The sequence below is a fragment of the Pseudomonas sp. A-B-19 genome (genome assembly GCF_019947515.1).
In the GTDB taxonomy this organism is placed as follows: domain Bacteria; phylum Pseudomonadota; class Gammaproteobacteria; order Pseudomonadales; family Pseudomonadaceae; genus Aquipseudomonas.
On sequence record NZ_JAGYGN010000009.1, the window covers coordinates 57,672 to 228,203 of the forward strand.

The window sequence follows — 170,532 nt, forward strand, 5'->3', positions numbered from 1 at the left end:
CAGACCGCACGCCTGCCCCGCAGTTTCGTTTACTGATAGCTGATGCCCGTTGTCGCCGTGCTGATGCGTGTACCGGCGGTGCCCTGGACAATCGCTTCGATGTCCGCGAGCGAGCCGATCACTGCGACTTTTCCAGTATGGCGTGCGAATTCGCAGGCTGCCTGCACCTTCGGTCCCATGGAGCCGGCGGCGAAGCCGAGTTTGTCCATTTCGTCGGGGTGGGCCTGGGCGATGGCTTTTTGCGTGGGTTTGCCAAAGTCGATGAAGGCGGCGTTGACGTCGGTGGCGATCACCAGCAGATCGGCTTCAAGTTGCTCGGCCAGCAGTGCCGAGCACAGGTCTTTGTCGATCACCGCTTCGACGCCTTCGAGTTTGCCGGGCGAGGTATACATGGTCGGAATGCCGCCGCCACCGGCGCAGATCACGATGCTGCCTTTTTCCAGCAGCCATTTGATCGGACGGATTTCGAAGATGCGCTTGGGTTTCGGGCTGGCGACCACGCGGCGGTATTTGTCGCCGTCCGGGGCAATGGCCCAGCCTTTTTCGGCGGCGAGTTTTTCCGCATCGGCCTTGCTGTAGACCGGGCCGATGGGTTTGGTCGGGTTTTTGAAGGCCGGGTCATTGGCATCGACTTCGACCTGGGTCAGCAGGGTCGCGAAGGGCACTTCGAAGTCCAGCAGGTTGCCCAGTTCCTGTTCGATGATGTAGCCGATCATGCCTTCGGTTTCGGCGCCGAGCACGTCTAGCGGGTAAGGGGTGACAGAGGTGTAGGCCGCCGCTTGCAATGACAGCAGGCCGACTTGCGGGCCATTGCCGTGGGCGATGACCAGTTGGTTGCCGGGATGGATCTTGGCGATCTGTTCGGTGGCGATCCGGATGTTGGCGCGCTGGTTGTCAGCGGTCATGGGTTCGCCCCGGCGGAGCAGGGCATTACCGCCCAGAGCAACGACGATACGCATGGTGCAGTCCTTCTAGACAGGTCAAAAGCATTCGACTCGATCCCTTGTGGGAGCGAGCCTGCTCGCGATGGGATCGCTGCGGTCTGTCAGTTGCACCGCGGCGTTGCCATCGCTGGCAGGCCAGCTCCCACATTGACTGTGTTCCGTCAGTGGGAGCTGAGTGAGCCGTTATAGGTCAGCCAGCGTCGACACCAGAATCGCCTTGATGGTGTGCATGCGATTTTCCGCTTGCTCGAAGGCGATGCAGGCCGGCGACTCGAATACGTCATCGGTCACTTCGATGCCGTTGCTCAGGTGCGGGTACTGCTCGGCAATCTGCTTGCCGATCTTGGTGTCGCAGTTGTGGAACGCCGGCAGGCAGTGCATGAACTTGGTGCGCGGGTTGCCGGTGGCTTTCATCAGTTCGGCGTTGACCTGATACGGCAGCAGTTGCTGGATACGTTCGGCCCAGGCTTCAACCGGCTCGCCCATCGACACCCAGACGTCGGTGTGGATGAAGTCCACGTCCTTGACCGCCGCTTTCGGGTCTTCGGTGAGGGTGATGCGCGCGCCGCTTTCTTCTGCGTATTGCTTGCAGCGAGCCACTAGGTCGTCCGCCGGCCACAGGGCTTTCGGGGCGCAGATGCGCACGTCCATGCCGAGCTTGGCGCCGATCAGCAGCAGCGAGTTGCCCATGTTGTTGCGGGCATCGCCGAGGTAGGCGTAGCTGATTTCGTGGATCGGTTTGTCGGCGTGTTCACGCATGGTCAGCACGTCGGCGATCATTTGCGTTGGGTGGTATTCATCGGTCAGGCCGTTGAACACCGGCACACCGGCGAACTTGGCCAGTTCCTCGACGATTTCCTGCTTGAAGCCACGGTACTCGATGGCATCGTACATGCGCCCGAGCACACGGGCGGTGTCCTTCATGCTTTCCTTGTGGCCGATCTGCGAGGAGTTCGGGTCGATGTAGGTGACGTTGGCGCCCTGGTCATAGGCTGCGACTTCGAACGCGCAGCGGGTGCGGGTCGAGGTTTTTTCGAAAATCAGCGCGATGTTGTTGCCCTTGAGATGCTGCTGTTCGGTGCCGGTGTACTTGGCGCGCTTGAGGTCGCGGGACAGGTCGAGCAGGTAGCGCAATTCGCGAGGGGTGTGGTGTTCCAGGCTCAGCAGATTGCGGTTATGGATATTGAACGCCATTTTGGATCTCCTAAGGTGAACAGGTTAGTAGTCAATCGGGTCGCGGATGATCGGGCAGGTCATGCAGTGGCCGCCGCCCCGTCCCCGGCCGAGTTCGCCGGCGCTGATGGTGATGACTTCCACGCCGGCCTTGCGCAATAGGGTGTTGGTGTAGGTATTGCGGTCGTAGCCGATGACCACGCCTGGCTCCACGGCCACCACGTTGTTGCCGTCGTCCCATTGCTCGCGTTCGGCGGCGAAGCTGTTGCCGCCGGTCTCCACCACGCGTAGGGTCTTGAGGTTGAGGGCCTGGGCGACGGTATCGAGGAAGCTGGTTTCTTCGCGGCGGATGTCGATGCCGCCCGCCTTGCTTTCATCGGGGCGCAGGGTGAAGGCGACAATCTGGTTCACCACTTCCGGGAAGATCGTGACGAGATCGCGATCGCAGAAGCTGAACACGGTGTCCAGGTGCATCGCCGCGCGGGATTTCGGCAGGCCGGCGACGATGACTTTCTCGACGGCTTTGTTTTTGAACAGGTTCACCGCCAGTTGGGCAATGGCCTGCCGCGACGAGCGTTCGCCCATGCCGATCAACACCACGCCGTTGCCGATCGGCATCACGTCACCGCCCTCAAGGGTGGAGTTGCCATGGTCCTTGTCCGGGTCGCCGTACCAGATCTGGAAGTCGGCGTTGGTGAACGCGGGGTGGAATTTGTAGATGGCGGTGGTCAGCAGGGTTTCCTGGCGGCGCGCCGGCCAGTACATCGGGTTGAGGGTGACGCCACCGTAGATCCAGCAGGTGGTATCGCGGGTGAACTGGGTGTTGGGCAGCGGCGGCAGGATGAAGCTGGAGTTGCCGAGGAAGTCGCGGAACATCTCGATGGCCTTGCCACCAAAACTGGTCGGCAGATCATCGCCCGATACGCCGCCGATCAGGAACTCGGCGATCTTGCGCGGCTGCAGGCTGCGCAGCCACGAGGCGGTTTCGTTGATCAGGCCCAGGCCCACCGAGTTGGCGGTGACCTTGCGCTCCAGGATCCAGTCCAGGGCTTCGGGGATGGCGACGATGTCCGTCAGCAGGTTGTGCATTTCCAGAACATCGATGTTGCGTTCGCGCATCTTGGTGACGAAGTCGAAGTGGTCGCGTTTGGCCTGGGCCACCCACAGCACGTCATCGAACAGCAGTTCATCGCAGTTGTTCGGGGTCAGCCGCTGATGGGCAAGTCCTGGGGAGCAAACCATGACTTTGCGCAGTTTGCCGGCTTCGGAATGGACGCCGTACTTAACTTTTTCCGTGGTCATTACAGTGATCCTCCAGATGTCAAAACAGTGCTTCCAGAAACAGAAGCTAAAGAGTCAGGAAGCCGTCATAGAGACCGTAGGCCGCCACCACGGCACCCCCGACCACCGTAGCGAAAATCAGCTTCTCGACGTGGGTGAAAACCGGTTTGCCGATTTCCAGCTTGGCCTTGGCGAACAGGATCACGCCGGGGGCGTAGAGCAGGGCGGACAGCAGCAGGTACTTGATGCCGCCGGCGTACAGCAGCCAGATCGCGTAGATCAGGGCCACGGCGCCGATGATCAGATCCTTCTGCCGCTCGCCCGCCGCGCCTTCGTAGCTTTCGCCGCGCACCGCCAGCGGCAGGGCGTAAGCCGCCGACCACAGGTACGGCACCAGGATCATCGAGGTGGCGAGGTAGATCAGCGACAGGTAGGTGTTGGCGGCCATGTTTTGTGGCAACGAAAAAATCCCGCCACCGATCATGGAGCCGACTACCAGGGCGACCAGAGCGCCCAGTCGAAGTTTTCCGGGAGCTTCAGACATTGCATGACTCCATTGCAGGTGAAGAGGGTTCACAGCATAGTTCTGTTGACAACTCAATCAGCTGGCTGGATCAGTGCGTGGCTACATTGTTAAAACGAAGTTCCAACTGTTTGCAGGCACCGGTCGACTTTCTGAAAGGCCCGCTCCAGAGGCTTCACATTGCCAAACTGGAAATTCATCGTATTACTTGGATATATGACGCTAGTTCGTTTTCTTTGATAAGCAAATTTTCCCGGCGAATTTCCAGTACGCAATTGTTGTATTAATAGTCACGCATAAAGCAATTGATTATATGGATGACCCGGGGTTCATCGAATATTAATAAAGGACGAAAATTGGCATTATCTAATAAACGTTATTACGCTTTACCAATTTACTTAATGGCTAAGTTAACCCGAATACTCGTCAGGCAACAGGAGGCGCCAAAATGTCGCAACCCACGCACAAGCTTCGCCTGAGCGCGCTGATCGCCCTGGTCGTGGGGTCGATGATTGGCGGCGGCATTTTTTCCCTACCACAGAACATGGCGGCCCAAGCCGATGCGGGGGCGATCCTGATTGGTTGGGCGATCACAGCCGTCGGCATGCTCACCCTAGCGTTCGTGTTCCAGACCCTGGCCAACCGCAAGCCGGAACTCGACTCGGGGGTGTACGCCTACGCCAAGGCGGGTTTCGGCGACTACATGGGCTTTTCCTCGGCCTGGGGCTACTGGATCAGCGCCTGGCTGGGTAACGTCGGCTACTTTGTCTTGCTATTCAGCACCCTGGGTTTTTTCTTTCCGGTTTTCGGTGAAGGCAACAGCCCAGTCGCCATCGGCTGTGCGTCGGTGCTGCTGTGGATCGTGCATTTTGTGGTGATGCGCGGGATCAAGGAGGCGGCGTTCATCAATTTGCTGACCACCGTGGCCAAGATCGTGCCGCTGCTGATGTTCGTGGTCATCGCTGCCGTGGCCTTCAAGGCCGAGATCTTTACCCGCGACATCTGGGGACGCAGCAACCCGGATTTCGGCAGCGTGATGAACCAGGTGCGCAACATGATGCTGGTCACCGTGTTCGTGTTCATCGGCATCGAGGGCGCCAGTGTCTATTCGGCGCGGGCGGAAAAACGTGCCGATGTGGGCCGGGCCACGGTCATCGGCTTTCTCGGTGTGCTGGCCTTGCTGGTGCTGGTCAATGTGCTGTCGCTGGGGATCATGAGCCAGCCGGAACTGGCGACCTTGCAGAACCCCTCGCTGGCATCGGTGATGGAGCATATCGTCGGCCCCTGGGGGGCCTTGCTGATCAGCATCGGCCTGGGGATTTCACTGCTGGGTGCCTTACTGTCCTGGGCATTGCTGTGTGCCGAAATCCTCTTTGCCACGGCGAAGGACAAGACCATGCCGGCGTTCCTGACCCGGGAAAACGCCAACCTTGTGCCGGTCAACGCGTTGTGGATGACCAATGTGATGATTCAGTTGTTCCTGCTGATCACGCTGTTTTCCGCCAGCACCTATACCAGCCTAATCTACCTCGCTTCGTCGATGATCCTGGTGCCTTACCTGTGGTCGGCGGCCTATGCCGTGCTGTTGAGCGGGCGCGGTGAAACCTATGAACGCGGCTCGGTCGAGCGCGGCAAGGATCTGCTGATTGGCGGTATCGCTCTCGGTTATGCGTTGTGGTTGCTGTATGCCGGCGGCTTGAAGTACCTGCTGCTGTCGGCATTGCTGTATGCGCCCGGGGTGATTCTGTTCGCCAAGGCCAAGCATGAGCAGGGCCAGCCCCTATTCACGACCCTCGAGAAGGGGATTTTCACCTGCGTCATCTGCGGTGCGGGCCTGGCGGCTTACGGGTTGTACAGCGGTGTGCTGTCGTTGTGAGGTTGCTAATTGGAATATATTCTTCTTTTGGAAATAGTCCCCGACGTACTTGGTCTGCAAGACATTTAGTTCGAATAGCGCCATGGAAAAGACATTGGCTTCCTCAGTGCGAGCCTGGCTGAAGACGTTGGGCAGTCTTCGGTACACCGCGCTGACTGCCTCGACGCCTTGGTTCAGTTCCCGAAGGTATTGGCGATTAGTGACTGCTTTTGGCCGCTTTTTGCCGTTGCCGCGTGTGCTTCGAGCAGGTTCATCAGCAAGAGGATATCCGCGCTGAGATAGATGACGGCGGACAAGTGTGCCTGGAAGGCTGCCTACTCACGATTCGAGCGATCCATCAGCAATTGCCGGCCGTTCCCTAATCGCTTCCAGATCAGCAGAGCGGTGAGTCGATAGTAATACCGGGTGGCGCCGGAATGGTCTTTCAGGTGCTGAGTGAGAAACCAGCGCACATGCTTGAGCTGCCAGATCCAGGGATTGTCTCGCTGCCATCGCTGTTGAATGGCCGCTTGCATGATTCTGGCTTGCCGTAGGTGTCGTTGCTGCGTGACCTGCGAGCCGGTCAGTACGCCGCTCAGGAACAGCGCTATATCGAATGGTTTGGTCACGCTCTCCCTCCAATGTAGGCCGACACCACATCGATCCGGTTATGCCCAAGTTCATGGCTAATCCGCTGACGCGCTTGTCGATCTAGTTCACGGTCAATGCGATAGCAGTGGCCACCATTGACTGGTGCGGCGTGGCCCGTGAGCTGTTCGTAACGCTCGCAGGCGTAGGCTGCTCGCAGTTCATGGAAACCCTTCAGCCCTTGTTCATGCAGCGTTTCTCGGGCGGGGAGCACGGTCTGTTGCAGAAACGCGGCGTAGCTTTCGTCGCGGGCCAGTAAGTTGCGGCTGCGGGGCGGCGATGCCTTACGAGCCAACTGCAGCGCCGCCTTCACCGCTTCATTTACCGCGACCCATCGCGGCGCTGATGCGCCTGAGCGGCCGCCCTTGGTGCCGTCCTGGATGTTGATGCGGCCTAAGTGTTCGGCTTCGCGGTGCAAGCGTGGCAGGTCGGCCAGGATCGCTTCGCGCAGGCGCATGCCGGTTGTTCGGGCCAACAGGACAATCGCCGCCACCCGCTCATGTTGCCGTTCGCCAAGCACCTCAAGCACTCGCCGCACCTGTTGGCGGTCTTGGCCATCCGGCGCGCGGGTGCGTACGCTCGAGCGCTGCAGTCCTAACGCCTGGCTCGGACTGGCGATCCTCACGTCCTGATCACCGCGCAGCGCCGCGAGGGTGCGGTTGACGCTGCTCAGGCGGTTCTGCGCGGTAGCGATGCAGAGTTCACCTTGCTGGATCTGCTGGCGCAGGTAAGCGGCGTAGTCTTGCAGCGTCCGTCGATCGATCTGACGTGCATCGTTGTAACCGGGGCCGCCCTCGGACCGACACCAACGCACGAACGCTTGCCAGCGATCGCTATGCGCTTTGACCGTGGCGAAGTGGCCACCGGCAAACAAATCCTTGAGCGCTTGCGGGCCGGCATAGCTCAGCTGGCGGCCGTAGCCAAAGTTGCGACCATCACGCCGACCGACCAGAGCCATCGTCATCACCGTTTTCGGTTGTTTGCAGAAAGCGCAGCAGGGCTTTCCAGTGAGGGCTGAGCCTGTCCACCTGCTGCCAGTGTGTCGGACGGATCAGGAGGGTGTTCTCGTGGTGTTGCAGCAGTGCCCCTTCCTCACGCAGTTGCTCGATCAGCAGGGCGAGATTGGCAGGGTCTAGAGGTGGTGTGGCGACAGCGGCGACAGTGGCGACAACCCGCGTCGTTTCTGGCCTAGCGCGTGGCGACAGGGTGGCGACAGAGGCGGCGACACGCCGCGATTCTGGCTGTGGTTGATGTTGCGCCTGGTAGCGGCGCACCGCGTCATTGAGGCGGAACATGGCGGACCTCGAAAGTTGTTCCGTCGCGACTGCTCAACCAGCGATGAGTGATCAGTACGACCAATAAAGAGGCGGTATGGTCAGCGCTCTTGCGGGCAAAACGAGGGCCGTTGCGATTGATGTCTCGGATGCTGAAGTGGGTCCAGCCTTTCTGTACCAGCCAGCGCAGCAGCCGATCTGCCTCTTCGTATCGCCTATTGACTGGCTCCCGTTCGGTCAGGCGCTGAATCTCGGCCAGGTAGTAATCCATCAACGTGGAGGCGCGCTGGATGTGTGCTTCGTCCAACGCACTAGCCTCTTCAACCATGGCCAGCACGCCCGCGATACGCAGTACGTTCGCCGCCGCCTTGGTCGCGACAGGCTGGACGCCGGCCAGCTCGCCGAACTCGCCAGACTGGCACTCGATGGTGTCGTGAATATCAATCCAGGCCCGGCGGGCACGGGCAGTCAGCTCCAGGGTGGCGGGATTGAGTGAGCCATCCCGGTGAAGCGACCAGGGCTGTTGCAGCAGGGCGGTGATCCGCTGTTGGTAGCGCTGGACTCTGGCATCCCGACTCAGGTCGATCGCTTTGTAGAGCCGTTGGCCGACCAGGCGCTCGGGCCAACTGATCAGGCAACGGCCGAGGATGCCTTGGCCATTGATTACCGGGTCGTTGAAAAGCTGGTTGGCCAGGTAGGGCTGCAGCATCAGATGCAGGCTGAGGCGGCGATCATAGGCCCGCAGGCTTTCTCCGGCCATGGAGCGGGCCCGGTCGATCGGGCTGCCATCCCACAGCATCGACAAGGTGGTGATTGCCTTGAGCAGATTTTCTTTGCTCATGGTGCTGCTGCCCAAGAACTGGCCACCTTCATCATTGAACAAGCCCATGCTGGGCAAACCATGGCACAGGCTTTTGACCAGGGCCTCAATGGTCGGTTCGGCAATGATCAGTCTCGGCGGTACCGGCTCGGATACTTCGCCGCCTTCCGCCTCCGAGGGTTTCTTTGAGGTTTTGGGTTTAGCCATGATGCTGGTAGCGGCGCGATAGGCTTTGAGCTTTTCCGCATACAGGGTCCACTGCTGTCGTTCCCAGTCGCGCGCCGCCTTCAGTGCCAGCTGATCCACCGCGCTTTTGCGATCACCCGAGGACGCCACCGTCAGTAGATAGAGGGACAATGGATAGGTTCGGCCATCGAGTTGGACATTGGCATGACCCTGGCTCACCAGGGCAGTAGTAGCCAGCACCGATTGCGCCGCCATGGCGCAGGGTACGCCGATCACCTCGGCCAGTCGTTCGACCGCAGGGCCCAACAGTTCCCCGAGTGCTTCGACCGGGTAGGGCAGTGGCGCCTGCTGGTATTCCAGCAACGGTTGTGGTGGCTCGAACGCTTCGCACAGTTGCATAGCCATTCTCCTGAGATTATCGACTTCGTCCTCACTCATCCCGCCACGGTTGTTGAGTGTTATCAGGGATCAAGGCCCCTGCGACCTGTGAGGTTTGTCCACTTACGCGGGACTGACGACTCCTTACGACCGGGAGCTTGGGCATCTCATGATCTGGCCTCCTGAACACCGATAGCGGTGGGCGGGTGGAGGCTGCACTGGCTGACGAAACCGGCACCGCGAGATCCTGAGTCGGGTGAAGGCAGTGAAGCGATGACCGGGGCATTCCTGACTGTCAGTCAGGTGCAGTCCATTTCATGGGCTGCGGCACCATCATCGGCATCGCTGTGGCGAGTGAGCATTCGGTGTTTGTCACGCCGATTGTCACGAGGGGGGATGCCGCAATGCCTTGTACGAGTTGGGCTGCAGCAGCGGTAGGAGCGCCCGTCTCTTTAGGGGGCAAAGAGACGGGCAAAAGGTTGGCGCAAGAAATAGCCACGCGGATAAGTTGCTGCAGAGCAGCCAGGAGGGGGCATGAGTTGCCGCAGTGGGCATTCTGGAAGAAGTGGCATCCATCACATCGCTGTGACTGTGCGAGCCGCCGGACGCTAATCGCACTTGGGGTGAACCACCACGATCTGGCGTAGCCTCAAAGGTTCTGGCTACCTGGGTGCTGTCGAGGACAGCGCTGGTACGGTTCTGGTTTAGCGCTCGTTCTACTCGCGGTCAACCATATTTTGGAGGCGACTCTTGCGCCAATCGGTAGTGCTAGAAGACCTTGGAGTCCGGTGGTTTTCCATAGCCGGGTGGTCGTTTGTCGGTTTTTAATGTGAGCCTGCGTAATTGCATGGACTTGACCACCCATTTGCATCGTCACTGACCAGTCATCTGCATTCGTGCTGATCAACCGTTTGCATTCGACTTGACCAGCAAACGCCATAGTGACGACCGGCGGAGAACGGCCGATTCTTGCCTTTCGCCACCGACAGCTATGGGGCGGTTGCAGTCCTTCAGTGCTTGGCTGACGCACTCGCGCTGAGTGGCATCCGCTGACATCCATCAACTGCAAACGGCTGGTCAGCGCGAATGCAGATGACTGGTCAGTGGCAATGCAATTAGGTGGTCAAGTGAGATGTAATTACGCAGAGCCCACGCGAGTGGGAATGCGGAGCCTTCCCGCTCGCGTGGGCTTGGCCGAGAAAGCCCCAAGAGGGAGGCTTGCAACGGCGACAGTCGCCACTTCTGTCGCCATGCTGCAAACCAGGTATTACGCGGGTTGTCGCCGGTGTCGCCGCTGTCGCCAAATCAACCATCACTCCATCTGGGGAGTCATTCTCGGTTACTGGCGGCGTCCGGTGAGCGCTCACCGTATCGGCACGACGTTGTGGTCCCTGGTTTGATTGATCGCAGATACCGACAGGTTGCCAGTGGCCGCTTTCTGGATGTGCTCACTCCACCAAGCCATCATCGGACGCCGGCGTTCGATGTAGTCCGCTCGGTTGTAAGCGCTTCGGACTTCGTCCTTGTCGACATGCGCCAGCGCGACTTCGATTAGCTCCGGATCCCACCCATGCTCGTTCAGGATGGTGCTGGCCATGGAGCGCATGCCGTGGCTGACCAAGCGGTCCTGGAAGCCCATGCGTTTCAACGCCATGTTGGCAGTCTGGCTGTTGGCGTGGGTGCGAGGATTCCTATCTGCCGGGAACACGTATTCCCTGTGGCCGCTGTGGGGCTTGAGCGTCTCCAGTAAGGCGAGTGCCTGTTCGGTCAGCGGGATGGTGTGTGGACGACGCTTCTTCATGCGCTCCGGCGGAATGGTCCAGATGCGTTTGTCGAAGTCGATGTCTGCCCATCGGGTGGTAGCCGCTTCGGCAGGACGGGTCATGGTGTGCAGTTGCCATTCGATCAGGCAGCGGGTGATCCGCTTGATGCTGGCGTTCGCGATTTCCACCATGAGCTCGGAAAGCTCATCGGGTCGTAGCGCGGCCATGTTCTCTTTCTTGGGCTTCTTGAATACCGCCCGAATGCCACTGAGAGGGTTAGCGAAAATCAGCCCGGAGTTCACACCGTAAGTCATGATCTCGTTGAGCCGTTGGCTCAACCGCTTCACTGTCTCGAGACTGCCTTTGGCTTCGATTGGGCGTAGGAGCTTGATGACCATCGGGGCGCTGACTTCCGAGAGGGGTGTCGATTTCATGCTCGGAAAAATATGCAGTGTAAGTGAGCGCCAGATGTCCTCGGCATATGCCGGTGTGACGGAATCTTTCTTCAGTTCGAACCAGGCCGTGGCCACGTTCTCGAACGTGTGTTCTGTCTCCGCTCGTTTGGCTTGCACCAGCTCGTTGCGTTGAGCTTTGGGGTCGATGCCTTGCGCCAACAGCTCTCGGGCCTCAACCGCTTTCTTTCTGGCTTGTGCAAGAGAAAGCTCGGGATAGCTACCGAGTGCCATGTTGATTCGGTTCTTCGTTACTGGATGCCTGTAGTTGAAATTCCACTGCATCGAGCGATTGACCCTGACTCGCAGCTGAAGCCCGTCACCATCGGTGAGGACGTAGTCCTTGTCTTTGGGTTTGACAGCCTTGAGCTGACGGTCCGAGAGGCGGGCGGTTTGAGCGCACATGAGAAGTACTCCATGTCACCTTTTGGTATTCCCAAGATTAGCGCTGGGTAGCCGGGAATACCACTGGGAATACCAAATCGGCTGGAACTCAAAAACGATCTATGGAGCCCAGTAGCGCTGAAACCCTTGATTTCACTGGATTTCAGGCACAAAAAAAGACGTCCGTGGACGTCTTTAGATGATGAAGTGGTGGAGCCGGGGGGATTTGAACCCCCGTCCGCCAGTACTCCGCTGTCGGTACTACATGCGTAGCCGTGTCTATTAAGTTAACCCTCAGCGACCCGACGGGCAGGGTGCTTTGGGCGAGTTGTGTAAGTTTTAGCCGCTTCGTCCACAACGTACTGCACGGCGATTCTGTTCTATATGACAATCACTTTGGGTTTACAGACATCCCCTGGTGATTGCTGGACCCGAAGGTACCAGAAGCTCAGGGCTAAGGCTGCTTACGCAGCGAGAGCGAATTCCTGGCCGTAGTTTTCGTCATTGGCAACTATAAGTAGTTGCAACAGTGGATTTACGAGTTCTGTTACCAACTCGGCATGCACCTAAAGTTTCGCAACCGGCGTCGAATCCTAAACGGCCCCGAGCCTGATGCTCGTTGAATCAAGTGAGCAGCAGGCATGTACAGTGTACGTCATCACGCCCCGGAAGGCCAACCCGAAGGTTGACCACCACAGATCATGGGTTTGGTTCGTTGCTCTGTTTGTCAGCGAGTGCCAATGCCTGGGTGGCCTCGGTGACGCATTTTTTGTCGTCTCCGGAGGCTTGTGAGGCTTCGGCGCTGGACATCAGTCTTTTGATTTCCATTGAGGTGTTTGTGGCGGTCGCCGGCAGCGCATTCACTTTGCCTTTTAGCTCTTGCAGCTTGCTCGTACACAGGTTGTTGTCCGCAGCAAATACAGGAGAGGCCAGCATGGCAGCAGCAATGAACAGGCCAGCGAGTGTGGTGCGTTTCATGGGTATCTCCTTGAACAGATAGTCTCGGTGCTGCCGTATGAGTGGACGGCCAGGCCGAGCCGGAAAAATCAGCGTCGATCTGATGCGGGCTTACCTCAAAGACTACGATTCAACGCAAGAATTCGGTTTTTTCAGAAAATGTGTCGAGCTTTGTCCAGTGATGCGGGCGGTTACACATTTCCAGACCCCAGATGCAACAAAACCCGCAACTGGCGGGTTTTGGTTTGCTTCGTATCAGACGCAGCCGGGTTTTGAACTCCCGGCTGCCAGTACTCCGTTGTTGATGTACGCCGACAAGGCCCTCCCGAAGGTTGAACCTTGAACTGAGTTACTTCGCGCCTTTGTGCGCGTCCTGCAGGCTCATGATGGTTTGGTTGGTCTCGGCGATGCAATCATCAATACCTGCCTTGGTGCCTTTTGCCTGGTCGGCTTTGGCTTTCTTGACGGAGGCATCCACCTGGTCAAGCATTTCCCCGGGAATCTGTGCCTTACCGTTTGCGATGGTTTGCAGGTTGAGCGCGCATTGGTCTTTTTCGGCCGCAAACGAAGTGGAAGCCATCATGGAAGCAACAACGAAAAAACCTAAAAGCACAGAACGATTCATGTGTATCTCCTTGGACTGAAAGGCCAGGCTTTGCTGGCCATCAAATCGGACTACCGAGTGTTGGGAAAGTCCCGCATTAACGGGGCTTGATCAGTGAACTGCGGCGGCACGTCAGGGTTCTGTTTGTCTACTGTAGAGCTGTCGATTCCGGCAAGTAGCGTTAAGGAATGCAGCTCTATGCACCTTCCTGTAGATCCTGCTATCAGGGCACCCTAGCCTGGGTAACGCGGTCCACGAGATAGACTAGTCCGTGGTAGTCAATACTGCCATGTTGCGTCAGACCGATCTCACAGGTGCGGCTGGTCGATATTCCCTCGCTGCATTGTTGTACCGCGTCCTTGAGCGTGCGCAGCGAATGGGCGTTCAACTCCGGCGTGGTGAAACCCTTGTCGCCGGCGAAGCCGCAGCAGTGAATGCCTTCGGGAATGACCACGTTTTTGCTGCATTTGCGCGCCAGATCGATCAGCGCCTGACTTTCGCCAAGGTGCTGAGTGCTGCAGGTTACGTGCACGGCGATTGGTGCCTCCTGAGGCGTGAAATCCAGGCGATCCATCAGGTGCGTGCGGATGAAACGTACCGGGTCGTACAAGTCCAGACGGACCTCGCCGAGGTCTTGAACCAGGCGCAAGGTGCAGGGGCTGGTGTCGCAGTAGATCGGATCGAGCCCGCCACGGCTGGCGTGGAGCAGGGCGCCGATCAGTTCCTGGCGTTTGTGCTCGGCTTGCTCGGCGTAGCCTTTTGAGGCGAATGGCTGACCGCAGCACAAGCTGTCCAGGTTGTCCGGGAATACCACCTGGTAGCCGGCCTTTTCCAGCAGGCCTCGGGTCTTGTCGTGCAGCGACATTTGTTCCGTGTCGCCCGCCGCCGGCCCCATGGCCCTTGAAACGCAGGCGGCGAGGTACACCACGCGCGGGCGCTCATCGTTGATCGTCGGGCTGAAGCGGATCGGCCGTTCAGGCTGGGGCATGGCATCGGTCCACAGCGGGACTTTCCCCTTGGACAGCTTGCTGACGGCTGCGGAAAGTTTTGCCAGACGCGGCGCTCCCAACAACAGGCGCGCGCCATTGGCCACATGCAGAGTGAAGCGCGCACCTTGCAGTGCCGTGGCGAAATTTCCTTCAAGCCAGTTGGCGGTTTTCGTATGCGTCGCCTTCCGCCTACGCAGCTTTTTCACCAGCTCGCCGGTATTGATGCCTACAGGGCAACGTTGTGCGCACAGGCCGGTGGCGGCGCAGGTATCGATGCCCTGATATTCGTACGCGGCTTCGAGTTCGGCGGTATCGATGCCCGCGCGTTTCTTCGCCTGAATGTCGCGCCAGATCACGATGCGCTGGCGCGGGCTCAGGGTCAGGCCTTTCGATGGGCAGACCGGTTCGCAGAAGCCGCATTCGATGCACTTGTCCACAATCTCGTCGGCGGCCGGCAAGGGTTTGAGGTGCTTGAGGTGGATCTGTGGGTCTTCGCTGAGCACCACGTCCGGGTTGAGAATGCCGTTGGGGTCGAGCAGGCGCTTGAGCTGCCACATCAACTGGTAGGCATCGCTGCCCCATTCCAGCTCAACGAACGGCGCCATGTTGCGCCCGGTGCCGTGTTCGGCTTTCAGCGACCCGCCAAATTCCACCGCCACCAGTTGCGCCACGTCGTCCATGAACGCCTGATAGCGGGCGACTTCTTCTGCGTTGTTGAAGCCCTGGGTGAAGACAAAATGCAGATTGCCTTCCAGCGCGTGTCCGAAAAGGATCGCTTCGTCATAGTGATGTTTGTCGAACAGTTCGATCAGGCGGTTAACGCCGATGGCCAGTTGTTCGACCGGGAAGGTGACGTCTTCGATGATCACCGTGGTGCCGGTCTTGCGTACCGCACCGACGGCCGGGAAGGTGTCTTTGCGGATGGCCCAGAGACGGGCGTTTTCCTGCGGGTCTTCAGTGAAGTCGACCTGCTTTTCCACGGGGAACGTCTTCAGCGACGCCATGATCTGCGCCAGTTGTTCGTGCAGCAAGGTGGACGACGCGGCGCGGGATTCGATCAGCAAGGCGCAGGCATTGTTCGATAGGTGTTGTACGAAAGGCGGCATGCCGGGTTTGTTCTGCACTGAACGCAGGCTGCGCCGGTCCAGCAGTTCCACGGCCGACACCGGTTGGGTTTTCAACTCTGTGACCGCGTTACAGCAGGTCTCGACATCCGGGAACACAATCAGGGCCGAGGCTTTGTTCGGGTGGTCGATCACGGTGTCGTAGGTCACGGCACTGATGAACCCGAGCGTGCCCTCGGAGCCCACCAGCAAGTGGCTCAAGATATCCACAGGCTCGTCGAAATCCACCAGGGCATTGAGCGACAGGCCGGTGGTATTTTTCAGACGGTATTTGTGGCGAATTCTCGCAGCCAGCTCGGAGTTGGCGCGAGTCTCGCGACCCAGGGTCGCCAAGCGCTCCAGCAACGCGGCGTGGCTTTGGCGAAACGCTGTGACGCTTGCGGCATCCTCGGTGTCGAGACGGCTGCCGTCGGCCAGCACCAGGCGAATGCCCGCCAGGGTGTGATAGGTATTTTGCGCCGTGCCGCAGCACATGCCGCTGGCATTGTTGGCGACGATACCGCCGATCTTGCAGGCGTTGATCGAGGCCGGGTCCGGGCCGATCTTGCGTCCGAAAGGCGCCAGCCAGGCGTTGGCCTGGGCGCCGATCACGCCCGGTTGCAGGCGAATCTGTGTGCCTTGCCCGCGAATCTCGCGCGCGTTCCAGTTGTCCCCAAGCACGATCAAAACCGAATCGCTGATGGCTTGACCAGAGAGGCTGGTGCCGGCTGCACGAAAAGTCACCGGGACTTGATCGCGCTGTGCCAGTTTCAGTAGCGCCACCACTTCTTCTTCGGATTCGACACGGATCACCAGTTGCGGGATCAACCGATAGAAACTGGCATCGGTACCGAAGGCCAGGGTCGACAGCGGGTCGTCGAAGCGTCGCTCTTGAGGAATCAGTTGCTGTGCATCACGCAGGAAAGCGGCCGGTAGACTCATTGGTCCTCCAGGATCAGCACCACCAGGTCTTTCGGTCCGTGGGCGCCGTACGCCAGCACTTGCTCGATGTCGGCAGTCTTCGACGGGCCGGACACCAGCAACGCATTGGTCGGCATGCCTTGGGCCCATTCGAACTCCTGTTGCACCTGATAGAAGTTATCGCGGATTTCGCTGGCCTTGAGCAGGGCGAAATGCACCGGTGGCGCGAGGCTCATCAAGCGCGGCTCTTCCCGGGTCGGCCAGATAATCAGGCTGCCGGTTGCCGCGATGGCACCGAGGGTGCCGGTCAGGCTGGCCGGGGTGTCGTTGAACAGCTCGGCCTTCCATTCTTCAACCGGGCGGTCGTAGGCCTTGAGCATTGGCAGGTCAGGATTGTTCGCCCAGTGTTGTGTGATCCGTTGACCGTGGGGTGTCGTCGGCGCGATCAGTAGACTCGGCAACTGGCGATCGCGCAGCAATTGTGCGAGTAGAGCTGGCCATTCCTGGCCGGACGTCAGATGGATTTCCGTGTGCACCGCTTCCATCAATTTGCGCAGTTGCGCAATGCGCTGTTCAGGCGCGTAGGTGTAAGGCTGGGTCACCAGATCGACATCGAAGTTGTCGGCCACTGGCGTGGTACCTGTCAGGCTTTTACGCAGTTTGGCGAGGATATTTTGCTTGGCGCTCATCGACGGTCTCCCTGTTTGGCCAAATGCTCGCGGGCCATGTCATGCAGTGAGCGGGCGGCGGGTTTGGGGGCGCTGTGGTTTTGCGTCCACGGGCCGACATTGCTCGGTGTGAGGGCGCGCAAACGGGTGGCGAAGAATCCGAACAGGCGATACAACGTCGGCGAGCTGTTGAGCTTCGCCCAGGCATTCCAGATGAACCGCTCCTTGCGCGAATACTTGCTGCCCTGACCACGCATCACTTGATGGGGGCTGTCGGGAGCCTTGACGTTTTCTTCGCGCAGGCGCCGCAGCAAAGCAGGGATCGGGATTTTCACCGGGCAGACTTCACCGCAGGCGCCGCACAGCGACGAGGCGCTCGGGTGATCCGGGACTTTCGCCAGGCCGACCATGTGCGGGGTGACGATTTTTCCGATAGGGCCGGGGTAAACCTCCCCATAGGCATGACCGCCGATTCGGGTGTAGACCGGGCAATGATTCATGCAGGCGCCACAACGAATGCAGTTCAGGGTCTGGCGCAGTTCGCTGTCGGCAAAGGCCTGGCTGCGGCCATTGTCGAGCAGTACCAGGTGCACTTCCTGCGGGCCGTCGAGTTCATGCTCCTTGCGCGGGCCGGAGATCATGTTGACGTAAGTGGTGATCGGAATGCCCAGGGCCGAGCGGGTCAGCAGCGACAGCAGTGGCACCACATCGCGCAGGTTTTCCACGACCTTTTCGATACCGGTGACGGCGATGTGCACAGGCGGCACAGTGGTGGTCATGCGGCCGTTGCCTTCGTTTTCCACCAGCAGCAGGGTGCCGGTTTCGGCCACGGCGAAGTTGACACCGGAGACGCCGATGTCCGCTTCGAAGAATTTCTGCCGCAGGACTCTGCGGCCGATCTGAATGAGTTGGTCAACGTCCTTGGTGTATTCCACGCCAAGTTTGTCGTGGAACAAGGACGCGACCTGACCGGCATTCTTGTGGATTGCCGGCATGATTATGTGTGAAGGCTTCTCGTGGTCGAGCTGGACGATGTACTCGCCCATGTCCGATTCCAGGCATTCAATGCCCCGATCAGCGAGGAAATGGTTCATCTCCATCTCTTCGCTGACCATCGATTTGCCCTTGATCACTTGCCGCCCCTCGTGAGCGCGGATGATCGAGAGGACGATGCCATTGGCCTCGTCCACCGTTTCCGCCCAGTGCACTGTCACACCGTTGCGGGTCAGGTTCTGTTCCAGTTGCTCGAGCAGCTCGGGCAACTTGGAGAGCGCGCGGGCACGGATTGCATTGCCCAGTGCGCGCAAGTGTTCTCTTTCGTGGGCATCGCTGAACGCCGCTGCCCGTTTGCTCATCAGTGAATCCATCGCCTTGCGAAAGTTGTTTCGCAATTGCGCGTCACCCAGCGCCTTGTGGGCGCGGGTGCGGAAATCTTCTTCTACGGCAACCGTAGGAATAATCGCGGAAGTGCTCATCGGGCACCTCCGGTACGCTGCCAGAGGAAGCTGGCCAGATGCTGACCGCGCAACGCTTCCTGCTGTTTTTCCAGCGAGCCGTTGATGTTCATCAAGCAGCCGCAGTCGGCACTCAATACCTTGTGCGCGCCGGATTCCTTCAACGCCCGGGTCTTGTCAGCCACCATCGCGCCGGAAATGTCTGGCATACGGACGCTGAATGTCCCGCCGAAGCCACAGCATTCGCTTTCGTGGTCGTGGTCGACCCGTTCCACGTTGCTCAACTGCGCCAATAATTCGCGGCCGTGCAGGTGGGTGTTCATCTCGCGGCGTGCCGAGCACGAGGTGTGCAGCGCCACTTTTACGGGCTCGCCGCTGTCCTTGAGCTGCACCTTGCAGACAAACAACAGGAACTCGGCCAACTCGTAGGTTCTGGCCGCCAGGGCCTGAACCTGTTTCAACGTCTCCGGCTCGTCCTTGAACAAGTCGGCGTAATGTTCGCGCAGCATGCCCGCGCAAGAACCTGACGGCACCACCACCGGATAGTCGCCGGCAAACAGCGCCAGTTGCGAGCGCGCCACGGTCCGTGCCTGTTCGGTGTAACCCGAGGTGTAGGCCGGTTGGCCGCAGCAGCTTTGCCCTTGCGGGTAATCGACACGAATGCCTTCGCGCTCCAGCAGGTGGATCGCGTCCATCCCGGCTTGCGGGTAGAACAAGTCAACCACGCAGGTCCCGAACAGGTAGACCCGCGACGGTTTCTCGCTGGGGTATTGCCGAGGCTCGGGCAGTGGCGGGGCGACACGGGTCGCATTCGGCACGGCGTTGTAAAAAAGCTCGCTCATCAGGCGGTCTCCGGGTGGTCCCGGTTATTCGTCTGTCGAGGCTGCTGAATATAGAGCGGCAAGCTTTCAGCAGCCTTACAGACCGGGGTGTGAATAGCGGACGCCGGGGGCGTGGCCCAGCGTCGGTTTTTATCGTGTTGCCTGTAGTCCTTAGTGCACCAGCATGCCGGTGAACCAGTAGGCCTGGGCCAACGTGATCAAGCCGACAATCGTTGCAAAGAATAGGCTGTGCTTGAGGGTGAAGCGGAACAGATCCGATTCCTTGCCCACCAGGCCGGTCGCGGCACAGGCCACGGCGATCGATTGTGGCGAAATCATTTTACCGGTCACGCCGCCGCTGGTGTTCGCCGCCACCAGCAGGGTGTCGTTGACACCGATCTGGTGTGCGGTGGTCGCTTGCAGCGAGCTGAACAGGGCGTTGGACGAAGTATCGGAACCGGTGAGGAACACACCCAGCCAGCCGAGGAACGGCGAGAAGAACGGGAACGCTGCACCCGTCGCCGCCAGTACCAGAGCCATGGTCGAGGACATGCCCGAGTAGTTGGTGACGAAGGCAAACGCCAGCACCATGCCGATGGACAGGATCGGCCAGCGCAGTTCGTAGAAGGTCTCTCTCAAAGTGGTCAGACCAGTTTTGAGATTGACCTTCAGGACCAGCATGGAGATCAGTGCCGAGAAGAAAATCGCCGTGCCGGTGGCGGAAATCGGGTCCAGCTTGAACACTGCCGGAAGGGCGGTGGGCGCGGCCACGATCGGTGCGACCTTGATCACCATCTGGTCCAGGTGCGGGATGGCGAAGTTGAATACGAAGCTGTACATCGAACCGCCGGCGGCGAACATCGCCTTGAACGGCTTCAGGGTCCAGATGGTGACCAGTACGGTCAGGATCAGGAACGGCGACCAGGCCTTGAAGATTTCCCCAAGGCTGTAAGGCGAAGCCACGGTTGTGCGCTTCTGGCCGAAACCACCAACGCTGGCGCTCACCACGGAGGCCGAGACGGCGCCGACGATATGTTGGCCGGCGGCGCGTTTCGGTTGCCAGACTTTCAGGAACAGGGTCAGGGAAATCAGGCTGGCCAGGGCCGAGGTGATGTCCGGCAGTTCCGGGCCAATGAAGTTCGAGGTGAAGTATTGGGTAACGGCGAAGCTCGCACCTGCCACCAATGCAGCCGGCCAGGTTTCCCGCACGCCGCGCAGGCCATCCATCATGAACACCAGCCAGAACGGCACGAACATCGACAGCAGCGGCAGTTGGCGACCGGTCATGGCGCCGATCTTGAAAGCGTCGATGCCGGTCACTTGCCCGGCCACAATGATCGGAATGCCCAAAGCGCCGAAGGCCACCGGCGCGGTGTTGGCGATCAGGCACAAGCCGGCGGCGTACAACGGGTTGAAGCCAAGACCTACCAGCAGGGCTGCGGTAATCGCCACCGGTGCGCCGAAGCCGGCCGCACCTTCGAGGAAGGCACCGAAGCAGAAGCCGATCAGCAGGACCTGCAGGCGCTGGTCATCGGTGATCGACAGGACCGAACTGCGGATGACTTCAAACTGGCCACTCTTGACCGTCAGTTTGTAGAGGAATACCGCTGCCACAATGATCCAGGCAATCGGCCACAGGCCATAAGCGAAGCCATACCCGGCGGCGGCGAACGCCATATCGACCGGCATCTGGAAAGCGAAGATCGCCACCAGGATCGACAAAGCCAGGGTGATGCTGCCGGCCACATGCCCTTTGAGGCGGAACACGGCCAAAGCCAGGAAGAAAAACACGATGGGGATGACGGCGGCGAGTGCGGACAGGCCGAGGCTGCCGAGCGGGGTATAGAGCTGTTGCCAGGTTTGCATATGGGGTGGCCCCTAATTGTTGTTGGTCAGGCACTGATCAGCGTTCTTGGATAATTGGTAAGACCAATTTACAATCGCTGTTGGCTAGGGTAAAAGCCTTGTAGGCGGTGTGTCAATTTGCCGCCCTAAAACTTTTGTCGAATGCGAAGCGTGCAGGTCGTCTGCCTGGTATGACCAAATGCGCTATGGCAGGTGCTGGCGCGGCGCCGATAGGCCAGAATAGAGCCCCGGCGAGCTGTCGGATCGTGGAGTAATCGAGTTATGGGGTTTGATCAGATTCGTCAGCGCCGTTTGTCTGACGATATTGTCGAGCAGCTTGAGGGCATGATCCTCGAGGGCACGCTGAAGGCCGGTGAGCGCTTGCCGGCCGAGCGTGCGTTGGCCGAACAATTTGGTGTGTCACGCCCTTCTTTGCGCGAAGCCATTCAGAAGCTGACCGCCAAGGGCCTGCTGGTCAGTCGCCAGGGCGGCGGCAACTACGTGGTGGAATCGCTGGGTAGCACCTTCAGTGATCCCTTGTTGCATCTGCTGGAAAGCAATCCTGAGGCGCAGCGCGATCTGCTGGAGTTTCGCCATACGCTGGAAGCGTCATGCGCCTATTACGCGGCGCTGCGTGCCACGGATGTGGATCGCGAGCGGCTGACCGCGGCGTTCAACGAATTGCAGGACTGCTATTGCCGTCACGAAGAGGTGAGTCGTGCCGAAGAGGGGGCCGCGGACGCCAAGTTTCACCTGGCGATCGCCGAGGCCAGCCACAATGCCGTGTTGTTGCACACCATTCGCGGGCTGTTCGATCTGCTCAAGCGCAACGTGGTGACGAACATCGGTGGCATGTACAAGCAGCGCACTGAAACCCGCGACATGTTGATCGCGCAGCACCGGGAGTTGTATCAGGCGATTATCGAGGGGCGGGCGGAGCAGGCACGGGAAGTTTCCAGTCGACACATTTTGTATGTGCAGGAGGTGCTGGAAGAAGTGCGTCAGGAAGTGCAGCGCATGGCCCGGGCGGAGCGGCGCAAGGGGATGTGAGGCGAAAGCTTGATCGTGGCGAGGGAGCTCTTACTGTGGCAAGGGAGCTTGCTCCCGTTCGGCTGCGCAGCAGTCGTCAGCAGAAATAGTGAAGGACGCCGTCAAGCGAGGGGCGCTTCGCACCCCAGCGGGAGCAAGCTCCCTCGCCACAAAGTCGCGTCAGGACAGGAGAATCAGTCTTCCTTGCCCTTGTTGCGCACCGCGCGCTGCAACTCGCGACCGGCGTCGCGTTCGCGCTCGGTATCGCGCTTGTCGTATTCCTTCTTGCCCTTGCCCAGCGCGATCTCGCACTTGACCATGTGCTTGCTCCAGTACCAGGACAGGCACACGCAGGCGTAACCCTTTTGCTGCACGGCCGCGGCCAGCTTTTCCAGCTCGCGCCGATTGAGCAGCAATTTACGGGTGCGCACCGGGTCGGCGATGACGTGGGTACTGGCGGTCGTCAGGGGCGTAATGTGGCTGCCGAGCAGCCAGGCTTCGCCATCCTTGAGCAGCACGTAACTGTCAACCAGCTGCAGCTTGCTTGCCCGCAGACTTTTTACTTCCCAGCCGGCCAGGACCAGACCAGCCTCGAACCGATGTTCGATGAAGTAATCGTGTCGCGCCTTTTTATTTTGCGCGATGGTCCCTGTTGGGTGTTTCTTCTGTTTAGCCATAGGGGCGGCATTATAGGGAGTTGCACGCGAGTCGGCTACGGTGTTGCTACATGCTTGAGCAGGTTGATTGAATCCCGGACAATGCGGCCTCTTTTTTGAACGCTTGGGCGTGATAACGATGTCGACAGACAAGGTTTCTGTCCACGGCAGTTGGGCTAGCCGCTGGGTCTTCATACTCGCCGCGACCGGTTCGGCCGTGGGGCTGGGTAGTATCTGGAAATTCCCGTACATGGTCGGCGTCTATGGCGGCGGCGCCTTCGTGCTGATGTTTCTGGCCTGCATCGCGCTGATTGGCGTACCGGTCATGCTGGCCGAAACCCTGATCGGCCGGCGTGCCCGGCAGAGCCCGGCCAATGCCTTGAAGACGCTGGCGGTCGAGGCGGGGCACTCGACGAAATGGTCCTGGGGAGCATTTGCCGGGATGATCACGGCGTTGTTGATCCTGTCTTTCTATAGCGTTGTCGGCGGCTGGTCGCTGGATTACATCATCGACATGGGGCGTGGCGACTTCCAGGGAGTGACCCCGGATCAGGTGGGGGCTTACTTCGGCAATGTGATCGCAGATCCCTGGCGGCTGACACTTTGGCACACGATTTTCATGCTGTTGTCAGCGGTAGTGATCGCCAAGGGCGTAGTTGCCGGGCTGGAGCGCAGTTTGCGCATCATGATGCCGTTGTTGTTCGTGATGATCCTGGTGTTGCTTGGCTACAGCATGACCACCGGGCATTTCATGGAAGGCGTACATTTCATGTTCGACTTCCACCCGGAAAAGGTTCTGGACGGCTTGTTGCCTGCGATGGGCCATGCGTTCTTTTCCCTGAGCGTGGGCGTCGGCTCGATCATGATCTACGGCGCCTACATGCCGAAGAGTTCGTCGATTTCAGGGACGGTCGTCGGCGTGGCGCTGCTCGATACTTTCGTTTCCCTGGTGGCCGGCCTGGCATTGTTTCCGATTGTTTTCGCGGCGGGCCTGAATCCGAGCGAAGGGCCGGGGCTGATGTTCGTCAGCCTGCCGTTTGCCTTCGGTAACGTGGCGTTCGGGCAATTGATGGGCGTAGTGTTCTTCGTGCTGGTGGCGGTCGCAGCCTGGAGTTCGGCGATTTCCCTGCTTGAACCGATGGTGGCCTACCTGGTCGAGCGCACTAAGGTGAGTCGTGCATGGGTCACCTTCTGGCTGGCTTTCAGTTGCTGGTTTGTCGGTCTGGGCACGGTGTTCTCCTTCAATATCTGGAAGGAGGCCAAGTTCTTCGTGAGCGAAGGCGGGATGTTCCACCTCTACCAATGGGGAGCAACCGGTGGTCTCGACTTCTTTGGCGTGATCGATTTCTTCACCTCGCGACTCATGTTGCCGCTTGGCGGTTTGTGTTTCGTGGTGTTTGCGGGCTGGATCATGGGGCGTGAAGCGGTGCGCGACGAGTTGTCGATCCGTAACCCTGCGCTGTTTGGTCTTTCCTTGTTCTTGATGCGCTATGTGGCGCCCATCGGCATTCTCGTAGTGTTTGCCGCCCAGCTGTGGAAGTGACGCTGACATGACGACACACATTTCACGTTCGGCCTTGCTGCCGTACCCGGCACAGGCGCTGTATGACCTGGTCAACGACGTAGCGCGCTATCCGGAGTTTCTGCCATGGTGTTCATCGGCAGAAGTCCTGGAAAGCTCCCCTGAGCACATGCGAGCGAGCGTCGGAGTGGCGAAGGGGGGGCTCAGTCAGCATTTCGTGACGCGTAACACCCTGGTTCCCGGTCAGTCGATCGAAATGAACCTCGAGGAAGGCCCGTTCAATCAGTTGCATGGCGTGTGGGTGTTCAAACCGCTGGGCGAGAAAGCCTGCAAAATCAGTCTTGATCTGTCGTTTGATTATGCCGGGCCGCTGGTTCGTGCCACCCTGGGGCCATTGTTCAATCAGGCCGCCAATACCCTGGTGGATGCGTTCTGTCAGCGCGCCAAGCAGATTCATGGTTGAAGTCGTGATCGATATCGAAGTGGTGTACGCCGCTGTGGACAGGCAGGTACTGCTTTCACTCGCGGTGCCGGTCGGCACTACGGTTCGGGCGGCCGTGCTCAAGTCTGGTGTAGGGGCAGAGTTTCCTGAGCTGGATCTTGCCGCCTGCCCGGTGGGTATCTTTGGCAAGGTTGTGGCCGATCCAGAGCGTCGGGCAGTTCAGGTGGGGGATCGTATCGAGATTTACCGACCACTGTTGGCTGATCCGAAAGAGGTGCGCCGACTGCGCGCGGCAAAAGCTGCCGAGGCCAAAGCCCGGAATCAGTGAGTGGCTTGAACGCCAGGCATTAAAAAACCCGGACATGCCGGGTTTTTTAATTCGCCAATTACTGCGGCGAGGTGTCCAGCGGTTCAGGTGTCGGGACTGGAGCGGTTTCTACACCGTCGACGTCCTTCTGGATCTGATCCAGCAACGAACCTGGCTTGACCGGTTTTTCCGGCTTTGGCTTCTCGACGTTTTCTACCGGGGTAGCCACTGTCGTGCCGCTGTCCTTGCCGAGAATGGCTTCGTCACGGCTCACGCCTGGCATGAAATCACCGGAGAGGCTGACAAGCTGATCATTTGGGTTGAAGATAACGCTGATGCGTTCCTGTTGGCGTTCACCGCCACCGGGTTGCAGGCTATACAGATAATCCCAGCGATCGGCATGGAATGTGTCGGTCAGCAGAGGGTTGCCCATGATAAACCGTACTTGCTTGCGGGTCATTCCCGGGCGTAACTGGTCTATCATGTCCTGCGTGACGACATTGCCCTGCTGGATGTCGATTTTGTAAACCCCGGGGAATGAACAACCGGCGAGTGCGAGCAGTCCCACAAGGGTGAAACTGGTTAGCAAGAGCTTGGTGTTTTGCATCGGTGGGCGACTTCCACTATCTTGGCTGGGACAACGTAAACGCCGATCATACCCGTATTAAGAGAAGCTGCGAAGCAGCATCGCGAGAAAGCTGACCATGGTTGAAAATAGCGAACTACGCAAAGCCGGCCTCAAAGTGACCCTGCCACGGGTCAAAATTCTGCAAATGCTCGATTCCGCCGAGAAGCGGCACATGAGTGCCGAGGATGTCTACAAGGCGCTGATGGAGGCTGGTGAGGATGTCGGTCTGGCCACGGTTTACCGTGTTCTGACTCAGTTCGAGGCCGCTGGTCTGGTGGTGCGACACAACTTCGATGGAGGCCATGCGGTCTTCGAGCTGGACGACGGCAAGCATCACGACCATATGGTCTGTGTCGATGACGGTGAGGTAATCGAGTTCTTTGATCCGGAAATCGAGAAGCTTCAGAAGGCGATTGTCGAGAAACACGGCTTCGATTTGGTGGATCACAACTTGGTGCTATACGTGCGCAAGAAAAAGTAAGCATGTCGCGCGGGCATCAGTTCGCGAAACGAGCGAAGGCGACCCCAGGGTCGCCTTCGTGCTTTCTGCCTTTATTCAAGCTTTTGCGGTGACCACCATTTTCCTGGCGTGAGCCAGGGACTCCTTGGTGAGGTCGATGCCCCCCAGCATCCGTGCGACTTCTTCGACGCGGTCGTTTTTGCTCAGTCTGGAAACGGCGGTGCGGGTGGCATCTTCGCCGCGTACCTTGTGCACAAATAGATGCTGATGACCTTGCGCTGCCACTTGTGGCAAGTGGGTGACGGTCAGTACCTGCCCGCGCTCCCCGAGCCTGCGCAGCAACTGGCCGACGATTTCCGCGGTCGGACCACCGATACCAACATCCACTTCGTCGAACACCAGGGTGGGAACACGAGATGTCTGCGCGGTGATGACCTGGATCGCCAGACTGATCCGCGACAGTTCGCCCCCGGATGCGACTTTTGCCAAAGCTTTCAATGGTTGGCCCGGGTTGGCGCTGACCAGCAGTTCAACCTGCTCAAGTCCGTTAGGCAGCAGTTCGTCGCTACTGTTTGGACGCAGTTCGATGGTGAAGCGCCCACCCGGCATGCCCAGGCGCTGAATCTCCTGTTCCACGGCGCTGGCCAGGCTATTTGAGGCTTGATGACGCAAATCGCTCAGCTCTCGGGCTTTCTCCTGATAATGGCGAGCGTAGGAGGAAAGTTCGTCGCTCAGGCGCTCGATGGATTCGTCGTTGGCATTCAGGGTTTCGATTTCATCGAGCAGCCTCTGTTGCATCTCAGCGACTTCGGTCGGCTGGATGCGGTGCTTGCGGGCCATTGTATAGATCGCATCGAGCCGCTCTTCGAGGTATTGAAGGCGTGCCGGATCGGCGTCGAAGTTGTCGAGAAAGCGGTTCAGTTCGCCCACGGCCTCTTCTACCTGGATCTGCGCGCTGGTCAGCAGACTGCTGGCCTCGCCGAGTGCACCGATCGAGTTGTTCACACTGGACAATCGGTTGAGGCTGGCAGTGAGTGCGTTCAGCACATTGCCGGAATCACTTTCGCTGCACTGTTCGACGACTTGCCGGCAAATACCCAGCAAGGTCTCGGCGTTGGTCAGGTTCTTGTGCTCTTGTTCAAGCTGTTCCAGTTCGTTGTCGCCGAGGCCGAGGTTTTCCAGCTCTTCGAGCTGGTAGCTGAGCAATTGGTGGCGGGCGCGTTGTTCGTCGCCGGAGTTGGAGAGGCGATCCAGCTCCTGGCGAGTCTGGCGCCAGCGCTGTGCGGCAAGCTGCACCTGGCGGGCAAGGTCCGTGGCTCCGGCGTACTCGTCGAGCAAGCGGCGATGGGTGTCGGTCTTGAGCAGGGATTGGTGTTCGTGCTGGCTGTGAATGTCGATCAGCAGCTCGCCCAGCGCCTTGAGATCGCCAAGCGGGCAGGGCGTGCCATTGATGTAGCCGCGCGAGCGTCCTTCGGATGTGATTACCCGGCGCAGGATGCACGGGCCGTCGTTTTCGAGGTCGCGTTCGGCCAGCCAGGCGCTGGCTTCCGGAATGTCGGCCAGATCGAAGGTGGCCAGGATGTCGGCCTTGTCGGTGCCGGGGCGAACCACGCCGCTGTCGGCGCGATCACCCAGGGTAAGGCCCAGCGCGTCGAGCATGATCGACTTGCCCGCGCCGGTTTCCCCGGTGATCACGCTCATCCCGCGATCGAGTTCGAGATCGAGATGTTCAACGATGGCGTAGTTGTGTACGGACAGGTGCACCAGCATATGGGTCGCTCCCAGGTGTTAGGTCTGGTTATTTATACAGTGTTTTGTTTCCGGCTGACAATGCCCTCGCTTAGCTCCTTTCGCTTGATCCGACGAAATCCTCAGTGCGTCCGGGAATGCCAATGCAGAGCTTTTTGTAGGGTTAATCACATTAACCCCCTTGAAGCCGGATTTTGCGGCCCCATATAGCTGGGCAGAAGCGCGAGTTGAGCTCGCGGACGAAATTGAAAGGAGAAATCTATGGCTGACGAACAGACAGTGGATACGCAAAACCCAGACGCCAACCAGGCGCCCGAGGCTTCGGGTGAAGACCTGGCGGCTCGTGTACAAGTGCTCGAAGAGCAACTGGCAGGCGCTCAGGATCAGGCTTTGCGTGTAGCCGCCGATCTGCAGAACGTCCGCCGTCGCGCCGAGCAGGATGTGGAGAAGGCTCACAAGTTCGCGCTGGAAAAATTCGCCAGCGACCTGCTGCCGATCGTCGACAGCCTGGAGCGCGGCCTGGAATTGTCCAGCCCGGACGACGAAAGCATCCGTCCGATGCGCGAAGGCATCGAGCTGACCCTGAAAATGTTCCAGGACACCCTCAAGCGTTATCAGCTTGAAGCGATCGATCCCCATGGCGAACCGTTCAACGCCGTTCAACATCAGGCGATGGCCATGCAGGAGAGCGCCGATGTCGAACCGAACAGCGTTCTGAAGGTGTTCCAGAAGGGCTATCAGCTCAATGGTCGCTTGCTGCGCCCGGCAATGGTCGTGGTCAGCAAGGCGCCTGCGCCGGTTTCGCCTTCGATTGACGAGCAGGCTTGAAATCCGCCGCAAGGCCCCCATTTATAAGTCAAGCGTTTAAGTGCTACCGCAGTTAGCCACCACTGCTGCGGCAACCAAATCCAAAGTTTCGGGAGAGTGAACATGGGCAAAATTATCGGTATCGACCTGGGGACTACCAACTCCTGCGTCTCCGTGCTGGAAAACGGCAAGGCAAAAGTTATTGAAAACGCTGAAGGCGCGCGTACCACGCCGTCGATCATCGCTTACGCCAACGATGGCGAAATTCTGGTTGGCCAATCGGCCAAGCGTCAGGCCGTGACCAATCCGCACAACACCCTGTATGCGGTGAAGCGTCTGATCGGTCGTCGTTTCGACGAAGAAGTCGTGCAGAAAGACATCCAGATGGTCCCTTACAAGATCGTCAAGGCTGACAACAGTGACGCCTGGGTTGAAGTGAACGGCCAGAAAATGGCACCGCCACAAATCTCGGCTGAAATCCTGAAGAAAATGAAGAAGACCGCCGAAGACTACCTCGGCGAGACCGTGACTGAAGCGGTGATCACCGTTCCGGCCTACTTCAACGACAGCCAGCGTCAAGCCACCAAGGACGCCGGTCGCATCGCCGGTCTGGACGTAAAACGTATCATCAACGAACCAACCGCAGCTGCTCTGGCCTACGGTATGGACAAGGCCAAGGGCGATCACACCGTGATCGTTTACGACCTGGGCGGCGGTACTTTCGACGTTTCCGTGATCGAGATCGCTGAAGTCGATGGCGAGCACCAGTTCGAAGTACTGGCCACCAACGGTGATACCTTCCTGGGTGGTGAAGACTTTGACATCCGTCTGATCGACTACCTCGTCGACGAATTCAAGAAAGAAAGCGGCATGAACCTCAAGGGTGACCCGCTGGCCATGCAGCGCCTGAAAGAAGCCGCTGAAAAAGCCAAGATCGAATTGTCCTCGAGCCAGTCGACCGACGTGAACCTGCCGTACATCACTGCAGACGCGACCGGTCCAAAGCACCTGAACGTGAAAATCTCCCGCGCCAAGCTCGAAGCGCTGGTGGAAGACCTGGTTCAACGCACCATCGAACCTTGCCGCATCGCGATGAAAGATGCCGGTATCGACGTTGGCGCGATCAACGACGTGATCCTGGTGGGCGGTCAGACCCGTATGCCACTGGTTCAGAAGCTGGTGACCGAGTTCTTCGGTAAAGAAGCTCGTAAAGACGTCAACCCGGACGAAGCGGTTGCCATGGGTGCTGCTATCCAGGGCGCGGTACTGGCCGGTGACGTGAAGGACGTTCTGCTGCTCGACGTCAGCCCGCTGACCCTGGGTATCGAAACCATGGGTGGCGTGATGACCGCGCTGATCGAGAAAAACACCACGATTCCTACCAAGAAATCGCAAGTGTTCTCGACTGCCGATGACAACCAGGGCGCCGTGACGATTCACGTGCTGCAGGGCGAGCGCAAGCAAGCCGCACAGAACAAGTCCCTGGGCAAGTTCGACCTGGCCGACATTCCACCGGCTCCACGTGGTGTGCCGCAGATCGAAGTGACCTTCGACATCGACGCCAACGGCATTCTGCACGTAGGTGCGAAGGACAAGGCTACCGGCAAGACTCAGTCGATCGTGATCAAGGCCAACTCCGGTCTGTCCGACGAGGAAATCGAGCGCATGGTGCGTGATGCCGAGGCGAACGCCGAGGAAGACCGCAAGTTCGAAGAGCTGGCCACCGCTCGCAACCAGGGCGACGCACTGGTTCACTCGACGCGCAAAATGGTTACCGATGCCGGCGATAAAGTGACCGCTGAAGAGAAGGTTGCAATCGAAGCTGCCGTAGTTGCCCTGGAAGCCGCCATCAAAGGCGACGACAAGGCTGCTATCGACGCCAAGGTTGAAGCGCTGTCGAAAGTCTCCGCTCCAGTGGCGCAGAAGATGTACGCCGAACAGGCTCAGCCTGCTGAAGGCGCGGCACCGCACGACGACAAGGCGCAAAAGGCTGATGACGTTGTCGACGCCGAGTTCGAAGAAGTCAAAGACCACAAGTAAGTTGTTGGTCGGCCGGTTGACTGCCTTCAGGCGGTGACTGGTAGGATGTCGCCGCGCGGGAGCTTGCTCCCGCGTTGGCGTATCTGGAATACGCGAATTTTTACAGCATGCGACAGCGTTCGCCTGCTGGTGGTATGGCCGGGAATGCTCCTGCTTTTCGAGCCGCAAGTACCGCATCGAATCAAAGACCAGGATCGTTGAATTGACGTGAGTTGGGTCCGGGCCTGTATTGGGGCTCAATGAGTTCGGCAGGCTCAGGAGGGTTGTGCCGGACGTCCTCAAGAGTGCAAAGACTTATGGCAAAGCGTGACTATTACGAAGTGTTGGGTGTTGAGCGTGGCTCAAGCGAAGCAGACCTGAAAAAGGCCTACCGTCGCCTGGCGATGAAGCACCACCCGGACCGTAATCCCGGTGACAAGGCGTCGGAAGAGATGTTCAAGGAGGCCAACGAGGCCTACGAAGTGCTGTCCGATTCCAGCAAGCGTGCCGCTTACGACCAGTATGGCCATGCCGGTGTCGACCCGAGCATGGGTGGCGGTGGTGCCGGTTTCGGTGGCCAGAACTTCTCCGACATCTTCGGCGATGTCTTCAGTGATTTCTTCGGCGGTGGCCGCGGTGGTTCCCGTGGTGGTGCTCAGCGCGGCAGTGACTTGCGCTACACCCTGGAGCTGGATCTTGAAGAAGCGGTGCGCGGTACGACCGTGAACATCCGTGTGCCGACGCTGGTCAACTGCAAGCCTTGCGACGGCTCCGGTGCCAAGAAAGGCTCTGCGCCGGTGACCTGTCCGACGTGCGGCGGTATCGGCCAGGTACGCATGCAGCAGGGCTTCTTCTCGGTGCAGCAGACCTGCCCGCGCTGCCATGGTCAGGGCAAGATCATTTCCGATCCGTGCGACTCCTGCCACGGCGAAGGTCGTGTCGAAGAGTACAAGACCCTGTCGGTGAAAGTGCCGGCCGGCGTCGATACCGGTGACCGCATTCGTCTGTCCGGTGAAGGCGAAGCGGGTGCTCAAGGTGGCCCGACTGGTGATCTGTACGTGGTGATCAATGTGCGCGAACACGCGATTTTCCAGCGTGACGGCAAGCATCTGTTCTGCGAAGTGCCGATCAGCTTCGTCGATGCAGCGCTGGGTGGCGAGCTGGAGATTCCGACCCTTGATGGTCGGGTCAAGCTGAAGATCCCTGAGGGGACTCAGACCGGCAAGCAGTTCCGTGTGCGCGGCAAGGGTGTCGCGCCTGTGCGTGGCGGTGGTGCGGGTGATTTGATGTGCCGTGTGGCGGTCGAGACTCCGGTAAACCTGAGCCGTCGCCAGCGTGAGATGCTCGAGGAGTTCCGCAGTTCGCTGGCGGATGACAACAGCCATTCGCCGAAAACCACCGGTTGGTTCGAAGGCGTGAAGCGTTTCTTCGGCGATTTGTAAGGAGACAGGCATGCGACGTATTGCAGTGATGGGCGCCGCCGGGCGCATGGGCAAGACTCTGATTGAAGCGGTGCAGCAAGCCCCGGGCGCCGGCCTGACGGCGGCGGTGGATCGTCCCGACAGCACGCTGGTCGGCGCGGATGCCGGTGAGCTGGCTGCGCTGGGTCGTATCGGTGTGCCTCTGTCCGGAGATCTGGACCGGGTGGTCGACGAGTTCGATGTGCTGATCGATTTCACGCACCCGACGGTGACCCTGAAGAACCTCGCCTTCTGCCGTAAGCATGGCAAGGCCATGATCATCGGTACCACTGGTTTCAGCGTTGAAGAAAAGCAATTGCTGGCGGAGGCGGGCAAGGACATTCCGATCGTCTTCGCCGCCAACTTCAGCGTTGGCGTCAACCTGTGCCTGAAGTTGCTCGACACGGCCGCTCGCGTATTGGGCGACGATGTCGACATCGAAATCACCGAAGCTCACCATCGGCACAAAGTCGATGCGCCGTCCGGTACTGCCGTGCGCATGGGTGAGGTGATTGCCGATGCCTTGGGTCGCGATCTGAAAAAGGTGGCGGTGTATGGTCGTGAGGGCCAGACCGGTGCTCGTGATCGTGAAACCATCGGTTTCGCCACGGTGCGTGCCGGCGACATCGTCGGTGATCACACTGTACTGTTCGCCGCCGACGGCGAGCGTGTCGAGATCACTCACAAGGCGTCCAGTCGCATGACGTTCGCCAAGGGGGCGGTGCGTGCTGCGTTGTGGCTGGATGGGCGCGAGCCTGGCCTTTACGACATGCAAGACGTGCTCGATCTGCGTTAAGATGCACCGAAGTCGGGCTCACGCACCGCGTTTGAGCCCGGTTTTGTTCCGCCAAGCGACGTCCTGTCGCATTCTCCAGCCTTTTAGGCTCATTGGCGGTAGACCAAAAAGGCCTTTTTCTGTAAGCTACAGCTTTAGTGTGTCCACTAAAAGCGCGCAGAATAATTCAGTGAAGAAGCGGGGTGACGTGTCCATACGTCACTCCGCTTTTTTACAACCTGCGATCGCCCTTTCAGGCTTTATTTACGGGAGGTCTTCTTGACTAAGCCAGCCATACTCGCCCTTGCTGATGGCAGCATTTTTCGCGGCGAAGCCATTGGAGCCGACGGTCAAACCGTTGGTGAGGTGGTGTTCAACACCGCAATGACCGGCTATCAGGAAATCCTTACCGATCCTTCCTACGCCCAACAAATCGTTACCCTGACTTACCCGCACATCGGCAACACCGGCACCACGCCGGAAGACGCCGAGTCCAACCGCGTCTGGTCTGCCGGCCTGGTTATCCGTGATCTGCCACTGGTGGCGAGCAACTGGCGTAACACGATGTCCCTGTCCGACTACCTGAAGGCCAACAACGTTGTGGCCATCGCCGGTATCGACACCCGCCGCCTGACGCGCATCCTGCGTGAAAAAGGCGCGCAGAACGGCTGCATCATGGCCGGTGACAACATTTCCGAAGCCGCCGCCATCGCCGCCGCCCAGGGTTTCCCTGGCCTCAAGGGCATGGACCTGGCGAAAGTCGTCAGCACCAAGGAAAGCTACGAGTGGCGCTCGACTGTCTGGGATTTGAAAACCGACAGCCACGCAACCATCGAAGCCTCCGAGCTGCCGTACCACGTGGTTGCCTACGACTACGGCGTCAAGGTGAATATCCTGCGCATGCTGGTCGAGCGCGGTTGCCGCGTGACCGTCGTGCCTGCACAAACGCCTGCCGCCGATGTGCTGGCGCTGAAGCCGGACGGCGTGTTCCTGTCCAACGGCCCTGGTGATCCGGAGCCTTGCGACTACGCGATCCAGGCGATCAAGGACGTGCTGGAAACCGAGATTCCGGTCTTCGGTATCTGCCTCGGTCACCAACTGCTGGCCCTGGCCTCCGGCGCCAAGACCCTGAAAATGGGTCACGGCCACCACGGTGCCAACCACCCCGTCCAGGACCTGGACAGCGGCGTGGTGATGATCACCAGCCAGAACCACGGTTTTGCGGTAGACGAAGCGACCCTGCCGGCCAACGTCCGCGCGATCCACAAGTCGCTGTTCGACGGCACCCTGCAAGGTATCGAGCGTACCGACAAGAGCGCCTTCAGCTTCCAGGGTCACCCGGAAGCCAGCCCTGGCCCGAACGACGTAGCGCCATTGTTCGATCGCTTCATCACCGAGATGGCCAAGCGACGCTGATCGCTCGCCCTGATGTAGCAAAGCTTGAGGGTGGTCCCGACACCAGCGGCCCCCTCAAGGCTTCAGAGATTGAACAAGACGGCTTGCCGACTGACCTGCGGATTTGAGTGACAAACCCATGCCAAAACGTACAGACATTAAAAGCATCCTGATTCTCGGTGCTGGCCCGATCGTGATCGGCCAGGCCTGCGAATTCGACTACTCCGGCGCCCAGGCCTGCAAAGCCCTGCGCGAGGAGGGTTACCGCGTCATCCTGGTGAACTCCAACCCGGCCACCATCATGACCGACCCGGCCATGGCCGACGCCACCTACATCGAGCCGATCAAGTGGCAGACCGTTGCCAAGATCATCGAGAAAGAGCGTCCGGACGCGCTGCTGCCGACCATGGGTGGCCAGACTGCCCTGAACTGCGCCCTGGACCTGGAGCGCGAAGGCGTTCTGGAGAAGTTCGGCGTAGAGATGATCGGTGCCAACGCCGACACCATCGACAAGGCTGAAGACCGTTCGCGCTTCGACAAGGCGATGAAATCCATCGGCCTGGCGTGCCCGCGTTCCGGTATCGCCCACAGCATGGAAGAGGCCAATGCGGTCCTCGAGAAGCTCGGCTTCCCGTGCATCATCCGTCCGTCCTTCACCATGGGCGGCACTGGTGGCGGTATCGCTTACAACCGTGAAGAGTTCGAAGAAATCTGCGCCCGTGGCCTGGACCTGTCGCCGACCAAGGAACTGCTGATCGACGAATCGCTGATCGGCTGGAAAGAATACGAAATGGAGGTTGTCCGCGATAAGAAGGACAACTGCATCATCGTCTGCTCCATCGAAAACTTCGACCCGATGGGCGTGCACACCGGTGACTCGATCACCGTGGCTCCGGCACAGACCCTGACCGACAAGGAATACCAGATCCTGCGTAACGCCTCCCTGGCGGTACTGCGCGAGATCGGCGTGGAAACCGGCGGTTCCAACGTTCAGTTCGGCATCTGCCCGAACACCGGCCGCATGGTCGTGATCGAGATGAACCCGCGAGTATCGCGTTCCTCGGCACTGGCTTCGAAGGCCACCGGCTTCCCGATCGCCAAGGTCGCGGCCAAGCTGGCTGTAGGCTACACCCTGGACGAACTGTCGAATGACATCACCGGCGGCAAGACCCCGGCGTCCTTCGAGCCGTCCATCGACTACGTCGTCACCAAGCTGCCGCGTTTTGCCTTCGAGAAATTCCCGAAAGCCGACGCCCGCCTGACCACTCAAATGAAGTCGGTGGGCGAAGTCATGGCCATCGGCCGTACCTTCCAGGAGTCCCTGCAGAAAGCCCTTCGCGGTCTGGAAGTGGGCGTTTGTGGTCTGGACGAGAAGGTTGATCTGGCCAACCCGGAAAGCATGAGTGTACTCAAGCGCGAGCTGACCGTACCGGGCGCCGAGCGTATCTGGTACGTGGCGGACGCAATGCGCGCCGGCATGACCGTCGAAGACATCTTCGGCATGACCATGATCGACCCTTGGTTCCTGGTGCAGATGGAAGACCTGATCAAGGAAGAAGAGAAGGTCAAGACCCTGGGCCTGACCAGCATCGACCGCGATCTGATGTTCCGCCTCAAGCGCAAAGGCTTCTCCGATATGCGCCTGGCCAAATTGCTGGGTGTGACCGAGAAGAGCCTGCGCGCTCACCGTCACAAGCTGGAGATCTTCCCGGTCTACAAGCGTGTCGACACCTGCGCTGCCGAGTTCGCCACCGACACCGCGTACCTCTACTCGACGTACGAAGAAGAGTGCGAAGCTGCGCCATCGGGTCGCGACAAGATCATGATCCTGGGCGGCGGTCCGAACCGTATCGGCCAGGGCATCGAGTTCGACTACTGCTGCGTACACGCGGCACTGGCGCTGCGCGATGACGGTTACGAGACCATCATGGTCAACTGCAACCCGGAAACCGTATCCACCGACTACGACACCTCCGATCGCCTGTACTTCGAGCCAGTGACCCTGGAAGACGTGCTGGAAATCGTCCGCGTCGAGAAGCCAAAAGGCGTAATCGTCCAGTACGGCGGCCAGACTCCGCTGAAACTGGCTCGCGCCCTGGAAGCCGCCGGCGTGCCGATCATCGGCACCAGTCCTGATGCCATCGACCGCGCTGAAGACCGTGAGCGCTTCCAGCAGATGGTCCAGCGCCTGAACCTGCGTCAGCCGCCAAATGCCACCGTGCGCAGTGAAGACGAAGCGATTCGTGCCGCCACCAAGATCGGTTACCCGCTGGTGGTGCGTCCGTCCTACGTACTGGGCGGTCGTGCGATGGAAATCGTCTATGAAGAAGAAGAACTCAAGCGCTACCTGCGCGAAGCGGTTCAAGTGTCCAACGACAGCCCGGTGCTGCTGGATCACTTCCTCAACTGCGCCATCGAAATGGACGTGGATGCGGTCTGCGACGGCAAGGACGTGGTAATCGGCGCGATCATGCAGCACATCGAGCAGGCTGGCGTTCACTCCGGTGACTCCGCATGCTCGCTGCCGCCGTACTCGCTGCCTGCGCACATCCAGGACGAGATGCGCGAACAGGTCAAGAAAATGGCCCTGGAACTGGGCGTGGTCGGCCTGATGAACGTGCAGTTGGCGCTGCAGGGCGACGATATCTACGTCATTGAAGTCAACCCGCGCGCTTCCCGTACCGTGCCGTTCGTGTCCAAGTGCATCGGTGTTTCCCTGGCAATGATCGCGGCGCGCGTCATGGCCGGTAAGACCCTGAAGGAAATCGGCTTCACCAAGGAAATCATCCCGAACTTCTACAGCGTGAAAGAGGCGGTGTTCCCGTTCGCCAAATTCCCTGGCGTTGACCCGATCCTCGGCCCTGAGATGAAGTCCACCGGTGAAGTGATGGGCGTGGGCGACACCTTCGGTGAGGCGTTCGCCAAGGCCCAGATGGGTGCCAGCGAAGTGCTGCCGACCGGCGGTACCGCGTTCATCAGCGTGCGTGACGACGACAAGCCGCTGGTTGCGGGCGTGGCCCGTGATCTGATCAACTTGGGCTTCGAAGTGGTCGCCACTGCCGGTACTGCCAGGCTGATCGAAGCTGCAGGCCTGAAAGTGCGCCGTGTGAACAAGGTGACCGAAGGTCGTCCGCACGTGGTCGACATGATCAAAAATGATGAAGTCACGCTGATCATCAACACTACCGAAGGGCGCCAGTCGATCGCTGATTCGTACTCCATTCGTCGTAATGCCCTGCAGCACAAGATTTACTGCACTACCACTATTGCTGCTGGCGAAGCCATCTGTGAAGCGCTGAAGTTCGGTCCCGAGAAGACCGTGCGCCGCTTGCAGGATCTACACGCAGGATTGAAGGCATGAGCATAACGAAGTACCCAATGACCGTTCAGGGCGCTCGCGCCCTGGAAGAAGAGCACACCCACCTGACCAAGGTCGTTCGTCCGAAGCTCAGCCAGGACATCGGTACGGCCCGCGAGTTGGGTGACTTGAAGGAAAACGCTGAATACCACGCTGCCCGTGAGCAGCAGGGTATGGTCGAGGCGCGCATACGTGACATCGAGGGCCGGATTCAGAATCAGGTCATCATTGATGTCACGACCATTCCTCATACGGGCAAAGTGATTTTCGGCACCACTGTTGAAATCGCCAACGTCGAGACGGATGAGCGCGTCACTTACCACATCGTGGGTGAGGATGAGGCTGACTTCAAACTCGGCAAGATTTCGGTCGGCTCGCCACTGGCCCGCGCCTTGATTGCCAAGGAGGAGGGTGATGTGGTCGCCGTGAAAACGCCTGGCGGCGTTATCGAGTACGAGATTGTCGAGGTTCGCCACATCTGAAGGCTGGCGCCCGTTTCGTACGGGCGCCATGCTTTGGCAGCTGACCCGGATGTTGTAGGTCGGCGGCTTGTGGCTGTTGCAAATGGGTCTGTTGCCGGTGCCGGGTCGAATTGGCCTGGCACCGCTGCAGATCGACGAAATGGCAGTCATGCTGAAGGCGCTGATGGCGGGAAATGCCGCAGCGTGCGTGATTTTTCAGGCTTTGGCGCTGATTAAGGCCGAGGGCCTTGTCAGTCTATGGCGGGATTTTCGCGGGTGGAGCGGCAGGGTGCGCGAAGCACACCCTTGACCCTTGCCATCACTTGAAACGATGGACGTTCGACAGCTGCTTGTTGACGCTGAAGTTCTTGCGGTAGATCAGTGCCATCTTGCCGATGACCTGAACCAGATCCGCTTTGCCGACCTTGCAGAGCTCTGCAATGGACGCCAGGCGCGATTCGCGATCGAGGATGTTGAGCTTGATCTTGATCAGCTCGTGATCCGCCAAAGCGCGTTCGAGTTCGGCTAACACACCTTCAGTCAAACCATTGTCTGCCACAATCAAAACCGGTTTCAGATGGTGGCCAATGGATTTGTACTGTTTCTTCTGCTCTTGAGTGAGCGGCATAATCTGACCCCTGCGTCTGATCTTGTAAAAAGCGGCGGCCAGTTTACCCGAGCGAGTCCGGGACCGCCCAGTTAATCACGACCCGTTTTATTTTCGAGGTGGCCCGTGGCCCGTTCCAAGACAAGTCTTAAATGGCTGCAAGAGCATTTCAACGACCCATTCGTCAAAATGGCACAAAAAGACGGGTACCGTTCCCGCGCCAGCTACAAACTGCTGGAGATCCAGGAAAAGGATCGTCTGATCCGCCCGGGCATGAGCGTAATCGACCTTGGTGCGGCCCCCGGTGGGTGGTCCCAGGTGACCAGTCGTCTGATTGGTGGGCAGGGCACACTGATCGCTTCTGACATTCTGGAAATGGACAGCATTCCGGACGTGACCTTCATTCAGGGCGACTTTACCGAGGATGCCGTACTGGCTCAGATCCTCGATGCCGTCGGAAATAAGGAAGTAGACCTTGTGATTTCCGACATGGCCCCCAATATGAGTGGATTACCGGCCGTTGACATGCCGCGAGCGATGTTCCTGTGCGAGTTGGCACTGGATCTTTCGACGCGGGTGCTCAAGCCCGGTGGTGATTTTTTGATCAAGATCTTCCAGGGCGAAGGCTTCGACGAGTTCCACAAGAGCGTTCGCCAGCAGTTCGAGAAGGTGCAGATGCGCAAGCCGACCTCGTCGCGCGACCGTTCTCGCGAGCAGTACCTGCTGGGCCGCGGTTTCCGCGGACGCAGTGAGGGTTGAGTGGATTTTCGATCGGGGTGATAGGATTTTTGTATTACGCCTTGTCAGAATTAGCGAATATTGTGTAGGAAGTGTTTCACAAAGGGTTACAGACGGCGCCTGCCAAGTCGTAGGTAATGTAGTAAGTTAGGCCGGTGAATATCATGCGAAGCGCGCGCCAGTAGCGGAGCTTGCTTCAGAGGGTAGTTAATTGAACGATATGGCAAAGAATCTGATCCTGTGGTTGATCATTGCGGCTGTCCTGGTGACGGTGATGAACAACTTCTCCAGCCCTAACGAGCCGCAGACCCTCAACTATTCCGACTTCATCCAGCAAGTCAAGGATGGGAAGGTCGAACGCGTAGCGGTTGATGGCTACGTGATTACCGGCAAGCGCAATGACGGCGACAGCTTCAAGACCATTCGTCCGGCGATCCAGGACAACGGCCTGATCGGTGACCTGGTGGATAACCACGTCGTGGTCGAAGGCAAGCAGCCTGAACAGCAAAGCATCTGGACTCAGCTTCTGGTCGCCAGCTTCCCGATCCTCGTGATCATCGCCGTGTTCATGTTCTTCATGCGGCAGATGCAGGGCGGTGCCGGTGGCAAGGGCGGGCCGATGAGCTTCGGCAAGAGCAAGGCGCGCCTGCTCTCCGAGGATCAGGTGAAAACTACCCTGGCTGACGTTGCCGGTTGCGACGAAGCCAAGGAAGAAGTCGGTGAGCTGGTCGAGTTCCTGCGCGATCCGGGCAAGTTCCAGCGCCTGGGTGGCCGTATTCCTCGCGGTGTGCTGATGGTCGGTCCTCCGGGTACCGGTAAAACCTTGCTGGCCAAGGCCATCGCCGGCGAAGCCAAAGTACCGTTCTTCACCATTTCCGGTTCCGACTTCGTCGAAATGTTCGTCGGCGTCGGTGCCAGCCGTGTTCGCGACATGTTCGAACAGGCCAAGAAACACGCTCCATGCATCATCTTCATCGACGAAATCGATGCGGTCGGTCGCCATCGTGGTGCCGGCATGGGTGGTGGTCACGACGAGCGCGAGCAGACTCTCAACCAATTGCTGGTAGAGATGGACGGCTTCGAAATGAATGACGGCATCATCGTGATCGCTGCAACCAACCGTCCTGATGTGCTGGACCCTGCGTTGCTGCGTCCAGGCCGTTTCGACCGTCAGGTTGTGGTCGGTCTGCCGGACATCCGCGGTCGTGAGCAGATTCTCAAGGTTCACATGCGCAAAGTGCCGATGGGCGACGACGTTGCCCCGGCCGTGATCGCTCGTGGTACTCCAGGCTTTTCCGGTGCTGACCTGGCCAACCTGGTGAACGAAGCATCGTTGTTCGCTGCCCGTGCCGGCAAGCGCATCGTCGAGATGAAAGAATTCGAGCTGGCGAAAGACAAGATCATGATGGGCGCCGAGCGCAAATCCATGGTCATGTCCGAGAAGGAAAAGCAGAATACGGCTTATCACGAAGCCGGCCACGCCATTGTGGGGCGTGTCGTACCTGAACATGATCCGGTGTACAAGGTGTCGATCATTCCGCGCGGTCGTGCGCTGGGTGTGACCATGTTCCTGCCGGAAGAAGATCGTTACAGCCTGTCCAAGCGTGCGTTGATCAGCCAGATCTGCTCGCTGTACGGCGGTCGTATCGCCGAGGAAATGACCCTGGGCTTCGATGGCGTGACCACCGGTGCTTCCAACGACATCATGCGCGCCAGCCAGATTGCGCGGAACATGGTGACCAAATGGGGGCTCTCGGAGAAACTCGGCCCGTTGATGTATGCCGAAGAAGAGGGTGAAGTGTTCCTTGGTCGCGGCGGTGGCGGTCAGAATGCAAGTTTCTCCGGTGAGACAGCCAAGCTGATCGACTCCGAAGTACGCAGCATCATCGATCAGTGCTACGGCACGGCGAAGCAGATCCTCACGGACAACCGTGACAAGCTCGATGCGATGGCTGATGCCTTGATGAAGTACGAAACGATCGATGCCGAGCAGATCGACGACATCATGGCGGGCCGTACACCTCGCGAGCCGCGTGACTGGTCGGGTGGCACGGGTACTTCCGGCACTCCGCCGGTGGTGCAGGATGAGCGTCCGGAAACCCCGATAGGCGGTCCTGCTGCTGACGTATAAGGCTTGAAATGACTTCTGTTCAGTCCTCGACCCGGTTGCCTTGCGGCAACCGGGTTCTTGATTTGGCCCAGACGCATGTCATGGGTATTCTCAATGTCACTCCTGATTCTTTCTCCGATGGTGGCCAATACAGCCAGCTCGACGCGGCAATGCGCCACGCCGAAGCCATGGTGGCGGCCGGCGCGACGCTGATCGATGTCGGCGGCGAATCTACCCGTCCAGGTGCCAGGGTGGTTTCGCCACTGGAGGAGCTGGAGCGCGTAGCGCCCGTTGTCGAGCGTATCAGTCGCGAGCTGGACGTTATCATCTCGGTCGACACCTCCACGCCAGCGGTCATGCGTGAAACTGCGCGCCTGGGTGCCGGGTTGATCAATGACGTGCGTTCGTTGCGTCGCGATGGTGCCCTGGATGCTGCAGCGGCCACCGGGCTGCCGGTTTGCCTGATGCATATGCTGGGAGAACCAGGCGATATGCAGGACAATCCGCAGTATCAGGACGTTACAAGGGAAGTCGGTGAGTTTCTCGCCGAGCGCATGCATCAGTGTTCATTGGTGGGTATTCCGGCCGAACGGATCATTCTTGATCCCGGCTTTGGCTTCGCCAAAACCTTGCAGCACAACCTGAGCCTGTTCAAGCATATGCAGGCCCTGCATGCCTTGGGGAGGCCCCTGTTGGTCGGGGTTTCGCGAAAGAGCATGATTGGTCAGGCATTGAGTCGTCCGGTAGGGGATCGACTGTATGGTGGTTTGGCGCTTGCGGCGCTGGCATCGGCGAAAGGTGCGCGTATATTGCGCGTCCATGATGTAGCCGAAACAATGGATGTGGTGCGGATGATTGCCGCAGTGGAATCAGCCGAATAAGAATGATGGAGCACTTATGAGCAAAAAATATTTTGGCACCGATGGTATTCGTGGGCGTGTCGGTGAATACCCGATCACTCCTGATTTCATGCTCAAGCTCGGCTGGGCTGCAGGCATGGCGTTCCGCAAGATGGGCGCCTGCAAGGTATTGGTAGGTAAGGACACCCGGATCTCCGGCTACATGTTCGAGTCTGCGCTTGAGGCGGGGCTTACCTCCGCGGGTGCTGATGTGATGCTCCTGGGCCCGATGCCCACCCCGGCGATTGCCTACCTGACGCGTACCTTTCATGCCGAAGCTGGCATCGTGATCAGTGCGTCACACAATCCGCATGATGACAATGGCATAAAGTTTTTCTCCGGCAATGGCACCAAGCTTCCGGATGAAGTCGAGCACATGATCGAAGAGCTGCTCGATACTCCAATGACTGTGGTTGAGTCGAGCAAGATCGGCAAGGTGTCGCGAATCAATGACGCGTCGGGTCGGTATATCGAATTCTGCAAGAGCAGTGTGCCGACCGGTACCAGCTTTACCGGCCTCAAGATTGTGATCGACTGCGCCCATGGTGCGACCTACAAAGTGGCGCCGAGTGTGTTTCGAGAGCTGGGTGCCGAGGTCGTGGTCTTGTCCGCGCAGCCAAATGGTTTGAATATCAATGACAACTGTGGTTCGACCCATATGGGGCAACTGCAGGCCGCTGTGCTGGCTGAGCACGCCGATCTGGGTATCGCCTTCGACGGTGATGGCGACCGGGTGTTGATGGTGGATCACACGGGGGCCATCGTCGATGGCGATGAGCTGCTGTTCATCATTGCTCGCGACCTGCATGAGCGAGGCAAGCTGCAAGGTGGTGTAGTCGGCACGCTGATGAGCAACCTGGGATTGGAGTTGGCCTTGGCCGACCTGGCGATTCCATTTGTTCGCGCCAATGTTGGTGATCGTTATGTGATTGCTGATCTGCTGGAACGCAATTGGCTGGTCGGTGGCGAAAATTCGGGTCATATCGTTTGCTTCAATTACACCACCACGGGTGATGCGATTATCGCCGCGCTGCAGGTGCTGAAAGCGTTGAAAGCCCGTGCGCAAGGTTTGGCTGAAGCGCGTCAGGCGCTGCGCAAATGCCCTCAGGTGTTGATCAATGTGCGTTTCGGTGGCGGCGCAAACCCGCTCGATCATCCGTCGGTCAAGGAAGCCAGCGAGCGTGTGACCAAGGCGATGGCGGGTCGGGGGCGTGTGCTGTTGCGCAAGTCCGGAACCGAACCGCTGGTGCGTGTGATGGTCGAAGGCGAAGACGAAACTCAGGTTCGTGGCTATGCCGAAGAGCTCGCGAAACTGGTTACTGAAGTTTCTGCCTGAATTCGGCTTGCCAGCCATGATTGTGTTGGGTAACATCTGCGCCCACTTTGACCGACGAGGTACAGCATGCGTCGCCCTATGGTAGCTGGTAACTGGAAGATGCACGGTACCCGCGCCAGCGTCGCTGAGCTGATCAACGGCCTTCGTGACTTGGCCTTGCCGAGCGATATTGATGTTGCGGTATTCCCGTCCTGCCTGCATATCAATCAAGTGATTGATGGCTTACAGGGAAAGTCGATTTCGGTCGGCGCGCAGGACTCTGCGGTGGAATCCGGACAAGGTGCATTGACCGGTGAGGTTGCGCCGAGTCAGTTGGTGGATGCAGGTTGTTCCCTGGTGCTTGTCGGGCACTCCGAACGCCGCCAGATAATGGGCGAGCAGGACGAAGTGCTGATTCGCAAGTTCGCAGCGGCACAGGCATCCGGCCTGATCCCGGTGTTGTGCATAGGGGAAACCCTTGAGCAGCGCGAAGCCGGGAAAACGATCGAGGTTGTTTCGGCGCAGCTGGACAGCATCATCGACGAGCTGGGTGTCGGTGTATTTGCAAAGGCAGTGATCGCTTACGAGCCGGTCTGGGCCATTGGCACCGGGCTGACTGCTTCGCCGCAACAAGCGCAGGATGTGCATGCAGCCATTCGCGCCAGGTTGGCGGAAAAGAATTCTGAAGTCGCGCAAAGTGTGCGGCTTCTATACGGCGGCAGCGTGAAGGCGGCCAATGCGGTCGAACTGTTCGGCATGCCGGATATCGATGGGGGTCTCATTGGTGGGGCTTCCCTGAATGCAGATGAGTTCGGTGCGATTTGTCGCGCCGCGGGAAACTGAAAAAATGCTGGAAACAGTCGTAGTCGTTTTTCATCTGCTGGGTGCATTGGGCGTAGTTGCTCTGGTTTTGCTGCAGCAGGGTAAAGGTGCGGACGCTGGCGCGTCTTTCGGAGCAGGTGCTTCAAATACTGTGTTCGGAAGCCAAGGTTCCTCTACCTTTCTTAGTAAGTTTACTGCTATACTTGCCGCAGGTTTTTTCATGACCAGCTTGGGGTTAGGTTACTTTGCTAAAGAGAAGGCTCATCAGCTGACTCAAGCAGGTCTCCCAAATCCAGCGGTACTGGAAGTTCCAAAGCAACAACCGGCTTCTGATGATGTCCCGGTGCTTCAAGAGCAAAAGTCGGCTACTCCAGCGACTGACGTACCTCCAGCTCAAGAGCAGAAGTAAGAAGGGTTTCAAACGTAGTATTGCCGAGGTGGTGGAATTGGTAGACACGCAACCTTGAGGTGGTTGTGCCCATAGGGTGTAGGGGTTCGAGTCCCCTTCTCGGTACCAATTAGTCAGGAGAGCCCGCTGTTGCGGGCTTTCTTGCAGGTGGAAGGTTACATTGACCCTGTAGGGGATCGGTCGTATACTTCCGCCCCAGCTTTGTCGCGGGGTGGAGCAGTCTGGTAGCTCGTCGGGCTCATAACCCGAAGGTCGTCGGTTCAAATCCGGCCCCCGCAACCAGTTTAAGGAGCCCCTTTTAAGGGGCTTTTTGTTAGCTGGACACTTTCAACGCCGCTGTTCGACGGCGTTTCAAGGATGGGCGTTTCGCCCATTTTTTTATTTTGCATAGCATGCACATACATGCACTAGGGGGTTCAGGTGTCGAGCAAGCTAGAAGAGTTGCAGGCCTTGCTGGCCCCGGTGGTCGTGGCCCTAGGCTATGAATGCTGGGGTATCGAGTTTTCGGCTCAGGGTCGTCACTCGATGTTGCGCGTTTATATCGATAAAGAAGGCGGCGTGCTGGTGGACGATTGCGCCATCGTCAGCCGTCAGATCAGCGGTGTGCTGGATGTTGAAGATCCTATCTCCGTTGAGTACACCCTTGAAGTTTCCTCGCCTGGCATGGAACGCCCTCTGTTCACTCTTGAGCAGTTTGCAAAATTTGCCGGTGAACAAGTGAAGATCAAGCTGCGCTCGCCTTTTGAAGGACGACGCAACTTTCAGGGCCTTCTGCGCGGCGTAGAAGAGCAGGATGTCGTGGTGCAGGTAGAAGACCATGAATTCCTGTTGCCGATCGATATGATCGACAAGGCCAACATTATTCCCAGTTTTGACTGAGGCGTGCCAGATACTGCGGATCCCGCGGATCCAATGGCTTGCGAAAGGCGAGGCGTACGATGAGCAAAGAAGTACTGCTGGTTGTTGAGTCGGTATCCAATGAAAAGGGCGTACCGGCAAACGTGATTTTTGAAGCGCTGGAGCTGGCCCTGGCCACCGCTACCAAGAAGCGTTTTGAAGACGAAGTTGATCTGCGTGTGGAAATCAACCGCCACACGGGTGCATACGAGACATTCCGTCGCTGGACGGTCGTCGAAGAAGCAGACCTGGACGATCCGGCCATCGAAACCTGGCCGAGCAAGGTTGCCGAAACGCATCCTGGCGCCAAGGTCGGCGACGTCGTGGAAGAGAAGATCGAGTCCATCGAGTTCGGCCGCATCGCTGCACAGACTGCCAAGCAAGTCATCGTGCAGAAGGTTCGCGAAGCCGAGCGCGCTCAGGTGGTTGACGCTTACCGCGAGCGCCTGGGTGAAATCATCTCCGGCACCGTGAAAAAAGTCACCCGCGACAACGTGATCGTTGATCTGGGCAACAACGCTGAAGCGTTGCTGGCCCGTGAAGACATCATTTCTCGCGAAACTTTCCGGGTTGGCGTGCGTCTGCGTGCGCTGCTCAAGGAAATCCGCACCGAGAACCGCGGCCCGCAGTTGATCCTGTCGCGTACCGCGCCGGAAATGCTGATCGAGTTGTTCCGCATCGAAGTGCCGGAAATTGCCGAAGGCCTGATCGAAGTGATGGCTGCATCCCGTGATCCGGGTTCGCGTGCCAAGATCGCCGTTCGCTCCAAGGACAAACGCATCGACCCGCAGGGCGCTTGCATCGGTATGCGCGGTTCGCGCGTCCAGGCAGTGTCGGGTGAGTTGGGCGGTGAGCGTGTTGACATCGTTCTGTGGGACGACAACCCGGCTCAGTTCGTGATCAACGCCATGTCCCCGGCCGAGGTTGCGGCAATTATCGTTGACGAAGATGCCCATGCAATGGACATCGCCGTTGGCGCAGACAATCTGGCTCAGGCCATCGGTCGCGGTGGTCAGAACGTGCGTCTGGCCAGCCAGTTGACTGGCTGGACCCTGAACGTGATGACCGAATCGGACATCCAGGCTAAGCAGCAAGCAGAAACCGGTGACATCCTGCGCAACTTCATCGACGAGCTGGAAGTCGACGAAGAGCTGGCTCAGGTGCTGGTTGATGAAGGCTTCACCAGCCTGGAAGAGATTGCCTACGTACCGTTGGAAGAAATGCTCAACATCGACGGCTTTGACGAGGAAATCGTCAACGAGCTTCGCGCTCGTGCCAAGGATCGCTTGTTGACCAAAGCCATCGCTACTGAGGAAAAGCTGGCAGACGCCCATCCGGCCGAAGACCTGCTCTCGCTTGAGGGTATGGACAAGGATTTGGCGATGGAACTGGCGGTGCGCGGCGTAATTACCCGCGAAGACCTGGCCGAGCAGTCTATTGACGACCTGCTCGACATCGACGGCATTGACGATGATCGTGCCGGCAAGTTGATCATGGCCGCCCGAGCCCACTGGTTCGAGTAATTAGGCGCGGCCTGAGGAGAGAAGTGCATGACGCAAGTCACGGTGAAACAACTGGCCGATGAGGTCAAAACACCGGTAGAGCGCCTGTTGCAGCAGATGCGTGAGGCAGGTCTGCCGCACACCGCCGCCGAAGAAAGTGTGACTGACAGTGAGAAGCAATCGTTGCTGACTCACTTGAAAAGCAGCCACAAGGCGAAAGTGGAAGAACCACGCAAGATTACGCTGCAGCGTAAAACCACCAGCACCCTGCGGGTTGCTGGCAGCAAGAGCATCAGCGTTGAAGTACGCAAGAAGAAAGTCTTCGTACAGCGCAGCCCGGAAGAAATCGAAGCCGAGCGCAAGCGTGAACTGGATGAACGTCGCGCAGTAGAAAATGCTGCTCGTCAGAAGGCTGAAGAAGAAGCCAAGCGTCGCGCCGAAGAAGAAGCGCGTCGCCAGCCTGCTGCTGCGCCGACCGCTCAAGCCGTACCTGTTGCAGCGCCTGCTGCGGTGGCCGAGCCGGTTCGCGAAAGCGCACCGGTTGTGGCAGCCGCTCCAGCTCCTGCGGCCGATACCCGCAAGCGCGACGAACAGCGCCGTCCGGACAAGCCACGTGCCGACGACAACAGTCGTCGCGGTAGCGGCGATGGCGAGCGCAAAAACGCTCCGCATCGTGCTTCGGTCAAGGAAAAGGCGCCGGCTCCACGCGTTGCCCCACGTACCACCGACGAAGAAAGCGATGGCTTCCGTCGTGGTGGTCGCGGCAAGGCCAAGCTGAAGAAGCGCAACGCTCACGGTTTCCAGAGCCCAACCGGCCCTGTCGTGCGCGAAGTGAAGATCGGCGAGACCATCACTGTTGGCGATCTCGCCCAGCAGATGTCGGTCAAGGCTGCTGAAATCATCAAGTTCATGTTCAAACTGGGTACTCCAGCGACCATCAACCAGGTACTGGATCAGGAAACTGCCCAACTGGTTGCCGAAGAGCTGGGCCACAAAGTGACCCTGGTCAGCGACACCGCCCTGGAAGATTCCCTGGCCGAGTCCCTGAAGTTTGAAGGCGAGGCAGTTTCCCGTGCACCAGTCGTGACCGTAATGGGCCACGTTGACCACGGTAAGACTTCCCTGCTCGACTACATCCGTCGTGCCAAGGTAGCTGCTGGCGAAGCCGGTGGTATCACCCAGCACATCGGCGCGTACCACGTTGAAACCGACCGTGGCATGGTGACGTTCCTCGACACCCCTGGTCACGCTGCGTTTACCGCAATGCGTGCCCGTGGTGCCAAGGCGACCGACATCGTGATCCTGGTGGTTGCAGCGGACGACGGCGTGATGCCACAAACCATCGAAGCCGTTCAGCATGCCAAGGCAGCTGGCGTACCGTTGGTAGTAGCAGTGAACAAGATCGACAAGCCGGGCGCCGATCTCGATCGCATCCGTAGCGAACTGTCGGTTCACGGCGTGACGTCGGAAGAGTGGGGTGGTGACACGCCGTTCGTACCGGTTTCGGCGAAGATGGGTACTGGCGTCGACGAACTGCTCGAAGCGGTACTGCTGCAAGCCGAAGTTCTGGAACTGACTGCAACTCCATCGGCTCCTGGCCGTGGTGTCGTGGTTGAATCCCGTCTCGACAAGGGCCGTGGTCCGGTAGCTACCGTTCTGGTTCAGGACGGTACCCTGCGTCAGGGCGACATGGTCCTGGTCGGTTCGAACTATGGTCGCGTTCGCGCCATGCTCGACGAGAACGGCAAGGCAATCAAGGAAGCCGGTCCGGCCATCCCTGTCGAGATCCTCGGCCTGGACGGTACCCCGGATGCTGGCGACGAGATGAGCGTGGTTGCCGACGAGAAGAAAGCCCGTGAAGTGGCTCTGTTCCGTCAAGGCAAGTTCCGCGAAGTCAAACTGGCTCGCGCTCACGCCGGCAAGCTGGAAAACATCTTCGAAAACATGGGCCAGGAAGAGAAGAAGACGCTCAACATCGTCCTCAAATCTGACGTCCGTGGATCGCTGGAAGCGTTGAACGGTGCCTTGAACGGCCTGGGTAACGACGAAGTGCAAGTGCGTGTGGTCGGTGGCGGTGTCGGTGGTATCACCGAATCCGACGCCAACCTGGCACTGGCCTCCAACGCTGTACTGTTCGGCTTCAACGTGCGTGCCGATGCCGGCGCGCGCAAGATCGTCGAGCAGGAAGGTCTGGATATGCGTTACTACAACGTGATCTACGACATCATCGAAGACGTCAAGAAAGCCCTGACCGGTATGCTCGGCAGCGATGTTCGCGAGAACATCCTGGGTATCGCCGAAGTGCGTGACGTGTTCCGTTCGCCGAAGTTTGGCGCGATCGCCGGTTGTATGGTTACCGAAGGTGTTGTTCACCGTAACCGTCCAATCCGTGTACTGCGTGAAGACATCGTTATCTTCGAAGGCGAGCTGGAATCCCTGCGCCGCTTCAAGGATGACGCTTCCGAAGTACGTGCCGGCATGGAATGCGGTATCGGCGTGAAGAGCTACAACGACGTCAAGGTCGGTGACAAGATCGAAGTCTTCGAGAAGGTGCAGGTTGCTCGCAGCCTCTAACTCGCGCACTTCAAGAGCCGTGACGGCTAGCCGCATGCAAGTGCGCAACTCGTCACCAGGACTCTAAACGCAACGCCCGGTCTGGCTTCTGTCAGGCCGGGCGTTTGCCGCTTTCAGACCACACGGGTTTCACCGTGGGGCAGTTACAGGTAACAAGACATGGCAAAAGAATATAGCCGTACCCAACGTATCGGCGATCAGATGCAGCGCGAGCTGGCACAACTGATCCGTCGTGAAGTCAAAGACCCGCGCGTCGGCCTGGTCACCATTACCGCTGTGGAAGTCAGCCGTGACGTCGGTCATGCGAAGATTTTCATCACCGTGATGGGGCAGGACAGCGCCGAGGAAATCGCACAAAGCATCAAGGTGTTGAACTCCGCCGCCGGTTTCCTGCGCATGCAGCTGGCTCGCGAAATGAAGCTGCGTAGCGTTCCACAGCTGCACTTCCACTACGACGAAAGCGTCGTGCGTGGTGCGCATCTGTCGGCATTGATCGAGCGTGCAGTGGCTGAGGACAATCAGCATCCGGTTGCGGCAGAAGCCGAAGACACCAAGGAGTAATCGGTGGCTCAGGTCAAACGTATCCGTCGTAACGTCAGCGGCATCATCCTGCTCGACAAGCCGCTGGGGTTCACCTCCAACGCGGCCTTGCAGAAGGTTCGCTGGTTGCTCAATGCCGAGAAGGCCGGGCACACCGGCAGTCTCGATCCCTTGGCCACCGGTGTGTTGCCGCTATGCTTCGGCGAGGCCACCAAGTTCTCGCAATACTTGCTCGATTCCGACAAGGGTTACGAAACCCTAGCGCAACTGGGCAAGACCACCACCACGGCGGATGCCGAAGGTGAGGTTTTGCAGGAGCGCCCAGTGACCGTTGGTCGCTCCGACATCGAAGCCGTACTGCCGAAATTTCGTGGGCAAATCAGTCAGATACCGCCGATGTACTCGGCACTCAAGCGCGATGGCCAGCCGCTGTACAAGCTGGCGCGTGCAGGCGAAGTAGTGGAGCGCGAACCGCGTTCTGTTACTATTACGCGCTTGGAATTGCTGGCCTTCGAAGGTGATACTGCGCGGCTGGCGGTGGATTGCACTAAAGGCACCTATATCCGCACCCTGGTGGAGGATATCGGTGAGCAACTCGGTTGTGGCGCTTACGTTGCAGAGTTGCGACGTACCCAGGCCGGGCCATTCACCCTGGCGCAGACGGTTACCCTGGAAGAGCTGGAAGCGGTACATGCCGAAGGCGGCAACGAAGCGGTCGATCGCTTCCTGATGCCATCGGACAGCGGCCTGCTGGATTGGCCACTGTTGCAGTTCTCGGAAGCGAGCGCGTTCTACTGGCTCAATGGCCAGCCGGTACGTGCCCCGGATGCTCCGAAGTTCGGCATGGTGCGGGTACAGGATCACAATGGTCGCTTCATCGGTATCGGTGAAGTGAGCGAAGACGGGCGCATCGCGCCGCGTCGTTTGATTCGGTCAGAATGACCGAAACCAGTCTGTGTAACAGCAGGCTGGCGAGGGTGGCTGTCAACAGGCACGGTCACTACTCATTTATAGATACAGGGATTTGTCCCTGGCCTGTTGAAACTGTTTCTGAAACAGTTTCCTGATAAAAGGATTGCCTCATGGCTCTCGACGTTCAAGAAAAAGCTCAAATCGTTGCTGACTACCAGCAAGCTGTTGGCGACACTGGTTCGCCAGAAGTGCAAGTTGCACTGCTGACCGCCAACATCAACAAACTGCAAGGTCACTTCAAGGCCAACGGTAAAGACCACCACTCCCGTCGTGGTCTGATCCGCATGGTTAACCAGCGTCGTAAGCTGCTGGACTACCTGAAAGGCAAGGACGTGAGCCGTTACAGCGCTCTGATCGCTCGCCTGGGTCTGCGTCGCTAATAAGCGATTGCGCTAGAGGTTGGTTGTCTGTCGTGCGTCAGCGGGTTTCCCGCCAGCGCATGGCAGGCTTCCAGCCTCAAGTTTTATCTGGATGTCTGCTTTGCCGCTTTACCTGTGTGAATACACCCCGGACAACCGGTCGGGCCGATTCCCGGCGTTGCCCAAGAATTTCGCAAGAAACCAGTTCCCCCAAGAGCCACAAAGAAGGTAGGACACCGTGAACCCGGTAATCAAAAAATTCCAGTTCGGTCAGTCGACCGTTACCCTCGAGACTGGCCGTATCGCCCGTCAGGCCTCCGGCGCAGTATTGGTCACCGTTGACGACGACGTCAGCGTATTGGTGACCGTAGTCGGTGCCAAGCAAGCCGATCCGGGCAAGGGCTTCTTCCCTCTGTCTGTTCACTACCAGGAAAAGACTTACGCTGCCGGTAAGATCCCTGGCGGTTTCTTCAAGCGCGAAGGCCGTCCTTCCGAGAAAGAAACCCTGACTTCCCGACTGATCGACCGTCCGATCCGTCCGCTGTTCCCGGAAGGCTTCATGAACGAAGTGCAGGTTGTCTGCACCGTCGTTTCCACCAGCAAGAAGACCGATCCGGACATCGCTGCGATGATCGGTACCTCGGCTGCACTGGCCATCTCCGGCATTCCTTTCGATGGCCCGATCGGCGCTGCCCGCGTTGCCTTCCACGAAAGCACCGGCTACCTGCTGAACCCGACTTACGAGCAACAGGCAGCTTCGAGCCTGGACATGGTCGTTGCCGGTACTTCGGACGCTGTGCTGATGGTTGAATCGGAAGCCAAAGAGCTGACCGAAGACCAGATGCTGGGCGCGGTACTGTTTGCTCACGACGAGTTCCAGGTTGTGATCAACGCTGTTAAAGAACTGGCTGCCGAAGCTGCCAAGCCAACCTGGACCTGGGCTCCTGCGCCAGAAGCCACCGAACTGCTGGGCGCTATCCGTGCCGAGTTCGGCGAAGCGATCTCCCAGGCCTACACCATCACCGTCAAGGCCGACCGTTACGCTCGCCTGGGTGAGTTGAAGGATCAGGTCGTTGCCAAGCTGTCCGGTGAAGAAGGCCAGCCTTCTGCCAGCGAAGTCAAAGCCGCTTTCGGCGAAATCGAATACCGCACCGTTCGCGAAAACATCGTTAACGGCAAGCCACGTATCGACGGCCGCGACACCAAGACCGTACGTCCGCTGAACATCGAAGTCGGTGTTCTACCAAAAACCCACGGTTCGGCACTGTTCACCCGTGGCGAAACCCAGGCTCTGGTAGTCGCAACTCTGGGCACTGCCCGTGATGCACAGCTGCTGGACACCCTGGAAGGCGAGAAGAAAGACCCGTTCATGCTGCACTACAACTTCCCTCCGTTCTCGGTAGGCGAGTGTGGTCGCATGGGTGGCGCTGGTCGTCGCGAAATCGGTCACGGCCGTCTGGCCCGTCGTTCGGTTTCGGCCATGCTGCCTGCCGCTGATGTGTTCCCGTACACCATCCGTGTGGTTTCGGAAATCACCGAATCCAACGGTTCGAGCTCGATGGCTTCCGTTTGTGGCGCTTCCCTGGCCCTGATGGACGCTGGTGTGCCGATGAAGGCGCCGGTTGCCGGTATCGCCATGGGTCTGGTCAAGGAAGGCGAGAAATTCGCCGTCCTGACCGACATCCTGGGTGACGAAGACCACCTGGGCGACATGGACTTCAAGGTAGCCGGTACCGCCAAAGGCGTCACCGCGCTGCAGATGGACATCAAGATCAAGGGCATCACCGAAGAGATCATGGAAATCGCTCTGGGCCAAGCCCTGGAAGCGCGCCTGAACATCCTCGGCCAGATGAACCAGATCATCGGCCAGTCGCGTACCGAACTGTCGGCCAACGCTCCGACCATGATCGCGATGAAAATCGACACCGACAAAATCCGTGATGTCATCGGTAAAGGCGGCGCGACCATTCGTGCGATCTGTGAAGAGACCAAGGCTTCGATCGACATCGAAGACGACGGTTCGATCAAGATCTTCGGCGAAACCAAGGAAGCGGCAGAAGCTGCTCGTCAGCGCGTTCTGGGCATCACCGCTGAAGCCGAAATCGGCAAGATCTACGTCGGCAAGGTTGAGCGCATCGTCGACTTCGGCGCATTCGTCAACATCCTGCCAGGCAAGGACGGTCTGGTTCACATCTCCATGCTGAGCGATGCTCGCGTCGAGAAAGTGACCGACATCCTGAAGGAAGGCCAGGAAGTGGAAGTACTGGTACTGGACGTGGACAACCGCGGCCGTATCAAGCTGTCCATCAAAGACGTGGCAGCAGCCAAGGCTTCGGGCGTTTAATCGCGCCTCACGCCTGACCGCTTCAACGTTGTAGAAAGTGCCCCGCAGTGAAAGCTGCGGGGTATTTTTTTGTCTGCAGAAAATTGAGACGTTCTGGAAGTTGCCTGCCCCTGAAGTCAGTGCTAGGTTTAGCCCACCGCCCGTGTAGCTCAGCCGGTAGAGCAGCGCACTCGTAACGCGAAGGTCGCAGGTTCGATTCCTGTCTCGGGCACCAGCAAGACTTGTTTTCAGATGATCCCGAATGGTTCTGAAGGCCAGACAAACCGAGCTTCATACGGTTTTTTTGCGTCAGAGAGATCCTTGATGATCCAGATCCATCTTCCATTCCCCAGATCAACGAGAACACCATGACAATAAAAGAATTGACCCAAGAAGCCAGGCACGAAAAAGCTCTGAAAAAGTACATGCTGGATGTGCCGGATCTGATGGAAGAGATCAAGGACCTGAGTCCGGATGATCAGAAAGACCAGATTCAATGGGCTTTCGAGGACGAGGCGGAAGCCCAGGGCTTGCAGCCGTGGGAATTGAGCCTCAAGTACACGACGACTCCGGAAGAGTTCGAGGCGGCGCGTATGGCGCTGCACAAGGAGGCGGCCGAGGTGTTGGGCGTCGAATGGGAAGAGTACTGCGAGATGAACAATCTGGTGGTCTGACAATCATGTAGGAGCGAGCTTGCTCGCGATGCACCTGAGAGCGCCACGTTTAACCAGTAAACACGCGCTATCGTTAACGACCATCGCGAGCAAGCTCGCTCCTACAGTTTTGGCAATTCACATGTGGGATCAGAGACTCAAGCGCATCGACAGATCGACCGCCTTCACATCCTTGGTCATCGCACCGATCGAAATGTAATCCACCCCGGTCTGTGCAATCGGCAGCAACGTACTTTCGTTGATCCCGCCGCTGGCCTCCAGTTTGGCCTTGCCGGCATTCAGGCGCACGGCTTCGCGCATGTCGTCCAGGCTCAGTTCGTCGAGCATGATGATGTCGGCACCGGCCGCCAGTGCTTCTTTCAGTTCACCCAGGCTTTCCACTTCAATCTCGACCGGTTTTCCCGGGGCGATCTTGTGCGCGGCGGCGATGGCCTGCGCGATGCCGCCGCTGGCGGCGATGTGGTTTTCCTTGATCAGGAAGGCGTCGTAGAGGCCGATGCGGTGGTTATGGCAACCGCCGCAGGTCACGGCGTATTTTTGCGCCAGGCGCAGCCCCGGCAGCGTTTTGCGGGTGTCGAGCAGCTTGACCTGAGTCTCGGCCACGAAGTCCGCCAGGTACTGCGCACGGGTCGCCACGCCGGAGAGCAGTTGCAGGAAGTTCAGGGCGCTGCGTTCGCCGGTCAGCAGCGAGCGCGCCGGGCCTTCGAGGTGGAACAGCACCTGATTGGGCGTCACCCGCTCACCGTCGGCAACCTGCCAATGCACCGCCACCCGTGGATCCAGTTGCCGAAACACGGTATCCACCCAGGCGGTGCCGCTGATGACGGCCGCGTCGCGGGTAATGATGGTGGCTTTGGCCAGGCGTTCGGCCGGGATCAACTGCGCGGTGATGTCGCCGCTGCCGATGTCTTCACGCAACGCACGGCGCACGTTGGCTTCGATTTCGGCGGTCAGATCGGCGAGACGTAGATTCGGCATAATGGACTCCACAAACAAAGTGGCTCGATTATAGGGCCATGGCAGCGACCAACCCAAGGCATCAGCGCGTTACATGGGTGCTTGCGCCTGCATTTGGTCGAATCCTGTCGTTGTCGGCGTTGGCCATCGATTGCAAACAAACGCCAGTTTGAGACCGGCAACCTCCAGCGCCTCAATCGCGGCAAGTGATCGCGCCCGGGGGGATTATCACGGCATACTGTGCCAACACAGTCGACGTCGAAGGAGTCGGTATGCAGTTGGACCCCGCGAGCGGTTGGTTTCAAGGTGTGCGTGTCTGCCCCTCACCCAACTTCAATGCGCGCCCCACAGGCGAAATTTCCCTGCTGGTGATCCACAACATCAGCCTGCCTCCGGCGCAGTTCGCCACCGGCAAGGTGCAGGAGTTTTTCCAGAATCGTCTGGATGTCACCGAACATCCCTATTTTGAAGGGATCGCGGATTTGCGGGTGTCCGCGCACTTTCTGATCGAGCGTGACGGTACCGTCACCCAGTTCGTTTCATGCCTCGAGCGTGCGTGGCATGCGGGTGTTTCGAGCTTCGAGGGGCGGGAAACCTGTAACGATTTTTCCGTGGGCATCGAACTGGAAGGCACGGATGATCTACCGTTCACTGACGCGCAATACAGCGCGTTGACAGCCCTGACCCGCCAGTTGCAGCAAGCGTTCACGGCAATCACCACAGAGCGCATCTGCGGGCACAGCGACATTGCACCGGGGCGCAAAACCGATCCAGGGCCGGCGTTCGACTGGGCACGCTATCGTGCCGCCCTGGCACAAGAGGAAGGACGATGAGTTTTCTGGTGTTGCTGTTGGCGGTGTGGATCGAGAAGTTCTCGGCCTTGCGTCATCGGGTTCAGCGTGACAGTGGCTGGACACAGGAGCTGAACAAGCTTGAGGCCAGCCCGCGACTTTCTGGCCGACCCTGGATGGTGTTGGTGGTACTGGTCTTGTTGCCGGTGGCGTTGCTGGGTTTGCTGCTGGTCGTCATCGAGCCGGTGGCCTACGGGTTGCTGGCGTTGCCGATTCATTTGCTGGTGGTGATCTACAGCCTGGGGCGCGGTGATCTGCTGGGCGATCTCGGGCCGTTCCGCGATGCCTGGCGTCGGGAGGACCTGCAAGCGGCGGACCATGTCGCCAAGCGCGATCTGGATATTTGCGCCGACAATGGCGAGCAACTGCTGGAACAGGTCGAAGGGCATTTGCTGTGGGAGGCCTACCATAGTTTTTTCGCGGTGATTTTTTGGTACTTCCTGCTGGGACCGGTCGCGGCGCTGAGCTATCGGTTGCTGGCGCTGGCCGAAGAGCACGGGAAAAACCCGGCGGTGGTCGAGCGCGCCGGGCAACTGCGTCACGCCTTCGACTGGGTGCCGGTGCGTCTGCTGGCGGCGAGCCTGGCATTGGTCGGCAATTTTGTCGCGGTCAGCCGGGTCATGCTGCATGAGCTGCTGAACTGGAACATCAGCGCCGCGCAACTGATTGTTAAAGTCGGGCTGGTGGCCGGTGAAATTCCAGCACCGGTGGCCGGCGCAGAAGGTATCAACAACCTGGACCGCATCTGGGAACTGCTGCTGCGTGCCGCAGCACTCTGGTATGCCGGGTTTGCGTTGTGGACGGTCCTGCATTAGTCCTGCACCTCGCCACAGGGCGATCACTTGTCCGCAGTGCTTTGCCCTGTCGTTAACCTTAAGTTACAAAACCTCCTGCCGATTTAAGTTATACAGAGATAGCGCCGAATAGTGGCTATCTGCCCTCTGTCTGCGCCCGCCAATAAAAAAAATAAGAAATTGAAGGGAGACATCCAGTGAAGAGCTTGCTCTATCCCGCTGTCGCACTGATGAACCGCCTGAGCTTCGGCATGAAGTTCAGCCTGATCAGCGTACTGTTCCTGGTGCCGATGCTGGTGACCAACTTCTATCTGGTACGTGACTCCTACCGCGAGTTCCAGGGCACGCGCATCGAACTGCAAAGTCTCGACCTGTTGGGCAGCAGCCTGACGCTGCGGCGCGATCTGGAAACCCTGAATAACCTGGTGCAGATCAATGTCAGCCTCGGCCAGTCCGGCAAGGCCGGCAATGTCGAATCGAAAATCAGCGCCCTTGAGCAGAATATCCTGACTCGCCTGCAAGGGCTGACGGCGATGACCAGCGACCCGGAGCAGGTCGCGGTGTTTGACGGCAAACGCGATGAAATGATCGTCGCGTTCAAGGCCCAGCAAACGGAAAACTCCCTGCAAAGCAAAAGTGCCTTGATCGGCAAGCTGGTCGGCAGCGCGCAGATTTTCAGCCAGCTCATCACCAGCCAGTCGGGCCTGAGTCGCGACAACCAGAGCGACATGCGTCAGTTGAGCGAGCTCATTACCCTTGTGACACCACGGGTCACCCAGCTCCTGGGCGAAGGTCGGGCAATGGGCTCCTATTCTTTGGGGCAGGGTTTCATCAACTCGGCTTCGAGTACCCGTTTCGATGAATTGCTGGCGCAGATTGAAAAGCTCCAGGCCGAGTATGGCCTGAAACTGCAGGATGCCCTGGGTTCCAGCAAAGCCGCACGCGATACCTTGGCCGCTCAGGCCGACAGCAGCCGGGCATCCTTGAAGAAAGCCAGCGAGCTGTTCGAAGAGCAAGTGATCATGGCCGACACCCTCGACGCGCCGTGGCAGGGCTTTTACGATCAGGTCAGCGCCCTGATGGACCAGACCTACCAACTCAACGAGTCGACCCTGAAGTATCTAGGCCCGCAGTTGCAGCAACGTCTGGACCAGAACCGCACGCACATGGTCTTGCAGGCCGTGGCGCTGTCGGTCGTATTTGTATTGATCTTTTATCTCTACGGCGCCTTCTATGTCTCGACCCGCACCACGCTCAAGCGCCTGGGGGTGGTGATGGACAAGGTGGCGGCCGGCGACATGACCGTGACCTTCAGCGCCCATAGCCGCGATGAGCTGGGGGAGCTGGGCGAGGTGTTCAACGGCACCGTGAAGAAAATCCATGACCTGATCGAGCGGGTGGGGCAGACCGTCAGCGAAGTAGAGCGTCAGGCCGGGCAAGTGGAAAATGTTTCCGCGCAAAGCAACCAGGCCGTTGCCGGGCAGCGCACGCAGATTGAACAAGTGGCCACGGCCATGAACCAGATGTCGGCCACTTCCCAGGAGGTGGCGCGCAGTGCCGCGGCGGCGGTGAGCAGTGCCCACAGTGTCAACGATGAGACCATCAGTGGTCGTGGTCTGGTGGAGTCGCAGCAAGGCAGCATTGCCGCGCTGGCCAGCGAGATCGATCAATCGGTGCTGGTGATCAATCAACTGGCCAACGACAGCCAGTCCATCAGCCGCGTGCTCGAAGTGATCAAGAGCATCGCCGAGCAGACCAATCTGCTGGCGCTCAACGCCGCCATCGAGGCCGCACGGGCCGGTGAGCAGGGCCGTGGTTTCGCCGTGGTAGCCGATGAAGTCCGGACCCTGGCCAAACGAACCCAGCAATCGACCGAAGAAATCGAGCAGATGATCGCCAGGCTCCATGGCGGTGTCGGCGCGGCGGTCAAGGCCATGGGCACCAGCCATGAAATGGCCAACGGCACGGTGGGGCAGTCGGAGAAGGTCCAGCGGGCGCTGGAAAACATCCTGGGCGCGGTCGGCATGATCGTCGACCAGAACCAGCAGATTGCCGCCGCCGTGGAGCAGCAAACCGCCGTAGCCCACGACATCGACCAGAACATCGTCGAGATCAACCGCGCCGGCGAGCGTACCGCTGAAGGTGCTCATCAGACCGAAGATGCCAGCCGGGCGTTGTCGGCCCAGGTCGTGGAGCTGAAACAGTTGATCAGTGCATTCAGGGTCTGAAAAACTCCAGGGCACTCTGTAGGAGCGGCGGTGCGGCGATCCTACAAGGTTTGGTGTATTGTAAGAGTGTTTCGTAATACTTTTTCCCTTTACGAGTGGGAGTTCTCCTGATTCCCTCCGTGCGCTGGATTTTGGATGTCAATCAAGGAAGAGTTACGCGGCTTACTTCATGGAGGAGTTCGGTTATGTCTGCTGCAACAATAGGGATCCAGGGACGCTGTGCGCATTGTCAGCGCACATTGCGGCTTCAACCCTGGCAACTCAATGCCATCGCGATCAATGAAGCGTTTACCTGTACTCACTGTCAGAAACGCGTTCAGTTATGTTGTCCGGAACAGCTCAGGCGCTTCAAGTCGCTCGACTCCTTTTCGTTGTTGCGCGCCAGCCTGCGGATGATGGTCTGCACCGCCTTGCTGGTGGCGTTGGTGATGGAGTGGTTGGGGATGCTCAGCGTCATCGAACAGCTGAATACTTCGCTGATCGCCATATTCGTGTATTTCGCGGTGGTCCGTTATTTTCGCCAGCGCCAGCATCTTACGCTGGTCCTGGAAGCCGCCAAGGCTCACGCCGACTGATTACCAGCCGAACACTTCGCAACTGTTGGCGGTGCTGGCGGCCGCCAGTTGTTGCGGGCTGATCGCCATCCATTGCGCGAGTGCCGCGCAGATCGCCGGCAAGTGTGCCGGGCTGTTGCGCTGGCCGGGGAACATGGCAGGCGGCATGTCTGGCGAGTCGGTTTCCAGCACCACCGAATCCAGCGGTAACTCGGCCAGCACGCGGTGCATGCGCCGCGCCTGCGGCCAGGTCGGGGCGCCACCAAGGCCGAGCTTGAAACCGAGCTTGATGTATTCGCGGGCCTCTTCCAGACTGCCGGCGAAGGCGTGGATGATGCCGGCCCGTTTCGGGCGAAACCGTTTGAGCGTGGCAATCACCGCCGCATGGCTGCGCCGCACATGGATCAATGCCGGAAGATTGAAATCCACCGCCAGCTGTAATTGCGCCTCGAACAACGTCTGCTGGCGATCGCGGTCCAGGGTTTCGATGAAGTAGTCCAGGCCGATCTCGCCCACTGCACACAGTTGCCGATGGCCGGCCAATCGAGTCAGCCTGTCGCCGAGTTCGCTCAGGTGTTGCGGTCGATGGTCGTCCAGATACACTGGGTGCAATCCGAACGCGGCGTACAGGTCGGGATCACTTTGCACCAGCTCCCAGACCCGCTGCCAATTGGCCTGGTAAACTCCCAGCACCACGATCCGCCGCACCCCGAGAGCACGGCTTTCGGCCAGCAGCGCCTGACGGTCGGCGTCGAAGTCCGGAAAATCCAGATGGGTGTGGGTGTCGATCAGCTCCACGGTTCAGTCCTGAAGAATGCGCTGCTTGAACGTGCGCGGGATGGCTTGCACGCCGGGCTGGTAATCCGATTGCTCGATGGCTGCCAGGGCCAGCGCGAGGACCTTGTCGGCGATCAGCTGATGTTGCTGGGCCATGGCGTTGACCGGCAGTGGCAGGAAGTCCAGCAACTGGGTATCGCCGAATGTGCCGAGGCGCAGCGGGCGGTTTCTCAGCGGGAAGTCGTGCAGCGCATCGAACACCCCCTGAAGCAGCACGTAGGAGGTGGTCACCAGGGCATCGGGCAAATGGCCCAGGCGCTGCAGCAACTCGTCCATCAATTGTTTGCCGCACTCGCGGCTGAAGGATTCGCCTTCTTCGATCAGCACTTCGCCGTTGAACCCGACGAGGGCCTCTTTGAAACCAGCGGCACGTTCCCGGCTGATACTCAGTTCCGGGCGGGCGCCGATCAGCGCGATCTGCCTGGGCAGCGGCTCCAGCAGGCTGCGGGTCAGTTGCAGGCTGGCCTCGCGATCGTCGCTGATCACCGAACAGAAATGCTCGGGCTCCATGACCCGGTCGATGGCGATGATCGGAATGCCCTTGGCCTGCAACTGGCGATAGCTGTCGTCGCCGGTCGGCAGGCAACTGGCAACGATCAGTGCGTCGCAGCGCCGGGCGCGGAACAGTTGCAGCAATTGCCGTTCACTGTCCGGTGCATCGTCGGAACTGGCGATCAGCAACTGATAGCCCCTGGTTCGCGCACCTTGCTCCAGCAATTTGGCGATTCGCGCGTAACTGGGGTTTTCCAGATCCGGCAGAATGAAGCCCAATGTGCGCGTGTGTCGGCTGCGCAAGCCGGCGGCCTGTGGGTTAGGCGTGAAGCCATGCAGTTCCACGACCGCGCGCACGCGTTCGACGGTGGCGCTGCTGATGCGCTGTTGTTCGGCCTTGCCATTGATGACATAGCTGGCGGTGGTGACGGACACACCGGCCAACTGGGCGATATCACTGAGTTTCAACCCGCTGTTTCCTTGTTTTTTCGAGATTGCCTCGACATTTTCGTCAATCCTAACCGATTAAGGCAGGCGACCACTGTCGCAACGCATCCGACAAGTTGGGCTTCAAGGATGGGCCAATATCGAGTAACGTGCCATCCAATCTAGATTAAACGTTTCAGCAAGCGTATTTTCTACGTTATAGGCGTCTTTGACCGGTTCTGCCATGAAACCGCCCAAAGCGATGACCAAGCGCCTGAGCTGACTCATTCAAAACAATACCTGGTGCCCCAAGGCGCCAAAAAGGAGAAAGCATGCTCGAGCTCACTGTAGAGCAGATTTCCATGGGCCAGTCGGCCGTGGACAAGTCCGCAGCGCTGCAATTGCTGGCCCGACATCTGGTCGCCGACGGCCTGGTTGCCGAGGGCTATCTCGCCGGTCTGCAGGCGCGGGAAGCCCAGGGCTCGACCTTTCTCGGTCAAGGTATTGCCATCCCCCACGGTACGCCTGAAACCCGCGAGCTGGTGTTCACCACCGGTGTGCGCCTGATGCAGTTCCCTGACGGCGTGGACTGGGGCGACGGTCATATCGTTTACCTGGCGATCGGTATCGCCGCCAAATCCGATGAACATTTGCGCCTGTTGCAATTGCTCACCCGCGCCCTCGGCGAAACTGACCTGGGCCAGGCCCTGCGTCGCGCCGGCTCCGCCGACGCCTTGCTGAAGTTGTTGCAAGGCGCGCCGCAAGAACTGGCGCTGGATGCACAGATGATCGGCCTGGGTGTGGCGGCCGAAGATTTCGAAGAGCTGGTCTGGCGCGGCGCACGTCTGTTGCGGCAGGCCGACTGCGTGAGCAACGGTTTCTCCGCCGTGCTGCAGCAGGTTGAAGCGCTGCCCCTGGGCGATGGCCTGTGGTGGCTGCACAGCGAGCAGACGGTGAAGCGCCCGGGCCTGGCCTTCGTTACCCCGGACAAACCGCTGCGCTATCTCGGCCAGCCGCTCAATGGACTGTTCTGCCTGGCCAGCCTCGGTGAGGCCCATCAAGCGCTGCTCGAACGCCTGTGCGCGTTGTTGATCGAAGGGCGTGGCCATGAATTGGGGCGCGCCACCAGCAGCCGCAAAGTCCTCGAAGTGCTCGGTGGTGAAGTGCCCGCCGACTGGCCCAGCGCGCGAATTGCCTTGGCCAACGCCCACGGTTTGCATGCGCGGCCGGCGAAAATCCTCGCGCAACTGGCAAAGAGTTTTGAAGGTGACATCCGTGTGCGCATTGTCGATGGTCACGACAGCGCGGTGTCGGTAAAGAGCTTGAGCAAGTTGCTCAGCCTCGGCGCCCGTCGGGGGCAGGTTCTGGAAATCATTGCCGAACCGGGCATTGCGGCAGACGCGTTGCCCGCCCTGTTGGCGGCCATCGAAGAGGGGCTCGGAGAGGAGGTCGAACCGCTGCCGCCAGTAAGCCAGGCACGCGAAGTCGTTGCCGAGATGGCCGAAGTGATCCTCGCCCCGGTGTCAGGCAGCGTGGTCCAGGCGATTGCCGCCGCCCCGGGGATTGCCATTGGCCCGGCGCATATTCAAGTGTTGCAAACCATCGAGTACCCGTTGCGCGGCGAGTCCGCCGGCATCGAGCGTGAGCGTCTCCAGCAAGCCCTGGCGCAGGTACGCCGTGACATTCAGGGCTTGATCGAGCGCAGTAAAAGCAAGGCCATTCGCGAAATCTTCATCACCCACCAAGAGATGCTCGACGACCCGGAACTGACCGATGAGGTCGATGCGCGCCTCAAGCAGGGCGAAAGCGCCGAGGCAGCGTGGATGGCGGTGATTGAAGCGGCGGCCCGGCAGCAGGAGGCCTTGCAGGATGCCTTGCTCGCCGAGCGCGCAGCCGACTTGCGTGACATCGGGCGTCGGGTGCTGATGCAGCTCAGTGGCATCGAAACCCCGAGCGAACCGGATCAGCCGTACATTCTGGTGATGGACGAGGTTGGCCCGTCCGACGTCGCGCGTCTGGATCCGGCTCGCGTGGCCGGGATTCTCACCGCTCGTGGTGGTGCAACGGCTCACAGTGCGATTGTTGCCCGGGCCCTGGGCATTCCGGCACTGGTCGGCGCCGGCCCCGGCGTGTTGCTGCTGGCAGCGGGTACGCCATTGCTGCTCGATGGCCAGCGTGGGCGTCTGCATGTGAACGCTGACGCAGCGACCTTGCAGCGCGCCACGACCGAACGCGATTCCCGCGAGCAACGCTTGAAGGCTGCCGCTGAACGGCGTCATGAACCCGCGCTGACCAGCGATGGCCACGCCGTAGAAGTGTTCGCCAACATTGGTGAAAGCGCTGGTGTGACCGGCGCGGTGGAGCAGGGCGCCGAAGGCATTGGCCTGTTGCGCACGGAGCTGATTTTCATGGCCCATCCGCAAGCGCCCGACGAAGCGACCCAGGAAGCCGAGTACCGCCGTGTCCTCGACGGCCTGGCCGGGCGACCGCTGGTGGTGCGCACCCTCGACGTCGGTGGTGACAAACCGCTGCCGTACTGGCCGATTGCGAAGGAAGAAAACCCCTTCCTCGGCGTGCGCGGTATTCGCCTGACCTTGCAGCGCCCACAGATCATGGAAGCGCAATTGCGCGCCTTGCTGCGGGCGGCCGACAACCGGCCGCTGCGGATCATGTTCCCGATGGTGGGCAGCGTGGACGAGTGGCGCCAGGCCCGCGACATGACCGAACGCCTGCGTCAGGAAATCCCGGTCGCCGACCTGCAACTGGGGATCATGATCGAAGTGCCGTCGGCGGCGTTGCTGGCGCCGGTGCTGGCCAAAGAGGTCGACTTTTTCAGCGTCGGTACCAACGACCTGACGCAGTACACCCTGGCCATCGACCGTGGCCATCCGACGCTTTCCGCCCAGGCCGATGGCTTGCACCCGGCGGTGCTGCAACTGATCGACATCACCGTGCGCGCGGCCCATGCTCACGGCAAATGGGTCGGTGTGTGCGGCGAGCTGGCGGCTGACCCGCTGGCGGTGCCGGTGCTGGTCGGCCTTGGTGTGGACGAACTCAGCGTCGGCGCTCGCAGCATTGCCGAAGTCAAGGCGCGGATTCGCGAACTGGGCTTCACTCAGACTCAAACCCTTGCCCGACAGGCCCTGGCCGTGGGCAGCGCCAATGAAGTGCGCGCATTAGTGGAGGCCCTGTAATGGCCCGGATTCTCACCCTGACCCTCAACCCGGCGCTGGACCTGACCGTCCAGTTGCCGCGTCTTGAAGCCGGCCAGGTCAACCGCAGTGAAGTGATGCACACCCACGCCGCTGGCAAAGGCGTGAACGTTGCGCAAGTGCTGGCCGACCTCGGGCATCAGTTGACCGTCAGTGGCTTTCTCGGCGAAGACAACCTGCAAGCGTTCGAAACGCTGTTCGCCAGGCGCGGTTTTGTCGACGCCTTCATCCGCGTTCCAGGCGAGACCCGCAGCAACATCAAACTGGCCGAAAGCGACGGGCGCATCACCGACATCAACGGGCCGGGGCCGCAGGTCAGCGAGGCGGCACAACAGGCGTTGATGGAGCGACTGGAGCAGATTGCCCCGGGGCACGATGCGGTGGTTGTCGCCGGAAGTTTGCCCCTGGGCGTTAGCGCGCAGTGGTTGCAGGCGTTGATCCAGCGATTGAAAAGCCTGGGTCTGCGCGTCGCCCTCGACACCAGCGGCGATGCGTTGCGTGCCGCGCTGAAAGCGGGACCCTGGCTCGTCAAGCCCAACACTGAAGAGCTGGCCGAGGTGCTGGACTGCGAGGTGGTGTCGGTCAGTGCCCAGGCCATAGCGGCGGAGCGTTTGCACGCCCAGGGCATCGAGCATGTGGTGATTTCCCATGGTGCCGAGGGCGTGAACTGGTTCAGCGTCGGCTCGGCACTGCATGCCACTCCGCCCAAGGTCAGCGTCGCCAGTACGGTGGGCGCGGGCGATTCATTGCTGGCGGGGATGCTCCACGGTTTGCTAAGTGCCGATACGCCGGAGCAGACCTTGCGCACCGCCACGGCGATTGCCGCGATGGCAGTGACCCAGATCGGTTTCGGCATTGGCGATGCAGCGCAACTGGCGCAGCTCGAACAGGGTGTGCGCGTGCGTCCCCTGACAGAACAATAAGAGGGTTTGTCATGAAGTTAGCCATCATTACGGCCTGCCCGAACGGCATGGTCACCAGTGTGCTGTGTGCCCGGTTGCTCGATGCCGCGGCTCAGCGTCAGGGCTGGAGCACCAGTGTCGAAATCACCGATGCCGCGCATCCTGAAAAACAACTGTCGGCGGCCACCCTCGACGCGGCCGAGTGGGTATTGCTGGTGACCAGCGCGCCGGTGGACATGTCGCGGTTTGTCGGCAAGCGGCTGTTCCAGAGTACCCCGGCCCAGGCCCTGCAAGACGTGGAAGCCGTGTTGCGGCGCGGTGCGCAGGATGCTCAGGTTTACACCGCTGACGAAGCCGTCGTCGAACCTGTGACGGTGGCTCAAAACACGCCGCGACTGGTGGCCGTCACCGCGTGCCCGACGGGTGTCGCTCACACGTTCATGGCCGCCGAAGCCTTGCAGCAAGCGGCCAAGCGCTTGGGCTATGACCTGCAAGTGGAAACCCAGGGCTCGGTCGGCGCGCGCAATCCATTGAGCGCGCAAGCGATCGCCGAGGCCGATGTGGTGCTGCTGGCGGCTGATATCGAAGTCGCCACCGAGCGCTTTGCCGGCAAGAAAATCTATCGCTGTGGCACCGGGATCGCTCTCAAGCAAGCCGAGGCGACCTTGAAAAAGGCCTTGGCCGAAGGCCAGCAGGAAAGCGCTTCGAGCAGCGCCAAGGGCCCAGCCAAATCAGAGAAAACCGGCGCTTATAAACACCTGCTGACCGGTGTGTCATTCATGTTGCCGATGGTGGTGGCCGGCGGCTTGATGATCGCCCTGTCGTTCGTATTTGGCATCACCGCATTCAAGGAGCAGGGCACGCTGGCGGCGGCGTTGATGCAGATCGGTGGCGACACCGCGTTCAAGCTGATGGTGCCGCTGCTGGCAGGCTATATCGCCTATTCCATCGCTGACCGTCCGGGCCTCGCGCCGGGGATGATCGGTGGTCTGCTGGCGAGCACCCTGGGCGCAGGCTTCATCGGCGGGATCATTGCCGGTTTTCTGGCCGGTTATGCGGCCAAGGCGATCAACCGTTATGCGCGATTGCCGCAAAGTCTTGAGGCGCTGAAGCCGATCCTGATCATTCCGTTGCTGGCGAGTCTGTTCACCGGCCTGGTGATGATCTATGTGGTCGGCAAGCCGGTCGCCGGCATGCTCGCCGGGCTCACCCATTTCCTCGACAGCATGGGCACCACCAACGCGATTCTGCTGGGTGTATTGCTGGGCGGCATGATGTGCGTCGACCTCGGCGGGCCGATCAACAAGGCGGCCTATGCGTTCTCGGTGGGCTTGCTGGCGTCGCAGAGCTACGCGCCGATGGCGGCGACCATGGCCGCGGGCATGGTGCCGCCGATCGGCCTGGGCATCGCCACGTTCATTGCGCGGCGCAAGTTTGCGCAGACTGAGCGCGAAGCCGGCAAGGCAGCACTGGTGCTGGGGCTGTGCTTCATCTCCGAAGGGGCGATTCCGTTTGCGGCGAAAGACCCGCTGCGGGTGATTCCGGCGAGCATCGCCGGCGGTGCGTTGACCGGTGCGCTGTCGATGTATTTCGGCTGCAAACTGATGGCGCCCCACGGTGGGTTGTTCGTGCTGGCGATCCCGAATGCGATCAACCATGCGCTGCTTTATTTGTTGGCGATTGTGGCGGGGAGTCTGTTGACGGCGGTGGTGTATGCGCTGGTGAAACAGCCGGAGGCGATGGAGTTGGCACTGGAACCGGCCAAGGCGTAGGTCAAAAGATCGCAGCCTTCGGCAGCTCCTACACTGGCAGATTGTGAACACCTGTAGGAGCTGCCGCAGGCTGCGATCTTTTCTCTGTCACCTCGATTTCATCCAGCCATGCTTTAGTTTTTCCTTTTTCAGGGAGAACACCATGAGCGATTTCAACCTCGGGCGCCGCCGTGTCATGCAAGCGGTCGGCGCCGGGCTGTTGTTGCCGGGGCTGGCGCCGGTGGTGATCGCTTCGGTCAAGGATCGGCCGCAACTCACCGACGGCGTGCAATCCGGCGACCTGTCGGGCGACAGGGCGATCATCTGGAGTCGCTGCGACCGCCCTGCACGCATGGTGGTGGAGTGGGACACCCGCAGCCTGTTTCCCAACCCCAGGCGCTTCGTCTCGCCCCTGGCCGATGCGCGCACCGACTTCACTGCCAGGGTCGAACTCACCGGGCTGCCTGCCGGCCAGGCGATTTTCTACCGTGTGCAGTTTGAAGACGCCCAGAGTGGCGTGGCCAGCGAGCCCTGGTTCGGTCACTTGCGCAGCGTGCCACAGACCCGGCGCGACCTTCGTTTTGTCTGGAGTGGCGACACCGTCGGCCAGGGTTTCGGCATCAACCCGGACATTGGCGGCATGCGCATCTACGAGGCGATGCGCCGGCGCCTGCCGGACTTTTTTATCCACAGCGGCGACACTATTTACGCAGACAGCCCGATACCGGCGCAGCTCACCACAGAGGGCGGCCGGGTGTGGCGCAACATCACCACCGAGGCCAAGAGCAAAGTCGCCGAGACCCTCGATGAGTATCGCGGCAATTACCGTTACAACCTGATGGACGAAAACCTCCGTCGCTTCAATGCCGAGGTCCCGCAGATCTGGCAGTGGGACGACCACGAAGTGGTGAACAACTGGTCGCCGGGCAAGCAGTTGGATGCGCGTTACCAAAGCAAGGATATCCACAGCCTGGTGGATCGTGCACGCCAGGCCTGGCTCGAATACGCGCCGATGCGTTTGCAGAGCGCCGATGGCGGCGGGCGGATCTATCGCAAGCTCGGTTACGGTCCGCTGCTCGACGTGTTCGTGCTGGACATGCGCAGCTATCGCGGGGCCAACGATGACAATCTGGGCACTGAAAAACCGTTTCTCGGTCGTGAGCAACTGGACTGGCTCAAGCGCGAACTGCAGGCCTCGAACGCGCAATGGAAAGTGATCGCCGCCGACATGCCCATCGGCCTCGGCGTGCCCGACGGCGAGGTCAGCCCCGGTGTCACCCGATGGGAAGCGGTGGCCAACGGTGACCCCGGTCCGGCCCAGGGCCGCGAACTGGAAATCGCCGAACTGCTGGGTTTTCTGCGCAGGCAGCAGGTGCGCAACTTCCTGTTCCTGACCGCGGATGTGCACTACTGCGCGGCCCATCATTACCACCCGGATCGGGCGGCGTTCCAGGATTTCGAACCGTTCTGGGAGTTCGTTGCCGGGCCTTTGAATGCGGGTAGCTTCGGGCCGAACCCGCTGGATAAAACCTTTGGTCCTGAAGCGGTGTTCGAGAAGGCGTCGCCCGCGCAGAACGTCTCGCCGTTTGCCGGGTTTCAGTTTTTTGGCGAGGTGAATATCGATGGGCAAACGGGGGAGTTGAGCGTGGTGTTGCGGGATCTGGACGGGGTGTCTGTATTCGAACAGAAGTTACAACCGGTTTGAATGATTCTGGGGCCCTGTAGGAGCGAGCTTGCTCCGGGCGGCGTTCCGACGATGAACCTGAGGATAACGCGCTCATCCTGTATGAACGCGTCATCGTTGACGACCATCGCGAGCAAGCTCGCTCCTACAGGGAAATCAGTTAATCAGTTAATCAGTACACGTCGCGGCGGTAGCGGCCCTGTTCGATCAGGCGCTCCACTTCGGCGGCGCCCAGCACCTCGTCGAGCACCTGGTCCACGCCCGAAGCCATGCCTTGAAGGCTGCCGCAGATGTAGATCACCGCACCGTCCGCCAGCCACTTCTTGAGCTCGTCTGCCGATTCACGCAGGCGGTCCTGTACGTAAATCTTTTCGGCCTGGTCGCGGGAAAACGCCAGGTCCAGGCGCGCCAGATCACCATTGATCAGCCACTCCTCCAGCTCCTTTTGGCACAGGTAGTCGTGCTCGCGATGGCGCTCGCCAAACAACAGCCAGTGACGTTGTTGACCGTCGGCAATCCGCGCCTTGAGCAGGCTGCGCAACCCGGCCAGCCCCGTGCCATTGCCCAGCAGGATCATCGGCACCGGCTGCGCCGGCAAATGGAAACCACTGTTGCGCCGCACGCGCAGGCTGATGGAGCTGCCTACAGGCGCGTGTTCGGTCAACCAGCCGGAGCCGACGCCGAGGTTGCCGTCGGCATGCACCTCCTGGCGCACGATCAATTCCAGCACGCCATCGGCCGGGATCGACGCAATGGAATACTCGCGCATGGCCAACGGCACGAGGGCCTCTGCCAGCGCTTGCGCGTGCAGGCCGACCAGGTGGACGCGGTTCTCCGGCAACTGACGGCTGGCCAGGGCCTGTTCGAGGGTTTCTTCCAGGCCGTTGAGTTGCACCCTGGTTCCACCGTGAATCCCCATGCCGTCGAGGAAGTGCTCGATAGCCCAAGGGCAATTGCGCGGCATCACTTCCACCAGGTCGCCCGCCAGCCAACTGCTGGTGGAAGGAGGCTTGAGGCCCAACAAGTACACCGGCGCACCACTGCTGTCCGGGTTGAGCAGTTCACGACGCAGCAGGGTCCAGTTGTCGTAGCTGGGCGCCTGCCAGGTATCCACGGGGGCCTGGCCGGTCAACAGGCCCAATTGCTGTTGCCAGTGACGCAAAGCGTAAGGGTCACCGCTGTCGACCTCCACCGGGGCGAACAGGGTCTTTGCGCCATGTTCGCCCAACCAGCTGTGCAGGCGTTTGGCGAAACCGCAGAAGTGTTGATACTGCCGGTCGCCCAGTCCAAGGACGGCGTAATTCAGGCTTCCCAGGCTCGGTGTCCGGCCCAGTATCTTGCGCTCGAACCCCCTGGCGCTGTCCGGTGCTTCGCCGTCGCCGAAGGTGCTGACCACGAACAAGGCATGGTTCGATTCATGCAAGTCCTGCTCGCTGACGTCCGCCAGCGGCTGCACCTTCACCGGTAGCCCCGCGGCCTGCAATTGCCCGGCGGTCTGCCAGGCCAGTTGCTCGGCGAATCCGCTCTGGCTGGCGAAACCGATCAGCCATGCCGGTGCATCGCTGCTTGGTTGTACAAGGCCTTGGCGTGCATCTTTGACCTGGCGTTTTTTGCGCCGACGATCCAGGTACAGCATCCAGCCGGTGACGAAGAACAGCGGCATGCTCAGCGCGGTGAGGGTCAGGAGGATGCGCCCGACGATGCCGAAGTAACTGCCGACATGCAGCGCATAGATGCTGGTCAGCAGTTGCGCCTTGAGGCTCTTGTCGCTGTAGCGATCAACGCGCTTGACCACGCCGGTGGCCGGATCGAGGGTGATCTGGTTCAGGGCGCGGTCGTGAGGCGAGGTTTTCAGCAGGAAGAAAACGGTCGCTGGTTGGCCGGCCACTGGCGGCATGCGCACATTATAAGAACTGAGTTGCGGGCCGGCCGCGCTGTAGATGCTGCTCCACATGGCCGCGAAATCGGCCGTCGGTGGCGGACCGCTCGGCGCAGGGCCGCGGCCGCCGCGCACGCGTTCGCTCTGCGGTGAGTCGGAGAGCAATCGGGTCAGGCCCTTGTTGTACCACTCGTAGGACCAGGACAGCCCGGTTAGTGCCGTCAGGAGGTAAAACACCAGGCACCAGGTGCCAGCCACCGAATGCAGGTCCCAGTTGAAGCTGCGACCCTTTTTCTTCCAGTCCAGGGTCAGCCAGGCGCGCCAGCTTTTCCACTGGCGAGGCCAGCGCAGGTACAGCCCGGAAAGACAGAAGAACACCAGAATCAACGTGCACGCACCGGTGATTTGCCGACCTGTGTCGCCCATGGCGAGGAAGCGGTGCAGTTGCAGCATCAGGCCGAAGAAGCCCTGGCCGGTAGCGTCGCCCAGGAGCTCGGCGGTGTACGGATCGAAGTAGCGCATCTCGCCACGGCGTTCACCCGGTGGTGGGGTGAACCACACTTTGGCGGCGTTGCCGCTGTCGGTTTCCACGGTGAGCATCGAGACTTTTTTGCCCGACGCGGCTTCGATGTGCTCTACCAGTTCGGCGGGTGGCAGCACACCGGCGACCTGTTTCTCGACCTGCAACACAGAAGGGTTGAGTGTGCTCAGGATTTCATCCTGAAACGACACCGTCGCCCCGGTGATGCCCATCAGGGCCAGGACCAGCCCGGCGCTGATGCCGAAAAACCAGTGCAACTGGAACAGGGTTTTCTTCAACACGTCGCTCGCCTTGTTCGTTCAAATTGATTCATCACGGCGCGCATTATGCCGTGGGGTTGTCGAGACGCATTCTTTTTTACGCACAAAGACCCCGTTCATATGGATGAACGGGGCCAGGTCCGATTTCAGCCTTCACCCTCTTCTGTGGGAGCGAGCTTGCTCGCGATAGCGGTGTGTCTGCCAACATAAATGTTGAATGTGGCGACGTCATCGCGAGCAAGCTCGCTCCCACAGGGATTGCAGTGTGAGTGGCAATCAGAAGTGGAAGTTGGTGCTCAGCAAGGCAGTACGACCGGCCGCCTGGTTGGCGAAGTGAGTCGAGAACGCCTTGTCGTAATAGGTTTCGTCGGTCAGGTTCTGCACGTTCAGTTGCAGGTCGACGTTTTTGCTCAGCTTGTAGGCAGCCATCGCGTCGTAACGAACATAGGAATCAACCATGGTGGTGTTGGCTACGTTGCCGAACACGTCATCGACATAGAACGCACCGCCACCGATGGTCAGCCTTGGCGTGACCTGATAGGTCGTCCACAGGCTGGCGCTGTTTTTCGGCGTGTTAGGCAGTTCGTTGCCGTTGTTGGCTTTGTTGGCCGGCAGGTCACCGCCATCGACTTGCTCGCTGTCCATGTAGGCGTAGCCGGCGAAGACTTGCCATTTGTCGGTGAGCTTGCCGCTGGCCGACAGTTCGACACCTTGAACGCGGGTTTTGCCGACGTTTTCGAAGGTGGTGGTGTTGGTCTGCACACGAGCGTTGTCTTTCTCGGTGCGGAAGATATCGGCGGTCAGGGACAGGCGATTGTTCAACAGATCCCACTTGGTACCGATTTCGTAGTTCTTGGTGGTTTCCGGCTCCATGTCGCTTTTGAGCAGGTTGCCGTTTCGATCCGGCGTGCCACCCAGCGGGTTGCCCTCCGAACCTTCGCCAACGGTATTGCCCGGCGGAGTGGCAGACGTCGCGTAGGAGGCATAGATGCTGCCGTTTTCCGCCGGTTTGTACACCACACCGAACTGACCGGTGACGAATTCACTGGTGTCATCGCCCTTGGACGTGGTCACGCTGGAACCGTTGAAGGTCTTGTATTCGGTATCGAAATGGTCGTAACGCAGGCCCATGTTCACCAGCCACTGCTCGGACAACGTCAGGGTGTCGAACAGATACAGCGCATAGGTATTGGCCTTGGTGTCGGTGCCGGCATAGTTGCGTGAGATGGCACCGCTCCACGGATCATTCGGGGTCGGGTTGGACAGCGAGGTGCAGTTGAAGCCGCTTGGCGCGCCGATCAGTGCCGGCGAGCAGTTGGTGGTCACCGCTGCCGTTCCCGGAGTGGTGTCCGTGTTGACGTTGTACGAGGACTTTTCAGCTTCCTCGTGGGTGTATTCGACACCGGTGGAGAAGCTGTTCTTGAACCCGGCGATGTAGACATCACCAAACAGGTCGGTCTGGTTGGTCGTGGTCTCGGTGTTGCTCACGCGGGTGTTCGCGCGGCGCCAGACGCTACCGTTGTTGACGTTGCCTTTACTGTCGTCCGGCTGGGTCAGGATGTAATCCTGCATGCTGCTGCCGTGACGCAGGGTGTTCTTGATGGTCAGTGCGTCGCTCAGGTCGTGCTCGATGGCGAAGGTCGCGGTGTCGGTGCGGGTCTTGCGAAAGTCGCGGTCGGTCAGACCGTAGAAATTGCTGCTGTCACCACCGTCATTGGGCTTGTCCGGGTTGGCCTTGGTACGTGCAGCGGAACCTGCAGCCGGGATGGAGTATGGAATGCCCGAGTCCGGCGTGTCGTTGCTCTCGAGGTGGTAGTAGTCGAGGTTGACGCGAGTATCAGTGCCCAGGCCGAAGGCCAGGGACGGCGCCACTCCCCAGCGGTCGTAATCGACGCTGTCACGCCCGGCGACGTTGCTCTCGTGGCTCAGCAGGTTCAGACGGCCAGCGGCAGTGTCGGTGAACTGGTAGTTGCCGTCGAAGGTGTAGCGCTGGGTCTGGTCGGAGCCCCAGGTGAAACCACCGTCGAGGGAGTCGCCCAGGTGAGCCTTTTTGCTGACCAGGTTGATGCTGCCGCCGGCTGCACCACGGCCGCCGAATGCGGAGTTCGGGCCTTTGCTGACTTCGATCGATTCAACGGCGAAGATCTCGCGGCTCTGGGAGCCGGTATCGCGCACGCCGTCCAGGTAAGTGTCGCCTTGGGCGTCGAAGCCGCGGATGAACGGACGGTCGCCCTGGGGGTTGCCACCTTCACCGGCACCGAAAGTGATGCCCGGAACAGTGCGCAGCGCGTCCTGCAGGTTGAGCGAGCCGGTGTCCTTCAGGACCTGTTGTGGAACAACGGTCACCGAGCGCGGCGTGTCGATCAGCGGCGCGGTGTACTTGGGCGAGGAGGCCTTCTCAACGTTGTAGGTCGTCTCGTCCCGGGCTTCACCGGTGATGGCGGTGGCGCCCAGCGAAATCACTTTGTCCGGTGCTTTTTCGGCGGTTTTTTCCGCCGCGAAAACCATGTGGCCCGCGGAGCCGGCAGTAATCGCCATGCCGATGGCGGATGCGAGCAGACGTGGTGAACTGACCGGTACTTGTGGTTGTTGACGCGACATTTGAATTCCCCTCCCCAAGGATTTGAGGCGGCGGAATATAGGGTAAACAGGTATTTGTAACAATTGCGAAATATTACTATTCGCACTTAATTTACATTCTTTACAATTTACCCTTACGGTTTTTGCTGACTCACTCGTCAGATGTGTTTTACACGGGCAATAAGAATCAATACCATTGGCGTCCTTTTGATTTCAGGTGCCTTTGTCATGCTGCTGCACATTCCCGGCCTGTTCGAAAAAGATGAGGTGCAGCGCATTCGCGAGGCTCTGGAACACGCTGATTGGGCTGATGGCAAGATCACCGCCGGCTACCAGTCGGCCAAGGCCAAGCACAATTTGCAGCTGCCTGAGGGGCATCCGCTGGCCAAGGAGATCGGCGCGGCGATGCTGGAGCGGCTGTGGAAAACCCCGCTGTTCATGTCGGCTGCACTGCCACACAAAGTCTTTCCTCCGTTAGTGAACTGTTACACCGCCGGTGGCAGTTTCGACTTCCATATCGACAATGCGGTGCGTCAGCCCAAAGGCAGTATCGAGCGGGTGCGTACGGACTTGTCCGCCACGCTGTTCTTCAGCGAGCCCGAGGATTACGACGGCGGCGAGCTGGAAATCCAGGATACCTTCGGCACCCAGCAGGTGAAGCTGCCTGCCGGTGACATGGTGCTGTACCCAGGCACCAGTCTGCACAAGGTCAATGCGGTTACGCGCGGAACTCGACTCGCCTCGTTTTTCTGGACGCAAAGTCTGGTGCGCGAAGACAGCCAGCGCGCCCTGTTGTTCGAGATGGATGGGGCAATCCAGCAACTGACCCGCGACGTGCCCGATCATCCGTCGCTGATCCGCCTGACTGGCACGTATCACAACCTGTTGCGTCGCTGGGTCGAGGTGTAAGTGGCGGATTTTCGTTTACGCCGCGAGGAAACGCTCGACGGTGAACGCCTGCGCGCGATGCTCGACGAGAGTCCGGCCCGCGCGGCCCAGGCGATTCTGATCGCGGCCCGCGAAGACGTCCTCGATGCGCAGGCGTTGCTCGGGCAGATTCTGCTGGACGGGCAGGGCATTACTCAGGATCGGCCGCTGGCGGTGCGTTGGTTCGGCATCGCTGCGCGACGCGGGCATGTGATGGCGCGCAACATGCTCGGCCGTTGTCATGAGCATGGTTGGGGTTGTGCGGCCGATGCATCGCTGGCGGCCAGGCATTACCGACTTGCCGCTGCGGCAGGGCTGGATTGGGCGATGTACAACTACGCCAATCTGCTGGCGACCGGGCGTGGGGTGGTTGAGGATCAGCTCCAGGCACTGAATCTCTATCGCTGTGCGGCTGAGTCGGGCCATGCAAAATCAATGAATCTCTTGGGGCGGTATCTGGAAGAAGGGCGAGTCTGTCCGGCGGATCCGGTAGCGGCCCGTGACTGGTATCGGCGTTCGGCTGAGGGTGGGGATTTTCGAGGGCAGTTCAGTTATGCGGCGGTACTGACCGATGACGGTCGTGTCGATGAAGCGCTGGGCTGGCTACGCAAGGCGTTGACCGGGGGGAATTTGAATTTTTTGCGAGTGGCAAGTCAGGCGTTGTCGAGCGCGACCGATCCGAGGATTCAGGCACTGGCTTGCGATTACGCTCGCCGCTGCGCCGATCTGCAGCGAACTCAATCCATGTAGGAGCAGCCTGCGGCAGCTACCGGGACGAGTCAGCAGGCACAAAAAAGCCCATGACGCGTCATGGGCTTTTGGTTTTCTACGCGATGTATTTACACGTAGTACGACTTCAGCGGCGGGAAGCCATTGAACTCGACGGCGCTGTAGCTGGTGGTGTACGCACCAGTCGACAGCCAGTACAGGCGATCACCGATGGCCAGGTTCAGCGGCAGGCCATACTTGTAGTTTTCGTACATGATGTCGGCGCTGTCGCAGGTCGGGCCGGCGATGACCACTTCTTCCATCTCGCCCTTTTTCTCGGTCCAGATCGGAAACTTGATGGCTTCGTCCATGGTTTCGATCAGGCCGGAGAACTTGCCCACATCCGTGTACACCCAGCGCTCTACCGCGGTACGGGATTTACGCGCAACCAGCACCACTTCGCTGACCAGGATGCCGGCGTTGGCGATCAGCGAACGGCCCGGTTCAAGGATGATTTCCGGCAAATCGTCACCGAAGTCTTCCTTGAGGAAGCGGATGATTTCCTCGGCGTAGGTTTCCAGGCTGTTGGTGCGGGTGATGTAGTTGGCCGGGAAGCCGCCGCCCATGTTGATCAGCTTCAGGTGAATGCCGTCTTCTTCCTTCAGGCGTTCGAAGATCACTTTGACCTTGGCGATCGCCGCGTCCCAGACGCTGATGTCGCGCTGCTGCGAACCCACGTGGAACGAGATGCCGTAAGGCACCAGGCCCAGGTCACGGGCGAGGATCAGCAGGTCCATGGCCATGTCGGTCTGGCAGCCGAATTTGCGCGACAACGGCCAGTCGGCAGTGGTCGAGCCTTCGGTCAGGATGCGCACGTAGACTTTCGAACCCGGTGCGGCCTTGGCGATGTTGCGCAGGTCGGCTTCGGAGTCGGTGGAAAACAGGCGCACGCCCTTCTCGTAGAAGTAGCGGATGTCCCTGGATTTCTTGATGGTGTTGCCGTAGCTGATACGGTCGGCGCTGACACCGCGATCCATCACTTTGTCCAGTTCATAGATCGAGGCGATGTCGAAGCTCGAGCCTTTCTCCTTGAGCAGGTCGATGATCTCGACGGCCGGGTTGGCCTTGACCGCGTAGTAGACCTTGGCGAATTCGAAACCGGCGCGCAGGTCGTCATAGGCCTGGCTGATCATCGCGGTGTCGATCACCACGAACGGGGTTTCCTGCTTGTCGGCGAACGCTTTCATTTTGTCAAAAGTGGCGCGCGCGAAATAATCTTCGACCTGGATCGGCATACTTGGGAGCTCCTAAAGGCAAACGTTGTTAATCAATGGGTGCGAGGGTGTGTCATCAATGAATTCGCGAGTGCGTTGTCGCCTGAGCGCGAGCCAGGCAAGGCGCAGGCCGCCGCTAATGGTCGTTCCATTTGCAAGGCTTGCAACGCAGCATGGCGCGCGCTCAGGCACAACCCGCAGGGCCGGGCTTGCTTTTGCGCAGGGCTGCGTTACTCGTACCTTATTTGGAACAACCAAACTTCGGTCCTCGCGCCTTGCCCTGCGCAAAAGCAGGCTCCGGCGCACTCGTGAATTCATTGATGACACACCCTCCTGAACGTCCTCCGTATCCCCACTTTGGTTCGCCTACTTCCCAAGGCATGTCGCCGAAAGCAAAAAGGCCATGGGAAGTGCAGCTTTCCCTTGGCCTTGCTGTCTCGTCGTCAGTACTTGAGCCGGATGGATCGTTTCCAGCATGGACGTTCGGCGCGAACTTTAGGGCGTGAGGGGCTTGAGATCAACAAAAAATGTCGCGTTTTTGCACTCTTCTGACGCGCGTTACGAGCATTACTCTTTGTAACCGACACAGATGACAGTCGGATGTTCCCGAACAATTGTGAAGTGTTAAAAATACCTGCACGTTCGACGCTTTTGTGCGTCAAGTCGCTAGAAATTACGATAGCGTCAATATCGGCGACGTTGGCGGAGAGAGTGTCATTTCGGGGCGTGTTTTGGCTATTTCAGTAGGCGTTTTTGTGTTTCTTGTGTCGCAGCGTGTGTTGATATTTTTTTCCGGTCTGTTCGTCGCAAAAAAATCGGCCAATAACAACCTTTGTAGGGGGCGGCTTGCCGGCGAAAGCGATCTGGCAGGTGAAGTCCATATCGTTTGCTCCACCGCCTTCGCCGGCAAGCCAGCTCCTACAGATTCAGAGTCTTAACTGATGACCGCTTCGGCCGGCGACACAATGCTGGACTTCATCCCCCGCGAACGTCCTGAACTCAGATACGCCGCAATCGACTCCTGCGTGACCTCGCCAAGGAACACCCGCTCGGCATCCATCACCGGCAACCACGCCCGATTGAACTCGTACATGCGCGACAGCAGGATGCGCAAGTGCTCGTCGTACGCCGCCGTGGCGTTGAACTCGCGTTGGTACTGCGCGCAGGTGCCGGTCTGACGGTGCAGGTCGCGACGTCGTACGTAACCCAGGGCTTTATTCTCGGCACAAGTGACCACCACATAGCGTCGGTCATGCTCGTCCATCAACTCTAGCGCTTCAGCCACCGGGGTATGCGGGTTGACGGATGGCGCGTTGTCGGCTGCGTCTTCGGCTTTCACCAGCAGCAGGCGCTTGAGTGTGCTGTCCTGGCCGACGAAGTTGCTGACAAACTCATCCGCCGGATGGGCGAGCAGAGTGTCCGGGTGATCGATCTGCAACAGTTTGCCGGCGCGGAAGATCGCGATCTTGTCGCCGAGCTTGATCGCCTCGTCGATGTCATGGCTGACCATGATCACGGTTTTGTTCAGCGCCCGCTGCATTTCGAAGAACTCGTTCTGGATCATCTCGCGGTTGATCGGGTCGACCGCCCCGAACGGCTCGTCCATTAATAGCAGTGGTGCATCTGCCGCCAGTGCGCGAATCACGCCGATCCGTTGTTGCTGACCACCGGACAACTCCCGTGGATAACGATGCAGATATTGCTTGGGCTCAAGCTTGATCATGCTCATCAACTCGCGGGCGCGGTCGTGGCATTTCTGCTTGTCCCAGCCGAGCAGTCTTGGCACGACCACGATGTTCTCTTCGATGGTCATGTTCGGGAACAGGCCGATTTGCTGGATCACGTAACCGATGTTGCGGCGCAGGGTCACTTCGTCGAGGCCGGTGGTGTCTTCGCCGTTGATCCGGATCTGGCCAGAGGTCGGAGTGATCAGGCGGTTGATCATTTTCAGCGTGGTGCTTTTCCCACAACCCGATGGCCCGAGGAACACGCAGATTTCGCCTTCATTGACGGTCAGGCTCACCGAGTCCACGGCTTTCACATCTTTGCCGTTGCTTTGGAAGGTCTTGCTGAGGTTGTGAAGTTCGATCATTTCAGGAGTCCTTTTGGAGTCAACGAGCGCTGTAGTACTTGCAGAATGAGGTCGGCGATGATCGCCAGCACACTGACCAGTACGGCACCGACGATCAGCATCGACATGTCGCTGCGGCTGATGGAAGCGAGGATGAGTACACCCAGGCCACCGGCGCCGATGGTGGCGGCAATGGTCATGACGCCGATGTTCATCACCACGGCGGTGCGCACACCGGCGAGGATCACCGGTACGGCGATGGGCAACTCGACCATGCGCAGGCGCTGGCCGAACGTCATGCCGATGCCGCGCGCGGCTTCACGGATGCCTGGTTCGACATTGGTCAGGGCCAGGCAGGTGTTGCGCATGATCGGCAGCAGCGAGTACAGGAACACCGCGGTAATCGCCGGCATCGGCCCCAGGCCCTGGCCGAACTTTGAGTAGAACGGCAGCAGCAGGCCGAACAGGGCAATCGACGGCACGGTCAGCAGCACCGTGGCGCTGGCTTGCAAAGGCCCGGCGAGGCTCGGGTAACGTGTCATCAGGATGCCCAGCGGCACGCCGACCAGAATCGCCAGGGTCACGGCAATGCCGACCAGCGTGATGTGCTGCCACGTCAGGTGTAAGACCAATGGCCAGTCGAGATGGGAAAAGGCGTTCAGGAATTCCATGACTTTTCCTCCTTAATGGATCGGGTGCCGGCGCAGGAAATCGGCGGCAACGGTTGAAGGGCTCTGATGCTCGACGTCGACCCGGGCGTTGAGCTCGCGCATGGTGTTGTCGTCGAACAGTTCAGCCAGCGGCTTGAGCTGTGCGGCCAATTGCGGGTGCGCATTGAGGTAGGCCTGACGCACCACGGGCGCGGCGGTGTAGTCCGGAAAGTAGTGCTTGTCGTCTTCCAGCAACTTGAGCTTGAAGGCATTGAGGCGACCGTCGGTGGTATAGACCAGGCCGGCAAACACCTGGCCGTTGCGTAGCGCGGTGTAGACCAGCCCCGCGTCCATTTGCCGGATGTTTTTGCGCGTGAGGTCCATGTCGTACAGCTGCACCATGCCGTCGAGCCCGTCCGAACGGTTGGCGAACTCGGTATCCAGCGCCACCAGATTGTTGGTCTCGGCTTCCTTGCGCAGCACCCTGTTCAGCTCACTGATGGTGTTGATTTGCGGGTATTGGTCGGCGACGTTCTTTGGTAGGGCGAGGGCGTAGGTGTTGCTGAATTTCGACGGGGTGAGCCAGACCAGGCCTTTTTTCGCATCGAGTTCTTTCACTCGGGCGTAGGACTGTTCGCTGTCGAGTTTTTCAGTGACATGGTTGTAGGCCACCAGCGAAACGCCGGTGTATTCCCAGAGCATGTCCAACTGGCCACTTTCGTGGGCGCTGCGGGCCAGATTGCTGCCCAGACCACCGGTCACTTGCACTTCGTAACCCTTGGTACGCAGATACTGCGAGGTGATCTCCGCCAGCAGGGTCTGTTCGGTGAACACCCGGGCGCCGATGCGGATCAAGGGTTTTTCCGCGGCTTGGGCAAATCCTGCGCACAGCAGGACGCAGCCTAGTAAAAAGCTTGATGTTTTCATGACGATTCCTTTGCCGGGGCTTAAGACGGGCGCAAGCCGCGTTCGAACCAGAGGCGGCTGGTGAGTGTCACCAGGCCATCGAGCAGCAAGGCCAGCAGGGCGGTGCAGGCAGCGCCAAGCAGCAACTGCGGCTGATTGTTCAGGGCAATGCCGGGGAATATCAGGCTGCCAAGGCTGTTGGCACCGATCAGGAACGCCAGCGGCGCCGTCCCGACGTTGATCGCCAATGCCACGCGCACACCGCCGATGATGATCGGCACGGCGTTGGGCAATTCGACTTTCCACAGCACCTGGAACGGGGTCATGCCGATGCCGACGGCGGCTTCCTTGAGCGAGCCCTGGACGTTTTTCAGGCCTTCGTAGGTGTTGCGCACGATGGGCAGCAAAGAGGCGAGGAACAGAGCGAAGATGGCCGGGCCGCTACCGATGCCGAGAATGCCCAGGGCGATGGCCAGGACGGCCAGGGGTGGAACGGTGTTGCCGATGTTGAAGAACTGCATGAAGCGTTCGGCACGACCGACCATGGACGGGCGGCTGAGGAGGATGCCGGCAGGAATGCCCACGACAAGGGCGGCCAGCATGGAAGCGAGGACGAGAATCAGATGAGCTTGCAGGTAAAACAACAAATCGTCGCGGTAGTGTTCGATCGTGTCGATGCCGATCCAGTGGATCAGCAGGGCCAGAAGGGCGATTACCAGCGCGCCTCCTGTCAGCCCTTTGCCATAGTGGATAGCCACAGGCAGACTCCTTTTTTCAGTCGGCGAACACTTTTTCGTGTGGCAACGCCATGCTTGGCTGCCGAAAAAATGATCGCGATAAGCAGCTGATGCCGAGCGCGTTCCACTGTAGGAGCGAGCTTGCTCGCGAAAAACGCCCAGACAACGCGTACATTCAGGTACCCAGCGTTATCGTTGACGTCCATCGCGAGCGAGCTCGCTCCTACAGGGGGTAGGCGTACGGCTTATCGAGCCATGAGCACAGCCTCGTCAGGCCGAATTGCAGGTGTTTCAGGCCCCCGACGAGTGGTCGTAACGGGGGAGTGGACGTCTCCGTGCTTTAAAAGGTTCCCACGTTCCACACCGTTTGGCCACCCGTAGGAGCTGCCGCAGGCTGCGATCTTTTGATCTTCGGCGTGGTTTAAACCGACAAAAGATCGCAGCCTGCGGCAGCTCCTACGGCGGATCGTGTCCTACGGGCGGTGGTCCGTAAGACTGCATTTGCGCTATACTCGCCGCCCTTTTTTGAATCACCTGCCAGGCGATTTCCCATGACCAAACAGGCCGCCGAAGTCGCGAAACGCCGCACTTTCGCCATTATTTCCCACCCCGATGCCGGTAAGACCACCATCACCGAGAAGCTCTTGCTGATGGGCAAGGCGATTGCGGTAGCCGGTACGGTGAAATCGCGTAAATCCGACCGCCATGCCACCTCCGACTGGATGGAAATGGAAAAGCAGCGTGGTATCTCCATTACCACGTCGGTCATGCAGTTCCCGTATCGCGAACACATGATCAACCTGCTCGACACCCCGGGCCACGAAGACTTCTCCGAAGATACCTACCGCACCCTGACCGCAGTGGACTCGGCCTTGATGGTCCTCGACGGCGGTAAAGGTGTAGAGCCACGGACCATCGCCCTGATGGATGTCTGCCGTCTGCGTGACACGCCGATCGTCAGCTTCATCAACAAACTCGACCGTGACATCCGCGACCCGATCGAACTGCTCGACGAAATCGAAGCCGTCCTCAAGATCAAGGCTGCGCCGATCACCTGGCCGATTGGTTGCTACCGTGACTTCAAAGGCGTGTATCACCTCGCCGATGACTACATCATCGTGTACACCGCTGGTCACGGTCATGAGCGCACCGATGTGAAAATCATCGAGAAGCTCGACTCCGATGAAGCCCGCGCCCATCTGGGTGACGAGTACGAGCGTTTCATCGAACAGCTGGAACTGGTGCAGGGCGCCTGCCACGAGTTCAACCAGCAGGAGTTCCTCGACGGTCAGCTGACCCCGGTGTTCTTCGGTACGGCCCTGGGCAACTTCGGTGTCGACCACGTACTCGACGCCGTCGTTGATTGGGCGCCGCGCCCACTGGCACGCGTGGCCAACGAGCGCACCGTGGAGCCGGTGGAAGAGAAGTTCTCGGGCTTCATCTTCAAGATCCAGGCGAACATGGACCCGAAACACCGCGACCGCATCGCCTTCATGCGTATCTGCTCGGGCAAGTACGAAAAAGGCATGAAGATGCGCCATGTGCGCACCGGCAAGGACGTGCGGATCGGCGACGCGCTGACCTTCTTCTCCTCCGAGCGTGAGCAACTGGAAGAAGCGTTTTCCGGCGACATCATCGGCCTGCACAACCACGGCACCATCCAGATCGGCGACACCTTCAGCGAAGGCGAAGTCCTGGGTTTCACCGGCATCCCGCACTTCGCCCCGGAACTGTTCCGCCGCGTACGCCTGAAGGATCCGCTGAAATCCAAGCAACTGCGCCAGGGCCTGCAGCAGTTGGCCGAAGAAGGCGCGACCCAGGTGTTCTTCCCGGAACGCAGCAACGACATCATCCTCGGCGCCGTCGGTGTGCTGCAGTTCGATGTGGTCGCCAGCCGTTTGAAAGAGGAATACAAGGTCGAATGCTCCTACGAGCCGATCACCGTTTATTCCGCGCGCTGGATTGAATGCAGCGACAAGAAGAAGCTTGAGGAATTCTCCAACAAGGCCGTGGAAAACCTCGCGCTGGACGGCGGTGGTCACCTGACCTACCTCGCGCCTACGCGGGTCAACCTGGCCTTGATGGAAGAACGCTGGCCGGATGTTAAATTCCGTGCGACCCGCGAGCACCATTAAGCGCTGAGCTGAAAGACCAGAAACCCCGCCGCGAAAGCTGCGGGGTTTTTTGTTACCTGACGCAATCCCCTGTAGGAGCGAGCTTGCTCGCGAAGAACTCAGACCCGCCGCGTTTATTCAGGCTGCACACGTCATCGTTGACGTCCATCGCGAGCAGGCTCGCTCCTACAGTAATCCGAGGCGTTCACAACACTCTCTGACTGGCGAGGGGTCCGGATTCGCCATGAATGCCTGCGTCATTGTTCACTGGGAATCAATGTCCCCTGGTGGAAAACCATCTGCCACTGCTCGACCACTTCGGCCTTGCTCCAGATGCCGCCACTGGCGCTGAACTCGATAAAGTCATCCGCGAGCAGGCGTGAGACTTCTTCAGTATTTCGTCGAGTCGTGTGTGACAGGAGGCGTCGTTCAAGTTGCAGCAGTGTTTGCGACAGATCCATGGCGCTTGTCCTTTCCTGAGTTATGCAGGTTCAGTGCTCCTGGCGTATCAGCCAATCCCGATCTCTTCCTTGAACTGCTCCAGAAACCCCTTCAAACGCTCATGACGGACCTGTGCCAGATGTTGCCCTGTCGCAGTCTGGAAACCGTCTGCCAAGTGCAGCAGCTTGGTCTGGAAATGGTCGATGCAGAAGCGAGTGTCGTCATAGGCGCGGTTATTGGCCTGTGGGTCCTGCGGGTCGTAGAGGGCGCTGCCCATGCGCCCGGCAACGTAAAAGGTGCGGGCGACGCCGAGCATACCCAGGGAATCGAGGCGGTCGGCGTCCTGCACGATTTTCGCTTCCAGCGAAGTAGGCGGGATGTTTGCGGAAAAGCTATGGGCTTCGATGGCGTGGGCGACGGCGGCGATTTTTGTCTCGCGCCAATCCATCTTCGCCAATACCCCTGACGCTTTGCGCGCTGCCAATTGCGATGCCAGCGAGCGCAACGGCGAGTTCTTTTCCACGGCTACACAATCATGCAATAGCACCGCCGCCAGCAGCACCTCAGGATCGCCACCTTCCTGTGCCTGAATCAAGTGGGCGTTGTGCCAGACCCGTTGCAGGTGCGAAAGGTCGTGAGCGCCGTCTTCCGAGGGTTCCAGGGCGTGGGGCAGCAGGGTGGTGGCGAGTGATTGCATCGGTGCGAAGGCGCTGCTGATCATGCTGTGTCCTTTGATTAAACGTGCCGATCGCGGGAAGTTCTGTCCTGCGTATATCCCGCGATATCCTGCGAGGAATTCTGCGGGTGTACAAGCCTACTGGAAGGCGGAACACGCTTTGATCTTTTCGGCATAACCTTTATTCCAAACCAGTCTCCAATCCAAGGGCATTTCCGTGGGTTCGACAACGTCCAACTGGAGAACCCGACTGATCGGAACTAGATTTGACTCAGCGCCAGACAGGCACTCCACGAAAGGAAGGAATCGGCTATGAACAAATTGTTACGCGCTTTACTGCTGTTGAAGGTGTTGGTGATGCTCTCGCTCGGAACCTCGATGGCGTGGGCCGAGTGTATTGATCATGGAGAGCAGGCCTCGAGCGGGCAGGCCGGTTATGCGGGGTTGATGCTTGCCAAGTCCGAATCGGAACCGGGAGATCAGGGGCAGGGGGGCGCTGACAACGACGATGACTCGACTACTGACGAGCCGGACTCCGATGACGAGGAAGAGGGTGACAGCCAGACGTAGTCGCTCAATGGCGGGTAAAAGAAAACCCATTCTGCCTGACTGATGCGCAGTCGAGGCGGAAGGGGTTTGGTCAACGCATCAAGAATTTGAGCAGCTCAATCCCTGTAGGAGCCAGCCTGCTGGCGATAGCGGCAGACCAGTCAACATCCATGTCGACTGACAGATCGCCTTCGCGGGCAAGCCCGCTCCTACAGTTTTTTATGCCGCGCCGTCGAGGAATTGCTCGGCGTAGTGGCAAGCCACCTGGCGAGTGTCGAGCAGGCGCAGGGCCGGCTCTTCGGTGCTGCAACGTTCGGTGGCGTACGGGCAGCGCTTGTGGAAGGCGCAGCCGGACGGCGGGTTCAGCGGGTTGGGCAATTCGCCGACGATCTTGATTTTCGGCTTGTTCGGATCCGGGTGGATGGCCGGCGTCGCCGACAACAGTGCCTGGGTGTAGGGGTGCAGAGGACGGGAGTAAATGTCCTCTTTCGGGCCCATTTCCACCGGGCGACCGAGGTACATCACCATCACGTGGTCGGCAACGTGGCGTACCACCGCCAGGTTGTGGGAGATGAACACGTAGGCGGTGTTGAACTCCTGCTGCAGATCCATGAACAGGTTGAGCACCTGCGCCTGAATCGACACGTCCAGCGCCGAGGTCGGTTCGTCCGCCACCAGCACTTTCGGTTGCAGCATCATCGCCCGGGCCAGGGCGATCCGCTGGCGTTGACCGCCGGAGAACATGTGCGGATAACGCTGGTAGTGCTCGGGACGCAAGCCCACCTGCTTCATCATCGCCTGGACTTTCTCGCGACGTTCGGAGGCCGACAGGTTGGTGTTGATCAGCAGCGGCTCACCCAGTTGATCACCGACTTTTTGCCGTGGGTTCAACGAGGCATACGGGCTCTGGAACACCATCTGCACGTCTTTGCGCAGTTGTTTGCGCTGGGCCTTGTCGGCACCGGCGACTTCCTGCCCGGCGATTTTCAAGGAGCCGGAGGAGGGCTCTTCGATCAGGGTCAGGGCCCGGGCCAGGGTGGACTTGCCGCAACCCGACTCGCCGACGACGGCGAGGGTCTTGCCGGCTTCCAGTTCGAATGACACACCGTTGAGGGCGCGCACGGTGGCGTGCCCCTTGAACAGGCCTCGGGACACTTCATAGTGACGGGTCAGGTCGCGGGCGGTAAGAACGACGGCCATTACGCCACCTCCTGGTTCAGCGGGTAGAAGCAGCGAGCGAGGCTGTTGCTTTTCGGGTCAAGGGCCGGACGTTGTTGACGGCATTTGTCTTTCACGTACGGGCAGCGCGGCGACAGCAGACAACCCTGCGGACGGTCGTAGCGGCCGGGCACGATGCCCGGCAGGGTCGACAGGCGTGCGGCGCCCAGGCTGTGTTCCGGAATCGCCTTGAGCAGCGCTTCGCTGTACGGGTGCGCAGGGATGTCGAACAGTTGCGGCACCTGGCCGACTTCGACCGCTTGGCCGGCGTACATCACGCACACGCGCTGGGCGGTTTCAGCCACGACGGCGAGGTCGTGGGTGATCAGCACCAGGCCCATGTTCCGCTCTTTCTGCAACGCCAGCAGCAGGTCCATGATCTGCGCCTGAATGGTCACGTCCAGCGCCGTGGTCGGTTCGTCGGCGATCAGCAGTTTCGGTTCGCCGGCAATCGCCATGGCAATCGCGACACGCTGGCTCATGCCACCGGACAGTTGATGCGGGTAGGCGTCCATACGGCTGGCGGCACCCGGGATTTCAACTTTTTCAAGCAGTTCGATAGCGCGCTTGCGCGCGGCCTTGCCGGACATTTTCAGGTGCAGGCGCAGCACTTCTTCGATCTGGAAACCGACGGTGTAGCTCGGGTTCAGCGCGGTCATCGGATCCTGGAAGACCATGGACAGGTCTTTGCCGACGATCTGCCGACGCTGGCGGTTGTTGAGCTTGAGCATGTTCTTGCCGTCGAAATTCAGGGCGTCGGCGGTGACGATCCCCGGATGCTCGATCAGGCCCATCAGCGCCATCATTGTCACGGACTTGCCGGAACCCGATTCGCCAACGATGGCCAGCACTTCGCCCTTGTCCACTTGCAGGTCGAGGCCATCGACCACTGGCGTGGCGTTTTTGTCGCCGAAGCGAACGTTGAGATTCTTGATTTCTAACAGTGACATGGGAATCTCCTCAGGCGGCGTTCTTGAGTTTCGGGTCCAGCGCGTCGCGCAGGCCGTCGCCCATCAGGTTGATTGCCAGCACGCTGAGCAAAATGGTCAATCCAGGCAGGCTCACCACCCACCAGGCGCGTTCGATGTAGTCGCGGGCCGAGGCCAGCATGGTGCCCCACTCAGGGGTTGGCGGTTGTACGCCAAGGCCGAGGAAGCCCAGTGCGGCGGCATCGAGGATCGCCGAAGAGAAGCTCAGGGTGGCCTGAACGATCAGCGGCGCCATGCAGTTAGGCAGCACGGTGACGAACATCAGCCGTGGCAGGCCGGCACCGGCCAGGCGTGCGGCGGTCACGTAGTCGCGGTTCAGTTCGCCCATCACCGCGGCGCGGGTCAGACGAACGTAGGACGGCAGGGACACCACGGCGATGGCGATCACGGTGTTGATCAGGCCAGGGCCGAGGATGGCGACGATCGCCACGGCCAGCAGCAGGGACGGCAGGGCCAGCATGATGTCCATCAGGCGCATGATGGTCGGGCCGACCACGCGGGGGAAGAACCCGGCGAACAGACCCAGCAGGATCCCCGGAATCAGCGACATCACCACCGACGACAAGCCGATCAGCAAGGACAGGCGCGAACCATGGATCAAGCGCGACAGCAGGTCGCGACCCAGTTCGTCGGTGCCGAGCAGGAACTGCAACTGTCCACCTTCCAGCCAGGCCGGCGGGGTCAGCAGGAAGTCGCGAAATTGCTCGCTCGGGTCATGGGGGGCAACCCACGGGGCGAAGATGGCGCAGAAAATCACCAGCAGCATGAACATCAGGCCGGCGACGGCACCTTTGTTCCTGGAGAACGCTTGCCAGAATTCTTTGTACGGAGACGGGTACAGCAGGCTTTGATCGACTGCTACCGATGGAATTGGAGTGGTCATGGTCATGGTCATGATCTCAGCGCTGATGGCGGATGCGTGGGTTGGCAAAGCCGTAGAGGATGTCCACTACGAAGTTGACCAGAATCACCAGGCAGGCGATTAACAGGATGCCGTTTTGCACGACGGGGTAGTCCCGGGCGCCAATGGCTTCGATCAGCCATTTGCCGATGCCCGGCCACGAGAAGATGGTTTCGGTCAGGACCGCACCGGCCAGCAGGGTGCCGACTTGCAGGCCGACCACCGTCAGCACCGGAATCAGCGCGTTACGCAGACCGTGCACGAACACCACGCGCGACGGTGACAGGCCTTTGGCCTTGGCGGTGCGAATGTAGTCTTCACGCAGCACTTCGAGCATCGAGGATCGGGTCATCCGCGCGATCACCGCCAGCGGGATGGTGCCCAGCACGATGGCCGGCAGGATCAGGTGGTGCAGGGCATCGAAGAACGCACCGACGTCATCGGCCAGCAGCGTATCGATCAGCATGAAGCCGGTGCGTGGCTCGATGTCGTAGAGCAGGTCGATCCGCCCGGACACCGGGGTCCAGCCCAGCGACACCGAGAAGAACATGATCAGGATCAGGCCCCACCAGAAGATCGGCATTGAATATCCCGCCAGGGAGATGCCCATCACCCCATGGTCGAACAGGGATCCTCGCTTGAGTGCCGCGATCACTCCGGCCAGGAGTCCCAGGACACCGGCGAACAACAGCGCGGCCGAGGACAGTTCCAGGGTCGCGGGGAACAGAGAGGTGAATTCGCTCCAGACGCTTTCACGGGTACGCAGGGATTCACCGAGATCGCCGTGGGCCAGTTTGCCGATGTAATCCAGGTATTGGGCATACAGGGGTTTGTTCAGACCTAGGCGTTCCATTGCCTGAGCGTGCATTTCGGGATCGACCCTGCGTTCTCCCATCATGACTTCCACGGGGTCGCCCGGGATCATGCGAATCAACGCGAAAGTCAGCAGGGTGATACCGAAGAACGTGGGGATCAACAACCCCAGTCGGCGGGCAATAAAACTAAACATCGTGTGTTGTACCTCATCAGCCGGTTAGGCGTGCCCGGCATGCCTGGATCAGGCATGCCGGGAGTTTTCTTATTACTTCACCTGGGTGGTGGCGAAGTTATTCGTGGTGAGGGGGCTAATGTGATAGCCCTCTACGTTGTTGCGCATTGCGGTAAACATTCGAGTGTGCGCCATGCTGATCCATGGCTGGTCCTGGTTGAAAATAACCTGGGCCTGTTCGTAGAGCGCTGCGCGTTCGGCCGGATCGGTCTTTTCCCGGGCCTGGTCGAGCAGCGCCTGAAACTTGTCATTGCACCAGCGTGCATAGTTTTCGCCGTTCTTGGCCGCTTCACAACTGAGCATAGGCGTCAGGAAGTTATCCGGGTCGCCGTTATCGCCCGCCCATCCGGCGGAAACCATGTCGTGCTCGCCGTTTTTCGCGCGCTTGAGCATTTCGCCCCATTCCATCACGCGGATGTCGATCTTGATCCCGACCTTGGCCAGGTCGGCCTGCATCATCTGCGCGCCGAGCATCGGGTTCGGGTTGGTCGGACCGCCTCCGTTTCGGGTGAACAGGGTGAAGGTGGTGCCTTCCGGTACGCCGGCTTCCTTGAGCAGGGCCCGAGCCTTGTCCAGGTCACGGGCCGGGTTTTTCAGGCTGTGGTTGTAACCCAGCAGGGTGTCCGGGTACGGGTTGACCGCTGCTGTTGCATTGCCTTTGCCGAACAGGGCATTGACGTAGGCTTCCTTGTCGAACGCGATATCGATGGCTTTGCGCACCCGCACATCACTCATGTATTTGTGCGTGGTGTTCATGGCGATGTAGGAAACGGTCATCGCGTTCAGTTCATCGACTTTCAGCTTGTCGTCTTTCTTGATGCTCGGAATGTCATCCGGTTTCGGATACAGCGCGACCTGGCACTCGTTGGCCTTGAGCTTCTGCAGGCGCACGTTGTTGTCGGTGGCGATGGCCAGGATCAGCGCATCGGCCGGCGGCTTGCCTCGGAAATATTCCGGGTTGGCCTTGAAGCGAACCTGGGCGTCCTTGTTGTAGCGCTGGAAAACGAACGGGCCGGTACCGATCGGCTTGCTGTTGAGGTCTTCGGTCTTGTTGGCCTTGAGCAACTGGTCGGCGTACTCGGCGGAGTAGATCGACGAGAAGGCCATGGCGATGTCGGCCAGGAACGGCGCTTCACGGCGGGTCAGGGTGAACTTGACCGTGTTGTCGTCGACTTTCTCGACGCTCTTGAGCAGCTCCTTGAAGCCCATGCTTTCAAAGTACGGGAAGCCCACGCTCGACAGTTTGTGCCACGGATGATTCGGGTCCAGCTGGCGCTGGAAGCTCCAGACCACGTCGTCGGCATTCATGTCGCGGGTCGGCTTGAAGTATTCGGTGGTGTGGAACTTGACGCCTTTGCGCAGATGGAACGTGTAGTTCAGGCCGTCTTCGCTGATGTCCCAGGACTCGGCCAGTGCCGGAATCACTTCGGTGGTACCGGGCTTGAAGTCTGCCAGGCGGTTGAAGATGGTTTCGGCCACGGCATCGGCGGTGACTGCAGTCGTGTACTGGACCATGTCGAAGCCCTCGGGGCTGGCTTCCGTGCAAACCACCAGGGGCTTGGCCGAAACGCCGACAGCGACACTGAGCAACGCGGCCGCGATGGCCGCACGTAGGGGAAGCATTTTCATCAAGAACCCTCTGCAATCAGTTAAAGGACAAAAACCGAACGGCCGATTCGTCATTGAATCAGCCGCTCGGCGGCGGCATTACAGGATGTTGAACGGAACGGTGGTCACGAGACGGAACTCGTTGATGCTGCCGTCAGCCTGGTTTTCGCTGGCACGGTGAGCGGTGTAGGTGCCGCGGATCGTGGTGGCCTTGAGCGGGCCGCTCTGCACGGCGTAGGTTGCGCCGATGCCGTATTCATAGTGGTGTTCGCCATCCTGGGACTGGATGCCGTCGTAACCCTTGCCGGCCACGCCGCGGTTGCCGGTGTAGTGAGTACCGTCGATATCCCAGCCGCGAGCCTGGTAGATGTTGAACTTCAGGCCTGGCACGCCGTATTCGGCCATGTTCAGACCGTAGGCAACCTGGAACGATTTTTCGTTCGGGCCGTTGAAGTCCGACAGCAGGGAGTTGGCCAGGTAGATACCATTGGTTTCGTGCAGATAGTCGAAGTACTCGTTACCGTTCACTTCCTGGTACGAGAAGGTCAGCGTGTGGGCCTGATGGGTCAGGCCGAACGACAGGGAGTAGGTGTCGTTGTCGATAGCGCCGATCAGGGCTTTACCGGTTTCCTTGGTTTTGTAGTAGTTCAGGCCGGTGGTCAGGCTCAGCACCTGGCTGTCGCCCAGTACGTGAGAGGCGCCGAAGTAGTACTGGTTCCAGATGTCTTCAGCCTGGGTCGCCCAGAGGCTGGTGGTCAGGCTGGCCAGTGGGGTGTAGGTGATGCCGCCGGTGTAGACATGGTCGGTTTCGACGATGCCGTTGGCATATTCGGTGCGGAATTTGCGCAGGCTTTCTTCGGTACGCGGTGAGTTGCGGTCGAAAGTGGCCAGGTCGAAGGCCAGGTTGTTCAGCTCTTCGCTGTGAATGGCCACGCCCTGGAAGCTCGAAGGCAGTGCACGGTTACCGATCACGTCGACCATCGGGCTGCTGAAGTTCATGCGGCCGGCGGTCAGGGTGCTGTTGGAGACACGGGCCTTGACGTTGGCCAGGCCCAGTTTGCTCCACTGGCCTTGAGCGTCGCCGCCTTCCTTGGTCAGGGTGCGGTTGTTGCCCGCGCCTGGACGAGAGCCCGGTGCGCCACCGTTGTTGGACGCCAGGTCTTTGCGGTCCCGGTCCAGAGCGATGGCGTTGTATGCCGCCACTTCAGTGCTGAAGCCTACGGTGCCTTCGGTGAAGCCCGAGTTGTATTTGAGGATGGTGCCCTGGACCCAGTTGATCCGGCGATCGGTCGGGGTCGAAACACCGTCTTTCTTGTAGGTGAACTTGCCACCGCGATGCAGTTGCTCGTTGGCGTACCAGTTACGCGTGGTGCCGGTGATCGACTGGCCTTCGACGAAACCGGTGGCTTCGCTCTGGGCGTTTTTTTCGTTCACGGTAACCGGGGTGAAAGCCTGGCTTTGGGTTTCTGCGTAAGCCGTGGCGGTTACGCTGCTTATGGCCAAGGCCAATAACGCGGTGCTGCTCAGTTTCATGGGTAAAGCTCCTTACTTTCTTTTTTTATGCCGGTCTTTTTTTGTGATCCGGCTATTGGTTTAGAACTCATTCACGGCTTCGCAAACGTTTGCTGTTGGCCGAATTGGCGAAAGACGGCAAAGCGTCTGCGTGAGGGCGGAAACTCCGCCCCCCGGCATTTCTGGCTAATCGGTTATTTTTCCAGGCTGACACCCGAGAAAACATTGCGACCGAACGGGCTCACCTTGAACCCTTCGATTTTGGCGCTCAGCGGCTGGTTGACCGTTGAGTGGGCGACTGGCGTGATCGGCACTTGCTGCTTGAGCAACTGCTGCGCCTGTTTGTAGAGCACGGTGCGCTGGTCGCGGTCGGTGACGACCTTGGCCTGCTTGATCAGCTTGTCGTAGGCCGGATCACACCACATCGAGTAGTTGTTGCCGCCAATGGCGTCGCAGCTGTAGAGCGTGCCTAGCCAGTTATCCGGATCACCATTGTCACCGGTCCAGCCAATCAGGCTGATGTCGTGTTCGCCGTTCTTGGTGCGCTTGATGTACTCGCCCCACTCATAGCTGACGATCTTGACCTTGAGGCCGATCTTCGCCCAGTCAGCCTGGAGCATCTCGGCCATCAATTTGGCGTTGGGGTTGTACGGACGCTGGACCGGCATGGCCCAGAGGGTGATTTCAGTGCCTTCCTTGACGCCGGCAGCCTTGAGCAGCTCTCTGGCTTTTTCCGGGTTGTAGGCGACGTCCCCGATCGTGTCGTCATAGGACCATTGGGTCGGCGGCATGGCGTTGACCGCCAGTTGTCCCGCACCCTGATAAACGGCATTGAGAATGCCTTGCTTGTTCACCGCCATGTCCAGCGCCTGGCGCACTTCGAGCTGGTCGAACGGTTTGTGGCGCACGTTGTAGGCGATGTAGCCGAGGTTGAAGCCGGGCTTCTCGATCAGTTGCAAGGCCGGGTCGTTCTTCAGCGCGGTCACATCGGCTGGGCGCGGGTGCAGGGTGATCTGGCACTCGCCGGCCTTGAGCTTCTGCACGCGCACCGAGGCGTCGGTGTTGATGGCGAAAATCAGGTTGTCGAGCTTGACCCGGCTCGGGTCCCAGTAATGCTTGTTGCCGGTGTAACGGATGTTCGAGTCTTTCTGGTAGCTCTTGAACACGAACGGCCCGGTGCCGACCGGCTTCTGGTTGATGTCGCTCGGCTTGCCTTCGGCCAGCAGCTTGTCGGCGTATTCGGCAGAAAGGATGGCGGCGAAGCTCATGGCGATGTTCTGGATGAACGCGGCGTCCACGCTATTGAGCGTCATGACCACGGTCAGCGGCCCGGTCTTTTCGACCTTGGCGATGTTCTTGTTCAGGCTCATGCCGTTGAAATACGGAAACTCTGTCGGATAAGCCTTACGGAAAGGCTGTTGCGGATCGAGCATGCGATTGAACGTGAACAGCACGTCATCGGCATTGAAATCGCGGGTCGGCGTGAAGTACTTGGTGGTATGAAACTTCACTCCTTCGCGCAGGTGAAAGGTGTATTGGAGGCCGTCCTCGGAAATATCCCAGCTCGTGGCCAGGCCCGGTACGACGTTGGTCGCGCCTTTTTCAAACTCTGCCAACCGGTTGTACAGCGGTTCGGCGGCGTCGTTGTCGGTCGCAGTGGTGTACTGCGCCGTGTCGAAACCGGCGGGGCTGCCTTCGGAGCAGAACACCAGGCTGTTGTTGGCGGCCTGGCTGATGGAAGTGGCGGCCAACAGGCCGGTGCCCAGCAATGCGGATAAAACCAAGGTATGGCGCATAACGCTTCCTTTTCTCTCAAAGTGTTGTCAATGAGCCGCCGTCCCGTCCGCGGGCGTAGAGGCATCATTGATTTCAATCCATGCAAGCCGCAGTAACCGATGACCCACGCATGCACTGGTCGGATCCCGACGGTATGAGCCACGGGTCCGGCAGTAAATGCGTAAAGTCCTAAAGGCTCGTAGGAAATGGCGACGCATCCTCCCCCCGATGCTGTAGTCAGCTGCGGATTTGGATGTAGGCAAATTCCTGCTTTCTCGGTAGATAAAGCGACGGCGACGTCAGAAACGCCGCCGTAGCAATGTCTTACTTGCTGACGCTGACGCCGTAGAAGGAGTTCAAGCCAAATGGGCTGATCTTGAAATCCTGCACGTTGGCGCGCATGGGTTGGAACACCGTCGAGTGAGCGATAGGTGTCATAGGCACAGCATCCTTGAGCACGTGTTGCGCTTGTTTGTAGAGCTCGGTGCGCTTGCCTTGGTCTGAAGTGCGTTTGGCTTGCTTGACGAGGTCGTCAAACTTCTTGTCGCACCATTTGGAGAAGTTGTTGCCTTCCAGCGAGTCGCAGCCGAACAGCACGTTCAGCCAGTTGTCCGGATCACCATTGTCACCGCTCCAGCCAATCAGCATCGCCTGGTTCTCGCCACCTTTGGAGCGCTTGATGTACTCGCCCCATTCGTAGCTCTGGATCTTGACCTTGAGGCCGATCTTGGACCAGTCGGACTGCAGCATTTCTGCCATCAGTTTGGCGTTCGGGTTGTACGGACGCTGTACCGGCATCGCCCAGAGAACGATTTCGGTGCCGTCTTTCACGCCGGCTTCCTTGAGCAGCTCTTTGGCTTTCTCGGGGTTGTACGGCGCATCCTTGATGGTGGTGTCGTAGGACCACTGGGTTGGCGGCATGGCGTTGACGGCCAGTTGGCCTGCGCCCTGGTACACGGAGTCGATGATCTGTTGCTTGTTGACCGCCATGTCCAGTGCCTGGCGCACTTTCAAATCAGCCAACGGGTTCGCGTCGGTTTGTCCCTTGACCTTGGGCATCACGTTGTAGGCGATGTAACCCAGGTTGAAGCCAGCCTGGTCAGGCATCTTCAGGGATTTGTCTTCACGCAGCGCCTTCAGGTCGGCCGGGCGAGGGAACAGGGTGACCTGGCACTCGTTCTTCTTCAGCTTCTGGATACGTACCGACGGGTCGGTGGTGATGGCGAAGATCAGATTGTCGATCTTCACGTCGTCAGGCTTCCAGTAGTCCTTGTTTCCGGTGTAACGGATGTTGGAATCTTTCTGATAGCTCTTGAATACGAACGGGCCGGTGCCGATCGGCTTCTGGTTGATGTCGGCAGCCTTGCCTTCCTTGAGCAGCTGGGCAGCGTACTCGGCGGACTGGATCGAGGCGAAGCTCATGGCCATGTTCTGGATGAACGCGGCATCAACGTCTTTGAGAGTGAACTTGACGGTTTTGTCGTCGATTTTATCGATCTTGGTGATGTTGGTATCCATCCCCATGTCGGTGAAGTACGGGAATTCGGTCGGGTAGGCTTTGCGGAACGGGTCATCCTTGTTAATCATGCGATTAAAGGTGAACAGCACGTCGTCGGCGTTGAACTCACGAGTCGGCTTGAAATACGGGGTGGTGTGGAACTTGACGCCTTCACGCAAGTGGAAGGTGTAGGTCAGGCCGTCATCGGAGACGTCCCAGCTGGTTGCCAGGCCAGGAATAACGGCGGTGCCGCCGCGCTCGAACTGAGTCAGGCGGTTGAACATGGTTTCTGCAGAGGCGTCGAAGTCGGTTCCGGTGGTGTATTGACCTGGATCGAAACCGGCCGGGCTCCCTTCGGAGCAGAACACCAGGTTAGTCGCAGCTTGGGCGAACGGTGCGCTGGCTAACAAGCTGGCGCCGACTAAAAACGGAATGACCGCGTGTTTAAGCATGGTGGCCTCATGATTTGTTGTCATTTTTGGAATTAGAGGACGACCTCGTGAGTCGTGCCTGCGGATACTTATGCAGGGGCCATACCCAATGCAAGATCCAGAGTGACTACAAGCCTGAAACGGTGGTACGAACGTACCTTAATGTCGCATTTGTATAAAACCTGCCGCATTTAACCGTTTGCGCGGCATTTTTACGGTGCAAACGACGCACTTTCACGGTGCGTCCTGAGCGCGGGGTGCTCCCGATCAGGGCAAGGTGTTACTTATTTATACCCCGTTTTGTGAGGTGGGTATGGCGTGAATAAGAGTGGTTATTGTTGCACCGATAGTGGCCAATCAATCTCAGTTGCACCCGGTGCAACTGCCGGCTTCTCTCAGTAGGCTCTTCAGTTATAGCTCATGCCTGAAAACAGCCCGCCCCCCTCCACCAAAAAAAACGGCGATCATGTGAGTGATCGCCGTTTTTCATTTAGAGGCTATCGATTCAAGGCATCAGCACTTCAATCGATCCATCGGCGGTCATGCTGACCTGGCTGGTGCCGGCTTCAACATCTGGCGTCACCGGTGCGGCGTCCATGGCGGCGGCTTTCATCATCATCGGCGCGCGCAGGTAAGGCTGTGGATAACCATTGCTGTTGAGGTTCAGGTTGACGATTTTGTAGCTCTTGCCGCCGAGGGCGTCGGTGGCCAGTTGGGCGCGGGCCTTGAAGGCGGTCACGGCGTCCTTGAGCAGAGCGTCTTCGCTGGCTTTGCGGGTCGGGGTGGCGATGGCGAAGTCCATACCGCCCATTTTCAGGTCGGTGAGCAATTCGCCGGTCAGCTTCGACAGCGCGGCGAAGTCCGAGCTTTCCAGGCGCAATTCGGCGCGTTCGCGCCAGGCGGTGATTTTCTGGCCCTTGGTATCGTAGATCGGGTAGCTGTTGCGACTACCCTGACGCAGGGTGATGTCTTTGACTTTCCTGGCCTGGACCAGCGCCTTGTTCATAGCCGTGCTGACGTCGGCGGCAAGTTTGGCCGGGTCGCTGTTCTGTTCTTCGGTGTAGAGGGTCACGATCATCAAGTCGCGGGCCACTTCCTGACTGACTTCGGCGCGCAGTGAAATCTGGTTGTAATGCAGCTCGTCGGCGGCCAGGGCGGGGAGGCTGGCGACGCTGCCGACACTCAGGGCGAGGAGGGCGGCGCTGCGGCGGAATGTGTGCATGAAGGCTCCTTGAAAGGTGCGCAGGGGTACGGTCCGGGCCTGCGTGAAACCATCAGACTCTAGCTTTTATGTTCCGGTTCGCACAGTTACAACTTCTATACAGATGCATGGCTGCCGCTCGCTGTTTGTAGGAGCTGGCTTGCCAGCGATGGCGTCGCAGGCGCCGCGTTTATCCTGAATGCGCGCGTTATCGTTAACGTCCATCGCTGGCAAGCCAGCTCCTACAAAAGGTGTCTTGAAGCGTTCCGGGCGTGTGGCCGTTTGCCGCACTTTTGCCTGTCAGCCCCCGCGCTTGGTTATACTCCCTGTGATCCGCCTGGAGCGCTCATCAGGAGAGCTCATGCTCGCCCCCGTTCAAATCACTTCCGCGACTCGCCAGAACCTCTGGCGGCTGACGTTCATCCGCACCTTGGTGCTGGCCGCACAGGCCGGTTCCGTGGGCCTGGCCTACTGGCTCGAATTGCTGCCACTGCCTTGGTTTCAATTGGCCGCGACCCTCGGTTGTTCGATGCTGTTGTGCGTGTTCACAGCGATTCGCCTGCGTACCTCGTGGCCGGTGACCGAGCTCGAATACGCCGTGCAACTGGCCTGTGACCTGTTTATCCACAGCGCCTTGCTGTATTTCTCCGGTGGCTCGACCAACCCGTTCGTCTCCTATTACCTGGTGCCGTTGACCATTGCCGCGGTGACGTTGCCATGGCGTTATTCGGTAATCCTGTCGGGTATCGCGCTGACGATGTACACGCTGTTGCTGGCACAGTTCTACCCACTGCAAACCTTCCCGATCGCTCGGGAAAACCTGCAGGTGTACGGGATGTGGTTGAGCTTCGCCCTTGCCGCCGCCGTGATCACGTTTTTCGCCGCGCGCATGGCCGAAGAGCTGCGCCGTCAGGAAGAGCTGCGCGCCATTCGTCGCGAAGAAGGCCTGCGCGATCAGCAACTGCTGGCCGTCGCCACCCAGGCCGCCGGTGCGGCCCATGAACTGGGCACGCCTCTGGCGACCATGAGTGTGCTACTCAAGGAAATGCGTCAGGACCACCATGACCCGATGTTGCAGGATGACCTGAGCGTGCTGCAGGATCAGGTCAAGTTGTGTAAAGAGACCTTGCAGCATCTGGTGCGCGCCGCCGAGGCCAATCGCCGGTTGGCGGTGGAGATGCAGGACGTCACCGATTGGCTGGATGAAGCCCTCAATCGCTGGCACCTGATGCGCCCGGAAGCCAGTTATCGCTTCCAGCGCCTCGGCCAGGGCCCGGTACCGCGCATGGCGCCGCCGCCGGACTTGACCCAGGCCTTGCTGAATCTGTTGAACAACGCCGCCGATGCCTGCCCCGAAGGGCTGCAAGTGACGCTGGACTGGGATTGGGAAAACCTCACCATCAGCATTCGTGATCATGGTGCCGGTGTGCCGCTGGCCATTGCCGAGCAAATCGGCAAACCGTTTTTTACCACCAAGGGCAAAGGCTTCGGCCTGGGCCTGTTTTTGAGCAAGGCCAGCGTGACACGCGCCGGCGGCTCAGTGAAACTCTACAGCCATGAGGAAGGCGGCACGCTCACCGAGCTGCGCCTGCCCCGTGTCGCCCGAGGAGACGAACATGAGTGAAGAGATCCAAGTCGAAGGCGAAGAACTGCCGCATTTGCTGCTGGTCGATGACGACGCCACGTTCACCCGCGTCATGGCCCGCGCCATGGCCCGCCGCGGATTTCGCGTCAGCACTGCCGGTTCCGCCGAAGAAGGCCTGGAACTGGCCAAGGCCGACCTGCCGGATTACGCCGCTCTGGACCTGAAGATGGACGGCGATTCCGGCCTGGTGCTGCTGCCCAAGTTGCTGGAAATGGACCCGGAAATGCGCGTGGTGATCCTCACCGGTTATTCGAGCATTGCCACCGCCGTCGAGGCGATCAAGCGCGGTGCCTGCAACTACCTGTGCAAGCCGGCGGACGCCGACGACGTGCTGGCGGCGCTGCTGTCCGAACACGCTGACCTCGACAGCCTGGTGCCGGAAAACCCGATGTCCGTGGACCGCCTGCAGTGGGAGCACATCCAGCGCGTGCTGACCGAGCACGAAGGCAACATCTCGGCCACCGCCCGTGCCCTGGGCATGCACCGCCGCACCCTGCAGCGCAAACTGCAGAAGCGCCCCGTTCGCCGCTGAACCTGGGCTGAACGAATGCGGGCCATCTCTCGCGACAAATCGAACCGATCATCTATGATCGGTTCGTTTGTGTTCTTTTCTCTATCGAGCCTTATCCATGAATCAGAACGCTGAGTACTCCGCGGTCAACGACGCCGTGCGCGGGCAGTTTTTTCGCAAAGTGTGGGCGATGATCACGCCTTACTGGCGCAGTGAAGAGAAGGTCAAGGCCTGGACACTGCTGATCGCGGTGATTGCGTTGTCGCTGATCAGCGTGGGGATCTCGGTATGGTTCAACACCTGGTACAAGGACTTCTACAACGCCCTGCAAAAGAAGGACGAGGCGGCGTTCTGGCAGCTGATCCTGTACTTCTGCGCGATTGCGGCAGTGGCCATCGTCGGTGCGGTGTATCGGCTCTACCTGACGCAGATGCTGACGATCCGCTGGCGGGCATGGCTCACCGAAAAGCATTTCGCCCGCTGGTTGGCCGATAAAAACTACTACCAGCTCGAGCAGGGCGGTTACACCGATAACCCGGACCAGCGGATTTCCGAAGACCTCAACAACTTCACCTCCAACACCCTTGAGTTGGGGATCGGGTTGCTGCGCAATATCGTCAGCCTGGTGTCGTTCTCGATCATTCTGTGGGGCGTGTCGGGCAGCATTGAAGTATTCGGCATCACCATTCCCGGCTACATGTTCTGGTGCGTCCTGGTTTACGCCGTGGTGGGCAGTTGGCTGACACATTTGATCGGTCGTCGCCTGATCGGCCTGAACAACCAACAACAACGCTTCGAAGCCGACCTGCGTTTCTCCATGGTGCGGATTCGCGAGAATGCCGAAAGCATCGCGTTGTACAACGGCGAACCGAACGAAAATCGTCGATTGAGCGGCCGCTTCGGGATGGTCTGGCATAATTTCTGGGACATCATGAAAGTGTCCAAGCGCCTGACGTTCTTCACCGCCGGTTACAGTCAGGCCGCCATCATTTTCCCTTTCATGGTTGCCGCGCCACGTTACCTCTCCGGAAAGATCGAACTGGGCGAGCTGATGCAAATCAGCTCGGCGTTCGGCAATGTGCAGGAGAGTTTCAGCTGGTTCATCAGTGCGTACCAGAATCTCGCTGCCTGGCGCGCCACCTGTGATCGTCTGCTGAGCTTCCACCAGGCCATGACTGACAACGAAGAGCGCGCGCCAGCCATCGACGTACAGAATTCGGGCTCGGTGCTGAAGGTGCACAACCTCGGCCTCGACCTGGCTGAAGGCCGTCACCTGCTGGCCAACGCCGAGATGACCGTGGAGGAGGGCGACCGTGTGATGCTCAGCGGTCGTTCCGGCAGCGGCAAGTCGACCCTGCTGCGGGCGATGGGCCATCTGTGGCCGGCCGGCCACGGCAGTATTCGCCTGCCGGCGGCGCGTTACCTGTTCCTGCCGCAAAAACCGTATTTGCCGATTGGCACCTTGCGTGATGTTCTCAGTTATCCACAGGCTGGCGATATCTATCCGAACGAACGCTACGTGCAGGTCCTGGAGACCTGTCGCTTGCCGCACCTTATTGCCCGTCTCGACGAAGCCAACCACTGGCAGCGCATGTTGTCGCCGGGTGAGCAGCAGCGCGTGGCCTTTGCCCGTGCACTGCTTTATGCGCCGCAATGGCTGTACATGGACGAAGCGACCTCGGCGATGGACGAAGAAGATGAGGCCACGCTGTATCAGGCGCTGATCGACGAATTGCCGGGGTTGAGCATTGTCAGCGTCGGCCATCGCAGTAGCCTGAAGCGCTTCCACCCGCGGCACATCCGTATCGAGAATGGCCATCTGGTGGACCAGACCGTGACGGCATAAACACCACAATCCCTTGTAGGAGCGAGCTTGCTCGCGATGGAGGCTAACGATAACGCGTGCATTCTGAATAAACGCGGTGCGTTCAAGTCCATCGTCGGATCGCCGCCCGGAGCAAGCTCGCTCCTGCAAGGGCAAGGTGATCGTACAACCGCGTTGCGCTATGATGTGCTTTCAGCAGCCGAACTTTTCGAGACAGATGTTCACCATGGAAAACCTGAACGACGCACCACGCCTCCCACGCAAGCGCCGCAGCCTCGCTCAGGAACTGGTGACGGTGCTGTCCGAGCAGATCCGCGACGGTCATCTCAAGCGTGGCGACAAGTTGCCTACCGAGTCGGCCATCATGGATGCCCATGGCGTCAGCCGCACCGTGGTGCGCGAAGCGATTTCCCGTTTGCAGGCGGCAGGGCAGGTGGAAACCCGCCACGGTATCGGCACCTTCGTGCTCGACACGCCGAGCCCGAGCGGTTTCCGTATCGACCCGGCGACCGTGGTGACCTTGCGCGATGTGCTGGCGATCCTGGAACTGCGCATCAGCCTGGAAGTGGAGTCCGCCGGGCTGGCGGCGCAACGTCGCACTCCGGAACAACTGGCCAACATGCGCGCCGCCCTCGATGCGTTGAACGAAAGCGCCGCTCACGCCAGTGATGCCGTGGCGTCGGATTTCGCCTTCCACCTCGAAATCGCGTTGTCCACCGGCAACCGCTACTTCACCGACATCATGACCCACCTGGGCACCAGCATCATTCCGCGCACACGGCTGAATTCCGCGCGCCTGGCCCATGACGACCAGCAGCACTACATGAGTCGCCTGAGCCGTGAGCACGAGGAAATCTACGACGCCATTGCCCGTCAGGATTCCGATGCGGCCCGTGCGGCGATGCGTCTGCACCTGACCAATAGCCGCGAGCGGTTGCGTCATGCCCATGAAGAAGCTGAGGCGCAGCGCGGATAAGCTTTCTGCTTCACGCGATTCATCGCCTGATAAGCCGTCATCGTCGGAACGCCGCCCGGAGCAAGCTCGCTCCCACGGTGTCATGTGTCGGTCCCAAAATCGGGATCAACACCCGAACCCTGCGTGCGAGCTTGCCCGCGATAGGGCTATAAGCCATAAACCCAAACCTGTAATTACCCCTGATCTTCCGACAACGTATCTCTGAAGCACCGTGGTGTATCCAGGCGTTTCCATTCTGCGTGCCCGCTCTGAAAGCCTCTAAAATGCGAGCCCGCGATCTTTCTTGTCGAACAATTTTCCCCCGCGGCGATGAAATGCAGTTGACGGTTGTATTTTAAGTTGTACGATGACCTACAACTTCAGCGCAGGCTGAACGGTTTTCTCACACAACGTCGCTATCCAGGGTGTTCGAATAATGAATCCACAAGAACTGAAGTCCATCCTCTCTGCCGGTCTGCTGTCTTTCCCGGTCACCGATTTCAATGCTCAGGGCGACTTCAATCGCGCGGGTTACATCAAGCGTCTCGAATGGCTGGCCCCATACGGCGCCTCGGCGCTGTTCGCCGCGGGCGGCACCGGTGAGTTCTTCTCTCTGGCGGCCAGCGAATATTCGGAAATCATCAAGACTGCCGTCGACACCTGCGCCACCAGCGTGCCGATTCTGGCTGGCGTGGGCGGTTCGACCCGCCAGGCCATCGAATACGCTCAGGAAGCCGAGCGTCTGGGCGCCAAAGGTCTGTTGCTGCTGCCGCACTACCTGACCGAAGCCAGCCAGGACGGCGTTGCCGCCCACGTTGAAGCCGTGTGTAAATCGGTCAACATCGGCGTGGTGGTCTACAACCGTAACGTCTGCCGCCTGACCGCGCCGCTGCTGGAGCGTCTGGCCGAGCGCTGCCCGAACCTGATCGGCTACAAGGATGGCCTGGGTGATATCGAGTTGATGGTGTCGATCCGTCGCCGCCTCGGTGATCGCTTCAGCTACCTGGGTGGCTTGCCGACCGCCGAAGTCTACGCTGCCGCCTACAAGGCCCTGGGTGTACCGGTTTACTCCTCGGCGGTGTTCAACTTCATCCCGAAAACCGCGATGGACTTCTACCATGCGATCGCTCGTGAAGATCACGTCACCGTCGGCAAGATCATCGACGACTTCTTCCTGCCGTACCTGGACATCCGTAACCGCAAGGCCGGTTATGCCGTGAGCATCGTCAAGGCCGGGGCAAAAATTGCCGGCTACGACGCAGGTCCTGTGCGCGCACCGCTGACCGATCTGACCGGTGAAGAGTACGAAATGCTCGCCGCGCTGATCGACAAGCAGGGCGCCCAGTAACAACCGATAAAACCAGGGCCGCTGAGCAATCGGCGGCTTTTTGCCTGAGGTCTTTTTATCAAGGGGCAGTCCAGTGACTGATTCAAAGCGTTTCGATAACTACATCAACGGCGAATGGGTTGCCGGTGGCGACTATTCGACCAACATCAACCCGTCCGAACTGACCGACGCCATCGGCGACTACGCCAAGGCTGATCTGGCTCAGGTCCACGCCGCCATCGACGCTGCCCGTGCCGCGTTCCCGGCGTGGTCGGTGTCGGGCATTCAGGCTCGTCACGATTCCCTGGATAAAGTCGGTACTGAAATCCTCGCCCGTCGCGAAGAGCTCGGCACCCTGCTGGCCCGGGAAGAGGGCAAGACCCTGCCCGAAGCCATCGGCGAAGTGACCCGCGCCGGTAATATCTTCAAGTTCTTCGCCGGTGAATGCCTGCGCCTGTCTGGCGACTATCTGCCGTCAGTGCGTCCGGGCGTCAACGTTGAAGTCACTCGCGAAGCCTTGGGCGTGGTCGGTCTGATCACTCCGTGGAACTTCCCGATTGCCATCCCGGCATGGAAAATCGCTCCGGCCCTGGCCTACGGCAACTGCGTCGTGCTCAAGCCGGCGGACCTGGTGCCGGGTTGCGCCTGGGCTCTGGCCGAAATCATCTCCCGCGCCGGCTTCCCGGCCGGTGTGTTCAACCTGGTGATGGGCAGCGGTCGCGTGGTGGGTGATGCACTGGTCAACAGCCCGAAAGTCGATGGCATCAGCTTCACCGGTTCCGTGGGCGTGGGTCGTCAGATCGCCGTCAACTGCGTGTCGCGCCAGGCCAAGGTTCAGCTGGAAATGGGTGGCAAGAACCCGCAGATCATTCTCGACGACGCCGACCTCAAGCAAGCGGTCGAACTGTCGGTACAGAGCGCGTTCTACTCCACCGGCCAGCGTTGCACCGCTTCCAGCCGCTTTATCGTCACCGCTGGCATCCACGACCGGTTCGTCGAAGCCATGGCCGAGCGCATGAAGTCGATCAAGGTCGGTCACGCCCTGAAAGCCGGTACCGATATCGGTCCGGTGGTCTCGCAAGCGCAACTTGAGCAGGACATGAAGTACATCGATATCGGCCAGTCCGAAGGTGCGCGACTGGTCAGCGGCGGTGGTCTGGTGACCTGCGACACCGAGGGCTACTTCCTCGCGCCAACCCTGTTTGCCGACAGCGAAGCCTCGATGCGCATCAGCCAGGAGGAGATCTTCGGCCCGGTGGCCAATATCGTCCGTGTCGCCGATTACGAAGCAGCCCTGGCCATGGCCAACGACACCGAGTTCGGGCTGTCGGCGGGCATTGCCACCACTTCGCTGAAATACGCCAACCACTTCAAACGCCACTCCCAGGCCGGGATGGTGATGGTCAACCTGCCGACCGCCGGTGTGGATTACCACGTTCCGTTCGGCGGGCGTAAAGGTTCATCCTATGGATCACGTGAGCAAGGCCGCTATGCGCAAGAGTTTTACACCGTTGTGAAGACTGCCTACATCGGATCGTAACGCAACATCCCTGTTGTAGGAGCGAGCTTGCTCGCGATGGTGGTGAGGTCGCGGCGGTAAACCTGATGCCCCCGCGTCATCGTTGACCACCATCGCGAGCAAGCTCGCTCCTACAGAGGAAACAAAGATTCACCCGCGCATAAAAATAATTTGTGGGAGTACATCTACATGCAATCGACCAAGCCGACTCACGTCCGCTATCTGATCCTGCTCATGCTGTTTCTGGTGACCACGATCAACTACGCCGACCGCGCTACCATCGCCATCGCCGGCTCCAGCCTGCAGAAAGACCTGGGCATTGACGCCGTTACCCTCGGCTACATCTTCTCCGCATTCGGTTGGGCCTACGTGGCCGGGCAAATTCCCGGTGGCTGGCTGCTGGACCGTTTCGGTTCGAAAAAAATCTACGCACTGAGCATCTTTACCTGGTCACTGTTCACCGTGCTGCAGGGGTATGTCGGCGAGTTCGGCATGTCCACGGCCGTGGTTGCGCTGTTCATGCTGCGCTTCCTGGTGGGCCTGGCTGAAGCGCCATCCTTCCCCGGCAACGCACGTATCGTGGCCGCCTGGTTCCCGACCGCTGAGCGCGGCACTGCCTCGGCGATCTTCAACTCGGCGCAATACTTCGCCACTGTGCTGTTCGCACCGCTGATGGGCTGGATCGTCTACAGCTTCGGCTGGCAGCACGTGTTCATCGTCATGGGCGTGATCGGCATCATCTTCTCCGGGATCTGGCTGAAGGTTATCCACAGCCCGCGCCAACACCCGATGATCAACGATGCCGAGTTCAAGCACATCGCCGACAACGGCGGCATGGTCGACATGGATCAGGACAAGGGCAAAGGCAAGAAGACCGATGGTCCGAAGTGGGACTACATCCGCCAACTGCTGACTAACCGCATGATGCTCGGCGTGTATCTTGGCCAATACTGCATCAACGGCATCACTTACTTCTTCCTGACCTGGTTCCCGGTGTACCTGGTGCAGGAACGCGGCATGACCATTCTCAAGGCCGGTTTCATTGCGTCCTTGCCGGCGATCTGCGGCTTCATCGGTGGTGTACTGGGCGGGGTGATTTCCGATTACCTGCTGCGCAAAGGCCATTCCCTGACCTTCGCCCGTAAGGCGCCGATCATTGCCGGCCTGCTGGTTTCCAGCAGCATCGTGGCCTGCAACTACGTGGATGTTGAATGGATGGTGGTCGGTTTCATGGCCCTGGCATTCTTCGGCAAAGGCGTGGGCGCGCTGGGCTGGGCGGTGGTGTCCGATACCTCGCCGAAGCAGATCGCCGGTCTGAGCGGTGGCCTGTTCAATACCTTCGGTAACCTCGCTTCCATCACCACCCCGATCGTCATCGGCTACATCATCAGCTCCACCGGTTCGTTCAAATGGGCACTGGTGTTCGTCGGTTGCAACGCACTGGTCGCGGTGTTCAGCTATCTGGTCATCGTGGGCCCGATCAAGCGTGTGGTGCTCAAAGAGCCACCAGCGAACGGTACTGAAGCCCCTGGCAAATTGTCTCAAGCGCATTCCTGAGGAGCGGCGTCATGCAGTTGATTGAACATTCCGACTCGCCGCGCTACATCCGCCTGCACGAGCGGGATAACGTAGTGATTGTGGTCAACGATCAGGGCGTACCGGCCGGTACCGAATTTGCGGACGGCCTGGTCACCCTGGACTTCGTACCGCAGAGCCACAAGGTCACCCTGGAGGACATTCCCGAAGGTGGCCAGGTGATTCGTTACGGCCAGGTCATTGGCTATGCCTTGCAGCCGATCCCCCGCGGCAGTTGGGTCAAGGAAGATCAACTGCGCATGCCGACCGCGCCACCGCTGGACAGCCTGCCGCTGTCCACCGATGTGCCGGCCGCGCAAGCTCCGCTGGAGGGGTTCACCTTCGAGGGTTATCGCAATGCCGACGGCACCGTCGGCACGCGCAATATTCTCGGCATCACCACCACCGTGCAATGCGTGACCGGCGTGCTCGATCATGCGGTCAAGCGCATCAAGGACGAGTTGCTGCCCAAGTACCCGCACGTCGATGACGTGGTGGCGCTGACCCACAGCTACGGCTGTGGCGTGGCCATCACCGCCACCGACGCTTACATCCCGATCCGCACCGTGCGCAATCTGGCGCGCAACCCGAACCTGGGGGGCGAAGCGCTGGTGATCAGCCTGGGCTGCGAGAAATTGCAGGCCGGGCAGGTGATGCACGACAACGACAGCTCGGTGGATTTGAGCGAGCCTTGGTTGTACCGCTTGCAGGACTCCAGCCACGGCTTCACCGAGATGATCGAGCAGATCATGGAGCTGGCCGAGACGCGCCTGAAGAAGCTCGATCAGCGTCGCCGGGAAACCGTGCCAGCGTCCGAGCTGATCCTTGGCATGCAGTGCGGCGGCAGTGATGCATTCTCCGGTATCACCGCCAACCCGGCACTCGGTTATGCCTCGGACCTGCTGCTGCGGGCCGGTGCGACGGTGATGTTTTCCGAAGTCACCGAAGTGCGCGATGCCATTTATCTGCTGACCTCCCGCGCGGAAAACCAGGACGTCGCTCAGGAACTGGTGCGGGAAATGGACTGGTACGACCGCTACCTGGCCAAGGGTGAAGCGGATCGTAGCGCCAACACCACGCCGGGCAACAAGAAGGGTGGGTTGTCGAACATTGTCGAGAAGTCCCTGGGATCGATCGTCAAGTCCGGCAGCAGCGCGATCAATGGCGTGCTCGGCCCTGGCGAGCGTTTCAAACGCAAAGGCCTGATCTTCTGCGCGACCCCGGCCAGCGACTTTGTCTGCGGGACCTTGCAGCTGGCGGCGGGGATGAACCTGCATGTATTCACCACCGGTCGTGGTACGCCTTACGGGTTGGCCATGGTCCCGGTCGTCAAGGTCTCGACCCGGACCGAACTGGCGCAACGCTGGCCGGACCTGATCGACATCGACGCCGGGCGTATTGCCACCGGCCGCGCCTCGATCGAGGAACTGGGCTGGGAGCTGTTCCATTACTACCTGGATGTGGCCAGCGGCAAGAAACAGACCTGGGCCGAGCAGCACAAGCTGCATAACGACATCACCCTGTTCAACCCGGCACCGATCACTTGAGACTGTGGCGAGGGAGCTTGCTCCCGCTGGACTGCGTAGCAGTCCCATCTTTTGGGGCCGCTTCGCGACCCAGCGGGAGCAAGCTCCCTCGCCACAGGTTATTCATCGCTTGCCAGCGAAGGCGATCGACCAGACGCCAACGTCGTCGGTGGCTTATCATTAGCCCCCTAACGACGCCCACCCCAAGGTCTTCTCGGCATGCTGGCAATTTTCCTCGAAACCCTGAATATCACCGCGCCGGTGTTTGCCATGCTGTTTTTGGGGGTGCTGCTCAAACGCATCGACTGGATCAACGACAACTTCATTCACACCGCGTCGGCACTGGTGTTCAACGTCACCATGCCGGCGCTGCTGTTTCTGGGCATCCTGCATGCCGACCTGCACGCGGCGTTGCAGCCGGCGCTGCTGATCTATTTCAGCGTGGCGACGCTGGTGTGTTTTGCCATTGCCTGGGGCTGGGCGATCTGGAAGTGTCCGCGGGAAGATCGCGGGATCTACACCCAGGGCGCCTTTCGCGGTAACAACGGGGTCATCGGCCTGGCGCTGGCGGCCAGCATGTACGGCGACTACGGGATTTCCCTCGGGGCGATTCTCGCGGCGCTGGTGATCCTGTTTTACAACACGCTCTCGACCATTGTGCTGGCGGTCTACAGCCCGGTGATCAAGTCCGACCCGTGGAGTATCTGCAAAAGCGTGTTCAGCAATCCGCTGATCATCAGCGTGATCGCGGCTGCACCCTTCGCCTGGTTCAAGATCGGCTTGCCCGGCTGGCTGGAGACCTCCGGCCAGTACCTGGCGCAAACCACGCTGCCGCTGGCGCTGATCTGCATTGGCGGCACGCTGTCCTTGGCGGCACTGCGCAAAAGTGGCCACATGGCGCTGAGTTCAAGCCTGTTGAAGATGATCGGCCTGCCGGTGCTGGCGACGCTGGGGGCATGGCTGTGGGGCTTTCGCGGGGCGGAACTGGGGATTCTGTTCCTGTACTTCGGCAGCCCGACCGCCGCTGCCAGTTTCGTCATGGCCCGGGCGGCGGACGGCAATCACGAGTTGGCGGCGGCGATTATCGTGATCACTACGTTGATGGCGGCTGTCACCACCAACATCGGGATCTTCTTCTTACAGTGGGGTGGCTGGATCTGACCTATGGGGTTGCGATGTTCCTGAGGGCCTCATCGCGAGCAAGCTCGCTCCCACAAGTTTCTTTGTTGTTAATCAAATTCTGTCCACACCGAAGCCCCCTGTGGGAGCGAGCTTGCTCGCGATGGCGGTAGTGCTGTCACCACAACGTTCGGGTAATCACTCTGGCTTCTGATAGCTGTCGATCACTTCCTGCGCTGCCCGAAACGCATCGATCGCCGCCGGCACACCGGCATACACCGCGCAATGCAGCAGCGCCTCGCGAATTTCTTCCACGGTGCAGCCGTTGTTCAGCGCACCGCGCACGTGACCTTTCAACTCCTGCGGGCATTTGAGTGCGGTCAGGGCGGCAAGAGTGATCAGGCTGCGGGTTTTCAGCGGCAGACCTTCGCGATTCCACACACCGCCCCAGGCGTGTTCATTGACGAAATCCTGCAGCGGTTGGGTGAACTCGGTGGCGTTGCCCAGTGCGCGGTCGACGAAGGCGTCGCCCATCACTTGGCGGCGGACTTCAACGCCGGTTTTTTTATTCTCGGTCATGGGACTTCCCTTTTATGGTGTTGGCGACGCCATGCGCGTAGCGACGTGAACAGCAAAAACGCCACCAACGCCGGCAGGACGAAAAACAGCATCAAGTGTTCCAGCTTGCCGGCCAGTGGCATGCCGGTGGTGAACGACACCACGTGCAGTCCATAGGCCAGGTACAACCCCAGAAACAGCAGGCCTTCGGCGCGGGTCACCCGATAGCCGGAGTAAAACACCGGCAGGCACAGCGCCGCGACGCCGAGCATCACCGGCAGGTCGAAATCCAGGGCGTTGGGCGACACCGACAGTGGCGAGGGCGCGACCAGTGCGGTAAAGCCGAGCACGCCCAAGAGGTTGAACAGGTTGCTGCCGATCACGTTGCCCACGGCAATCTCGCGCTCGCCGCGCATTGCGGCGATCAACGAAGTGGCGAGCTCAGGCAGTGACGTGCTGACAGCGACGATGGTCAGGCCGATGATCCGCTCCGACAGCCCCAAATCGGTGGCGACCGCAACCGCTGCTCCCAGCAACAAGTGTCCGGCGTACACCAGCATCGCCAGTCCGGCGGCGATCATCAGCAGGCTGCTCAGCCATGGCGCTTGCGGGTGGTGGTCATGGCTTGATACCGGTCGTGCCGAGTGTCGCGACTGGCGCAGCAACAAGCCCAGGTAAATTGCCAGAGCCGCAAGCAACATCATGCCGTCGGCCCGGGTCAGTTCTTCATTCCAGGCGAGTACGAACACCAACAGGCTGGCGCCGATCATCAACGGAATATCCAGACGCACCAGTTGCCGGGAAACCCGCAACGGAATGATCAGCGCGGACAACCCGAGGGTGACCAGGATGTTGAAAATGCTGCTGCCGATCACGCTGCCGACCGCGATGTCGGCGTTGTGCGCCAGGGTCGCTTGCAGGCTGACCGCCATCTGCGGGGCGCTGCTGCCGAGGGCGACGATGGTCAGGCCGATGATCAGCGGGCGTATGTGCAACCGTGCGGCAATGCGTACGGCGGCGCGTACCATCAATTCGGCGCCGACAATCAGCAGGAGTAATCCGCTGAGCAATTCGATCAAGCTGATCAGGGGTAAATCGGCTAATCCGAAAATGGTCGGGGCTCCATCGGTCAGTCGTCGAGGGCCTGGACGCGAACCCGTGCGGTGCCGCTTTTGAGCATGCCCAGGCGCGCGGCGGCTTCGTGGGACAGGTCGATCAGGCGACCACGGGTGTGCGGTCCGCGATCATTGATGCGCACCACGCAGGATTTGTCGTTATTCAGATTGGTCACCTTCACCCGTGTGCCGAAGGGTAGCCGGGGATGAGCGGCGGTCATGGAATTCTTGTCGAAACGCTCGCCGTTGGCGGTGCGTTTGCCTTGGTGTTTGGCGCCGTAATACGAAGCCACGCCGGTTTTGTCGTAGCCGTGTGGATCGACGGTGTCAGTGCTGGCGCAACCGGCCAGGAGCGAGAGGAGGGCGCAGGCGCTGAACAGACGTTTCATTTCAAAGGCTCCCAAAATAGTTGTGGCGAGGGAGCTTGTCGGATCGCCGCCCGTCCCGCTCGGCCGCGAAGCGGTCGCAAAATCAGCCAATGCATTCTTGTAGAAAAAATGCGGTTACCGATTTGGGTCTGCTTCGCAGACCAGCGGGAGCAAGCTCCCTCGCCACAGGACGCGGAGCCAGTAAAAATTGCTGGCTCCATCCTGATCAGCCTTCGAGCTTGCTTTTCAGCAATTCGTTCACTTGTTGCGGGTTGGCCTTGCCTTTGGAGGCTTTCATGGCCTGGCCGACGAAGAAGCCGAACATCTTGCCGCGCTTGGCTTCGTCTGCCGCACGGTATTGCTCGACCTGCTCGGCGTTGGCCGCGAGCATCTCGTCCAGTACCGCCGAGATCGCGCCGGTGTCGGTCACTTGCTTGAGGCCGCGCTTGTCGATGATCTCGTCCGCGCTGCCTTCGCCGTTGGCCATCGCTTCGAACACCACCTTGGCGATCTTGCCGGAGATGGTGTTGTCCTTGATGCGCAGCAGCATGCCGCCCAGTTGCTCGGCCGACACCGGCGACTGGTCGATGTCCAGGCCTTGCTTGTTCAACAGGCTGCCCAGTTCAACCATGACCCAGTTGGCCGCCAGTTTGGCGTCGCCGCCGATGCTCGCGACTTTTTCGAAGTAGTCGGCCTGCTCACGGCTGGTGGCCAGCACACTGGCGTCGTAGACCGACAGACCGAATTGCTCCTGGAAGCGCTCGCGTTTCTGCGGTGGCAATTCCGGCAGGGTGGCGCGTACCTCGTCGAGGAACGAGTTCTCGATGACTACCGGCAGCAGGTCCGGATCGGGGAAGTAACGGTAGTCGTTGGCTTCCTCTTTGCTGCGCATCGGACGGGTCTCGTCCTTGTTCGGATCGTACAGGCGGGTCTGCTGGATCACCTTGCCGCCGTCTTCGATCAGCTCGATCTGACGCTGGATCTCGGAGTTGATCGCCTTCTCGATGAAACGGAACGAGTTGACGTTCTTGATCTCGCAGCGGGTGCCGAATTCGACCTGGCCTTTGGGACGGATCGACACGTTGCAGTCGCAACGCAGCGAGCCTTCGGCCATGTTGCCGTCGCAGATGCCCAGGTAGCGCACCAGCGCATGGATCGCCTTGACGTAGGCCACGGCTTCCTTGGCGCTGCGCATGTCCGGCTCGGAGACGATTTCCAGCAGCGGCGTGCCGGCACGGTTCAGATCGATGCCGGTGGCGCCGTTGAACTCTTCGTGCAGGCTCTTGCCGGCGTCTTCTTCCAGATGCGCGCGGGTGATGCCGACACGTTTGACCGTGCCGTCTTCGAGGGCGATGTCCAGGTGGCCCTTGCCGACGATCGGCAATTCCATCTGGCTGATCTGATAGCCCTTGGGCAGATCCGGGTAGAAATAGTTTTTACGGGCGAACACGTTGTGCTGGCCGATCTCGGCGTCAATCGCCAGACCGAACATCACTGCCATGCGCACCGCTTCCTGGTTCAGCACCGGCAATACGCCAGGCATGCCCAGATCGATCAGGCTGGCCTGGGTGTTCGGCTCGGAACCGAAGGTGGTGGAACTACCGGAAAAGATTTTCGACCGGGTGGTGAGCTGGGTGTGAATCTCCAGCCCGATCACGACTTCCCATTGCATGTGTTTCTCCTCAGAAGCCGGTTGGGGTGCGGGTGTGCCAGTCAGTGTGTAGCTGATACTGGTGCGCAACGTTGAGCAAGCGGCCTTCCTGGAAATACGGGGCGAGCAGTTGCACGCCGACCGGCAGACCGTCGACGAAACCGGCCGGCATGGACAAGCCCGGCAGACCCGCGAGGTTGGCGGTGATGGTGTAGACGTCTTCCAGGTACGCAGCGACCGGGTCGCTGTTCTTGGCGCCGAGCTTCCAGGCCGGGTTCGGCGTGGTTGGGCCGAGGATGATGTCGACCTCATTGAAGGCCGCCATGAAGTCGTTCTTGATCAGGCGACGGATCTTCTGCGCCTTCAGGTAATAGGCGTCGTAGTAACCGGCGGACAGCGCATAGGCACCGACCATGATCCGGCGCTGCACTTCCGGGCCGAAACCTTCGCCACGGGAACGCTTGTACAGGTCTTCCAGGTTTTTCGGGTCTTCGCAGCGATAGCCGAAACGCACGCCGTCGAAACGCGACAGGTTGGAGGATGCTTCCGCCGGAGCGATCACGTAGTACGCAGGGATTGCGTGCTGCATGTTTGGCAGGCTGATTTCCTTGACCACCGCGCCGAGCTTTTTCAATTCTTCAACGCTGGTCATGACCAGATCGGCGATGCGTGGGTCGAGACCGGCGCTGAAGTATTCCTTCGGCACGCCGATGCGCAGGCCTTGCAGCGAACCGTTGAGGCCGGCGCTGTAATCAGGCACGGGTTCGTCGATGCTGGTGGAGTCGTTCGGATCGAAGCCCGCCATACCTTGCAACAAAATCGCGCAGTCTTCGGCAGTGCGCGCCAATGGACCGCCCTGATCGAGGCTGGAGGCGTAAGCGATCATGCCCCAGCGCGAAACGCGACCGTAGGTCGGTTTCAGGCCGGTGAGGTTGGTCAGCGCCGCAGGCTGGCGAATCGAGCCGCCAGTGTCGGTGCCAGTCGCCGCCGGCAACAGACGAGCGGCTACCGCGGCAGCCGAACCGCCGGAGGAGCCGCCCGGAACGTATTCCAGGTTCCACGGGTTTTTCACCGCGCCGTAGTAGCTCGACTCGTTGGCCGACCCCATGGCGAATTCGTCCATGTTGGTCTTGCCCAGGGTCACGGCGCCGGCGGCGGCCAGTTTGGCGACCACCGTGGCGTCGTACGGTGCCTTGAAGTTGTCGAGCATCTTCGAGCCGCAGCTGGTGCGGATGCCCTGGGTGCAGAACAGGTCCTTGTGGGCGATCGGCGCGCCGAGCAGGGCGCCGCTCTCACCATTGGCCCGGCGGGCGTCAGCGGCTTTCGCCTGCGTGAGCGCCAGGTCCTCGGTGAGGCTGATGAAACTGTTGAGCTGTGGATCGAGCTGGGCGATGCGCGCCAGCAGGACTTTGGTCAGCTCTTCGGAGGAAAACTTTTTATCGGCGAGTCCGCGGGCGATCTCGGCCAGAGTCAATTGATGCATTGCAGGCTCTTTCCCTTTAGTCGATGACTTTCGGAACCAGGTACAGGCCGTTTTCGACCGCTGGTGCGATGGACTGGTAGGCCTCGCGGTGATTGGTCTCGGTCACGACGTCTGCACGCAGGCGCTGGCTGGCTTCCAGTGGGTGGGCCAGCGGTTCGATGCCGTCGGTATTGACCGCCTGCATTTCGTCGACCAGCCCGAGAATGCTGTTGAGGGCCGAAGTGATGTGTGGAAGATCGGCATCATTGAGGCCAAGGCAGGCCAGATGAGCGATTTTTTCCACGTCGGAGCGTTCAAGCGCCATTGGGATTCTCCAGTGGAAAACAAAACGGACCGCGTCCGTGTGTTAGATTGTCGGAACACTACCGCACTTCTACGGTCATAAGGCCGCGATTGTGGGGCTTGGTGCACAGAAAAGCAGCCAATTTAACATATTGGCGCCTTGCCCAAAATCCCTGTCGTTGTTAGAGTTTGCCGCACTTTTTTACCCACGCGTTGCCTAGGGTCCTTTCCCCATGTTCAAGAAACTGCGTGGCATGTTTTCCAGCGATCTTTCCATTGACCTGGGCACTGCCAACACCCTTATTTACGTGCGCGAGCGCGGTATCGTCCTGAATGAGCCCTCCGTTGTGGCCATTCGGACACACGGTAACCAGAAAAGTGTCGTTGCTGTCGGCACCGAAGCCAAGCGCATGCTCGGCCGTACACCGGGCAACATTGCTGCCATTCGTCCGATGAAGGACGGCGTGATCGCTGACTTCAGCGTGTGCGAAAAAATGCTGCAGTACTTCATCAACAAGGTTCACGAAAACAGCTTCCTGCAGCCTAGCCCACGCGTGTTGATCTGCGTTCCATGCAAATCCACCCAGGTTGAGCGTCGTGCCATTCGTGAATCGGCCCTTGGCGCCGGTGCCCGTGAAGTGTTCCTGATCGAAGAGCCGATGGCCGCAGCGATCGGTGCCGGCCTGCCGGTAGAAGAAGCTCGCGGTTCGATGGTCGTGGATATCGGTGGCGGTACCACCGAAATCGCGCTGATCTCCCTGAACGGTGTGGTTTACGCCGAATCCGTACGTGTGGGCGGCGACCGTTTCGACGAAGCGATCATCACCTACGTGCGTCGCAACTACGGCAGCCTGATCGGTGAATCCACCGCCGAGCGCATCAAGCAGGAAATCGGTACGGCCTACCCGGGCGGCGAAGTTCGCGAAGTCGACGTTCGTGGCCGTAACCTGGCCGAAGGCGTTCCACGCGCATTCACCCTGAACTCCAACGAAGTGCTGGAAGCTTTGCAAGAGTCCCTGGCAACCATCGTTCAGGCCGTGAAAAGCGCCCTGGAGCAATCGCCGCCGGAACTGGCTTCCGACATCGCCGAGCGTGGCCTGGTACTGACCGGTGGTGGCGCCTTGCTGCGTGACCTGGACAAGTTGCTGGCCCAGGAAACCGGTTTGCCGGTGATCGTTGCCGAAGACCCGCTGACCTGCGTTGCTCGCGGCGGTGGCCGTGCATTGGAAATGATGGATAAACACACCATGGATCTGCTTTCCAGCGAATAAGTCGCCGGATCGCCTCTATGCTGTTGAGCGCGCAGGCGGCACTTTGCAGTGCTGCCTGTTCGCGTTTATCTTCTGTCAGTCTGCATCCTGGCCGGATTGCTGCCGTATGAATAAACAGAACATTTGCCTGGGAGGAGCGGCTTATTAAACCGCTTTTCACCAAGGGCCCTTCACTGGGCGTGCGCCTGTTGGTGCTGGTCGTGCTATCGGTCGCGCTGATGGTGGTCGATGCCCGTTTCAGTCTGCTCAAGCCTGCACGCAGCCAGATGTCGCTGGTGCTGATGGACGCCTACTGGATCACTGACTTGCCTGGACGACTGTGGGAAGGTATTGCCAGTCAGTTTGGCAGCCGGACCGAGCTCGTCGCCGAAAACGAAAAACTCAAGACCGAGAACCTGCTGTTGCAGGGGCGCATGCAGAAGCTTGCCGCCCTGACCGAGCAGAACGTTCGACTGCGCGAGCTGCTCAACTCCTCGGCCCTGGTCAACGAGAAGGTCGAAGTGGCCGAGTTGATCGGCATGGACCCCAACCCTTTCACCCATCGCATCATCATCAATAAAGGTGAACGCGACGGTGTGGTCCTTGGTCAGCCGGTACTCGACGCCCGTGGCCTGATGGGCCAGGTGGTCGAGTTGATGCCCTACACCTCCCGCGTCTTGCTGCTGACCGATACCACCCATAGCATCCCGGTGCAGGTGAACCGCAACGGGTTGCGGGCGATTGCCAGCGGCACCGGTAACCCGGAGCGTCTCGAGTTGCGTCATGTGGCCGATACGGCCGACATCAAGGAAGGCGATTTGCTGGTCAGTTCCGGCCTCGGTCAGCGTTTCCCGGCGGGTTATCCGGTGGCGACGGTCAAGGAAGTCATTCACGACTCCGGCCAGCCGTTTGCCATTGTCCGCGCCATTCCGACCGCTGCCTTGAACCGCAGCCGTTACCTGCTGCTGGTGTTCAGCGACAACCGTACGGCCGAAGAGCGCGCCAACGATGCCGCCCAGGCTCAGGAACGCCTGGATGCACAGGGCGGTGGCCCGATCATTCCGGCGACGGTTCCGAAACTGGTCAACCCGGTAGCCCCCGCTGCACCGGCTGTCGCACCGGCAGCTCCTGCCACGGTGGCGCCCGCGGTCACTGCGCCAGCCAAGCCTGCCAAGCCAGCCACCACACCAGCCAAGCCCGCGGCCACACATCCCGCAGCGGCTAAACCGCCAGCGGCGCAACCCGCTGCCGCGAAGCCTGCCGCCAAACCGCCAGTCTCCGCGCCGGCCACTCCAGTGGGGAGAGAATAATGGGCGGTGTAAAAGCATCCCGAAACGGCTGGATCGTCTGGCTGACGTTCGCCGTCGGTCTGCTGCTGAGCGTTTCACCCCTGCCGCAATTCATGGAAATCCTGCGCCCGCTGTGGCTGGCCTTGTTGCTGGCATTCTGGGCGTTGAACCTGCCGCAGACCGTCGGGATGGTGACGGCGTTTTGCCTGGGGCTGGCTGAAGACGTGCTCTACGGTACCTTGCTGGGTCAGAATGCCTTGATCCTGACGCTCATCACCTACCTGGTACTGGCGCTGCAGCAACGTCTGCGGATGTTCCCGATGTGGCAGCAAAGCCTGGTGATCCTGGTGATCTTCGGCCTTGCCCAGCTTGTACAACTTTGGCTCAGTGCCTTGACCGGCAATCGTCAGCCGACGCTGGCGCTGGTACTGCCGGCACTGGTCAGCGCGTTGCTCTGGCCCTGGATCAGTTTCGGTTTGCGCGGATTGCGTCGACGCTACAAAATCAATTGATTCGCTCAGGCATTAGACAGGGAGAGGTCTTGATGAAACGGTTGTACCTCGCCTCTGGCTCGCCGCGTCGGCGTGAATTGCTCACGCAGATCGGCGTTCCGTTCCGCACCGTCAGCGCGGACATCGATGAAACCCCTTTACCTCAAGAATCCCCATCGGCCTATGTCGAGCGCCTGGCGCGCGACAAGGCCGAGGCCGGGCGCGGCGTTGTCGTGTCCGATGCTCCGTTCTGCGTGCTCGGTGCCGATACCGCCGTGGTGCAGGGCGGAAAAATTCTCGGCAAACCGGTTGATCAAGCGGATGGGTGCGCCATGCTGATGATGTTGTCAGGGTGTGAGCATGAGGTCCTGACCGCGATTGCCGTGCTCGATGGCGAACGTTGCGAGTCCCGGGTTGTCACCAGTCGGGTGCGATTTCGTGCTATCAGTCGCGATGAAGCCGCGGCCTACTGGGCCAGCGGCGAACCACGGGACAAGGCGGGCGGTTATGGCATTCAAGGACTGGGTGCGGTGTTTGTCGCCGGGCTCAATGGAAGTTATTCAGCGGTAGTCGGACTGCCGCTTTGCGAAACCGCGGAACTGCTCGGCCATTTCGGCATACCCTGTTGGCAACCCCGGAACGCGCTTCAAGCGTCGTCCTGAACAGATGCGGCCATTATCGTGAACATGCCTGAACGAGACCCTGCCATGAGTGAAGAGATCCTGATCAACATCACGCCGATGGAATCGCGCGTGGCGGTGGTCGAAAACGGTGTCCTGCAAGAGGTTCACGTCGAGCGTACGCAAAAACGCGGGATCGTCGGCAACATCTATAAAGGTAAAGTGGTACGGGTATTGCCGGGGATGCAGGCGGCATTCGTCGATATCGGCCTGGATCGTGCCGCATTCATTCATGCGTCGGAAATTTCCCTGCGCGAAGGCCCGGCGGTCGAGAGCATCAGCGCACTGGTGCATGAAGGTCAGAGCCTGGTGGTGCAAGTGACCAAGGACCCGATCGGTTCCAAGGGCGCACGCCTGACCACTCAGCTGTCGATCCCTTCGCGTTACCTGGTGTACATGCCACGCACGGCCCATGTCGGCATTTCCCTGAAGATCGAAGACGAGGCCGAGCGCGAGCGACTCAAGCAAGTAGTCACTGATTGCGTGGCCAAGGAAGGGATCAAGGAAGCCGGCGGTTTCATTCTGCGCACCGCAGCCGAAGGCGCCGGCGCGGATGAAATCCTCATGGACATCCGCTACCTGCGAAGGCTCTGGGATCAGATCAGTGCCCAGATCAAAACCATCAGCGCGCCGAGCGTGATCTACGAAGACCTCGGTCTGGCGCTGCGCACCCTGCGTGATCTGGTGAGCCCGAAAATCGAGAAAATTCGTATCGATTCCCGGGAAACCTTCCAGAAAACCACGCAATTCGTCGCCGAATTGATGCCTGAGATTGCCGACCGTCTGGAGCATTACCCGGGCGAGCGGCCGATTTTTGACCTGTATGGCGTCGAAGACGAAATCCAGAAGGCTCTCGAGCGCAAGGTCCCGCTCAAGTCAGGCGGTTACCTGGTGGTCGACCCGGCTGAAGCCATGAGCACCATCGACGTCAACACCGGGGCGTTCGTCGGCCATCGCAACCTCGAAGAAACCATCTTCAAGACCAACCTCGAAGCCGCGACAGCCATCGCCCGTCAATTGCGCCTGCGCAACCTCGGCGGAATCATCATTATCGACTTCATCGACATGGAAGATGAAGAACACCAGCGCCAGGTGTTGCGCACGCTCGAGAAGCAACTGGAGCGCGATCACGCCAAGACCAACATCATCGGTATCACCGAACTGGGCCTGGTGCAGATGACCCGCAAGCGTACCCGCGAAAGCCTTGAACAAGTGTTGTGCGAGCCGTGCAACGCCTGTCAGGGGCGCGGCAAGCTCAAGACCCCGGAAACCGTTTGCTACGAAATCTTCCGCGAAATCCTGCGTGAAGCACGCGCCTATCAGGCCGAAGGCTATCGTGTATTGGCAAACCAGAAAGTGGTGGACCGCTTGCTCGACGAAGAGTCGGGCAACGTCGCTGAGCTGGAGGGGTTTATCGGGCGCACCATCCGCTTTCAGGTCGAAACCATGTATTCCCAGGAACAATACGACGTGGTGCTGCTCTGAGGCGTATCGTTTTGATTGTTCGAGAATGGCTGGCCTCAGCTTTTTGCAAAACTTTTGCCATGGGGGCCTCCTGACATGGACCGTCTGACACGCATTTTGGCCGCACTGACCCGCTGGGGTCTGGGCCTGTGCGCGTTGGTTTTGGTGTTGATGGCGCTCTACGTCAGCCTCGGCCGGGAGCTGACGCCGTTAGTCGCCGAGTACCGTGCCGACATCGAAACCAAAGCCAGCGATGCCTTGGGCATGCCGTTGCAGATCGGCGAGCTCGAAGGCAACTGGAGTGGATTCGCCCCCATACTGATGGCGCACGACGTGACGGTCGGCGAGGGCGCCAATGCCTTGCACCTGGAGCAGGTGCGTGCGGTGCCGGACCTTTGGGCCAGTCTTCTGGCGCGACAGGTACGCATCGCTCATCTGGAGCTCAGTGGCCTGAAGATCAGCGTCAAGGAGGGTAACGACGGTCAATGGGCACTGGAAGGTCTGCCAGTGCAACAGGGTCAACCAACCGATCCTGAGCAGCTGCTCAATCGTATGCAGATGATCCAGCAACTGTCGGTGCTCGACAGTCAGGTGACCTTGCAGCCGTTTGCACAGTCGCCGCTGACCCTGACCTACGTCGGCCTCAATCTGAAAACCGGGGCGTCACGGCAGCGGCTCGACGCGCGGCTGACCCTGCCTGACGGGCAGCCGGTGGCCATGAGCCTGCGTACCCGCATTCGAGCCAGCCAATGGCAGGACAGTGAAGCCGAGGTCTACCTGAGCCTGCCGCAAAGCGACTGGTCGAAATGGTTACCCGAGCGAGTGACCCAAGAGTGGAGTTTCTCTGAGATCAAAGCCGGCGGCGAGCTTTGGCTGACCTGGGGCAAAGGTGCCCTGCAAAGTGCTGCGGTGCGTTTGAATGCACCACAACTCAAGGGTGCCTACGCTGAGCGCAAACAGATCCAGATCAACAATCTGGCCCTGAACGGCTACTTCCAGCGCAGTGCCGAAGGCGCGTCAGTGATTCTCGATTCCCTGGCGATGAACCTCGGTGAGACCCGCTGGGAAACGCATTTGCAACTCAAGCAAAACGCGGCCACTGATCAAACCGAAGAGCTCTGGCACTTGCAAGCCGACCGGGTCGATCTCACTCCGCTGACCCCGCTGCTCAACGCTCTGGCGCCGTTGCCAGAAGGTTTGGCCACGGTCGTCCAGCGGCTCAAAGTCACGGGCAGCCTGCGTAACGTGCTGGTCGATTTCCGCCCCAATGCTACAGACGACAGTAAGTTCGGCTTTGCCGCCAACCTCGACCAGGTAGGCTTCGATGCCTATCACGGTGCGCCGGCGGCGCGGAATGTCAGCGGCAGCATCAGTGGTGACCTGGGGCGCGGCGAATTGCGCATGGACAGCAAGGATTTCATGCTGCACCTGGACCCGATTTTCGCCAAGCCATGGCAGTACATTCAGGCCAATGCGCGGCTGACCTGGAAACTCGATAAAGAAGGTTTCACTCTGGTCGCGCCGTATCTGAAGGTGCTGGGCGAGGAAGGCAAGATCGCCGGTGACTTCCTGATTCGCCTGCATTTCGATAGCACTCAGGAAGACTACATGGACCTGCGGGTCGGCATGGTGGACGGTGACGGTCGCTACACCGCCAAGTACTTGCCGACGGTCCTCGGCCCAGCGCTGGACGAATGGCTGCGCACCGCGATTCTCAAGGGCGCGGTGGATCAAGGCTTCTTCCAGTATCAAGGGTCGCTCAGCCACGGTGCCGCGGACGAGGATCGCAGCATCAGCCTGTACTTCAAGGTTCACGATGCCGAACTGGCCTTCCAGCCGGGCTGGCCCCATGTCAGCAAGGTCAGCGGCGATGTGTTCGTCGAAGACAGCGGCGTGCGGATTCTGGCCAGCAAGGGCCAGTTGCTCGACACCCAGGTCAACGATGTTTACGTCAACATTCCCCATGTTCCTGCCGGGCAGAACGTTCATTTGTTCCTCGACGGCGGATTTGCCGGCGGTTTGGGCGATGGCTTGAAAATCCTCCAGGAAGCGCCGATCGGCACCGGGGCAACCTTCGCCGGCTGGGAAGGCGAGGGTGATCTTCAAGGCAAGTTGAATCTGGATATTCCCCTGGCGAAAGGCGAGGAGCCGAAGATAGTCGTCGATTTCAAGACCGCCAAGGCACGCTTGAAACTGGCTGAACCTGTGCTGGAGCTGACCCAGCTCAAAGGTGATTTCCGCTTTGACAGTGCCAAGGGCCTGAGCGGGCAGAACATCAGTGCACGGGCGTTCGACAAGCCGGTCACCGCACAGATTTTTGCCGACGGCAGCCCGGGTAAGCTCAATACCCGGGTGACCGCGTCGGGCCAGGTCGAGGTCAGGAAACTGACCGACTGGCTGAAGGTGACCCAGCCTCTGCCGGTGAGTGGCGTGATCCCGTATCGACTGCAACTGACCCTCAATGGCGCCGACAGCCAATTGCTGGTCAATTCCAACCTCAAGGGCGTGGCCGTCGAATTGCCTGCACCGTTCGGCATGGCCGCCGATGCCGGGCGCGACACGACGTTGCGCATGACCTTGCAGGGCGACGAGCGGCGCTATTGGGTCAACTACGGGGACCTGGCGAGTTTCACGTTCGCCGCACCGGCCAGCAATTTCGCCGACGGTCGCGGGGAATTGTCCCTCGGTGGCGGCGAGGCCGTGTTGCCTGACGGCAAAGGCCTGCGGATACGGGGCGTATTGTCGGAGCTGGACGTTGGCCCGTGGAAGGATCTGGCGGATAAATACGCCGGAGAGGACCCCGGCGGCAGCGCCAGGCAATTGCTCAGCGGCGCGGACTTCAAGGTGGACAAGCTTAGCGGTATCGGCACCACGCTCGACCAGGCCTCGATTCAGCTGGCGCGCAAGCCTTCCGCCTGGGCGCTGCAACTCGACAGCCAGCAGATCAAGGGCAGTGCCAATCTGCCAGATGCGAAAGCCACGCCGATCACGATCAATCTGCAAACCGTGCGCCTGCCGGCACCGGACCCGGCCGTGCTGGCCGATGAAAACTCGCCGGATCCGCTGGCGTCGGTGGACCCGACGAAAATCCCCGCGATGGACATCACCATCAATCAGTTATTCCAGGGGCAGGATCTGGTAGGGGGCTGGTCGCTGAAGATTCGTCCTACGCCCAAGGGCATCGTGTTCAACTCGCTGGACCTGGGCCTCAAGGGCCTTCTGTTGGTGGGCAGCGGTGGCTGGGAAGGCGTGCCCGGTGCCAGCAACAGCTGGTACAAGGGACGCATCAGCGGCAAGAACCTGGCCGATGTGCTCAAGGGCTGGGGGTTTGCGCCGAGCGTCACCAGTCGGGACTTTTATATGGATGTCGATGGTCGCTGGCCTGGCTCGCCGGCCTGGGTGGCGACCAAGCGTTTCTCCGGCTCGCTCGATGCGACGCTCAATCAAGGCCAGTTCGTCGAAGTCGAAGGCAGTGCCCAGGCGCTGCGGGTATTTGGTTTGCTCAACTTCAACTCCATCGGCCGGCGCCTGCGCCTGGACTTCTCCGACCTGTTCGGCAAAGGTCTGAGTTATGACCGGGTCAAGGGGCTGCTGGTTGGGACCAATGGCGTGTATGTCACCCGTGAGCCGATCCGGCTGACCGGGCCTTCGAGCACCATTGAACTTGACGGTACCCTGAACATGGTGGCCGATCAGATCGATGCGAAACTGATGGTGACTTTGCCGGTGACCAATAACCTGCCGATTGCCGCACTGATCGTCGGTGCGCCCGCGGTCGGTGGGGCGCTGTTCCTGATCGACAAGCTGATCGGTGACCGCGTCGCGCGTTTCGCCAGTGTGAAGTACACCGTCCAGGGGCCGTGGAAAGAACCGAAGATTACCTTCGACAAGGCTTTTTGAGGTCCTTTTTCAAAAGGCACTCGGCAAGCCTATGGAGTAGCATGGCCGCATACGATTCCAGGAGTGCGCCATGTCTGTAGCGGTGATTCAAATGGTCAGTCAGAGCGATGTGCTGGCCAATCTGGCCCAGGCCCGTCGACTGCTCGAGCAAGCGGCCACCGGTGGCGCGAAGCTCGCGGTATTGCCGGAAAACTTCGCCGCCATGGGCCGGCGCGACATTGCCGACATCGGGCGCGCCGAAGCCTTGGGCGAAGGCCCGATCCTGCCCTGGTTGAAACAGGCCGCACGCGACCTCAGGTTATGGATTGTGGCCGGCACGTTGCCATTGCCGCCGGTGGATCGGCCGACGGCGAAAGCTCATGCCTGTTCGTTGCTGGTCGATGACCAGGGCGAAACGGTGGCGCGCTACGACAAGTTGCACCTGTTCGATGTGGACGTGGCGGACAATCGTGGCCGTTATCGTGAATCCGATGACTATGCTTATGGCAACGAAGTGGTCGTGGCGGACACGCCCGTCGGCCGGGTTGGCCTGACGGTCTGCTATGACCTGCGCTTTCCCGAGCTGTACAGCGAATTGCGCGCGGCCGGTGCGGAACTGATTACTGCCCCTTCGGCCTTCACCGCGGTGACCGGCGCGGCGCATTGGGATGTGCTGATACGTGCGCGGGCCATCGAGACGCAATGTTACGTACTCGCGGCCGCCCAGGGCGGGACGCATCCGGGGCCGCGGGAAACCTTTGGCCATGCCGCCATCGTCGACCCTTGGGGGCGTGTGCTGGCACAACAGGATCAAGGCGAGGCCGTACTGCTGGTCGAACGCGACAGCAGCGAACAGGCGTCCATCCGGGCGCGGATGCCGGTGTCCAGTCACCGGCGCTTTTTCTCGCAGGGCGCCCAGCGACCTGCATCAGAACGACGAATTTAAGGCGTAAAGCATATGAGCGAGTTGTTGTCCTCAGTCAGTGAACACCTGCTGGCGCCCGGTGGCGTCACGATCGAGAGCCTGCAAGGCGTGCTCGGCGATCTGGCCGGGCCGGGCATCGATGCCGCCGACCTGTATTTCCAGGGGCAGATCTCCGAGTCCTGGGCGCTGGAAGACGGCATCGTCAAGGAAGGCAGCTTCAACCTTGACCAAGGTGTCGGCGTGCGCGCGCAATCGGGTGAAAAAACCGGTTTTGCCTACAGCAATGCCATCACACTTGAAGCCCTGGGCGCGGCGGCGCGTGCCGCCCGTTCGATTTCCCGGGCCGGGCAGCATGGCACCGTGCAGGCGTTCACCAGCCAGGACGTCGCTCAGTTGTATGCGCCGGACAATCCGCTGGAAGTGCTGACCCGTGCCGAGAAAGTCGATTTGCTCAAGCGAGTCGACGCCGCGACCCGCGCCCTGGACCCACGCATCCAGCAAGTCACCGTGAGCATGGCCGGTGTCTGGGAGCGGATTCTGGTGGCTTCCACCGACGGCGGTCTGGCGGCGGATGTGCGGCCACTGGTGCGTTTCAATGTCAGCGTGATCGTCGAGCAGAACGGTCGCCGCGAGCGCGGCGGTCATGGCGGTGGCGGGCGGACCGATTATCGTTACTTCCTCGGCGAAGACCGCGCCATGGGCTATGCCCGTGAAGCGTTACGCCAGGCGCTGGTCAATCTCGAAGCGATTCCTGCACCGGCCGGTACCTTGCCGGTGGTACTCGGCTCCGGTTGGTCGGGCGTGCTGTTGCACGAAGCGGTCGGTCATGGCCTGGAAGGCGATTTCAACCGCAAGGGCAGTTCGGCTTATAGCGGGCGCATGGGTGAGATGGTTGCATCGAAGCTCTGCACCATTGTCGATGACGGCACCCTGGCCGGTCGCCGTGGCTCGTTGAGCGTCGATGACGAAGGCACGCCGACTGAATGCACCACGCTGATCGAAAACGGCGTGCTCAAGGGCTACATGCAGGACAAGCTCAACGCGCGCCTGATGGGCGTGGCCCGTACCGGTAACGGCCGTCGCGAATCCTACGCGCACCTGCCAATGCCGCGCATGACCAACACCTACATGCTCGCCGGCGAAAGCGACCCGGCGGAAATCATCGCTTCGGTGAAACGCGGCATCTATTGTGCCAACCTGGGTGGCGGTCAGGTGGACATCACCAGCGGCAAGTTCGTGTTCTCCACCAGCGAGGCGTACCTGATCGAAGACGGCAAGATCACCGCCCCGGTCAAGGGCGCAACTCTGATCGGCAACGGGCCGGAAGCCATGAGCAAGGTGTCGATGGTCGGTAATGACCTGTCGCTGGACAGCGGCGTGGGCACGTGTGGCAAGGATGGGCAGTCGGTGCCGGTGGGTGTCGGCCAGCCAACGCTGAAGATTGATGCGATCACCGTGGGTGGCACGGGCGCATAAGGATGGGGACATCCCCTGCAGGAGCTGCCGCAGGCTGCGATCTTTGCCTTTTTTCAAGATCAAAAGATCGCCGTCTTCGGCAGCTCCTACAGGGCGCGTTGGGCGTTACTCAGCGCAGACCGCGTTGAGTCTCGTCCAGCTCACGGATGTACTTGAAGATTTTACGGCTGGCAGCAGGAGGCTTGTTTTGCGCAACCTCATGCTGGGCCTGACGGATCAGGGAGCGTAATTGCTGGCGGTCCGCGTCCGGATAGTCGACGACGAATTTTTCCAGAACGGCATCGTCGCCGGCGATCAGACGATCGCGCCAGCGCTCCAGGTTATGGAAGCGTTCGTTGTATTGACGGGTGGAGGCATCGAGTTGATCGAGCAAAACCAGAATGGCGGCAGTGTCCTGATCGCGCATCAGTTTGCCGATGAACTGAAGGTGCCGTTTACGCGCGATGTTCGCGGTGTGCTTGGGCGCATCGGCCAGAGCCCGACGCATTCCGTCGGTCAAGGGCAGTTTTGCCAGCAGGTCAGGCTTGAGTGTTGTAAGGCGCTCGCCAAGGTCAACCAGAGCATGCAGCTCGCGTTTAACCTGGGATTTGCTTTTTTCTCCCGTATCGAGGGAGTCGTCGTAAGAATCAACCATGGTGGCCGTCCGCAAAGAAACGCCGCCATGATAACCAGTCGGGGGCCGCTTGTCCGGCCCGGTCGCTCGATGACCGTTACCGAAAGCAGAATTTGAGTGGAGAACAGCATGAGTGCAGTTGAAAGCGTCGGCCCACAAGCGTTGCCGGCACTGCAGGAGCAAGTCGAGCAGATCATCGCTGAAGCCAAACGCCAGGGGGCCAGCGCCTGTGAAGTGGCGGTGTCCCTGGAGCAGGGCTTGTCGACCACGGTGCGCCAGCGTGAAGTCGAAACCGTTGAATTCAACCGTGATCAGGGTTTCGGTATCACCTTGTACGTCGGTCAGCGCAAAGGCTCGGCCAGCACTTCGGCCAGCGGTCCGGAGGCTATTCGCGAAACGGTCGCCGCTGCGCTGGCCATCGCCAAGCACACTTCGGAGGACGAAGCCTCGGGCCTGGCGGATGCCGCGCTGATGGCGCGGGATATTCAGGATTTCGACCTGTTCCACCAATGGGACATCACTCCTGAGCAAGCCATCGAGCAGGCCCTGGCCTGTGAGGCCGCAGCGTTTGCCGCCGACAGCCGGATCAAGAACGCTGACGGCACTACCCTCAGTACCCATCAGGGTTGCTGCGTTTATGGCAACAGCCACGGGTTTATCGGCGGTTACGCATCGACCCGTCACAGCTTGAGCTGCGTGATGATCGCCGAGGCGGACGGCCAGATGCAGCGCGATTACTGGTACGACGTGAACCGGCAGGGCAATCTGCTGGCCGACCCGGTCAGCATCGGCCAGCGTGCCGCGCAACGGGCGGCGAGCCGCCTGGGCGCGCGGCCGGTGCCGACTTGCGAGGTGCCGGTGCTGTTTTCCGCCGAGCTGGCCGGGGGCCTGTTCGGCAGTTTCCTGTCGGCGATTTCCGGCGGCAGCCTGTATCGCAAGTCGTCGTTCCTTGAAGGCACACTGGGCCAGAAGCTGTTTCCGGAATGGCTGACCATCGACGAGCGTCCGCACTTGATGCGAGCCTTGGGCAGCGCAGCGTTCGATGGCGATGGCCTGGCAACCTACGCCAAGCCGTTCGTCGAGAAAGGCGAGTTGGTGTCGTACATCCTCGGCACCTACTCCGGCCGCAAGCTCGGCATGCCAAGTACGGCCAACGCCGGTGGCGTGCACAACCTGTTCGTCACCCATGGTGATGAAGACCAGGCGGCCTTGCTGCGGCGCATGGGACGCGGGCTGTTGGTCACCGAGTTGATGGGGCAGGGCCTGAATATGGTCACCGGTGATTATTCCCGGGGCGCAGCGGGTTACTGGGTCGAGAACGGCGAAATCCAGTTTGCGGTCCAGGAAGTGACCATCGCCGGCAACATGCGCGACATGTTCAAGCAGATCGTGGCGGTGGGTAACGATTTGGAACTGCGCAGCAACATTCGCACGGGTTCGGTGTTGATCGAGCGGATGACGGTGGCGGGTAGCTAAGCTCAGACCATTGCATAAAAAAGGCGCGCCACCCCATGGGTGGCGCGCCTTTTTTTGTGGATCTTTTGCTGTTTATTCGCCTTCGTCGAAGTAGCGATTGATCAGGTCTACCAGCGCGTCCATCGCTTCCTGTTCATGCTCGCCTTCCGTGCTCAGATGGATTTTGGTGCCCTTGCCGGCAGCCAGCATCATCATGGCCATGATGCTTTTGCCATCTACTGTGGTTTCGGGTGTGCGTCCTACCCTGATCGTGCAGTCCTTGAACTGGCCGGCGACCCCGACGAATTTTGCAGACGCACGGGCATGCAGGCCCAGCTTGTTGATGATTTCGATTTCCCGAGCAGGCATCGCGATGTGAATCCTTTAGCTGAGGTCGCGGTGGCGAACCTGGACGTTCTTCAGGGTTTTTTGCAGCGCCTGCCCCAGACGTTCGGTCAGGTAGACGGAACGGTGATGTCCGCCAGTGCAGCCAATGGCAATGGTGACGTAGGCGCGGTTGCTGGCGGCAAAACGAGGCAGCCACTTTAGCAGGTATGTGGAAATGTCCTGGAACATCTCTTCGACATCCGGCTGTGCCGCCAGGTATTCGGCAACCGGTTGATCGAGCCCGGACTGCTCGCGCAATTCCGGCTTCCAGTAAGGGTTGGGCAGGCAACGCACATCGAACACCAGGTCGGCGTCCACCGGCATGCCACGCTTGAACCCGAAGGATTCCACCAGGAACGCAGTGCCCGGCTCGGGCTGATTCAGCAGGCGCAGTTTGATTGCGTCGCGCAGCTGGTACAGGTTCAGGCTGGTGGTGTTGATCTTGAGATCGGCGAGGTCGGCAATCGGCCCGAGCAGGTCGCTCTCGACGCTGATGGCTTCGGCCAGCGAGCGGTTGGCGTTGGTCAGGGGGTGACGTCGGCGGGTTTCCGAGAAGCGCTTGAGCAGGGTTTCTTCGTCGGCATCCAGGTACAGCACATCGCACTGGATGTGGCGGTTGCGGACTTCTTCGAGCAGTTCGGGGAAGCGTGACAGGTGGCTGGGCAGGTTGCGCGCGTCAATGGAAACGGCGACCAGCGGCTGTAGCAGCTCGGTATGAATCAAGGCTCGTTCGGCCAGTTCCGGCAGCAGACCGGCAGGCAGGTTGTCGATGCAGTAGTAGCCGTTGTCCTCCAGAACGTCGAGGGCGGTACTTTTACCTGAGCCGGAGCGGCCACTGACGATGATCAAGCGCATGATTACTGACCGTTTTGCTCGTCCAGGACAACCTGATACAGGGCTTCGTTGCTTGCAGCATTACGCAGTTTATCGCGTACTTCCTTGCGGTCGAGCATGCTGGCGATCTGTCGCAGCAGCTCAAGGTGCGCATCGGTGGCGGCTTGCGGGACCAGCAATACGAACAGCAGGTCAACCGGCGCGCCGTCGATGGCGTCGAAGTCGATAGGGGCGTCCAGGTGCATCAATGCACTGATGGGTGAAACACAGCCCTTGAGGCGGCAGTGCGGAATAGCGATCCCGTTGCCAAAACCGGTGGATCCGAGTTTTTCACGGGCAATCAGCGCCTCGAAGACATCTTGCATCTCCAGAGCCGGCACTTCGCGGGCGATCAGATTGGCAATTTGTTCGAGGGCTTTCTTTTTACTGCCGCCCGGCACGTTCACCAGGGAACGGCCGGGGGTCAGGATACTTTCAAGTCGGATCATGGGTTGGGAGTGTTAACGACCGGTTGCGCCCTGGAGGAGGCTCTGGGTCTTTTCCTTATGCTTTTTGAGTTGTTTATCCAGCTTGTCGGTGAGTGCATCGATCGCGGCGTACATATCGGTATGTTCCGCGTTGGCGACCACTTCATTCCCGGGAATATGCAGCGTGGCTTCGATTTTCTGCTTCAGTTTTTCGACGGTCATCGTGACCTGCACATTAGTGATCCTGTCGAAATGTCGCTCCAATCGTTCGAGTTTTTCGCCGATGTAGGTGCGAAGAGGTTCGGTCACTTCCAGTTGGTGTCCACTGATGTTGACTTGCATACAGCTTCTCCTTCGTTGCCAGTGCATAAAGCGGCAGATCAGATGATCTGCCACTGGAACGCTGTGGCGTGGCCCTACATCAACCGCTTGCGTTCGCTCGAAGGCGCGATCCCGAGGGATTCGCGGTACTTGGCGACGGTGCGGCGAGCCACCTGAATGCCTTGTGCCTCCAGTAAACCAGCGATCTTGCTGTCACTCAATGGCTTTTTCTGATTTTCCGCGGCAACCAGTTTTTTGATGATCGCGCGGATCGCCGTGGACGAGCATTCGCCGCCTTCGGAGGTGCTGACGTGACTGGAGAAAAAGTACTTCAGTTCATAAATGCCCCGGGGGGTGTGCATGAACTTCTGGGTGGTCACCCGTGAAATCGTCGACTCATGCATGCCGACCGCTTCGGCGATGTCATGCAGGACCAGCGGCTTCATGGCTTCGTCGCCATATTCGAGGAAACCACGCTGATGCTCGACGATCTGGGTGGCAACCTTCATAAGAGTTTCATTGCGGCTTTGCAGGCTCTTGATGAACCAGCGGGCCTCCTGCAACTGGTTGCGCATGAACGTGTTGTCGGCGCTGGTGTCGGCACGGCGCACGAAACCGGCGTACTGGGCGTTGACCCGCAGCCGTGGCACCGACTCCTGATTGAGCTCCACCAGCCAGCGCTCGTTGTCCTTGCGTACGATAACGTCAGGAACGACATACTCGGCTTCGGTGGACTCGATCTGCGAGCCCGGGCGCGGATTGAGGCTCTGGACCAGCTCGATGACCTGGCGTAGTTCATCTTCCTTGAGCTTCATGCGGCGCATCAGCTGGCTATAGTCGCGGCTGCCAAGCAAGTCGATGTAATCGGTGACCAGGCGCTTGGCCTCAGCCAGCCAAAGGGTCTTGGCGGGTAGCTGGCGCAATTGCAGCAGCAGGCATTCGCCCAGGTTGCGGGCACCGATGCCGGCGGGTTCGAATTGCTGGATGCGGTGCAGGACCGCTTCGATTTCGTCCAGTTCGATGTCCAGTTCCGGATCGAAGGCGTCGAGGATTTCCTCGAGGGTTTCGTCCAGGTAGCCCTGATTGTTGATGCAGTCGATCAGGGTCACGCCGATCAGGCGATCGGTGTCGGACATCGGCGCCAGGTTCAGTTGCCACAGCAAGTGGCTTTGCAAACTCTCGCCGGCCGAGGTGCGGGTGGTGAAGTCCCACTCGTCGTCGTCATTGCTGGGCAGGCTGCTGGCGCTGGTCTGGTAAACGTCTTCCCACGCAGTGTCGACGGGGAGCTCGTTGGGGATGCGCTCGTTCCAGTCACCCTCGTCGAGGTTATCGACCGTCGGGGCGCTTTCCTGGTAGGAGGGTTCCTGGATGTCGGTGTTGGGTTTCTGTTCGGCGTTGTCGGCCAAGGGGTCGGTGTTATCGAAGTCGTCGCCTTCTTCCTGGCGTTCGAGCATCGGATTGGACTCCAGGGCCTCCTGGATTTCCTGTTGCAGGTCCAGGGTCGACAATTGGAGCAGGCGGATAGCCTGTTGCAGCTGCGGTGTCATCGTCAGCTGCTGGCCCATTCTCAAGACTAGCGATGGTTTCATGGCAGGGGCTTAACACCTTATTCGCCGGCGCACACGCGCCATCCACTACAGGGCGCCGGGGCGCCAAACTTAAGCAAATTATATGCCTGAAACTGAAGGGTTTGCCTAGAGCGCTGTAACAATAAAAAACTATAAAGCTGTGTTGCCGCGCTGTGCCTGGTTGAAAGCTGACCCGCTTGTCGGTACGCAGGTGCTGGCAAGTGGTCGGTCAGGTGCCCGGGCAGCCGCCTGGGCACGGCTCAGCGCTTACAGGCGGAACTCATGGCCCAGATACACTTCCTTGACCAGGTCGTTGGCCAGGATGGTCTCTGCGTCGCCTTCGGCGATCAGTTGGCCGTCATTGACGATATAGGCGGTTTCACAGATATCCAGGGTTTCACGAACGTTGTGGTCAGTGATCAGCACGCCAATGCCTTTGGCCTTGAGGTGGTGAATGATCTGCTTGATATCCCCGACCGAAATCGGGTCCACGCCGGCGAAGGGTTCGTCGAGGAGGATGAATTTCGGGTTGGTGGCCAGGGCTCGGGCGATTTCCACGCGACGGCGCTCACCACCGGACAGGCTCATGCCCAGGTTGTCGCGGATGTGGCTGATGTGGAATTCCTGCAGCAGGCTTTCCAGTTCCTTGCGACGGCCGGCCTTGTCGAGTTCCTTGCGGGTCTCGAGGATGGCCATGATGTTGTCGGCCACCGACAGTTTGCGGAAGATCGATGCTTCTTGCGGCAGGTAGCCGATACCGGCCTTTGCGCGACCGTGCATCGGCTGGTGGCTGACGTCCAGGTCATCGATCAGGACGCGGCCCTGATCGGCTTGCACCAGGCCGACGATCATGTAGAAGCAGGTGGTCTTGCCGGCGCCGTTCGGGCCGAGCAGGCCGACGATCTGACCGCTGTCGATGGACAGGCTGACGTCGCGCACGACCTGGCGGCTCTTGTAGCTCTTGGCCAGATGCTGAGCTTTCAGAGTTGCCATTACTGGGCCTTGTTCTCGTCGGTTTTCTTCTTCGGCTGGATCACCATGTCGATACGCGGACGTGCCTCGGTGACCTTGCTGCCCGTGGCGCGACCGGCGCTGGCGAGCTTCTTGACCGTGTCGTAGACGATTTTTTCGCCCTGGGTGACGTTGTTGTCCTTGTCGACGACTTTGGCCTTGTCGATCAGGACGACGCGGTTTTGCGCGGCGTGATACTGGATCGTCACGCCCCAGCCCTGAACAGGCTTGGTATCGCCAGCGGTTTGCAATTGCTCGAAGTACGCCAGGTTGCCCACCGAGGTCACTACGTCGATGTCGCCAGTCGGAGTGCGGGTGATGGTCACGGTGTTGCCGGTCACCTTCATCGAGCCCTGGGTGATGATCACGTCACCTTTATAGGTAGCAATACCTTGCTTGTCGTCCAGTTGGGCATCGTCGGCCTGAATGCGGATAGGCTGCTGTTGATCTTCCGGCAGAGCCCAGGCGCTCACGCTTCCCAGTGCTGCGCCCAGACTGAGCAAAATCGGGAGGGTTTTAACGAGCCTCATACTGTCCTCTTACGTTCGATAGCAGGTGTATCCTGCTTTCTTTCAAATACGCCTTCATTCCCTTGCCAGTCGATACACCGCCAGCGCCGTCGATTCTAACGTCTTGCTCGGTCTGCGCATATTGCTGCTGCGGGAACACGGTCATGCGGGTGCTGGTGATCAGGGTCTTACGGTTCTTCTCGTCGAAGCGCGTGATACGCACGTCATCGATCAGTTCGACCTGCGTGCCGTCAGGGTTGACCTCACCGTGCAGGCTCTGGACGTGCCACGGAAATTCAGTGCCGCGGAACACATTCAGGTCGGGGTTGGTCAGTAATGTCACCTCGGTGGCTTTGAGGTGCTCGACCTTGTCCGACAGCAGATCATATTGCAGCTTGCCGTCCGGCAGGTACTGCACGCTGTGGGCGTTGATGGCGTAATAGTCGATCGCGCTTTCATCGATCGGCGTTACCGGCTTGTCGAGGAAGCGTTCAGGGCTGATGTTCCAGTAGCCTACCGCGGCGAATATCGCAGCGATGCAACTGAACATCAGGGTGTTGCGAAACTTTTTGCTCAGCATAGTGGGCTCACAGGTACACGGCATTGGCCGCATCGAGGCGGTCCTGGGCGCGCAGGATCAGTTCGCAGAATTCGCGAGCGGCGCCTTCGCCACCACGGGCGAGGGTGATGCCGTGAGCGTGTTCACGCACGAAGCTGGCGGCATTGGCCACCGCCATGCCCAGGCCGACGCGGCGAATCACCGGCAGGTCCGGCAGGTCGTCGCCGAGGTAGGCCACCTGTTCATAGCTCAGGTTGAGTTGGGCAAGTAGTTCGTCGAGTACCACCAGTTTGTCCTCGCGCCCCTGATACAGATGCGGGATACCGAGGTTCCTGGCTCGCCGTTCCACCACCGGGGTCTTGCGGCCGCTGATGATGGCGGTCTGCACGCCGGCGGCCATCAGCATCTTGATGCCCTGACCGTCGAGTGTATTGAACGTCTTGAATTCGCTGCCGTCTTCGAGGAAATACAGGCGGCCATCGGTCAGTACGCCGTCGACATCGAACACTGCCAGTTTGATCTGTTTGCCGCGTTGCAACAGGTCCGCACTCATTAAATTACTCCTGCGCGCAGCAAGTCGTGCATGTTCAGGGCGCCGACCGGGCGGTCTTCGCTGTCGACCACGACCAGTGCGTTGATTTTATGGTCTTCCATGATTTTCAGCGCTTCGGCGGCGAGCATCTCGGCGCGCGCGGTCTTGCCATGGGCCGTCATGACCTGGTCGATGATGGCGTTGTGGATGTCGATACTGTGGTCCAGTGTGCGGCGCAAATCGCCGTCGGTGAAGATTCCGGCCAGTTTGCCGTCGGCTTCCAGAATGACGGTCATGCCCAGGCCCTTGCGGGTCATTTCCATCAGGGCATCCTTGAGCAGGGTGCCGCGCTGGACCTGCGGCAGTTCCTGGCCTGCGTGCATGACATTTTCCACTTTCAGCAGCAGGCGTCGGCCGAGGGCGCCGCCTGGATGGGAAAAGGCGAAGTCTTCGGCGGTAAAACCACGGGCTTCCAGCAACGCCACTGCCAGGGCGTCGCCCATGACCAGGGCGGCGGTGGTCGACGAGGTCGGAGCCAGGTTCAGCGGGCAGGCTTCGTGCTCGACGTGAACGTTCAGGTTGACCTCGGCGGCCTTGGCCAGCGCGGAGTCAGGATTGCCGGTCACGCTGATCAATTGAATGCCCAGGCGCTTGATCAGCGGCAGCAGGGTCACGATTTCATTGGTGGAGCCGGAGTTCGAGAGCGCCAGAATGATGTCGTCACGGGTAATCATGCCCATGTCGCCGTGGCTGGCTTCAGCCGGGTGCACAAAAAATGCCGTGGTACCGGTGCTGGCCAGCGTCGCGGCAATCTTGTTGCCGATGTGCCCCGACTTGCCCATGCCAACCACGACCACGCGGCCTTTGCTGGCCAGGATGATCTCGCAAGCGCGTACGAAATCAGCGTCGATATGGGGCAGCAGGCCTTGCACGGCTTCTACCTCGAGGCGGATGGTGCGTTGTGCTGATCGAATCAGGTCGCTGGATTGGCTCATGTCAGAAATCGTATAGCCTGATGAAAAGTCGGCGATTATAACGGTAATGATCGAATCCCTCACGCAAGTTCGTCGCGCATTGTCATTACCTGTTACGGGAAACCTTCTAAACGGGGCTTTAAACCGGTCAGGCCGTTGAACATGCCCCGGCTTTGGCCTTGGGCGCGCAGCCTTTGCAGTGATATAGTTCGCCGCCAGTTCGGCCTGCCCGGGAGGGATGTGCTTTTGTCAGAAAGCCAGGCGTCCGAGTGAGAGGCTGCATCGCAAGGAGTTTAGATGAGTGCCGATAACGCCTACGCGGTCGAGCTGAAGGGACTGTCCTTCAAGCGCGGTGCGCGCAGCATTTTCAATAATGTCGATATCCGTATCCCGCGCGGCAAGGTCACCGGCATCATGGGGCCTTCCGGGTGTGGCAAGACCACGCTTTTGCGTCTGATGGGTGCCCAGTTGCGGCCTACCAGGGGCGAAGTCTGGGTCAACGGTCAGAATCTGCCAAAACTGTCGCGCAGCGATCTGTTCGATGCGCGCAAGCATATGGGCGTGCTGTTTCAGAGCGGCGCACTGTTCACCGACCTCGATGTCTTCGAGAACGTCGCCTTTCCGTTGCGGGTCCATACGCAACTGCCGGATGAAATGATCCGCGACATCGTCCTGCTCAAACTGCAGGCTGTGGGCTTGCGCGGTGCCATCGACCTGATGCCCGACGAGCTTTCCGGCGGCATGAAACGCCGTGTTGCGCTGGCCCGGGCGATTGCGCTCGACCCGCAGATCCTCATGTACGACGAGCCCTTTGTCGGCCAGGACCCCATCGCAATGGGCGTTCTGGTGCGCCTGATCCGTTTGCTCAACGATGCGCTGGGCATCACCAGCATCGTGGTATCCCACGACCTGGCCGAGACCGCGAGCATTGCCGATTACATTTATGTGGTGGGCGATGGCCAGGTGTTGGGGCAGGGGACGCCGGACGAGTTGATGAACTCGGATGAACCGCGCATTCGTCAGTTCATGACCGGCGAACCCGACGGCCCGGTCCCGTACCACTTTCCAGCGACGGATTACCGCGCAGATCTTCTGGGGAAGCGCTGATGCGCAGAATTTCATTGATAGAACGCGTTCGCCGCTTCGGCCAGGCCGGCATCGATGCGCTGGCGGTGTTCGGGCGTTCGAGCCTGTTCCTGTTCCATGCCTTGCTCGGCCGGGGCGGTATCGGTGGCGCCTTCGGGCTGCTGGTCAAGCAGCTGCATTCGGTGGGCGTGATGTCCCTGGTGATCATCGTGGTCTCCGGGGTGTTCATCGGCATGGTGCTGGCGCTGCAGGGCTTCAACATTCTTTCCAGCTATGGTTCGGAGCAGGCTGTCGGGCAGATGGTGGCGCTGACGCTGCTGCGTGAACTGGGGCCGGTGGTGACCGCCTTGCTGTTCGCCGGGCGCGCAGGTTCGGCATTGACCGCCGAAATCGGCAACATGAAGTCCACCGAGCAGTTGTCGAGCCTGGAAATGATCGGGGTTGACCCGCTCAAGTACATCATCGCGCCCCGCTTGTGGGCCGGTTTCATTTCCCTGCCGGTGCTGGCGATGATTTTCAGCGTGGTGGGTATCTGGGGCGGCTCGTGGGTAGCGGTCGACTGGCTGGGAGTCTATGAAGGTTCCTACTGGTCGAACATGCAGAACAGCGTGACGTTCACCGACGATGTGCTCAACGGGATCATCAAAAGTATCGTCTTTGCCTTTGTCGTGACCTGGATCGCCGTATTCCAAGGCTATGACTGCGAACCCACTTCCGAGGGGATCAGTCGTGCCACTACCAAGACCGTTGTATATGCCTCGTTGGCAGTACTCGGCCTGGACTTTATTCTGACCGCCTTGATGTTTGGAGATTTCTGATGCAAAACCGCACCCTGGAAATCGGTGTCGGCCTTTTCTTGCTGGCTGGCATCCTGGCTTTGCTCTTGTTGGCGTTGCGGGTCAGTGGCCTGTCCCCGACTCCGAGCACCGATACGTATAAACTTTACGCCTACTTCGACAATATCGCCGGTTTGACGGTCAGAGCTAAAGTGACCATGGCCGGTGTGACCATCGGCAAGGTCACGGCCATCGATCTGGATCGCGACAGCTTTACCGGTCGGGTGACCATGCAGCTGGAAAAACGCATCGATAATCTTCCGGCGGACTCCACTGCATCTATCCTGACCGCTGGCCTGTTGGGCGAGAAGTACATCGGTATCAGCGTGGGCGGGGAAGACACCCTGCTCAAGGATGGTGGAACCATCCATGACACGCAGTCATCGCTGGTGCTCGAAGACCTGATCGGTAAATTCCTGCTCAATACCGTTAGCAAAGAAGCTAAATGAGGAACTGTTAAATGATCTCTACCTTGCGACGTGGCCTGTTGGTACTGCTTGCGGCACTGCCGCTGGTAGCCAATGCCGTGGCGGCGCCTTCGGCGCACGATCTGGTACAGGACACCACTAATCGGATGCTGGCCGATCTGGCGGCCAACAAAGAAAAGTACAAGCAGGATCCGCAAGACTTTTATGCGGCGCTGAACACCATCGTCGGCCCGGTCGTGGATGCCGAGGGTATTTCCAAGAGCATCATGACGGTCAAATACTCGAAGAAAGCAACCCCGGCACAGATGAAGACCTTCGAAGAAAACTTCAAGAAGGGGTTGTTCCAGTTCTATGGCAATGCCTTGCTCGAGTACAACAACCAGGGCATCACCGTTGATCCGGCCAAGGACGAGTCGGGCGACCGTACCAGCGTTGGCATGACCGTCAAGGGCAGCAGCGGCGCGATCTATCCGGTCTCCTACACGCTGGAGAAGATCAACGGCGAGTGGAAACTGCGTAACGTCATCATCAACGGTATCAACATCGGCAAGCTGTTCCGCGATCAGTTCGCCGATGCGATGCAGCGCAATGGCAACGATCTGGACAAGACCATCAATGGTTGGGCCGGGGAAGTCGCCAAGGCCAAGGAAGCCACCGACAAGAAACCAGGGCAGTCAACCCAATGAGCGAGTCGGCAGTCCAGATGGGCGAAGCGGGCGAGCTGCGACTCAGTGGCGTGCTGGATTACCGCACCGGTCCTGGCCTGCGCGAGCAGGGCAAGGCGCTGATCAAGGCCAGCACGGCCGCGGCGCTGGTGGTCGATTGCTCGGCAGTGACCAAGTCCAGCAGTGTCGGTTTGTCGTTGCTGTTGTGCTTTATCCGCGATGCGCAGGCGGCCGGCAAAGCTCTGAGCATCCGTGGGTTGCCGGATGACATGCGTGAAATCGCTCAGGTCAGCGAGATGACCGAGCTGTTGGCGCACCCCTGACACGCATCTATAAATAGGCCCCCCGTCCGAGTCCTGCTTGGCGGGGTTCGCAGGCGCGGGGCTTTTTTGTATGATGTCCGACCCGCGCGCACAGGGCGCCGAATGAGGTTGAGCATGCAGGCCGTAGAAGTGAAGAGCTTCCTTGAAGGAAAGCTGCCCGGAACTCAGATAGAAGTTGAGGGCGAAGGCTGCAATTTCCAGCTGAACGTGATTAGCGATGAACTGGCGGCATTGAGCCCGGTCAAGCGTCAGCAGAGCATCTATGCCCATTTGAACCCATGGATCGCCGATGGCAGCATCCACGCGGTCACTATGAAATTTTTCAGCAGCACGGCTTGGGCCGAGCGCACCTGAGCCCAAGGGCGTCGAGATTCTTATGGATAAATTGATTATTACCGGTGGCGCTCGTCTTGATGGCGAGATCCGCATTTCCGGGGCAAAGAACTCTGCCCTGCCGATCCTGGCGGCCACCTTGCTGTGCGATGGCCCCGTGACCGTTGCCAACCTGCCGCACCTGCACGACATCACCACCATGATCGAGCTGTTCGGTCGCATGGGCATCGAGCCGGTGATCGACGAGAAGCTCAGCGTCGAAATCGACCCGCGCACCATCAAGACCCTGGTCGCACCGTACGAACTGGTGAAAACCATGCGTGCCTCGATCCTGGTGCTGGGCCCGATGGTTGCCCGTTTCGGTGAAGCCGAAGTCGCACTGCCTGGCGGTTGCGCCATCGGTTCGCGTCCAGTTGACCTGCACATCCGTGGCCTGGAAGCCATGGGCGCGGTCATCGATGTCGAAGGCGGTTACATCAAGGCCAAGGCACCGGAAGGCGGCCTGCGCGGTGCGCACTTCTTCTTCGACACCGTCAGTGTGACCGGTACCGAAAACATCATGATGGCCGCAGCGCTGGCCAAAGGCCGCAGCGTCCTGGCTAACGCCGCGCGCGAGCCTGAAGTGGTCGACCTGGCGAACTTCCTGAACGCCATGGGCGCCAAGGTTTCCGGCGCCGGTACCGATACCATCACCATTGATGGCGTCGAGCGTCTGCACACCACCACCTATAAAGTGATGCCCGATCGTATCGAAACCGGCACCTACCTGGTGGCGGCAGCTGTGACCGGTGGTCGTGTGAAGGTCAAGGATACGGATCCGACCATCCTCGAAGCCGTCCTGGAAAAACTCCGGGAGTCCGGTGCCGAAATCAACACCGGCGAAGACTGGATCGAGCTGAACATGCACGGCAAGCGGCCGAAAGCCGTCAACGTGCGGACCGCTCCGTATCCGGCGTTCCCGACCGATATGCAGGCGCAGTTCATCTCCCTCAACGCCATTGCCGAAGGCACCGGTGCCGTGATCGAGACGATCTTCGAAAACCGCTTCATGCACGTCTATGAGCTGCACCGCATGGGCGCCAAGATCCAGGTCGAAGGCAACACGGCGATCGTCACCGGCACCGAAAAACTCAAGGGCGCGCCAGTGATGGCGACCGACCTGCGTGCTTCGGCCAGCCTGGTGATCTCGGCCCTGATCGCCGAAGGCGACACCCTGATCGACCGCATCTACCACATCGACCGTGGCTACGAGTGCATCGAAGAGAAGCTGCAGATGCTGGGCGCCAAAATCCGTCGCGTTCCGGGCTAGTTCCTGCTGCATGGGCATAAGGACATGCCCGTTGAATTGTTGAAGTCGAGCCGGTTTCCGGCTCGATGTGTGTCCGGCGCCATTTGCGATCGGGCATGAGTACCTTGATAAGGACTGACGTTTCCCATGTTGACCATCGCACTGTCCAAGGGCCGCATCCTTGACGACACCTTGCCGCTTCTGGCTGAAGCGGGCATCGTGCCGACCGAGAATCCGGACAAGAGCCGCAAGCTGATCATTCCCACGACTCAGCCTGACGTACGTCTGCTGATCGTGCGCGCCACCGACGTGCCGACCTATGTCGAACATGGTGCCGCCGACCTCGGTGTCGCCGGTAAAGATGTGCTGATGGAATATGGCGGCCAGGGCCTGTACGAGCCTTTGGACCTGCAAATTGCCCAGTGCAAGCTGATGACCGCCGGCAAAGTCGGCGCGGTCGAGCCCAAGGGCCGTCTGCGCATCGCCACCAAGTTCGTCAACGTTGCCAAGCGCTACTACGCCGAACAGGGCCGTCAGGTCGACATCATCAAGCTCTACGGCTCGATGGAACTGGCACCGCTGATCGGTCTGGCCGACAAGATCATCGACGTGGTCGACACCGGTAATACGCTGCGGGCCAACGGCCTGGAGCCACAGGATTTCATCGCGGCCATCAGCTCCCGGTTGATCGTCAACAAGGCATCGATGAAGATGCAGCACGCCCGTATCCAGGCGTTGATCGACACCCTGCGCAAGGCAGTGGAGTCTCGACACCGCGGCTGATTCACCTGCGCGACGTTAAGTCGCGCCCGTCTATCCGCCTCATAGCCAGAATTCTCAGGTGCCCAAGCGGATGGAGTGCTAGCTTCGGGTACCTGAGTTTTTGCCATTCCTATGAGGCTCTCGCTATGACCGCACTGACTGCAATTCGCCGACTCAACGCTGCTGACCCGGATTTCGCGCATCATCTGGATCATCTGCTGAGCTGGGAAAGTGTGTCTGACGACTCGGTCAATCAGCGAGTGCTGGACATCATCAAGGCCGTGCGTGAGCGTGGCGACGCGGCACTGGTGGATTTCACCCGGCAGTTCGACGGCCTGGACGTGAAGTCCATGGCCGACCTGATCCTGCCGCGCGAGCGTCTGGAACTGGCGCTCACCCGCATCTCCGTGGCCCAACGCGAAGCCCTGGAAGTCGCCGCGGCTCGTGTGCGCAGCTACCACGAAAATCAGAAGCAGGACTCCTGGAGCTACACCGAGGCCGATGGCACCGTGCTGGGCCAGAAAGTCACGCCGCTGGACCGCGCCGGTCTGTACGTGCCGGGCGGCAAGGCATCGTACCCGTCGTCGGTGCTGATGAACGCGATTCCAGCCAAGGTCGCTGGTGTCACCGAAGTGGTCATGGTCGTGCCGACCCCGCGCGGTGAAATCAACGAGCTTGTGCTGGCTGCGGCCTGCATCGCCGGTGTCGACCGCGTGTTCACCATTGGTGGCGCTCAGGCCGTTGCCGCATTGGCTTACGGCACCGAAAGCGTGCCGAAGGTCGACAAGGTCGTCGGCCCGGGCAACATCTATGTCGCCACCGCCAAGCGCCACGTGTTTGGCCAGGTCGGAATCGACATGATCGCCGGCCCTTCGGAAATCCTTGTGGTGTGCGACGGCCAGACCGATCCGGACTGGATCGCCATGGACCTGTTCTCCCAGGCCGAGCACGACGAAGACGCCCAGGCCATTCTGGTCAGCCCCGACGCCGAGTTCCTCGACAAGGTCGCCGCCAGCATCGCCAGGCTGATGCCGACCATGGAGCGCGCTGCGATCATCGAAACCTCGATCAATGGCCGTGGTGCACTGATCAAGGTGCGTGACATGGAGCAAGCCATCGAGGTGGCCAACCGCATCGCGCCGGAGCATCTCGAATTGTCCGTTGCCGATCCACAAGCCTGGCTGCCGCAGATCCGCCACGCTGGCGCGATCTTCATGGGCCGTCACACCTGTGAGGCCCTGGGTGATTACTGTGCAGGCCCGAACCACGTGTTGCCGACCTCCGGCACCGCGCGTTTCTCCTCGCCGCTGGGTGTGTACGACTTCCAGAAACGTTCGTCGATCATCTTCTGCTCCGGGCAGGGCGCGTCCGAGTTGGGCAAAACCGCTTCCGTGCTGGCCCGTGGCGAGTCGCTGACCGCGCACGCCCGTAGTGCCGAATACCGCATCATTGACGAAGACTTTCCACAAGGGCAGGGGAACTAACATGAGTAAATTCTGGAGCCCGTTCGTCAAGAATCTGGTGCCATACGTCCCGGGTGAACAGCCGAAGCTGGCAAAACTGGTGAAACTCAACACCAACGAAAACCCGTACGGCCCATCGCCAAAAGCCCTTGCGGCGATGCAAACCGAACTCAATGACAACCTGCGTCTGTACCCGGACCCGAACAGCGATCTGCTCAAGCAGGCCGTCGCCAGGTACTACGGCGTGCAAGGCAATCAGGTGTTCCTCGGCAACGGTTCCGATGAAGTGCTGGCGCACATCTTCCACGGTTTGCTGCAGCACGATCAGCCGCTGCTGTTCCCGGACATCAGCTACAGCTTCTACCCGGTCTACTGCGGGTTGTACGGCATCACGTTTGACGCGGTGCCGCTGGACGAGCAATTCCGGATCAACCCGGCGGACTACGCCAGGCCCAACGGCGGGATTATTTTCCCCAACCCGAACGCACCTACAGGTTGCCTGTTGGCGCTGGAGGCGGTGGAGCGGATTCTCAAGGCCAGCCCGGATTCTGTGGTCGTGGTGGACGAGGCTTACATCGATTTCGGCGGCGAGACGGCAATCACGCTGGTCGATCGTTATCCGAACCTGCTGGTGACCCAGACCCTGTCCAAGTCCCGTTCCCTGGCCGGTCTGCGGGTTGGCCTGGCAGTCGGGCATCCGGACCTGATCGAGGCACTGGAGCGGATCAAGAACAGCTTCAACTCCTATCCGCTGGATCGCATGGCGAATGTCGGCGCTGCCGCCGCATTCGAGGATCGCGAGTATTTCGACAAGACCTGCCGGCTGGTGATCGAGAATCGCGAGAAGGTCGTTGCACAGCTGCAAGAGAAGGGGTTTGAAGTGCTGCCATCGGCGGCGAACTTCATTTTTGCCCGTCACCCCCGGCACGATGCGGCGGGGTTAGCTGCGAAGTTGCGTGAGCAAGGCGTGATCGTCCGGCACTTCAAGCAGGAGCGGATTGCCCAGTTCCTGCGGATATCCATCGGCACGCCAGAGCAGAATCAGGCGCTTATCGACGGCCTGGGCGACCTCTAAACCACCGCTGACCCCCCCCTGTGGGAGCGTGGCTTGCCCGCGAAGAATGATAACGCGGTGTAACTGATGCACCGCGGCGTTCCCATCGCGGGCAAGCCACGCTCCCACAGGTTTTTGGGTTGTCCGCTTACTCTTCTTCTTTCTCTTTGACCGGTGCCGGCGGCGGACGCAGGCCGACTTCCGCCATCAGCTTGAGTTCCTTGCCGTTGCGCATCACCTCGATCGCGACCTTGTCGGTCGGCTTGATCCGCGCCACCTGATTCATCGAGCGACGGCCGTCACCGGCCGGTTCGCCATCGATGGCAAGAATCACATCACCCAGTTGCAGGCCGGCCTTCTGTGCCGGACCGTCGCGGAAAATCCCCGCCACGACAATGCCCGGACGCCCGGACAAGCCGAACGATTCGGCCAATTCCTGGGTCAGCGGCTGCACTTCGATACCCAGCCAGCCACGAATCACCTGGCCGTGCTCGATGATCGACTTCATCACTTCCATTGCCAGCTTCACCGGGATCGCGAAACCAATGCCCTGGGAACCGCCGGACTTGGAGAAAATCGCCGTGTTGATGCCAGTCAGGTTACCGACGGCATCCACCAGCGCACCGCCTGAGTTGCCCGGGTTGATCGCCGCATCGGTCTGGATGAAGTCTTCGTAGTTGTTCAGGCCCAGTTGGTTGCGCCCGGTGGCGCTGATGATGCCCATGGTCACGGTCTGGCCGACGCCGAACGGGTTGCCGATGGCCAGCGCGACATCGCCGATGCGGATGTTGTCGGAACGCCCCACAGTGATCGACGGCAGGTTTTTCAGGTCGATTTTCAGCACCGCAAGGTCAGTCTCCGGATCGCTGCCGATCACCCGTGCCAGGGTTTCCCGGCCGTCCTTGAGTGCCACCACGATCTGGTCGGCGCCGCTGGTCACGTGGTTGTTGGTCAGGATGTAGCCTTCCGGGCTCATGATCACGCCGGAACCGAGGCTCGATTCCATGCGTTTCTGTTTGGGCGAGTTATCACCAAAGAAGCGCCGGAACTGCGGATCTTCGAACAACGGATGGTTGGGTTTGTTGATGACTTTGGTGGTGTACAGGTTCACCACCGACGGCGCCGCGGTGGTTACCGCGTCGGCATAAGACACCGGGCCCAGCTGCATACTGGTGGTTTGCGGCGCTTGTTGCAGATTGACGTCGAGGCTCGGGAGCCCGACCCACTGCGGGTAACGCTGGATTATCAAAAGAGCGACAAGCACGCCGGCCAACAGCGGCCAGCCGGAAAAACGCAGCGCCTTGAACATTAAGCACTTCCTGAGAGAGTTGCAGGCGGTATGAGACCGCTCATAATGACGCGCATTATACGAGGCCGCACGCGCCTCTGAACGGGATATTTAGGAGTCTTTCATGGCCGTCGCCCTGAGCACCCTGGTCGAAGAAGCCGACCGTTACCTCAACAGCGCCAAAATCGCCGATTACTGCCCCAATGGCCTGCAGGTCGAAGGCCGTCCGCAAGTGATGCGCATCGTCAGTGGCGTCACTGCCAGCCAGGCTTTGCTTGATGCTGCCGTGCAGGCCAGTGCTGACTTGGTGCTGGTGCACCATGGCTACTTCTGGAAGGGCGAGAACCCTTGCATCACCGGCATGAAACAGCGCCGCTTGAAGACTCTGCTCAAGCACGATATCAGCCTGCTGTCCTATCATCTGCCGCTGGATCTGCACCCGGACGTCGGCAATAACGTGCAGCTCGCGCGGCAGCTCGACATCACCGTCGAAGGCCCGCTGGACCCGGACAACCTGAAGATTGTCGGCCTGGTCGGCTCGCTGAATGAACCGATGATGCCCCGGGATTTCGCGCGCCGGGTCCAGGAAGTGATGGGCCGCGAGCCGCTGTTGATCGAAGGCAGCGCCATGATCCGCCGTGTTGGCTGGTGCACCGGTGGTGGCCAGGGTTACATCGATCAGGCCATTCTGGCCGGCGTCGATCTGTACCTCAGCGGCGAGGCTTCCGAGCAAACCTTCCACAGCGCCCGGGAAAACGACGTGAGCTTCATCGCCGCCGGTCACCATGCCACCGAGCGCTACGGCGTTCAGGCGCTGGGGGATTACCTGGCGCGGCGCTTTGCGCTGGAACACATCTTCATCGATTGCCCGAATCCGATCTGACCGTAATCGCAGGCGCGTCGCTACCTTGTAGGAGCCGGCTTGCCGGCGAAGGCGTCCTCATCAGCAGCGCAAGTCTTGAGGGCCTCTTCGCTGGCAAGCCAGCTCCTGCGTGGGGTGAAACGATGCCCAAACAGGCAGGCATATTCATATGCTCTTTCGATCTAGTTGGCGTCCTGATTAGAAGAGGTCGCTGTGCTAGGATCCCCGCTCGAACACGGCCCGCTGGCCGTTCATAAGAAAGCTTTCGTGAGTAGCCATGGTCGACAAACTGACGCATCTGAAACAGCTGGAGGCGGAAAGCATCCACATCATCCGCGAGGTGGCCGCCGAGTTCGATAACCCGGTGATGCTGTACTCCGTCGGTAAAGATTCCGCCGTGATGCTGCACCTTGCGCGCAAGGCCTTCTTCCCGGGCAAACTGCCGTTCCCGGTGATGCACGTCGACACCCAGTGGAAGTTCAAGGAAATGTACGCGTTCCGCGACCGCATGGTCGAAGAACTCGGCCTTGACCTGCTGGTGCACGTCAACCCCGAAGGCGTCGCGCAGGGCATCAACCCGCTCACCCACGGCAGTGCCAAGCACACCGATATCATGAAAACCGAAGGCCTCAAGCAGGCCCTCGACAAGTACGGTTTCGATGCTGCTTTCGGTGGTGCCCGTCGTGACGAAGAGAAGTCCCGTGCCAAAGAGCGCGTGTATTCCTTTCGCGATACCAAGCACCGCTGGGATCCGAAAAACCAGCGTCCCGAGTTGTGGAATGTCTACAACGGCAAGGTCAACAAGGGCGAATCGATCCGCGTGTTCCCGTTGTCGAACTGGACCGAACTGGACATCTGGCAGTACATCTACCTCGAAGGCATCCCGATCGTGCCGCTGTATTTCGCCGCCGAGCGCGACGTTATCGAGATGAATGGCACCTGGATCATGATCGACGATGAACGCCTGCTCAATCACCTGAGCGATGAAGACAAGGCTCGCATCGTCAAGAAGAAGGTCCGTTTCCGTACGCTGGGCGACTATCCGTTGACCGGTGCGGTCGAGTCCGAGGCTACCAGCCTGACCGACATCATTCAGGAAATGCTCCTGACGCGAACTTCCGAACGCCAGGGCCGGGTCATCGATCACGATGGCGCAGGTTCGATGGAAGAAAAGAAACGTCAGGGTTATTTCTAAGGGGTTGTCATGTCGCACGCATCTGATTTGATCAGCGAGGACATCCTCGCCTACCTGGGCCAGCACGAACGCAAGGAAATGCTGCGCTTTCTGACCTGTGGCAACGTCGACGACGGCAAGAGCACCCTGATCGGGCGCCTGCTGCACGACTCCAAGATGATCTACGAAGATCACCTGGAAGCCATTACCCGCGACTCGAAAAAAGTCGGCACCACCGGCGATGACATCGACCTGGCGTTGCTGGTCGACGGCCTGCAGGCCGAGCGCGAGCAAGGCATCACCATCGATGTCGCTTACCGCTACTTCTCCACCGCCAAGCGCAAATTCATCATCGCCGACACCCCCGGCCATGAGCAGTACACCCGCAACATGGCCACCGGTGCGTCCACCTGTGACCTGGCGATCATTCTGGTCGACGCCCGTTATGGTGTGCAGACCCAGACCCGTCGCCACAGCTTCATCGCCTCGTTGCTGGGCATCAAGCACATCGTTGTGGCCATCAACAAGATGGACCTCAACGGCTTCGACGAAAAAGTCTTCGAGTCGATCAAGGCCGATTACCTGAAGTTCGCCGAAGGTATCGCCTTCAAGCCGACCACCATGGCCTTCGTGCCGATGTCGGCGCTCAAGGGCGACAACGTGGTGAACAAGTCCGAGCGCTCGCCGTGGTACACCGGCCAGTCGTTGATGGAGATTCTGGAAACCGTCGAGATCGCCAGCGATCGCAACTTCACCGACCTGCGTTTCCCGGTGCAGTACGTCAACCGTCCGAACCTGAACTTCCGTGGTTTCGCCGGCACCCTGGCCAGTGGTGTCGTGCACAAGGGCGACGAAGTCGTGGTGTTGCCCTCGGGCAAGAGCAGCCGCGTGAAATCCATTGTCACCTTCGAAGGTGAACTGGAGCACGCAGGTCCTGGGCAAGCGGTGACGCTGACCATGGAAGACGAGATCGATATCTCCCGCGGCGACTTGCTGGTACACGCCGATAACCTGCCGCAAGTGACTGACGGCTTCGACGCCATGCTGGTGTGGATGGCCGAAGAGCCGATGCTGCCGGGCAAGAAATACGACATCAAGCGCGCCACGACGTACGTGCCGGGTTCGATCACCAGCATCGTCAACCGCGTTGACGTGAACACCCTGGAAGAAGGCCCGGCCAGTGCCTTGCAGCTGAACGAGATCGGTCGGGTCAAGATCAGCCTCGATGCAGCCATCGCGCTGGACGGCTACGCGAGCAACCGCACCACCGGTTCGTTCATCGTCATCGATCGTTTGACCAATGGCACCGTCGCCGCCGGCATGATCATCGCTCAGCCAGTAGCGCACGGCAGCAGCACGCATCACGGCAAACTGGCCCACGTCGCCACCGAAGAGCGCGCCCAGCGCTTCGGCCAGCAGCCGGCCACCGTGCTGTTCAGCGGCTTGTCGGGCGCGGGTAAAAGCACCTTGGCCTACGCCGTTGAACGCAAGCTGTTCGACATGGGCCGTGCGGTGTTCGTACTCGACGGCCAGAACCTGCGTCACGACCTGAACAAAGGTCTGCCTCAGGATCGCGCCGGGCGTACCGAGAACTGGCGTCGTGCCGCGCACGTTGCGCGTCAGTTCAACGAAGCCGGTCTGCTGACCCTGGCGGCGTTCGTTGCACCGAGTGCCGAAGGTCGTGAACAGGCCCGGGAACTGATCGGCAAGGAGCGTCTGCTGACGGTCTACGTCCAGGCTTCACCGACAGTCTGCGCCGAACGTGATCCGCAAGGCCTGTACGCGGCGGCCGGGGATAACATCCCGGGCGAATCCTTCCCGTACGACGTGCCGCTGGATGCCGACCTGGTGATCGACACCCAGTCCGTTTCGGTGGAAGAAGGCGTCAAGCAAGTGCTGGGTCTGCTGCGCGAGCGTGGTGCGATCTAAGCCTTGGCTGCAAAATGAAAAACCCGCCGATGAGTGATCATCGGCGGGTTTTTTTATGTTCTTGAGAACGACTTCGCTGGCAAGCCAGCTCCTACAGTTTTGAAGGTGTTCACAAATTTTGTGAGAGACGCGATCCTTGTAGGAGCTGGCTTGCCAGCGAAGAGGCCAGTACAGACACCTCAAGCCTTCGCCGGATACTCCCGATGCATCTGCGCAAGCAGAGCATCCTTGTCCCGCCACATCTGATTGATCCAGCCCTGAAACTGCAGTCGATACTCACCATCCTGGTCATAGTTCTTGCCAATGAACTGCGGTGGAATCCTCAGCTCTTCAAAGTGCACCACCACATCCGCCACATTCCCGCACAGCAAGTCCCAGAAACCCGGGCGCCCGGCGGGGTAGTGGATGGTCACGTTGACCAGGGATTCAAGCTGTTCACCCATCGCATCCAGCACGAAGGCAATGCCTCCGGCCTTGGGCTTGAGCAGGTATTTGAAGGGGGACTGCTGTTGCTTGTGCTTGCCTTTGGTGAAGCGCGTGCCTTCGACGAAGTTGAAAATGCCCACCGGGTTGTCGCGGAACTTTGCGCAGGTCTTTCGGGTGGTTTCCAGGTCCTTGCCTTTCTTTTCCGGATGCTTCTCCAGATAAGCCTTGGAATAGCGCTTCATGAACGGGAAGCCCAGTGCCCACCAGGCCAGGCCGATCACCGGAACCCAGATCAGTGCCTGCTTGAGAAAGAACTTCAGCGGCTGGATGCGCCGGTTGAGCACGTATTGCAGCACCAGGATGTCGACCCAGCTCTGGTGGTTGCTGGTGATCAGGTACGAGTGCCGATAGTCGAGGCCTTGCAGGCCGCTGATGTGCCAGCGGGTGCGACGGACCAGGTTCATCCAGCCTTTGTTGATACTGATCCAGGCTTCATGGGTATGGCTCATCAGCCAGCGGGCGATGCGCTGGGTGATGGCGAACGGCAATGCCTTGACGAGTGCCACGCAGAACAGGAACGAGCAGAGCAGAAGCGTGTTCAGTGCCAACAGCAGCGAGGCGGTCACGCCTCGCAGCGCAGCAGGTAGGAAGTCCAGCATTTACATATCCATAGGTCGGTTGGCAGCCTGGATCGCGGTCAACGCGATGGTGTAGACGATGTCGTCGACCTGCGCACCACGCGGCAAATCGTTCACCGGTTTGCGCAGGCCTTGCAGCATCGGCCCGAGGCTGACGCAGTCGGCGCTACGCTGCACGGCTTTGTGCGTCGTATTGCCGGTGTTGAGGTCGGGGAACACGTACACCGTGGCACGACCGGCCACCGGACTGTTCGGCGCCAATTGCCGGGCGACGTCTTCGTTGGCGGCGGCGTCGTATTGCAACGGGCCGTCGATCAGCAGCGAATGCTGTTGCTCGTGGGCGAGCAGGGTGGCTTCGCGAACCTTTTCGACTTCCTCACCCGTGGCCGACTCGCCGCTGGAATAACTGATCATCGCCACTCGAGGGGTGATGCCGAATGCAGCCGCCGAGTCGGCGCTTTGCAGGGCGATCTCGGCCAGCTCGGCGGCACTTGGGTGCGGGTTCATCACGCAGTCGCCGTAGACCAGCACTTCTTCCGGAAACAGCATGAAGAACACCGACGACACCAGGGTGCAGCCCGGTGCCGTCTTGATCAGTTGCAGGGCTGGGCGGATGGTGTTGGCGGTGCTGTTGATCACGCCCGAGACCAGTCCGTCGACTTCATCCAGGGCCAGCATCATGGTGCCGATCACCACGGTGTCTTCCAGTTGCTGCTCGGCCATCGGCGCATTGAGGCTTTTAGTCTTACGCAAGGCGACCATCGGTTCGACATAACGCTCGCGGATCAGGTCCGGATCGAGAATCTCCAGCCCCGGCGGCAATACGATGCCTTGGGCGCGGGCCACGGCCTCGACGTCTTCAGGTTTGGCGAGCAACACGCAACGAGCGATCCCGCGTTCCTGACAGATCGCCGCCGCTTGCACAGTGAACGGTTCGCTGCCTTCAGGCAGGACGATGCGTTTGTTGGCAGCCTGGGCACGCTGGATCAATTGATAGCGGAACACCGCTGGCGACAGGCGCATTTCCCGGGGTGTACCGCAGCGCTGGTGCAGCCAGCTGGCGTCGAGATGACTGGCGACGAAGTCGGTGATGATTTCCGCTCGCTCGCGGTCGTCGATCGGGATTTCCTTGTTCAGGCCATTGAGCAGGTTAGCGGTGTCGTAGGAACCGGTGCTCACCGACAACACCGGCAAACCGGCCTGTAATGCGCCACGGCACAGATCCATGATGCGCGGATCCGGCAGGGTGTCGCTGGTCAGCAGTAGGCCGGCCAGCGGCACGCCGTTGATCGCCGCGAGGCTGACGGCGAGGATGATGTCGTCGCGATCCCCCGGGGTCACCACCAGAACACCGGGCTTGAGCAACTCCACAGTGTTGCGCATGGTGCGGGCGCAAATGATGATTTTGGTCATGCGCCGGGTTTCATAATCACCGGCGTTGAGCACTTGCGCACCCATCAGGTCGGCGACATCGCGGGTGCGCGGCGCATTGAGTTCCGGCTGAAACGGAATGCAGCCGAGCAGACGGAAATCACCGCTGCGCAGCAACGGCGAATGCTCTTTCAGGCGCGCGGCGAAGGCGTCCATGCTCTCGTCAGTCTTGACCTTGTTGAGGATCACGCCGAGGACTTTCGGATCCTTCGGACCACCGAACAATTGCGCCTGCAATTCAACGCGGCCGGAGAGTTCGGCCAGCACTTCGTTTTCCGGAGCCGAAACCAGAATCACCTCGGCATCGAGGCTCTTGGCCAAATGCAGGTTGACCCGCGCGGCATAACTGGCGCTACGGGTCGGCACCATGCCTTCAACCACCAGCACGTCTTTGCCGACGGCTGCTTGCTGGTACAAGGTGATGATTTCTTCGAGCAACTCATCAAGCTGGCCATCGCCGAGCATTCGCTCGACGTGCGCCAGACCCAGCGGTTGTGGCGGTTTCAGACCATGCGTGCGCGCCACCAGCTCGGTGGAGCGCTCAGGGCCGGTGTCGCCCGGATGCGGCTGGGCAATCGGTTTGAAGAAGCCGACTTTCAGCCCGGCCCGTTCCAATGTGCGCACCAGCCCGAGGCTGATGGAGGTCAGGCCCACACCAAAATCGGTGGGCGCGATAAAAAAAGTTTGCATGCGGATTCTCTAAAGGTGCATGGCAATGGTGTCAGCTTATATCTGGCCGACTACCGAAATTCAGTCGCCAAGGTTATCGCTAACCGAGCCTTGTGCGCACCAACCACAATCAAAGGGTTGGCCTATTTTTTCCTGGCGCTGCGCAGGGTCCATGACCCAGGCGCGCGATTGCCAGGGTGGCTGGTGCCGCAGGTGTTGGGTGTGGCCGCAGGAAAGCTCGGCCACCCAGTGTCCGTCCTCGTCCTGATGGAAGCCTGTGACCGTCGAATTCCGTCTGTCCGGGTTGTGTTCGCTTTCGGACGATTGCTTCGCTAAACTTGGCCTTTCAATCTTCTTATGCAAAAGGTCTCGCCCCATGCTGATCGCCGCCAATAAGGCTGTCTCCATCGACTATACCCTGACCAACGACGCTGGTGAGGTCATCGACAGCTCCGCCGGCGGCGCGCCGCTGGTCTACCTGCAAGGCGCAGGCAACATCATCCCGGGCCTGGAAAAGGCCCTGGAAGGCAAGACTGTCGGCGACGAGCTGACCGTAGCCGTTGAACCGGAAGACGCTTACGGCGAATACGCTGCCGAACTGGTCAGCACCCTGAGCCGCAGCATGTTCGAAGGCGTCGACGAGCTGGAAGTGGGCATGCAGTTCCACGCTTCCGCTCCGGACGGCCAGATGCAGATCGTGACCATCCGTGATCTGGACGGCGACGACGTGACTGTCGACGGCAACCACCCGCTGGCTGGTCAGCGCCTGAATTTCCAGGTCAAGATCATCGACATCCGTGACGCCAGCCAGGAAGAAATCGCTCATGGCCACGTCCATGGCGAAGGTGGTCATCACCACTGATTTCTGCGCTAAGCTCAGATAGCTGGAGAGGCGCCCCGAGGGCGCCTTTTTAGTCTGCGGCTGTCCCTGACGGCACCGCCAAGTGGCTGTTTCGAAGAGAACACGGGAATCTGGAGTACGCCATGAGTGCTTTTCACGACCTTAAATTGACAGCCCTGGATGGACAGGAGCTACCTCTGGCGCCTTTCAAAGGCCAAGTCGTGCTGGTGGTCAACGTCGCCTCCAAATGCGGCCTGACCCCGCAGTACGCGGCGCTGGAAAACCTCTACCAGCAATACAAGGGCAAAGGCTTCAGCGTGCTGGGCTTGCCGTGCAACCAGTTTGCCGGGCAGGAACCGGGGACCGAGCAGCAGATCAAGGAGTTCTGCAGCCTGAACTATGGCGTGACCTTTCCGCTGTCCAGCAAGCTGGAAGTCAACGGGCATGACCGTCATCAGTTGTACCGCTTGCTGGCGGGCGAGGGCGCGGAGTTTCCCGGCGACATCACCTGGAACTTCGAGAAGTTTCTGTTGGGCAAGGACGGCCGCGTACTGGCTCGGTTCTCGCCGCGTACGGCGCCGGATGATCCGACCATCGTTCATGCGATCGAAAAAGCATTGGGCTGACATTCTCCTGTAGGAGCTGGCTTGCCAGCGAAAGCGGTGTTCATGACACACCGCGTCGCCTGATTCGCCAGCAAGCCGGCTCCTACGTTATTTACTATCTTTTGATCCTTAATCACTGCAATCAATAATGCTGTTCAATGCGCTGGACTCTCCATATTATCGCCGTCATAAAATTATTCTTCCGTGGAGCGTCCCATGCCCGTCAAAGCCCTGTTCAAACCGTTCCGTCTCGGCACCCTTGAACTGCCGACCCGCGTCGTCATGGCGCCGATGACCCGCTCCTTTTCCCCGGGCGGCGTGCCAAATTCCAAAGTGATCGAATACTACCGTCGTCGCGCCGCTGCGGGCGTTGGCCTGATCGTCACCGAAGGCACCACCGTCGGTCACAAGGCGTCCAATGGCTACCCGAACGTTCCGCATTTCTACGGTGAAGCGGCCCTGGCCGGCTGGAAGAAAGTCGTCGACGCCGTTCACGCCGAAGGCGGCAAGATCGTTCCGCAGTTGTGGCATGTGGGCAGCGTACGCCGTATCGGCACCGAGCCAGACGCCAGCGTGCCGGGTTATGGCCCGTCGGAAAAAATCAAGGAAGGTCAGGTCGTGGTGCATGGCATGACCAAACAGGACATCCAGGAGGTGATCGCCGCGTTCGCCCAGGCCGCCAAGGATGCGCAGAGCATCGGCATGGACGGCGTGGAAATCCACGGTGCTCACGGTTACCTGATCGACCAGTTCTTCTGGGAAGGCAGCAATCAGCGTACTGACGAGTACGGCGGCAGCCTGGCCAACCGTTCGCGCCTGGCCATTGAATTGATTCAGGCCGTGCGTGCCGCGGTCGGCGAAGGTTTTCCGATCATCTTCCGTTTCTCCCAGTGGAAGCAGCAGGACTACACCGCACGTCTGGTGCAAACCCCGCAAGCCTTGGGCGAGTTCCTCAAACCGCTGGCGGAAGCGGGCGTGGATATTTTCCACTGCTCGACCCGCCGTTTCTGGGAGCCGGAGTTCGACGGTTCCGAGTTGAACCTGGCCGGCTGGACCCGCCAACTCACCGGCAAGCCGACCATCACCGTGGGCAGCGTCGGCCTGGATGGCGAGTTCCTGCAGTTCATGGTCAACACCGACAAGATCGCGCAACCGGCCAGCCTGGAAAAATTGCTGGAGCGCCTGAACAACGACGAGTTCGACCTGGTGGCGGTCGGCCGGGCATTGCTGGTGGATCCGGACTGGGCACAGAAAGTGCGCGATGGCCGTGAAGAGGACATTCTGCCGTTCAGCCGTGAGGCGTTGATGACACTGGTTTAAGCGGCGTCTTCGAAGCCCTCTTCGCTGGCAAGCCAGCTCCTACATTGATCTCATCGAACCTGTAGGAGCTGGCTTGCCAGCGAAGCTTTTCAAGGCAGCAACGCAGCATCCGGCACTGACTGTTGCAGCATGCAAGCCCCCCGCAACTGTCCCTCGAATTGCTCAATGATCGTCGCCCAACCCTGGCGACTGGCATGCTGGCGCGCATTGAGCCGTACATTGCGCAAGGCTTCCCTTTCCTCCAGCAGCCATGCCGCTGCATCGCAGAACGCTTCTTCATCCCCCGGCATCGCCAGCACGCCGTTGTAGCCATGACGAATATGCTGGGCGGCTGCTGCCTTATCGTAGGCCACCACGCCGAGCCCCGAGGCAAGTGCTTCAAGCACTACATTGCCAAAGGTTTCGGTCAGGCTCGGAAACAGAAACACGTCGCCCGACGCGTAGTGACACGCCAGGGCCTCACCCCGTTGGGTGCCGCAGAAAATCGCCTCGGGGATTTCGTTTTCCAGTTCCTGGCGCTGTGGGCCATCGCCGACCACGATCAGTTTCAGCGTGCGCTGGGGATAACTCGCCTTGAGGGAATTGAAGGTACGCTTGAGCAGGCCGAGGTTTTTTTCCGGGGCCAGGCGTCCGACATGAATGACGGCGATGTCTGCCTCGCTCAGTCCCCATTGCTCGCGCAGGGCATTTAACCGTTTGGCCGGGTGAAACAATTCGCTGTCGACCCCTCGGGACAGCAACGCCAGTCGCTCGAAATGACGTCGCTGCAGTTCCATGCGCTGGCTGACGCTGGGCACCAGGGTCATGGTCGAGCGGTTGTGGAACCAGCGCAGGTAGTGAGTCAGCAGGCGCGTGAGCAAGCCAAACCCGTACTGGTTGGAGTATTGCTGGAAATTGGTGTGAAAACCGCTGACCACGGAAATCCCAAGCCGCCGTGCCGCACGCAGGGCTGACAGACCCAGCGGCCCTTCGGTCGCGATGTAGAGCACATCCGGGCGATGACGCGTCCAGCGCCGCAGCAGCTTGTGCATCGACGACTGACCCCATTGCAGGCCGGGATAGCCCGGTAGCGGCCAGCCGCGACACAGCAGCAGTTCATCGTCGCTGCCCAACTGCTGGTCGCAGCCCTGACGCGGTCGCACCAATTCCACCTGATGCCCTCGCGCGCGCAGTCCGTCGCACAAGCGGCCCAGGGTATTGGCCACGCCGTTGATTTCCGGTGGGAAGGTTTCGGTGATCAGGGTGATATGCAGAGCTGTCGTCATGACCCCAGTGTCGGTTGGGGCCATGTCGTCAGTGTGACGTCGGGATGATGGATTTGTGACTGCAGTGCCGGCGCTGATGGCTCAGCGCTGGGCCACCAGGTTTTCCGCGCCGCGTTCACGGACCCAGAACAATGTCGCCCCGGCCACGGCGGCCGGCATCATCAGGATGTTGACCACCGGGATCAGCAGCACCAGGTACACGCTGCCGCCGAAACTCATGCTCTGCCAGCGCTTCTGCCGCAGCCAGGCGAGCATTTCGTTCCAGCCCAGCTTGTGGTTGTCCGCCGGGTAGTCTATGTACTGGATCGCCATCATCCACACCCCGAACAGCAGCCACAGCGGTGCGGCGATGATGTTCACAACCGGGATGAAGGACAGGATGAAGAGGCCGATCGCCCTTGGCAGGAAATAGCCGAGCTTGCGCATTTCCCGGGCCAGGGTGCGTGGGATCATCGCAATCAGTTCGCCCCAGCTGAAGGCCGGGAAGTCGTCGGTGCCGCGCACCACTACCTCGACTTTCTCCGCCAGGAAGCCATTGAATGGCGCGGCAATGACATTGGCGAGCATGGTGAAGGTGAAGAACACCATCAGCACGACGAGCACCACGAACAGCGGCCATAGAATGTAACTGAGAAAACTCAGCCAGTCGGGCAGGGACGGCATCAAGGTGTCGACCCACAGGCTGAATTGATGGCCGGCCAAGTAGATCAATCCGACGAACAGCACCAGGTTGATCGCCAGCGGCAACAACACGAACAAACGCAGGCTGGGGCTCAGCACCAGCTTGAGGCCTTCGCGCAGGTATTGCGGGCCGGACAGAACGGGGGCAGGCATGATGTGCTCCGAGCAAAGGGAAAACGCGCCGACCTTACCGGCTTTGCTTCACGTGCGAAAGCGCGGCAGTGTTATCGACATTCACTGTAACAAAGACGTCGATATCGTCGGGCAGATGGCATAGAGACCACCTATGAGCTGGATTGTTAATCCGTATTTCCTTAATCTTCGCCCCCTCGATACGCTGCACCCAATCTTTTTACAGGACGGTCGGGTTCAAGCCTTCCCCAAGTGCTTTCAACCGTTCTTTTTTATTCCAGCCGGCAATCCGGCGTTCCGCGCCAGGTGTTCCGGGCCGGTCAACAGGAGCAGGTCATGTCTGAAGTCCGTCATTCGCGAGTGATTATTCTCGGTTCCGGCCCTGCCGGTTACAGCGCCGCGGTCTATGCCGCCCGTGCCAACCTCAAGCCACTGCTGATCACCGGCATGCAGGCCGGCGGTCAACTGACCACCACCACCGAAGTCGATAACTGGCCGGGCGACGTCCACGGCCTGACCGGCCCGGCGCTGATGGAGCGGATGCGCGAGCACGCCGAGCGTTTCGAAACCGAGATCGTGTTCGATCACATCAATGCCGTGGACTTCGCTGCCAAGCCGTACACCCTGACCGGCGACAGCGCGACTTACACCTGCGACGCCCTGATCATCGCCACCGGCGCCAGCGCTCGTTACCTGGGCCTGCCGTCCGAAGAAACCTTCATGGGCAAAGGCGTTTCGGCCTGCGCGACCTGCGACGGTTTCTTCTACCGCAACAAGCCGGTTGCCGTGGTCGGCGGCGGCAACACCGCTGTTGAAGAGGCCCTGTACCTGGCCAACATCGCGAGCAAAGTCACGCTGATCCACCGTCGCGAAACCTTCCGCGCCGAGAAGATCCTGATCGACAAGCTGAACGCCCGCGTTGCCGAAGGCAAGATCGAGCTGAAGCTGAACGCAACACTGGATGAAGTGCTGGGCGACAACATGGGCGTGACTGGTGCGCGCCTGAAGAACAACGACGGCAGCTTCGACGAAGTGAAAGTCGACGGCGTGTTCATCGCCATTGGCCACACCCCGAACACCTCGTTGTTCGAAGGCCAGTTGACCCTCAAAGACGGCTACCTGGTTGTGCAGGGCGGCCGTGACGGCAACGCCACTGCCACCAACCTCGAAGGTATCTTCGCCGCCGGTGACGTGGCTGACCACGTGTACCGTCAGGCCATCACCTCGGCCGGCGCCGGTTGCATGGCGGCACTGGATGCCGAGCGTTACCTCGACAATCTGCAGAACGCTTGATTCTGCATACGTTGAAATAAAGAAAACCGGCTTCGGCCGGTTTTTTTGTACCCATGAATAATGCATCAACCCTGTGGGAGCGAGCTTGCTCGCGATAGCGGACTATCAGCCAGCATCTATATTGAATGTTCAATCGCCATCGCGAGCAAGCTCGCTCCCACAGAGACTGTACTTCGCTCTCAGGATAGTTTTGCCAGACACGCCTCAAGGATATCCATGCCTTCCTCCAGTACCGCAGCCTCGATGGTCAACGGCGCCAGCAAGCGAATGATGTGCCGCGATTTACCGCTGGGCATCAGCAGCAAACCGGCGTCTCGTGCCAGTGCCAGCAATTGTGTCAACTGGGCGGCGGCGGGAGAGCCATCGGCGTTGATCAGCTCGATGCCACGCATGGCGCCGACGCCGGTCAGGCGTCCCAGGTACGGCGTCAGCTTGTTCGCGCGCCAGGTTGCATGGCGGCCGACAATCGCTTCTTCCTGTTGGGTACCCCAGGCGTGCAGGTTGGCATCGGTCATTTCGTCCAGAGTTGCCAGTGCCGCAGCGCAGGCGATGGGGTTACCGGAGTAAGTGCCACCGAGTCCGCCCTTGGGCAAGTTGTCCAGCAGCGGCTTGCGCCCGACCACCGCACCCAGAGGCACGCCGCCAGCGATGCTTTTGCCGAGCAGGATCAGGTCCGGCTCGATGCCCAGTCGCGAGAACGCGAAGCGCTGGCCGGTTCGGCCGAAACCGGACTGGATTTCATCGGCGATCAGCACAATGCCCTTGTCGTCGCAGAACTTGCGCAGTGCCTGGGCGAACTCGGTCTCCATGGCCAGAAAACCCGCTTCGCCCTGCACCGGTTCGACGATAAAACAGGCGACGTCATCGACATCGATCTCGACGCTGAACAGGCGCTCCATGGCTTTGAGGGCATCGGCACAGGTCACGCCGTTGTCCCGGCTGGGAAACGGCAGATGAAAGACCGGCCCCGGCAGCACACCGACTTTCTGTTTGTAGGGTGCGACCTTGCCGTTGAGGTTGAGGGTGGCCAGTGTGCGGCCATGGAAAGCGCCGTCGAAGGCGATGACTGCGCTACGGCCGGTGGCGCCACGGACGATCTTCAGGGCGTTTTCCGCTGCTTCCGCGCCGCTGTTGGTGAGCATGCCGCTGACCGGGTAACTCACTGGCATGAATGCGCTGAGGCGCTCCATCAGTTCGAGGTAAGGCACATGGGGCGCTGCATTGAACGCGTAATGGGTCAGTCGGGTGGCTTGTTCGCGGATGGCCTGGACGATACGCGGATGGCAATGGCCGAGGTTCAACACGCCGATGCCGCCGACAAAGTCGATGTAGCGTTTGCCATCGGTGTCCCAGACCTCGGCGTTTTTGCCGTGGCTGAGCGTGACAGGGTGAACGATATTGATCGACTGGCTGATGGATTCGCTGCGCATGGATGACCGGCTCGAAAGAAGGGAGGCTTCTTTTTATCTAAGCCGTGAGCAGTGGTACGGGGCAAACGAAATAAAGTCGCCGGGTCAATCTTAAAAGTCGGAATGTGGTTTGAGCGTTCCAAACAATGACGCTGACCTGTAGGAGCTGGCTTGTCGGGTCGCCGCATCGCAGCGAAGGCGTCCGCAAGAATGATGCAAAGCTCAATGGACCCTTCGCCGGCAAGCCGGCTCCTACAGGAATGCGCTTATCGGCGAGTCAGCGGCTGCTGAGCGAATTTCACACCCGCCAGGCCATGGGCAATCAACGCCCGGATGTTGCCGTGATCGCTGCCTTCTGGTGTCGCCACCACGGAACGGTAATGCTCACCGAACGCCAGCAGGGCTTCTTCATCACTCAAGCCTTCGAGCAGCGCCAGACCCAGGGTCTTGCACGAGCCTTCGTTCTGCCCGGCCGCGTTTTCCACGCCACCATTGTTGAAAGCCTGAGGCTGGTAGTCGTAACCGGCAGCAATGAACGCCAGGGTCTCGGCGAAGGCGTGTTCGCCGCTCTTGAAGCTGGCGCGCAGGGTGTTCAAATCACTCATTGGGTTTTCCTTTGGCGAACGCCGCCTGTTGTTCGGCGCTGGCTTCTTGCTGAAATTGGGCTTTCCAGTCGGCGTACGGCATGCCGTAAACCACTTCGCGGGCTTCGTCGAGGCTGACCTCGATCTGGCGTTCGTCAGCCGCCGCCTTGTACCACTTGGACAGGCAGTTGCGGCAGAAACCCGAGAGGTTCATCAGGTCGATGTTCTGCACATCCTTGCGGCTGTCCAGATGGGCCACCAGCCGGCGAAAGGCGGCGGCTTCGAGTTCCAGGCGTTGTTGATCGGTCATGGCGGTCTCTGCGAGACAGCTTCAAGCGGCAAGCCTCAAGCTGCAAGATGGATGTTCGGTGAGCTGTAGCTTACCGCTTGAAGCTTGCGGCTTGAAGCTCAGCGGCTCGCTGCCAGCGTAATCGACACCGACTCGGCAAATCGCAGCGCGTGGGGCTTGTCGACCTCGACCTCGGCGTAGAGCACCGATGCGTTGGCCATCACCAGGTCGAGAATCTCCTGGGTCAGGCGTTCGAGCAGCGCAAAGCGGTTGCCTTCCACATGGGCGATGATCGCCTTGGTGATCGTTCGGTAGTTCAATGCGTGATCGATATCGTTGTCCCGTACCGCTTCCTGGGCTGCGTACAGAATGGTGAGGTTGATCAGCACATCCTGCTTGTTGAGGATTTCATCCTCGTTGATGCCGATGTAGGTACGCAGGCACAGGTCTTTGACCCGAATGCGTGCCATGCCTGGCTGAAGTTGTGGCATTGCTACTTGCTCCGTCCAATCAATTGCAGGAACTCCTGGCGGGTGTTGCTCGACTCGCGGAAGGCGCCGAGCATCACCGAGGTGTTCATGGTCGAATTCTGTTTCTCGACGCCGCGCATCATCATGCACATGTGCTGCGCTTCGATGACCACTGCGACACCAGCCGCACCGGTCACCTGTTGCACCGCATCGGCGATTTGCCGGGTGAGGTTTTCCTGGATCTGCAGGCGCCGGGCGAACATGTCCACCAGTCGCGCAATCTTCGACAGGCCCAGCACCTTGCCGGTCGGAATATAAGCCACATGCGCCTTGCCGATGAAGGGCAGCATGTGGTGTTCGCAAAGCGAGTACAGCTCGATGTTGTCGACGATGACCATTTCATCGTTGTCGGAGGCGAACAGCGCGTCATTGACGATCTCTTCGACACTTTGCTCGTAACCATGGCAAAGGTACTGCATGGCTTTGGCCGCACGCATCGGCGTATCGAGCAAACCCTCGCGGTCGGGGTTTTCGCCGAGGCCGATAAGGATCTCTCGATAGTTCTGGGGCAGGGATAACGTCATGGAAAATCCTCGCGAGGCACTTATTTGATGTGCCGTCCGCCGTTGACGGTCAGGGTGGTGCCGGTGACATAAGGGTTGTCGAGCAGATAGCGCAGGCTCTGGTAGATCACTTCGCAGCCGGGTTCGATGCCCAGCGCGGACTTGGCCAGCACCTTGGCGCGGTAGGCCGCGTCGTCTTCAGGGTTGAACAGTAGCAGGGCCGGGGCGATTCCGTTGACCTTGATGGCCGGCGCGTACCTGGCGGCGAAGGACAGGGTCAGGCTATCGAGCCCGGCTTTGCTGGCGCAATAGCCGATGTGCTTGCTGCTGCCCTTGCGGGTCACGTCATCGCTGATGTGCACGATGTCGGCGGGGCTCGAGCGTTGCAGCAGGTCGGCGCAATGCAGGTTGATCAGGTAGGGCGCCAGCATGTGCACGCTGAACATGCGGGTGAACGCTGCGGCGTCGGTATCCGGTGTTTCGGCCAGCCATTCGGAAGCGTTGTGGACAATCGCCCGCAAACGGTCGGTGTGGGTTTTCAGTTCGCTGATGAAGGCCAGGATTCCGGCCTCGCTGGCGAAATCGGCGAACACCGCGGTGGCCCCCAGATCGCGCAGGGCTTGTACGCCGGGACGCTCGCTGCGGTAGCTGAAAATCACGCGCTGGCCATCTTCCAGCAGTCGCCGGGCGCAATGCAGGCCGACACGCTGGCCGGCACCGGTAATGAGGATAGGGGCTGCGGAAGAAGTCATGAAAGGCTCGCGTCGCGGTGAGAACAAAACTATACCAGCGACGGGAGCGCTCTATCTATTGCGGGAAATATCTGTAGGAGCGGGGGATCAGTGGTTTTGGGTGGAGGGGGCGGCGGGCAAGCGGCGTACGGGCGTGCTGTTCAGCCAATTGGCCAGCAAACGGGTCGACAGTGGAATGAAGAAATACACCATCAGCGGCGTCAGGCACAGGGTGCTGATGAGCACGCGGGGCAGCAGCGCCATTTCATTGAGCAGCGACCCCAGCGCAAAGTTGAACAGCAGGGAAACCGGAAAGAACGCCAACCAGATTGCCACGGCCTGTTTCCAGCGCGGCGGGCGTTGACCGATGGCACCGAACCGGAAGGGGTAGACATCGTGCATCTGCGTAAGACATTTGCGTCGCTCCGGATAGGAACTTCGCCAGGCGCAGCGCCGGGGTAGTGGGCTGCGGCTTGAAACAAGCAAGGATTATTCCTCATTCTGCCGGTTTCGTCTTTGAACGGTTTTTTTCGATTGTGAACTTGAATCGTTGTGGGGAAGGGGAGTTAAATTGGGATCCAATCTGCACATGGACATACAATCCCAGATGCCTGTCCTTACTGGCGTAGTTTCAGGTGTACAGCGGGCTGTCTCCCTTGAACAGGAAGAGCTCTTTCCGATTCGCGAAGTGGCGCGCCTGACAGGCGTCAATCCGGTCACGCTTCGAGCCTGGGAGCGACGTTATGGCCTGATTGTTCCAATGCGCACCGAAAGCGGGCATCGCCTGTATTCGCTGACCGATATCGAACGGGTTCGCAATATCCTCGGCTGGGTCGAGCGCGGTGTAGTCGTCAGCAAGATCGGCAGGATCCTGGCTAAAACCCAGCCGCTTCAGGCGTTGTCGCACATTATCCCCAACAACCTCGTGCAAGCCGATTATGCACAGTGGCAGCAGCAGGTTCTTGCTGCGGTCAACGGGTTTGACGACATTCGGCTGGAGCAGGTCTACGGGCAAATCTTTTCCAGTTACGCCCTGCCGGTGGTGTTTCAGGACATTCTGATGCCTGTCTGGAAGCAATTGTTGCAACGACAGGATCAGTTCGGCGGTACCAGCGAGTGGCTGTTCCTGGATGGTTTTTTGCGTTCCCGAGTGGTGCAGCGTCTGTTGTTGCTGCGAGACAAACAGCCGCGTCGGGTGGTCATCTGTGCCCTGGTTGGCCATTGCCGCGAGCTGGAACTGTTGGTCGCGGCCCTGTTTCTGAGTGCCGGGCCAGCGGCCGTTCGCGTGCTGAACATTGGTCAACCGTTCGATGAGTTGGCGTTGACGTGTGAAAGGCTCAAGCCCCTGTCGCTGGTGCTGTTTTCCAATCATGTGCCAGCTCCCGAGTTGCCGCGGCGTTTGAATCGCCTGGCAATGAGTCTGGAGTGCCGATTGTTGTTGGCCGGTGATGCTTGCGATCTGGTACAGGAGAGCCTGGCCGGGTCATCGATCGGATGCCTGGGCAATGAGGGGGAGGTCATGAGCCAGCGTCTGAAGCAGTTCCTGGCGGGTAGCCTGGATACTTGAGGTTCAGAGATGCAGCGTGGGATGAGTCAACCGATGCTGTTGCAGAATGAACTGGTGCAGGCGCTCGGTTTCGTCCGCATCGCTCTGGCTCAGTTGATAGGCATAGAAGCCCTGTTCGTTTTCTTTCTCGAAAGTGCCACGCAAGGCAATCCGCTCATAGCCTGACGGGCTGAACCACAAGGCGAAATGCTTCGGCGGCTTGGTCTTGTTGCGAACCTCCAGCAAAACCCCTTTGCACGACACTTCGTGCACCCACAGGGTGCCGGTTTGACCCTTGGCGTTTTCCAGTGCTACCGGTTCGTCCAGTACCAGGCGCCAAGGCCGGACCATCGGTCCGTCTTCATAGATGCTCGGCACGCCGAGGCGCAGGTGCAGCGCATGGAACTCGTCTTCCACCAGGTGCAGAGGGAAGGTCATTTGCTGGTTTTCGAAGCTGGCTTGAATGGTGACCTGCTCATGGGCCGCCAGGCGGGTGAGCAGGTCACGAATTTGCGATCCCCCGTTGACGAGCAGGCTCGACGTCGCGTCCCGCACATTGAGTTGCGGGTTGTGTTGCATGCTCTGGATGAAATCCAGCTCATCCTGGGTCAGGAGGGCGTCACGTTGCATGGCCAGCTCGAAATATATAGTTACAAAGTCAACGGTGATTCTGGTTATAGACCGTTAATTCTGGATTTGGTTTTTGCCGTTCGTCGCCTTGAGCGCAGTCAGTTCGGCCTGGAGTTCAGCCAACTGCGCTTCAAGCTGTGTCACGCGCTGCTGTGCCCTGACCTGCGCGGTGACATCTTTCTGTACGCCGACAAAGTAGGTTTGCCCGTCCGCTGGATTTTTTACCGTTGAAAGGGACAGCTCGTTCCAGAACGGTGTGCCGTCCTTGCGGTAGTTGCGCAGTATTTCCCGGCAGGATCCATCACGGTTCAAGGCGTCGCGAATCAACGGCAGGGCTTGCTGGTCGCGGTCTCCCGACTGCAGGAAGCGGCAATCCTGATAGAGGATTTCTTCGCTGGAGTACCCCGTCAGGCGTTCGAACGCGGGGTTGACGTAAATGAGGATTTTGTCCTGGTCGCCTTCCTTTTCGGCAATCACGATTCCGTCGTTGGAGGTGTTGATCGCCATTTGCAGCAGCTGTGCATTAATCATCGGAGTATCCTTTCCTGATTGATTGTCGATTGCGTTCTAAAAGAACAATCACGACCGTGCTGTTAATATCCGGGTCTTTTACTCGGATTCAGGATCAGATTGATGAAAGTCGCCATCATTTCCGGCTCGGTGTACGGCACGGCCGAAGAAGTTGCCCGTCACGCCGCCAGCCTTTTGAAAGCCGCCGGTTTCGAAACCTTTCACAACTCGCGTGCGACCCTCGCCGATATCCAGGCGTTTGCCCCGCAAGCCTTTCTGGCGGTGACCTCGACCACCGGCATGGGCGAGCTGCCGGACAACCTGCAACCGCTGTATTCGACCATTCGCGACCAATTGCCAGCGGCCTGGCGCGGTTTGCCAGGCGCGGTGATCGGATTGGGTGATGCGAGTTATGGCGATACTTTTTGTGGCGGCGGCGAGCAGATGCGCGAATTGTTCGCTGAACTGGGCATTCGCGAAGTACTGCCGATGCTACGCCTGGATGCCAGTGAAAGCGTGACCCCCGAGACGGACGCCGAGCCTTGGCTGGCGGACCTGATCAACGCACTGCGCACCTGATCGTTGCCCCGGTACCCATGCCAGTCAGGGTTCTGACAGTACGGTAAAAAACGACCGGTCAGACCATCGCTGGCGTCGGTCGTTTGACATGGATCCAGGGTGGCCGGGGGACTGACTCGCAGGGTCACCAAGCTGGCTGCGAATGCAAGTACACGAACTTCAAGGGGTGACTAGACTCGGTAAACATAGGAAACACTCCATCATAAAAACACCGAGGTTCCTTGCCGTGACTGTCGATCCTGACCAATCGCCTCACAATGTCAAACACCGGGTCAGTGCTGCCGAGTGGCAGACACGCGTCGACCTAGCGGCTTGTTATCGCCTGGTCGCTCAACACGGCTGGGATGACCTGATCTTCACCCATATCTCCGCCAAGGTGCCCGGCACCGAAGATTTCCTGATCAACCCGTTCGGGTTGATGTTTCATGAAATGACCGCGTCGAGCCTGGTCAAGGTGGATCTGGCCGGCAACAAGCTGATGGACAGTCCTTACGAGATCAATCCGGCGGGTTACACCATCCACAGCGCCGTGCATGAAGTTCGTCACGATGTCGTCTGCGTGCTCCACACTCACACGGCTTCAGGGGTGGCGGTGTCGGCACAGAAGCAGGGTGTTTTGCCGATCAGTCAACAGTCGTTGTTCGTGCTTTCCAGCCTGGCCTACCACGCCTACGAAGGCGTGGCGCTCAACCATGATGAGAAAGTGCGGCTGCAGGCCGATCTCGGTGAAAACAATTTCCTGATGTTGCATAACCACGGTCTGCTGACCTGCGGCAGCACCATCGCCGATACGTTCCTGATGATGTTCACCTTTGCGCGTGCCTGCGACATTCAGGTCATGGCGCAAAACGGTGCCGCTGAACTGATCGTCATCGAACCGCAGATCCTGGCCGGCGCCAAAGCCATGCTCGCGGGTGTCACCCGAAGTGCTCAAGGAATGGGCGGAGCGCTGGCGTGGCCGGCGCTGCTGCGCAAACTCGATAAACTGGACCCGGGTTATAAACTCTGATGGAACTCGCCGAGATCCCCCTGTGTGTCTGGCGCAAACGCAGCCAGACGTTCGTCTTCCGTGGCCAGAGCATCCGTTACTGGACAGCAGGGCAGGGTGAGCCGCTGTTGCTCATTCACGGCTTCCCGTCCGCCAGTTGGGACTGGCATTACCTGTGGCAGCCTTTGAGTCAGCGGTTTCGCGTGATCGCTTGCGACATGCTGGGCTTCGGCGATTCGGCCAAACCTGCGAATCACCAATACAGCCTTCTCGAGCAAGCGGATTTGCAACAGGCACTGCTTGAACACCTGAATGTCGAACAGCCGGTGCACCTGTTTGCTCACGATTACGGCGACAGCGTGGCCCAGGAACTGCTGGCCAGGCATTACGAGTCGCGGGTGGAGCTGGCCAGTTGTGTGTTTCTCAACGGCGGGTTGTTTGCCGAAGCCCATCGCCCGGTATTGATACAAAAACTCTTGCTTAGCCCTGTGGGCTGGATCATTGGCCGCACCTTCAGCCGTGATGGTCTGGTGAGAAGCTTCCGGCAGATTTTCGGTCCGCAAACCCGCCCCAGTGAAAGCCAGATGGATGACTTCTGGAGCCTGGTCGAAAGCCAGCGCGGGCCACGGATCATGCATAAATTGATTGCCTATATCCCGGAGCGACGCGTCTGGCGCAACCGCTGGGTGAGCGCGATGCAACGTGGTGAAGTGCCGCTGCGAGTGATCGATGGCGGGGTCGACCCGGTCTCTGGCATACACATGGTCGAGCGTTACCGGGAACTGATCCCGGACGCGGACACGGTGGTGTTGCCCGACATTGGCCACTACCCACAGATCGAGGCGCCCTGCGAGGTGCTCAAGCACTACCTGGCGTTTCGCGATCAACTGCTGTTGCCGCCGCGCAAGATGGCGTGTTCCTGATTCGCAGCGTTGAACCTGTTCTGCTTCTGTGGCGAGGGAGCTTGCTCCCGTTGGACTGCGTAGCAGTCCCGTGCTCTGTAGGGAAAAAGAAGGCCCGCTTCGCGGCCCAACGGGAGCAAGCTCCCTCGCCACAAGGATCGCGTCATCCTGTCCGACGCGATCATCATCCCCCAGCCTTATCGCGCACTATTCAGCCTCCCCCGTGTTCATTGTGACCTGCCGCGCCGTGCCTGAAACTCGGACGCATTGTCCCCTGGCCTGCTGGAGTCCCCCATGAATGAATCTGTGCACTTCGAAGATAAAGTCGTGATCATCACCGGAGCCGGTGGCGGCCTGGGACGGGCGCATGCACTGCTGTTCGCTAAACAGGGCGCCAGGGTGCTGGTCAACGATCTTGGCGGCTCGGCCCAGGGTGAGGGCGCCAACGCCTCGGCCGCCGACCGCGTGGTGGCGGACATTCGCGAGGCGGGTGGCATCGCCGAGGCCAACCACGACTCGGTCACTGACGGTGACAAACTGGTCCAGCACGCCCTGGACGTCTTCGGTCGAGTCGACGTAGTGGTCAACAACGCCGGGATTCTGCGGGACAAGACCTTCCACAAAATGGATGACGCCGACTGGGACTTGGTTTACCGCATCCACGTCGAAGGTGCCTACAAAGTCACCCGCGCCGCCTGGCCGCACATGCGCGAGCAAAACTACGGTCGGGTGATTTTCACTGCGTCGACCTCGGGCATCTATGGCAACTTCGGCCAGTCCAACTACGGCATGGCCAAGCTCGGTCTCTACGGCCTGACCCGCACCCTGGCCATCGAAGGCCGCAAGAACAACATCCTGGTCAACGCCATCGCCCCCACCGGCGGCACACGCATGACCGAAGGGCTGATCCCGCCGCAAGTCTTCGAACAGCTCAAGCCGGAACTGGTCAGCCCACTGGTGGTGTACCTGGCCAGCGAGAACTGCCAGGAAACCTCCGGTCTGTTTGAGGTCGGCGGCGGCTGGATGGGCAAGGTCCGCTGGGAGCGCAGCCTCGGTGCCGGGTTCGATCCACGGACGGGTTTCTCCCCGCAGGACGTGGCGGCGCACTGGCAGCAAATCTGTGATTTCGACGGCGCGGTGCATCCGAAGGACAACATCGAGGCGTTGAAGGAGATGATGGGGAACTTGCAGAGATATACGCTCTGATACCGCCGGCAAGGTCACATTGATTGACCTTGCCGTTTGTTACCGATCAGCCGGGAAAGTATTTGACTACCAGTGCCTTCAGATTGGCGGCTGTTTGCATGTCCATTTTTCCGTCGAAGTTTTCCGGGCGAAAATGCATCTGGAATGCCCGCACCAACTGTTGAAAACCGCCTTCCGTTGACGCACCTGAAACATCGTATCCATAGGTTTTAAACAGCTCAAGCAATTCGTTTCGGGCTGGAATACCCGAAGTGTTGTATTGGCGCAGATACTCGTCCCGAGTGCTTTCATCGAACCAGGCACCGACACCTTTCAAGTAAAGCTCCCGCCAGGGAAACATCGGCCCAGGGTCACTTTTACGGCCGATGGCAATATCGGAGTGGCCCAAAACCTGCGTCGGCGTGATATCCGGGTAACGCTTGAGGATGTTCAACGCCAGTTGCTCAATCGCGGCAATCTGCTCGGGGTGATACGGCGGAAAGGTGAATTCGCCTTTGTTGTCGGTCGCCAGGTTGACGACTTCAATGCCGATGGATGTGTCATTCAGATTGCTGCGGCTGCCCCACTGACTGACACCTGCGTGCCACGCGCGATAGGTTTCATCCACCAGGCTGAAAACCTCCTGCACGGTGTGGCCGGCTTTCAGGTAACTGGGGTCAGTGATATCTGGAACCAGATAGTGCGCGCTGACATTCGGGCCGGTCAGGGCACTGACAGAACTTGAAAAGTTAGCGGCCGTGTAGTGAAGAATCAGAAAACGTATTCGACTGTTGAAGCTTCGGGTCGAGCGATACTGGTTGTAGCGGATGGGTTTCATGGTTGCACTCGCAATAAGTAAGTTTGAAGCCGGACGAAGATAAAAGTCGTGCGCCGACGTGCTGTTCAACTTACTGGCTGGAGTGCTTTTGGTGTTTACCTCTGCTTGTAGGTACTTTCTGAAAGAAATGTAGTATCCGAAGTTTTGTAAGGATGCTCAGGGGTTACTGATTGACGGCTGTTACTCATCAGAAACCATCGCCCATAAAAAAGGTTCTTCACGGAATCCCGGGAAACACAGAAACAAGAACGCCGATTTGGTTGATGATGTTCGTGCGAGCAAACACATCTAACAAACCGGCGTTCTTATGCGCGATATTAATACTTTCCTTCCTTTTT

153 protein-coding genes, 3 tRNA genes, 1 other RNA gene and 4 pseudogenes are annotated in these 170,532 nt (G+C 59.8%); 84 read left to right on the plus strand and 77 right to left on the minus strand.

Annotated features, from left to right (window positions below):
* Positions 1-29: 29 nt before the first annotated feature.
* From arcC to KGA81_RS30210, 5 genes and pseudogenes are all read right to left on the minus strand, one after another.
* Positions 30-959 (minus strand): carbamate kinase, encoded by a 930-nt coding sequence (arcC, locus tag KGA81_RS12500; protein ID WP_223546154.1) that lies wholly within the window; start codon positions 957-959, stop codon positions 30-32.
* A 168-nt stretch (positions 960-1,127) separates the two neighbouring features.
* Complete coding sequence (locus KGA81_RS12505) at positions 1,128-2,138, minus strand: ornithine carbamoyltransferase (RefSeq protein ID WP_223546156.1); 1,011 nt, start codon at positions 2,136-2,138, stop codon at positions 1,128-1,130.
* A 24-nt stretch (positions 2,139-2,162) separates the two neighbouring features.
* Complete coding sequence (gene arcA / locus KGA81_RS12510) at positions 2,163-3,419, minus strand: arginine deiminase (protein ID WP_223546164.1); 1,257 nt, start codon at positions 3,417-3,419, stop codon at positions 2,163-2,165.
* Positions 3,420-3,465: 46 nt separating this feature from the next.
* Positions 3,466-3,840, minus strand: a pseudogene (locus KGA81_RS12515) (arginine-ornithine antiporter); the annotation flags it as partial.
* A pseudogene (locus KGA81_RS30210) lies at positions 3,837-3,942 on the minus strand (hypothetical protein); the annotation flags it as partial. The pseudogenes KGA81_RS12515 and KGA81_RS30210, both read right to left, overlap by 4 nt.
* 427 nt (positions 3,943-4,369) lie before the next feature.
* Here KGA81_RS30210 and arcD point away from each other — a divergent pair.
* The gene (gene arcD / locus KGA81_RS12520) at positions 4,370-5,797 is read left to right on the plus strand and encodes an arginine-ornithine antiporter (RefSeq protein ID WP_223546166.1); all 1,428 of its coding nucleotides are present in this window, start codon (positions 4,370-4,372) and stop codon (positions 5,795-5,797) included.
* A gap of 314 nt (positions 5,798-6,111) precedes the next feature.
* On the opposite strand, the gene KGA81_RS12525 is transcribed toward arcD, so the two are convergent.
* From KGA81_RS12525 to KGA81_RS12585, 13 genes are all read right to left on the minus strand, one after another.
* Positions 6,112-6,405 carry a hypothetical protein gene (locus KGA81_RS12525; protein WP_223546168.1) on the minus strand — a complete coding sequence of 98 codons (294 nt, stop codon included), beginning with the start codon at positions 6,403-6,405 and terminating at the stop codon, positions 6,112-6,114.
* Entirely contained in the window at positions 6,402-7,382 is a 981-nt protein-coding gene (locus tag KGA81_RS12530) for an integrase domain-containing protein (RefSeq protein WP_223546485.1), read from the minus strand. Before KGA81_RS12530 ends, KGA81_RS12525 begins: the two co-directional genes overlap by 4 nt.
* Positions 7,360-7,719, minus strand: coding sequence for a hypothetical protein (locus KGA81_RS12535; RefSeq protein WP_223546170.1), 360 nt, complete (start codon positions 7,717-7,719; stop codon positions 7,360-7,362). The genes KGA81_RS12530 and KGA81_RS12535 overlap by 23 nt, the downstream gene beginning before the upstream one ends.
* Positions 7,703-9,103 (minus strand): YfjI family protein, encoded by a 1,401-nt coding sequence (locus KGA81_RS12540; RefSeq protein WP_223546172.1) that lies wholly within the window; start codon positions 9,101-9,103, stop codon positions 7,703-7,705. Before KGA81_RS12540 ends, KGA81_RS12535 begins: the two co-directional genes overlap by 17 nt.
* 1,342 nt (positions 9,104-10,445) lie before the next feature.
* Positions 10,446-11,702, minus strand: coding sequence for an integrase domain-containing protein (locus KGA81_RS12545; RefSeq protein WP_223546174.1), 1,257 nt, complete (start codon positions 11,700-11,702; stop codon positions 10,446-10,448).
* Positions 11,703-11,889: 187 nt separating this feature from the next.
* Positions 11,890-12,286: a transfer-messenger RNA gene (gene ssrA, locus KGA81_RS12550) on the minus strand.
* 94 nt (positions 12,287-12,380) lie between these two features.
* On the minus strand, positions 12,381-12,659 hold the full coding sequence (locus tag KGA81_RS12555; protein WP_223546176.1) for a hypothetical protein: 279 nt from the start codon (positions 12,657-12,659) through the stop codon (positions 12,381-12,383).
* 328 nt (positions 12,660-12,987) lie between these two features.
* On the minus strand, positions 12,988-13,263 hold the full coding sequence (locus KGA81_RS12560) for a hypothetical protein (RefSeq protein ID WP_223546179.1): 276 nt from the start codon (positions 13,261-13,263) through the stop codon (positions 12,988-12,990).
* 202 nt (positions 13,264-13,465) lie between these two features.
* On the minus strand, positions 13,466-16,276 hold the full coding sequence (locus tag KGA81_RS12565) for an FAD-binding and (Fe-S)-binding domain-containing protein (protein ID WP_223546181.1): 2,811 nt from the start codon (positions 16,274-16,276) through the stop codon (positions 13,466-13,468).
* Positions 16,273-16,944, minus strand: a complete 672-nt coding sequence (locus tag KGA81_RS12570; protein WP_223546183.1) for a lactate utilization protein C — start codon at positions 16,942-16,944, stop codon at positions 16,273-16,275. The genes KGA81_RS12565 and KGA81_RS12570 overlap by 4 nt, the downstream gene beginning before the upstream one ends.
* Positions 16,941-18,398 (minus strand): LutB/LldF family L-lactate oxidation iron-sulfur protein, encoded by a 1,458-nt coding sequence (locus tag KGA81_RS12575; protein ID WP_223546185.1) that lies wholly within the window; start codon positions 18,396-18,398, stop codon positions 16,941-16,943. The genes KGA81_RS12570 and KGA81_RS12575 overlap by 4 nt, the downstream gene beginning before the upstream one ends.
* Positions 18,395-19,219 carry a (Fe-S)-binding protein gene (locus tag KGA81_RS12580; RefSeq protein ID WP_223546187.1) on the minus strand — a complete coding sequence of 275 codons (825 nt, stop codon included), beginning with the start codon at positions 19,217-19,219 and terminating at the stop codon, positions 18,395-18,397. The genes KGA81_RS12575 and KGA81_RS12580 overlap by 4 nt, the downstream gene beginning before the upstream one ends.
* Positions 19,220-19,369: 150 nt before the next feature.
* Positions 19,370-21,064, minus strand: a complete 1,695-nt coding sequence (locus KGA81_RS12585; RefSeq protein WP_223546189.1) for a lactate permease LctP family transporter — start codon at positions 21,062-21,064, stop codon at positions 19,370-19,372.
* A gap of 261 nt (positions 21,065-21,325) precedes the next feature.
* Here KGA81_RS12585 and KGA81_RS12590 point away from each other — a divergent pair, with 261 nt between their 5' ends.
* Positions 21,326-22,093 (plus strand): GntR family transcriptional regulator, encoded by a 768-nt coding sequence (locus KGA81_RS12590; protein WP_223546191.1) that lies wholly within the window; start codon positions 21,326-21,328, stop codon positions 22,091-22,093.
* Positions 22,094-22,266: 173 nt separating this feature from the next.
* On the opposite strand, the gene smpB is transcribed toward KGA81_RS12590, so the two are convergent.
* Positions 22,267-22,749 (minus strand): SsrA-binding protein SmpB, encoded by a 483-nt coding sequence (gene smpB / locus KGA81_RS12595; protein ID WP_008057382.1) that lies wholly within the window; start codon positions 22,747-22,749, stop codon positions 22,267-22,269.
* A 118-nt stretch (positions 22,750-22,867) separates the two neighbouring features.
* On the opposite strand from smpB, the gene KGA81_RS12600 reads away from it, so the two are divergent.
* From KGA81_RS12600 to KGA81_RS12610, 3 genes are read left to right on the plus strand one after another with little or no spacing between them, the layout of a single operon-like run.
* The gene (locus KGA81_RS12600) at positions 22,868-24,271 is read left to right on the plus strand and encodes a sodium-dependent transporter (protein WP_223546193.1); all 1,404 of its coding nucleotides are present in this window, start codon (positions 22,868-22,870) and stop codon (positions 24,269-24,271) included.
* Positions 24,272-24,278: 7 nt separating this feature from the next.
* Positions 24,279-24,713, plus strand: coding sequence for a type II toxin-antitoxin system RatA family toxin (locus KGA81_RS12605; RefSeq protein ID WP_103394085.1), 435 nt, complete (start codon positions 24,279-24,281; stop codon positions 24,711-24,713).
* Positions 24,706-25,020 (plus strand): RnfH family protein, encoded by a 315-nt coding sequence (locus KGA81_RS12610; RefSeq protein ID WP_223546195.1) that lies wholly within the window; start codon positions 24,706-24,708, stop codon positions 25,018-25,020. Before KGA81_RS12605 ends, KGA81_RS12610 begins: the two co-directional genes overlap by 8 nt.
* A gap of 58 nt (positions 25,021-25,078) precedes the next feature.
* Here the strand turns inward: KGA81_RS12610 and KGA81_RS12615 are convergent, their stop codons facing one another.
* Positions 25,079-25,606 carry an outer membrane protein assembly factor BamE gene (locus KGA81_RS12615; RefSeq protein ID WP_223546197.1) on the minus strand — a complete coding sequence of 176 codons (528 nt, stop codon included), beginning with the start codon at positions 25,604-25,606 and terminating at the stop codon, positions 25,079-25,081.
* A gap of 97 nt (positions 25,607-25,703) precedes the next feature.
* Here KGA81_RS12615 and fur point away from each other — a divergent pair, with 97 nt between their 5' ends.
* Positions 25,704-26,108 (plus strand): ferric iron uptake transcriptional regulator, encoded by a 405-nt coding sequence (fur, locus tag KGA81_RS12620; protein ID WP_223546207.1) that lies wholly within the window; start codon positions 25,704-25,706, stop codon positions 26,106-26,108.
* Positions 26,109-26,183: 75 nt separating this feature from the next.
* Here the strand turns inward: fur and recN are convergent, their stop codons facing one another.
* The gene (recN, locus tag KGA81_RS12625; RefSeq protein WP_223546209.1) at positions 26,184-27,857 is read right to left on the minus strand and encodes a DNA repair protein RecN; all 1,674 of its coding nucleotides are present in this window, start codon (positions 27,855-27,857) and stop codon (positions 26,184-26,186) included.
* A 240-nt stretch (positions 27,858-28,097) separates the two neighbouring features.
* On the opposite strand from recN, the gene grpE reads away from it, so the two are divergent.
* The 8 genes and pseudogenes from grpE to KGA81_RS12665 form a co-directional block, all read left to right on the plus strand.
* Positions 28,098-28,664 (plus strand): nucleotide exchange factor GrpE, encoded by a 567-nt coding sequence (gene grpE, locus KGA81_RS12630; protein WP_108218134.1) that lies wholly within the window; start codon positions 28,098-28,100, stop codon positions 28,662-28,664.
* A 102-nt stretch (positions 28,665-28,766) separates the two neighbouring features.
* Positions 28,767-30,683 (plus strand): molecular chaperone DnaK, encoded by a 1,917-nt coding sequence (dnaK, locus tag KGA81_RS12635; protein ID WP_223546211.1) that lies wholly within the window; start codon positions 28,767-28,769, stop codon positions 30,681-30,683.
* 296 nt (positions 30,684-30,979) lie between these two features.
* Positions 30,980-32,104 (plus strand): molecular chaperone DnaJ, encoded by a 1,125-nt coding sequence (gene dnaJ, locus KGA81_RS12640; RefSeq protein WP_223546213.1) that lies wholly within the window; start codon positions 30,980-30,982, stop codon positions 32,102-32,104.
* Positions 32,105-32,114: 10 nt separating this feature from the next.
* Positions 32,115-32,918: a 4-hydroxy-tetrahydrodipicolinate reductase gene (gene dapB / locus KGA81_RS12645; protein WP_223546215.1), complete on the plus strand. Its 804-nt coding sequence runs from the start codon at positions 32,115-32,117 to the stop codon at positions 32,916-32,918.
* A 258-nt stretch (positions 32,919-33,176) separates the two neighbouring features.
* Complete coding sequence (gene carA, locus KGA81_RS12650; protein ID WP_046038697.1) at positions 33,177-34,313, plus strand: glutamine-hydrolyzing carbamoyl-phosphate synthase small subunit; 1,137 nt, start codon at positions 33,177-33,179, stop codon at positions 34,311-34,313.
* 118 nt (positions 34,314-34,431) lie between these two features.
* Positions 34,432-37,653, plus strand: a complete 3,222-nt coding sequence (gene carB, locus KGA81_RS12655; RefSeq protein WP_218429215.1) for a carbamoyl-phosphate synthase large subunit — start codon at positions 34,432-34,434, stop codon at positions 37,651-37,653.
* Positions 37,654-37,655: 2 nt separating this feature from the next.
* Positions 37,656-38,132, plus strand: coding sequence for a transcription elongation factor GreA (gene greA / locus KGA81_RS12660; RefSeq protein ID WP_034148383.1), 477 nt, complete (start codon positions 37,656-37,658; stop codon positions 38,130-38,132).
* Positions 38,133-38,160: 28 nt separating this feature from the next.
* Positions 38,161-38,388, plus strand: a pseudogene (locus tag KGA81_RS12665) (MFS transporter); the annotation flags it as partial.
* 42 nt (positions 38,389-38,430) lie between these two features.
* Here KGA81_RS12665 and KGA81_RS12670 read toward each other — a convergent pair.
* Positions 38,431-38,739, minus strand: coding sequence for a YhbY family RNA-binding protein (locus KGA81_RS12670; RefSeq protein ID WP_007942889.1), 309 nt, complete (start codon positions 38,737-38,739; stop codon positions 38,431-38,433).
* 105 nt (positions 38,740-38,844) lie between these two features.
* On the opposite strand from KGA81_RS12670, the gene rlmE reads away from it, so the two are divergent.
* The 17 genes from rlmE (at position 38,845) to KGA81_RS12755 (ending at position 54,852) form a co-directional block, all read left to right on the plus strand.
* On the plus strand, positions 38,845-39,477 hold the full coding sequence (gene rlmE / locus KGA81_RS12675) for a 23S rRNA (uridine(2552)-2'-O)-methyltransferase RlmE (protein ID WP_150672216.1): 633 nt from the start codon (positions 38,845-38,847) through the stop codon (positions 39,475-39,477).
* 199 nt (positions 39,478-39,676) lie between these two features.
* Positions 39,677-41,587, plus strand: coding sequence for an ATP-dependent zinc metalloprotease FtsH (ftsH, locus tag KGA81_RS12680; RefSeq protein WP_033047686.1), 1,911 nt, complete (start codon positions 39,677-39,679; stop codon positions 41,585-41,587).
* Positions 41,588-41,595: 8 nt separating this feature from the next.
* Complete coding sequence (folP, locus tag KGA81_RS12685) at positions 41,596-42,447, plus strand: dihydropteroate synthase (RefSeq protein WP_223546216.1); 852 nt, start codon at positions 41,596-41,598, stop codon at positions 42,445-42,447.
* 16 nt (positions 42,448-42,463) lie between these two features.
* Positions 42,464-43,801 (plus strand): phosphoglucosamine mutase, encoded by a 1,338-nt coding sequence (glmM, locus tag KGA81_RS12690; protein WP_223546218.1) that lies wholly within the window; start codon positions 42,464-42,466, stop codon positions 43,799-43,801.
* Positions 43,802-43,867: 66 nt separating this feature from the next.
* Positions 43,868-44,623 (plus strand): triose-phosphate isomerase, encoded by a 756-nt coding sequence (gene tpiA, locus KGA81_RS12695; protein WP_223546220.1) that lies wholly within the window; start codon positions 43,868-43,870, stop codon positions 44,621-44,623.
* 4 nt (positions 44,624-44,627) lie between these two features.
* Complete coding sequence (gene secG / locus KGA81_RS12700) at positions 44,628-45,011, plus strand: preprotein translocase subunit SecG (RefSeq protein ID WP_057398830.1); 384 nt, start codon at positions 44,628-44,630, stop codon at positions 45,009-45,011.
* A gap of 22 nt (positions 45,012-45,033) precedes the next feature.
* Positions 45,034-45,119 (plus strand) — tRNA-Leu (locus tag KGA81_RS12705).
* 97 nt (positions 45,120-45,216) lie between these two features.
* Positions 45,217-45,293, plus strand: a tRNA-Met gene (locus KGA81_RS12710).
* 138 nt (positions 45,294-45,431) lie between these two features.
* Entirely contained in the window at positions 45,432-45,890 is a 459-nt protein-coding gene (gene rimP, locus KGA81_RS12715; RefSeq protein WP_007973115.1) for a ribosome maturation factor RimP, read from the plus strand.
* A 59-nt stretch (positions 45,891-45,949) separates the two neighbouring features.
* A complete protein-coding gene (nusA, locus tag KGA81_RS12720; protein ID WP_007988680.1) occupies positions 45,950-47,431 on the plus strand; it encodes a transcription termination factor NusA in 1,482 nt (493 codons plus the stop codon).
* Positions 47,432-47,458: 27 nt separating this feature from the next.
* Positions 47,459-49,984 (plus strand): translation initiation factor IF-2, encoded by a 2,526-nt coding sequence (infB, locus tag KGA81_RS12725; RefSeq protein ID WP_223546222.1) that lies wholly within the window; start codon positions 47,459-47,461, stop codon positions 49,982-49,984.
* 159 nt (positions 49,985-50,143) lie between these two features.
* Positions 50,144-50,545: a 30S ribosome-binding factor RbfA gene (gene rbfA, locus KGA81_RS12730; protein ID WP_007973108.1), complete on the plus strand. Its 402-nt coding sequence runs from the start codon at positions 50,144-50,146 to the stop codon at positions 50,543-50,545.
* Between the two features lie 3 nt (positions 50,546-50,548).
* Positions 50,549-51,466: a tRNA pseudouridine(55) synthase TruB gene (gene truB, locus KGA81_RS12735; protein ID WP_223546224.1), complete on the plus strand. Its 918-nt coding sequence runs from the start codon at positions 50,549-50,551 to the stop codon at positions 51,464-51,466.
* Between the two features lie 140 nt (positions 51,467-51,606).
* Positions 51,607-51,876, plus strand: coding sequence for a 30S ribosomal protein S15 (rpsO, locus tag KGA81_RS12740; RefSeq protein ID WP_011332409.1), 270 nt, complete (start codon positions 51,607-51,609; stop codon positions 51,874-51,876).
* Between the two features lie 217 nt (positions 51,877-52,093).
* Positions 52,094-54,199, plus strand: a complete 2,106-nt coding sequence (pnp, locus tag KGA81_RS12745) for a polyribonucleotide nucleotidyltransferase (RefSeq protein ID WP_108218144.1) — start codon at positions 52,094-52,096, stop codon at positions 54,197-54,199.
* Positions 54,200-54,337: 138 nt separating this feature from the next.
* Positions 54,338-54,413: transfer RNA gene (locus tag KGA81_RS12750), tRNA-Thr, on the plus strand.
* A gap of 133 nt (positions 54,414-54,546) precedes the next feature.
* Positions 54,547-54,852 carry a DUF6388 family protein gene (locus KGA81_RS12755; protein WP_223546226.1) on the plus strand — a complete coding sequence of 102 codons (306 nt, stop codon included), beginning with the start codon at positions 54,547-54,549 and terminating at the stop codon, positions 54,850-54,852.
* Between the two features lie 129 nt (positions 54,853-54,981).
* On the opposite strand, the gene nadC is transcribed toward KGA81_RS12755, so the two are convergent.
* Positions 54,982-55,830, minus strand: a complete 849-nt coding sequence (gene nadC, locus KGA81_RS12760) for a carboxylating nicotinate-nucleotide diphosphorylase (RefSeq protein ID WP_223546234.1) — start codon at positions 55,828-55,830, stop codon at positions 54,982-54,984.
* Positions 55,831-56,081: 251 nt separating this feature from the next.
* Between nadC and ampD the strand changes: the two genes are divergently transcribed.
* From ampD to KGA81_RS12780, 4 genes are all read left to right on the plus strand, one after another.
* Entirely contained in the window at positions 56,082-56,642 is a 561-nt protein-coding gene (gene ampD, locus KGA81_RS12765; RefSeq protein ID WP_223546236.1) for a 1,6-anhydro-N-acetylmuramyl-L-alanine amidase AmpD, read from the plus strand.
* A complete protein-coding gene (ampE, locus tag KGA81_RS12770) occupies positions 56,639-57,475 on the plus strand; it encodes a regulatory signaling modulator protein AmpE (RefSeq protein ID WP_223546238.1) in 837 nt (278 codons plus the stop codon). Before ampD ends, ampE begins: the two co-directional genes overlap by 4 nt.
* Before the next feature lie 1,502 nt (positions 57,476-58,977).
* Positions 58,978-59,682, plus strand: a complete 705-nt coding sequence (locus KGA81_RS30215) for a methyl-accepting chemotaxis protein (protein WP_371920781.1) — start codon at positions 58,978-58,980, stop codon at positions 59,680-59,682.
* Between the two features lie 185 nt (positions 59,683-59,867).
* Positions 59,868-60,257 carry a hypothetical protein gene (locus tag KGA81_RS12780; protein ID WP_223546241.1) on the plus strand — a complete coding sequence of 130 codons (390 nt, stop codon included), beginning with the start codon at positions 59,868-59,870 and terminating at the stop codon, positions 60,255-60,257.
* On the opposite strand, the gene KGA81_RS12785 is transcribed toward KGA81_RS12780, so the two are convergent.
* The 3 genes from KGA81_RS12785 to KGA81_RS12795 form a co-directional block, all read right to left on the minus strand.
* Entirely contained in the window at positions 60,258-61,034 is a 777-nt protein-coding gene (locus tag KGA81_RS12785) for a TatD family hydrolase (RefSeq protein WP_223546243.1), read from the minus strand.
* 3 nt (positions 61,035-61,037) lie between these two features.
* A complete protein-coding gene (cra, locus tag KGA81_RS12790) occupies positions 61,038-62,033 on the minus strand; it encodes a catabolite repressor/activator (protein ID WP_223546245.1) in 996 nt (331 codons plus the stop codon).
* Between the two features lie 102 nt (positions 62,034-62,135).
* Positions 62,136-62,279, minus strand: a complete 144-nt coding sequence (locus tag KGA81_RS12795) for a hypothetical protein (protein WP_223546247.1) — start codon at positions 62,277-62,279, stop codon at positions 62,136-62,138.
* Positions 62,280-62,323: 44 nt separating this feature from the next.
* On the opposite strand from KGA81_RS12795, the gene ptsP reads away from it, so the two are divergent.
* The 4 genes from ptsP to KGA81_RS12815 all read left to right on the plus strand — a co-directional run bounded on the left by ptsP (position 62,324) and on the right by KGA81_RS12815 (position 69,561).
* Complete coding sequence (gene ptsP, locus KGA81_RS12800) at positions 62,324-65,185, plus strand: phosphoenolpyruvate--protein phosphotransferase (protein ID WP_223546249.1); 2,862 nt, start codon at positions 62,324-62,326, stop codon at positions 65,183-65,185.
* Positions 65,185-66,126 (plus strand): 1-phosphofructokinase, encoded by a 942-nt coding sequence (pfkB, locus tag KGA81_RS12805; protein WP_223546250.1) that lies wholly within the window; start codon positions 65,185-65,187, stop codon positions 66,124-66,126. Before ptsP ends, pfkB begins: the two co-directional genes overlap by 1 nt.
* A gap of 11 nt (positions 66,127-66,137) precedes the next feature.
* Entirely contained in the window at positions 66,138-67,877 is a 1,740-nt protein-coding gene (locus KGA81_RS12810) for a PTS fructose-like transporter subunit IIB (protein ID WP_223546252.1), read from the plus strand.
* Positions 67,878-68,019: 142 nt separating this feature from the next.
* On the plus strand, positions 68,020-69,561 hold the full coding sequence (locus KGA81_RS12815) for an alkaline phosphatase D family protein (protein WP_223546253.1): 1,542 nt from the start codon (positions 68,020-68,022) through the stop codon (positions 69,559-69,561).
* A gap of 151 nt (positions 69,562-69,712) precedes the next feature.
* On the opposite strand, the gene KGA81_RS12820 is transcribed toward KGA81_RS12815, so the two are convergent.
* Both KGA81_RS12820 and KGA81_RS12825 read right to left on the minus strand, forming a co-directional pair.
* Positions 69,713-72,241 carry a PepSY domain-containing protein gene (locus KGA81_RS12820; RefSeq protein ID WP_223546255.1) on the minus strand — a complete coding sequence of 843 codons (2,529 nt, stop codon included), beginning with the start codon at positions 72,239-72,241 and terminating at the stop codon, positions 69,713-69,715.
* Between the two features lie 255 nt (positions 72,242-72,496).
* Positions 72,497-74,821 (minus strand): TonB-dependent receptor, encoded by a 2,325-nt coding sequence (locus tag KGA81_RS12825; protein ID WP_223546257.1) that lies wholly within the window; start codon positions 74,819-74,821, stop codon positions 72,497-72,499.
* 207 nt (positions 74,822-75,028) lie between these two features.
* Here KGA81_RS12825 and KGA81_RS12830 point away from each other — a divergent pair, with 207 nt between their 5' ends.
* Together KGA81_RS12830 and KGA81_RS12835 are read left to right on the plus strand one after the other, a co-directional pair.
* The gene (locus KGA81_RS12830; RefSeq protein WP_223546259.1) at positions 75,029-75,709 is read left to right on the plus strand and encodes a Fe2+-dependent dioxygenase; all 681 of its coding nucleotides are present in this window, start codon (positions 75,029-75,031) and stop codon (positions 75,707-75,709) included.
* Between the two features lie 57 nt (positions 75,710-75,766).
* A complete protein-coding gene (locus KGA81_RS12835; protein WP_223546487.1) occupies positions 75,767-76,477 on the plus strand; it encodes a tetratricopeptide repeat protein in 711 nt (236 codons plus the stop codon).
* Positions 76,478-76,566: 89 nt separating this feature from the next.
* On the opposite strand, the gene KGA81_RS12840 is transcribed toward KGA81_RS12835, so the two are convergent.
* On the minus strand, positions 76,567-77,730 hold the full coding sequence (locus KGA81_RS12840) for a type III PLP-dependent enzyme (RefSeq protein WP_223546261.1): 1,164 nt from the start codon (positions 77,728-77,730) through the stop codon (positions 76,567-76,569).
* Between the two features lie 632 nt (positions 77,731-78,362).
* On the opposite strand from KGA81_RS12840, the gene KGA81_RS12845 reads away from it, so the two are divergent.
* Positions 78,363-78,647 (plus strand): hypothetical protein, encoded by a 285-nt coding sequence (locus tag KGA81_RS12845; RefSeq protein ID WP_223546264.1) that lies wholly within the window; start codon positions 78,363-78,365, stop codon positions 78,645-78,647.
* Here the strand turns inward: KGA81_RS12845 and KGA81_RS12850 are convergent.
* The 4 genes from KGA81_RS12850 to KGA81_RS12865 are packed head-to-tail and all read right to left on the minus strand — an operon-like array spanning position 78,644 to position 82,094.
* On the minus strand, positions 78,644-79,801 hold the full coding sequence (locus tag KGA81_RS12850; protein ID WP_223546266.1) for a betaine/proline/choline family ABC transporter ATP-binding protein: 1,158 nt from the start codon (positions 79,799-79,801) through the stop codon (positions 78,644-78,646). The two genes, KGA81_RS12845 and KGA81_RS12850, sit on opposite strands and share 4 nt — an antisense overlap.
* Positions 79,798-80,451, minus strand: coding sequence for an ABC transporter permease (locus tag KGA81_RS12855; RefSeq protein ID WP_223546268.1), 654 nt, complete (start codon positions 80,449-80,451; stop codon positions 79,798-79,800). The genes KGA81_RS12850 and KGA81_RS12855 overlap by 4 nt, the downstream gene beginning before the upstream one ends.
* Before the next feature lie 12 nt (positions 80,452-80,463).
* Positions 80,464-81,357 carry a glycine betaine ABC transporter substrate-binding protein gene (locus KGA81_RS12860; RefSeq protein WP_223546274.1) on the minus strand — a complete coding sequence of 298 codons (894 nt, stop codon included), beginning with the start codon at positions 81,355-81,357 and terminating at the stop codon, positions 80,464-80,466.
* 20 nt (positions 81,358-81,377) lie between these two features.
* A complete protein-coding gene (locus tag KGA81_RS12865; protein ID WP_223546276.1) occupies positions 81,378-82,094 on the minus strand; it encodes an ABC transporter permease in 717 nt (238 codons plus the stop codon).
* 530 nt (positions 82,095-82,624) lie between these two features.
* Between KGA81_RS12865 and KGA81_RS12870 the strand changes: the two genes are divergently transcribed.
* Complete coding sequence (locus KGA81_RS12870) at positions 82,625-84,208, plus strand: peptide chain release factor 3 (RefSeq protein WP_223546278.1); 1,584 nt, start codon at positions 82,625-82,627, stop codon at positions 84,206-84,208.
* 236 nt (positions 84,209-84,444) lie between these two features.
* Here the strand turns inward: KGA81_RS12870 and KGA81_RS12875 are convergent, their stop codons facing one another.
* On the minus strand, positions 84,445-84,648 hold the full coding sequence (locus KGA81_RS12875) for a nuclear transport factor 2 family protein (protein ID WP_223546280.1): 204 nt from the start codon (positions 84,646-84,648) through the stop codon (positions 84,445-84,447).
* 47 nt (positions 84,649-84,695) lie between these two features.
* Complete coding sequence (locus tag KGA81_RS12880; RefSeq protein ID WP_223546287.1) at positions 84,696-85,349, minus strand: HD domain-containing protein; 654 nt, start codon at positions 85,347-85,349, stop codon at positions 84,696-84,698.
* Between the two features lie 267 nt (positions 85,350-85,616).
* Between KGA81_RS12880 and KGA81_RS12885 the strand changes: the two genes are divergently transcribed.
* Entirely contained in the window at positions 85,617-85,874 is a 258-nt protein-coding gene (locus tag KGA81_RS12885; protein WP_223546289.1) for a hypothetical protein, read from the plus strand.
* Positions 85,875-86,072: 198 nt separating this feature from the next.
* On the opposite strand, the gene KGA81_RS12890 is transcribed toward KGA81_RS12885, so the two are convergent.
* The 9 genes from KGA81_RS12890 to KGA81_RS12930 form a co-directional block, all read right to left on the minus strand.
* Positions 86,073-87,053: a peptide ABC transporter ATP-binding protein gene (locus tag KGA81_RS12890; protein WP_218429244.1), complete on the minus strand. Its 981-nt coding sequence runs from the start codon at positions 87,051-87,053 to the stop codon at positions 86,073-86,075.
* The gene (locus KGA81_RS12895; RefSeq protein ID WP_223546291.1) at positions 87,053-88,021 is read right to left on the minus strand and encodes an ABC transporter ATP-binding protein; all 969 of its coding nucleotides are present in this window, start codon (positions 88,019-88,021) and stop codon (positions 87,053-87,055) included. The genes KGA81_RS12890 and KGA81_RS12895 overlap by 1 nt, the downstream gene beginning before the upstream one ends.
* Positions 88,022-88,031: 10 nt before the next feature.
* Complete coding sequence (locus tag KGA81_RS12900; protein WP_223546293.1) at positions 88,032-88,943, minus strand: ABC transporter permease subunit; 912 nt, start codon at positions 88,941-88,943, stop codon at positions 88,032-88,034.
* 16 nt (positions 88,944-88,959) lie between these two features.
* Entirely contained in the window at positions 88,960-89,970 is a 1,011-nt protein-coding gene (locus KGA81_RS12905) for an ABC transporter permease subunit (protein WP_223546295.1), read from the minus strand.
* A gap of 72 nt (positions 89,971-90,042) precedes the next feature.
* On the minus strand, positions 90,043-91,638 hold the full coding sequence (locus tag KGA81_RS12910) for an ABC transporter substrate-binding protein (protein ID WP_223546297.1): 1,596 nt from the start codon (positions 91,636-91,638) through the stop codon (positions 90,043-90,045).
* Between the two features lie 78 nt (positions 91,639-91,716).
* Positions 91,717-93,150, minus strand: coding sequence for an OprD family porin (locus KGA81_RS12915; RefSeq protein WP_223546299.1), 1,434 nt, complete (start codon positions 93,148-93,150; stop codon positions 91,717-91,719).
* A gap of 173 nt (positions 93,151-93,323) precedes the next feature.
* Positions 93,324-94,925 (minus strand): ABC transporter substrate-binding protein, encoded by a 1,602-nt coding sequence (locus KGA81_RS12920; protein ID WP_223546301.1) that lies wholly within the window; start codon positions 94,923-94,925, stop codon positions 93,324-93,326.
* A 304-nt stretch (positions 94,926-95,229) separates the two neighbouring features.
* Positions 95,230-96,855, minus strand: a complete 1,626-nt coding sequence (locus tag KGA81_RS12925) for an ABC transporter substrate-binding protein (protein ID WP_223546303.1) — start codon at positions 96,853-96,855, stop codon at positions 95,230-95,232.
* Positions 96,856-97,339: 484 nt separating this feature from the next.
* Entirely contained in the window at positions 97,340-98,056 is a 717-nt protein-coding gene (locus KGA81_RS12930) for an SIMPL domain-containing protein (protein ID WP_223546306.1), read from the minus strand.
* A 340-nt stretch (positions 98,057-98,396) separates the two neighbouring features.
* Here KGA81_RS12930 and KGA81_RS12935 point away from each other — a divergent pair, with 340 nt between their 5' ends.
* The 9 genes from KGA81_RS12935 to KGA81_RS12975 all read left to right on the plus strand — a co-directional run bounded on the left by KGA81_RS12935 (position 98,397) and on the right by KGA81_RS12975 (position 110,079).
* Positions 98,397-99,659: an ATP-binding protein gene (locus KGA81_RS12935; protein ID WP_223546308.1), complete on the plus strand. Its 1,263-nt coding sequence runs from the start codon at positions 98,397-98,399 to the stop codon at positions 99,657-99,659.
* Complete coding sequence (locus KGA81_RS12940) at positions 99,652-100,212, plus strand: response regulator transcription factor (protein ID WP_007973041.1); 561 nt, start codon at positions 99,652-99,654, stop codon at positions 100,210-100,212. Before KGA81_RS12935 ends, KGA81_RS12940 begins: the two co-directional genes overlap by 8 nt.
* 97 nt (positions 100,213-100,309) lie before the next feature.
* On the plus strand, positions 100,310-102,037 hold the full coding sequence (locus KGA81_RS12945; protein ID WP_223546316.1) for an ABC transporter ATP-binding protein/permease: 1,728 nt from the start codon (positions 100,310-100,312) through the stop codon (positions 102,035-102,037).
* 205 nt (positions 102,038-102,242) lie between these two features.
* A complete protein-coding gene (locus KGA81_RS12950; RefSeq protein ID WP_223531384.1) occupies positions 102,243-102,992 on the plus strand; it encodes a FadR/GntR family transcriptional regulator in 750 nt (249 codons plus the stop codon).
* Positions 102,993-103,407: 415 nt separating this feature from the next.
* Complete coding sequence (gene kdgD / locus KGA81_RS12955) at positions 103,408-104,319, plus strand: 5-dehydro-4-deoxyglucarate dehydratase (RefSeq protein ID WP_223546318.1); 912 nt, start codon at positions 103,408-103,410, stop codon at positions 104,317-104,319.
* A gap of 73 nt (positions 104,320-104,392) precedes the next feature.
* Positions 104,393-105,838: an aldehyde dehydrogenase family protein gene (locus KGA81_RS12960; protein ID WP_223546320.1), complete on the plus strand. Its 1,446-nt coding sequence runs from the start codon at positions 104,393-104,395 to the stop codon at positions 105,836-105,838.
* A 168-nt stretch (positions 105,839-106,006) separates the two neighbouring features.
* Positions 106,007-107,374 carry an MFS transporter gene (locus tag KGA81_RS12965; protein ID WP_223546322.1) on the plus strand — a complete coding sequence of 456 codons (1,368 nt, stop codon included), beginning with the start codon at positions 106,007-106,009 and terminating at the stop codon, positions 107,372-107,374.
* An 11-nt stretch (positions 107,375-107,385) separates the two neighbouring features.
* The gene (gene garD, locus KGA81_RS12970) at positions 107,386-108,939 is read left to right on the plus strand and encodes a galactarate dehydratase (protein ID WP_223546331.1); all 1,554 of its coding nucleotides are present in this window, start codon (positions 107,386-107,388) and stop codon (positions 108,937-108,939) included.
* A gap of 198 nt (positions 108,940-109,137) precedes the next feature.
* The gene (locus KGA81_RS12975; RefSeq protein WP_223546334.1) at positions 109,138-110,079 is read left to right on the plus strand and encodes an AEC family transporter; all 942 of its coding nucleotides are present in this window, start codon (positions 109,138-109,140) and stop codon (positions 110,077-110,079) included.
* Between the two features lie 156 nt (positions 110,080-110,235).
* Here the strand turns inward: KGA81_RS12975 and KGA81_RS12980 are convergent, their stop codons facing one another.
* The 6 genes from KGA81_RS12980 to gatC form a co-directional block, all read right to left on the minus strand.
* A complete protein-coding gene (locus tag KGA81_RS12980) occupies positions 110,236-110,616 on the minus strand; it encodes a carboxymuconolactone decarboxylase family protein (protein WP_007976475.1) in 381 nt (126 codons plus the stop codon).
* Positions 110,613-111,674 carry a calcium/sodium antiporter gene (locus tag KGA81_RS12985; RefSeq protein WP_223546336.1) on the minus strand — a complete coding sequence of 354 codons (1,062 nt, stop codon included), beginning with the start codon at positions 111,672-111,674 and terminating at the stop codon, positions 110,613-110,615. Before KGA81_RS12985 ends, KGA81_RS12980 begins: the two co-directional genes overlap by 4 nt.
* 50 nt (positions 111,675-111,724) lie before the next feature.
* Positions 111,725-112,099, minus strand: coding sequence for a septal ring lytic transglycosylase RlpA family protein (locus KGA81_RS12990; RefSeq protein WP_223546338.1), 375 nt, complete (start codon positions 112,097-112,099; stop codon positions 111,725-111,727).
* A 205-nt stretch (positions 112,100-112,304) separates the two neighbouring features.
* Positions 112,305-113,750 (minus strand): Asp-tRNA(Asn)/Glu-tRNA(Gln) amidotransferase subunit GatB, encoded by a 1,446-nt coding sequence (gatB, locus tag KGA81_RS12995; RefSeq protein WP_223546340.1) that lies wholly within the window; start codon positions 113,748-113,750, stop codon positions 112,305-112,307.
* A 10-nt stretch (positions 113,751-113,760) separates the two neighbouring features.
* A complete protein-coding gene (gene gatA, locus KGA81_RS13000) occupies positions 113,761-115,212 on the minus strand; it encodes an Asp-tRNA(Asn)/Glu-tRNA(Gln) amidotransferase subunit GatA (protein ID WP_223546342.1) in 1,452 nt (483 codons plus the stop codon).
* A 16-nt stretch (positions 115,213-115,228) separates the two neighbouring features.
* The gene (gatC, locus tag KGA81_RS13005) at positions 115,229-115,516 is read right to left on the minus strand and encodes an Asp-tRNA(Asn)/Glu-tRNA(Gln) amidotransferase subunit GatC (protein ID WP_007901429.1); all 288 of its coding nucleotides are present in this window, start codon (positions 115,514-115,516) and stop codon (positions 115,229-115,231) included.
* Positions 115,517-115,727: 211 nt separating this feature from the next.
* Between gatC and mreB the strand changes: the two genes are divergently transcribed.
* The 8 genes from mreB to tldD all read left to right on the plus strand — a co-directional run bounded on the left by mreB (position 115,728) and on the right by tldD (position 126,948).
* Complete coding sequence (gene mreB / locus KGA81_RS13010) at positions 115,728-116,765, plus strand: rod shape-determining protein MreB (protein WP_002555108.1); 1,038 nt, start codon at positions 115,728-115,730, stop codon at positions 116,763-116,765.
* 143 nt (positions 116,766-116,908) lie between these two features.
* On the plus strand, positions 116,909-118,054 hold the full coding sequence (gene mreC, locus KGA81_RS13015; protein WP_223546489.1) for a rod shape-determining protein MreC: 1,146 nt from the start codon (positions 116,909-116,911) through the stop codon (positions 118,052-118,054).
* Positions 118,054-118,545, plus strand: a complete 492-nt coding sequence (mreD, locus tag KGA81_RS13020; protein ID WP_007970244.1) for a rod shape-determining protein MreD — start codon at positions 118,054-118,056, stop codon at positions 118,543-118,545. The genes mreC and mreD overlap by 1 nt, the downstream gene beginning before the upstream one ends.
* 32 nt (positions 118,546-118,577) lie before the next feature.
* Positions 118,578-119,186 (plus strand): Maf family protein, encoded by a 609-nt coding sequence (locus tag KGA81_RS13025; protein WP_223546344.1) that lies wholly within the window; start codon positions 118,578-118,580, stop codon positions 119,184-119,186.
* A 45-nt stretch (positions 119,187-119,231) separates the two neighbouring features.
* The gene (gene rng / locus KGA81_RS13030) at positions 119,232-120,689 is read left to right on the plus strand and encodes a ribonuclease G (protein WP_007970246.1); all 1,458 of its coding nucleotides are present in this window, start codon (positions 119,232-119,234) and stop codon (positions 120,687-120,689) included.
* Positions 120,690-120,764: 75 nt separating this feature from the next.
* Entirely contained in the window at positions 120,765-124,568 is a 3,804-nt protein-coding gene (locus KGA81_RS13035) for a YhdP family protein (RefSeq protein WP_223546346.1), read from the plus strand.
* Positions 124,569-124,638: 70 nt separating this feature from the next.
* Positions 124,639-125,493: a carbon-nitrogen hydrolase family protein gene (locus KGA81_RS13040; protein ID WP_223546348.1), complete on the plus strand. Its 855-nt coding sequence runs from the start codon at positions 124,639-124,641 to the stop codon at positions 125,491-125,493.
* A gap of 12 nt (positions 125,494-125,505) precedes the next feature.
* A complete protein-coding gene (tldD, locus tag KGA81_RS13045; RefSeq protein WP_218429285.1) occupies positions 125,506-126,948 on the plus strand; it encodes a metalloprotease TldD in 1,443 nt (480 codons plus the stop codon).
* Between the two features lie 109 nt (positions 126,949-127,057).
* Here the strand turns inward: tldD and yjgA are convergent, their stop codons facing one another.
* Positions 127,058-127,582, minus strand: a complete 525-nt coding sequence (gene yjgA / locus KGA81_RS13050) for a ribosome biogenesis factor YjgA (RefSeq protein ID WP_108218197.1) — start codon at positions 127,580-127,582, stop codon at positions 127,058-127,060.
* Positions 127,583-127,690: 108 nt separating this feature from the next.
* Here yjgA and pmbA point away from each other — a divergent pair, with 108 nt between their 5' ends.
* Positions 127,691-129,037, plus strand: coding sequence for a metalloprotease PmbA (gene pmbA / locus KGA81_RS13055; protein WP_223546350.1), 1,347 nt, complete (start codon positions 127,691-127,693; stop codon positions 129,035-129,037).
* A 72-nt stretch (positions 129,038-129,109) separates the two neighbouring features.
* Here pmbA and KGA81_RS13060 read toward each other — a convergent pair whose 3' ends face one another.
* The 10 genes from KGA81_RS13060 to KGA81_RS13105 form a co-directional block, all read right to left on the minus strand.
* The gene (locus KGA81_RS13060) at positions 129,110-129,385 is read right to left on the minus strand and encodes an HPr family phosphocarrier protein (RefSeq protein WP_223546352.1); all 276 of its coding nucleotides are present in this window, start codon (positions 129,383-129,385) and stop codon (positions 129,110-129,112) included.
* Between the two features lie 15 nt (positions 129,386-129,400).
* Complete coding sequence (rapZ, locus tag KGA81_RS13065) at positions 129,401-130,258, minus strand: RNase adapter RapZ (RefSeq protein ID WP_223546354.1); 858 nt, start codon at positions 130,256-130,258, stop codon at positions 129,401-129,403.
* Positions 130,259-130,260: 2 nt separating this feature from the next.
* Positions 130,261-130,725: a PTS IIA-like nitrogen regulatory protein PtsN gene (gene ptsN, locus KGA81_RS13070; RefSeq protein WP_223546356.1), complete on the minus strand. Its 465-nt coding sequence runs from the start codon at positions 130,723-130,725 to the stop codon at positions 130,261-130,263.
* A gap of 12 nt (positions 130,726-130,737) precedes the next feature.
* Positions 130,738-131,046: a ribosome hibernation-promoting factor, HPF/YfiA family gene (gene hpf, locus KGA81_RS13075; protein WP_108218201.1), complete on the minus strand. Its 309-nt coding sequence runs from the start codon at positions 131,044-131,046 to the stop codon at positions 130,738-130,740.
* A gap of 74 nt (positions 131,047-131,120) precedes the next feature.
* On the minus strand, positions 131,121-132,614 hold the full coding sequence (locus KGA81_RS13080) for an RNA polymerase factor sigma-54 (protein ID WP_223546358.1): 1,494 nt from the start codon (positions 132,612-132,614) through the stop codon (positions 131,121-131,123).
* 246 nt (positions 132,615-132,860) lie between these two features.
* Positions 132,861-133,586, minus strand: coding sequence for an LPS export ABC transporter ATP-binding protein (gene lptB, locus KGA81_RS13085; protein WP_008054366.1), 726 nt, complete (start codon positions 133,584-133,586; stop codon positions 132,861-132,863).
* The gene (lptA, locus tag KGA81_RS13090) at positions 133,586-134,134 is read right to left on the minus strand and encodes a lipopolysaccharide transport periplasmic protein LptA (RefSeq protein WP_007986700.1); all 549 of its coding nucleotides are present in this window, start codon (positions 134,132-134,134) and stop codon (positions 133,586-133,588) included. Before lptA ends, lptB begins: the two co-directional genes overlap by 1 nt.
* Positions 134,121-134,693, minus strand: coding sequence for an LPS export ABC transporter periplasmic protein LptC (lptC, locus tag KGA81_RS13095; protein WP_223546361.1), 573 nt, complete (start codon positions 134,691-134,693; stop codon positions 134,121-134,123). Before lptC ends, lptA begins: the two co-directional genes overlap by 14 nt.
* A 7-nt stretch (positions 134,694-134,700) precedes the next feature.
* Positions 134,701-135,225, minus strand: a complete 525-nt coding sequence (locus tag KGA81_RS13100) for a KdsC family phosphatase (protein ID WP_223546369.1) — start codon at positions 135,223-135,225, stop codon at positions 134,701-134,703.
* The gene (locus KGA81_RS13105; protein WP_223546371.1) at positions 135,225-136,199 is read right to left on the minus strand and encodes a KpsF/GutQ family sugar-phosphate isomerase; all 975 of its coding nucleotides are present in this window, start codon (positions 136,197-136,199) and stop codon (positions 135,225-135,227) included. The genes KGA81_RS13100 and KGA81_RS13105 overlap by 1 nt, the downstream gene beginning before the upstream one ends.
* 276 nt (positions 136,200-136,475) lie before the next feature.
* On the opposite strand from KGA81_RS13105, the gene KGA81_RS13110 reads away from it, so the two are divergent.
* The 10 genes from KGA81_RS13110 to hisC all read left to right on the plus strand — a co-directional run bounded on the left by KGA81_RS13110 (position 136,476) and on the right by hisC (position 144,437).
* Positions 136,476-137,285, plus strand: a complete 810-nt coding sequence (locus KGA81_RS13110) for an ATP-binding cassette domain-containing protein (protein ID WP_108218207.1) — start codon at positions 136,476-136,478, stop codon at positions 137,283-137,285.
* A complete protein-coding gene (gene mlaE / locus KGA81_RS13115; protein WP_223546373.1) occupies positions 137,285-138,082 on the plus strand; it encodes a lipid asymmetry maintenance ABC transporter permease subunit MlaE in 798 nt (265 codons plus the stop codon). The genes KGA81_RS13110 and mlaE overlap by 1 nt, the downstream gene beginning before the upstream one ends.
* Entirely contained in the window at positions 138,082-138,549 is a 468-nt protein-coding gene (gene mlaD / locus KGA81_RS13120; protein ID WP_007970271.1) for an outer membrane lipid asymmetry maintenance protein MlaD, read from the plus strand. The genes mlaE and mlaD overlap by 1 nt, the downstream gene beginning before the upstream one ends.
* Positions 138,550-138,560: 11 nt before the next feature.
* A complete protein-coding gene (locus KGA81_RS13125) occupies positions 138,561-139,214 on the plus strand; it encodes a phospholipid-binding protein MlaC (protein ID WP_223546383.1) in 654 nt (217 codons plus the stop codon).
* Positions 139,211-139,516 (plus strand): lipid asymmetry maintenance protein MlaB, encoded by a 306-nt coding sequence (locus KGA81_RS13130; RefSeq protein ID WP_223546385.1) that lies wholly within the window; start codon positions 139,211-139,213, stop codon positions 139,514-139,516. Before KGA81_RS13125 ends, KGA81_RS13130 begins: the two co-directional genes overlap by 4 nt.
* Before the next feature lie 114 nt (positions 139,517-139,630).
* Positions 139,631-139,870 (plus strand): BolA family protein, encoded by a 240-nt coding sequence (locus KGA81_RS13135; RefSeq protein ID WP_223546387.1) that lies wholly within the window; start codon positions 139,631-139,633, stop codon positions 139,868-139,870.
* A 22-nt stretch (positions 139,871-139,892) separates the two neighbouring features.
* Positions 139,893-141,158: a UDP-N-acetylglucosamine 1-carboxyvinyltransferase gene (gene murA / locus KGA81_RS13140; protein WP_223546396.1), complete on the plus strand. Its 1,266-nt coding sequence runs from the start codon at positions 139,893-139,895 to the stop codon at positions 141,156-141,158.
* A gap of 126 nt (positions 141,159-141,284) precedes the next feature.
* Positions 141,285-141,920, plus strand: a complete 636-nt coding sequence (gene hisG / locus KGA81_RS13145) for an ATP phosphoribosyltransferase (protein ID WP_223546405.1) — start codon at positions 141,285-141,287, stop codon at positions 141,918-141,920.
* Between the two features lie 125 nt (positions 141,921-142,045).
* The gene (gene hisD / locus KGA81_RS13150) at positions 142,046-143,383 is read left to right on the plus strand and encodes a histidinol dehydrogenase (protein WP_223546407.1); all 1,338 of its coding nucleotides are present in this window, start codon (positions 142,046-142,048) and stop codon (positions 143,381-143,383) included.
* Between the two features lies 1 nt (position 143,384).
* Positions 143,385-144,437 (plus strand): histidinol-phosphate transaminase, encoded by a 1,053-nt coding sequence (hisC, locus tag KGA81_RS13155; RefSeq protein ID WP_223546410.1) that lies wholly within the window; start codon positions 143,385-143,387, stop codon positions 144,435-144,437.
* Positions 144,438-144,564: 127 nt separating this feature from the next.
* Here the strand turns inward: hisC and algW are convergent, their stop codons facing one another.
* Complete coding sequence (gene algW, locus KGA81_RS13160) at positions 144,565-145,725, minus strand: Do family serine endopeptidase AlgW (protein WP_223546419.1); 1,161 nt, start codon at positions 145,723-145,725, stop codon at positions 144,565-144,567.
* A 103-nt stretch (positions 145,726-145,828) separates the two neighbouring features.
* Between algW and KGA81_RS13165 the strand changes: the two genes are divergently transcribed.
* The 3 genes from KGA81_RS13165 (at position 145,829) to cysN (ending at position 149,669) form a co-directional block, all read left to right on the plus strand.
* Entirely contained in the window at positions 145,829-146,587 is a 759-nt protein-coding gene (locus tag KGA81_RS13165) for a Nif3-like dinuclear metal center hexameric protein (protein WP_223546428.1), read from the plus strand.
* A 256-nt stretch (positions 146,588-146,843) separates the two neighbouring features.
* Positions 146,844-147,761: a sulfate adenylyltransferase subunit CysD gene (gene cysD / locus KGA81_RS13170; RefSeq protein WP_008008639.1), complete on the plus strand. Its 918-nt coding sequence runs from the start codon at positions 146,844-146,846 to the stop codon at positions 147,759-147,761.
* 9 nt (positions 147,762-147,770) lie between these two features.
* A complete protein-coding gene (cysN, locus tag KGA81_RS13175) occupies positions 147,771-149,669 on the plus strand; it encodes a sulfate adenylyltransferase subunit CysN (protein ID WP_223546430.1) in 1,899 nt (632 codons plus the stop codon).
* Between the two features lie 179 nt (positions 149,670-149,848).
* Here cysN and KGA81_RS13180 read toward each other — a convergent pair whose 3' ends face one another.
* The 3 genes from KGA81_RS13180 to KGA81_RS13190 are packed head-to-tail and all read right to left on the minus strand — an operon-like array spanning position 149,849 to position 153,241.
* Positions 149,849-150,754 (minus strand): acyltransferase, encoded by a 906-nt coding sequence (locus tag KGA81_RS13180; protein WP_223546432.1) that lies wholly within the window; start codon positions 150,752-150,754, stop codon positions 149,849-149,851.
* Complete coding sequence (gene pta / locus KGA81_RS13185) at positions 150,755-152,854, minus strand: phosphate acetyltransferase (RefSeq protein WP_223546434.1); 2,100 nt, start codon at positions 152,852-152,854, stop codon at positions 150,755-150,757.
* A gap of 60 nt (positions 152,855-152,914) precedes the next feature.
* Positions 152,915-153,241, minus strand: a complete 327-nt coding sequence (locus tag KGA81_RS13190; protein ID WP_223546436.1) for a DUF3565 domain-containing protein — start codon at positions 153,239-153,241, stop codon at positions 152,915-152,917.
* On the opposite strand from KGA81_RS13190, the gene KGA81_RS13195 reads away from it, so the two are divergent.
* From KGA81_RS13195 to KGA81_RS13205, 3 genes are all read left to right on the plus strand, one after another.
* A complete protein-coding gene (locus tag KGA81_RS13195) occupies positions 153,210-153,695 on the plus strand; it encodes a peptidylprolyl isomerase (RefSeq protein WP_008150718.1) in 486 nt (161 codons plus the stop codon). The genes KGA81_RS13190 and KGA81_RS13195 overlap by 32 nt on opposite strands.
* A 122-nt stretch (positions 153,696-153,817) precedes the next feature.
* On the plus strand, positions 153,818-154,300 hold the full coding sequence (locus KGA81_RS13200; protein WP_223546438.1) for a glutathione peroxidase: 483 nt from the start codon (positions 153,818-153,820) through the stop codon (positions 154,298-154,300).
* A 195-nt stretch (positions 154,301-154,495) separates the two neighbouring features.
* Positions 154,496-155,599, plus strand: a complete 1,104-nt coding sequence (locus KGA81_RS13205) for an NADH:flavin oxidoreductase (RefSeq protein WP_223546440.1) — start codon at positions 154,496-154,498, stop codon at positions 155,597-155,599.
* An 89-nt stretch (positions 155,600-155,688) separates the two neighbouring features.
* Here KGA81_RS13205 and KGA81_RS13210 read toward each other — a convergent pair whose 3' ends face one another.
* Positions 155,689-156,888, minus strand: a complete 1,200-nt coding sequence (locus tag KGA81_RS13210; protein WP_223546442.1) for a glycosyltransferase family 4 protein — start codon at positions 156,886-156,888, stop codon at positions 155,689-155,691.
* Between the two features lie 57 nt (positions 156,889-156,945).
* The gene (gene cysZ / locus KGA81_RS13215; protein WP_223546444.1) at positions 156,946-157,698 is read right to left on the minus strand and encodes a sulfate transporter CysZ; all 753 of its coding nucleotides are present in this window, start codon (positions 157,696-157,698) and stop codon (positions 156,946-156,948) included.
* 315 nt (positions 157,699-158,013) lie between these two features.
* Between cysZ and trxB the strand changes: the two genes are divergently transcribed.
* Complete coding sequence (gene trxB, locus KGA81_RS13220; protein ID WP_046040086.1) at positions 158,014-158,970, plus strand: thioredoxin-disulfide reductase; 957 nt, start codon at positions 158,014-158,016, stop codon at positions 158,968-158,970.
* Positions 158,971-159,149: 179 nt separating this feature from the next.
* On the opposite strand, the gene KGA81_RS13225 is transcribed toward trxB, so the two are convergent.
* The 7 genes and pseudogenes from KGA81_RS13225 to KGA81_RS13255 all read right to left on the minus strand — a co-directional run.
* A complete protein-coding gene (locus KGA81_RS13225) occupies positions 159,150-160,400 on the minus strand; it encodes an aspartate aminotransferase family protein (RefSeq protein ID WP_223546452.1) in 1,251 nt (416 codons plus the stop codon).
* Between the two features lie 245 nt (positions 160,401-160,645).
* Complete coding sequence (locus KGA81_RS13230) at positions 160,646-160,984, minus strand: HopJ type III effector protein (protein WP_223546454.1); 339 nt, start codon at positions 160,982-160,984, stop codon at positions 160,646-160,648.
* Positions 160,977-161,273 (minus strand): DUF1244 domain-containing protein, encoded by a 297-nt coding sequence (locus KGA81_RS13235; protein WP_223546461.1) that lies wholly within the window; start codon positions 161,271-161,273, stop codon positions 160,977-160,979. Before KGA81_RS13235 ends, KGA81_RS13230 begins: the two co-directional genes overlap by 8 nt.
* A gap of 98 nt (positions 161,274-161,371) precedes the next feature.
* Positions 161,372-161,743, minus strand: a complete 372-nt coding sequence (folX, locus tag KGA81_RS13240; RefSeq protein ID WP_108218231.1) for a dihydroneopterin triphosphate 2'-epimerase — start codon at positions 161,741-161,743, stop codon at positions 161,372-161,374.
* A gap of 2 nt (positions 161,744-161,745) precedes the next feature.
* Positions 161,746-162,306, minus strand: coding sequence for a GTP cyclohydrolase I FolE (folE, locus tag KGA81_RS13245; RefSeq protein WP_223546463.1), 561 nt, complete (start codon positions 162,304-162,306; stop codon positions 161,746-161,748).
* 20 nt (positions 162,307-162,326) lie between these two features.
* The gene (folM, locus tag KGA81_RS13250; protein ID WP_108218233.1) at positions 162,327-163,037 is read right to left on the minus strand and encodes a dihydromonapterin reductase; all 711 of its coding nucleotides are present in this window, start codon (positions 163,035-163,037) and stop codon (positions 162,327-162,329) included.
* Positions 163,038-163,124: 87 nt separating this feature from the next.
* A pseudogene (locus KGA81_RS13255) lies at positions 163,125-163,394 on the minus strand (antibiotic biosynthesis monooxygenase); the annotation flags it as partial.
* Between the two features lie 229 nt (positions 163,395-163,623).
* Between KGA81_RS13255 and KGA81_RS13260 the strand changes: the two are divergent.
* Positions 163,624-164,583 carry a MerR family transcriptional regulator gene (locus KGA81_RS13260; protein WP_223546465.1) on the plus strand — a complete coding sequence of 320 codons (960 nt, stop codon included), beginning with the start codon at positions 163,624-163,626 and terminating at the stop codon, positions 164,581-164,583.
* 3 nt (positions 164,584-164,586) lie between these two features.
* Here the strand turns inward: KGA81_RS13260 and KGA81_RS13265 are convergent, their stop codons facing one another.
* Both KGA81_RS13265 and KGA81_RS13270 read right to left on the minus strand, forming a co-directional pair.
* Positions 164,587-165,192, minus strand: a complete 606-nt coding sequence (locus tag KGA81_RS13265; RefSeq protein ID WP_223546467.1) for a hypothetical protein — start codon at positions 165,190-165,192, stop codon at positions 164,587-164,589.
* A 54-nt stretch (positions 165,193-165,246) separates the two neighbouring features.
* Positions 165,247-165,723 carry a PAS domain S-box protein gene (locus tag KGA81_RS13270; RefSeq protein ID WP_223546469.1) on the minus strand — a complete coding sequence of 159 codons (477 nt, stop codon included), beginning with the start codon at positions 165,721-165,723 and terminating at the stop codon, positions 165,247-165,249.
* Between the two features lie 102 nt (positions 165,724-165,825).
* Here KGA81_RS13270 and KGA81_RS13275 point away from each other — a divergent pair, with 102 nt between their 5' ends.
* From KGA81_RS13275 to KGA81_RS13290, 4 genes are all read left to right on the plus strand, one after another.
* Positions 165,826-166,281, plus strand: coding sequence for a flavodoxin (locus tag KGA81_RS13275; protein WP_223546471.1), 456 nt, complete (start codon positions 165,826-165,828; stop codon positions 166,279-166,281).
* Positions 166,282-166,507: 226 nt separating this feature from the next.
* Positions 166,508-167,290 carry a class II aldolase/adducin family protein gene (locus KGA81_RS13280; protein ID WP_223546473.1) on the plus strand — a complete coding sequence of 261 codons (783 nt, stop codon included), beginning with the start codon at positions 166,508-166,510 and terminating at the stop codon, positions 167,288-167,290.
* A complete protein-coding gene (locus tag KGA81_RS13285; protein ID WP_223546475.1) occupies positions 167,290-168,192 on the plus strand; it encodes an alpha/beta fold hydrolase in 903 nt (300 codons plus the stop codon). The genes KGA81_RS13280 and KGA81_RS13285 overlap by 1 nt, the downstream gene beginning before the upstream one ends.
* Positions 168,193-168,465: 273 nt before the next feature.
* On the plus strand, positions 168,466-169,377 hold the full coding sequence (locus KGA81_RS13290; protein WP_223546477.1) for an SDR family oxidoreductase: 912 nt from the start codon (positions 168,466-168,468) through the stop codon (positions 169,375-169,377).
* Between the two features lie 46 nt (positions 169,378-169,423).
* Here KGA81_RS13290 and KGA81_RS13295 read toward each other — a convergent pair whose 3' ends face one another.
* The gene (locus KGA81_RS13295) at positions 169,424-170,194 is read right to left on the minus strand and encodes an N-acetylmuramoyl-L-alanine amidase (protein ID WP_223546479.1); all 771 of its coding nucleotides are present in this window, start codon (positions 170,192-170,194) and stop codon (positions 169,424-169,426) included.
* Positions 170,195-170,532: the final 338 nt, after the last annotated feature.

What these genes read in the sequence shown, in the direction of transcription:
- arcC (WP_223546154.1), bottom strand. Translation starts at nt 959, where the DNA reads ATGCGTATCGTCGTTGCTCTGGGCGGTAATGCCCTGCTCCGCCGGGGC.
- KGA81_RS12505 (WP_223546156.1), bottom strand. Translation starts at nt 2,138, where the DNA reads ATGGCGTTCAATATCCATAACCGCAATCTGCTGAGCCTGGAACACCAC.
- arcA (WP_223546164.1), bottom strand. Translation starts at nt 3,419, where the DNA reads ATGACCACGGAAAAAGTTAAGTACGGCGTCCATTCCGAAGCCGGCAAA.
- arcD (WP_223546166.1), top strand. Translation starts at nt 4,370, where the DNA reads ATGTCGCAACCCACGCACAAGCTTCGCCTGAGCGCGCTGATCGCCCTG.
- KGA81_RS12530 (WP_223546485.1), bottom strand. Translation starts at nt 7,382, where the DNA reads ATGGCTCTGGTCGGTCGGCGTGATGGTCGCAACTTTGGCTACGGCCGC.
- KGA81_RS12535 (WP_223546170.1), bottom strand. Translation starts at nt 7,719, where the DNA reads ATGTTCCGCCTCAATGACGCGGTGCGCCGCTACCAGGCGCAACATCAA.
- KGA81_RS12540 (WP_223546172.1), bottom strand. Translation starts at nt 9,103, where the DNA reads ATGCAACTGTGCGAAGCGTTCGAGCCACCACAACCGTTGCTGGAATAC.
- KGA81_RS12545 (WP_223546174.1), bottom strand. Translation starts at nt 11,702, where the DNA reads ATGTGCGCTCAAACCGCCCGCCTCTCGGACCGTCAGCTCAAGGCTGTC.
- KGA81_RS12555 (WP_223546176.1), bottom strand. Translation starts at nt 12,659, where the DNA reads ATGAAACGCACCACACTCGCTGGCCTGTTCATTGCTGCTGCCATGCTG.
- KGA81_RS12560 (WP_223546179.1), bottom strand. Translation starts at nt 13,263, where the DNA reads ATGAATCGTTCTGTGCTTTTAGGTTTTTTCGTTGTTGCTTCCATGATG.
- KGA81_RS12565 (WP_223546181.1), bottom strand. Translation starts at nt 16,276, where the DNA reads ATGAGTCTACCGGCCGCTTTCCTGCGTGATGCACAGCAACTGATTCCT.
- KGA81_RS12570 (WP_223546183.1), bottom strand. Translation starts at nt 16,944, where the DNA reads ATGAGCGCCAAGCAAAATATCCTCGCCAAACTGCGTAAAAGCCTGACA.
- KGA81_RS12575 (WP_223546185.1), bottom strand. Translation starts at nt 18,398, where the DNA reads ATGAGCACTTCCGCGATTATTCCTACGGTTGCCGTAGAAGAAGATTTC.
- KGA81_RS12580 (WP_223546187.1), bottom strand. Translation starts at nt 19,219, where the DNA reads ATGAGCGAGCTTTTTTACAACGCCGTGCCGAATGCGACCCGTGTCGCC.
- KGA81_RS12585 (WP_223546189.1), bottom strand. Translation starts at nt 21,064, where the DNA reads ATGCAAACCTGGCAACAGCTCTATACCCCGCTCGGCAGCCTCGGCCTG.
- KGA81_RS12590 (WP_223546191.1), top strand. Translation starts at nt 21,326, where the DNA reads ATGGGGTTTGATCAGATTCGTCAGCGCCGTTTGTCTGACGATATTGTC.
- smpB (WP_008057382.1), bottom strand. Translation starts at nt 22,749, where the DNA reads ATGGCTAAACAGAAGAAACACCCAACAGGGACCATCGCGCAAAATAAA.
- KGA81_RS12600 (WP_223546193.1), top strand. Translation starts at nt 22,868, where the DNA reads ATGTCGACAGACAAGGTTTCTGTCCACGGCAGTTGGGCTAGCCGCTGG.
- KGA81_RS12605 (WP_103394085.1), top strand. Translation starts at nt 24,279, where the DNA reads ATGACGACACACATTTCACGTTCGGCCTTGCTGCCGTACCCGGCACAG.
- KGA81_RS12610 (WP_223546195.1), top strand. Translation starts at nt 24,706, where the DNA reads ATGGTTGAAGTCGTGATCGATATCGAAGTGGTGTACGCCGCTGTGGAC.
- KGA81_RS12615 (WP_223546197.1), bottom strand. Translation starts at nt 25,606, where the DNA reads ATGCAAAACACCAAGCTCTTGCTAACCAGTTTCACCCTTGTGGGACTG.
- fur (WP_223546207.1), top strand. Translation starts at nt 25,704, where the DNA reads ATGGTTGAAAATAGCGAACTACGCAAAGCCGGCCTCAAAGTGACCCTG.
- recN (WP_223546209.1), bottom strand. Translation starts at nt 27,857, where the DNA reads ATGCTGGTGCACCTGTCCGTACACAACTACGCCATCGTTGAACATCTC.
- grpE (WP_108218134.1), top strand. Translation starts at nt 28,098, where the DNA reads ATGGCTGACGAACAGACAGTGGATACGCAAAACCCAGACGCCAACCAG.
- dnaK (WP_223546211.1), top strand. Translation starts at nt 28,767, where the DNA reads ATGGGCAAAATTATCGGTATCGACCTGGGGACTACCAACTCCTGCGTC.
- dnaJ (WP_223546213.1), top strand. Translation starts at nt 30,980, where the DNA reads ATGGCAAAGCGTGACTATTACGAAGTGTTGGGTGTTGAGCGTGGCTCA.
- dapB (WP_223546215.1), top strand. Translation starts at nt 32,115, where the DNA reads ATGCGACGTATTGCAGTGATGGGCGCCGCCGGGCGCATGGGCAAGACT.
- carB (WP_218429215.1), top strand. Translation starts at nt 34,432, where the DNA reads ATGCCAAAACGTACAGACATTAAAAGCATCCTGATTCTCGGTGCTGGC.
- KGA81_RS12670 (WP_007942889.1), bottom strand. Translation starts at nt 38,739, where the DNA reads ATGCCGCTCACTCAAGAGCAGAAGAAACAGTACAAATCCATTGGCCAC.
- ftsH (WP_033047686.1), top strand. Translation starts at nt 39,677, where the DNA reads ATGGCAAAGAATCTGATCCTGTGGTTGATCATTGCGGCTGTCCTGGTG.
- folP (WP_223546216.1), top strand. Translation starts at nt 41,596, where the DNA reads ATGACTTCTGTTCAGTCCTCGACCCGGTTGCCTTGCGGCAACCGGGTT.
- glmM (WP_223546218.1), top strand. Translation starts at nt 42,464, where the DNA reads ATGAGCAAAAAATATTTTGGCACCGATGGTATTCGTGGGCGTGTCGGT.
- tpiA (WP_223546220.1), top strand. Translation starts at nt 43,868, where the DNA reads ATGCGTCGCCCTATGGTAGCTGGTAACTGGAAGATGCACGGTACCCGC.
- secG (WP_057398830.1), top strand. Translation starts at nt 44,628, where the DNA reads ATGCTGGAAACAGTCGTAGTCGTTTTTCATCTGCTGGGTGCATTGGGC.
- nusA (WP_007988680.1), top strand. Translation starts at nt 45,950, where the DNA reads ATGAGCAAAGAAGTACTGCTGGTTGTTGAGTCGGTATCCAATGAAAAG.
- infB (WP_223546222.1), top strand. Translation starts at nt 47,459, where the DNA reads ATGACGCAAGTCACGGTGAAACAACTGGCCGATGAGGTCAAAACACCG.
- rbfA (WP_007973108.1), top strand. Translation starts at nt 50,144, where the DNA reads ATGGCAAAAGAATATAGCCGTACCCAACGTATCGGCGATCAGATGCAG.
- rpsO (WP_011332409.1), top strand. Translation starts at nt 51,607, where the DNA reads ATGGCTCTCGACGTTCAAGAAAAAGCTCAAATCGTTGCTGACTACCAG.
- KGA81_RS12755 (WP_223546226.1), top strand. Translation starts at nt 54,547, where the DNA reads ATGACAATAAAAGAATTGACCCAAGAAGCCAGGCACGAAAAAGCTCTG.
- nadC (WP_223546234.1), bottom strand. Translation starts at nt 55,830, where the DNA reads ATGCCGAATCTACGTCTCGCCGATCTGACCGCCGAAATCGAAGCCAAC.
- ampD (WP_223546236.1), top strand. Translation starts at nt 56,082, where the DNA reads ATGCAGTTGGACCCCGCGAGCGGTTGGTTTCAAGGTGTGCGTGTCTGC.
- ampE (WP_223546238.1), top strand. Translation starts at nt 56,639, where the DNA reads ATGAGTTTTCTGGTGTTGCTGTTGGCGGTGTGGATCGAGAAGTTCTCG.
- KGA81_RS30215 (WP_371920781.1), top strand. Translation starts at nt 58,978, where the DNA reads ATGTCGGCCACTTCCCAGGAGGTGGCGCGCAGTGCCGCGGCGGCGGTG.
- KGA81_RS12780 (WP_223546241.1), top strand. Translation starts at nt 59,868, where the DNA reads ATGTCTGCTGCAACAATAGGGATCCAGGGACGCTGTGCGCATTGTCAG.
- KGA81_RS12795 (WP_223546247.1), bottom strand. Translation starts at nt 62,279, where the DNA reads ATGAGTCAGCTCAGGCGCTTGGTCATCGCTTTGGGCGGTTTCATGGCA.
- ptsP (WP_223546249.1), top strand. Translation starts at nt 62,324, where the DNA reads ATGCTCGAGCTCACTGTAGAGCAGATTTCCATGGGCCAGTCGGCCGTG.
- pfkB (WP_223546250.1), top strand. Translation starts at nt 65,185, where the DNA reads ATGGCCCGGATTCTCACCCTGACCCTCAACCCGGCGCTGGACCTGACC.
- KGA81_RS12810 (WP_223546252.1), top strand. Translation starts at nt 66,138, where the DNA reads ATGAAGTTAGCCATCATTACGGCCTGCCCGAACGGCATGGTCACCAGT.
- KGA81_RS12815 (WP_223546253.1), top strand. Translation starts at nt 68,020, where the DNA reads ATGAGCGATTTCAACCTCGGGCGCCGCCGTGTCATGCAAGCGGTCGGC.
- KGA81_RS12825 (WP_223546257.1), bottom strand. Translation starts at nt 74,821, where the DNA reads ATGTCGCGTCAACAACCACAAGTACCGGTCAGTTCACCACGTCTGCTC.
- KGA81_RS12830 (WP_223546259.1), top strand. Translation starts at nt 75,029, where the DNA reads ATGCTGCTGCACATTCCCGGCCTGTTCGAAAAAGATGAGGTGCAGCGC.
- KGA81_RS12835 (WP_223546487.1), top strand. Translation starts at nt 75,767, where the DNA reads ATGCTCGACGAGAGTCCGGCCCGCGCGGCCCAGGCGATTCTGATCGCG.
- KGA81_RS12840 (WP_223546261.1), bottom strand. Translation starts at nt 77,730, where the DNA reads ATGCCGATCCAGGTCGAAGATTATTTCGCGCGCGCCACTTTTGACAAA.
- KGA81_RS12850 (WP_223546266.1), bottom strand. Translation starts at nt 79,801, where the DNA reads ATGATCGAACTTCACAACCTCAGCAAGACCTTCCAAAGCAACGGCAAA.
- KGA81_RS12855 (WP_223546268.1), bottom strand. Translation starts at nt 80,451, where the DNA reads ATGGAATTCCTGAACGCCTTTTCCCATCTCGACTGGCCATTGGTCTTA.
- KGA81_RS12860 (WP_223546274.1), bottom strand. Translation starts at nt 81,357, where the DNA reads ATGAAAACATCAAGCTTTTTACTAGGCTGCGTCCTGCTGTGCGCAGGA.
- KGA81_RS12870 (WP_223546278.1), top strand. Translation starts at nt 82,625, where the DNA reads ATGACCAAACAGGCCGCCGAAGTCGCGAAACGCCGCACTTTCGCCATT.
- KGA81_RS12875 (WP_223546280.1), bottom strand. Translation starts at nt 84,648, where the DNA reads ATGGATCTGTCGCAAACACTGCTGCAACTTGAACGACGCCTCCTGTCA.
- KGA81_RS12880 (WP_223546287.1), bottom strand. Translation starts at nt 85,349, where the DNA reads ATGATCAGCAGCGCCTTCGCACCGATGCAATCACTCGCCACCACCCTG.
- KGA81_RS12885 (WP_223546289.1), top strand. Translation starts at nt 85,617, where the DNA reads ATGAACAAATTGTTACGCGCTTTACTGCTGTTGAAGGTGTTGGTGATG.
- KGA81_RS12890 (WP_218429244.1), bottom strand. Translation starts at nt 87,053, where the DNA reads ATGGCCGTCGTTCTTACCGCCCGCGACCTGACCCGTCACTATGAAGTG.
- KGA81_RS12895 (WP_223546291.1), bottom strand. Translation starts at nt 88,021, where the DNA reads ATGTCACTGTTAGAAATCAAGAATCTCAACGTTCGCTTCGGCGACAAA.
- KGA81_RS12900 (WP_223546293.1), bottom strand. Translation starts at nt 88,943, where the DNA reads ATGACCACTCCAATTCCATCGGTAGCAGTCGATCAAAGCCTGCTGTAC.
- KGA81_RS12905 (WP_223546295.1), bottom strand. Translation starts at nt 89,970, where the DNA reads ATGTTTAGTTTTATTGCCCGCCGACTGGGGTTGTTGATCCCCACGTTC.
- KGA81_RS12910 (WP_223546297.1), bottom strand. Translation starts at nt 91,638, where the DNA reads ATGAAAATGCTTCCCCTACGTGCGGCCATCGCGGCCGCGTTGCTCAGT.
- KGA81_RS12915 (WP_223546299.1), bottom strand. Translation starts at nt 93,150, where the DNA reads ATGAAACTGAGCAGCACCGCGTTATTGGCCTTGGCCATAAGCAGCGTA.
- KGA81_RS12920 (WP_223546301.1), bottom strand. Translation starts at nt 94,925, where the DNA reads ATGCGCCATACCTTGGTTTTATCCGCATTGCTGGGCACCGGCCTGTTG.
- KGA81_RS12925 (WP_223546303.1), bottom strand. Translation starts at nt 96,855, where the DNA reads ATGCTTAAACACGCGGTCATTCCGTTTTTAGTCGGCGCCAGCTTGTTA.
- KGA81_RS12930 (WP_223546306.1), bottom strand. Translation starts at nt 98,056, where the DNA reads ATGCACACATTCCGCCGCAGCGCCGCCCTCCTCGCCCTGAGTGTCGGC.
- KGA81_RS12935 (WP_223546308.1), top strand. Translation starts at nt 98,397, where the DNA reads ATGCTCGCCCCCGTTCAAATCACTTCCGCGACTCGCCAGAACCTCTGG.
- KGA81_RS12940 (WP_007973041.1), top strand. Translation starts at nt 99,652, where the DNA reads ATGAGTGAAGAGATCCAAGTCGAAGGCGAAGAACTGCCGCATTTGCTG.
- KGA81_RS12945 (WP_223546316.1), top strand. Translation starts at nt 100,310, where the DNA reads ATGAATCAGAACGCTGAGTACTCCGCGGTCAACGACGCCGTGCGCGGG.
- KGA81_RS12950 (WP_223531384.1), top strand. Translation starts at nt 102,243, where the DNA reads ATGGAAAACCTGAACGACGCACCACGCCTCCCACGCAAGCGCCGCAGC.
- kdgD (WP_223546318.1), top strand. Translation starts at nt 103,408, where the DNA reads ATGAATCCACAAGAACTGAAGTCCATCCTCTCTGCCGGTCTGCTGTCT.
- KGA81_RS12965 (WP_223546322.1), top strand. Translation starts at nt 106,007, where the DNA reads ATGCAATCGACCAAGCCGACTCACGTCCGCTATCTGATCCTGCTCATG.
- garD (WP_223546331.1), top strand. Translation starts at nt 107,386, where the DNA reads ATGCAGTTGATTGAACATTCCGACTCGCCGCGCTACATCCGCCTGCAC.
- KGA81_RS12975 (WP_223546334.1), top strand. Translation starts at nt 109,138, where the DNA reads ATGCTGGCAATTTTCCTCGAAACCCTGAATATCACCGCGCCGGTGTTT.
- KGA81_RS12980 (WP_007976475.1), bottom strand. Translation starts at nt 110,616, where the DNA reads ATGACCGAGAATAAAAAAACCGGCGTTGAAGTCCGCCGCCAAGTGATG.
- KGA81_RS12990 (WP_223546338.1), bottom strand. Translation starts at nt 112,099, where the DNA reads ATGAAACGTCTGTTCAGCGCCTGCGCCCTCCTCTCGCTCCTGGCCGGT.
- gatB (WP_223546340.1), bottom strand. Translation starts at nt 113,750, where the DNA reads ATGCAATGGGAAGTCGTGATCGGGCTGGAGATTCACACCCAGCTCACC.
- gatA (WP_223546342.1), bottom strand. Translation starts at nt 115,212, where the DNA reads ATGCATCAATTGACTCTGGCCGAGATCGCCCGCGGACTCGCCGATAAA.
- gatC (WP_007901429.1), bottom strand. Translation starts at nt 115,516, where the DNA reads ATGGCGCTTGAACGCTCCGACGTGGAAAAAATCGCTCATCTGGCCTGC.
- mreB (WP_002555108.1), top strand. Translation starts at nt 115,728, where the DNA reads ATGTTCAAGAAACTGCGTGGCATGTTTTCCAGCGATCTTTCCATTGAC.
- mreD (WP_007970244.1), top strand. Translation starts at nt 118,054, where the DNA reads ATGGGCGGTGTAAAAGCATCCCGAAACGGCTGGATCGTCTGGCTGACG.
- KGA81_RS13025 (WP_223546344.1), top strand. Translation starts at nt 118,578, where the DNA reads ATGAAACGGTTGTACCTCGCCTCTGGCTCGCCGCGTCGGCGTGAATTG.
- rng (WP_007970246.1), top strand. Translation starts at nt 119,232, where the DNA reads ATGAGTGAAGAGATCCTGATCAACATCACGCCGATGGAATCGCGCGTG.
- KGA81_RS13035 (WP_223546346.1), top strand. Translation starts at nt 120,765, where the DNA reads ATGGACCGTCTGACACGCATTTTGGCCGCACTGACCCGCTGGGGTCTG.
- KGA81_RS13040 (WP_223546348.1), top strand. Translation starts at nt 124,639, where the DNA reads ATGTCTGTAGCGGTGATTCAAATGGTCAGTCAGAGCGATGTGCTGGCC.
- tldD (WP_218429285.1), top strand. Translation starts at nt 125,506, where the DNA reads ATGAGCGAGTTGTTGTCCTCAGTCAGTGAACACCTGCTGGCGCCCGGT.
- yjgA (WP_108218197.1), bottom strand. Translation starts at nt 127,582, where the DNA reads ATGGTTGATTCTTACGACGACTCCCTCGATACGGGAGAAAAAAGCAAA.
- pmbA (WP_223546350.1), top strand. Translation starts at nt 127,691, where the DNA reads ATGAGTGCAGTTGAAAGCGTCGGCCCACAAGCGTTGCCGGCACTGCAG.
- KGA81_RS13060 (WP_223546352.1), bottom strand. Translation starts at nt 129,385, where the DNA reads ATGCCTGCTCGGGAAATCGAAATCATCAACAAGCTGGGCCTGCATGCC.
- rapZ (WP_223546354.1), bottom strand. Translation starts at nt 130,258, where the DNA reads ATGCGCTTGATCATCGTCAGTGGCCGCTCCGGCTCAGGTAAAAGTACC.
- ptsN (WP_223546356.1), bottom strand. Translation starts at nt 130,725, where the DNA reads ATGATCCGACTTGAAAGTATCCTGACCCCCGGCCGTTCCCTGGTGAAC.
- hpf (WP_108218201.1), bottom strand. Translation starts at nt 131,046, where the DNA reads ATGCAAGTCAACATCAGTGGACACCAACTGGAAGTGACCGAACCTCTT.
- KGA81_RS13080 (WP_223546358.1), bottom strand. Translation starts at nt 132,614, where the DNA reads ATGAAACCATCGCTAGTCTTGAGAATGGGCCAGCAGCTGACGATGACA.
- lptB (WP_008054366.1), bottom strand. Translation starts at nt 133,586, where the DNA reads ATGGCAACTCTGAAAGCTCAGCATCTGGCCAAGAGCTACAAGAGCCGC.
- lptA (WP_007986700.1), bottom strand. Translation starts at nt 134,134, where the DNA reads ATGAGGCTCGTTAAAACCCTCCCGATTTTGCTCAGTCTGGGCGCAGCA.
- lptC (WP_223546361.1), bottom strand. Translation starts at nt 134,693, where the DNA reads ATGCTGAGCAAAAAGTTTCGCAACACCCTGATGTTCAGTTGCATCGCT.
- KGA81_RS13100 (WP_223546369.1), bottom strand. Translation starts at nt 135,225, where the DNA reads ATGAGTGCGGACCTGTTGCAACGCGGCAAACAGATCAAACTGGCAGTG.
- KGA81_RS13105 (WP_223546371.1), bottom strand. Translation starts at nt 136,199, where the DNA reads ATGAGCCAATCCAGCGACCTGATTCGATCAGCACAACGCACCATCCGC.
- KGA81_RS13110 (WP_108218207.1), top strand. Translation starts at nt 136,476, where the DNA reads ATGAGTGCCGATAACGCCTACGCGGTCGAGCTGAAGGGACTGTCCTTC.
- mlaE (WP_223546373.1), top strand. Translation starts at nt 137,285, where the DNA reads ATGCGCAGAATTTCATTGATAGAACGCGTTCGCCGCTTCGGCCAGGCC.
- mlaD (WP_007970271.1), top strand. Translation starts at nt 138,082, where the DNA reads ATGCAAAACCGCACCCTGGAAATCGGTGTCGGCCTTTTCTTGCTGGCT.
- KGA81_RS13125 (WP_223546383.1), top strand. Translation starts at nt 138,561, where the DNA reads ATGATCTCTACCTTGCGACGTGGCCTGTTGGTACTGCTTGCGGCACTG.
- KGA81_RS13130 (WP_223546385.1), top strand. Translation starts at nt 139,211, where the DNA reads ATGAGCGAGTCGGCAGTCCAGATGGGCGAAGCGGGCGAGCTGCGACTC.
- KGA81_RS13135 (WP_223546387.1), top strand. Translation starts at nt 139,631, where the DNA reads ATGCAGGCCGTAGAAGTGAAGAGCTTCCTTGAAGGAAAGCTGCCCGGA.
- murA (WP_223546396.1), top strand. Translation starts at nt 139,893, where the DNA reads ATGGATAAATTGATTATTACCGGTGGCGCTCGTCTTGATGGCGAGATC.
- hisG (WP_223546405.1), top strand. Translation starts at nt 141,285, where the DNA reads ATGTTGACCATCGCACTGTCCAAGGGCCGCATCCTTGACGACACCTTG.
- hisD (WP_223546407.1), top strand. Translation starts at nt 142,046, where the DNA reads ATGACCGCACTGACTGCAATTCGCCGACTCAACGCTGCTGACCCGGAT.
- hisC (WP_223546410.1), top strand. Translation starts at nt 143,385, where the DNA reads ATGAGTAAATTCTGGAGCCCGTTCGTCAAGAATCTGGTGCCATACGTC.
- algW (WP_223546419.1), bottom strand. Translation starts at nt 145,725, where the DNA reads ATGTTCAAGGCGCTGCGTTTTTCCGGCTGGCCGCTGTTGGCCGGCGTG.
- KGA81_RS13165 (WP_223546428.1), top strand. Translation starts at nt 145,829, where the DNA reads ATGGCCGTCGCCCTGAGCACCCTGGTCGAAGAAGCCGACCGTTACCTC.
- cysD (WP_008008639.1), top strand. Translation starts at nt 146,844, where the DNA reads ATGGTCGACAAACTGACGCATCTGAAACAGCTGGAGGCGGAAAGCATC.
- cysN (WP_223546430.1), top strand. Translation starts at nt 147,771, where the DNA reads ATGTCGCACGCATCTGATTTGATCAGCGAGGACATCCTCGCCTACCTG.
- KGA81_RS13180 (WP_223546432.1), bottom strand. Translation starts at nt 150,754, where the DNA reads ATGCTGGACTTCCTACCTGCTGCGCTGCGAGGCGTGACCGCCTCGCTG.
- pta (WP_223546434.1), bottom strand. Translation starts at nt 152,854, where the DNA reads ATGCAAACTTTTTTTATCGCGCCCACCGATTTTGGTGTGGGCCTGACC.
- KGA81_RS13195 (WP_008150718.1), top strand. Translation starts at nt 153,210, where the DNA reads ATGCTGATCGCCGCCAATAAGGCTGTCTCCATCGACTATACCCTGACC.
- KGA81_RS13190 (WP_223546436.1), bottom strand. Translation starts at nt 153,241, where the DNA reads ATGGAGACAGCCTTATTGGCGGCGATCAGCATGGGGCGAGACCTTTTG.
- KGA81_RS13200 (WP_223546438.1), top strand. Translation starts at nt 153,818, where the DNA reads ATGAGTGCTTTTCACGACCTTAAATTGACAGCCCTGGATGGACAGGAG.
- KGA81_RS13205 (WP_223546440.1), top strand. Translation starts at nt 154,496, where the DNA reads ATGCCCGTCAAAGCCCTGTTCAAACCGTTCCGTCTCGGCACCCTTGAA.
- KGA81_RS13210 (WP_223546442.1), bottom strand. Translation starts at nt 156,888, where the DNA reads ATGGCCCCAACCGACACTGGGGTCATGACGACAGCTCTGCATATCACC.
- cysZ (WP_223546444.1), bottom strand. Translation starts at nt 157,698, where the DNA reads ATGCCTGCCCCCGTTCTGTCCGGCCCGCAATACCTGCGCGAAGGCCTC.
- trxB (WP_046040086.1), top strand. Translation starts at nt 158,014, where the DNA reads ATGTCTGAAGTCCGTCATTCGCGAGTGATTATTCTCGGTTCCGGCCCT.
- KGA81_RS13225 (WP_223546452.1), bottom strand. Translation starts at nt 160,400, where the DNA reads ATGCGCAGCGAATCCATCAGCCAGTCGATCAATATCGTTCACCCTGTC.
- KGA81_RS13230 (WP_223546454.1), bottom strand. Translation starts at nt 160,984, where the DNA reads ATGAGTGATTTGAACACCCTGCGCGCCAGCTTCAAGAGCGGCGAACAC.
- KGA81_RS13235 (WP_223546461.1), bottom strand. Translation starts at nt 161,273, where the DNA reads ATGACCGATCAACAACGCCTGGAACTCGAAGCCGCCGCCTTTCGCCGG.
- folX (WP_108218231.1), bottom strand. Translation starts at nt 161,743, where the DNA reads ATGCCACAACTTCAGCCAGGCATGGCACGCATTCGGGTCAAAGACCTG.
- folE (WP_223546463.1), bottom strand. Translation starts at nt 162,306, where the DNA reads ATGACGTTATCCCTGCCCCAGAACTATCGAGAGATCCTTATCGGCCTC.
- folM (WP_108218233.1), bottom strand. Translation starts at nt 163,037, where the DNA reads ATGACTTCTTCCGCAGCCCCTATCCTCATTACCGGTGCCGGCCAGCGT.
- KGA81_RS13260 (WP_223546465.1), top strand. Translation starts at nt 163,624, where the DNA reads ATGCCTGTCCTTACTGGCGTAGTTTCAGGTGTACAGCGGGCTGTCTCC.
- KGA81_RS13265 (WP_223546467.1), bottom strand. Translation starts at nt 165,192, where the DNA reads ATGCAACGTGACGCCCTCCTGACCCAGGATGAGCTGGATTTCATCCAG.
- KGA81_RS13270 (WP_223546469.1), bottom strand. Translation starts at nt 165,723, where the DNA reads ATGATTAATGCACAGCTGCTGCAAATGGCGATCAACACCTCCAACGAC.
- KGA81_RS13275 (WP_223546471.1), top strand. Translation starts at nt 165,826, where the DNA reads ATGAAAGTCGCCATCATTTCCGGCTCGGTGTACGGCACGGCCGAAGAA.
- KGA81_RS13285 (WP_223546475.1), top strand. Translation starts at nt 167,290, where the DNA reads ATGGAACTCGCCGAGATCCCCCTGTGTGTCTGGCGCAAACGCAGCCAG.
- KGA81_RS13290 (WP_223546477.1), top strand. Translation starts at nt 168,466, where the DNA reads ATGAATGAATCTGTGCACTTCGAAGATAAAGTCGTGATCATCACCGGA.
- KGA81_RS13295 (WP_223546479.1), bottom strand. Translation starts at nt 170,194, where the DNA reads ATGAAACCCATCCGCTACAACCAGTATCGCTCGACCCGAAGCTTCAAC.